This window comes from Arthrobacter globiformis (assembly GCF_030815865.1).
Taxonomy (GTDB): Bacteria; Actinomycetota; Actinomycetes; order Actinomycetales; family Micrococcaceae; genus Arthrobacter; species Arthrobacter globiformis_B.
In genome coordinates, this window is sequence record NZ_JAUSXI010000001.1 from 3,421,109 (window position 1) to 3,646,166 (window position 225,058).

General features: G+C 65.5%; 218 protein-coding genes, 11 tRNA genes, 1 other RNA gene, 8 pseudogenes and 2 riboswitches (2 of these 240 cut by a window edge). Of the genes and pseudogenes, 73 read left to right on the plus strand and 165 right to left on the minus strand.

What is annotated here, in order from left to right:
* Positions 1-17, plus strand: partial view of a hypothetical protein gene (locus QFZ33_RS15765; RefSeq protein ID WP_214856258.1) — the end only. 127 nt of this gene lie to the left of the window's left edge; only the last 17 of its 144 coding nucleotides appear in the window; its start codon lies beyond the left edge, outside the window; it ends in the stop codon at positions 15-17.
* A gap of 154 nt (positions 18-171) precedes the next feature.
* Here the strand turns inward: QFZ33_RS15765 and QFZ33_RS15770 are convergent, their stop codons facing one another.
* Positions 172-759, minus strand: coding sequence for an RBBP9/YdeN family alpha/beta hydrolase (locus tag QFZ33_RS15770; RefSeq protein WP_307028969.1), 588 nt, complete (start codon positions 757-759; stop codon positions 172-174).
* Between the two features lie 151 nt (positions 760-910).
* Positions 911-1,195 (minus strand): GlsB/YeaQ/YmgE family stress response membrane protein, encoded by a 285-nt coding sequence (locus QFZ33_RS15775; protein ID WP_307028971.1) that lies wholly within the window; start codon positions 1,193-1,195, stop codon positions 911-913.
* Positions 1,196-1,324: 129 nt separating this feature from the next.
* Between QFZ33_RS15775 and QFZ33_RS15780 the strand changes: the two genes are divergently transcribed.
* Positions 1,325-1,495 (plus strand): hypothetical protein, encoded by a 171-nt coding sequence (locus QFZ33_RS15780; protein WP_307031849.1) that lies wholly within the window; start codon positions 1,325-1,327, stop codon positions 1,493-1,495.
* 105 nt (positions 1,496-1,600) lie between these two features.
* Here QFZ33_RS15780 and QFZ33_RS15785 read toward each other — a convergent pair whose 3' ends face one another.
* The 3 genes and pseudogenes from QFZ33_RS15785 to QFZ33_RS15790 form a co-directional block, all read right to left on the minus strand.
* On the minus strand, positions 1,601-2,635 hold the full coding sequence (locus tag QFZ33_RS15785; RefSeq protein WP_307028973.1) for an epimerase: 1,035 nt from the start codon (positions 2,633-2,635) through the stop codon (positions 1,601-1,603).
* Positions 2,636-3,028: 393 nt separating this feature from the next.
* A pseudogene (locus QFZ33_RS24010) lies at positions 3,029-3,112 on the minus strand (helix-turn-helix domain-containing protein); the annotation flags it as partial.
* Between the two features lie 259 nt (positions 3,113-3,371).
* Positions 3,372-3,650, minus strand: a complete 279-nt coding sequence (locus QFZ33_RS15790) for a YciI family protein (RefSeq protein WP_307028974.1) — start codon at positions 3,648-3,650, stop codon at positions 3,372-3,374.
* A gap of 387 nt (positions 3,651-4,037) precedes the next feature.
* Between QFZ33_RS15790 and QFZ33_RS15795 the strand changes: the two genes are divergently transcribed.
* The 4 genes from QFZ33_RS15795 (at position 4,038) to QFZ33_RS15810 (ending at position 5,920) form a co-directional block, all read left to right on the plus strand.
* Positions 4,038-4,187, plus strand: coding sequence for a hypothetical protein (locus QFZ33_RS15795; protein WP_307028976.1), 150 nt, complete (start codon positions 4,038-4,040; stop codon positions 4,185-4,187).
* A gap of 460 nt (positions 4,188-4,647) precedes the next feature.
* Positions 4,648-5,112 (plus strand): SRPBCC domain-containing protein, encoded by a 465-nt coding sequence (locus QFZ33_RS15800; protein WP_307028978.1) that lies wholly within the window; start codon positions 4,648-4,650, stop codon positions 5,110-5,112.
* On the plus strand, positions 5,109-5,447 hold the full coding sequence (locus QFZ33_RS15805; RefSeq protein ID WP_307028980.1) for an ArsR/SmtB family transcription factor: 339 nt from the start codon (positions 5,109-5,111) through the stop codon (positions 5,445-5,447). The genes QFZ33_RS15800 and QFZ33_RS15805 overlap by 4 nt, the downstream gene beginning before the upstream one ends.
* Positions 5,448-5,476: 29 nt before the next feature.
* Positions 5,477-5,920: an SRPBCC family protein gene (locus tag QFZ33_RS15810; protein ID WP_307028982.1), complete on the plus strand. Its 444-nt coding sequence runs from the start codon at positions 5,477-5,479 to the stop codon at positions 5,918-5,920.
* A gap of 208 nt (positions 5,921-6,128) precedes the next feature.
* Here QFZ33_RS15810 and QFZ33_RS15815 read toward each other — a convergent pair whose 3' ends face one another.
* From QFZ33_RS15815 to QFZ33_RS15825, 3 genes are read right to left on the minus strand one after another with little or no spacing between them, the layout of a single operon-like run.
* Entirely contained in the window at positions 6,129-6,599 is a 471-nt protein-coding gene (locus QFZ33_RS15815; protein ID WP_307028984.1) for an SRPBCC domain-containing protein, read from the minus strand.
* 10 nt (positions 6,600-6,609) lie between these two features.
* A complete protein-coding gene (locus QFZ33_RS15820) occupies positions 6,610-7,254 on the minus strand; it encodes a dihydrofolate reductase family protein (RefSeq protein ID WP_307028986.1) in 645 nt (214 codons plus the stop codon).
* A 1-nt stretch (position 7,255) separates the two neighbouring features.
* On the minus strand, positions 7,256-7,594 hold the full coding sequence (locus QFZ33_RS15825) for an ArsR/SmtB family transcription factor (protein ID WP_307028988.1): 339 nt from the start codon (positions 7,592-7,594) through the stop codon (positions 7,256-7,258).
* Between the two features lie 182 nt (positions 7,595-7,776).
* On the opposite strand from QFZ33_RS15825, the gene QFZ33_RS15830 reads away from it, so the two are divergent.
* Positions 7,777-8,601 carry an alpha/beta fold hydrolase gene (locus QFZ33_RS15830; RefSeq protein WP_307028990.1) on the plus strand — a complete coding sequence of 275 codons (825 nt, stop codon included), beginning with the start codon at positions 7,777-7,779 and terminating at the stop codon, positions 8,599-8,601.
* A gap of 83 nt (positions 8,602-8,684) precedes the next feature.
* Here QFZ33_RS15830 and QFZ33_RS15835 read toward each other — a convergent pair whose 3' ends face one another.
* Positions 8,685-8,921, minus strand: coding sequence for a hypothetical protein (locus QFZ33_RS15835; protein WP_307028992.1), 237 nt, complete (start codon positions 8,919-8,921; stop codon positions 8,685-8,687).
* Positions 8,922-9,547: 626 nt separating this feature from the next.
* On the opposite strand from QFZ33_RS15835, the gene QFZ33_RS24015 reads away from it, so the two are divergent.
* Positions 9,548-9,994 (plus strand): GNAT family N-acetyltransferase, encoded by a 447-nt coding sequence (locus tag QFZ33_RS24015; RefSeq protein WP_373427287.1) that lies wholly within the window; start codon positions 9,548-9,550, stop codon positions 9,992-9,994.
* Positions 9,995-10,293: 299 nt separating this feature from the next.
* Here QFZ33_RS24015 and QFZ33_RS15840 read toward each other — a convergent pair whose 3' ends face one another.
* Positions 10,294-10,698 carry a hypothetical protein gene (locus QFZ33_RS15840; protein ID WP_307028994.1) on the minus strand — a complete coding sequence of 135 codons (405 nt, stop codon included), beginning with the start codon at positions 10,696-10,698 and terminating at the stop codon, positions 10,294-10,296.
* A 202-nt stretch (positions 10,699-10,900) separates the two neighbouring features.
* On the opposite strand from QFZ33_RS15840, the gene QFZ33_RS15845 reads away from it, so the two are divergent.
* Entirely contained in the window at positions 10,901-11,311 is a 411-nt protein-coding gene (locus QFZ33_RS15845; protein ID WP_307028997.1) for a hypothetical protein, read from the plus strand.
* 632 nt (positions 11,312-11,943) lie between these two features.
* On the opposite strand, the gene QFZ33_RS15850 is transcribed toward QFZ33_RS15845, so the two are convergent.
* Together QFZ33_RS15850 and QFZ33_RS15855 are read right to left on the minus strand one after the other, a co-directional pair.
* Positions 11,944-12,267 (minus strand): hypothetical protein, encoded by a 324-nt coding sequence (locus QFZ33_RS15850; protein ID WP_307028999.1) that lies wholly within the window; start codon positions 12,265-12,267, stop codon positions 11,944-11,946.
* A gap of 120 nt (positions 12,268-12,387) precedes the next feature.
* The gene (locus QFZ33_RS15855) at positions 12,388-13,761 is read right to left on the minus strand and encodes a hypothetical protein (protein WP_307029001.1); all 1,374 of its coding nucleotides are present in this window, start codon (positions 13,759-13,761) and stop codon (positions 12,388-12,390) included.
* A 310-nt stretch (positions 13,762-14,071) separates the two neighbouring features.
* On the opposite strand from QFZ33_RS15855, the gene QFZ33_RS15860 reads away from it, so the two are divergent.
* Positions 14,072-14,506 carry a hypothetical protein gene (locus QFZ33_RS15860; protein ID WP_307029003.1) on the plus strand — a complete coding sequence of 145 codons (435 nt, stop codon included), beginning with the start codon at positions 14,072-14,074 and terminating at the stop codon, positions 14,504-14,506.
* A 123-nt stretch (positions 14,507-14,629) separates the two neighbouring features.
* On the opposite strand, the gene QFZ33_RS15865 is transcribed toward QFZ33_RS15860, so the two are convergent.
* The 3 genes from QFZ33_RS15865 to QFZ33_RS15875 all read right to left on the minus strand — a co-directional run bounded on the left by QFZ33_RS15865 (position 14,630) and on the right by QFZ33_RS15875 (position 16,040).
* Entirely contained in the window at positions 14,630-14,941 is a 312-nt protein-coding gene (locus tag QFZ33_RS15865) for a hypothetical protein (RefSeq protein ID WP_307029005.1), read from the minus strand.
* 330 nt (positions 14,942-15,271) lie between these two features.
* Positions 15,272-15,565, minus strand: a complete 294-nt coding sequence (locus tag QFZ33_RS15870) for a hypothetical protein (RefSeq protein ID WP_307029007.1) — start codon at positions 15,563-15,565, stop codon at positions 15,272-15,274.
* A gap of 130 nt (positions 15,566-15,695) precedes the next feature.
* Positions 15,696-16,040: a hypothetical protein gene (locus QFZ33_RS15875; protein ID WP_307029009.1), complete on the minus strand. Its 345-nt coding sequence runs from the start codon at positions 16,038-16,040 to the stop codon at positions 15,696-15,698.
* Between the two features lie 479 nt (positions 16,041-16,519).
* On the opposite strand from QFZ33_RS15875, the gene QFZ33_RS15880 reads away from it, so the two are divergent.
* The 3 genes from QFZ33_RS15880 (at position 16,520) to QFZ33_RS15890 (ending at position 18,051) form a co-directional block, all read left to right on the plus strand.
* Entirely contained in the window at positions 16,520-17,050 is a 531-nt protein-coding gene (locus QFZ33_RS15880) for a hypothetical protein (RefSeq protein WP_307029011.1), read from the plus strand.
* Between the two features lie 42 nt (positions 17,051-17,092).
* The gene (locus QFZ33_RS15885) at positions 17,093-17,368 is read left to right on the plus strand and encodes a hypothetical protein (RefSeq protein ID WP_307029013.1); all 276 of its coding nucleotides are present in this window, start codon (positions 17,093-17,095) and stop codon (positions 17,366-17,368) included.
* Positions 17,369-17,574: 206 nt separating this feature from the next.
* Entirely contained in the window at positions 17,575-18,051 is a 477-nt protein-coding gene (locus QFZ33_RS15890; RefSeq protein ID WP_307029015.1) for a hypothetical protein, read from the plus strand.
* Between the two features lie 339 nt (positions 18,052-18,390).
* On the opposite strand, the gene QFZ33_RS15895 is transcribed toward QFZ33_RS15890, so the two are convergent.
* Positions 18,391-18,642 carry a helix-turn-helix domain-containing protein gene (locus QFZ33_RS15895; RefSeq protein ID WP_307029017.1) on the minus strand — a complete coding sequence of 84 codons (252 nt, stop codon included), beginning with the start codon at positions 18,640-18,642 and terminating at the stop codon, positions 18,391-18,393.
* Positions 18,643-18,876: 234 nt separating this feature from the next.
* Positions 18,877-19,230, minus strand: a complete 354-nt coding sequence (locus tag QFZ33_RS15900) for a hypothetical protein (protein ID WP_307029019.1) — start codon at positions 19,228-19,230, stop codon at positions 18,877-18,879.
* A 397-nt stretch (positions 19,231-19,627) separates the two neighbouring features.
* Between QFZ33_RS15900 and QFZ33_RS15905 the strand changes: the two genes are divergently transcribed.
* The 3 genes from QFZ33_RS15905 to QFZ33_RS15915 all read left to right on the plus strand — a co-directional run bounded on the left by QFZ33_RS15905 (position 19,628) and on the right by QFZ33_RS15915 (position 22,227).
* On the plus strand, positions 19,628-20,023 hold the full coding sequence (locus QFZ33_RS15905) for a helicase associated domain-containing protein (protein ID WP_307029021.1): 396 nt from the start codon (positions 19,628-19,630) through the stop codon (positions 20,021-20,023).
* Between the two features lie 676 nt (positions 20,024-20,699).
* Positions 20,700-21,251, plus strand: coding sequence for an AMIN-like domain-containing (lipo)protein (locus QFZ33_RS15910; protein WP_307029023.1), 552 nt, complete (start codon positions 20,700-20,702; stop codon positions 21,249-21,251).
* A gap of 154 nt (positions 21,252-21,405) precedes the next feature.
* Positions 21,406-22,227 (plus strand): alpha/beta fold hydrolase, encoded by an 822-nt coding sequence (locus QFZ33_RS15915; RefSeq protein ID WP_307029025.1) that lies wholly within the window; start codon positions 21,406-21,408, stop codon positions 22,225-22,227.
* 41 nt (positions 22,228-22,268) lie between these two features.
* On the opposite strand, the gene QFZ33_RS15920 is transcribed toward QFZ33_RS15915, so the two are convergent.
* Positions 22,269-22,727, minus strand: coding sequence for a DUF5956 family protein (locus QFZ33_RS15920; RefSeq protein WP_307029027.1), 459 nt, complete (start codon positions 22,725-22,727; stop codon positions 22,269-22,271).
* A gap of 11 nt (positions 22,728-22,738) precedes the next feature.
* A complete protein-coding gene (locus QFZ33_RS15925) occupies positions 22,739-23,056 on the minus strand; it encodes a hypothetical protein (RefSeq protein ID WP_307029029.1) in 318 nt (105 codons plus the stop codon).
* A 298-nt stretch (positions 23,057-23,354) separates the two neighbouring features.
* Here QFZ33_RS15925 and QFZ33_RS15930 point away from each other — a divergent pair, with 298 nt between their 5' ends.
* Positions 23,355-23,738, plus strand: a complete 384-nt coding sequence (locus tag QFZ33_RS15930) for a hypothetical protein (RefSeq protein ID WP_307029030.1) — start codon at positions 23,355-23,357, stop codon at positions 23,736-23,738.
* A gap of 264 nt (positions 23,739-24,002) precedes the next feature.
* Here the strand turns inward: QFZ33_RS15930 and QFZ33_RS15935 are convergent, their stop codons facing one another.
* From QFZ33_RS15935 to QFZ33_RS15955, 5 genes are all read right to left on the minus strand, one after another.
* The gene (locus QFZ33_RS15935; RefSeq protein ID WP_307029032.1) at positions 24,003-24,230 is read right to left on the minus strand and encodes a helix-turn-helix domain-containing protein; all 228 of its coding nucleotides are present in this window, start codon (positions 24,228-24,230) and stop codon (positions 24,003-24,005) included.
* Complete coding sequence (locus QFZ33_RS15940) at positions 24,230-24,823, minus strand: hypothetical protein (protein ID WP_307029034.1); 594 nt, start codon at positions 24,821-24,823, stop codon at positions 24,230-24,232. Before QFZ33_RS15940 ends, QFZ33_RS15935 begins: the two co-directional genes overlap by 1 nt.
* 170 nt (positions 24,824-24,993) lie before the next feature.
* Positions 24,994-25,485 carry a hypothetical protein gene (locus QFZ33_RS15945; protein WP_307029036.1) on the minus strand — a complete coding sequence of 164 codons (492 nt, stop codon included), beginning with the start codon at positions 25,483-25,485 and terminating at the stop codon, positions 24,994-24,996.
* A gap of 13 nt (positions 25,486-25,498) precedes the next feature.
* Complete coding sequence (locus QFZ33_RS15950; RefSeq protein ID WP_307029038.1) at positions 25,499-25,846, minus strand: DUF6884 domain-containing protein; 348 nt, start codon at positions 25,844-25,846, stop codon at positions 25,499-25,501.
* A 27-nt stretch (positions 25,847-25,873) separates the two neighbouring features.
* Positions 25,874-26,230, minus strand: a complete 357-nt coding sequence (locus QFZ33_RS15955; RefSeq protein WP_307029040.1) for a hypothetical protein — start codon at positions 26,228-26,230, stop codon at positions 25,874-25,876.
* A gap of 143 nt (positions 26,231-26,373) precedes the next feature.
* Between QFZ33_RS15955 and QFZ33_RS15960 the strand changes: the two genes are divergently transcribed.
* A complete protein-coding gene (locus tag QFZ33_RS15960; RefSeq protein ID WP_307029042.1) occupies positions 26,374-26,886 on the plus strand; it encodes an HAD domain-containing protein in 513 nt (170 codons plus the stop codon).
* 53 nt (positions 26,887-26,939) lie between these two features.
* Here the strand turns inward: QFZ33_RS15960 and QFZ33_RS15965 are convergent, their stop codons facing one another.
* Complete coding sequence (locus QFZ33_RS15965) at positions 26,940-27,233, minus strand: ribonuclease HI (protein WP_307029044.1); 294 nt, start codon at positions 27,231-27,233, stop codon at positions 26,940-26,942.
* A gap of 131 nt (positions 27,234-27,364) precedes the next feature.
* On the opposite strand from QFZ33_RS15965, the gene QFZ33_RS15970 reads away from it, so the two are divergent.
* Positions 27,365-27,514, plus strand: a complete 150-nt coding sequence (locus tag QFZ33_RS15970; RefSeq protein ID WP_307029046.1) for a hypothetical protein — start codon at positions 27,365-27,367, stop codon at positions 27,512-27,514.
* A gap of 332 nt (positions 27,515-27,846) precedes the next feature.
* Here QFZ33_RS15970 and nrdF read toward each other — a convergent pair whose 3' ends face one another.
* From nrdF to nrdH, 4 genes are all read right to left on the minus strand, one after another.
* Entirely contained in the window at positions 27,847-28,821 is a 975-nt protein-coding gene (gene nrdF, locus QFZ33_RS15975; RefSeq protein WP_307029048.1) for a class 1b ribonucleoside-diphosphate reductase subunit beta, read from the minus strand.
* A 142-nt stretch (positions 28,822-28,963) separates the two neighbouring features.
* Positions 28,964-31,120 (minus strand): class 1b ribonucleoside-diphosphate reductase subunit alpha, encoded by a 2,157-nt coding sequence (gene nrdE / locus QFZ33_RS15980; protein ID WP_307029050.1) that lies wholly within the window; start codon positions 31,118-31,120, stop codon positions 28,964-28,966.
* 26 nt (positions 31,121-31,146) lie between these two features.
* Positions 31,147-31,653 carry a class Ib ribonucleoside-diphosphate reductase assembly flavoprotein NrdI gene (nrdI, locus tag QFZ33_RS15985; protein WP_307029051.1) on the minus strand — a complete coding sequence of 169 codons (507 nt, stop codon included), beginning with the start codon at positions 31,651-31,653 and terminating at the stop codon, positions 31,147-31,149.
* Between the two features lie 55 nt (positions 31,654-31,708).
* Entirely contained in the window at positions 31,709-31,954 is a 246-nt protein-coding gene (nrdH, locus tag QFZ33_RS15990) for a glutaredoxin-like protein NrdH (RefSeq protein ID WP_076802586.1), read from the minus strand.
* A 637-nt stretch (positions 31,955-32,591) separates the two neighbouring features.
* Here nrdH and QFZ33_RS15995 point away from each other — a divergent pair.
* Positions 32,592-33,509 carry a LysR family transcriptional regulator gene (locus tag QFZ33_RS15995; RefSeq protein ID WP_307029053.1) on the plus strand — a complete coding sequence of 306 codons (918 nt, stop codon included), beginning with the start codon at positions 32,592-32,594 and terminating at the stop codon, positions 33,507-33,509.
* A gap of 45 nt (positions 33,510-33,554) precedes the next feature.
* Positions 33,555-34,064: a DUF2004 domain-containing protein gene (locus tag QFZ33_RS16000; protein WP_307029055.1), complete on the plus strand. Its 510-nt coding sequence runs from the start codon at positions 33,555-33,557 to the stop codon at positions 34,062-34,064.
* A gap of 158 nt (positions 34,065-34,222) precedes the next feature.
* On the opposite strand, the gene metE is transcribed toward QFZ33_RS16000, so the two are convergent.
* Together metE and QFZ33_RS16010 are read right to left on the minus strand one after the other, a co-directional pair.
* Entirely contained in the window at positions 34,223-36,559 is a 2,337-nt protein-coding gene (metE, locus tag QFZ33_RS16005) for a 5-methyltetrahydropteroyltriglutamate--homocysteine S-methyltransferase (RefSeq protein ID WP_307029057.1), read from the minus strand.
* Between the two features lie 55 nt (positions 36,560-36,614).
* The gene (locus QFZ33_RS16010; protein WP_307029059.1) at positions 36,615-37,580 is read right to left on the minus strand and encodes a methylenetetrahydrofolate reductase; all 966 of its coding nucleotides are present in this window, start codon (positions 37,578-37,580) and stop codon (positions 36,615-36,617) included.
* A 691-nt stretch (positions 37,581-38,271) separates the two neighbouring features.
* Here QFZ33_RS16010 and QFZ33_RS16015 point away from each other — a divergent pair.
* Together QFZ33_RS16015 and QFZ33_RS16020 are read left to right on the plus strand one after the other, a co-directional pair.
* Entirely contained in the window at positions 38,272-39,312 is a 1,041-nt protein-coding gene (locus QFZ33_RS16015) for a hypothetical protein (protein WP_307029061.1), read from the plus strand.
* Between the two features lie 79 nt (positions 39,313-39,391).
* The gene (locus tag QFZ33_RS16020) at positions 39,392-39,589 is read left to right on the plus strand and encodes a hypothetical protein (protein ID WP_102972413.1); all 198 of its coding nucleotides are present in this window, start codon (positions 39,392-39,394) and stop codon (positions 39,587-39,589) included.
* Positions 39,590-39,592: 3 nt separating this feature from the next.
* Here the strand turns inward: QFZ33_RS16020 and QFZ33_RS16025 are convergent, their stop codons facing one another.
* From QFZ33_RS16025 to QFZ33_RS16110, 18 genes are all read right to left on the minus strand, one after another.
* Positions 39,593-40,846: an ROK family protein gene (locus QFZ33_RS16025; protein WP_307029063.1), complete on the minus strand. Its 1,254-nt coding sequence runs from the start codon at positions 40,844-40,846 to the stop codon at positions 39,593-39,595.
* A 120-nt stretch (positions 40,847-40,966) separates the two neighbouring features.
* Positions 40,967-42,115 (minus strand): class I SAM-dependent methyltransferase, encoded by a 1,149-nt coding sequence (locus QFZ33_RS16030; RefSeq protein ID WP_307029065.1) that lies wholly within the window; start codon positions 42,113-42,115, stop codon positions 40,967-40,969.
* Between the two features lie 57 nt (positions 42,116-42,172).
* Positions 42,173-43,330, minus strand: a complete 1,158-nt coding sequence (locus QFZ33_RS16035; protein ID WP_307029068.1) for an NAD(P)-binding domain-containing protein — start codon at positions 43,328-43,330, stop codon at positions 42,173-42,175.
* Positions 43,331-43,491: 161 nt separating this feature from the next.
* The gene (locus QFZ33_RS16040; RefSeq protein ID WP_307029070.1) at positions 43,492-44,130 is read right to left on the minus strand and encodes a hypothetical protein; all 639 of its coding nucleotides are present in this window, start codon (positions 44,128-44,130) and stop codon (positions 43,492-43,494) included.
* Between the two features lie 246 nt (positions 44,131-44,376).
* On the minus strand, positions 44,377-44,907 hold the full coding sequence (locus QFZ33_RS16045; protein WP_307029072.1) for a hypothetical protein: 531 nt from the start codon (positions 44,905-44,907) through the stop codon (positions 44,377-44,379).
* A gap of 134 nt (positions 44,908-45,041) precedes the next feature.
* Positions 45,042-45,117, minus strand: a tRNA-Ala gene (locus QFZ33_RS16050).
* 188 nt (positions 45,118-45,305) lie between these two features.
* Positions 45,306-45,378 (minus strand) — tRNA-Ala (locus tag QFZ33_RS16055).
* A 135-nt stretch (positions 45,379-45,513) separates the two neighbouring features.
* On the minus strand, positions 45,514-45,915 hold the full coding sequence (rsfS, locus tag QFZ33_RS16060; RefSeq protein WP_307029074.1) for a ribosome silencing factor: 402 nt from the start codon (positions 45,913-45,915) through the stop codon (positions 45,514-45,516).
* A 50-nt stretch (positions 45,916-45,965) separates the two neighbouring features.
* Positions 45,966-47,333 carry a hypothetical protein gene (locus tag QFZ33_RS16065; protein WP_307029076.1) on the minus strand — a complete coding sequence of 456 codons (1,368 nt, stop codon included), beginning with the start codon at positions 47,331-47,333 and terminating at the stop codon, positions 45,966-45,968.
* A 7-nt stretch (positions 47,334-47,340) separates the two neighbouring features.
* Positions 47,341-47,997 (minus strand): nicotinate-nucleotide adenylyltransferase, encoded by a 657-nt coding sequence (gene nadD, locus QFZ33_RS16070; RefSeq protein WP_373427358.1) that lies wholly within the window; start codon positions 47,995-47,997, stop codon positions 47,341-47,343.
* 13 nt (positions 47,998-48,010) lie between these two features.
* On the minus strand, positions 48,011-48,235 hold the full coding sequence (locus tag QFZ33_RS16075) for a hypothetical protein (RefSeq protein WP_307029078.1): 225 nt from the start codon (positions 48,233-48,235) through the stop codon (positions 48,011-48,013).
* Positions 48,236-48,336: 101 nt separating this feature from the next.
* Positions 48,337-49,686, minus strand: a complete 1,350-nt coding sequence (locus QFZ33_RS16080) for a glutamate-5-semialdehyde dehydrogenase (RefSeq protein WP_307029081.1) — start codon at positions 49,684-49,686, stop codon at positions 48,337-48,339.
* A 26-nt stretch (positions 49,687-49,712) separates the two neighbouring features.
* Positions 49,713-50,810, minus strand: coding sequence for a glutamate 5-kinase (gene proB / locus QFZ33_RS16085; RefSeq protein ID WP_214845226.1), 1,098 nt, complete (start codon positions 50,808-50,810; stop codon positions 49,713-49,715).
* Positions 50,811-50,874: 64 nt separating this feature from the next.
* Positions 50,875-52,464 carry a GTPase ObgE gene (gene obgE, locus QFZ33_RS16090; RefSeq protein ID WP_307029082.1) on the minus strand — a complete coding sequence of 530 codons (1,590 nt, stop codon included), beginning with the start codon at positions 52,462-52,464 and terminating at the stop codon, positions 50,875-50,877.
* Between the two features lie 117 nt (positions 52,465-52,581).
* Complete coding sequence (rpmA, locus tag QFZ33_RS16095) at positions 52,582-52,845, minus strand: 50S ribosomal protein L27 (protein ID WP_003803426.1); 264 nt, start codon at positions 52,843-52,845, stop codon at positions 52,582-52,584.
* Positions 52,846-52,902: 57 nt separating this feature from the next.
* Positions 52,903-53,211 carry a 50S ribosomal protein L21 gene (gene rplU, locus QFZ33_RS16100; RefSeq protein WP_003803420.1) on the minus strand — a complete coding sequence of 103 codons (309 nt, stop codon included), beginning with the start codon at positions 53,209-53,211 and terminating at the stop codon, positions 52,903-52,905.
* Between the two features lie 328 nt (positions 53,212-53,539).
* Positions 53,540-55,105, minus strand: coding sequence for a bifunctional hydroxymethylpyrimidine kinase/phosphomethylpyrimidine kinase (thiD, locus tag QFZ33_RS16105; RefSeq protein ID WP_307029084.1), 1,566 nt, complete (start codon positions 55,103-55,105; stop codon positions 53,540-53,542).
* Positions 55,088-55,184: riboswitch (TPP riboswitch) on the minus strand. (Overlaps the previous gene by 18 nt.)
* A 219-nt stretch (positions 55,185-55,403) precedes the next feature.
* A complete protein-coding gene (locus tag QFZ33_RS16110) occupies positions 55,404-58,787 on the minus strand; it encodes an Rne/Rng family ribonuclease (RefSeq protein WP_307029086.1) in 3,384 nt (1,127 codons plus the stop codon).
* A gap of 458 nt (positions 58,788-59,245) precedes the next feature.
* Here QFZ33_RS16110 and QFZ33_RS16115 point away from each other — a divergent pair, with 458 nt between their 5' ends.
* Entirely contained in the window at positions 59,246-59,929 is a 684-nt protein-coding gene (locus QFZ33_RS16115) for a vitamin K epoxide reductase family protein (RefSeq protein ID WP_307029088.1), read from the plus strand.
* Between the two features lie 100 nt (positions 59,930-60,029).
* Here QFZ33_RS16115 and ndk read toward each other — a convergent pair whose 3' ends face one another.
* Genes ndk through ileS form a run of 4 tightly spaced genes read right to left on the minus strand, consistent with a single transcriptional unit; the run spans position 60,030 to position 65,639 of the window.
* Positions 60,030-60,449 carry a nucleoside-diphosphate kinase gene (gene ndk / locus QFZ33_RS16120; RefSeq protein WP_307029090.1) on the minus strand — a complete coding sequence of 140 codons (420 nt, stop codon included), beginning with the start codon at positions 60,447-60,449 and terminating at the stop codon, positions 60,030-60,032.
* Between the two features lie 40 nt (positions 60,450-60,489).
* The gene (locus QFZ33_RS16125) at positions 60,490-60,954 is read right to left on the minus strand and encodes a DUF4233 domain-containing protein (protein WP_307029091.1); all 465 of its coding nucleotides are present in this window, start codon (positions 60,952-60,954) and stop codon (positions 60,490-60,492) included.
* On the minus strand, positions 60,954-62,315 hold the full coding sequence (locus tag QFZ33_RS16130; RefSeq protein WP_307029093.1) for a bifunctional folylpolyglutamate synthase/dihydrofolate synthase: 1,362 nt from the start codon (positions 62,313-62,315) through the stop codon (positions 60,954-60,956). Before QFZ33_RS16130 ends, QFZ33_RS16125 begins: the two co-directional genes overlap by 1 nt.
* A gap of 3 nt (positions 62,316-62,318) precedes the next feature.
* The gene (gene ileS, locus QFZ33_RS16135) at positions 62,319-65,639 is read right to left on the minus strand and encodes an isoleucine--tRNA ligase (protein ID WP_307029096.1); all 3,321 of its coding nucleotides are present in this window, start codon (positions 65,637-65,639) and stop codon (positions 62,319-62,321) included.
* A gap of 331 nt (positions 65,640-65,970) precedes the next feature.
* Between ileS and QFZ33_RS16140 the strand changes: the two genes are divergently transcribed.
* Positions 65,971-67,017, plus strand: coding sequence for an endonuclease/exonuclease/phosphatase family protein (locus QFZ33_RS16140; protein WP_307029097.1), 1,047 nt, complete (start codon positions 65,971-65,973; stop codon positions 67,015-67,017).
* A gap of 5 nt (positions 67,018-67,022) precedes the next feature.
* Here QFZ33_RS16140 and QFZ33_RS16145 read toward each other — a convergent pair whose 3' ends face one another.
* Both QFZ33_RS16145 and QFZ33_RS16150 read right to left on the minus strand, forming a co-directional pair.
* Positions 67,023-67,814: an SDR family oxidoreductase gene (locus QFZ33_RS16145; protein WP_307029098.1), complete on the minus strand. Its 792-nt coding sequence runs from the start codon at positions 67,812-67,814 to the stop codon at positions 67,023-67,025.
* Between the two features lie 94 nt (positions 67,815-67,908).
* The gene (locus tag QFZ33_RS16150; RefSeq protein WP_307029100.1) at positions 67,909-68,283 is read right to left on the minus strand and encodes a DUF488 domain-containing protein; all 375 of its coding nucleotides are present in this window, start codon (positions 68,281-68,283) and stop codon (positions 67,909-67,911) included.
* Between the two features lie 83 nt (positions 68,284-68,366).
* On the opposite strand from QFZ33_RS16150, the pseudogene valS reads away from it, so the two are divergent.
* Positions 68,367-70,989, plus strand: a pseudogene (gene valS, locus QFZ33_RS16155) (valine--tRNA ligase).
* Positions 70,990-71,363: 374 nt separating this feature from the next.
* On the opposite strand, the gene QFZ33_RS16160 reads toward valS, so the two are convergent.
* The 6 genes from QFZ33_RS16160 to QFZ33_RS16185 all read right to left on the minus strand — a co-directional run bounded on the left by QFZ33_RS16160 (position 71,364) and on the right by QFZ33_RS16185 (position 76,680).
* A complete protein-coding gene (locus QFZ33_RS16160) occupies positions 71,364-71,978 on the minus strand; it encodes a mycothiol-dependent nitroreductase Rv2466c family protein (RefSeq protein WP_307029102.1) in 615 nt (204 codons plus the stop codon).
* A gap of 121 nt (positions 71,979-72,099) precedes the next feature.
* Positions 72,100-73,386, minus strand: a complete 1,287-nt coding sequence (clpX, locus tag QFZ33_RS16165) for an ATP-dependent Clp protease ATP-binding subunit ClpX (RefSeq protein ID WP_307029103.1) — start codon at positions 73,384-73,386, stop codon at positions 72,100-72,102.
* Positions 73,387-73,582: 196 nt separating this feature from the next.
* Positions 73,583-74,242, minus strand: coding sequence for an ATP-dependent Clp protease proteolytic subunit (locus tag QFZ33_RS16170; RefSeq protein ID WP_102972267.1), 660 nt, complete (start codon positions 74,240-74,242; stop codon positions 73,583-73,585).
* A gap of 38 nt (positions 74,243-74,280) precedes the next feature.
* Positions 74,281-74,895, minus strand: a complete 615-nt coding sequence (locus QFZ33_RS16175) for an ATP-dependent Clp protease proteolytic subunit (protein ID WP_190603577.1) — start codon at positions 74,893-74,895, stop codon at positions 74,281-74,283.
* Between the two features lie 243 nt (positions 74,896-75,138).
* Complete coding sequence (tig, locus tag QFZ33_RS16180) at positions 75,139-76,527, minus strand: trigger factor (protein ID WP_307029105.1); 1,389 nt, start codon at positions 76,525-76,527, stop codon at positions 75,139-75,141.
* A gap of 78 nt (positions 76,528-76,605) precedes the next feature.
* Positions 76,606-76,680: transfer RNA gene (locus QFZ33_RS16185), tRNA-Pro, on the minus strand.
* 140 nt (positions 76,681-76,820) lie between these two features.
* On the opposite strand from QFZ33_RS16185, the gene QFZ33_RS16190 reads away from it, so the two are divergent.
* Positions 76,821-76,894, plus strand: a tRNA-Gly gene (locus tag QFZ33_RS16190).
* 82 nt (positions 76,895-76,976) lie between these two features.
* On the opposite strand, the gene QFZ33_RS16195 is transcribed toward QFZ33_RS16190, so the two are convergent.
* The 4 genes from QFZ33_RS16195 to QFZ33_RS16210 form a co-directional block, all read right to left on the minus strand.
* Entirely contained in the window at positions 76,977-78,134 is a 1,158-nt protein-coding gene (locus QFZ33_RS16195) for a winged helix DNA-binding domain-containing protein (RefSeq protein WP_307029107.1), read from the minus strand.
* Positions 78,135-78,152: 18 nt separating this feature from the next.
* Positions 78,153-79,073: an Fpg/Nei family DNA glycosylase gene (locus QFZ33_RS16200; RefSeq protein WP_307029109.1), complete on the minus strand. Its 921-nt coding sequence runs from the start codon at positions 79,071-79,073 to the stop codon at positions 78,153-78,155.
* Positions 79,073-79,567 (minus strand): ribose-5-phosphate isomerase, encoded by a 495-nt coding sequence (locus QFZ33_RS16205; protein WP_307029111.1) that lies wholly within the window; start codon positions 79,565-79,567, stop codon positions 79,073-79,075. The genes QFZ33_RS16200 and QFZ33_RS16205 overlap by 1 nt, the downstream gene beginning before the upstream one ends.
* Positions 79,568-79,690: 123 nt before the next feature.
* A complete protein-coding gene (locus QFZ33_RS16210; RefSeq protein WP_307029113.1) occupies positions 79,691-80,707 on the minus strand; it encodes a hypothetical protein in 1,017 nt (338 codons plus the stop codon).
* Positions 80,708-80,915: 208 nt separating this feature from the next.
* Between QFZ33_RS16210 and pepN the strand changes: the two genes are divergently transcribed.
* The 4 genes from pepN (at position 80,916) to QFZ33_RS16230 (ending at position 85,196) form a co-directional block, all read left to right on the plus strand.
* Positions 80,916-83,468: an aminopeptidase N gene (pepN, locus tag QFZ33_RS16215; protein ID WP_307029115.1), complete on the plus strand. Its 2,553-nt coding sequence runs from the start codon at positions 80,916-80,918 to the stop codon at positions 83,466-83,468.
* Positions 83,469-83,471: 3 nt separating this feature from the next.
* Positions 83,472-83,951: an OsmC family protein gene (locus QFZ33_RS16220; protein WP_307029116.1), complete on the plus strand. Its 480-nt coding sequence runs from the start codon at positions 83,472-83,474 to the stop codon at positions 83,949-83,951.
* A 106-nt stretch (positions 83,952-84,057) separates the two neighbouring features.
* Positions 84,058-84,720 carry a mechanosensitive ion channel family protein gene (locus QFZ33_RS16225; RefSeq protein WP_307029118.1) on the plus strand — a complete coding sequence of 221 codons (663 nt, stop codon included), beginning with the start codon at positions 84,058-84,060 and terminating at the stop codon, positions 84,718-84,720.
* 2 nt (positions 84,721-84,722) lie between these two features.
* Positions 84,723-85,196, plus strand: coding sequence for a globin (locus QFZ33_RS16230; protein ID WP_307029120.1), 474 nt, complete (start codon positions 84,723-84,725; stop codon positions 85,194-85,196).
* 37 nt (positions 85,197-85,233) lie between these two features.
* On the opposite strand, the gene QFZ33_RS16235 is transcribed toward QFZ33_RS16230, so the two are convergent.
* Complete coding sequence (locus QFZ33_RS16235) at positions 85,234-85,896, minus strand: hypothetical protein (protein ID WP_307029123.1); 663 nt, start codon at positions 85,894-85,896, stop codon at positions 85,234-85,236.
* 63 nt (positions 85,897-85,959) lie between these two features.
* Between QFZ33_RS16235 and QFZ33_RS16240 the strand changes: the two genes are divergently transcribed.
* On the plus strand, positions 85,960-86,931 hold the full coding sequence (locus QFZ33_RS16240; protein WP_307029125.1) for an acyl-CoA thioesterase: 972 nt from the start codon (positions 85,960-85,962) through the stop codon (positions 86,929-86,931).
* A gap of 106 nt (positions 86,932-87,037) precedes the next feature.
* On the opposite strand, the gene ettA is transcribed toward QFZ33_RS16240, so the two are convergent.
* The 3 genes from ettA to QFZ33_RS16255 are packed head-to-tail and all read right to left on the minus strand — an operon-like array spanning position 87,038 to position 89,956.
* Positions 87,038-88,720 (minus strand): energy-dependent translational throttle protein EttA, encoded by a 1,683-nt coding sequence (gene ettA, locus QFZ33_RS16245; protein WP_307029127.1) that lies wholly within the window; start codon positions 88,718-88,720, stop codon positions 87,038-87,040.
* Between the two features lie 45 nt (positions 88,721-88,765).
* Positions 88,766-89,326: a DUF6993 domain-containing protein gene (locus QFZ33_RS16250; RefSeq protein WP_307031855.1), complete on the minus strand. Its 561-nt coding sequence runs from the start codon at positions 89,324-89,326 to the stop codon at positions 88,766-88,768.
* Between the two features lie 60 nt (positions 89,327-89,386).
* The gene (locus QFZ33_RS16255) at positions 89,387-89,956 is read right to left on the minus strand and encodes a single-stranded DNA-binding protein (RefSeq protein ID WP_307029129.1); all 570 of its coding nucleotides are present in this window, start codon (positions 89,954-89,956) and stop codon (positions 89,387-89,389) included.
* A 182-nt stretch (positions 89,957-90,138) separates the two neighbouring features.
* Between QFZ33_RS16255 and QFZ33_RS16260 the strand changes: the two genes are divergently transcribed.
* A tRNA-Arg gene (locus QFZ33_RS16260) sits at positions 90,139-90,211 on the plus strand.
* Positions 90,212-90,312: 101 nt separating this feature from the next.
* Here QFZ33_RS16260 and QFZ33_RS16265 read toward each other — a convergent pair.
* A complete protein-coding gene (locus tag QFZ33_RS16265) occupies positions 90,313-91,158 on the minus strand; it encodes a hypothetical protein (protein ID WP_307029131.1) in 846 nt (281 codons plus the stop codon).
* A gap of 453 nt (positions 91,159-91,611) precedes the next feature.
* Between QFZ33_RS16265 and QFZ33_RS16270 the strand changes: the two genes are divergently transcribed.
* Complete coding sequence (locus tag QFZ33_RS16270) at positions 91,612-92,094, plus strand: LapA family protein (RefSeq protein ID WP_307029133.1); 483 nt, start codon at positions 91,612-91,614, stop codon at positions 92,092-92,094.
* Between the two features lie 16 nt (positions 92,095-92,110).
* Here the strand turns inward: QFZ33_RS16270 and QFZ33_RS16275 are convergent, their stop codons facing one another.
* Genes QFZ33_RS16275 through QFZ33_RS16290 form a run of 4 tightly spaced genes read right to left on the minus strand, consistent with a single transcriptional unit; the run spans position 92,111 to position 95,836 of the window.
* On the minus strand, positions 92,111-92,542 hold the full coding sequence (locus QFZ33_RS16275; RefSeq protein WP_307029136.1) for an SRPBCC family protein: 432 nt from the start codon (positions 92,540-92,542) through the stop codon (positions 92,111-92,113).
* A 56-nt stretch (positions 92,543-92,598) separates the two neighbouring features.
* Entirely contained in the window at positions 92,599-93,456 is an 858-nt protein-coding gene (locus QFZ33_RS16280) for a sugar phosphate isomerase/epimerase family protein (RefSeq protein WP_307029138.1), read from the minus strand.
* Complete coding sequence (locus QFZ33_RS16285; protein ID WP_307029140.1) at positions 93,453-94,667, minus strand: dihydrodipicolinate synthase family protein; 1,215 nt, start codon at positions 94,665-94,667, stop codon at positions 93,453-93,455. The genes QFZ33_RS16280 and QFZ33_RS16285 overlap by 4 nt, the downstream gene beginning before the upstream one ends.
* Positions 94,667-95,836: a Gfo/Idh/MocA family protein gene (locus QFZ33_RS16290; protein WP_307029141.1), complete on the minus strand. Its 1,170-nt coding sequence runs from the start codon at positions 95,834-95,836 to the stop codon at positions 94,667-94,669. The genes QFZ33_RS16285 and QFZ33_RS16290 overlap by 1 nt, the downstream gene beginning before the upstream one ends.
* A 175-nt stretch (positions 95,837-96,011) precedes the next feature.
* On the opposite strand from QFZ33_RS16290, the gene QFZ33_RS16295 reads away from it, so the two are divergent.
* The gene (locus QFZ33_RS16295) at positions 96,012-97,106 is read left to right on the plus strand and encodes a LacI family DNA-binding transcriptional regulator (RefSeq protein WP_307029143.1); all 1,095 of its coding nucleotides are present in this window, start codon (positions 96,012-96,014) and stop codon (positions 97,104-97,106) included.
* A gap of 74 nt (positions 97,107-97,180) precedes the next feature.
* On the plus strand, positions 97,181-97,786 hold the full coding sequence (locus tag QFZ33_RS16300) for a GNAT family N-acetyltransferase (RefSeq protein WP_307029144.1): 606 nt from the start codon (positions 97,181-97,183) through the stop codon (positions 97,784-97,786).
* A gap of 15 nt (positions 97,787-97,801) precedes the next feature.
* On the opposite strand, the gene map is transcribed toward QFZ33_RS16300, so the two are convergent.
* On the minus strand, positions 97,802-98,569 hold the full coding sequence (map, locus tag QFZ33_RS16305; protein ID WP_307029146.1) for a type I methionyl aminopeptidase: 768 nt from the start codon (positions 98,567-98,569) through the stop codon (positions 97,802-97,804).
* 144 nt (positions 98,570-98,713) lie between these two features.
* Here map and QFZ33_RS16310 point away from each other — a divergent pair.
* Positions 98,714-99,388, plus strand: a pseudogene (locus QFZ33_RS16310) (DNA alkylation repair protein); the annotation flags it as partial.
* On the opposite strand, the gene mptB reads toward QFZ33_RS16310, so the two are convergent.
* A complete protein-coding gene (gene mptB, locus QFZ33_RS16315) occupies positions 99,388-100,950 on the minus strand; it encodes a polyprenol phosphomannose-dependent alpha 1,6 mannosyltransferase MptB (RefSeq protein WP_307029148.1) in 1,563 nt (520 codons plus the stop codon). The pseudogene QFZ33_RS16310 and the gene mptB overlap by 1 nt on opposite strands.
* Before the next feature lie 242 nt (positions 100,951-101,192).
* Between mptB and orn the strand changes: the two genes are divergently transcribed.
* The 3 genes from orn to def all read left to right on the plus strand — a co-directional run bounded on the left by orn (position 101,193) and on the right by def (position 102,763).
* Positions 101,193-101,864 carry an oligoribonuclease gene (orn, locus tag QFZ33_RS16320; protein WP_307029150.1) on the plus strand — a complete coding sequence of 224 codons (672 nt, stop codon included), beginning with the start codon at positions 101,193-101,195 and terminating at the stop codon, positions 101,862-101,864.
* Positions 101,865-101,994: 130 nt separating this feature from the next.
* Positions 101,995-102,067: transfer RNA gene (locus QFZ33_RS16325), tRNA-His, on the plus strand.
* A gap of 123 nt (positions 102,068-102,190) precedes the next feature.
* Entirely contained in the window at positions 102,191-102,763 is a 573-nt protein-coding gene (gene def / locus QFZ33_RS16330; protein ID WP_307029152.1) for a peptide deformylase, read from the plus strand.
* A gap of 28 nt (positions 102,764-102,791) precedes the next feature.
* On the opposite strand, the gene QFZ33_RS16335 is transcribed toward def, so the two are convergent.
* The 5 genes from QFZ33_RS16335 to rnpB all read right to left on the minus strand — a co-directional run bounded on the left by QFZ33_RS16335 (position 102,792) and on the right by rnpB (position 106,584).
* Positions 102,792-103,589 (minus strand): HNH endonuclease family protein, encoded by a 798-nt coding sequence (locus tag QFZ33_RS16335; RefSeq protein ID WP_307029156.1) that lies wholly within the window; start codon positions 103,587-103,589, stop codon positions 102,792-102,794.
* A gap of 130 nt (positions 103,590-103,719) precedes the next feature.
* Entirely contained in the window at positions 103,720-103,929 is a 210-nt protein-coding gene (locus QFZ33_RS16340; RefSeq protein ID WP_307029158.1) for a hypothetical protein, read from the minus strand.
* 115 nt (positions 103,930-104,044) lie between these two features.
* Positions 104,045-105,538, minus strand: coding sequence for a glyceraldehyde-3-phosphate dehydrogenase (locus QFZ33_RS16345; protein WP_307029160.1), 1,494 nt, complete (start codon positions 105,536-105,538; stop codon positions 104,045-104,047).
* A 255-nt stretch (positions 105,539-105,793) separates the two neighbouring features.
* Positions 105,794-106,168: a hypothetical protein gene (locus QFZ33_RS16350; protein WP_307029162.1), complete on the minus strand. Its 375-nt coding sequence runs from the start codon at positions 106,166-106,168 to the stop codon at positions 105,794-105,796.
* A 24-nt stretch (positions 106,169-106,192) separates the two neighbouring features.
* An RNA gene (rnpB, locus tag QFZ33_RS16355) (RNase P RNA component class A) lies at positions 106,193-106,584 on the minus strand.
* Between the two features lie 271 nt (positions 106,585-106,855).
* Between rnpB and QFZ33_RS16360 the strand changes: the two genes are divergently transcribed.
* Complete coding sequence (locus tag QFZ33_RS16360) at positions 106,856-107,572, plus strand: alpha/beta hydrolase (protein ID WP_307029163.1); 717 nt, start codon at positions 106,856-106,858, stop codon at positions 107,570-107,572.
* A gap of 67 nt (positions 107,573-107,639) precedes the next feature.
* Positions 107,640-108,404: a YaaA family protein gene (locus tag QFZ33_RS16365; RefSeq protein ID WP_307029164.1), complete on the plus strand. Its 765-nt coding sequence runs from the start codon at positions 107,640-107,642 to the stop codon at positions 108,402-108,404.
* A gap of 65 nt (positions 108,405-108,469) precedes the next feature.
* Here the strand turns inward: QFZ33_RS16365 and QFZ33_RS16370 are convergent, their stop codons facing one another.
* Both QFZ33_RS16370 and QFZ33_RS16375 read right to left on the minus strand, forming a co-directional pair.
* Positions 108,470-109,207 (minus strand): zinc ribbon domain-containing protein, encoded by a 738-nt coding sequence (locus tag QFZ33_RS16370; RefSeq protein ID WP_307029165.1) that lies wholly within the window; start codon positions 109,205-109,207, stop codon positions 108,470-108,472.
* 62 nt (positions 109,208-109,269) lie between these two features.
* Entirely contained in the window at positions 109,270-110,178 is a 909-nt protein-coding gene (locus QFZ33_RS16375; RefSeq protein WP_307031858.1) for a Nif3-like dinuclear metal center hexameric protein, read from the minus strand.
* A 101-nt stretch (positions 110,179-110,279) separates the two neighbouring features.
* On the opposite strand from QFZ33_RS16375, the gene msrA reads away from it, so the two are divergent.
* From msrA to epsC, 3 genes are all read left to right on the plus strand, one after another.
* Positions 110,280-110,804, plus strand: a complete 525-nt coding sequence (msrA, locus tag QFZ33_RS16380; RefSeq protein WP_214845191.1) for a peptide-methionine (S)-S-oxide reductase MsrA — start codon at positions 110,280-110,282, stop codon at positions 110,802-110,804.
* 67 nt (positions 110,805-110,871) lie between these two features.
* Positions 110,872-111,807 (plus strand): cysteine synthase A, encoded by a 936-nt coding sequence (gene cysK, locus QFZ33_RS16385; protein WP_214845193.1) that lies wholly within the window; start codon positions 110,872-110,874, stop codon positions 111,805-111,807.
* 41 nt (positions 111,808-111,848) lie between these two features.
* Positions 111,849-112,433, plus strand: coding sequence for a serine O-acetyltransferase EpsC (gene epsC / locus QFZ33_RS16390; protein ID WP_307029168.1), 585 nt, complete (start codon positions 111,849-111,851; stop codon positions 112,431-112,433).
* A 51-nt stretch (positions 112,434-112,484) separates the two neighbouring features.
* Here epsC and QFZ33_RS16395 read toward each other — a convergent pair whose 3' ends face one another.
* From QFZ33_RS16395 to gndA, 3 genes and pseudogenes are all read right to left on the minus strand, one after another.
* A complete protein-coding gene (locus QFZ33_RS16395) occupies positions 112,485-112,700 on the minus strand; it encodes a hypothetical protein (protein WP_307029170.1) in 216 nt (71 codons plus the stop codon).
* 9 nt (positions 112,701-112,709) lie between these two features.
* Complete coding sequence (locus QFZ33_RS16400) at positions 112,710-113,408, minus strand: SDR family NAD(P)-dependent oxidoreductase (RefSeq protein ID WP_307029172.1); 699 nt, start codon at positions 113,406-113,408, stop codon at positions 112,710-112,712.
* Positions 113,314-114,751: pseudogene (gndA, locus tag QFZ33_RS16405) on the minus strand (NADP-dependent phosphogluconate dehydrogenase). The gene QFZ33_RS16400 and the pseudogene gndA overlap by 95 nt, the downstream one beginning before the upstream one ends.
* A 242-nt stretch (positions 114,752-114,993) precedes the next feature.
* Here gndA and QFZ33_RS16410 point away from each other — a divergent pair.
* The gene (locus QFZ33_RS16410) at positions 114,994-115,734 is read left to right on the plus strand and encodes a FadR/GntR family transcriptional regulator (RefSeq protein WP_307029174.1); all 741 of its coding nucleotides are present in this window, start codon (positions 114,994-114,996) and stop codon (positions 115,732-115,734) included.
* Positions 115,735-115,802: 68 nt separating this feature from the next.
* Here the strand turns inward: QFZ33_RS16410 and QFZ33_RS16415 are convergent, their stop codons facing one another.
* Genes QFZ33_RS16415 through QFZ33_RS16425 form a run of 3 tightly spaced genes read right to left on the minus strand, consistent with a single transcriptional unit; the run spans position 115,803 to position 118,569 of the window.
* On the minus strand, positions 115,803-116,873 hold the full coding sequence (locus tag QFZ33_RS16415; RefSeq protein WP_307029176.1) for an L-idonate 5-dehydrogenase: 1,071 nt from the start codon (positions 116,871-116,873) through the stop codon (positions 115,803-115,805).
* Positions 116,873-117,643: an SDR family oxidoreductase gene (locus QFZ33_RS16420; protein WP_307029178.1), complete on the minus strand. Its 771-nt coding sequence runs from the start codon at positions 117,641-117,643 to the stop codon at positions 116,873-116,875. Before QFZ33_RS16420 ends, QFZ33_RS16415 begins: the two co-directional genes overlap by 1 nt.
* Positions 117,640-118,569: an NAD(P)-dependent oxidoreductase gene (locus QFZ33_RS16425; RefSeq protein ID WP_307029179.1), complete on the minus strand. Its 930-nt coding sequence runs from the start codon at positions 118,567-118,569 to the stop codon at positions 117,640-117,642. The genes QFZ33_RS16420 and QFZ33_RS16425 overlap by 4 nt, the downstream gene beginning before the upstream one ends.
* Positions 118,570-118,649: 80 nt before the next feature.
* Here QFZ33_RS16425 and QFZ33_RS16430 point away from each other — a divergent pair, with 80 nt between their 5' ends.
* Positions 118,650-119,714, plus strand: a complete 1,065-nt coding sequence (locus QFZ33_RS16430; protein WP_307029181.1) for a D-2-hydroxyacid dehydrogenase — start codon at positions 118,650-118,652, stop codon at positions 119,712-119,714.
* Between the two features lie 235 nt (positions 119,715-119,949).
* Here the strand turns inward: QFZ33_RS16430 and QFZ33_RS16435 are convergent, their stop codons facing one another.
* The 7 genes from QFZ33_RS16435 to QFZ33_RS16465 all read right to left on the minus strand — a co-directional run bounded on the left by QFZ33_RS16435 (position 119,950) and on the right by QFZ33_RS16465 (position 124,992).
* Positions 119,950-121,299: an MFS transporter gene (locus tag QFZ33_RS16435; RefSeq protein WP_373427288.1), complete on the minus strand. Its 1,350-nt coding sequence runs from the start codon at positions 121,297-121,299 to the stop codon at positions 119,950-119,952.
* Positions 121,300-121,428: 129 nt separating this feature from the next.
* Positions 121,429-122,226 carry an IclR family transcriptional regulator gene (locus QFZ33_RS16440; protein ID WP_307029183.1) on the minus strand — a complete coding sequence of 266 codons (798 nt, stop codon included), beginning with the start codon at positions 122,224-122,226 and terminating at the stop codon, positions 121,429-121,431.
* 339 nt (positions 122,227-122,565) lie between these two features.
* Positions 122,566-122,886 (minus strand): hypothetical protein, encoded by a 321-nt coding sequence (locus QFZ33_RS16445; RefSeq protein WP_307029184.1) that lies wholly within the window; start codon positions 122,884-122,886, stop codon positions 122,566-122,568.
* Between the two features lie 87 nt (positions 122,887-122,973).
* Positions 122,974-123,046: transfer RNA gene (locus tag QFZ33_RS16450), tRNA-Val, on the minus strand.
* A gap of 71 nt (positions 123,047-123,117) precedes the next feature.
* Complete coding sequence (locus tag QFZ33_RS16455) at positions 123,118-124,056, minus strand: NAD-dependent protein deacetylase (protein WP_307029186.1); 939 nt, start codon at positions 124,054-124,056, stop codon at positions 123,118-123,120.
* A gap of 16 nt (positions 124,057-124,072) precedes the next feature.
* Positions 124,073-124,576, minus strand: coding sequence for a peroxiredoxin (locus tag QFZ33_RS16460; RefSeq protein ID WP_307029188.1), 504 nt, complete (start codon positions 124,574-124,576; stop codon positions 124,073-124,075).
* Positions 124,573-124,992, minus strand: a complete 420-nt coding sequence (locus QFZ33_RS16465) for a DUF3052 domain-containing protein (protein WP_214848426.1) — start codon at positions 124,990-124,992, stop codon at positions 124,573-124,575. The genes QFZ33_RS16460 and QFZ33_RS16465 overlap by 4 nt, the downstream gene beginning before the upstream one ends.
* Before the next feature lie 368 nt (positions 124,993-125,360).
* Here QFZ33_RS16465 and aceE point away from each other — a divergent pair, with 368 nt between their 5' ends.
* From aceE to QFZ33_RS16495, 6 genes are all read left to right on the plus strand, one after another.
* Complete coding sequence (gene aceE, locus QFZ33_RS16470) at positions 125,361-128,102, plus strand: pyruvate dehydrogenase (acetyl-transferring), homodimeric type (RefSeq protein WP_307029190.1); 2,742 nt, start codon at positions 125,361-125,363, stop codon at positions 128,100-128,102.
* Positions 128,103-128,345: 243 nt separating this feature from the next.
* Entirely contained in the window at positions 128,346-129,590 is a 1,245-nt protein-coding gene (locus QFZ33_RS16475) for a PucR family transcriptional regulator (protein WP_307029192.1), read from the plus strand.
* A gap of 88 nt (positions 129,591-129,678) precedes the next feature.
* Positions 129,679-130,608 (plus strand): ACP S-malonyltransferase, encoded by a 930-nt coding sequence (locus QFZ33_RS16480; RefSeq protein ID WP_307029194.1) that lies wholly within the window; start codon positions 129,679-129,681, stop codon positions 130,606-130,608.
* The gene (locus QFZ33_RS16485) at positions 130,605-131,666 is read left to right on the plus strand and encodes a beta-ketoacyl-ACP synthase III (RefSeq protein ID WP_307029196.1); all 1,062 of its coding nucleotides are present in this window, start codon (positions 130,605-130,607) and stop codon (positions 131,664-131,666) included. Before QFZ33_RS16480 ends, QFZ33_RS16485 begins: the two co-directional genes overlap by 4 nt.
* Positions 131,667-131,747: 81 nt before the next feature.
* Entirely contained in the window at positions 131,748-131,993 is a 246-nt protein-coding gene (locus QFZ33_RS16490; protein ID WP_190602322.1) for an acyl carrier protein, read from the plus strand.
* Between the two features lie 203 nt (positions 131,994-132,196).
* On the plus strand, positions 132,197-133,432 hold the full coding sequence (locus tag QFZ33_RS16495) for a beta-ketoacyl-[acyl-carrier-protein] synthase family protein (protein WP_307029199.1): 1,236 nt from the start codon (positions 132,197-132,199) through the stop codon (positions 133,430-133,432).
* Positions 133,433-133,554: 122 nt separating this feature from the next.
* Here the strand turns inward: QFZ33_RS16495 and QFZ33_RS16500 are convergent, their stop codons facing one another.
* From QFZ33_RS16500 to QFZ33_RS16580, 17 genes and pseudogenes are all read right to left on the minus strand, one after another.
* The gene (locus tag QFZ33_RS16500; protein WP_003806074.1) at positions 133,555-134,058 is read right to left on the minus strand and encodes a DUF3145 domain-containing protein; all 504 of its coding nucleotides are present in this window, start codon (positions 134,056-134,058) and stop codon (positions 133,555-133,557) included.
* Positions 134,059-134,313: 255 nt separating this feature from the next.
* Positions 134,314-135,240 carry a tyrosine recombinase XerC gene (locus QFZ33_RS16505; protein ID WP_307029201.1) on the minus strand — a complete coding sequence of 309 codons (927 nt, stop codon included), beginning with the start codon at positions 135,238-135,240 and terminating at the stop codon, positions 134,314-134,316.
* An 86-nt stretch (positions 135,241-135,326) separates the two neighbouring features.
* Complete coding sequence (gene dprA / locus QFZ33_RS16510; protein ID WP_307029203.1) at positions 135,327-136,511, minus strand: DNA-processing protein DprA; 1,185 nt, start codon at positions 136,509-136,511, stop codon at positions 135,327-135,329.
* Positions 136,512-136,523: 12 nt separating this feature from the next.
* Positions 136,524-138,069 (minus strand): annotated as a pseudogene (locus tag QFZ33_RS16515) (YifB family Mg chelatase-like AAA ATPase).
* A complete protein-coding gene (locus tag QFZ33_RS16520; protein ID WP_307029205.1) occupies positions 138,069-138,425 on the minus strand; it encodes a YraN family protein in 357 nt (118 codons plus the stop codon). The pseudogene QFZ33_RS16515 and the gene QFZ33_RS16520 overlap by 1 nt, the downstream one beginning before the upstream one ends.
* Positions 138,426-138,605: 180 nt before the next feature.
* Positions 138,606-138,932, minus strand: a complete 327-nt coding sequence (locus QFZ33_RS16525; RefSeq protein WP_003806068.1) for a DUF2469 domain-containing protein — start codon at positions 138,930-138,932, stop codon at positions 138,606-138,608.
* Between the two features lie 61 nt (positions 138,933-138,993).
* A complete protein-coding gene (locus QFZ33_RS16530; RefSeq protein WP_307029207.1) occupies positions 138,994-139,665 on the minus strand; it encodes a ribonuclease HII in 672 nt (223 codons plus the stop codon).
* 2 nt (positions 139,666-139,667) lie between these two features.
* Positions 139,668-140,498 carry a signal peptidase I gene (lepB, locus tag QFZ33_RS16535; protein ID WP_307029209.1) on the minus strand — a complete coding sequence of 277 codons (831 nt, stop codon included), beginning with the start codon at positions 140,496-140,498 and terminating at the stop codon, positions 139,668-139,670.
* Positions 140,499-141,179 (minus strand): signal peptidase I, encoded by a 681-nt coding sequence (lepB, locus tag QFZ33_RS16540; RefSeq protein ID WP_307029211.1) that lies wholly within the window; start codon positions 141,177-141,179, stop codon positions 140,499-140,501. It abuts the gene before it with no gap.
* A gap of 85 nt (positions 141,180-141,264) precedes the next feature.
* The gene (gene rplS, locus QFZ33_RS16545) at positions 141,265-141,624 is read right to left on the minus strand and encodes a 50S ribosomal protein L19 (protein ID WP_307029213.1); all 360 of its coding nucleotides are present in this window, start codon (positions 141,622-141,624) and stop codon (positions 141,265-141,267) included.
* Between the two features lie 256 nt (positions 141,625-141,880).
* Complete coding sequence (gene trmD, locus QFZ33_RS16550; RefSeq protein WP_307029215.1) at positions 141,881-142,675, minus strand: tRNA (guanosine(37)-N1)-methyltransferase TrmD; 795 nt, start codon at positions 142,673-142,675, stop codon at positions 141,881-141,883.
* A complete protein-coding gene (gene rimM, locus QFZ33_RS16555) occupies positions 142,676-143,257 on the minus strand; it encodes a ribosome maturation factor RimM (protein WP_307029217.1) in 582 nt (193 codons plus the stop codon).
* 150 nt (positions 143,258-143,407) lie between these two features.
* Positions 143,408-143,650: an RNA-binding protein gene (locus QFZ33_RS16560; protein ID WP_003806061.1), complete on the minus strand. Its 243-nt coding sequence runs from the start codon at positions 143,648-143,650 to the stop codon at positions 143,408-143,410.
* Between the two features lies 1 nt (position 143,651).
* On the minus strand, positions 143,652-144,065 hold the full coding sequence (gene rpsP, locus QFZ33_RS16565) for a 30S ribosomal protein S16 (RefSeq protein WP_102972220.1): 414 nt from the start codon (positions 144,063-144,065) through the stop codon (positions 143,652-143,654).
* 212 nt (positions 144,066-144,277) lie between these two features.
* Positions 144,278-144,712, minus strand: a complete 435-nt coding sequence (locus QFZ33_RS16570; protein WP_307029220.1) for a hypothetical protein — start codon at positions 144,710-144,712, stop codon at positions 144,278-144,280.
* Positions 144,713-144,809: 97 nt separating this feature from the next.
* Positions 144,810-145,685 carry a VOC family protein gene (locus tag QFZ33_RS16575; protein ID WP_307029222.1) on the minus strand — a complete coding sequence of 292 codons (876 nt, stop codon included), beginning with the start codon at positions 145,683-145,685 and terminating at the stop codon, positions 144,810-144,812.
* Between the two features lie 78 nt (positions 145,686-145,763).
* Positions 145,764-146,846 carry an amidohydrolase family protein gene (locus QFZ33_RS16580; protein WP_307029225.1) on the minus strand — a complete coding sequence of 361 codons (1,083 nt, stop codon included), beginning with the start codon at positions 146,844-146,846 and terminating at the stop codon, positions 145,764-145,766.
* Positions 146,847-146,941: 95 nt separating this feature from the next.
* A riboswitch (TPP riboswitch) is annotated at positions 146,942-147,049 on the plus strand.
* Between QFZ33_RS16580 and thiC the strand changes: the two genes are divergently transcribed.
* Positions 147,045-148,844 (plus strand): phosphomethylpyrimidine synthase ThiC, encoded by a 1,800-nt coding sequence (gene thiC, locus QFZ33_RS16585; RefSeq protein ID WP_307029227.1) that lies wholly within the window; start codon positions 147,045-147,047, stop codon positions 148,842-148,844. It overlaps the preceding riboswitch by 5 nt.
* A gap of 64 nt (positions 148,845-148,908) precedes the next feature.
* On the opposite strand, the gene QFZ33_RS16590 is transcribed toward thiC, so the two are convergent.
* Complete coding sequence (locus QFZ33_RS16590; protein ID WP_307029229.1) at positions 148,909-149,643, minus strand: alpha/beta fold hydrolase; 735 nt, start codon at positions 149,641-149,643, stop codon at positions 148,909-148,911.
* 55 nt (positions 149,644-149,698) lie between these two features.
* Entirely contained in the window at positions 149,699-151,282 is a 1,584-nt protein-coding gene (gene ffh, locus QFZ33_RS16595; protein WP_307029231.1) for a signal recognition particle protein, read from the minus strand.
* Positions 151,283-151,366: 84 nt separating this feature from the next.
* On the opposite strand from ffh, the gene QFZ33_RS16600 reads away from it, so the two are divergent.
* Positions 151,367-152,755 carry a glucose-6-phosphate dehydrogenase gene (locus QFZ33_RS16600; protein ID WP_307029233.1) on the plus strand — a complete coding sequence of 463 codons (1,389 nt, stop codon included), beginning with the start codon at positions 151,367-151,369 and terminating at the stop codon, positions 152,753-152,755.
* A 67-nt stretch (positions 152,756-152,822) separates the two neighbouring features.
* Here the strand turns inward: QFZ33_RS16600 and QFZ33_RS16605 are convergent, their stop codons facing one another.
* Positions 152,823-153,161 (minus strand): P-II family nitrogen regulator, encoded by a 339-nt coding sequence (locus tag QFZ33_RS16605; RefSeq protein WP_003806050.1) that lies wholly within the window; start codon positions 153,159-153,161, stop codon positions 152,823-152,825.
* On the minus strand, positions 153,158-154,516 hold the full coding sequence (locus QFZ33_RS16610) for an ammonium transporter (RefSeq protein ID WP_307029235.1): 1,359 nt from the start codon (positions 154,514-154,516) through the stop codon (positions 153,158-153,160). Before QFZ33_RS16610 ends, QFZ33_RS16605 begins: the two co-directional genes overlap by 4 nt.
* Positions 154,517-154,743: 227 nt before the next feature.
* On the opposite strand from QFZ33_RS16610, the gene QFZ33_RS16615 reads away from it, so the two are divergent.
* Positions 154,744-155,997, plus strand: a complete 1,254-nt coding sequence (locus QFZ33_RS16615; RefSeq protein ID WP_373427289.1) for an MFS transporter — start codon at positions 154,744-154,746, stop codon at positions 155,995-155,997.
* A gap of 77 nt (positions 155,998-156,074) precedes the next feature.
* On the opposite strand, the gene ftsY is transcribed toward QFZ33_RS16615, so the two are convergent.
* From ftsY to coaD, 7 genes are all read right to left on the minus strand, one after another.
* Positions 156,075-157,292 (minus strand): signal recognition particle-docking protein FtsY, encoded by a 1,218-nt coding sequence (ftsY, locus tag QFZ33_RS16620; RefSeq protein ID WP_307029238.1) that lies wholly within the window; start codon positions 157,290-157,292, stop codon positions 156,075-156,077.
* 112 nt (positions 157,293-157,404) lie between these two features.
* The gene (smc, locus tag QFZ33_RS16625) at positions 157,405-161,013 is read right to left on the minus strand and encodes a chromosome segregation protein SMC (protein WP_307029240.1); all 3,609 of its coding nucleotides are present in this window, start codon (positions 161,011-161,013) and stop codon (positions 157,405-157,407) included.
* Positions 161,014-161,133: 120 nt separating this feature from the next.
* Positions 161,134-162,105, minus strand: a complete 972-nt coding sequence (gene mutM / locus QFZ33_RS16630; RefSeq protein ID WP_307029242.1) for a bifunctional DNA-formamidopyrimidine glycosylase/DNA-(apurinic or apyrimidinic site) lyase — start codon at positions 162,103-162,105, stop codon at positions 161,134-161,136.
* Positions 162,106-162,111: 6 nt separating this feature from the next.
* Positions 162,112-162,867: a ribonuclease III gene (gene rnc / locus QFZ33_RS16635; protein WP_307029244.1), complete on the minus strand. Its 756-nt coding sequence runs from the start codon at positions 162,865-162,867 to the stop codon at positions 162,112-162,114.
* Positions 162,868-162,888: 21 nt separating this feature from the next.
* Positions 162,889-163,092: a 50S ribosomal protein L32 gene (gene rpmF / locus QFZ33_RS16640; protein ID WP_009356569.1), complete on the minus strand. Its 204-nt coding sequence runs from the start codon at positions 163,090-163,092 to the stop codon at positions 162,889-162,891.
* A gap of 36 nt (positions 163,093-163,128) precedes the next feature.
* Entirely contained in the window at positions 163,129-163,653 is a 525-nt protein-coding gene (locus QFZ33_RS16645; RefSeq protein WP_307029246.1) for a YceD family protein, read from the minus strand.
* Positions 163,654-163,821: 168 nt separating this feature from the next.
* Positions 163,822-164,301: a pantetheine-phosphate adenylyltransferase gene (gene coaD, locus QFZ33_RS16650; RefSeq protein ID WP_102972153.1), complete on the minus strand. Its 480-nt coding sequence runs from the start codon at positions 164,299-164,301 to the stop codon at positions 163,822-163,824.
* 92 nt (positions 164,302-164,393) lie between these two features.
* On the opposite strand from coaD, the pseudogene QFZ33_RS16655 reads away from it, so the two are divergent.
* Both QFZ33_RS16655 and QFZ33_RS16660 read left to right on the plus strand, forming a co-directional pair.
* A pseudogene (locus QFZ33_RS16655) lies at positions 164,394-165,603 on the plus strand (aminotransferase class I/II-fold pyridoxal phosphate-dependent enzyme).
* Positions 165,604-165,605: 2 nt separating this feature from the next.
* On the plus strand, positions 165,606-166,391 hold the full coding sequence (locus QFZ33_RS16660; protein WP_307029248.1) for a spermidine synthase: 786 nt from the start codon (positions 165,606-165,608) through the stop codon (positions 166,389-166,391).
* A gap of 4 nt (positions 166,392-166,395) precedes the next feature.
* Here the strand turns inward: QFZ33_RS16660 and rsmD are convergent, their stop codons facing one another.
* From rsmD to thiL, 4 genes are read right to left on the minus strand one after another with little or no spacing between them, the layout of a single operon-like run.
* Complete coding sequence (gene rsmD, locus QFZ33_RS16665; protein ID WP_307029250.1) at positions 166,396-167,001, minus strand: 16S rRNA (guanine(966)-N(2))-methyltransferase RsmD; 606 nt, start codon at positions 166,999-167,001, stop codon at positions 166,396-166,398.
* Between the two features lie 45 nt (positions 167,002-167,046).
* Positions 167,047-169,266 carry an ATP-dependent DNA helicase RecG gene (locus tag QFZ33_RS16670; RefSeq protein WP_307029252.1) on the minus strand — a complete coding sequence of 740 codons (2,220 nt, stop codon included), beginning with the start codon at positions 169,264-169,266 and terminating at the stop codon, positions 167,047-167,049.
* Positions 169,263-170,237, minus strand: coding sequence for a DAK2 domain-containing protein (locus tag QFZ33_RS16675; RefSeq protein WP_307029254.1), 975 nt, complete (start codon positions 170,235-170,237; stop codon positions 169,263-169,265). The genes QFZ33_RS16670 and QFZ33_RS16675 overlap by 4 nt, the downstream gene beginning before the upstream one ends.
* A 22-nt stretch (positions 170,238-170,259) precedes the next feature.
* The gene (gene thiL / locus QFZ33_RS16680) at positions 170,260-171,285 is read right to left on the minus strand and encodes a thiamine-phosphate kinase (protein ID WP_307029257.1); all 1,026 of its coding nucleotides are present in this window, start codon (positions 171,283-171,285) and stop codon (positions 170,260-170,262) included.
* A 124-nt stretch (positions 171,286-171,409) separates the two neighbouring features.
* Here thiL and QFZ33_RS16685 point away from each other — a divergent pair, with 124 nt between their 5' ends.
* Positions 171,410-171,913: a DUF3515 family protein gene (locus tag QFZ33_RS16685; RefSeq protein WP_307029259.1), complete on the plus strand. Its 504-nt coding sequence runs from the start codon at positions 171,410-171,412 to the stop codon at positions 171,911-171,913.
* A gap of 130 nt (positions 171,914-172,043) precedes the next feature.
* Here the strand turns inward: QFZ33_RS16685 and QFZ33_RS16690 are convergent, their stop codons facing one another.
* The 6 genes from QFZ33_RS16690 to leuC form a co-directional block, all read right to left on the minus strand.
* On the minus strand, positions 172,044-173,201 hold the full coding sequence (locus QFZ33_RS16690; protein ID WP_307029261.1) for a D-alanine--D-alanine ligase family protein: 1,158 nt from the start codon (positions 173,199-173,201) through the stop codon (positions 172,044-172,046).
* A gap of 17 nt (positions 173,202-173,218) precedes the next feature.
* Positions 173,219-174,271, minus strand: a complete 1,053-nt coding sequence (locus QFZ33_RS16695) for an NAD(P)H-dependent glycerol-3-phosphate dehydrogenase (RefSeq protein WP_307029263.1) — start codon at positions 174,269-174,271, stop codon at positions 173,219-173,221.
* The gene (locus QFZ33_RS16700) at positions 174,268-175,014 is read right to left on the minus strand and encodes a lysophospholipid acyltransferase family protein (protein WP_307029265.1); all 747 of its coding nucleotides are present in this window, start codon (positions 175,012-175,014) and stop codon (positions 174,268-174,270) included. Before QFZ33_RS16700 ends, QFZ33_RS16695 begins: the two co-directional genes overlap by 4 nt.
* 10 nt (positions 175,015-175,024) lie before the next feature.
* Positions 175,025-176,350, minus strand: a complete 1,326-nt coding sequence (gene murA / locus QFZ33_RS16705) for a UDP-N-acetylglucosamine 1-carboxyvinyltransferase (protein ID WP_307029267.1) — start codon at positions 176,348-176,350, stop codon at positions 175,025-175,027.
* A 188-nt stretch (positions 176,351-176,538) separates the two neighbouring features.
* Positions 176,539-177,141, minus strand: coding sequence for a 3-isopropylmalate dehydratase small subunit (leuD, locus tag QFZ33_RS16710; protein ID WP_307029269.1), 603 nt, complete (start codon positions 177,139-177,141; stop codon positions 176,539-176,541).
* A gap of 9 nt (positions 177,142-177,150) precedes the next feature.
* On the minus strand, positions 177,151-178,605 hold the full coding sequence (leuC, locus tag QFZ33_RS16715; RefSeq protein ID WP_307029271.1) for a 3-isopropylmalate dehydratase large subunit: 1,455 nt from the start codon (positions 178,603-178,605) through the stop codon (positions 177,151-177,153).
* Between the two features lie 111 nt (positions 178,606-178,716).
* Between leuC and QFZ33_RS16720 the strand changes: the two genes are divergently transcribed.
* The gene (locus QFZ33_RS16720) at positions 178,717-179,436 is read left to right on the plus strand and encodes an IclR family transcriptional regulator (protein WP_043420062.1); all 720 of its coding nucleotides are present in this window, start codon (positions 178,717-178,719) and stop codon (positions 179,434-179,436) included.
* A gap of 85 nt (positions 179,437-179,521) precedes the next feature.
* Here the strand turns inward: QFZ33_RS16720 and QFZ33_RS16725 are convergent, their stop codons facing one another.
* Positions 179,522-179,656 carry a hypothetical protein gene (locus QFZ33_RS16725; protein WP_307029273.1) on the minus strand — a complete coding sequence of 45 codons (135 nt, stop codon included), beginning with the start codon at positions 179,654-179,656 and terminating at the stop codon, positions 179,522-179,524.
* 228 nt (positions 179,657-179,884) lie between these two features.
* Between QFZ33_RS16725 and QFZ33_RS16730 the strand changes: the two are divergent.
* Positions 179,885-181,145, plus strand: a pseudogene (locus QFZ33_RS16730) (hypothetical protein).
* Positions 181,146-181,174: 29 nt separating this feature from the next.
* Positions 181,175-181,729 carry a DUF1697 domain-containing protein gene (locus QFZ33_RS16735; RefSeq protein WP_307029275.1) on the plus strand — a complete coding sequence of 185 codons (555 nt, stop codon included), beginning with the start codon at positions 181,175-181,177 and terminating at the stop codon, positions 181,727-181,729.
* Between the two features lie 36 nt (positions 181,730-181,765).
* Here QFZ33_RS16735 and QFZ33_RS16740 read toward each other — a convergent pair whose 3' ends face one another.
* From QFZ33_RS16740 to QFZ33_RS16795, 12 genes are all read right to left on the minus strand, one after another.
* A complete protein-coding gene (locus QFZ33_RS16740; protein ID WP_307029277.1) occupies positions 181,766-183,349 on the minus strand; it encodes a GTPase in 1,584 nt (527 codons plus the stop codon).
* 26 nt (positions 183,350-183,375) lie between these two features.
* Positions 183,376-185,139 carry a dynamin family protein gene (locus QFZ33_RS16745; RefSeq protein WP_307031865.1) on the minus strand — a complete coding sequence of 588 codons (1,764 nt, stop codon included), beginning with the start codon at positions 185,137-185,139 and terminating at the stop codon, positions 183,376-183,378.
* A 173-nt stretch (positions 185,140-185,312) separates the two neighbouring features.
* Positions 185,313-185,385, minus strand: a tRNA-Glu gene (locus QFZ33_RS16750).
* A gap of 130 nt (positions 185,386-185,515) precedes the next feature.
* A tRNA-Gln gene (locus QFZ33_RS16755) sits at positions 185,516-185,587 on the minus strand.
* A 162-nt stretch (positions 185,588-185,749) separates the two neighbouring features.
* Positions 185,750-186,502, minus strand: a complete 753-nt coding sequence (locus QFZ33_RS16760) for an HAD family hydrolase (protein WP_307029280.1) — start codon at positions 186,500-186,502, stop codon at positions 185,750-185,752.
* Positions 186,502-188,013: a glutamate--tRNA ligase gene (gene gltX / locus QFZ33_RS16765; RefSeq protein WP_307029282.1), complete on the minus strand. Its 1,512-nt coding sequence runs from the start codon at positions 188,011-188,013 to the stop codon at positions 186,502-186,504. Before gltX ends, QFZ33_RS16760 begins: the two co-directional genes overlap by 1 nt.
* Positions 188,014-188,091: 78 nt before the next feature.
* Entirely contained in the window at positions 188,092-188,868 is a 777-nt protein-coding gene (locus QFZ33_RS16770; RefSeq protein ID WP_214848213.1) for a fumarylacetoacetate hydrolase family protein, read from the minus strand.
* 18 nt (positions 188,869-188,886) lie between these two features.
* A complete protein-coding gene (locus tag QFZ33_RS16775) occupies positions 188,887-189,684 on the minus strand; it encodes an MBL fold metallo-hydrolase (protein ID WP_307029285.1) in 798 nt (265 codons plus the stop codon).
* 143 nt (positions 189,685-189,827) lie between these two features.
* Positions 189,828-190,940 (minus strand): branched-chain amino acid aminotransferase, encoded by a 1,113-nt coding sequence (locus QFZ33_RS16780; protein ID WP_307029286.1) that lies wholly within the window; start codon positions 190,938-190,940, stop codon positions 189,828-189,830.
* Between the two features lie 100 nt (positions 190,941-191,040).
* Positions 191,041-192,093 (minus strand): 3-isopropylmalate dehydrogenase, encoded by a 1,053-nt coding sequence (locus tag QFZ33_RS16785; protein ID WP_307029288.1) that lies wholly within the window; start codon positions 192,091-192,093, stop codon positions 191,041-191,043.
* Positions 192,094-192,162: 69 nt separating this feature from the next.
* Entirely contained in the window at positions 192,163-192,861 is a 699-nt protein-coding gene (locus QFZ33_RS16790; RefSeq protein WP_307029291.1) for a class F sortase, read from the minus strand.
* Positions 192,862-193,035: 174 nt separating this feature from the next.
* The gene (locus QFZ33_RS16795) at positions 193,036-193,287 is read right to left on the minus strand and encodes a hypothetical protein (RefSeq protein WP_307029293.1); all 252 of its coding nucleotides are present in this window, start codon (positions 193,285-193,287) and stop codon (positions 193,036-193,038) included.
* Positions 193,288-193,335: 48 nt separating this feature from the next.
* On the opposite strand from QFZ33_RS16795, the gene QFZ33_RS16800 reads away from it, so the two are divergent.
* Entirely contained in the window at positions 193,336-193,689 is a 354-nt protein-coding gene (locus tag QFZ33_RS16800; protein WP_307029295.1) for a hypothetical protein, read from the plus strand.
* A gap of 343 nt (positions 193,690-194,032) precedes the next feature.
* Here the strand turns inward: QFZ33_RS16800 and metG are convergent, their stop codons facing one another.
* From metG to ilvD, 8 genes are all read right to left on the minus strand, one after another.
* Positions 194,033-195,592 carry a methionine--tRNA ligase gene (gene metG, locus QFZ33_RS16805; protein WP_307029297.1) on the minus strand — a complete coding sequence of 520 codons (1,560 nt, stop codon included), beginning with the start codon at positions 195,590-195,592 and terminating at the stop codon, positions 194,033-194,035.
* A 34-nt stretch (positions 195,593-195,626) separates the two neighbouring features.
* A complete protein-coding gene (locus tag QFZ33_RS16810; RefSeq protein WP_307029299.1) occupies positions 195,627-196,382 on the minus strand; it encodes an ABC transporter ATP-binding protein in 756 nt (251 codons plus the stop codon).
* On the minus strand, positions 196,379-199,174 hold the full coding sequence (locus tag QFZ33_RS16815) for an ABC transporter permease (RefSeq protein WP_307029301.1): 2,796 nt from the start codon (positions 199,172-199,174) through the stop codon (positions 196,379-196,381). Before QFZ33_RS16815 ends, QFZ33_RS16810 begins: the two co-directional genes overlap by 4 nt.
* A gap of 231 nt (positions 199,175-199,405) precedes the next feature.
* Positions 199,406-200,995 (minus strand): phosphoglycerate dehydrogenase, encoded by a 1,590-nt coding sequence (serA, locus tag QFZ33_RS16820; protein ID WP_307029303.1) that lies wholly within the window; start codon positions 200,993-200,995, stop codon positions 199,406-199,408.
* Positions 200,996-201,112: 117 nt separating this feature from the next.
* Positions 201,113-202,138, minus strand: coding sequence for a ketol-acid reductoisomerase (ilvC, locus tag QFZ33_RS16825; RefSeq protein ID WP_307029305.1), 1,026 nt, complete (start codon positions 202,136-202,138; stop codon positions 201,113-201,115).
* A gap of 86 nt (positions 202,139-202,224) precedes the next feature.
* The gene (gene ilvN / locus QFZ33_RS16830; protein WP_055796055.1) at positions 202,225-202,737 is read right to left on the minus strand and encodes an acetolactate synthase small subunit; all 513 of its coding nucleotides are present in this window, start codon (positions 202,735-202,737) and stop codon (positions 202,225-202,227) included.
* Between the two features lie 2 nt (positions 202,738-202,739).
* Positions 202,740-204,641, minus strand: coding sequence for an acetolactate synthase large subunit (locus QFZ33_RS16835; protein WP_307029306.1), 1,902 nt, complete (start codon positions 204,639-204,641; stop codon positions 202,740-202,742).
* A 394-nt stretch (positions 204,642-205,035) separates the two neighbouring features.
* Positions 205,036-206,757: a dihydroxy-acid dehydratase gene (gene ilvD, locus QFZ33_RS16840; RefSeq protein ID WP_307029308.1), complete on the minus strand. Its 1,722-nt coding sequence runs from the start codon at positions 206,755-206,757 to the stop codon at positions 205,036-205,038.
* A 225-nt stretch (positions 206,758-206,982) separates the two neighbouring features.
* Here ilvD and QFZ33_RS16845 point away from each other — a divergent pair, with 225 nt between their 5' ends.
* The 3 genes from QFZ33_RS16845 (at position 206,983) to QFZ33_RS16855 (ending at position 209,454) form a co-directional block, all read left to right on the plus strand.
* On the plus strand, positions 206,983-207,981 hold the full coding sequence (locus QFZ33_RS16845) for a sunset domain-containing protein (RefSeq protein ID WP_307029311.1): 999 nt from the start codon (positions 206,983-206,985) through the stop codon (positions 207,979-207,981).
* Positions 207,982-208,022: 41 nt separating this feature from the next.
* A complete protein-coding gene (locus tag QFZ33_RS16850; RefSeq protein WP_307029314.1) occupies positions 208,023-209,264 on the plus strand; it encodes a PQQ-dependent sugar dehydrogenase in 1,242 nt (413 codons plus the stop codon).
* Between the two features lie 117 nt (positions 209,265-209,381).
* Positions 209,382-209,454 (plus strand) — tRNA-Lys (locus QFZ33_RS16855).
* 147 nt (positions 209,455-209,601) lie between these two features.
* On the opposite strand, the gene QFZ33_RS16860 is transcribed toward QFZ33_RS16855, so the two are convergent.
* The 9 genes from QFZ33_RS16860 to QFZ33_RS16900 all read right to left on the minus strand — a co-directional run bounded on the left by QFZ33_RS16860 (position 209,602) and on the right by QFZ33_RS16900 (position 219,252).
* Positions 209,602-209,892: a DUF6221 family protein gene (locus tag QFZ33_RS16860; protein WP_307029316.1), complete on the minus strand. Its 291-nt coding sequence runs from the start codon at positions 209,890-209,892 to the stop codon at positions 209,602-209,604.
* A gap of 139 nt (positions 209,893-210,031) precedes the next feature.
* A complete protein-coding gene (locus QFZ33_RS16865) occupies positions 210,032-210,544 on the minus strand; it encodes a tyrosine-type recombinase/integrase (protein ID WP_307029318.1) in 513 nt (170 codons plus the stop codon).
* A 1,791-nt stretch (positions 210,545-212,335) separates the two neighbouring features.
* Positions 212,336-212,728 (minus strand): DUF6221 family protein, encoded by a 393-nt coding sequence (locus QFZ33_RS16870; RefSeq protein WP_307029320.1) that lies wholly within the window; start codon positions 212,726-212,728, stop codon positions 212,336-212,338.
* Between the two features lie 361 nt (positions 212,729-213,089).
* Positions 213,090-214,139, minus strand: a complete 1,050-nt coding sequence (locus QFZ33_RS16875) for a Gfo/Idh/MocA family oxidoreductase (RefSeq protein ID WP_307029322.1) — start codon at positions 214,137-214,139, stop codon at positions 213,090-213,092.
* Positions 214,140-214,146: 7 nt separating this feature from the next.
* Positions 214,147-215,073: an ATP-binding cassette domain-containing protein gene (locus tag QFZ33_RS16880; protein ID WP_307029323.1), complete on the minus strand. Its 927-nt coding sequence runs from the start codon at positions 215,071-215,073 to the stop codon at positions 214,147-214,149.
* A gap of 5 nt (positions 215,074-215,078) precedes the next feature.
* Positions 215,079-216,134, minus strand: a complete 1,056-nt coding sequence (locus tag QFZ33_RS16885) for an ABC transporter permease (RefSeq protein WP_214848155.1) — start codon at positions 216,132-216,134, stop codon at positions 215,079-215,081.
* A 56-nt stretch (positions 216,135-216,190) separates the two neighbouring features.
* Positions 216,191-217,186, minus strand: coding sequence for a substrate-binding domain-containing protein (locus tag QFZ33_RS16890; protein WP_307029326.1), 996 nt, complete (start codon positions 217,184-217,186; stop codon positions 216,191-216,193).
* Between the two features lie 138 nt (positions 217,187-217,324).
* Positions 217,325-218,119 carry a TIM barrel protein gene (locus QFZ33_RS16895; protein ID WP_214848150.1) on the minus strand — a complete coding sequence of 265 codons (795 nt, stop codon included), beginning with the start codon at positions 218,117-218,119 and terminating at the stop codon, positions 217,325-217,327.
* Positions 218,116-219,252 (minus strand): Gfo/Idh/MocA family oxidoreductase, encoded by a 1,137-nt coding sequence (locus QFZ33_RS16900; protein WP_307029328.1) that lies wholly within the window; start codon positions 219,250-219,252, stop codon positions 218,116-218,118. The genes QFZ33_RS16895 and QFZ33_RS16900 overlap by 4 nt, the downstream gene beginning before the upstream one ends.
* Positions 219,253-219,442: 190 nt before the next feature.
* Here QFZ33_RS16900 and QFZ33_RS16905 point away from each other — a divergent pair.
* Both QFZ33_RS16905 and QFZ33_RS16910 read left to right on the plus strand, forming a co-directional pair.
* Positions 219,443-219,838, plus strand: a pseudogene (locus QFZ33_RS16905) (LacI family transcriptional regulator); the annotation flags it as partial.
* A gap of 4 nt (positions 219,839-219,842) precedes the next feature.
* Positions 219,843-220,361 (plus strand): substrate-binding domain-containing protein, encoded by a 519-nt coding sequence (locus QFZ33_RS16910; RefSeq protein ID WP_307029330.1) that lies wholly within the window; start codon positions 219,843-219,845, stop codon positions 220,359-220,361.
* Positions 220,362-220,388: 27 nt separating this feature from the next.
* Here QFZ33_RS16910 and QFZ33_RS16915 read toward each other — a convergent pair whose 3' ends face one another.
* Positions 220,389-220,865, minus strand: a complete 477-nt coding sequence (locus QFZ33_RS16915; RefSeq protein WP_102972116.1) for a MarR family winged helix-turn-helix transcriptional regulator — start codon at positions 220,863-220,865, stop codon at positions 220,389-220,391.
* A gap of 95 nt (positions 220,866-220,960) precedes the next feature.
* On the opposite strand from QFZ33_RS16915, the gene bcp reads away from it, so the two are divergent.
* From bcp to QFZ33_RS16940, 5 genes are all read left to right on the plus strand, one after another.
* The gene (gene bcp / locus QFZ33_RS16920) at positions 220,961-221,437 is read left to right on the plus strand and encodes a thioredoxin-dependent thiol peroxidase (RefSeq protein WP_307029332.1); all 477 of its coding nucleotides are present in this window, start codon (positions 220,961-220,963) and stop codon (positions 221,435-221,437) included.
* A 147-nt stretch (positions 221,438-221,584) separates the two neighbouring features.
* A tRNA-Leu gene (locus QFZ33_RS16925) sits at positions 221,585-221,666 on the plus strand.
* Positions 221,667-221,899: 233 nt separating this feature from the next.
* Positions 221,900-222,571, plus strand: coding sequence for a fasciclin domain-containing protein (locus tag QFZ33_RS16930; protein ID WP_307029334.1), 672 nt, complete (start codon positions 221,900-221,902; stop codon positions 222,569-222,571).
* 151 nt (positions 222,572-222,722) lie between these two features.
* On the plus strand, positions 222,723-224,396 hold the full coding sequence (locus tag QFZ33_RS16935) for an ABC transporter substrate-binding protein (RefSeq protein WP_307029336.1): 1,674 nt from the start codon (positions 222,723-222,725) through the stop codon (positions 224,394-224,396).
* 77 nt (positions 224,397-224,473) lie between these two features.
* A protein-coding gene (locus QFZ33_RS16940; RefSeq protein WP_307031868.1) for a malate:quinone oxidoreductase crosses the window boundary here: on the plus strand, positions 224,474-225,058 show its 5' portion. The gene runs 921 nt beyond the window's last position; only the first 585 of its 1,506 coding nucleotides appear in the window; it begins with the start codon at positions 224,474-224,476; its stop codon lies beyond the right edge, outside the window.

Below are 225,058 nucleotides of genomic sequence, written 5' to 3' on the forward strand. Positions count from 1 at the left end.
ACCCGTCGGGAGGCTGAATCCCCCGCACCTGCGTAGTCGCTCAGGTCACTGGAGCAGGAACCAACACCGAGGCGGGTAGTGGTCCGACATCCGCCAGCAGATTTCGTTGCGGCTCAGGCCAGGGATCGGCGATGAACAGTGGCGACGTTTTCTTCGACGAATAGCCGTTCCCTAGGGCGACCGCAGCAGGTCAAGCACAGCTGGCAGGGTTGTCACCCCGTCTTCTGCCATGAAGTGTCCTGCTCCTGGGTGAACCTGCAGCTGTGCGTCGAGGCGCTTGGCTAGGTCATCTGATACTGCCGGTGGTACGAAGGGGTCCGTATCGGAGCGGATTACTGTTCGCTCAGCAATGCTGCCTGCTACCCGTTCAGCGTCGACGTCAGTTGCGAGGTAGCCATTGAGTTCCGGCAATGCTTCCAGTGGTTTAGTGAAGCCCGCTACCAGCACAAGACCGCCGAGCTCCCATGGCTCCGGAAGGGCAGCCAACACGCGCAGTGCAGTGATCACACCAAGGGAATGCGCCACGACCACCGTTCTCGCATTGGGCACTCCAAGTGCAGCACTGACAGCGTTCTCCCAAGCTGCCGTTTCAGGAGCATCCGGGGCAGGGAGAGGGACGACTGTGACGCCTATGCCTTCGGCTTGGAGTGCGTTTTGGAGCCAAGGGAACCAGTGTGCGTCCGGTGCGGCTTCGTACCCGTGGACGATGACGACGCGCTGGACGGATCGAGTCGGGCGGTTGTCGGATGTTGCTTTCATACGCAAAGACCCTAAACGGTCCATCTGCCTTAAGCGCCCTTCAAGATGGGTGGTTGCCCACAGGCGTCATCTCATCTAACCGGTCGGGTGCTTCCAGGCATATTGTGAGGTGTCGCCGCGGCGCCCTTCGCTGTAGGACCTCTGTGGTCGTTCAGATCCTCCGCCGGGAAAAAATCCCCCGCCTTCCGCCCGTTGTGGCGGCGAACACTCCCAGTGCGATGACGGATCCCAGGATGGCCAGTAGCCAGGTACGGAGGTTGAAGAAACTTCCGAGGCCGCCGCCAAAGATCAGCGAGCCGATCCACCCGCCGAGGATCGCTCCGACAACGCCAAGGAGCAGGGTTACCAGCCACCCGCCGCCCTGCCGGCCGGGAAGGATGGCCTTCGCGATGGCTCCCGCGATCAGGCCGAGAATGAGAAATCCGAGGATTCCCATGGCGCGCTTCTTTCTTGTCAGCTGGCTGCAGGCCGGTTATCACCGGTCATACTCTGAGTATGATCAGCGTGCTTAGCATCTGACAAGCATCCATGATTGGACGATTCCACAGTAGAAGCGATCAGGACCATGGGAGAGCACCAGCTGCGCCGACTGTCTGTCATCGACGGCCATGACCTGGTCGGTATCGTCACGCAGGCAGACATCGCCCGGAACAACCACGAAGACCGCGTTCGGGGAGCTCGTAGAACTCATTTCGTTCTACTAGGCGCGGCGCGCTCCATCACTGCGCGATGCTGAAGAAGCTCTTCGGATCGTCGGCGCCGAGTAGGTCGTGATGGAACACGATGGCATCCATCGGCCGGGTGTCCTGGAGCGCGAGGTCAAAACTACGACGAACGCAGCCTAACGCTGTTGCCCTCGCCAAAGTGCCACGAGCCTGCGTTCGGTTTCGCGGCCCAGGCCGGCCTTGCGCTCCCTGTCCAAGCCACGCTGGCGCTCATCCTCCAGGGTTGCAAGAAGCGTTTCCTGCCACGGGCGCAGGGACAAGCCGCGTTCCCGCGCAGCCCGGTTTGACCGCGTCGCGTGTCCCCCGTAGTCCGGTGGCAGCCACAGAGGAAGCGAGTCGGGCCCGGCCCAATATTGAACGCCTTGGGCATGAAGCCACCCAGGGTCAGCCCATACAGGCTCCTCCTGCATACCCGCCTCAGCCTGCGCACCCCCGTCGGCCGTCGCCCGGGCCGCTCGTTGCGACTCGGCAAGGTACTCACCGAACGGCACAACGTCTCCCAGCGCATTGTAGGCGCCCGTCAGTCCGGCTTCGGCCGCTTGGATGATCCAGGCGGCAAGGTCCCGGACATCGATGATCTGGGTCGCGGCGCCGGGTATGTCCGGGACCAGGACCGGGTCCGTGGTGGCCGTCGCAAAGCGGGCAGGCCAGTATCCGTAGCGGTCCGAAACGTCTCCCGGACCTCCGATGAGCCCTGCCCGAACAATGTGGGCCTTGTCCCCCACCTGGCCAAGGGTCAGTTGCTCGATTGCCGATTTCGATTCACCATAGGTCTCGGGAGTGCCCGCTTCGCCCTCGGGCAAGGGTTCAAGGAGTGCGGCGGCCTCATCGGCGCCGGGAACCGAATGGTCCGCGTAAACGGAGCAACTCGAGACGAACGTCCAATGCGCGGCGCCGGCCCCCAGTAATCCCAACGCGTCCCGAGCCTGCACAGGATCCTGTGACACCTCAACTACCGAGTCCCAGCCGCCGTCGAGTTCCGCGTAGGCCGCGGCACCCAAGGCGCGGTCGGCACGGACCCAGGCAACTCCGTCGGGTGGGTTCGCGGACGTGCCGCGCGCAAGACAGGTGACATTGTGCCCGGAGGCAACCGCCTGCCGCGCGATTTCTGCTGACAGGAAGGCAGTACCACCGAGGACTAGGATGCGCATACGGCCACGCTACGTCGCTTGGGTTGATAGTGTGCAGGGTGTTTCGCGTCACGCGAACACGGGCCGACCACAAGGAGAAATTGGACAAAAGCGCGGAACCCAATGACCAAACACCAACCCGCCCCTGCCCTCAATGAGCACCGGGGCTTCCTACCCTGTGGCGGGACCGTGAGAAAAACGGTGGGTACGGCGTGGCCTGACCGTCCCGGTACTCTTACGCGGGCTGTCATGTAGTCGCCGATTCCCCGTCGTCCTTGAGTTCGCCGGCAGCGACGTGCTCGGCGGTGCGCCGGTAGGCCTCGGCGATATAGTCCTCGAGGTCGTTGGCCCCGATGCGCCACACGCCCGGCCGCCGACCTGGATGCCGCGAAGCTCGCCGCTCCTGATCAGTGACCGGATGAGGCTTTGCTTCACGTTCAGCTCTTCAGCGGCCTGGTCAATGGTCAGGAATCGGTGCTTCTTCGGTTCGTCGGACACCGGACCATCCTATGTGCAGGGGGCGCTCTCATCGGGCGCTCTGGAGAATGCTTGAAGGCCGACAGAACACTGCTGGAACCGTGGCCACAAAACCGAGACCGGAAGAGTTTTAGCGCGCGCTCCTGAACCTCGTGGCGAAGTCCGCGGCGGCAAACCCCGGGTCGGCGCGGGCCGGGACTCCGATCAGCTGCTGATGGTTCGGTGTCATGGAGCTCAGACCAGCTGCCTAGCTGCATCGGCGGGTTAGCACGGGGTGCGCCTAGTCGAAGTGCACAGCGTTCCACTCAAGGATTCGTGGAACGGCGAGCCCCTCGAGAATGAACGGATCACCGGCGACAAAGCGCTCAGCATCCTCGCGCGAGGTGAGGATGGCTATCGACGCACCGGCCGGATCCATTGTTTGGAACCGGCCCAGCGCGAGGAGCCCGCCGCCGCCGGCTTGGAACGCTTCATAGTAGGCCTTGTGGCGGGGGAACGTTTCAAGAACGCGCGGCAGATCGATGCCTTCGCTGAGGCTATACATCACGACGAATTCCATGTGGCCGCTCCTAGCTCCCACTCCATCTGACGATGCCGAGACTGTATCAGTTGAAGCACCGCTACTCTATGGCTGTGGCCAAAGGGGCAGGCAATGACGGTAACAAGTACGTGTGGCAGTCCTGCCCGCCAGACTCGCTCGACGGCATGCCGCCGAAACGGAGGCTCCTGGCTGGCTGGGCAATCTTCTGGCTCATCCTGCTGGGTGGACTGATGGGGATCTGCCGCCGAAGCAGCCGGCATTGCGCAACCGTGGCGTTCACTGCTTGCGGCCGGCGTACTGGCCGCCGTCTTCGTTCCCCTGATCCGCGGAGCTGTCCTGGAGACCACGCAGCTTCGCACGGAGGGGATCGACCTTCCTAGTGGATACCCGGCCACCCGGAAAACAGTGATCACCAGTACGGTCCTGGCCGGCTTTCTCTGGGTCCTCTTCGCCGTAACCGTAGCCATCGGCCAGCCAGTGGTCCCACTGCTGCCGATGGCGGCCACCATCTGGCTGGCGTACCTAATCCGCCGCTGGAGGGCCGGCACCCACTGACGAGACCACTATCCGGCGATGACAGGGCGGTTTCTAACTAACGTCAGGGGTCTCATTCGAAGGTAACAGCTTCTCGATTTAGCCCTCGAAGGCTACCCACGGCCCAACTGAACGACGACTCGCGACACTGGATCCTGCCTGAACCGCGGTCGTCCTCTAAGGCGTGGGGAGCGTGCCGTTTAGCGCCCCTGAAGCAGACAGTTCACCGAACTGGCCTAACGGGCACGGTTGCTGCCGAAGCAGCAAACGCAACAGGTCAGGGAACCTTAAACCCGCTAAGTGACCGGCATACGGGCACCCTTTTTGTGGCAGGCGGCCTGTTCCTTACTTGGCCAGCTCTCCGATGGGTCGGCGTGACAGTGGTCAGGGCTTCGAAAAATATAAGCAACTAATGGTTGCGTAAAAAGTCGGCCTGCGATATGTTGATCTGCAACCAAACGTTGCAGAAAGCGGGAAGCTCATGGAATTTGGAAGCATCGAGCGAGAGATCTACGTCGACGCGTCTCCAGAGATCGTCTTCGAGGTAATCAGCAGTCCAGAGCATATTAGGGAGTGGTGGAACGGCGCGGAGACCGATATATCGGCGACCCCGGGCGCGGTCGCCGAGATCGCATGGGGCAGGGATACAGCAGAGCCGCACATCCAGCCGCTCACGGTTGTCGACGCAGAACCGCCTCGCTTGTTCTCGTTCCGGTGGGTCTACGATGATGCAGCCGTGGCGACCCCTGCCAACTCGTTGCTGGTGACCTTCGAGCTCGTGCCGTCCGGCACGGGCACGAAGGTCCAACTGAAAGAGACGGGCTTCCGAGAGAAGGGATGGGAGATCGCGGTTCTCGAAGCGGCATACGCCGACCATGTTCGGGGTTGGGACATCTTCGTGCCCAGCCTCGGCGACTACATCAACAGGTTGGTGTCGGCGCCATGAGCGTCGCAGTGGACGACGACCTTTGGTCAGCGATCGGGGACCCCACCCGGCGCCGGATGCTCGACATCTTGCTCGCCGAGGGCGCCGGCACGCCCACTACTCTCAGTGAGCGGTTGCCGGTGACGCGTCAGGCTGTCTCGAAGCACTTGGTGATCCTGGATCGCGTCGGCCTGGTCCATGTCACCCCTTCCGGGCGCGAGAAGCGCTACCAGGTTGACGAGGCCCAGCTCGCCCGCGCGGCCGCCCAACTAGCGGACGTCGGGTCGACCTGGGACGCCCGCCTGCGGCGCATCAAGCGGATCGCCGAAGCGATTCAGCGCGCCCAGGAAAAGTAAACAAGCTATATACGAGAAGAGGAATCGACATGGTGGACATACTCCATAGAGTCGGGATGAAGTCGGCGTCAGTGGATGAGGTGTACGCGGCCCTGACCACGCTCGAAGGCCTGTCGGGCTGGTGGGCGACTGACACAAAGGGCCGGGCCGAGGTCGGAGGGACCCTAGAGTTCCGGTTCGAGCCCGGCGGTTTCGACGTGAAGGTGCTCGAAGTGAATCCTTCCCGGAGCGTGCTCTGGGAGGTTACCGACGGGCCCGCCGAATGGATCGGCACGACGGTGCGGTGGGACCTCAAACAGGAAGGCGACTACGCGATCGTCCTGTTCGCCCACAAGGGTTGGAGGGAGCCCGTCGAGTTCATGTACCACTGCAGCACTAAGTGGGCGACGTTCCTGGTGAGCCTAAAGCAACTCGTCGAGACGGGCACCGGCGCACCCGAGCCGTACGACCTCAAGATCTCCAATTGGCACTGACCGGGTTGAAGAGATCGCAAATAACGAGGATCCATAAAACTCCTAAACGGGCTCAACCGCAGGGCTTAGGCAAGGAGCGCAATACGAGACTGTTGGAAGTCAACTGCAGAAAGCGGCATGCAAAACCCCGGTCAAGCGGCCAACATGCTCCACGCTTCGGTTTTCGGTTTTCGGTTTAGGAGAGCGTGAGCGGTCGCTGACAGGTGCGCTAGGTGCCCAACGCGAGGTAGTTGCCTAGAGCCTGGAGCAGGCCCCGGGTGCCCTTCTCACGGACGTCGCTGTCAGCCCAGAACTGGTCGAAGAAGACACCGTGCTCGACGTGGGTGAATCGGGTGCCCTCGTCGATCGGGTCGAACTCCAACGACGCCACTGACGTCGACGTGTGGATCCCGTCGAGCCACATGTCGTACGTCGTGACGATGCGGTTGTACTCGACAATGTCGGTGTATGTGGCCTCGTACCGAGAGACTGGACCGTTGTGAAATTTGCCCTCAGCTATGTCCCGTCCGCCGACCCGGAAGTCGAAGGCCCAGTCGCGGGTCTCCATGCTGTTGCCGCCGCCCCACCAGCACAGCTTCTGCTTCTCGTCAGCGAACGCGTCCCAAACGCGCTCCACAGATGCTGGGTAATCGCGGGTCAGGGTAAAACCAGAGCGGGCGAGTCGTCGTTGGATCGTCATGAGTACGTTTCTATCGCGTCAGAGTGACGTGGATCGTGCCGCTTTCGGCCACTTCCGTCGTTACCTGGTGGGTCAGCTCGAAGGCGCGCAGGTCATCCCACAGCCGGTTGCCCCGGCCGAGGAAAATCGGGGCCACTGTGAGGTGCAAGTCATCGACCAGGCCAGCGCGCAGGAAGTCACGGGCGGTGCTGTAGCCACCGCCCACTTGTACGTCCAGGTCACCGGCGGCCCCGACCGCCTCCGCGAGCACGTCCTCAATTGGGGTGCTGCGGAAGTGGAACGTAGTCCCGCCCTCCATCGGGATCGACGGACGCGGTGCGGTGTGGGTGAGGACGTAGACCGGGGTTCCGAACGACGGCTTGTCACCCCACCAGCCTTTCCAGTCCGGGTCGTCTGGAAATGCGTGGATGCCGAACATGCCGGCCCCCATGATCTCGGAACCGACGCCCTCGAAGAACGCGACAGCGTATCGATCATCGACGCCGGTCGTTCCAGCGCCGCTGGTCTCACCGAATACCTTCTCCCGGAACGTTCGGGTTGCAGCGTACGCCTCCGTTAGGCGTCCCCAATCGCTGCCCATCGGATCGTTGGGCGTCGGGTTGGCTGGCGTATATCCGTCCAATGAGGTGAACAGGTTTATGCGAACGCGGGTCATATCAGCTTTCCTTCGGGTTAGTGAGGGTGAGGTGGATGCCAAGCCGGTCGGCGTGGTGTTCTGCGGGTGTTCGCTGCTCGCCGAGCCACAGGTGCAGAACGTCGAGGGCACCTGGGCGCAGGCTCACGGTGCGGACACGTCCAAGTTTTTCCGACGTGACCACTCCCGCGTTCTCGAGGACGCGCAAGTGCTGCATGAGCGACGGCAACGCCATCTCGAAAGGTTCCGCGAGTTCGGACACGACCGCTGGGGACTTCGCCAATCGCTCCACGAGGGCTCGGCGTGTGGGATCCGCGAGAGCACGGAGCACGTAGTCGAGCTCTTCGTAATACTTAGGCACAAACCTAAGTGTTGGGATGGAGGAAGAGTTTGTCAATCAATTCACGCAAAAGAGCGTTGGCTCTGTGTCCGTGTGTGTTCCACATCGATACGTGGCCCTTCTCCAGTAGCTTGGCATCATTACTGCAGAGGATGGTCTCTGTCCCTGCACCACCTTGACCTCCAACTGAATGGAGCACTGCAATGGCCAAGACAAAAGAACCGGGAAGCGTCCTGACTGTCGTTTCGCCCGACGGTACGCGCCTTAGCGTCGAACGCCTCGGGACTGGTCCGAGCCTGGTACTGGTTGACGGCGCGTTCTGCGGCCGATCGTTCGGGCCTGCCCGTGAACTCGCCACCGAATTGGCAGATTCCTTCAGGGTTTATTTCTACGACCGGCGCGGTCGCGGTCAGAGCGGGGAAGTGATGCCTTACGCAATGGAACGGGAGATTGAGGATTTACAGGCAATACTGGGCCAGGCCGGTCCGGATTCCTACGTCTATGGGATCTCCTCCGGTGCGGCCCTTGCCCTGGAAGCCGCAGCGGCGGGTGCGAAAATCCGGCGCCTTGTCACCTACGAAGCCCCCTACACCGGTTCCGGCAACGACCAGGGCGCACGGACTGATCACCGGGAACACCTTGAAAGTCTGATTCAGGAAGGGAAGCGGGGTGCGGCAGTGTCATACTTCCTCGTGAAGATGATCGGGTTGCCGGCATTTGTCCCGCTCGTGATTCGCCTCAGGCCTGGAACCTGGAAGAAGCAGACTGCCGCTGCCAACACGCTGCCCTATGAGACTTATGTAACGAACAACTTTGTGGCTCCATTGGAAAAGTTTCGCCAGATCACTCTTCCGACACTTGTCATGGTCGGAGGGAAGGCCGCAGCTCCGATGTCAGACGCACAAACGGCTATCGCGGCCGCTATACCGGGAAGCGAACTCCGGATGTTGGAAGGGCAAACGCATCAGGCAGCGGCGGCTGCAATAGCGCCCCAGCTCAAGGAATTCTTTACGGCCGACTCGGCCTAGGGGCGGATCCGTTAGTGTCTGACTGCATGGGCTGCACCAGAAGCATTGGCCTTGTCCGGGCGGTGGGAGGCAGCCGTGCCGGTTTAGTCCTCCGGGAGCTCAGAGAAGGCTTCCTTTGTGTCGCGATACCAGCCCATTGCTGCCAGCGGCCTGCGCCAGCGCTTTTTCATCGCATCGTGCGCCGGCTTATGCGTAGTATCACCAGCCTGGACTGCGTCGCGGACGTGGCGGTCCTGGGCCTTAATCACCACATCGGCGTTCTCCCCGCGGAACTTTAGGTCGCACGGGCCACCGAGCTGGCTGCAGGTCATCGTCTTCATGGTTTCCATCCTCCTGGTGCTGAGGTGTGCGCTCTTTCGGGCGTGTCAGCGCCTTTTAATCCGATGACGAACAACAAGGAAGAAATTTGACTGATCGAGCCAAGCTACAGTTTGTCCCACCCAAATACAACGGTTGTCTCTCTACCACCGTTTTTGACGTATGACCGCCAGGATACCGTGATGCCTGAGGACTTTTGAGGATAGCGAACTCATGCCTGGTGAAGGATCCGCATGTGCCCGTTGAAGGATCCTTTTTGGGGGAAGCCCGGGCCCTTGGAGGTTTGCGGCGGGTGGTCTACTCACCGCCTTCGTGCTGACTATCGAGATCGCTAAATGGCGCGCCCGGAATAGCCGACACGGAGAGCAGGAGCGCGTGTTAGGCGATCACTGATCAGTCCAGGATGGTGAAGAGACGACCTCTCATCGTCCGCACACGTCCAGGAATCGCCGACGGCATCAAGAAGCCAACCATCTGCATTCAGCTTGTGAGTCCCTTTAGAGGTTCTACTGAGGGACATCCCGCCAATTTTCTGCTGATTAAGAACAACGTCAAATACCGCTGCGATTCAAAGTCCTCTTTCGCGATGTCAAGCGGCGGTCGGACGGGCGCTTGTTACCGTGGACTAATGACTTCCGTGGAGCTGCGTTGGACAACTGAACTCACCCCTATCGACTACATAGGTATGGCGGCCCTTTTCGACAGCGAATACGTTGACGTGTGGGGACCGTGGACTCCAAAGCGGGGTTACGGCTATGCCCGTGGGGAACTCCATGCCCTCGCCAGGAGTGATGGACAGCTGGTAGGTTACGCCGCGACTGCCAGGAGATTCATCGGCGTCGGCCAAACCGAAGTCCTGATTGCTGGAACCGGGGGCGTCGTCACTCGGCAGGACTCCCGCGGAACAGGTATCGGCGGTGAAGTTCTTTCGGCCTTACAAGATGCAGCCGCCAGTTTTGCTCAGCTGATTATGGCTTTCTCGGCTGCAGCGAGGAAGTCGTGCCCTTCTATGAGGCCTGTGGGTACACCCGCCTTCAGCTGCCGGTCGTCGATATTTCTCCCTTGGATGCCATGACGGTCGTGAAGAGCGATGGCCCGACGATGGTGTGCCCGGGGACTCGGAGCATCGATACATGGCCTAAAGGCCTCATCGATATGCGTGGGCTTCCCTGGTAACCCTTGCCTGCAGCGATTCGAACTGCCGGTGAGAGCGCGATCCGTGCTAGACCTCGAAAGTCGCCCGTTCAGGTTCGGCTGCCGACCCAAATGACTCAATGCCCTAGGGGCCATAGCCCGGCTGGCCAGCCTTCGTCGGGTGCACCAGCAGGTCGATAAGCAAGCCCAGATCACTGCTACTTTGCCAGTGCCCTACTGTTAGGGGCTCACCGAATGGTGCCGGCCGAGACGCCATTCGAGGCCGTCCACCTCGATGCTCACGACCGTACCGGGACGAAACAGTCGACGCCGGTGTTCGATACGCGCTTCACCTTGAAGGTAGGCGCGCATGGCGCGGCAAAGTTTTCGAAGGTCTTCTGCCTTTTCCTGCTCCCCGTCGTCGTAGTCGAAGACGATGGTTTGCACGTTCAGCTCGGGAATGAAAGCGTCCATCCAATCGTAGGTAACACGGATGATTGCCGTGCGGTGCTGTTCGTGCCGACTGGTTATGCGGACCGCGTGCCCAAACGGATAGTCACTGGAAGTGTCATCTTCCACGATAAAGTTCTGGTCGAACACCTCCGCGACGACTCGATTAAGCATGGCTTTGATGTCGATGGTCACGGTGACAGTTTCGCACGAGGCCTTTAGTGGCCAGAGGGATCCCGCTGAGGGTTCGGCTAATACAACATGGTTTCGTTGCTGGCTTGTGGACACCGGTTTGTCCCTGATCGAGCAGGGAGTAGGTACTAGTTCAAATCTACAGTTTTCCGGCCTCCGGCATTAGTCTGTCCGCTAGGAGACTCATCGAGATCCGGAGCGCCTCATGGACGAACCCAGTGCCGCCTTCACCGTCGCATTCCCCGAGGCTAGGAAAACCCGAGCAGTCAGCACACTAGCGTCAATTTTCTTCTTCGTTTTTTGGGTCCTCTGGGGCATCGACCTGTTCGGGCCACCAGAGCTTCCGGACCTGCCGTGGTGGACCATCGGACTAATCCCTTTGGCACTTTTCCTAGGATGTTCGATTTACCTATGGCGGAAGCAGAAAGAGCTTGCAACCCTCATCAATCAGCGATTCGCAGAAGAGTTCGTCGCACACACCGAGGATGCCTATCCGCAGGATGTTGACATCTTGAAGGTGCAACGGTCCATAGCCGTCAGGAGGGATGACGGTTCTACATTTCTCTGGGGCGTTGAGCGGAAAAAGGATGCCTTCAACGTGTTTCCTATGAAGTGAAAGGAACGTTTCTCCGATGCGCACCAGCGAGGCGCGTCAGCTTCCCCTTGGAGGTAGCGCGGAGCGCCTCCTCTTGGTCTAGACCTCGGAAAGCGCTCCGCTGGAGTGTTGCTCAAATGGTGAGACGGCGGCTTCCTTGCCTATGTTCCGGGAGCTTCCCACGGGTCGGGTGACCAATAGGCATCTGTCATATTGAATTCGGACCTCCCAAACCTCCCTAGCGCAATCTCGAGCTCTTCCCACGTCTCGGCGGACACCTGACCAACGGCGGACCGAAGAAACGACTCGAGCCTGTGTCGGTCGAACTCGGCGACAACCACTGCCCGTGCCCGGAGATGCACGACTGGAAGTTCAGCCGCTGCGTCAGTTCCTCTATCGTTGTCACGGCTACCTCGAACCGCAGCACCGCAATGTGCCCAGGCGATGTCACGTACATTTCCAAAAGGGTCGGGAAGTTGGGCACGACGGTGTCATCCTCGACGTCGGTCCACTGGAACTGTTTTACTTCCGCGAACATGCCTTTAAGACCCTGTCCAAGTTTGGGTGGATACCGGGATGGTACTCGACGGAGAGCACCGGACCGGCGTCTCAGGGAAGGCCTCGAGGGCCGTCGGCGCTACCTGCGCGATCGCTCAGTCTCGGTCGGTCGACTGCGTTCTCCGTGGCTGGGCAGCATTCTCGCGCTGGATAGCTCGGAGGTCGTTGGCGAGTGCTGTGATTCTGGGCGTCGGGGGTGGTGGTGCCTCCTTGCTGTCGCCGAACCACTTGTGGCAGACAGCGGCGACTACCTCCGGGGTGATGACTTCACCCTTTGCGATTAGACGCGTGAAGTCTTCGATTTCGGGGTTGTATTCGTCAGGAGGTGCATCGTCCAGGATTCCGAGAAGGTCATGTGCGTTGACACACATCGTGACCGCACGGCGCAGGCGTCGGTAGTCCTGAGTTCTGGCGTTCATTCCGTCATTCTAGGAAAATGCGAATGGATGGTGGCGTGATTCATCGCCCATACCTCTGAGACCGTCCCGGCAGAGGTTCCCCTCCGGGCCGCAGCGCCCGCAGTAAATGTTCTGCTTCCTTTACTCTTCTGGGAACTCTCGGACAATGCCGGTAGGAAAAGCACGCAGCAATTTCCGTCTGAGTTTCTTGCTGTCTTTCCAGTCATCGGTGTGGACCTCGGTGCTTCTTCCGCGCCGATCCATCAGGGAGATACCGCCGCAGCTGCGGTCGCCTACGAGGACAACGTCGGCCAGCTTGATCGACTTCGTTTTTCCTGAGTCCAGCTTCAGCAGGTGGGTTTCTGTCAGCGTCAAGGCTGCCCCGGATGTCTTGCTTCGCCATTTCCGGTGCCCCTCGGAGGACTCCTGCAGCTTTAGGTCACCTGTGCCGTTGTGGCGCTGCCAGATGTCATAGGAGTCCAAGGTTAGGTCCAGTGCAGCCACGTCGGCTTTGCGGACCTTGATGTCTTTGTCCACGGCAACGATGAGTGATTCCAGGGACGTCATCAGTGTGGCCGTTGCTTCGGGTCCGGTTATCGAGGCGGCTGCATCGAGCAGTGCCTGCCGGGTTGGAGTGGCTCGTCCAAGAAGGCCGTTGACTGCCACCTGGATGACGTAGTCGGAGGCGACGTTATCGTCCCACGTGACCAAGGCCTGGAGGGCCCTGTGGGCGGCCTGAACCGCGTCCTCGGTGAAGCCCTCCGCGGCAACGTCACGGACAGCAGCCACGCTGGCCTGCAAAGCAGCGGCGGTGTTGGCCGCGACCGGGTCAAGGATGAGATCGAGTTGGCAGCAGTCATCATCGATCTGCGTTGTGAGAATCACGATCGAGTAGATGATGCCGCGGGCGTGCCGAAGCCGTGCGAGCAGCTCATATCTCAGGGCCTCTCCAAGGAACGTGGAATTCCTCAAGGGGACCAAGAAGGACAGTGCAACACCGCTCTTCTGTGACCAGACCAAAGTTGGCGCTGTGATGACGGGGCTCGGTTGGTGCCGGGTGACAGCGGCGCCCTGCGGAAGACGAATGTCCAGGGAGTCGGGTACGGGCCCGGTGAAGGTGACGGCAGCATTCTCTGCCGTAAACCATCGCTGGGCCCATTCGATCGCTTCGGCCCGGCTGACGCCTGCAAGTGTCGGGGAACCAAAGTGCCCTGCACCGAGTCCGTTCGTTCCGAACCGGTAGGTCAGCAGGCCGCCGGACACCGTACTGAATCCGTGGGGGTTTTCCGCTTCAAGGATCGATTTTTCCAGCGCGAGATCTTCCTCGCTCACAGCCGTAAAACCTGAGAGAGCGGCGGCGATGGCATTGAGATAGCCGGCAACGGCATCGGCGTCGCCACAGGCATAGAACTCAACCGAGTCCATCTGGACTGTGCCGCCGTGCCACAAAGTCACCGGTTGCACCAGACGGAGAACGGCGTGCTCGACCAGATGAGTGATGCCAGCAAGCGTCACTGGTTCATTGCGGAACCCGACTCCAAAGATGAGCGACCCGGTAAACATACCGCCCCGGTCGACCGAATACGACGGAATGCCGCTATGCGAACTCCTAGTCACCATCTGCCTCATGAGTCACAGTCTCCCAGACGCCAGCGCGACCCGAGACGGACCGGCAGACCCAGCACCCGGTGTCCTTGGAGGCCCGGGTACGGCAATCAGTCCCGCATGCGGTTCCATCACGGACAGGACGGGACAGGACAGGAAACGTGACTTATCTGCCCAGCGCGGTTCACCTGCCTTGTAGAAGCTCGCTTACGATGCAGGGATGGCAGACGACGGACCATGGGAAAGTTACGACCGGGACAAACTACCCAAGGGGTGGGCCTACCCGCTGGGCCGGGATGAGGTCAAGGCAGCCTTGGTGGCTGCAGGCGTAGGTCTGGGCAGCCTCTCCTTCAGCCGGACTTACCCGAATGAGTCAGACGGCATCTGCGTTCTGCAGGTGTTCTGGCCATCGGATTCGCGAGCGAAGTACTTCGGCAGCCGAGATCCTGACATTAGCCCTTTGACGGTGTGGGTCGGAGCCGTTCCCTCGGAATTGCGTAACCATATCGGCCAGCAACTTCGGGATAATTGGCTGGAACGAGCAGTCGTTTGGGCACGTCAGGCGCTAAATAGAGGCAACGTCTGGACGGCGACAGACCATTGGTGGAGTCTCATGCACAAGCCCGATGGCAGGCTGATCCTGGAAGACACGTAGGCAACGTTCTGTCCCTCTGGGCGTTCCCCGAAAGGATGAAGTGCCAAGTTGACCATGGCCAAGTGGGTCATGGAGAACCACCCCGATATTGAGGTCCGCCAGTAGCGCCACAAGTGGGCCGGGCTAGTCTGACTGGATTTCCACCGTCGTGGCACCGCAAACGAGCTGCAGCCCGTTGGCGGTTTCCAGCCCGCAGTCCTGGTCTTTGACCCGCGGCCAGCCGGCGATCTCAGGGGCACTCCGGACCCTCTTGTAGCGCAACTCGTCGTGCCCGGTGTAGATGTCGACCATGTCCCCGTCGAAGCCGTCCTGCGTGATGAGGACAGCCTGGCCGTCCGCTGACTGAACCTTCACGACGTCGCCGATGCCGGCAGCACCCAGGTAAGCGAACAGCAGGACGAGGGTCAGATAGGGCACGGCCGCCGCGGCCGCCATCCCCGTGGTCCAGCCGATGGCGCGCCGCAGCCACGTCCGGGAATCCTGCTAATCAAGGCCGGCAGCAGGAGCATTATGCCCGCCGCGCCAGTCAGGATCACCAGGATCATGAGTCCGCTGCCGATGTTGGACGCTGGCGCACCGACGTAGAGGAGCAGTCGCTGGCTGGTGGCGGCGCGGTCGGCTTCAAGGACCGCATGCGCACCAAGCGCTGCCAGGGCGGCTGCAGCCAAAAGAGCGATACCCCAGATCTCACGGCGCTTCATAGGCTGCCGGTCGTGACCGAAGTCCGGCTTCCCGCCCTTGCCCGGGCATCCTCTATCGCCTGTGTCACCGCGACGTGGATGACCTCCAGAAGCCGGCAGCCAGCATCACCAGCAGAGTTTCCAGTGCCAGGACAAACTCGAAGACCCCGTCAAGGGAGTCCTCCTTCCACTCTGGCGGCACCGACCGACTCGCTTGGGCTGCAAGCAGAAAGAACACCAGGGCCGTCAACGAGAGCCCGCCGAAGAGGATCCAACGGGTGTAGCGGTAGGCCCTGTGGCGGGCGGTGCCCAGACCTACGTGCACGAGCCAGAGGACCCCCGCAATGACAGGCACGGCGAGGAAGGGGTTCACCTGCACGTCCTGCACTTTCTGTACGTGTTCACCACTTGTATTTCTTCCGGGATGCGTTCACGGATCCGCCGCCGCGGACGTCAGCCTTGGTTCCGGGCTTCGTCGATTTCGTCTTCGGCCACAACCTGGTTTGCGATCAGGTCGACCCGGTCGGCAGCTGTAAGGCTCTCATCGTTTTGGATCGCCTCGACGTCCTTGCCGTCAACCTCTTCCGATGGGTCCGGTCGTCGTCGGCGCCGAGCAGGTCGTGATGGAACACGATGGCATCCACCGGCCGGGTGTCCACGAACAGGACCGCGACCTCGCAGGAATGGACGACGGTGTACCGGACGGGCCCGTCCAGCCAGGAGTGGATGCCGGTGCACTCCTCGACGAAGAACCCGCCGCCGAGCAGTCCCCGCTCCTCGAGCAGGCCGTAGACAACATTCCAGGCGAGATCCATCAGTTCATGGATAGCCGCTTCAACCGTTGGAGCTGTCATGGCTCCATGCTCCTCCTGGGGGTGGGACAGGATTGCGGACCCGTGCCGCGTGTTGCTGAACTCCCACCGGCTGTAGTCGAAGCGCCGGCAGTGGCGACCGTCCGACGCGATCAGAAGCGGCCGTCGTAGCTTTCCCTGATTGCCAGAGCGGTGAACTTCCATCCGGGCAATAATGTCGCTCAAGTCGTGTTCCGGGGATGCTCTATCCAGCCGGCGAACCACCTTCATTTCAGCTTCCATTGACGCGGCCATCCGGTCCGCTTAGTCGATCAGCTCCCGAATCTTCTCGGCGGGAAGGTCAGGTGGCTCGGGATAGGCGATGATCTCCTCCGTGCGGCCAGTGTGCCTGGGGCAGTTCCGATTAGCGGAGGGAAAGATTCCGATGAACCAGAACGAGGCGAGCGCGAAGACCGAGAAGAACGGGATCAGGCAGCCCGGCACCGGTAGCTCACCCGCGCGGATGCCGGTAGGCTTCGGGCATGGGGTTCCTTGGGGGGAAACTGGCCGGCTGCATGGCATTGTTGCTGGTCTTTGCCAGCTCGGCAGAGGTCTTGAGCGCCTGCGCATACACGGACGACGAAGCCGCCGCGCCACCTGCGACTTCCCGGGCTGCCCCGCCTCCCCCGCCGACGGCCGACCCCGCGTTGGCCGAGAAACAGGCAAGCAACGAAGTACAACTGGACCGGATCCTCGGCCCCAGACCCTCTGACCTCGTCTTGGGCGGCTCGGGCGGACTAGGGAGTGACGGGCACCGCACCTCGCTGCCTGGCATACCTCAGGGACGCTACAAGGTGACCTCTGCGTGTGTCGGCATCACGGATGCAGCCCTCCTCATTGCGCAGCCGGACCGGCGAGGAGGATCAACCCACGAACTCGCGCTCAAGTGTGGAACAGTCAGTACCATGACCGTGAACCTCGTGGCCGGTCAGGTCCTCACCCATCTCGTGCCCATGACCACCGAGCCGGGCGGCGCAGCCGTCGCCGGCTTCTGGATGGTCCCGGCGCCGTAGACGGAGTCACATCCGGCAAGCACTTTCAGAAGGGAGACACGCGTGCGCTTCAAACATCTTTTTCACCCTAAGACCAAGGCCTCAGGCAGCCCCGCACCCGAACTTTCCGGCCGGTGCGGGGCGAATGCCCCGCTGGCGAAGACCGGGGACCTGCAGGAGGCCTGGGCTGAACTGACCGAAGCCGCCCAGGGCTCCAAGGTGATGAGCTTCCACGCCTACACCCGCACCGGAACGCCATGGGCCCAAGATCCGGCTGCCGTCCGCGCTGTGGCCGCCATACTCCGTGAATTCCCCGCGGACGGCCAACACACTACCTAGGCGACATCCCGAGAGTTCTTGTCGCAACGCCGAGACCCTGTTCAGGCGCGTCAAGTACCGGTTATTGGCCGCAGTAGACCGTTACCGCAGCGTCCTTAGCAACATCTCCCGCAGCCCGTCGATCTCGGCGATAGGTCGTATCATCGCAACCAGGACAGGATCGACAAACAGCCCCGCCCCCGTTTGGTTATTTGTTAGGAGCTCACATGCCCAGGAGACCGTACAACTGGCAACCGGGCTTTGTGGCCGGCAGGGGCTCCGTTCTTCTGAGCGGAGCTGGCTGCAGCCTGTATTTCGCCGAGGTTTACCCCTTTGGTTTTTGGGTTCAGATTAGTGTCAGGTTTAAGGGCCCGTTGACACTCGAGCAGCAGCGGGACATCGATCGCCAGGTCGGCGCCTATCTGCGGAGTTCTCCGGTCGATGGCCCTCAACTATCTGTTGATCAACATAACTCCGGGCGGTCCACTGCTGAAATTGTCACGCATGAGGGGCACAACAACTTCTGGACCATCTCATATTGGGTTGATCACGACGTCGCCGCAGGAGCGTTGTCGGTGGTGTTCACCTGGACGGATCAGGATATTGAAACGACGTTCTCAGTGACGGGCGAAGACGTCGATTCCGCCCTGAGTGATGCGACAGAGCTCTGGAAGACATCATCCGTGGAGTACACCACATTCTGAGCAGGTGGCATTAGAGCCGCTAGCCGGAAGCGCTGCGAGTTACTGATCTAGCTGGATTTCCTAGCGCCCTGTTTGCTCGTGGCCAAGAATGTCGCGACTCCGAGAAGCAAGGAAGTAGGGAGAACAGCTGGCAACGGGATGTTTCCATTCAATCAGGCGAGAAATAGCGAAAGTGCCGCAACCATAAGGCCCGCGAGCATGGCGAACGTCCTGACCCTCATTGTTTTCCCCATGCTTGGACCATAGGGTGTTCCCGGCCAGTTGTCCGGAGCTGCCATCGCTTACATGAACGACCTCTGAGGTCGCGGACCATAGACCAGAACACCACCAGCGTGTCAGCTACTGAGCTTCGGATTCCCCGTCGTCCTGGAGGTCGCCGGCGGCGACGCGCTCCGCGATCCGCCGGTAGGCCTCGGCGATGTAGTCCTCGAGGTCGTTGGCCCCGATGCGCCATACGCCCCGGCCGCCGACCTGGACGCCGCGAAGCTCACCGCTCCTGATCAGTGACCGGATGAGGCTTTGCTTCACATTCAGCTCTTCAGCGGCCTGATCGATGGTCAGGAATCGGTGCTTGTTGGGTTCATCGGACACCGGACCATCCTATGTGCGGGTGCGCTCTCATCGGGCGCTCATAGTATCCACGGTCCCAGCTAGCCCTCGCTCAAAACCTCTCGGCGAGCAGGTCCGGACTAGCGGGAGAAGCTGCCAACTCGACTCTCCTCTTGTCGGTGTTGAGCGTGATCAATGCTGACCACGGGGCCTTTGCGGGCCCGCCCATGACCCGCAGCTGCGAGTAAGTTTCGATGGGCCCCACCAAGCGACCAGTCACCCCAGTCTTGGCTTGGAACAGGAGCCGCCCGGGTTCTGCTTTCGCATATCCGATGGCCCATCTTTGCTTGAGCGCGGACCCGACCTCCCGATGGGCGCATTCAAAAAGCCCCGTTCCGCGTCCAGCGCCGCACGCCGCCTCTTGATCGGAATGACAGGCAGTGCGACCAAGACCGACAAGGCAGCGACGGCCAAAGCGGTAATGACCAGTGAGAGCCAATATCCCACTTTGTCGTTCAAGGGATAGAGCACCGGTACGAGCAGTGCCACTGTCAGCATGGTGAAAACATTTGCGTCGTAGGCCTTTTCTATCCAGCCCCTGGGCGTCGGCTCCAGGCTTGGTTCCATCATCGACAGTGCCTGACCATCCTGATATATGGCGCTACTCTAAGCCCTCACGTCGGGGCGCCCTAGGGGGATGCAGGCACGGCTGGCAGGATGGGTGGCGTGGCGACGACGAGACGGAACCGGGCACCAAACGCCGAATGGGTGCTGATGTACCGCGGCGGGCTCTCCCGCGGACAGATCGCGAACCTAGTTGGAGCAGCACCAAAGAACGTCGCCTACCACCTTGCTATTGCCCGAGCCGCCGACCGGTGCTGCAGGACGCGCACGAGTCGTCCGCTGCCCTGAAAACCACACATGCAGCGACAGCACAGGGCCTGGAGCGGATGCGGCAGCTGGTGGCCATGGTCCAGGAGACGGGCCGCTATCCGTCCCGACCGCGGAAAGCACGTCAGAGCGGAGCTTGGCTGCATGGCTGCAGCGGCGCCGCGAAGACGCCCGGGCGGGACACTCGCGCCCGCGTACCGGGACGGGCTTGCCATGCTTCCGGGCTGGCAGACTCCCCCCCCCGCGGACGGAAGCGGACGAAGGGCGGTGGCAGGACCGGCTCGAGGCACTGGTCGCCTGCCGGGACGCCGGCAACGACTGGCCCCGCCACAAGGTCACTGTGGCGGGCCTGGAGCACGACCTCGGTGTGTGGCTGCACTCCCAGCGGGCCAAACTGCACCGCGGCGAACTGGAGGGGGCCAAGGAGCAAGCGCTGGATGAGGCATTGCCGGGCTGGCGGGACGGACGGCAGCGGGGCAGGAAGCCGCGCGAGAACGGCGCAGCAGCTTCCATAAGCTTGGGCAAAGCTTGAAGGCGCCCTGCTGTCTCCCCCATATGCGGGGTAAAACGCACTTCAGCTCTCAGGAAGAACCCCGAATTTCATAGCATCAGGGGCGCACACTGATCTCGTCCCTGAAGCTGAAGTGGCCGCGCACCCAAGCTTCAGAACGCCGGGTCCGGAACGCACTCCCCCCAGAGCGCCGGGCCCGGCGGACACCCTTTCCTGCATCCGGACCACGAGTCCAATGCGCCCACGGCAGCCGAGATGAGCGCTCACGCCTGCCCGCGCAGTCGAAGCGAGAAGATCCATGCACGATGAAGCTTGAAACTGGCTGGGCGCGCTCGACCACTCCGCGAAGGTCACAGGCATCGTGCCAGCCGCCAGCGTCCTCGGAGGACCCTCCAGGATCATGGCCTCCTGACTGGACCTCCGGTACACGGATAGGGTGCCCAAGTGCCTATGCAGGATCCGGAGTCGGCTGCCCTTGCCTTCCGGCGCGTATCCCGTTACCGGCGATAACTGGCAAATGGAGAAAGGGTCACAAACGTCTTTCGACGGCCTTGAAATGCGCCCCGGATTTACGCTTCCGTGATCGGTTTCCCGGCGATTTAACGGTTGCACGAAGAACCGGAAACATCCCTCGTTTCGGGCTTTTGGCGCTCCTACGCTGGAGTGATCCAATCACTCACCCGAAAGGGGTACCCACATGAAAAAAGTAAGTGCCTGGCTGACAGCCATCATCATGACACTCGGGCTGGGCCTGCTGGTTCCGGGGGCCGCCTCCGCAACGCCTTCCTACTGCGGACTGGCTTGGGGCTCACTTGCCAAGTCCAACCAGGCCATGAGCGCGGCATCAGTAACCAATGTGCGCTCGGGAAAGTACTACTGCTTCGACCGCCTGGTAATCGACATCAAGGGGAAGGCAACCGGCTACAACGTCCGCTACGTCTCGAAGGTTGTACAGGACGGGTCCGGGCTGCCCATCAAGTTGAGGGGCGGCGCGTTCCTGCAGGTCACCGCCCACTCGCCCAGCTATGACAGCGCCACGGGCAAGGCCACCTTCGTGCCGGCCAGCCGCTCCGAGGTGACCAACGTTTCGAAGTACCAGACGTTCCGGCAGGTTGCCTGGGCAGGCAGCTTCGAGGGCCGCACCACCCTGGGCCTCGGTGTCCGCGCCCGGCTGCCGTTCAAGGTCTTCACCCTTGCCGGTCCCGGCAACGGATCCAGGCTCGTCATTGACGTTGCCCACCAATGGTGACAGCTACAGCCAGATAAGAAGCGGTGCCCCGCTCCCAAGGGGAGGCGGGGCACCGCTTTGCCTGCCCCGTGTGGCGATGCATCCTTGACCGCTCAAGGTTCCTCTAACGGACCGACTTCCAGGCAGCGAGTGGGAAATCTGGGACACTGACCAGATGGAACTCCGCGAACGGTTTGACTGGCGCGGACGACGGATCGCGTGGGGATGCAAAGGCTCAGGCCCGGCAGTTGTTTTCTGCCACGGCACTCCATGGTCGTCTGTCTTATGGGCTCCCTTCGCCGATGCCCTGAGCGACGACTTCACGGTCTATATCTGGGATATGGCCGGGTATGGGGAATCCACGAAAGCCCCAGAGCACCCAGTCGATCTGGGTGTTCAAGGAGAACTCCTCCCGGATCTCCTTGACGAGTGGGGCCTCGCTGACCCGCACATCGTCGCCCACGACTACGGAGGCGCTGTCTCGCTTCGCGCGCATCTGCTCCACCAACGGAGCTTCGCGTCGCTGTGCCTGGTGGACGTCGTTGCGTTGCGCCCCTGGGGATCGCCATTCTTCAACCTCGTGAAGGACAACCCGGATGTGTTTTCGCAGCTGCCGGCGGCCGTCCACCGGGGGGCACTTGACGCCTATATTCAAGGGGCAAGCCATTACGGACTGCGTCCAGAGATGCTATCTGTCCTCATTAGGCCATGGTTGGGAGACGAAGGCCAGACGGCGTTCTACCGCCAGATCGCCCAAGCGGACGAACGATTCACGGAGCAGTTCGAAACCAAGCTGGGCGGTATCGACCTTCCGGTGCACATTATCTGGGGAGAAGAAGATACCTGGATACCAGTGGACCGCGCGACCCGAATACAAGAGTCAGTGCCCGGCGCGACGCTGAAACTCGTCGCCGGTGCCAGCCATCTCATTCACTACGACGCTCCGGTCGCGCTGTCGAATGAAGTTCGTCGGTGGCTCGCAGGCCAAGCCCTCTGAGGGTTCCCCTAATGACGTAGCCGTGGCCTGCTGTGCTCATACTACTGACCGGCATATATGCGCTGCATGGCCTGCTTCATGATGGGTGCGACCTCAGCCGGATGGACCGCCTGGGGCTCGCTCGCATAGACATCTCCGGTGATGGCAGCGCGTAGTTTCTCCCAGGCGGAGAACTGTCCGGGGAACCTTATGAACCAACGGAAACCTCCCGGGCGCTTCTCCACACCGGCATCGGCCAGGTACGAGTTGGCTCCCTCGTCCACGATCTGCCGGTCACGGGCTGTAAACGCTTCGGTGGACTCGGTGACTGTGCCGTCCTTGTCGGTCCTCGTCACGGTCACCGTCCTGGCGCTGTCATCCACTGCAGGACGGCGCCGGAGGTTCTCTGGACCGGCAGCCCAGCCGATCAGGGCGCCCCAGCCGTTCTCATCGAGTTCAGCCCAGCCTTCCCCCGGTCCACCCTCGGGCACCGACTCCCACACGCTTTGATCGCTGGCCATGCCTGCTGCCGTCAGCCGTTCTCGCGTCCGGGCAGCGGGGCGCCGTTGAGGAATGCTTCGTACTCGGCCCGTACATCCTCCTCGATTTCCGGCTGCTGGCTGCTGTACCGGACATCCGTCCGGTCCCGTTTGGGTCCGGAGATCCAGAATTCCTCGCCGGTGTCCAGGCCGTAGAAATTGGAATCGAACCCACCGTAGCGTTCCAGGGTCCGGCCACGGAAGTACGCCGTCTGCCATGACTTGGAAAACCGCAGCCTGGTGATCCAGGCAGGCCCGCGGTCTGTGTTGAAGCCGGTCTTCAGCTGGACGTACATGATCCTCTCGGGCATGGCCTCATCGTAGCGGCAGGTGCCGGCGCCGGCAGGCCGGTTTTTCTTGATGCGGTCTTGATCGTCCCCCGTGGGGTCCTTGATGCTCCCCTAGGAGACTGTTCTTACCGGCAAGGAAGCCGGTTGAACGCAGCACTGTCGACGCCCCCTTCACACGCTCGGAGCACTCCGGCATCAACAAGTGACCCCTGCACGTCCCCTCCGTCGTCTGTCGCCCCCAAGCACGCGGCGGAGGGGGCCCAACCGGAGGGCAAGGGTGCTTTGGCAGCTGCCATCGGGACCCGAGAAGGAGTAGCCAGTGCACACACTGTCCGTTGAGAGACAGAAGCCGACCCTGGACGCGCAGCACCTGCAAAAACTCTCCGAAGAGGCATCCCCGGTCATCGCAGAGTCCTTCGCGAAGGACTACGCAGCGCTCCTCCCCCGGCGGGTTGGGCGCGTCGTCCACGCGGTGAATCTCCGGGACCGAGACATGGCCAAGGATGCCTCGCTGCGCCTGAAAACAACGTCATGGCTGGCCGGGACACTGCGGATGAACCAACTGTGCCGCGAACTGGAGCGGGCCCTGGCTTTGGACGACTGGGCAGCAGCAATCTCGGTCGCGCGGAACATTGAGCTGCACCTGCCTCGCCTGCAGGATGTCCTGGCGTGCCGTCCCCGCCCCGCCCTTGCGGGGCCATAGCTCTGTCTTTCCCGCACGGCGTCGCCCGCCCGCGCTATTCCTAAATCAGGTACCGACTTCCCGGGCGCCGGTACCTCATCCGGCTTAGTGTGATGGTCGGAGTCGGCGGCGAGGGTGCGTATCGGAGACCGCGTGCACCCATCCCAGCCGCCGCCGGCTCCACTGTCCGCAAGTGGGATTGTCCGCAAGATTTTGCCGAATACGTCGCGCAGCGCGGCTCAACGGATCCAGGGCCTGGGCTCTCGGAAAATACTGCCGGCTGGCCTATGGTCTGCGGGCTACCGTCAGCAGATCGCCGACCTCGCAACCCAGCACTTCGCAGACCGCCGTCAAGGTGGAGAACCGAATTGCCTTGGCCCGGTCGTTTTTCAGCACAGACAGATTTACCAGACTGACACCGACGCGCCTGCTCAGCTCGGTCAGGGTCATGCCGCGGTCCGCCAGCAGTTCATCGAGCCGGCAGTGAATGCCTGAACCTTCCTCGGCTGGCATCAGACGAGCCCCTCGGTGTCCTGCTGAAGCCGGCCCCCGAACTGGAAGACCCCACCCACGAGCAGCAGGACGATGCCCAGCATCAAGGGGGTGGCGTTGAATTCGACGGAGAAGAGGTAGGACTCCCCCGGAACGCGGTCATTGGCGCCGACCATCTCGGCCAGGCGGCTTCTCCCTACGCCGTCGAGGAACTGGCCGATAGTTCCCACCAGGGCCAGCACCGCGCCCCCGGCAGCAACAATCCAGCCCGACCTCGGAGTAAACAGGACCTCACTTCGCAGCCTGTAGGCGAGCAGGAACAGGACGGCCAGGATCGCCAGGGCGCCGACCTGGTTCAGCCCGGCCGACCATGCCAGCGCCGCTGCCGGGCCGGAGGGAAGCACTGGGAACGTCGCCTCGAGGGACGTGTAGTGGCCCGTGGCCCCCAATGCCAGCCCTGAAGCCTTCTGATGATCCGTGGCGACAGGGAGAGTGAGCGTGACCGGCCCTGTGAAGTAGCCCAGTATCCCCGAGCCGGTAACGGCGGTCGTCAGTCCGGCCGCCAAGGCAGCCGCGATCATCACGAACAGAGCATCCGCCCTGGAGACGATCATTTTCCACGCGCCGTGTTGCCCGTCAGTCCTGGCCAGCTTCACGGTTCCCCCAAATGTTATCGCAAATCGTTATATCGACAGTCGATAACCTACCAGGGCTGCGGCGGAAGGTCAAAGGCGGGATCACAGCAGGAAAGCCTGGCCGGGATGAGGGCTCGGCCGCCTGCTGTTTAGAGGCTGCTCTGTCGGGCTTCGTCCCGGAACTTCACCGCGTCCGGGAAATATTCCAACGTCATGGGGACGTCCTGGGACGGATGCCGGACGAACCACTGGTACGCCGCGTTGTCGCTGGCTGTGAACCATGGCTTTCGGAGGCCCTTGAGCTTACGGGCCTGCCTGCCCCGCCATTCCTGCCTGACGTTGAAGAAGACCTGCACCACGCCAAACCCGAACAGTGCACCGAAGAACAGCATGAAAAGAGCCATGGGAAAGCCCCTGAAGAGACCGAAGACGCCGAACGCCAGGGCGGCCAGCGACGCTCCGGCAAACAGGATCGTTAGGAAGATGCTGAAGTAGAACGAGCGGATCAGGTTGTAGCTGGCGCCCCCGCTGCCGGCCCCGATGCCCCATTCCTCCCGGGTGTAGGCTGCGATGGTTTTGCCGTTGACGTAGTACCCGTAGAAGAGCGGCCGGGGAACGTAGGGCGGTTTTCGATGAGTCACAACGTCGTCCATCCTAGCCCCGGTCTGCGGCGAGTTTGGCTGTCAGCCAGCCGTGTTGTGTGCCGAGTCCGAGCCCTTGCATCGGGACTTCGCAGGGCCACGGACTTCCCTCCAGGGCAGCCCGGTACTGCCTGCCGGCCAGAGCAATGAGCGTGATGTCCTGGCTTCCCGCCAGTTCCTGGTCTGGGTAAATGAGGCCGTGCTTGGCGGAAAGGATGTACCAGCGGTCGCACGTCAGTTCCGCATATGCCGAAGCCTTCTTGAACCACTGGGAGACATATAGTTCCCGCGCCGGTGCTGGGCGCTGCAGCTTCTGCGACGCGCAGGCGACCAGACCAATCGTGCACGGTTCGCCGCTCATGGCTCACGCCTCCGGGTTCCGGGCTGGCTACGCCTTCACGCAGAAGCCGTTGGTTTTGATGATTTCGATGATCCGCTTGGCCTCTGCCTCCGAAATGGGCTTATCGGCGGACCTGGAGAAGCGCTCCTGGGTTGTCACGACCTGGACCTGCTCAGGTTCCCCCTTGAGGATCGACCGGCAGGCAATACTGGCACTGACCACGGCGTGCGTTCCTTCAATCTGCGGGTTCACCTTTGCCAGGTCCGCCATCAGCGACGTCTTCTGAGCTTCATTCAGCCTGGCAATCGGCACACCCGGCGTCGTAGTCGGAGCCGGGGTGGCAGGAGCAGAGCAGCCGGTCAGCGCTAGGACGGCAAGCAGTGCGGGGGCGATGAGCCTCTTCACGGTGACTCCAAAGGCAGGCAAGGACGGTTCTCTACCCGCAAACATGCGTAGAATCCGGTGGATGGCTGATGCCCAGAGAAGGGCCCGCGGAGGTAGAGCTTGGCGGCTACCGTCAGGCCCGAAGACGGACTAGGGTCACGGTCATGAAGCCGATCATCCTCCTCGACATCAACGGCGTGCTCAACCCCAAGCTTCACCAGGGCAACAGCGACGACGGCCCGGACCCTCACCTCTCGGATGCGAAGGTTGCCCTGGTGCGGCGGCTCGCCACCAAAGGGAGGATTGCCTGGGTGTCGACGTCGCCCGAGGACCTCATTGACCGTCTCGAAGGGCAACTTGATCTCGAGGTGGAGCCGCTTCGGGTGACGATCACGCCGCAGGCCGACGACGAAGACCAGCAGACGCCAAAGCTGGGGTCGGTAGCGAGGTGGCTGGACAGGATGGAAGCCGCAGGCGAGGCGGACTGGGACGCGGTCGTATGGATCGATGACGCACTAGGGCCCGACGTGCACGAGTGGGCCCACCACCACACCCAGCCCGTCCTGCTGGAAAAGCCAAACCCTGACGAGGGTCTGACCGAGGCACACGTCGTGGCGGTGCAGGTATTCATCAACAGCGAGGATCGGCGGGACGCCGGCGCCCAGGACACCGTCTGACACTTCAGGGCAGGAACCAGGCGGTAGAGGTGGACGTTAGGTCCTGCTACTGATCACGCCGCCACCAGGAGCGGGGCACCGCCGACGATGGTCTTCGCGTCCTCGCGGATCGAAGCGATCATCCGTGCGTTGGGCACCTTGTCGACGCCCATCTCACGGTTCCGGTGCGCCAGGACTGCAAGCCGGTCCGCCGGTTCGTTCAGCGGGTGGCCGTTGTGGCCGCGGACCCACTCGTAGGAGATGTTCACGCCGTGGGCGGAGCTCAGGATGCGCTTGCATTCCGCTACCGAGTCGGTGTCATCGTACGACTGAAGGGCGCCGGTGGAGACCCGGTCCAGGACTTCCAAGGCGGCCTTGGAACAGTGAGGATCTTCAGGTCCCCGACGCCTCTTCCCGCGGCACCGGGTGATGGCCAGGGTGGACTGCAGCCCGCGGCGGATCGCAGCTAATTCCTCGGCCCGGTTATTAGGCTTAGGTAATGAGCGATCAGGCAGTTGTAGAGGCAACGGCAAAGGAGGCCTGCCGAGATGAGGGTGCGCAAGCGGTAGCGGATAAATTGCTGGAACTGATGTCGCCGACCACCGCGATGATGTGGCTCAAGGGTTACGAAGGACATCTCGGTGGCTGATGTGCGCGGCAAGCGGACATGCACATCGGGTGCCGTGGGCCTCGGCAATCCCGCTCACGGGTAGCAGTCAGCGCCAACCATGAAGGCTCTCGGGCGCCACGTAGAAAAACATGCAGTATGGGTCAATAGGCCAACCAACCAATACCGGCCAAGATAGTTGGCACCGCGCCATGCTGTTTGTCACGGCGCCAACCAACTCGTCAGTTGTGCCAAGTAAATCGTCAACTCACACAGGTACAGCAACTCACAACTGAGCAATGCTCAGATACGAGGGTGTTTTTGCTCAGATACTGCAAAATTGCTCAGTTAGGTCGGAGTCTCACAACTGGTGGCTAGAAGTCCCAGTCCTCATCCTCGGTGTTGACGGCCTTACCAATCACGTAAGAGGAACCAGATCCCGAGAAGAAGTCGTGGTTCTCGTCGGCATTTGGAGACAGGGCCGAGAGGATGGCCGGGTTCACGTCAGTGACGGAGGCCGGGAACATGGCTTCGTAGCCCAGGTTCATCAGCGCCTTGTTGGCGTTGTAGTGCAGGAACTTCTTGACGTCCTCGGCCAGGCCGACGCCGTCGTACAGGTCGTGCGTGTACTGGACCTCGTTCTCGTACAGCTCGAAGAGCAGCTCGAAGGTGTAGTCCTTGATCTCCTGCCGGCGCGCCTCGGAGACCCTCTCCAGGCCCTTCTGGAACTTGTAGCCGATGTAGTAGCCGTGGACGGCCTCGTCGCGGATGATCAGGCGGATCAGGTCTGCCGTGTTCGTCAGCTTGGCGCGTGAGGACCAGTACATCGGCAGGTAGAAGCCGGAGTAGAACAGGAAGCTCTCCAGCAGTGTGGAGGCCACCTTGCGCTTCAGCGGATCGTCGCCCTGGTAGTAGTCCATGACGATCTGCGCCTTCTTCTGAAGGTTCTCGTTCTCGGTGGACCAGCGGAACGCCTCATCGATCTCCTTGGTGGAGGCCAGCGTAGAGAAGATGGAGGAGTAGCTCTTGGCGTGCACGGACTCCATGAACGCGATGTTCGTGTACACGGCCTCTTCGTGCGGGGTGATGGCATCCGGGATCAGGGAGACGGCGCCCACGGTGCCCTGGATCGTGTCCAGCAGGGTCAGACCGGTAAACACACGCATGGTGAGCTGCTGCTCGGCCGGCGTCAGCGTGTTCCAGGACTGGACGTCGTTGGACAGCGGCACCTTCTCCGGCAGCCAGAAGTTGTTGACAAGGCGGTTCCAGACGTCAACGTCCTTGTCGTCCTGGATCCGGTTCCAGTTGATGGCCTCGACGTGGCTGAGCAGCTTGACCTTCTCGGTCATGTCATCCCCTAAAAAGTTGGGTTGGTTCTTAGTAAAAGCGTACGACGGCGGGCGGGCACCCGCCGTCGTACTGGGCCTTGGTCTCGCCAAGCTCGACCAGCGGCGACAAGCTCCACCAGCGGTTACAAGCTCGACCAGCAGGTCACAGCATGCAGCTGACGCAGCCCTCAACTTCCGTCCCTTCCAGCGCGAGCTGGCGGAGACGGATGTAGTAAATGGTCTTGATGCCCTTGCGCCACGCGTAGATCTGCGCCTTGTTGATGTCGCGTGTGGTGGCGGTGTCCTTGAAGAACAGCGTCAGGGACAGGCCCTGGTCAACGTGCTGCGTTGCAGCGGCGTAGGTGTCGATGACCTTCTCGTAGCCGATCTCGTACGCGTCCTGGTAGTACTCCAGGTTGTCGTTCGTCAGGTAGGGGGCCGGGTAGTACACGCGGCCCAGCTTGCCTTCCTTGCGGATCTCGATTTTGGACGCCACCGGGTGGATCGAGGAGGTGGAGTTGTTGATGTAGGAGATCGAGCCCGTCGGCGGAACTGCCTGCAGATTCTGGTTGTAGATGCCGTGCTCCATGACGGAGGCCTTCAGCTCTCGCCAGTCATCCTGTGTGGGGATATGCACGTTCTTGAAGAGCTCCGTCACCTTCTCGGTCTGCGGCACCCACTCCTGCTCGGTGTACTTGTCGAAGAACTCGCCGGAGGCGTACTTGGACTTCTCGAAGCCGCCGAACGTCTGGCCGGTCTCGATGGAGAGCAGGTTCGACGCACGGACGGCGTGGTACACCACCGAGTAGAAGTAGATGTTGGTGAAGTCCAGGCCCTCTTCGGAGCCGTAGTGGACCCGCTCACGCGCGAGGTAGCCGTGCAGGTTCATCTGGCCAAGGCCGATGGCGTGCGACTGGTCGTTGCCGCGGGCGATCGACGGCACCGAGGTGATGTTGGACATGTCCGAGACAGCCGAGAGGGAGCGGATGGCCGTTTCGATGGTCCGGCCGAAGTCCGGCGAGTCCATGGTCTTCGCGATGTTCAGCGAGCCCAGGTTGCAGGAGATGTCCTTGCCGGTCTCGTCGTAGGACAGGTCATCGTGGTACGTCGTGGGCTGCGAGACCTGGAGGATCTCCGAGCACAGGTTGGACATGATGATCTTGCCGTCGATCGGGTTTTCCCGGTTCACGGTGTCCTCGAACATGATGTACGGGTAGCCGGACTCGAACTGGATCTCGGCGAGGGTCTGGAAGAACTCGCGCGCCTTGATCTTGGTCTTCTTGATCCGGGAATCGTCCACCATCTCGTAGTACTTCTCGGTGACCGAGACGTCGGAGAACGGCATCCCGTAGACGCGTTCGACGTCGTACGGCGAGAACAGGTACATGTCCTCGTCCTTCTTGGCGAGCTCGAAGGTGATGTCCGGGATGACGACGCCGAGTGAAAGGGTCTTGATGCGGATCTTCTCGTCCGCGTTCTCCCGCTTGGTGTCCAGGAACCGGTAGATGTCCGGGTGGTGCGCGTGCAGGTACACGGCACCGGCGCCCTGGCGGGCACCGAGCTGGTTGGCGTAGGAGAAGCTGTCCTCGAGGAGCTTCATCACGGGGATGACGCCGGAGGACTGGTTCTCGATCTGCTTGATCGGGGCGCCGACCTCACGGATGTTGGTCAGCGCGAAGGCCACGCCGCCGCCGCGCTTGGACAGCTGCAGGGCGGAGTTGATGGACCGGCCGATCGACTCCATGTTGTCTTCGATGCGGAGCAGGAAGCAGGAGACCAGCTCGCCGCGCTGCTTCTTGCCGGCGTTCAGGAACGTGGGGGTGGCCGGCTGGAAGCGGCCTTCGATGATCTCGTCCACCATCTGCAGCGCAAGCTGCTGGTTGCCGCGGGCCAGGTGCAGGGCAACCATGCACACGCGGTCCTCGTAGCGCTCCAGGAAGCGCTTGCCGTCGAACGTCTTGAGCGTATAGGACGTGTAGAACTTGAAGGCGCCCAGGAAGGTCTCGAAGCGGAACTTCTTCTTGTAGGCACGGTTGAAGAGCTCGCGGATGAAGTTCATCGTGTACTGGTCGAGGGTCTCGCGCTCGTAGTACTGGTTCTTCACCAGGTAGTCGAGCTTCTCCTCGAGGTCGTGGAAGAAGACCGTGTTGTTGTTCACGTGCTGCAGGAAGTACTGGTGGGCCGCCTCGCGGTCAGCCTCGAACTGGATCTCGCCGTTCGGACCGTACAGGTTCAGCATCGCGTTCAGCTCGTGGTAACCCAGGCCTTTATAGGCAGCGGGGAGCGCCGGCTTCTCCTGCTTTTCAACAGCCGTGTCCATGGACGCGTCCTTTCCTTCGGGCCTGGTTACTTCTGTGTCTGCGACAGTCGTGTCCAAAACTCTTCCAATCCTTCTTGTACACGGGAGACGTCTTCCGGCGTACCCATGAGTTCAAACTTGTATAAGTGGGGGACCTTGCATTTGGCAGCGATGATGTCGCCCGCCATGCAGTAGTTGTCCCCGAAATTCGTGTTTCCGGCCCCGATGACTCCCCTGATCAGGCGCCGGTTATCCGGGTTGTTCAGAAACCTGATGACCTGCTTGGGCACTGAACCCTCGCCGCCTGTCCCGCCGTAGGTGGGGACCACGAGCACGAACGGTTCACAGGCAACAAGGGGTTCATCCTTGGCGTGCAGGGGGATCCTGGCTGCGTCCGCACCAAGCTTCCCGATGAAGCGGCTGGTGTTCTCGGAGGCCGAGGAAAAGTAGATGAGGCGGCTGTGAGTCTGGTTCACGGGCGGTGTCTGATTGACGGGCGTCGTGTCCGCAGCAGGGGCTGCGGCCGGCGCATCGGCAAGTGCCGGCGCAGCCATGCGAGTCACCTCATCTACTCGGGAATTCTCTGCCGGAAACGGCGTGGGCGCAGCCTTAGGCCACAGAAGCGGAGGCGCTCAGCGCCAGCTCCTCGATCTTGTCCGGGCGGAAACCGGACCAGTGGTCCTGGTCCGTGACGACGACCGGTGCCTGCATGTAGCCGAGCGACTTCAGGCGCTCAAGGGCGTCCGCGTCCTGGGAGATGTCCACGCTCTGGTAAGCGATACCCTTCTTGTCCAGTGCACGGTAGGTGGCGTTGCACTGTACGCAGGCCGGCTTGGTGTAAACCGTAACGGTCATGGTTCCTGTCCCCTTTGTTGAAGTCACTGCTGCTGCACTCTTCTGAGACCTTGCTTGTGTCTCGGTATTGAAATCTCTGGCATCGTAGCGGTGGACTCTGCCCGGACCTTACCGTCCAGTACTGGCTGCGCCGGTCTCCCGCTCAATCTGTATGTCGATACTACATGTAGTGCGCGGCCCCGGAGAGGACCCCAAGATGATGTATTACAAGTATGTCATTTAATGCACTTTTAATCCACAGGCCGGTGCCCTCAAAATGTCCGGATTTCCGGGTTTTTGATGGACGGAATCCACACCCTGTGGAGTAGTTGCCCACATTTAACCCCCAGCGTGTCGTCCCGAAGACGGCGTGTCGTAGCACCCCTGACGGCACCTTTCGAGTGCGCCGGAACACAACAGTGGCGGCCCCGAAGCAGGTCTCGGGACCTCCACTGTGATTAAGCAAACGCCAAACTGGAGCTGAGCCTCCCGGCGGTCCAGGGGACACGAAGAATTCCTTGCTGGTCCGGGCACGGCCGGGCGGCGTCCGGGTGCAGAAGGTAGCAGTGCCGTTCGCCGTAGGCAGACCCGGGTCCCGGATGGGTCGCCCTCTCCTGCCACTTTTCCTGCCACTGAGCGGCGGGAGTAAGGTTGGCTGGTGGTCAACCCCGTGCATTTGAGGACGCTCCTTGAGGTCACGCGGCTGGGTTCGTTCGCGGCCGCGGCGAGCCGCCTTGGCTACACCGCCTCAGCCGTGTCCCAGCAGATGTCTGCCCTGGAGCGTGACACGGGCGTCCGCCTGTTCCAGCGTTCCGCCCGGAGCGTGGTTCCTACCGACGCCGCGATGGTGATGGCGCGCCACGCCGCGAAGGTCCTGACGGACATCGAGGCGCTGATGGCCGCCGCCTCCAAAACGCAGGACACTACCAGCCAGGAGCTCCGGCTGGGCATCTTCCCGAGCCTCGCCACCTACGTTCTGCCGCGGATCCTGCGGAGTCCCGCGTGGAAGGACCTGGGCATCGACCTGCGGGTGTCCGTTGCCGAACCCGCCCAGACCATCCAGGGGCTGCGCACCGGCGGCGACACGGATGTGGCGCTGGTGTACCAGGTGGGACAGTCCGGGCTGGCCTGGCCGCACACCATCAACAGGCAGTGGATCGGCGACGATAACTTCCGCGTGGTCCTTCCCGCCGGCTGGGGATTCCGCACGGACGCAAAGGTGGCCGCGGACCATCTGTCGGACATGCCGTGGATCATGCACCACCCCGGCACAAGCGATGCCACCGTCATCGAGCGGCTCTTCGCCGGCTGCAACCTCCACCCCCGCGTGGTGGCCTACAGCGACGACTTCCATGCCAGCCTTGAAATGGCCGCCGCCGGACTGGGGGCAGCGCTGGTGCCGGAACTTGCGCTGCTGCACCGGCCGGCCGGCGTCGTGGTGCTGGACGTCCCCGAAATCCGGCTGGCCCGCAACGTCTTCGCGCTGCTCATTAACGACAACAAGACGGCGCGGGTACAGCTGTTCGTGGACCTGCTGGCGGAAACGATGGGCGGCCTGGGGCAGTCAGTTAAATGATCCCCGAAGCTGGAATGCTCTGCTTTTCGGGTCTATGTTGAAGATATGACCACCAAGGTAGCGAGCCAGCACTTCGGAGTAATCGAGCTGAACCACGGCAGGGACCATAACGTTGCCGCGGAGCACGAGCTGGCCGGACAACGCCTTGAGCTGGACCTGAACATCAACGCCCATGACCACTTCGACGAAGCGGCCATGCACAAGGTGGACTACCGGCTGCGGTACCTCCCCGAACTCGTGGACGAGGTCAGGGAGATGATCGCCGAGGAGCTCGAGCAGGAGGGCACCAGCCCGCAGGAATATCTCCGCTTCCACTGCAACGCCATCAAGGACGAGCACCTGCAGAAGGTCTTCGGCGTAAAGGAAAAGAGCCAGCTCACCAACGCGGTGTTCCTCAAGGCCCTGAAACTCGGCCACGTGGGAATCTACCCCGGCCAGCCCGAACGCTACTTCGTCTTGGACTTCACCCTGGGCGAGCACTTCACCGACGAGGTGCTGGTGGCATCCGCGGACGAGGACGGCGTCGTCGACGACGAGATCGTCTGGGAGTCCTGAGGTTTCGACTGGCTCAACCACCGAAGCATTAAACGACGGCGCCCGTCACCTTTCGGTGACGGGCGCCGGTTCGTTCGTGGTGCGCCTCCGCTGGTTGAGCTTGTCGAAACCTGGATCTCGACAAGCTCGATCAGCGGATTGGCCCGGTCAACGCGCTATTACTGCTTGGCGCCTTCGAGCAGGCCGGCGCGGACCGTCTTGGTGGCCGCGACCAGGTTGCGCAGGGACTCTTCGGTCTCGGCGTAGCCACGGGTCTTCAGGCCGCAGTCCGGGTTGACCCAGAGCTGGCGGGACGGAACGTGCTTCACGGCAGTGCTCAGCAGTTCGGTGACTTCCTGCTCGCCCGGCACGCGCGGCGAGTGGATGTCGTAAACGCCGGGTCCGACGCCGCGGCCGAAGCCGTGGGACTCGAGGTCGTGGACAACCTCCATGCGGGAGCGTGCGGCTTCGATCGAGGTCACGTCGGCGTCCAGGCCGTCGATGGCGTCGATGATCACGCCGAACTCGGAGTAGCACAGGTGGGTGTGGATCTGCGTGGCGTCTGCCGCGCCGGCCGTGGCCAGGCGGAAGGAGTTGACGGACCAGTCCAGGTAGGCGGCCTGGTCTGCCTTGCGCAGCGGGAGCAGTTCGCGCAGGGCCGGCTCGTCAACCTGGATGATCTTGATGCCGGCAGCTTCGAGGTCGGCGATCTCGTCGCGCAGGGCCAGGCCCACCTGGTTGGCGGTCTCGCCCAGCGGCTGGTCGTCACGGACAAAGGACCAGGCCAGGATGGTGACCGGACCGGTCAGCATGCCCTTCATCGGCTTGCTGGTCAGCGCCTGGGCGTACTCCGCCCAGGCAACCGTGATGGGGGCGCTGCGGGTGACGTCGCCCCAGAGGATGGACGGACGGGTGCAGCGGGAGCCGTAGGACTGGACCCAGCCGTGGACCGTGACGTCGAAGCCTTCCAGGTTCTCGGCGAAGTACTGGACCATGTCATTGCGCTCGGGCTCGCCGTGCACCAGGACGTCGTAGCCGAGCTCTTCCTGCAGCTCCACTACGCGCTTGATCTCGTCCTTCATGAGCTGTTCGTACTGCTCGTTGGTCAGGTCACCCTTGTTGTTGCGGGCGCGGGCCGAACGGATTTCCGAGGTCTGCGGGAAGGAGCCGATGGTGGTGGTGGGCAGCGGCGGCAGGTGCAGCGCTGCTTCCTGCGCGGCTTCGCGGACCGCGTACTCGGAGCGGTTGAAGTCGGCCGGGGTCAGGGCCTCGGTGCGGGCGCGGACGTCGGCGCGGCGGACACCCTCGGCTTCGGCGCGGGAGGCGATGACGCGGGTGGCCTCGTCGATGGCCGGCTGGACTGCGGCGGCGTCGGTCAGCAAGCCGGCGAGGGTAACAACCTCAACGGCCTTCTGGTCGGCGAATGCCAGCCAGCTGCGCAGCTGCTCGGACAGCTGGGCCTCTTCTTCGACGTCGTGCGGGACGTGCTGGGTGGAGGTGGAGGTGCTGATGGCCAGCTTGGCGCCGCTCTTCTGCAGCTCGGCGATCTTGTTAGCCGAGGCGGCAAGATCGTTGCGCCAGATGTTGTGGCCGTCCACGACGCCGGCAACGAGGGTCTTGGTGCCCAGCGCGGCCAGTGCTGCGGCGGAGGGAACCTCGCCCTTGAAGACGTCGATGTGCAGGGCATCGATGTTGGTGGCTGCAAGGATGCCGAGCTGGCCGTTCAGAGCGCCGTACGGAGTGGAGACGAACAGCTGCGGGCGGCTGGCGGCAGCGGTGAGGACCTCGTAGGCACGGGCTGCGGCGGCCTGGATCTCCTGCTCAGGGGTGTCCTGGTCCACCACCAGGGCGGGCTCGTCCAGCTGGACCCAGCTGGCGCCGGCAGCTGCCAGCTTCTCGAGCAGCGCGGTGTAGACGGGCAGGACGTCCTCGAGGCGGGACAGCGGGCTGAAGCCGACGGGGGCGTCGTCGGAAGCCTTGCTCAGCAGCAGGAAGGTGACGGGGCCGACGATGTACGGGCGGGTCTCCACGCCGTTGGCGAGGGCGTATTCGAACTCTTCAACGATGCGGTTGGAGGTCAGGGAGAAGTTGGTCTCCGGGCCGATTTCCGGCACGAGGTAGTGGTAGTTGGTGTCGAACCACTTGGTCATTTCCAGCGGCTGCTGTTCCTTGTTGCCGCGGGCCAGGGTGAAGTAGCCGTCGATGTCCAGCTGTCCCTCAGCGGTGAGGAGGTTGCCGAAACGGGCGGGAACGGCGCCGACGTGGGCAGCGGCGTCGAGCACCTGGTCGTAGAAGGAGAACGTGCCCGGAACTGCTGCAGCTTCAGTAAGCCCGAGGCCCTGAAGGCGCTTGGCGTTGCCCAGCTGGATCTCCTTGGCGGCGGCGTCCAGAGCCGCGGCGTCGATCTTGCCTGCCCAATAGGCTTCAACGGCCTTCTTCAGCTCGCGGCGGCGGCCGATGCGGGGGTAGCCGAGGATGGACGCGGACGGGAAGGGCGTGGCGTTCTGTTCAGTCATGTGAAAGTCCTTGAATCGTTGCGAAAAGCGGTGAATGTCGTGGGGAGGAATGCGGTCAGCTGGCGAGCTGGCGGCGGGCAAGTGCGTTCAGGCGGCTCGACGGGCGTGCCGGCCGGGCAAGCGACAGCTTGTCCAGCACCTCCAGCGCGCTCTGGTGCTCATTGAACGTGTAGATGTGGAGTCCGGGTGCGCCGGCGTCCAGGGCCGCGTTGGCCAGGTCCACCGTGGCGCTGACGCCGATGCGGAGCCGCTCGCCGTCGGTATCCGCGGCAGCCATCCGCTCGATGAGCTCCGGGGCGGGTTCGACGCCGGTCAGCTCGCCGAGGCGCTTGAGCCTCCGCAGGCTGGTGAGCGGCATGACTCCGGGGATGATAGGGATGGTGACGCCGGCCCGGCGTGCCCTGGTCACGAGGTCCGCGTATTGCTCCGTGTGGAAGAACACCTGGGTGATCGCGAAGTCGGCACCGGACCGCTGCTTGGCCAGCAGTACCTCCACGTCATGGGCCTCGCTGGGGGATTCCGGATGCCGCGTGGGGTAGGCCGCCACGCCAACGGCAACCTTCCCGGCGCATAGCAGTGCCGAGCGCCGCTGCTCCACCCGGCGGATGAGCTCAATCAGGTCCTGGGCGTAGCGCAGCGAACCGCTGACCGGTTCGCCGCTGTCCTTGGGCAGGTCGCCGCGAAGGGCAAGGATTCCGCGGACGCCGGCGTCGAGCAGTTCACCGATGATTTCCGCGAGCTCGGTTGGCGTGTTGCCAACACATGTCAGGTGGGCAAGCGGACGGAGGGTGGTCTCCAGCACCAGGCGGTTAATGAGTTCGACGGCGGTGTCGCGGTTGGAGCCGCTGGCACCGTAGGTGACCGATACGTAGTCGGGATCGGTGGCTTCCAGTTCCCGGATGGTGTTCCACAGGGTCTCCGCGGCAGCGGGCGAACGGGGCGGAAACAGCTCATAGGAGAGCGCCACCGGCGCGGTGTCGGAGAGATTTGGATGTGTTTCGATAAGGCTTGGTGGTGACATTTGCGTCCTTGGCTTTGGGCCATTGAAGGCTGCGCTGCCGTGGCGGGAAGCCGGGCAGCATGCGGTCAATGAATTGAGTTTGGGGAACACGGGACGGACTTCGGCAGGGCGCAGCCGCGACTGTTACGCCTGTAAAGAAGTCCACCGTGAGCAAATGTCAGGCCCACATGGGGGCACCCACACCCTCCTTGGCGGCCGGCGGGCGGCACATCCGCAGCGGAGGATCGCTGACACGTTACCTGGGTAACTTGTATAGAACTCTAGAAGCCGTCCGGGGACGGCTTCAAGTTGATGCCGAATTAAGACGCTGCTTTACGCCCGATTGGACTGCCCCTCCAGAATTATCTTCGCCAAAAGGGACTCTGGCGTTGTTGACATCCCCGAGCCGTGCGGGGAGCCAGCCGGGAGTACCTCTTTCCAAACCGAAGAAATTGGTCCATTCTTTTGTCACGTCGTATTGGATTCGGCAAGGTCTCAGGTTGAGGAGGCTGGATGCTCCTTCTCGTTCTTCCTCGGTGAATCGTCCCGAGAGAACATTATCCGCGCCTGTCGCTTGGCCTGCGTCGCACCGTCCCATGATTCGCCCGCTGGCAGGGCGCGGTTCGCCAGCCTTCCGCTGCGACCGGGCACGGTATCGACGCGCGGTGGAGTTGCTGGAAGCCAGAAATCCCCACGGCGAAAGGCCATCGAGATGTTCCAACTTTCCAAACCACCGCTTCACAAATCACCGTCCGCCCCGGGCTCGGCCCTTGTGCTCCTCTTGGCGCTGACCACCGTAACTTCCTGCGCCGCGCAGCAAAATACCGCCCCGCAGGCCACCTCCGGTTCCGCCTCGCCGACAGCGACGTCGGCCTCCGCGGCTGCTTCGGAATCTCCAACCGGATCTGCGGCCGCGTCTTCCAGCGCGTCCGGGACAGCCAGCGCCGACGAGCTCTGCGGTCCGGGATCCGCGATCAACTTCGACCCATCGCAATTCCAGTCTTCCCCCAACGTGGACAACAAATGGTTCCCGCTGAAGCCGGGCATGCAGTACACCACCACAGGCGACGTCAAGAGTGCCGAAGGAACCACCAAACGGACGGTGATCCACTCGGTGACCGGTCTGACCAAAGTCATCGACGGCGTCAAGACCCAGGTCATGTGGGACCGGGACTACGCCGACGGTGAGCTGGTGGAATCCGAACTGGCTTTCTTTGCCCAGACCCAGAGCGGCGACGTCTGGCTGTTCGGTGAATACCCTGAGGAATATGAAAGCGGGAAGTTCACTGGTGCGCCTTCCACCTTCATCCATAGCCTGGACGAGGCCCAGGCCGGCATCGCCATGCAGGCGGATCCCCAGGCCAACACGAACAGTTATGTCCAGGCCCACGCGCCGAACGTCGACTTCCTGGACTGCGGCCAGGTCTTTAAGCAGAACGACCATGTCTGCGTCGCCACGGGGTGCTATGACGATGTGCTGGTGATTGATGAACGCAACCCGCTGGAGCCGGCTGTGGGCCACCAGCGGAAGTTCTACTCGGCCGGAACAGGCCTGGTGAAAGTGACAGCTGTAGGCGGAAAGGACCAGGAGACGCTGGACCTCTCCAAGATCGAACAGCTCACCGACGCCAAGCTGACCGAAGTAAACCAGGAGGCACTCAAGCTGGACAAGCATGCCTATCAGGTCAGCAAGAACGTCTACGGGAAGACGGCTCAGGCTGAGGTTGCCACCGGAACGTCCAGCGGCTATTAGCGGCGGTCGTGAGGGAGGTACCCGGAGCGGAGGCTCCGGGTACCTCCCTTTGGCGCATGAAGAGGTCTATTCTGATGCCATGATCCAGCTACCAGCCAGCTACGAGGAATATCTCGTTGGCAAGGACCCAAGCTTCGTCGACATGGTCCGTCCGATCCTCCTCCAGTCGGCAGCGGACCAGCTGCACGGCGTCCGGGTGCTGTACATCCCCCGGGGGCACCAGGCACACCTCGACGATACGATTCCCTACGGGACAATCGTCGAGGACATCGACTAGGGCTCAGCCCTCCAGCAGCAGCCGCTGGGCCCGGGGCGCAAGGGTGTGCTCGAGGACCAGGCATGCAGCGCCCACGGCTCCCACGTCCTCCCCCACGCCCGTGCCCACGACTTCGACGGCGTGGATGTTGCCGGCATCGCTGTTCTGCTGGATCAGGCCGGGGACCTTAGCCAGATAGCGCGCGGACAGCAGCGGCCAGAAGGGGCCGCCAAACACCACCCGGTCCACGTCCAGCGTGTTGGCCACCGCTGACGCCGCCCGGGCCACGAGTTCTGCTGATTTGTCGATGATGGCAGCCGCTTCGCTGTTGCCGGCGTCGGCTGCTTCGCAGAGCATGGCAAACCTTTCCTGGAGGGCAGAGCTGTTGGTGGCCGTTCCGGGCTCATCCAGAATGCCTGCCGCCTGGGCCTGCGCGACCAGGACCTGGGGAATGCAGGTGGACTTGACGCAGCCGCGCAGCCCGCAGTCGCACGGGGCTCCGTCAGGGTCAACGATGATGTGGCCGATTTCGCCGGCGTTGCCTGACGTGCCGCGGACCACCTCGTCATTGAGGACAATGCCGCAGCCGATGCCGGTGCCCATGTACATAAAAACAAAGCTGCCAGCGCCGCTGGCTCCGCCGGCCCAGGTTTCCGCGACCGCAGCGCTCGTGACGTCCTTGTCCATCAGCACAGACAGTCCTGTCGCCTCAGCCAGCGCATCCCGGAGCGGAACACTGTCCCAGCCGTCCATGAGCGGCGGCTCCACCACCGTGCCGTTGTCATGGTCGATGGGTCCGGGTGCCGCGACGCCCAGGCCGGCAATCCGGGCGCGATCCACACCAGAGGCCTCGACCAGCTTGTCGATTTCGGCGGCAATGGCGGTTATGACCGCCTCGGGGCGGGAGCTATCCGGCGTTTTCAGGCTCGAATGCAAGACCACTGCACCCAACAGATCAAGGACGACGAACGTTGCCACAGCAGGGTCCAGATGCACCCCGACCGCATACATGCCGGCGGGATTCAGGCGAAGGATGGTTCGCGGCTTCCCGGGTCCGCTGCCCTCCTTGCCCGCCTCGACAATGAGGTTCTGGTCCAACAGCCGGCGGGAAATGTTAGAAATGGTTTGCGGGGACAGACCAACGATCTGGGCAAGTTCAACGCGGCTGAGCCCTCCGGCGGCACGGCGGATGGCATCGAGAATGACCGTCAGGTTGAAGTCGCCCATCCGCGGCAGGTTGGTTCCGCGCCTCGGCGAGGGCTGGCGGATCTCGGTCAAGGATTCCCCTAACATCTTTTGTTGGCCACTATCAATGCCTGAATCGTACGTTACGCCCCGGGGAACGGGTACGCCCCACGCTCAGGCAGTGCAGGCGCGTTCGACGACGGCCGGCGGGGCTCAGGCGGTAGGCCGCCTGACGCTGGCGGCCACCGTGAATTTGGGGTTTCGGCCCCTCACCGTGGTGGGCCCAACGAGCCTTTCCAGGGCCGTCACGTAACGCAGGTGGCTGTTGAATACCGTCCAGAGCTGGCCTCCGGGCGCCAGCACACGGCCTGCTGCCTCGAAGAGCTTCAGCCCCGCCCCGGCGTGGACGCTGGAACCGAGGTGGAACGGGGGGTTCAGCAGGATGAGGTCGGCGCTGCCGGCCGGAAGGGTGCTCATTGCGTCATCCTGGACAGCCGTGATGCTGGCAGCCAGGCCGTTGGCTCGGGCGGTTGCCCTTGCCGACGCCACGGCGGCCGCGGACCGGTCGGTGGCGACGACCTCGGCTCCGGGGTGCCGGCGGGCATACATTGCTGCCAGGATCCCGGTGCCGCAGCCCAGGTCCACGGCCTTGGCGGCGGCCGGGACCTGCGGCAGGAATGACAGCAGGAAGCGGGTGCCAATGTCCAAACGGGTGCCTGCGAAAACGGCCCCGTGCGCGCAGATGTCCAGGTCGAGTTCGGCGTTGTGTTCCGTCACGGGGTAGGGCGGTTTGCCTTCCGCACGCTTCGGGTCGGCGGCGAGGAGCAGCCGTGATTTTTGCCGGGCCAGCTGCGGCTGCACCGTGCCGAAGTATTTGCCCAGCACGGCGTTCATGCCCAGGGACATGTGCTTGACCCGGCCGCCGGCAAGTAGGACAACGCCGGCAGGCGCGTGCCGGGCAACGGCGTCGGAAATTTCCTCGAGTTCGGCAAGGGTCTTGGGAAGCTGCAACAGCACCAGGTCCGCGCCGGCCAGCAGTTCGGCGCCGAGCGGCAGCTGTGCAAAGCCTCCCGAAACTCCCAGTGCCGCCGCGTTGCTGAGCAGTGCCCGCTCCCCTGTGACCAAGTCCTGGTGCACCCTCACCTCGGCCGGCACCGGGCCGGTACCGCCGGCCAGCAGCCCGAGCGTGAGCGCCCCGTAGTTGTCCCCTATGACGGCAACCCTGCTGTCCGGTGCGAGCCGATCCGCGGCGGCGCCCAGCAGGAGGGAGTCTGTGGCGTCCCACGCGTGGAGGTTGGCGGCCTCGACATCGGGGTGCCTTCGAAGCAAGCCCAGGAGCTGCCCAAGACCGTTTTCTGTCACGTGGTGCCGCCGCCTCTTCCTTGCTGGTTGCCCGGGCAGAAATCCGCCCGTGCAAATCTACCGCGGATCAGCCACGGCTGCGGAGGCTGACAGGAGTTCGAGGATTTCTGTCACCGCGGCCCGGCCGGCGCGGTTTGCGCCGATGGTGGACGACGACGGGCCGTAGCCCACCAGGTGCACCCGGGGTTCCGCGGCCACCTGCGTCCCTTCCATGGCAATCCCGCCGCCTGGTCCCCGCAGGTGCAGCGGCGCCAGGTGCTCCAGCTCGGCGCGGAACCCGGTGGCCCACAGGATCACATCCGCCGCGAGGAACCCGCCGTCCGCCAGCCGGACGCCGCCGGGTTCTATCGCCGTGAACATCGGCCGGCGGTCCAGCACGCCGCGCGCGGCTGCCGCCCGCAGGGCCGGGGTCCAGATGAGCCCGGTGGCAGCCACGACGCTTTGCGGCGGCAACCCCTGCCGAACCCGGTCTTCCACGAGGGCGACGGCGTCATGCCCGGCTTGCCGGTCGAACCCGTCCCGCCATACAGGCTCACGGCGCGTGAACCAGCTTGTCGTTGTGACCTTCGAGATTTCGTCCAGCAGCCCGACGGCGGAGATTCCGCCGCCCACCACGATGACGTGCAGCCCGCGGAACTCCTCTGCGGACACGTAGTCGGCAACATGCAGCTGGCGGCCCCCGAACGTGAACTGGCCCGGATAGATCGGCCAAAAAGGCCTGGTCCAGGTTCCGGTGGCGTTGATGACTGCCCGGGCCGTCCAGCCGCCGTCGGATGTGGTGATCCTTAGGCGCCCCGCCGGGTCAGCGTCCCCACGTTCAACGGCGAGCACCTTGACGGGCCGCTCGACGGCCAGCCCGACCTGCCTCTCGTAGGCAGCGAAGTAGCGGCTGAGGAATGCCGAGCTTGGTTCCGCCGGGTCGACATCCGGCTGCGGTATTCCGGGAAGGTCACTGATGCCGTTTACGGTGGCCATGAGCAGGCTCTTCCAGCGGTGCCGCCAGGCTCCGCCCGGCCCGTCCTCGGCGTCCAGCACCGCGTACGACCGCCCTGGACCGGCCGCCGTCCCTGCACCACCTGGCTGTTCTGCTGCCGGGGCTGGCGTGAAGCCGCGGCGGGCCAGGTGGAAGGCGGCGGAGAGGCCGGCCTGCCCAGCTCCGATGACGACGACGTCGGCATTGCGGCTCGTTCCACCGCTTGCAGTGCTACCGCTCAATAGTGCCGCTCCCCCGGCTCGCTCATCCGCCTCATGTCTTCATCCTAGGCGCCGTCCCGGCCCGGCCGCCGCGCGTCGATGGCACACGAAGGCCCTCCTAGACACCGAGGTGCAGGAGGACCCTTCGGGTTATTAGTCGCTTGCTTGCTCAGTCGTCTTGCTCAGTCATCGCTACCGTGGCCGCCGCTGTCATCGCCAGGCTCAACGCCCTTACGGTCGCCGCCCTTGTCGTCGCCGGGTTCAGCAGCCTTACGGTCGCCGCCCTTGTCGTCGCCGGGCTCAGGTGTTGTCCGAAGTCCACCGTGGTCATCGCCGGGTTCAGCAACCCGCGGCGCCTGGTCTGAGCGGAGACCGCCGTTGTCGTCGCCGGGCTCGGGGGCGGTCCGGAGGCCTCCCTTGTCGTCGCCGGGTTCAACGGAGAGGGAGCCGCTGCCAACGAAATTTTCAGCAGGCGCTGCCACGGTTCCGCCGCTGTCGTCGCCGGGCGCAGGGGCGGTCCGGAGCCCTCCCTTGTCGTCACCGGCTTCCGCAGGCTTGGACGCTTTCTTGGCGGCTGATGCCTTCTTGTCGTCGGCTTTGGTGTCATCACTGGACTTCGCGGCTGACTTGGGGGTGGCCTTGGCGGAGCTGACGGCCGGGGCGGAGATTCCGGTGGCAGAGTCGTCCGTTACAAGGACGTTCCTGGCGTCGTCACTGGTACCCGTGCCGGTGTTGCCCAGCGACTGGGTGGTGGCGAAGGCGGCGCCTCCGGTGAGGAGGACGCCGGCGACGGATAATGCGAGGGCTGCTTTTGTTTTCATGGCTCCACACTAGGAACTCGCCGTCGAGGATAGGTGTAAAGGAAATCCAAGACTTGTCCAAGATTGCCTGTGGGGTTCTCCCCCACCCGGACCGCCCTCCCGCTGCCGCGCGTCGGCCATCCGCCGCGGCACAGGAGGGAGTGCCGAGTCAGGTGAGACGGGTCAGACAGGGAGGAGCGCAAGGCAAGAAGGCGGGCAGGAAACGGTGCGTCGGCGTGAACAGAGCCGCGGGAACAGATCGGCGGGTCAGTCGTCGGCGCCGTGGCCGCCGCTGTCATCGCCGGGCTCCGGCGCCTTGCGCAGGCCGCCCTTGTCATCCCCTGGCTCAACGTGGACCACGCTGCCCGGGACTGGGACGGGCTGAACGGTCACCGCTCCACCGGCTGACCCGCCACCGGGGCCGGATGACGACGGTGCCGCCGCGGAACCGCCGGCATTCCCGGGCGCGGTAGCCGGGGCAGATTTTGCCGGATTCGATTTCGCTGCGTTTGATGCCGCTGCACCGGACTTCGCGGAGCCCGGCTTCGCGGGGCTGGATTTCGCCGGGGTGGCCGCCTTCTGTCCACCGGCTGGCGTGCCTGTTGCGTGTGGTGTGGCCCTCGGTCCAGCGCTGGTGCCAGGAACGGGCGGCACGGCGCCATTCGGCAGGAGGACGATGCTGGCATTTCCGGTGCCCGGGGGCGAGACGTTCAGCACCTGCGTATTGACGGCAAGTGCCGCCGAGCCCGCTGCAAGTATGCCTGCAACGGACAGCACCAGGGCCGCTCCCGTTTTCATGGCTCCACTCTAGGGGCAGGGCGGGAAAGACGCGCCCAAGGAATATCCAAGATTCGTCAAAGATCGCGGTACCGGCAGTGGGTTAAATGAAAAAGCCGCCAGATCATGGTCGATTCCATGATCTGGCGGCTACTTGGTGGAGCTGAGGGGACTCGAACCCCTGACCCCCTGCATGCCATGCAGGTGCGCTACCAGCTGCGCCACAGCCCCAAGCTGTTCCCTCCGGAATCTTTACGTTTTCCCGAAGCAACCCGACCAGCGTAGTCCAGAAATCGCCAAGATGCGAATTGGCAGCATGTGGCTTCCGTCACGTTCCCCCGGGACCCGAAGCCCGGCTGGCGCCACTTTCCGGCAAAGAAAAATCCGCCGGAATCTTTCGATTCCGGCGGATCATCAGGTGGAGCTGAGGGGACTCGAACCCCTGACCCCCTGCATGCCATGCAGGTGCGCTACCAGCTGCGCCACAGCCCCATATTCTTGCTGCTTCAGGCCTCACGTTATGCCAGTGGCATCCGTACTTCTGTCCGGATCTCTCCGAAGCAACTCAAATATCTTAGAACAGCGTTTCCGAAAATTCCAAATCGGGCATATTCGGTATCGCGCGCGCTACTCCTGCTCGGCGGCAGCAGGGGCCTTTGCCGAATCGTCGTCTCCCAGCTGCAGGTCCACCACCGGGCAGTCCTTCCAGAGACGTTCCAGGGCATAGAAGACACGGTCTTCCTCATGCTGAACGTGGATGATGACATCTGCGTAATCCAACAGGACCCAACGGCCGGCCGAACGGCCTTCCCGGCGGACCGGGCGGAGATCCTGCTTGGTGAGTTCCTCTTCAATGCCGTCGACTATCGCGTTGACCTGGCGTTCGCTGGGTGCTGAGGCAATGAGGAACACGTCAGCCAAAGCCAGGCGTTCGCTGACGTCAAGGGCGACGATGTTTTGGGCGATCTTGTCCGCCGCGGCCCTGGCTGCGTGCCGGGCTATGGTGACGGACGATTCGGATGCGGTCACGGGACTCCTTGTGGTGATGAAAAAAGCATAGGTGGTGGTACTGGCTGAAGTCAGCGTGAAAGGCCGCTGATGATCATGATGATGCCGGCAACGAGGGCGATTGCGCCGAGCGCCAGGACGCCAAGCTGAATCAGCCTCAACCGGTTGGCCCGGGCGAGTCCGGCGGTGGCTGCGTCCAGGGGCTCCAGCCCGTAGGCCGATTTCGCGGACACTGGCTGCAGCGCCGTCACGTCTTCATTGGACTCGTCGGTCCAGGCCTCATTTTGGCGGGCCCCGGTCGGAGGCGCTGCTGCCGAGCGGGCCGCCGCTTCCGCCCGGGCAATGACCCGCGACCGCCCGGTGGACGGCGCACTTGGGCGGGACGCTTTGGCTGTCCGGTTGCCGCGCGCCGGAACCCGCGGACCAGGGTTGGTCACCAGGGGAACATGCGAGGTGGCCGGTCGCTTCATGACGGGACGGTCCACACCAGGCACCTGTTCAAATTCCAGCGGCGTCACCATGGCGAGGTTGCTGGCGGTGGACGGACCGTTTTGTCCGCTCTGCTGGGGCGTGTTCTGTTCGGCAAGCTTCTGTTTGGCCATGGCCCGCTTGTTGAGCACAGCGGCCCGTTCGGCCAGGGCGATCTGTTGGGCCAGGATGTCCGGATCCACGGCTTCAGGATCCGTCGCCGCGATGTGTTCCATCTTGGCGATCTGGTTCTTGGCCTGTTCGGCGAGGAGGGTACGCGCTTCGAGGGCCTGCTCCACGGTCATGCCCTCGGGCAGCTCGTCCCCCGACGGCGTCGCGGGCCGCGGACCCGGACCGCTGGAGGGCTGGCCTGCCGGCTTGGACCCGGTGGCTGCAGCGGATTTGCCGGCCGTACCGGAGGAAGGGTCAGGCGAAGAAGCGGGCGACTTCCCGGTCGGGGCTGCGCCGTCGGCCGGCGGCACAACGGGCATTGCCGAGGTAACCGCTTGCTCCTTGAGCTGCATCAGCCTCAGCTGGCGGCGCGTCGGCGGGCCGCCGCCCGAAAGCTGCTCTTCCTTTTCGGACAGCTCCTTGATGGTCCGCAGGGCGGCCCTGTCGCGGGCACGGATTTGGGACGAGCGTTCGGCGGCTGCGCCGGCTGGCGCGGAGTCCACGCGGCCCGGCGCCACCCGGCGCACGCGTTCAGTGGCATTTTCCTGCCTGCCGTCTCCGGCGGGACGCGAAGAGTCCGTCTTTTCCGGGCCGGCAGGAGCTGGCGTGCCCGGGCCTGCGGAGGCCGGGCGCTTCGAAGCGGCCGGGTTTGAGGCGGGAGCCTTTGAAGCAGGCGGTTTTGAGGCAGCGGCTGACTCGCCGGCACCCGGAGGGGCGGCGTTCCGGTTCTGGGCCAAGGCTTCATCCCGGGCCTTGCGCAGTTCTCGGCGACTGCGGATCGGTTGCTGTTCCTGACTCATCTCAAACTCATTCAGTGCTGGCTGGATCGTTTGTCTCGGTAGTTTCGGAGCTGCTGTTCCCGGCGGGTGCGGCGTAGAGTCCGTATTTCGCGATGTACTGCACCACTCCGTCCGGCACCAGGTACCAGACGGGGTTATGCGCAGCAACGCGGGCGCGGCAGTCTGTTGACGAGATCGCCATGGCGGGGACCTCGAGCAAGCTGACGTCCTTTCGGCCCATGCCGTCGAGCTCATGGCCTGGCCGGGTAACTCCCACGAAGTGGGCCAGCGACCAGAGCTCGTCGATGTCCTTCCACGACAGGATTTGTGCCAGGGCGTCGGCGCCGGTGATGAAGAACAGGTCGGCGTCGGGCCGCTGCGTCCGCAGATCCCGGAGGGTGTCGATGGTGTACGTGGGACCGGGACGGTCCACGTCCACCCGGCTTACGGTGAAACTCGGGTTCGACGCCGTCGCGATCACCGTCATCAGATAACGGTGCTCGGGTTCGCTGACCTGCTTGCTGGATTTCTGCCACGGTTGGCCGGTGGGGACGAACACGACTTCATCGAGCCCGAACTTGGCGGCCACCTCGCTGGCGGCCACAAGGTGGCCGTGATGAATGGGATCGAAGGTCCCGCCCATCACGCCCAGCCGCAGCCGGCGCTGCGTATCCTTGTGGTGCAGTGCGGAGGAAATGTTAGTGGCCCTGGCCGTGGTCGTGCTTGTTGGGGTGCTGGCGGTGCGGGTCGGCGTGCTCGTCGACCGCAGAGTGACGGTTGCCCAGGTTGCCGTAGGAGAGGGTAACGAACATCAGCAGCACAAGGATGGCAAACATCGAGATGCCGAAGACCCATGGCTCAGCCCACAAGGGCGCCCTCTCCTCGTGTTCGGCAACTGACGCGGCAATCTGCTGGAGCAGCATTTTCTCCCCTAGGGATATAAGGATGACAGCGGCGGAGAGATTCCCGCCGGTCCGGACTTCTTTACTATGTTACCGCTATGTCAGGAGCGGTTTCCGCGATGTTAGTCGCGGACCTGGCCCTCGCCCTGGACAATCCACTTGGTGGTTGTCAGCTCGGTCAGGCCCATCGGGCCGCGGGCGTGAAGCTTCTGGGTGGAAATGCCGACCTCGGCACCCAGGCCCAGTTCGCCGCCGTCGGTAAACCGCGTGGACGCATTGACTATGACGGCAGCGGAATCGATTTCCGCGATGAAGCGCTCAGCGTTCCGCAGGTCATTCGTCAGGATGGCTTCCGTGTGTCCGGTCGACCACGTGCGGATGTGCTTCACGGCGTCGTCCAGGCTGTCCACCATGGCCACGGCCAAGTCCAGGTCCATGTACTCCGTGGCCCAGTCGTCTTCCGTTGCCGGCAGGGATTCCACCGAACCGGGAAGCGCTGCCCGCACGCGGTCATCGGCATGCAGCCGGACTCCCGCTTTGCTCAGGGCTGCGGCGACCGCGGGCAGAACCGTGGAGCCCGAGTGCACGAGGAGCGTCTCCACCGTGTTGCAGACGCTGGGGCGCTGCGTCTTGGAGTTGAGGAGGATCTCCACCGCCATGTCTTCACTGGCTGACTCGTCGATGAAGATGTGAACGTTCCCCTCGCCTGTCTCGATGACCGGCACGGAGGAGTTGTTGACGACGGTCTGGATCAGTTCACGGCCGCCGCGCGGGATCAGCACGTCCACGCGCCCGCGGGCACGCATCAGCACGTTGGCGCCCTCGCGGCCGAACTGGTCCACGGTCTGCACGGCATCCGCCGGCAGGCCCACGGACTCCAGAGCGTCGCGCAGGACGCGGATGAGGGCTTCGTTGGTGAAGGCTGCTGCCGAACCGCCGCGGAGGATCACGGCGTTGCCGCTCTTGAGCGCCAGGCCGGCGATGTCCACAGTCACGTTCGGACGAGCCTCGTAAATCGCGGCAACCACGCCCATGGGGACGTTGACCTGGCGCAGGCGCAGGCCGTTGGGCAGGGTCTGGCCGCGCACCACATTGCCCACGGGGTCGGGCAGACCGGCCAGGTTTTCCAGGGCGGCGGCGAGGGCGGCAATGCGGGCTTCATTGAGGGTCAGTCGGTCCAGGAGGGCGGCGGACGTGCCGTTGGCGCGGCCCGCTTCCACGTCCTTGGTGTTCGCGGCCAGGATCTGCTGCCTGTTCGCGAGCAGGGCGTCCCCGATGGCGCGCAGGGCCTTGTCTTTCCAGGCCCGGTTGGCGCGGCCCATGCTGCGGGCGGCCTGGCGGGAACGGTCGGCGATCGCGTACACGGCGGACTCGATCTCAGCCGGTGTGGGCTGCCTGTCTTCCGGCAGGGTGGGGACCGTCGTAGCGTCGTTGGATGTCTCAGCTGCTTGGTTCATCAGTGCCTCAGTCATCATTCAAGTCTAGGCGAGTCCGGCGCCTAGACCAGAACCAGGTCGTCAACGTGAACAACTTCACGGTCGAAGCCGCGACCCAGAGCCTCGCCCAGCTCCACGGTGGACCGTCCGAGCATCTGCGGCAGTTCGGCCGCGGAGTAGTTCACCAGGCCGCGGGCGATCACCGTGCCGTCCAGCGAAACCATTTCGACGGCGTCTCCGCTTTCGAAGTTGCCTTCAACAGCCTTGATGCCGGCGGGCAGCAGCGAGGTGCGGTTGTCCCGCACGGCCCGGACGGCGCCGTCGTCAAGGATCAGCCGTCCCTGCACATGGGCGAGGTGCGCGAGCCACATCATCCGGACAGACTTGCGTCCGCCATTGACGGTAAACCAGGTTCCGACGTCCTCGCCGGCCAGCGCGGCGGAGGCGTTGGCGGTGGACGTGACGAGGGCCGGGATGCCCGAATCGGCCGCCATCAGGGCCGCCTCCACTTTGGTCTGCATTCCGCCGGTGCCCACGCCGGCCTTGCCGGTCTTGCCGATGGAGACGCCGTCGAGGTCCTCCGGGCCGTCCACTTGGGGTATCCGCTTTGCGCCTAGGGCGGGCGGGCCGTCATACAGGGAGTCGACGTCGGACAGCAGCACCAGTGCATCGGCGCGCACCAGGTGCGCCACGAGGGCTGACAGGCGGTCGTTGTCGCCGAAACGGATCTTGTGGGTGGCGACGGTGTCGTTCTCGTTGACGACGGGCACGACGCCGAGGTTCAGGAGCCGGTTGAGGGCGCGGAATGCATTCTGGTGGTGGCTGCGGCGCATGAGGTCATCGGCGGTGAGGAGCACCTGGCTCACGGTGACGCCGTGGGCGGCGAACGCATGGGTATACCGGGCCATCAGCAGTCCCTGCCCCACGCTGGCGGCGGCCTGCTGGGTGGCGAGGTCACGCGGACGCTTCGCCAAACCGAGCGGCGCGAGACCGGCCGCGATGGCGCCGGAAGACACGAGGATGATCTCGGTGCCCGCATTGCACTTGGCGGCCAGCGCGTCTGAAAGTTCGGTCAGCGCCTCCTCCGATATTCCGCCCTTGATGCTGGTAAGGGACGACGATCCTACTTTGACGACAATGCGGCGCGCCCTGGCGAGCATGCTGCGGTCGTCGGTCTTGGGTTCCTCGATGACAATTGCGGAAGTATCAGTCACGTGTGCGGGTTCACTCCTCATGTTCGGTGTTCAGTCCACTCTCCTTGAGGGGCCGGGCAGCCCGGCGGGCGCTGACGGACTCGGTCCAGATGCCGGCCTTGCGTTCGGCTTCCAGCTCGGCCCGTGCCGCTGCCTTCGCGTCGCGCCGTTCGATCTGTTCCTCGCGCTTCTGGCCGCGGGTGGGACGGTCGCCGATGTCTGCGAAGCGGACGTCCGTGCCGCGCGGCGAAGCCAGCAGCTCGGCGCCAGCCATCATGGTCGGCTCCCAGTCGAACACCACGCCGTCGTCCTCACCGATCACCACGGTGTCGCCGGGCTTGGCGCCCTGCTTGAACAGCTCGGTTTCGACGCCGAGCTTGGCCAGGCGGTCGGCAAGGTAGCCAATGGCTTCCTCGTTGGTGAAGTCCGTCTGCTTGACCCAGCGCACGGGCTTCTCGCCCAGAACGCGGAACAGAGGCTCCAGGTTTTTCTCCTCGCGGCGGATCCGGAAACCGGACTCGTTGACGGCGCGGGGCCGCAGCACCGGTGCGTGCACCTTCGGCGGCGTGGCTGCCACACTGTCGCGGGCGGCCTTGACGATCTCTGCCATGGCGAAGCCAAGCTGGCGCAGGCCCTCATGGCTCGTGGCTGAAACTTCGAAGACCCGGTAGCCCCGGGATTCAAGCTCAGGCCGGACAAACTCGGCCATGTCCTTGCCGTCCGGCAGGTCCACCTTGTTAAGTGCCACCAGCCGGGGGCGGTGGTTGAGCGGGACAACTTCGCCGTCCGAGCCGGCGTAGCTCATATCCACCGCATACTTTTCGAGCTCGGTTTCGATAATTGCGAGGTCGGAGAGTGGATCTCGGTCAGATTCCAGCGTACCGCAGTCCAAAACGTGCACCAAAGCGGCACAGCGCTCGACGTGGCGGAGGAAGTTGTGGCCCAGGCCCTTGCCCTCGCTGGCACCCTCGATGAGGCCCGGAACGTCGGCAATGGTGAAACGGACGTCGCCGGCCTGGACCACGCCAAGGTTGGGGATGAGGGTGGTGAAGGGGTAGTCGGCGATCTTCGGGCGGGCGGCCGACATAGCCGCGATCAGGCTGGACTTGCCGGCGGAGGGGAAACCTACCAGGGCAATGTCGGCGATCGACTTCAGCTCCAGGACAATATCGCTGGCGTCACCCTCGATGCCGAGCAGGGCGAACCCGGGCGCCCGCCGCTTCTGCGAGGACAGCGCGGCGTTTCCCAGACCGCCGATCCCGCCGGACGCTGCCACAAATTCGGTGCCTTCCCCCACGAGGTCAGCAAGCACCTTTCCGTCCTTGGTCTTGACGACGGTCCCCTCGGGGACAGGCAGGACCAAAGTTTCGCCGTTCTTGCCGCCGCGCCAGTCACCCATGCCGGGGCCGCCGTTGGTGGCATGCCGGTGGGGTGCGTGGTGGTAGTCCAGCAGCGTGGTGGTCTGCGAGTCGACGCGCAGGATGACGTCGCCGCCGTTGCCGCCGTTGCCGCCGTCGGGCCCGCCCAGCGGCTTGAACTTCTCACGGTGAACGGAGACACAGCCGTGGCCGCCGGTACCGCCGGATACGTGCAGTACTACCCGGTCTACAAAGCTCGCCACGTTGAATCTCCTCTGTTGCTGATCAGGCCGTTCTGAACGTCCAAATCGATTGTAATGCGGTTAAAAGAACAGTGGAGCGAGCCATCATGGCCCGCTCCACCGGTTTAGAACTTGTTGTTACTCTGCAGCTGCAGCAGCAACGATGTTGACGACCCGACGGCCGCGGCGCGTGCCGAATTCAACGGCGCCTGCCTGCAGGGCGAACAGTGTGTCGTCGCCGCCACGGCCAACGCCCGCACCGGGGTGGAAGTGGGTGCCGCGCTGGCGGACGATGATCTCGCCAGCGGAAACTACCTGGCCGCCGAAGCGCTTGACGCCGAGGTACTGGGCGTTGGAGTCACGACCGTTGCGAGTGGAACTCGCGCCTTTTTTGTGTGCCATTTGGAATGCCTGCCTTTAATTCTTGAGACTGCGGGAAACCTGAACAGTAACCGGTGGTTACTTGATACCGGTGATCTTGACCTTGGTCAGTTCCTGGCGGTGACCCTGGCGCTTCTTGTAACCGGTCTTGTTCTTGAACTTCTGGATGACGATCTTAGGACCACGGAGGTCCTGGAGGATCTCAGCCGTAACAGTTACCTTGGCCAGGTCCGCAGCTGCGGAGGTGACCTTGTCACCGTCCACCAGGAGCAGCGCGGGCAGCTCAATGGTGCTGCCAGCTCCACCGGCGACGCGGTTCAGGGTAACGAAGTCTCCAACGGAAACCTTCTCTTGGCGGCCGCCTGCGCGGACAATCGCGTACACCACTTGGGAACTCACTTCTCTCGACGTTTATTACTAAATTTGCGTGCGGAAGCCGGGTCCGGAAATTGGCCTGGTTCTCGCTGTGCCTCAACGCCGTGGATTCCCCGGGGGAATCCGTGAGCTATCCCAGGAACATGTCCGAGTGGACGATCCCGGGTCATAACCCAAGTGTTGGCGTAAGCACCGAAGATCTAGAATACGCTAATTCCGTCGTCGGCCGCAAATGAGGCTGGCACCGGAGGGTTGTCCGTGATAAGCGCCACACAGGCCGCTGTTCCGGACATCCGATGCCGTGCGCGACTATCCTACCGGGTAGGGGGCCCGCTTTCGCTCAGCTGTGGCGACTCGGCGCGTCGAAGAATTCCACCTCGTACCGGCAGGACTGCCGGAAAGCGGTGATCATCGCTTTGCGCTCCCCCGATGACGCGGCACGGCCGGCGTCGTCGGCGATTTCGATGGCCCGCAGGGTGGCGGCAGCGAAGTCCTCATCGGCGTAAGTCCGCAGCCACTCCGCGTACGGGTGCCCGGCCTGTGCTCCGGCGGCCACATATTCGGCATGCAGGGTCTCCCCCACCTCGGCGTACAGCCAGAAGCAAGGCAGGACCGCGGCAACCAGCACCGCGTAACTGCCGCCCGCCGAAGCCGCCAGCAGATGATCGACGTAAGCCTTCGTGACCGGGCCCAGCCCCGGCTGCACGATGCGCGTGCTGAGCCAGTTGCGGTGCAGTTCCGATTCAACTTCCAGGCATTGCTGGGCGGAGCGCGCCCAGAACAGCTGCTCGGACTCGGTTGGCGCGAGCGCACTGGCCCTGGCCAGGACCCGGGAGTAGCCGTTGAGGTATATGGCGTCCTGTGCCAGGTAGTACGCGAATTCCTTCTCCGCGAGGGTGCCGTCGGCAAGCCCACGGATGAAGCCCAGGCCATAGATGTCTTCCAGGTCGGCAACGGTCTCGGCGCGCAGCAGTTCCGCGAACCCGCCCCTGCCCTCGGGCTGGGTCACGTGGTGGAAGTGGTTGATCGGTCCGTTGCCGGCGCCCACCTCGAGCTGCCCGGAGGTGCGGAGGGCTCCGGCCAGCCAGGGCTTGACCACCCGCAGTGACGCTTCCCAGTCGCCCAGCCGCGCCTGTGCCGTGGCCATGGCCGAGGAGAGCGAGCATCCGGTGCCGTGGCTGTTCCGCGTGCTGATCCGGTCGCCCGCAACCTCCACCACCTCCGCCGACAGCAGCCCGGCCGTGTTCACGAGGGCGTCCGGGCAGGTTGAGCCCTTCAGGTGCCCGCCTTTGACGAGGACCGTGGCACCGGTCCGGTCCGCGAGCCGCCTGCCCTGGTCAAGGGCGGCGGCCCAGTCCGCGGCCTCCGGTTCCCCGAGCAGCATGGCCAATTCGGGCAGGTTCGGGGTGATCAGGTGCGCCAGAGACAGCAGTTTCCGGAGGGCTGCCTCTGCAGACTCCTGGAGGAGGCGGTCACCGCTGGTAGCCACCATCACCGGATCGAGAACCACGACGCCGGGCCTTACCTTTTCTAGCCAGCCGCGGACGGCTGCGATAACACGTTCATCGCCCAGCATGCCGATCTTCACGGCGTCCACGTGGATGTCGTCGCTGACAGCGTCCAGTTGCGCTGACAGGAAGGAAGCCGGCGGAACGTGCACGCCGCACACGCCGGTGGTGTTCTGCGCAGTGAGGGCCGTTATTGCAGCCATTCCGTAGCCGCCGTGGGCCGCAATGCTTTTCAGATCGGCCTGGATGCCTGCGCCGCCGGAAGGATCCGAGCCTGCGATGGCCAGGACCCGGGGAACGTCGCGGGAGGTCTGAATGGCCGGCCCAACGGTTTCCAGAAGCGACTTGTCGGCGGCCGCGGGTGCGGGCAGGAGTGATGCAGATGACAAGGAAGACATCCCTTCGCCGGTGCTAACCGGACAGGTTCAACGGGTTTGGATCTCAGCCGGCCCTTGCGCGGCACCCCGTGTCAGTCCTCCAGCCTAGCGGTTCGTTCGGCGCGCGGCGCCAAATTTGGCGTTTACGACAGGCTTCCGCGGGCGCCGTTGACCCCTGCTCTCTGCCTTCTGCCCTTTGCCGGCTGACGAATGCCCGGAACCAGGAAGGTCCGGCACCGCAGCCGCGGTGCCGGACCTTTTACTGGTGGGCTCGGAAGTCAGTCACCCCGGAGTCCGGGGAGCTCAGAGTCCGCTTGTCCTACAGTTCTGAGGCGGGTACCCCGACCCCCAGAATGATCGGTTCGCTGGCCGGCTGCGGAGCCGCCTTGGGCGTCTGCGCATTGCCTGCTTCGGGTGCCTTGGCCTCGTGCGAGTGCCCGGCGGCGGCAGCCGGAGCAAACTCGTGGTGTTCCACGGATGTCTCGTTGGCTGTACCCTGGGCGCGGCTGGCACTGCGGTTTCGGCGCGGACGGCGGCTGCGGGACGGGGCTGCGGGGCTTTCCACCGGCTGCCGTGCCGCAGACTTACCCGCGGACTGGCTTTCGGCCCGCTGACCCTCCGGGTGCTGGGCTTCTGTGCGGACCGGCGCGGGAGCCTCGTCCTTGGCCTCCTCCTCTTCGGCGGGGGCAACCGGAGCGCCGAGGTGCGCGAAGGCTTCCTCCAGGCGGTCCAGCGTCAGGGACGGCGCATCCTTGACCGGTTCCTCGCTGTGATCGACAAACGGAAGAATCACTTTCTCGCCGCCGAAGGTGAGCACTGCTCCGGGCCGTCCGGAGACGCTTTCCGTTTCCGGAGCGCGGTGCACCACGGGGCTTTCCGGCGCGGCGGCAGCGGGTGCGGCGGGCCGGGCGGCCTCACCCGACGCTGCGGCACTGTGCGCTGCTTCTTCCTCATGCAGGTGTGCGGCGTGGGCCGCTGCGGCGATGTTGGCGAGGGCAGCGCGGGTGGCCTCAGCCTTGGCGTGGCGCTCCGCCTCCGACGGTTCGGGGTGGTGCAGTGCTGCAGGGGCGGCCGGAGCAGTCTCGGCAGACGGCTGTCCGCCCTTGCCCCGGCGGCGCTTCCGCTCTGTACGGGCCGGCGGCTGGACCTCGGCACGGTGCACGTGGTGTTCAGCGGCCACGGTGTTGGCGCGTCGGTGCTCTACCGGCTCGTCATGGGTGACGACGCCCCGGCCCGCACATGCCTCACACTGCTCGCCGAAGACTTCCAGTAGGCCGGTGCCCATACGCTTGCGCGTCATCTGCACCAGTCCCAGGGAGGTCACTTCGGCCACCTGGTGCTTGGTCCGGTCGCGGCCCAGGCATTCCACCATGCGGCGCAGGACCAGGTCGCGGTTAGACTCCAGCACCATGTCGATGAAGTCGATGACGATGATGCCGCCGATGTCGCGCAGGCGCAGCTGGCGGACAACTTCCTCGGCTGCTTCAAGGTTGTTCTTGGTGACGGTCTCTTCAAGGTTGCCGCCGCTGCCGGTGAACTTGCCTGTGTTGACGTCAACCACCGTCATGGCCTCGGTCCGGTCAATGACCAGCGAGCCGCCGGACGGCAGGAAGACCTTACGGTCGAGCGCCTTATGAATCTGCTCGTCGATGCGCCAGGCGGAGAAGATGTCCTCGTCCTTGGTCCACTTTTCGAGCCGGCCCACCAGGTCCGGGGCAACGTAGGTGACGTAAGCCTCGATGGTGTCCCACGCTTCGTCGCCGGAGACGATCAGCTTGGAGAAGTCCTCATTGAAGACGTCGCGCACAACCTTGATGGTCAGGTCCGGTTCGCCGTAGAGGAGTTCGGGGGCGAGGACCTTTGTGGACTTCGCCTGGCTGTCAATCCCCTCCCACTGGGCACGGAGACGGTTGATGTCGTGGGTCAGTTCCTCCTCGGAGGCCCCCTCGGCGGCAGTGCGCACAATAACGCCGGCATCCTCGGGGAGGCGGTCCTTGAGGATTCGCTTCAGGCGATTGCGTTCGACGTCGGGCAGCTTTCGGGAGATGCCGGTCATGGACCCGCCGGGGACGTACACGAGGTAACGGCCGGGCAGGGAGATTTGGCTGGTCAGCCGCGCACCCTTGTGGCCCACCGGATCCTTGGTGACCTGGACCAGGACGGAGTCGCCGGACTTCAGCGCGTTCTCGATGCGGCGCTGCTTGCCTTCGAGGTTGACGGCTTCCCAGTTCACTTCGCCGGCGTACAGCACGGCGTTGCGGCCGCGCCCGATGTCCACGAAAGCAGCTTCCATGGACGGCAGAACGTTCTGGACCTTGCCCAGGTAGACGTTGCCGATCAGGGAGTCCTGCTGCGTCTTGGAGACGAAATGCTCGGCCAGGACGCCGTCTTCCAGGACACCGATCTGGATTCTGTCGTCGCGCTGCCGCACGATCATCTGGCGGTCCACGGATTCCCGGCGAGCCAGGAACTCGGCCTCGGTGATCACGGTGCGGCGGCGGCCGGTGTCCCGCGATTCGCGGCGGCGCTGCTTCTTGGCTTCCAGACGGGTGGATCCCTTGACGCTGGTCACGCGGTCGCTCGCAGGCGCCTCGCTAATAGTCCGGGGGGCGCGGACGCGGGTGACCGTGTTGGGGGGATCGTCTTCTCCGCCGCCGGTCAGTTCCAGATCCTGGTCGCCACGGCGGCGGCGACGGCGACGGCGGGACGTCACGCCATCTTCGAGCTGCGCACCCTCGTCTTCGGGGGCCTCGTCCAAAACTTCAGTGCCTTCATCGCCATCGGTGACCTCACGGTCGGTCCGGCTGCGGCCGCGGCGCCCGCGGCTGCGCCGCCGTCGTCGCCCACCGTCGTCGTCCTCCAGATCGTCCTCGACGTCCTCGGCGGCCGCATCCTCTTTCGCGGCGGAAACGGCAGGACGGACCACCGTGTTCAGGTCAGGGGCCTGGAAGATAATCGACGTTACTGACGACGGTTCCAGGAAAAGCGAGCCCACGGGCGACTGCCCGGCGACCTCTTCTTCGGCGTCTTCCTCGACAGCGGCCTCCAGTGCAGCCGCCGGAGCGGCAGGGGCTGCCTCGATTGAAGGCGCGGGGGCAGCAGCGCGTGCCTCAGCCGCCTTGGCCCGCTCTTCCGGCTGTCCTTCCGCCGGCACCTGCGATGCTGACGTCCCGGTGACTGCAGACTCAGTTGCTGCAGACTCAGTGGCCGCTGCGGCAGCGGGTACGTCGGAGGACTCCGCGGGGCTTTCGGCCGGCTCGGTGACCTTGGGCTTTGTTGTGCGGCGGCGGCGGACCGGCTTGGACTCGGCTGCCGGTTCCTCGGCGGACGGAACAGCCGCAGCCTCGGTTACCTGCGCCTCGGCTTCCGCGCCGACGGTCTCTGCAAAAGCGGGCAGCGGTTCTTCGGCGACCTTCTTCCGGGCGCGGGTCCGGCGGACCGGGGTCTTGGCCGGGGCTTCTGCGGCCTCCCCGACAGCCGACTCCGGCACTGCCGTTTCAGGTGCTGCCGTTTCAAGTGCTGCGCCTTCAGACGTCAGTGCTTCCGGAGCGGGCAGTTCCGACGCCGCAGTCTCCGCGTCCGCTGCTGTGGCCTTGGGCGACGCCTTACGGCGGGTCCGGGTGGCTTTCTTGGGGGCCTCAGCGGCGGTTTCGCCGGTGGCAGCCGCTTCTTCGTTGATGGCTATAACCTGGTCATTATCCATATGTGGCAACACTCCTGCCCCTGACGTGCCGCCACATTCGGCACCCATTGGGGCACATATTGTCAAAACCCGCAGGCATTGACAGAAGTCAATTTGGATACCAGCAGGCTCGCACCGGCAGTGGGGTGCGGCAGGCCTGACAGGCCGGCGGGGTTGTTACTGGAACCCGTTGTTTCTGACATCCACAACCAGGTGCCGTCCAATGGAAGGCGGGAGGCTGGATCTTCTTTCCAAAGCCTGCACCACTGCTCATTGGCGGTCTTGGGAACAAGCCACCGGACTGGAGTTCGAATGTGGTTCTCGCTCCAGCCACGTTTATTCTCTCATATCACCGTTCAAATACGCTGTAATTGTGTGACAAAGCCGGTCAATGCCGCCATTGGCTACAGGTACAGGCTGCCTCAAGCTGGCGGCGATACAATCTGGGCAGGAGCACCCCAGACAAAGGACGCCATCCAATGCCACGCACTTCGCCTTCCACGGGCACGGACTACGAACAGGATCCCCAGGACGGTGCCGGGCCCGCCGCGGCTTCGGCCGGTACCGCAGTTCCGGCCATGACCCGCGACCGCCGGTTCGGCTGGCTGCTGGTCGTCACCGGCGTTGTGGGCTGGCTGGCATCGGGCATCCTGGTGCTGGAAAAGCTTGAGGTCCTCAAGGATCCCAACCACGCCACCGTCTGCGACGTAAACCCCTGGATTTCCTGCGGCCAGGTGATGCAGACCCCGCAGAGTTCAGTCTTTGGCTTCCCCAACATGTTTATCGGAATCGTGGCCTTCGCCGTGATCATCACCACCGGCATGGGCCTGCTGGCCGGCGCCCGGTTCGCCCGCTGGTACTGGCTCGGCCTGCAGGCCGGCGTCACTCTTGGCTTCATCTTCGTGGCCTGGCTGTGGTCCCAGGCACTGTACGTGATTCACATCCTGTGCCCGTTCTGCATGGTTGTCTGGGCAGCGATGATCCCGCTCTTCGTCTGGGTGACCGTCCGCAACGTCGTCCGCGGCGCCATTCCGGCGCCGGCAGGCCTGGCCCGCATCCTGGGCGACTCCGGCTGGATCATCACGGTGCTGCTCTACGTAGCCGTGGTTGCGACTATTTTCTTCGCGTTCATCCAGGTGTTCGCCGGCACGTCGGGCTTTTAGCAGCGCTAGAGCGTACAGTTGTGGCCCCCCACTCCAATGAGTGAGGGGCCACAAGTTCGTTCGTGCTCAACCTGCCAGCGCGCTCAACCTGCAGGGAAGCTCAGGCCTGGAACCAGATCTTGATTTCGCGCTCGGCCGAGTCCACCGAGTCCGAGCCGTGGACGAGGTTCTGCTGGACCTTCAGGCCCCAGTCGCGGCCGAAGTCGCCACGGATAGTTCCGGGGGCCGCCGTCGTCGGGTCGGTGGTGCCGGCCAGGGACCGGAAGCCCTCGATCACGCGGTGGCCCTCAAAGATGGCCGCCACCACGGGGCCGCTGAGCATGAACTCCACGAGCGGCTCGTAGAACGGCTTGCCCACATGCTCCTCGTAGTGCTGCTCGAGCAGCTCCCGGCTGGCGTTGGTCTTCTTGAGTTCGGCCAGGGCGTAACCCTTGGCTTCGATCCTCTTGAGGATTTCGCCGGTCAGGTTGCGGGTAACGCCGTCCGGCTTGATCAGGACAAGGGTGCGCTCAATGCTCACAGTTGCTCCAATGAGGTTGGTTGTGGGTTTCCCGGTAAGTCTACGGGGTCTGGCCGGTGCCGTCATTGCCGGCGGCCTCCGGGTGCGTGGCCTCCCATTCCGCCTGCTCGCGGTCCCGCTGGGCGGATTCGCGGTCGATCCGGATGCCGGCGCGGATGCCGTACCACCAGGCGATGGCGAACAGCGCACCGACGAGGAACATCAGCGGTTCCGCGAAGCCGCTGAGGATGAGCACCAGCTGCAGGATCCAGCCCAGCGCCACGCCCCATGGCCTGGACAGCACGGCGCAGGCGAGGATCAGCACCACGCTCAGTCCGATGCCCACGGAAAGGATCAGCGCCGGGGAGATCTCGGCACGGCGCAGGCCGAACACCGCCAGCGTGGCAAAGAAGACCACGAAGGCCTCCAGCAGCAGGACCGTCGAGGCGAACATGACCTTGGTGGACCGCCGCTTCTTGGGCATGCCGGGGCGCCATTCGCGCTGGGCCTTGGTAAGCCGGGCCATCAGGCGGCTGCCTTTCCAAGCAAGATGCGGGCGTCCGCCACCAGCGTGATGGACCCGGTCACCAGCACGCCGCCGGCGAGGTCGTCGTTGGCTTCGGCGCGTTCAACGGCCCACTCCAGCGCATCGTCCAGCTTTTCGGCGATGTGCACGTTTTCCTCGCCAAAGCCGAGGTCGACGGCGAGCTCCGCCAGTTCCGCTGCAGGCACCGCCCGCGGGGAATTGGACTGGGTGAAGCAGTATTCCTCCGCGAGGCCGCCCAGTGACTCCTTGAGCTGGCGCAGGATCTCTTCGGCGTCCTTCTCCTTGAGCACACCCACCACGACCACCAGCTTGCTGAAGCTGAACGCCTCCTGGATCGCCTCGGCGGAGGCACGGATGCCATCCGGGTTGTGAGCGGCATCCACGATGATGGTGGGCGCTGTGCGCAGGACTTCCAGGCGGCCCGGGGACGAGACCGTGGCGAAGGCCTCCTGCAGGACCTCCAGGGACAGCTCCTTCTCGCCGCCGCCAAGGAATGCCTCCAGGGCGGCGACGGCCACGGCCGCGTTCTCAGCCTGGTGGGCGCCGTGCAGCGGCACCATGAGGTCCGGGTAGCGGCCGGCGATGCCCTGGACGGTCACTATCTGTCCGCCGACGGCGACCTGCCGGGATTCGACGCCGAATTCCACGCCTTCGAAGCGGAACGGCACCTGCACCTCCTTGGCCTTCTCCAGCAGGACCTGTGCGGCATCGAGCGGCTGGGATGCGCTGACGAGGAAGCCGCCGGGCTTGATGATGCCGGCTTTCTCGTAGGCGATGTCCTCGGTGGTGTCGCCCAGCAGGTCGGTGTGGTCGAGGGAGATCGGTGTCACCACGGACACCTGGCCGTCGCCCACGTTGGTGGCGTCGGTGATGCCGCCGAGGCCCACCTCCATGATGGCCACGTTGACCGGCTGGTCGGCGAACACGGCGAAGGCCAGGATGGTCAGGCACTCGAAGTACGTCAGCCGGGGCTGGCCCTCGGCGGTGAGTTCGTCGTCCACGATCTGCAGGTACGGCCGGATCTCGTCCCAGATGCGCACGAACGTGTCGTCGGACACCGGCTCGCCGTCGAGGCTGATCCGCTCTGTAACCTTGGACAGGTGGGGGCTGGTGTAGCGTCCGGTGCTGAGGCCGTGGGCGCGCAGGCCGGCCTCGATCATCCGGGCCGTGGACGTTTTTCCGTTGGTCCCGGTGATGTGGATGATCGGGTAGGCCTTGTTCGGCTCCCCCAGCACATCCATGGCGCGGAACAGCGGCGCTAGCCGGGGCTCCATCTTGTTTTCCGGCGCCCGACTCAGCAGCTCGGCGTAGACGCTCTCCACGGAGAATTCATCGGTCATGTCTCAGGCCCCCACTTTTTCGACAATGATCTGCAGCCCGGTGTCGTCCCCGCTCGAGTACAAGCCAAGTTCCACGGTGAGTGTCTCGGTGACCACAAGTTTTTCGTGCGCTTTCACGGCCTCGACAATATCCATCGACGCGGTGACGCTGGTCCTGATCCGGTCGCTGACGTTCAGCCCGGCGTCCTTGCGCGCCTGCTGGATGGCTCGGACCATGTCCCGGGCCAGGCCTTCGGCCTCGAGCTCGGGGGTGACCTCTGTGTTGAGGACCACGAAGCCGCCGCCGGGGAGAACTGCGACGGAGGCGGAACCGCCGTCGGACTCTGCCACCACGGTCTCCAGCGTGTATTCCTGGGGCTCCAGCTCAAGGCCGCCCGCGGTGACCACACCGGTGTCGGAGACGGACCAGTCTCCGGACTTGGAACCCTTGATGGCCAACTGTACGTTCTTGCCGAGGCGCGGACCGGCGGCGCGGGCGTTGACGACGAGCTTCTGTTCGATGCCGAACTCCTCCGGGGAGGCAGTGGCGGCGTCCAGCAGTCGGACCGAGCGCAGGTTCAGTTCGTCGGCGACGACGGCGGCGAAACCCCCCAGCGCATCCGGGCCGGGTGCCACGACAGTGAGTTCCTGCAGCGGCAGGCGCACGCGCAGGTTGGCGGCCTTCCGCAGCGAGGAACCGGTGGAGCAGATCTGCTGAACGCGGTCCATCGCCTCGACCAGCGCGGCGTTGGACGGGAACAGCCCGGGGTCCGGCCAGTCGGCGAGGTGCACGGAGCGGCCGCCGGTGAGGCCGCGCCAGATCTCCTCGGAGACCAGCGGCAGCAGCGGGGCGGCCACGCGGCACACGGCTTCCAGGGCGGTGTACAGGGCGTCGAAGGCGTCGGCGTTCTCGTCGAAGAAGCGCTGGCGGCTGCGGCGGACGTACCAGTTGGTGAGCATGTCCAGGTAGCTGCGGAGTTCATCGCAAGCGCCGGAGATGTCGTAGGTGTCCAGCTGGGCAGTCATGTTCCGGACAAGGTCGCCGGTGTTGGCCAGCAGGTACTGGTCCAGCGTGTCCGCGTAGCCGTCGTACCGCAGCTGTGCGTCGTACCCGTTCCCGCCATCAGCGGCATTCGTGTACAGCGTGAAGAAGCTGTACACGTTCCACAGCGGCAGGATGACCTGGCGCACGCCGTCGCGGATGCCCTGCTCAGTGACCACGAGGTTGCCGCCGCGCAGGATGGGGCTGGACATGAGGAACCAGCGCATGGCGTCCGAACCGTCGCGGTCCAGCACCTCGGAGACGTCCGGGTAGTTGCGCAGGCTCTTGGACATCTTCTGCCCGTCGGAGCCCAGCACGATGCCGTGGCTGATGACGTTCCGGAAGGCCGGACGGTCAAACAGCGCAGTGGACAGGATGTGCAGCATGTAGAACCAGCCGCGGGTCTGTCCGATGTACTCCACGATGAAATCGGCCGGGTTGTGGGTGTCGAACCAGGCCTCGTTCTCGAACGGGTAGTGCACCTGGCCGTAGGGCATGGAGCCGGAGTCGAACCAGACGTCCAGCACGTCCTCCACGCGGCGCATGACGGACTGTCCCTCTTCGGGCGTGCGGGGGTCGTCCGGGTTGGGCCGGGTCAGTTCGTCGATGAAGGGACGGTGCAGGTCCACCTGGCCATCCTTGTTCAGCGGCAGCCGGCCGAAGTCGGCCTCGATCTCCGCGAGCGACCCGTACACGTCCGTGCGCGGGTACTCGGGGTCGCTGGACTGCCATACCGGGATGGGGCTGCCCCAGTAGCGGTTGCGGCTGATGGACCAGTCGCGGGCGTTGGCGAGCCACTTGCCGAACTGGCCGTCCTTGACGTTGCCGGGGATCCAGTTGATTTCCTGGTTCAGCTCGGACATCCGGTCGCGGAACTTGGTGACCTCCACGTACCAGGAGGAGACGGCTCGGTAGATCAGGGGGTTGCGGCAGCGCCAGCAGTGCGGGTAACTGTGCTCGTAGCTGGCCTGGCGGACCAGGCGGCCCTGGGCACGGAGCACCTGGGTGATGGGCTTGTTGGCTTCGAAGACCTGCAGCCCGACGATGTCGTGCAGGTCGCCGTGGGCGAACAGGCGCAGGAACTTGGCGCCCTCGTCCACGGAGAGGACCACGGGGATGCCGGCTTCCTCACAGACCTTCTGGTCATCCTCACCGTAGGCCGGAGCCTGGTGGACGATGCCGGTGCCGTCGGTGGTGGTGACGTAGTCCGCCACGAGGAAGCGCCAGGCGTTCTCGGTGCCGTACTTTTCCGTGTCAGCGAAGTCGTGCCAGAGCGGTTCGTAGCTGAGCCCCTCGAGCTCGGCACCGGTGTGGGTTGAAACGACGGCGGCTGCCGCGGCAGCGGCGTCGTCGTACCCCAGGTCCTTGGCGTAGCTGCCCAGCAGGTCCTCCGCCAGCAGGAAGCTGCCGGTGACGGGTGCCTCGGCTGAGGCGGCCTTGACGCCGTTCGGGCCGGCGGGCAGCACCGCGTAGCTGATGGAAGGCCCGACGGCGAGCGCCAGGTTGGTGGGCAGCGTCCAGGGGGTGGTGGTCCAGGCGAGCGCCTGGACTCCGGCCAACTGCTTGGACAGTTCCGACTCCCCCGCCTTGACGGGGAAGGTCACCGTGACGGTCTGGTCCTGGCGGTTCTTGTAGACGTCGTCATCCATGCGCAGCTCATGGTTGGACAGCGGCGTCTCGTCCTTCCAGCAGTACGGCAGCACGCGGTAGCCGTTGTAAGTCAGGCCCTTCTCGTGCAGCTGCTTGAAAGCCCAGAGCACGGATTCCATGTACTCGACGTTGAGCGTCTTGTAGTCGTTGTCGAAGTCCACCCAGCGGGCCTGCCGGGTGACGTAGGCCTGCCATTCGTTGGCGTACTTCATCACGGAGGCGCGGCAGGCGTCGTTGAACTTGTCGATGCCCATTGCCTCGATCTGGGTCTTGTCCGTCATGCCCAGCTGCTTCATGGCTTCCAGCTCGGCGGGAAGGCCGTGGGTGTCCCAGCCGAAGCGGCGCTCCACGCGCTTGCCGCGCTGGGTCTGGTAGCGGCCCACCAGGTCCTTGGCGTAACCGGTCAGCAGGTGGCCGTAGTGCGGCAGGCCGTTGGCGAAGGGCGGGCCGTCGTAGAAGACGAATTCGTTGCTGCCGGGGGCGCCGCCGGGAAGGTCGGCGCTGCGCTGGTCGATGCTTGCCTGGAAAGTGCCGTCCTCGTCCCAGTACTTGAGGATCCGCTCTTCGATCTCCGGGAACTTCACGGAGGCGGAGACTCCCGTAGAGGAGCCCGGACCGGACGGGGCTGCTGAGGCCTTGGGGTAATACGTCATCTCGACATCCTGGGTTGAGCTGGTGAACAAAATTCAGGATGCGAGGACGGCGCGTGCGCAGTCTTACAACTGCACCGGCACCGCGGTACCACCTCACTTACCGCTGCCGAACTCCAAAGGAGTTCGACGACGGCCGCTCATTGCTGCTGTGACGGGCTTACCCGTCCGGTTCTACTGGCCTGGCCCCCCAGCGACTGATTGTCCGCAAGGTGGGCCGGGTGTTCTTCCGGAAGCTCACCGGTGATGGCCGGGTCAAAGCTGTTGGCTCCAGTCTAACTGCTGTGGCCGGGGCGGCCATAACCATCCGGCGGCCAGAGCCTAGACTCGATCCATGACTGCTTCGGCCCGGGTGTTGGCGCTCTGCATCCTCCTGCCGGTCGCTTCGCTTTCGGTGTTCCGCGCCATCCCGGCCGAATGGCCCACGCCGGTGGTCCAGCTGCTGTCCTTCACCCAGTGGCTGGTGATTCCTGCCGCCCTTGCGCTGGCCTTGGCGCTGCTGGGCCGGCGGCATCTGGTCACGGCCGCTGCCGTCCTGCTCCTGGGAGCCCAGCTTTTCTGGCTCTGGGCGCCGGATGCGGGTCGGGCGGATGGCGGGATAGCAGACGCCGGGCGGGCGGGTGCAGGCCGGGCGGACTCCGGAGCCTCCGGTCCCGGCAGCACCGTTCCGCTGACGGTGATGAGCATCAATTCCCGCTTCGGCAAGGCCGACGCCGCCGAAATCGTCCGGCTGGTCCGGGACAACGGGGTGGAACTTCTCGCCATCCAGGAGCACACCCAGGCGTTGGAGGACCGGCTGGCCGCCGAGGGACTGGGGAGTCTCCTGCCAAACAGGATCAGCAGCCCCTCCGAGAATGGCTCGGGCAGCGCAACGTACTCAAAACACCCCATCCAAGCCATCGGGCTGATTCCCGACACACCGTTCCAGATGCCGACCTTTCGGGTGACCCTGCCCGCTGCCGGTGGTGCAGCCGCCACACTCGAGGTCACGAACGTGCACACCCTCCCGCCGGTGGATGTCCGGGTCGGCCAGTGGCGAAGCGACCTTGAGTCGCTGGCCCGGCTGGTCGCCCGCGACGGGGCGGACGGCCAGGGCAACCAACTCCTGCTGGGCGATTTCAACGCCACCTTCGACCACTCGGAGTTCCGCAGGCTGCTCGACGGCGGCCCGGGTGGCCGGAAGCTGGTGGACGTCGGCACGGCGTCGGGGGCGAGGTTCATGCCCACATGGCCGATGGACGGCCAGGCGCTTCCCGGCATCACCATCGACCATCTGGTCAGCAGCCCGCGCATTCCGGCGTCGGGCTATGCCGTGCACCGCGTCCCCCGGACGGACCACGCGGCCGTACTGGCCACGCTGGACGTCCCGGTTGCGGGTTAGCCTGCTCAGGCCTGCTTGCGAATCAGCTTGTAGTTGGACGCCTGCGCCACCGGGCGGATGACGATCTGGTCGAGGTTCACGTGGTGCGGTGCGCTTACGGCGTAGCGCACCACATCCGCCACATCCTCGGCGGTCAGGGGCTTTTCCACGCCCTGGTAGACCTTGCCGGCCGCCTGCGCGTCACCAAGCCGGTTGATGGCAAACTCCTCCGTCTGGACCAGGCCGGGGGCAATCTCGACGACCCGGACGTTATGCTCGGCCTCTTCCAGCCGCAGCGCCCCGGTCAGGGCATGCTGGGCGAACTTGGCGGCGTTGTAGCCGCCCCCGCCCTCGTAGGCATCCAGCCCGGCCGTGGACGTCAGGTTCAGGACCGTGCCCTCGCCGTTCTCGCGCAGCATCGGCAGGAAGGCGCGGGTGAGCTTCATGGTGCCGAGGACGTTGACCCGGTACATCCACTCCCAGTCCTCGGTCACGGCCTGGCCTACACGATCCGCTCCGCGGGCACCGCCAGCGATGTTGACCAGCGTGTCGATCCCGCCGGCGGAGGTCACCTCGGCCAGCAGGCGGGCCACGTCCGCGTCATCGGAGATGTCGGCAGCGAGGGCGACGGCGCCGGTCTCGGATTCCAGCGCGGCCAGCCGTTCCTGGCGGCGGGCGACGGCGTACACGGTCCAGCCGTCTGCACGGAGCGCGCGAACGGTGGCCTCGCCAATGCCGGAGCTGGCGCCTGTAACGAGGGCTGCCTTCGTGGTGGACTTTTTGGTGGACACGTCAGGGCTTGCGGAAACCTCAGTCATGGCACCACCCTAGCGCCAACCGCAGGGTGGGCCAGCCCAATGTTTACTTCCGCGGACCGCCAACTAACGCGAACTGTTGACCTTGGCAAACCCCTTACTTTCCCGAACCCCGTGCTGCCAGGAACTCCAGCAGTACCTTTGCATGGTTCACCTCCGGATCCCTGGCCGCGTACAGCAGCGTCACCTTCCGGTGCCTGGCCGCCAGGTCCCGGAGCTGGTCCACCGCGGGATTGCCCGCCAGCTCGTCCTCATACTGGGCACGAAAGTCCTCAAACCGCTCCTGCATGTGGGCGAATTCCTGCCGCAGCGGCGGCGACGGCGCGACGTCCTTGAGCCACAGCTCCAGCTGGGCCCGTTCCTTACTGACCCCGCGCGGCCAGAGCCTGTCCACCAGAACCCGGCAGCCGTCGTCGTCAGCGGGTTCCTCATAGATGCGTTTGATCGCAAAGGAAGCGCCTGCTTTGCCCATACGCCGCATGCTACTCCCGACTTCCGGCAGCGGGCACGCACCTCCGGGCAGGAAACAAATGCCCGGCATGAAACAATTGGCCCATGGCTGAATCAACGCAGGGTACAGACACGCCCGCCACCACCCCCATCAACGTTCCCGACAAGCCGGCCCTGGAAGGCCTGGAGGCTGCCCTTACGCAGCGCTGGCTCGAGGAAGGAACCTACCGGTTCAACCCGGACACCACCCGGGAGCAGGTCTACTCGATCGACACTCCCCCGCCCACCGCTTCCGGTTCCCTCCACGTGGGCCACATGTTCTCCTTCACGCAGACCGACGTGCAGGCCCGCTACATGCGCATGACCGGCAAGAACGTCTTCTACCCCATGGGCTGGGACGACAACGGCCTGCCCACCGAGCGCCGCGTCCAGAACTACTACGGTGTCCGCTGCGATCCCGCCATCCCGTACAACCCGGACTACCAGCCGCCGGCGCAGCCGGCGAAGAACCAGCGGGACTTCGACGTCGTCTCCCGGCAGAACTTCATCGAACTGTGTGAAGAGCTGGCCGTCGAGGACGAAAAGGTCTTCGAAAACCTGTTCCAGACCCTCGGCCTGTCCGTCGACTGGAACCTCACCTACCGCACCATCGACGACACCTCCCGCGCCGTCTCCCAGCGCGCCTTCCTTGCGAACCTGGCCGCCGGCGACGCCTACATGGCCGAGGCCCCCACGCTCTGGGACGTCACGTTCCGCACCGCCGTGGCCCAGGCCGAGCTCGAGGACCGCGAGGTGGCGGGCGCGTACTACCGCTATCCGTTCTTCACCGCCGAGGGCGAGAAGATCTTCATCGAAACCACCCGTCCCGAACTGCTCGCGGCCTGCGCCGCCCTGGTGGCAAACCCCGACGACGAGCGGTACCAGCCGCTGTTCGGCAAGACCGTGAAGTCCCCTCTGTTCGACGTCGAGCTCGAGGTCAAGGCCCACCCGCTGGCCAAGGCGGACAAGGGCTCGGGCATCGCGATGGTCTGCACCTTCGGCGACCTGACCGACGTGACCTGGTGGCGCGAACTCCAGCTCCCCACCCGCGCGATCGTGGGCCGCGACGGCCGCATCCTGGCCGAGACCCCGGAGTGGATCACCACGGATGCCGGCCGCGAGGCGTACGCCGCCATCGCCGGCAAGACGGTCTTCTCCGCCAAGGAGGCCGTGGTGGAGCTGCTCACGGCAGCGGACCTGCTCGACGGCGAACCCAAGAAGATCACCCACCCGGTGAACTTCTTCGAAAAGGGTGACAAGCCCCTCGAGGTGGTCACGTCCCGGCAGTGGTACATCCGCAACGGCGGCCGTGACGAGGATCGCCGCGAACACCTGATCGGCCGCGGGAAGGACATCGATTTCCACCCGTCCTTCATGCGCTCCCGCTACGAGAACTGGATCGCCGGCCTCAACGGGGACTGGCTGGTCTCCCGCCAGCGCTTCTTCGGCGTGCCGATCCCGGTCTGGTACCCGCTGGACGCCCAGGGCAACCCGGACTACGACAACCCTGTCCTGCCGTCCGATGACCTGCTGCCGGTGGACCCCGCGGCCGACGCCGCGCCCGGTTACGACGAGTCCCAGCGTGACCAGCCCAACGGCTTCACCGGTGACGCTGATGTGCTGGACACCTGGGCCACTTCATCCCTGACCCCGCAGATCGTGGGCGGCTGGAGCCGGGACGAGGACCTGTTCGCCAAGGTGTTCCCGTTCGATCTGCGCCCCCAGGGACACGACATCATCCGCACCTGGCTGTTCTCCTCCGCCGTCCGCGCCGACGCCCTGCAGGACGTCGCGCCCTGGAAGCACGCGGCCATCTCCGGCTGGATCCTGGACCCGGACCGCAAGAAGATGTCCAAGTCGAAGGGCAACGTGGTGGTGCCGACGGATGTCCTGAACGAGTATGGCTCGGACGCCGTCCGCTACTGGGCTGCCTCCGCACGCCTGGGCGCGGACACCGCCTACGAGATCGCGCAGATGAAGATCGGCCGCCGCTTGGCCATCAAGCTGCTGAACGCCTCGAAGTTCGTCCTCAACCTGGGCCCCACGGAGAATTCGGTGGTTTCCACCGATCTGTCCGTCCTGACCAATCCCCTGGGACCGTGCCCTGCTGGCCCAGCTCTCCGACGTCGTGGCCCAGGCTACCAAGGCGTTCGACAACTACGACTACGCCCGGGCGCTGCAGATCAGCGAATCGTTCTTCTGGCAGTTCACCGACGATTACGTCGAGCTGATCAAGGACCGCGCGTACGGTGCAGCCGGCGAGACCGAGCAGGCTTCGGTTCTCGCGGCCCTGGCCACCACTCTGGATTCGCTGCTGCGCCTCTTCGCGCCGTTCCTGCCCTTCGCCACCGAAGAGGTCTGGGGCTGGTGGCGGGCCGGTTCCGTGCACCGCGCCGCCTGGCCGGCGCCGCTGGAGATCACCGACGGCGACACCGACATGCTGGGCACCGTGGGCATTGCGCTCAGCGGCATCCGGAAGGCCAAGTCGGAGGCCAAGGTCAAGCAGCGCACCGAGGTCCTGTCGGCGACGATCACGGCGAGAGAGTCCCTCGTGGCCCAGCTCCAGGCAGGGCTCGGGGACCTCAAGGCAGCGGCCAACGCGCAGGAAATCTCGCTCAACACGGGCGAGGGCGAGCTCACGGTCAGCGACGTGGAACTGGCTCCGGCCGAGGAGCCCGCACAGGCCTAAGGTGAAATGAGCCCGGAGCATTTCGGGCAGTTCCGGATGTTTCCGGGCAAAGGGGAAGCCCCATCAGCGTTTTGCCGTTGGTGGGGCTTCGACTTTTCGGCTGTCTGGTGACATCTTTGACAGTCTGGCAAGATCCTTGGAATTTCAGGTCTTCCTACCTTGTCACCGGTAGTCTGCTTCTAACTTTGCCGAAGGCTGCGTTGGAAGCCTGTCACTGAATCTTTGGTTCTTGCGTCTCACTTCTTTCGAAGTGGGTAAGTTCCATCTTTGTCCTCCTGTTGCGGATGCGCAAGAGCCCCGGCGGAACTACTCCCATGTAGTTCTGCCGGGGCTCCGGAGCCGGGGCTCTGAATGCCCGACGGGGGCCCCGCAGATCAGTCGAAGGCAGGGCTTTCGGTCCGGCTGCGCTTGATCTCGAAGAAGTGCGGGTAGGCCGCGAGGGTGATCGCCGCGTCCCAGATCTTCCCGGCTTCCTCCCCGCGCGGAATGCGGGTGAGGACGGGTCCAAAGAACGCGGTGCCGTTGAAGGCCACCACGGGGGTTCCAACGTCCTGACCCACCAGGGAGATGCCCTTTTCATGGCTGGCACGCAGCTGCGGGTCGTACTCGTCGGAGCCGGCAGCGGCTGCCAGCTCCGCGGGGAGGCCGCAGTCGGCCAGGGCCTTGCTGATGACGATCGAGAAGTCCTTCTGCCCGCCGTCGTGGATCTGCGATCCCATGGCGTCGTACAGCGGCCTGACCACGTGGTCGCCGTGCTGTTCCTGGGCGGCGATGATGACCCTGACCGGCCCCCAGGCCTTGTCCATGGCCTCGCTGTACTTGGGATCGAGATCGCGGCCTTCGTTCAGCACGGACAGGCTCATGACGTGCCACTCCGTCTGGATGTCGCGGACGCCTTCCACCTCGCCGATCCAGCGGGAGGTGATCCAGGCGAACGGGCAAAGGGGGTCGAACCAGAAGTCGGCCTTATTGGCGGCGGTTTCAGACACAGCAAATCTCCTCAGGGACGTCTTCGGGGTGTGGCGCGCCGCAAAGCCATACTCGCAGGGCACGCCTAAGCGACAGCGATGAATCGGGTCGATTTATTCCGGTGCAGCGAATTTATCAGCGTTAGGCTGACTTGTTCCGTCGCTTGGCCACGACGTCGTGCGTGATCATTGTGGGCTGGGCCTTCTTGGCCACTACGTCGGCGGTGATGACCACGCTGGCGATGTCGTCCCTGCTGGGCAAATCGAACATAACCGGCAGGAGGACTTCCTCCATGATGGCTCGCAGTCCGCGGGCTCCGGTTCCCCGTTCCAGGGCCTGGTCGGCAATCACGTCCAGAGCGTCGTCGTCGAACACCAACTCCACGCCGTCCAGCTGGAACATCTTCTGGTACTGCTTGACCAGGGCATTCTTGGGCGTGGACAGGATCTGGATCAGAGCGGGACGGTCAAGGCTGGAGACGGTGGTGATGACCGGCAGGCGGCCGATGAACTCCGGAATAAGCCCGAACTTCAGCAGGTCTTCCGGCATCACTTCGCCATAGGAATCGGTGTTCTTGACCTCGTTCAGCGGAGCGCCGAAGCCGATGCCCTTGCGGCCGGAGCGGGAACCGATGATGTCCTCCAGGCCGGCGAAGGCGCCGGCAACGATGAAGAGGACATTCGTGGTGTCGATCTGGATGAATTCCTGGTGGGGGTGCTTGCGGCCGCCCTGCGGCGGAACCGAGGCAACCGTTCCTTCGAGGATCTTCAGCAGGGCCTGCTGAACGCCCTCGCCCGAGACATCGCGGGTGATCGAGGGGTTTTCGCTCTTGCGCGAGATCTTGTCGATCTCGTCGATGTAGATGATGCCCTGTTCGGCCTTCTTGACGTCGTAGTCGGCGGCCTGGATGAGCTTGAGGAGGATGTTCTCCACGTCTTCGCCCACATACCCGGCTTCAGTCAGGGCGGTGGCATCGGCAACGGCAAAGGGGACGTTCAGCCGGCGCGCCAGGGTCTGCGCAAGGTAGGTCTTGCCGCAGCCGGTGGGGCCAATCAGAAGAATGTTGGACTTCGAGATTTCAACGTCGTCGTGGTGGACTCCCTCGGCCAGTGTGCCGCTCTTGGGCGCATGCCCGGCCTGAATCCGCTTGTAGTGGTTGTAGACCGCGACGGCGAGGGAACGCTTGGCCGGTTCCTGGCCAATGACGTATTCCTGCAGGAAGTCAAAGATTTCGCGGGGCTTGGGCAGTTCGAAACTGCCCAGATCGGCGACCTCTGCGAGTTCTTCCTCGATGATCTCGTTACAGAGCTCGATGCACTCGTCGCAGATGTAGACGCCGGGCCCGGCAATGAGCTTGCGCACCTGCTTTTGGCTCTTGCCGCAGAAAGAGCACTTGAGCAGATCCGCGCTCTCGCCAATCCGAGCCATATGTGAACCCCTTAGTATCTTGCCGCAAGGGCAGCTTTGCACCGGTTGCATCTAACCACGGCCGGGATCCGGCAATGATTTACATCCACTCTAGGTCACATTCGGCCCGAGGGGTGGAAACCGGGCGCCGGTGCGGTTCAAAAATCTAAACCGCACCGGCGCCCGTTACTGCTGTTTACCCGGCATGTGCCTGCATTTAGCGGGCTAGTGCCTGCGGCTTGATCTTGCGGGAATCGAGGACCTGGTCAATCAGGCCGTAATTCTGCGCCTCAGCGGCGGTGAGGATCTTGTCCCGCTCGATGTCGTTGTTGACCTGTTCCGGCGTCCGGCCGGAGTGCTTGGCCAGGGTATCCTCCAGCCAGGTCCGCATGCGCATGACTTCGGCCGCCTGGATCTCCAGGTCGGATGCCTGTCCGCCCTGGCCGCCGGACAGTGCCGGCTGGTGGATCAGGACGCGGGCGTTGGGAAGAGCGAGGCGCTTGCCCGGCGTTCCGGCGGCCAGCAGCACAGCCGCAGCACTTGCGGCCTGGCCCAGGCACACGGTCTGGATCTCAGGGCGAATGTACTGCATGGTGTCGTAGATCGCGGTCATGGCGGTGAAGGAGCCGCCTGGCGAGTTGATGTAGATGGTGATGTCGCGGTCCGGGTCCGTGGACTCCAGCACCAGCAGCTGCGCCATGACGTCATCGGCAGAGGCGTCGTCCACCTGGACACCGAGGAAGATGATGCGGTCTTCGAAAAGCTTGGTGTAGGGGTCCTGGCGCTTGAAGCCATACGGCGTGCGCTCCTCGAACTGCGGCAGAACGTAGCGGCTTGTCGGCAGATTACCGGCAGACGATCCGAAATTGTAGTTCATGTTCATTGCTCCTGGATTCAGTTCTGTCTTGTTGCCGGTTAGCTCTGGCCGTTTGATGAAGCGTTCTGGGTTCCGCCGCCGCCGGCGACAGAACCTGCGTGCGCCGAGATCTTGTCGAAGAAGCCGTACTCGAGCGCCTCGCTGGCGGTGAACCACTTGTCGCGGTCGTTGTCCTTGAGGATGGTTTCCACGGTCTGGCCGGTCTGGTCGGCCGTGAGCTCGGCCATGACCTTCTTCATGTGGAGAATCAGCTCGGCCTGGATCTTGATGTCCGAAGCCGTTCCGCCGATACCGCCGGAAGGCTGGTGCATCAGGATGCGCGCGTTCGGCGTGGCGTACCGCTTGCCCTTGGTGCCGGAGGACAGCAGGAACTGTCCCATGGAGGCAGCCAGCCCGGTGGCGACGGTAACGACGTCGTTGGGGATGAACTGCATGGTGTCGTAGATGGCCATGCCGGCCGTCACCGAGCCGCCGGGCGAGTTGATGTAAAGGTAGATGTCCTTGTTGGGATCTTCGGCGGAAAGCAGCAGCAGCTGTGAGCAGATGGCGTTTGCGTTCTCGTCGCGGACCTCGGAGCCAAGCCAGATGATGCGCTCTTTCAGCAGGCGGTTGTAGATGTAGTTGTCCTGGGCTGCAGGATCGACGGTTGCCATGCGGGGGGCCGCTGCTTGCTGTGACATTTGTACTTACCTCTCGCTGGTGACGGTGACATCACTGAACGACATCACTGAACTTCACTACTTGGACACTAACCGCTTTCGGAGCGGATTTGTTCGTCGGAATCACGCTGTTCGCTGACGGCGCACGATTGCCCGCGGGAGCTGTACACCGGCCGTTAACGCGCCAGCCCCCGGATCCGAGGACCCGGGGGCTGGCGCCGCTGATGCGTGCGGCTGCTAGAACTTCACGGCCGCGGGATCGTCGTTCGCGACGGTCTCGCCGGCTGCTTCAGCGTCGGTTTCCGCTTCGGCTTCGACGGCCGGAGCCTCTTCGCCGCCGGGGCGGACGAAGTCGCTCAGGTCAACCTTGTTGCCCTCGGAGTCGGTGACCTCGGCCTGGCCCAGGACGACGGCCAGTGCCTTGCGGCGGCGGACCTCGGAAACCATCATGGGAACCTGGCCGCTCTGGTCGATGATCTGGGCGAACTGGTTCGGGTCCATGCCGTACTGGCTGGCGGTGGTGACGATGTAGTCGATCAGCTCGTTCTGGCTGACGCCCACTTCTTCCTTCTCGGCGATGGCGTCGAGGATGATCTCGTTCTGGAAGGCGCGCTCGGTGTTGGCCTTGACTTCGGCGCGGTGCTCTTCGGTGTCGTGCTCGCCTTCACCGTGGGAGTTCTCGGCCTTGAAGTGCTGCTCGAGCTGCTCTTCGACGACGGACTCCGGAACAGGAACCTCAACCAGCTCAACGAGCTTGTCCAGGACCTTGTCGCGGGCCTCGACGCCCTGCTCCACGACCTTGGAGTCGGCGGCCTGCTTGGCGAGGTCCTCGCGCAGTTCGGCCAGCGTGTCGAACTCGGAGGCCAGCTGGGCGAAGTCGTCGTTCGCCTCGGGCAGTTCGCGCTCCTTGACGGACTTGACGACAACCTTAACCTGCGCGGCTTCACCGGCGTGGTCGCCGCCCACGAGGGTGGTATCGAAGATGGCGTCCTCGTCAGCGCTCAGGCCGGTCACGGCCTCGTCCATGCCTTCAAGCATGGTGCCGGCGCCAACCTGGTAGGACAGCCCGGTAGCGGAGTCCACCTCGGCGCCGTCAATGCTCGCCGTGATGTCGATGCTCAGGAAGTCGCCGTCAGCTGCCGGGCGCTCCACGGTCTTGAGCGTGCCGAAGCGGCCACGCAGTTCGTCCAGGGCCTTGTCGACGTCGGCGTCCGAGGACTCTGCCGCGGCAACCTCCACCTTGATGCCGGCGTAGTCGGGCAGTTCGATCTCCGGGCGGACATCAACCTCGGCCTGGAACTTCAGCTCACCATCGGTGGCGGAAGGATCCGGAACCTCGGTGATCTCAACCTCGGGACGGCTCAGGGGGTGGATGCCGGACTCCTGGACTGCAGCCTGGTACCAGCCGTTGAGGCCCTCGTTGATGGCGGTCTCCAGGACGTAGCCGCGGCCGACGCGCTGGTCGATCAGCTTGGCGGGAACCTTGCCCTTACGGAAGCCAGGGACCTGGATCTGCGAAGCAACAGTCTTGTATGCCTCATCGATGCTGGGCTTCAATTCCTCAAAGGGGACCTCAACATTGAGCTTGACCCGCGTGGGGGTGAGGTTCTCGACAGCGCTCTTCACGGTCTAAGTACTCCTGGTTTTGTTGGTGGGTTCTGCAAACGCGTTGTTGTGACCAGGCCTGGGGCCCGGGCCGCAGAGTCGGGGTGACAGGATTTGAACCTGCGACTTCCTGCTCCCAAAGCAGGCGCTCTAGCCAAGCTGAGCTACACCCCGTAATGCACAGGACAGTCTACGTTCATCCCTGCCGCGTTTGCACATTTGACACTTGGGGCATGAATTAGGTTTAGTTATATCCGGCTTGAACAGCCGCCGAAGAAAAGCCTAAAGGCCAGTGCGCCGGAACGCTTTCCTCCGGGGACGTAGCTTAATGGTAAAGCCTCAGTCTTCCAAACTGATTACGCGGGTTCGATTCCCGTCGTCCCCTCCACACCAAGGAGGCCCCTCGTCGAGGGGCCTCTTTCGCGTTAAGCCTTGCCCGTGATGAGGCCACGCTTAGGTGTTGACCCAGCTTAGGCGTGGCCCCCGACACCCACCGTGCCGAAGGTGAGACGTGCTTCTGCCTGGAGGAAATTGCCGACCCGCTCCGCCTGCTGCGCCAGCTCCTCCAACCGCGATGGCCCCGCCGGAACAAACAGCTCGGCGGTGATCTCCACTTTCTTTCCGGAACGGCGGTGGTGCCAGAGTCCGCGGACGACGCCGTCGATGAGTATGACGGGATAGTTACCTGCCTGCCCCCTGGCCAGGGCACGGTTACCTGCCGCGCCCGGGAACAGCAGCTCCCGGGGCTGGCCGGCCACTACATAGGAATCGAAGTAGGGAAGCAGCCTGACGCCCGAAGGTTCCGTGGTGATGGCCCCGGTGTCGCTCCGCAGCAGCCAGGCCGGCGTCCCTTCCACCGTGACCTGGGCAAGCTCTCCGCGGTGGTCATCAAACAGCCCGGCAGCCCACTCGCGCCGAACCGCCAGCCACCGGGCGAAATGCGCCGGCGTTGCGGGCCCGTACGCCTGCAGGTAGCTGCGGAGGAGCCAGCCAAGCGCCGGCGCGGCGTCGGCAGGCCCGAACCCGGGAAGTAGCTGCCCGGGGCTGCGGTACGTCGCTGCCCTGCCCCTGCCGGCGCCAAAGCACAGGGCGCCGCGGAAGCCCGCGATCCCCAGCGCCGCGCGCCAGCGCGGCCACATGGTCTGGAATGCGGGCATCACTGGGTCAGCCGCCCAGGCACCGGTTCTGGCGACAATGGCGTCAGTGAGTTCGTCGACGGTCAGCTCGCCGTCCCGCAGCGCGTCTGCAATGGCAGCCACGATCTCGTCCGTCTGGCCGGGCGTCAGGAATTGTTCCAGCGCGGCGTTGGGCGGAATGGCAGCCAGCGCTGCGGTCCACCGGGACAGGTCCGCTGCCGGCAGCAGATGCACAGTGCCCCGTGGCCCGAAGGTCCTGACCAGGGTTCCGTCCTCCCAGAGCGCCTTGCGCACCTCGGCCGGGGAAACCCCGGCGCTCCGCATGCCCACGGACAACTCGGCGGCCGGCATCACCTGGGCGTGCGCACCGCACATGGCCCGCACGATCTCCGCCGGGGAGGCAGTGTGAGAAGGGGCCGAAAGCCACTGACGCTCCATGCGCCGGGCACAGACCTGCGCCCACGAATATTCGCGTTCCGGTCTATAAGTCATCGCCCGTTACCGGTCAGCTCATACGGGCTGCTGGCAGGACGGGCACCAGTACAGTTTGCGGGCGGCGTGTTCGGCCAGGGCAACCGGAGTCCCGCAGACCCGGCACGGCTGGCCGTGGCGGCGGTAGACAAAGTGCGCCTCCTCCCCCGGCGGAAGCTGGCCGGTCCGGGTCCAGAAGCCGGCGGTGGTGGTGATGATCCGCCCGTCGCGGACGCCGTCGGCCATCACTGCAGCGGTGTCATCCCAGAGGAGGCCGGCGGCGTCCGCAGTGAGCGCGCGGCCGGGAAGCAGGGGGTCGATCCGGCGGCGGAACAGTACTTCGGCCCGGTAGACATTTCCGACGCCGGCAATCACCTTCTGGTCCATCAGCAGCGTAGCGAGCGGCGTCCGCTTTGCCAGGACGCGCCGGATGAAGTCGTCCCTGCTGCCGCCGGTTTTGTGGAGCGGATCGGGGCCCAGCCTGTCCAGCACGGCTGCCACCTCGGCATCGGTAATGGCGGCGCACGTGGTGGCACCGCGCAGGTCGGCCCAGCCATGGTCACTCACCAGCCGGACCCGCACCGCCCCCACCGGCGCCGGCGGCCCGGCGTACTCCGCGGAAGCAGGATCGCCATTGCCTTCGGGTGACCCATTGCCATCAGCCAGTTCCCACTCCCCCACCCTGCGGGGCGCGCCGATGCTGGAGGCCCCGCGGAACTGGCTGTCCCCGCCGAAATCCCAGGCCCCGTAGAGGCCGAGGTGGACGTGCAGCACCAGAGCGTGCTCGAAGTGCAGGAACAGGTGCTTTCCATGCGCGGACGCGTGCACCATGGTGTGCCCGTCCAGCAGGGCGGCGCCGGCGGCAAAGCGGCCCTGGGGGCTGCTGACAGCCAGCCGCTCGCCGGCGAACACATCACCGAACTGGCGGGCGAGCCGGTGTATGGAGTGGCCTTCCGGCACTAGTCGACGATCTCGCCGGTGGTTTCGTAGGTGGCGATCTTGCCGATGCGGCGGATGTGCCGCTCGTCGTTGCTGAAGGGCTCCTGCAGGAAGGCCTCGATCAGGGACGTGGCCTCCTCAACGCTGTGCTGGCGGCCGCCGACGGCCACGACGTTGGCATCGTTGTGCTCGCGGGCCAGCGTGGCGGTGGACTGGTTCCAGACCAGGGCGGCGCGGACACCCTTGACCTTGTTCGCCGCGATCTGCTCGCCGTTTCCGGATCCGCCCAGCACGATGCCCAGCGCGTGGATTCCTGCTTCCTGGTCCGCCACCACTGCGAGCGCCGCGTTGATGCAGAACGACGGGTAGTCGTCCAGGGCGTCGTATTCCTTGGGTCCGTGATCCACCACGTCGTAGCCGTTCGCCGTCAGGTGCTTGACCAGGTGGGCGCTCAGCTCCATGCCGGCGTGGTCGGTGGCGATGTGGACCCGCGGAAATGCAGGGTTTGTTGTCACGGTAGCTTCCGTTCAGTCATGAGCACCGGGGCGCGGCCGGGCTGGTACAGGTCAAATCAACAGATCCAAGAGTACTCGGTGTGCTTCCCCCAGCGGGGTGCCGCCTGGGCAGTGACGCGGCACCTACGATTCCGTGTCACCCTGGACCGGCGGGCGCGTGTCGCGGCGGGCCCTTGCCGCCACGCGCGTCAGGACCTCTGCGAGAAGGGCGGCGGAGTCGGGGTTACCGCCGCTGACGGCCAGCTTGTGGCCGTCGGTCTTGCGGACGACGACGGCGGGGCCGCTGCTGACGAGCACCGCTGCGGTTCCGTCGTGGTTGCGGTAGCCCCAGCCGCCGTAGTCGGCGGCGCGCACGTCCGCTGGTTGGGCGGCGGAGATGGCGGCGGCAGGGACGTCGATCACTCGCAGGATGCCGGCGAGGAAAACGCGCAGTCCGCTGCGGTCCGCGGTGACCCGGGCGAACAGGAACGCGGCTCCGACGATGGCCGCCGCGACCACCAAGGCTCCGAGCCACGGGACGGCAATGGCGATCAGCGAGGCGGGAAACAGGCTGGCGATGGCAATCATCACGAAAACCGAGCTCCGCGCGTGCACCCAGAACCGGACTGAATCCCGGACAAGCTCAGGGTCGAGTTCATGTTCCAGGGCCTGCTGCAGGGCACGGTCATCCTCCGGCGTCCACTGGTTGTCCGCCTTGAACACAAACCCGATGATGACGCCCAGGGAAAGCGCGGCGCCGCTTCCCGAAGCAAGGACAATGATGTCCACGCTTGACTCGCGGGCGTCGGCCACGCCGGCCTGGCCTACGAGGGCGGCCGCCAGCACAGTGGTGACGAAAAGGCTCACCGTCAGCCCCGCGCCCATCATGATCCGGCGCATCACGGTGGGCCGCGACACCGGCACGGCCTGCAACAGCACCAGCCAGCCGGTGAGGACGATCAGGGCGGCCCCGCCGCCCACGAAGGCGGGGAACGGCGCGAAGGCGGTGCCGCCGTCGTTATTCCACATGACCGCCAGCGGTTCCGGCAGATCCGGCCGCAACAGCACGGCACAGACCGCAAACCCGGCGGCAAGCAACACTGGGAAGCCGATCGCGAACCGCAGCGCCTTGGTGTCCACAGCATCGAGGATCTTTCCCATGCCTTAACGCTACCCCTGCGGCGTTCGGCTGGAGAGGACTTCCGCAGGGAACGAGCCACGGAAGTGAGCCACGCAACTTGCCAAGCGCCCCGGGAATGAAACAATGGCTTCACAGTGACGCAACCGCGCGCGTGACCACCGTGCGCAGCAGCCGGCGGGCCGGGCCAGTCCGGCCACCACAACCTCTGGAGGCACAACCTTGCCAGGCATGAACCTGACCCGCTCCGAAGCACGCGAGCGCGCCGCCCTGATCGCCGTCGACTCCTACGATGTCAGCCTGGACCTGACCAGGGGCGGGACAGTCTTTGGATCAACCACCACCGTCAGGTTCACGGCGGCGCCGGGATCGACGACGTTCATCGACGCCGTTACGAACGCTGTGCACAGCGTGACGCTGAACGGGCGCGAGCTGGACCCCGCCGAGGTGTCTGACGGCATCCGGATCCAGCTGCCGGACCTCGCAGCGGACAACGAGCTGACCGTCGTGGCGGACGCCCCCTACATGAACACCGGCGAAGGCCTGCACCGCTTCGTGGACCCGGTGGACGGCGAGGTGTACCTGTACACGCAGTTCGAGGTGCCAGACTCGCGCCGGATGTTCGCTGTCTTTGAACAGCCCGACCTCAAGGCCACCTTCCGGTTCCGCGTCACCGCGCCCTCGCACTGGGACGTCGTTTCCAATTCCCCCACGCCGGAGCCCGCGCCAATCCCATCCGGGGACGACGGCGGCGCCCGCTCGGTCTGGGACTTCACGCCGACGCCGCGCCTGTCCTCGTACGTCACCGCACTGATCGCCGGGCCGTACCAGTCGGTGCGCAGCGATGTCACCAGTTCGGACGGCCGCGTCGTGCCGCTGGGCGTCTTCGCCCGCAAGTCCCTCATGCAGTACCTGGACGCGGAAAACATCTTTGAGCTCACGCGCCAGGGTTTCGTGTTCTTCGAGGCGCAGTTCGGCTGCCCCTACCCGTTTGAAAAGTATGACCAGCTGTTTGTGCCGGAGTTCAACGCCGGCGCCATGGAGAACGCCGGCGCGGTCACCATCCTCGAAGGCTACGTCTTCCGCGGCAAGGTCCCGGAGGCGCAGGTGGAACGCCGCGCCATCACCGTGCTGCACGAACTGGCCCACATGTGGTTCGGCGACCTCGTGACCATGCGCTGGTGGAACGACCTCTGGCTCAATGAGTCCTTCGCCGAATACATGTCGCACCTGGCTGCCGTGGAGAACACCAAATTCCAGAGCGCCTGGACCACCTTCGCCTCGGTGGAAAAGTCGTGGGCCTACCGCCAGGACCAGCTCCCCACGACGCACCCGATCTTCGCCGAAATCAACGACCTGCAGGACGTTGAGGTGAACTTCGACGGCATCACCTACGCCAAGGGCGCCTCCGTGCTGCGGCAGCTGGTGGCCTGGGTGGGGCCGGACCAGTTCATGGCCGGCGTGCGTGAATACTTTGCCAAACATTCCTGGCGCAACACCGAGCTCGGCGACCTGATGGTCGAGCTGGAGAAGGCCAGCGGACGCGACCTGGACCAGTGGGGACGCCTGTGGCTGGAAACGGCCGGCGTCAACTCACTCAAGCCGGAGCTGGCGGTGAATGCCGATGGCACCATCACGTCGTTCGCCATCCTGCAGTCCGCGATTGCCGAGCAGCCCACCCTCCGCCCTCACCGCCTGGCAGTGGGGTTCTATGATCTCACCGACGAGGGCACGCTCGAGCGCGTGCACCGTGAGGAGCTGGACGTCGACGGCGAACGCACCGGGGTCCCCGAACTGGCCGGGCTCAAGCGGCCGGACCTCATCCTGCTCAACGACGATGACCTCGCGTACGCCAAGGTGCGGCTCGATGAGCAGTCCCTCGCCACCGCCAAGGCTCACCTGAAGGACTTCAGGGAGAGCCTGCCCCGGACGTTGGTGTGGAACTCGGCCTGGGACGCCGCTCGGGACGGGGAAAGCCCCGCGCGCGGATACGTGGACCTGATCCTGGCCAACATCGCCTCCGAGTCTGATTCCTCGGTAATCCTGGTGCAGCTGCGGCAACTGGCCACCACGCTCACCTTCTACGTGGCCGAGGAGCACCGCGAAGCCACCACCATTGCCGCCGTCGACCGGCTCTGGGAGCTCGCCTCGAGTGTGCCGGGCGGGTCGGACGCCCAGCTGCAGTTCATCAAGTCCTTCGCCCTCCTGGCCCGCAGCGGCCAGCAACTGGACCGGATCGCCGGGCTGCTTGACGGCTCGGCCACCTTGGCCGGGCTGACCGTGGACCAGGACCTCCGCTGGGAGCTCGTGGCCTCCCTTGTGGCAGGCGGCAGGCTGGGCCAGTCGGACATCGACGCGGAACTGCAGCGGGATAACACATCCAGCGGCCAGAACGCGGCCGCCCTGGCCAAGGCAGCCGTCCCCACCCCGGAGGCCAAGTCGGCGGCGTGGGAGTCAATCGTCGTCAAGGGCGAGCTCTCCAACGCCATCCAGGGCTCGGCCGTCGCCGGCTTCACGCGGGTGCTGGACACCGCGCTGCTGGAGCCGTTCGCGGAGAAGTACTTCGAGGCGGTCCCGGGAATCGTTGCCGACCGCACCAATGCCCTGGCCCAGCAGATCGTCGTCGGGCTGTACCCGGCGCAGCTGACCAGCCAGTCCACCGTGGACCGGACCGACGAGTTCCTGGCGTCGCTGCCGGAGGACAGCGCTGCGCTGCGCCGGATGATGCTGGAAAACCGCGACGGCGTAGCCCGGGCGCTGCGGGCCCGCGCGGCGGATGTCTAGGCAATGGCACTCGGCGAACACCACTATGCGCTGACGGTCCGCTGGACCGGCAACCTTGGAAGCGGCACGTCGTCCTACCGGGACTACTCCCGGGACCACGACATCGAGATTCCGGGGCTGCCGGTCCTGCAGGGCTCAGCCGATCCCACCTTCCACGGCGACCGCTCCCGGTACAACCCCGAACAGCTTCTGCTGACGGCGCTGGCGCAGTGCCACATGCTCTCCTTCCTGCACGTCGCGGTGCGGCATGGCGTGGTGGTCCTGTCCTACGAGGACAACGCCACCGGCATGATGCGGCTGAACCGCGACGGCAGCGGACAGTTCGAAACCGTGACGCTCCGCCCGCACGTGACGGTGGCAGAACCCGGGCACATCGCGTTGGCGGAACAGATGCACCATGAGGCGAACCAGGTGTGTTTCATTGCCCGTAGCGTAAATTTCCCCGTGCTGCACGTCCCCGTTACCACAGCCGGAAGTCCTTAGCCAGCGCCAGACCCCGCTAGGCTTAAAGCGACCAAAGTGCGGCCGGCCTCCCCGGAAAGCGCGGAGACCGGCCGCCGCCGGACAGCAGCAAGGAGCCTTCCTGCAGATGTACAGCATGTTCACAGCGCCCTCGGCCTCACTGGAGCCCACGGGACTAGACCTTGCCGGCGTGGCCATCAGCCTCGGCGCAGGCATACTCCTGTGGCTGATCGCCAGTTTCCTGATCGCCAGGATCACCAAGCGTGTGGCTAGCGGCACGTCACTGTTCAAGAAGCCGCATTTCCGCTGGGTGGCGCCGGCGCTGCGAGCCCTGGACCATGAGCGGCGCGTGCAGCGGGCCAACACGATCGGCTCGCTCCTCAAGAGCGGCATCGGCGTGATGATCGCGGTCATCACCACCATCTACATGCTGAAGAACCTCGACGTCGACGTGGCGCCGCTGCTGACCAGCGTGGGAATCCTCGGTATCGCCATCGGCTTTGGCGCCCAGCAGCTGATCAGGGACTTCCTTGCCGGCATCTTCATCACCATCGAGGACCAGTACGGCATTGGCGACGTCATTGAAACCAGCGAAGTGGTGGGCGTCGTGGAGTCGATCGGGCTGAGGATCACGCGCGTCCGCGACGAGAACGGCGCCATCTGGTACCTCCGCAACGGTGAGATCCTTCGTGTGGGCAACCGCTCGCAGGGCACCTACGTCCCGCCTGCGGAGCCTGAAGAGACGGCTGCCGATGCCGAGCACGCACCCCAGCAGAAGGCCGGAGAATAGCCATGACCATTCCATCCCTCCCCACCCCGCCGGAGCCGGGCGTCCGTCAGCCGCTGATGCGCAACGACCCCTTCAGCCAGCCGGGCTACACCGACAACTTCTACGACGCCGTCGGCGGCCATGAGACGTTCGTGAAGCTCATTGACGTCTTTTACGACGGCGTGGCCACGGATCCGCTGCTGCGCCCCATGTATCCGGAAGAGGATCTGGGTCCGGCCAAGCGGCGGTTCCTGATGTTCCTGGAGCAGTACTGGGGCGGCCCCACCACCTACGGCGAGGAGCGCGGCCATCCCCGGCTGCGGATGCGCCACATGCCGTTCCGGGTGACGCCCGAGGCGAAGGACCGCTGGCTGCACCACATGCGGACGGCGGTCGATTCCCTGGACTTGCCGCCGCTGCATGAGGGAACGCTGTGGGATTACATGGAGCGCGCCGCGCTCTCGATGGTGAACAGCCCGTCCGAGGCGCAGGGCTAAGACCGGCGGCTGTGTCGCTCAGCCGGGTATCGGCGGCCTAAAGCAGGCCGGCGCCGGTACGTACCAGCACGTGCCCGCGGTTGCCGCTGAGCCGGAACCAGCGCCCGGAACGGTAGAGCTTCTGTTCGTCCTCGCCCAGGAATCCCAGGGCAAGGGCGGCGAACGCCGCTCCGGCCGGAACCCCGTGCCGCCCCTGGAGCCCGCGTCCCCAGACGGCGGCCCGGGCGTTGTTCACGATCATGGCTCCGGGTTTGTCCGGAACGATGCCGGCCACCTCGGCGATGCCGGCCTCGGCGGCCTGCCGCAGTTCGGCGTCGGGCACGGAGTCCACGAGTTCCCAGCCGCTGCGCGGCGCACCCACGCCGGCCCATGATTCGGTGACGGTCGACGGCGGGACCGGAAGATCGGCGTCGTTCTCCCCCGCCCGGGCCAGCCGGTCCAGGACGGCAGCGAGCGGAACCGTGACGTCAACGGCGGACGGCTCAGCGAGGCCCATGGTGCGCAGGCCGAGAATCGTGGGGGTGGACTCCCCCAGGATCCGGGGCCGGAGCACGCACACGTAGGCGGCCAGGACTGTTCCGGCCGCCTGCAGGCGGATGGCGCCGTCATCGATGGCCTTGGCGCGGGTGACGAAGGTCTTCAGATCGGCGAGGTCGCGGGGGTCGGCGAAGCGGAAAGACTGGGTAAGGAGATCAGACACGTTAAGAACACTACCGGCTTGGGCCCGGTTGAGCGGTGCCGGGGTGCCGTCTAGAGTCAAACCATGACTGAAGCGGACGCCGGATTGCAGGCCTTGCCCACGAATGACCCCACGAACTCCCTCCTCGAACTGCTTGACCTCGGCGAGCTGGAAGGCGCCCGCACCGACGAGGATATTTTCATGGGTCCGTCGCAGCGCCAGCCGCACCAGCGCGTCTTCGGCGGCCAGGTCCTGGCCCAGTCCCTGGTTGCCGGGATGCGCACCGTGGACGAGGACCGCACCGTCCATTCCATGCACGGCTACTTCCTGCGGCCCGGCGACGCGAACAAGCCCATCACCTTCGGAGTCCAGCGCCTGCGGGACGGCCGCTCGTTCTCGGCCCGGCGCGTGCATGCCTACCAGGACGGCACGCCGATTCTGTCCATGATCGCCTCATTCCAGGCCGGCGATGACGGCATTGAGCACCAGTCCGAGGTGCCTGCCGGCATCCCCGACCCGGAAACGCTGCCCAGCACGGCCGACCTGCTGGGCAAGTTCGACCACCCCGTCGCCCGGCACTGGGCGTACGAACGGCCCTTCGACATCCGCCATGTGGATCCCGCCCTGTATGTGGCGGCCACGGGGAAGAAGGAAGCACGCAACGCCGTGTGGATGAAGACCTTCAGCCCCATGCCGGACAACGCCAACACGCACCGCGCCGCGCTGGCGTACGCCAGCGACTACACACTACTTGAGTCCATTCTTCGCAAGCACGGGCTGAGCTGGATCACGCCGGGCATGAGCGTGGCGAGCCTTGACCACGCCATGTGGTGGCACCGTCCCGTGCGCGTTGACGAGTGGCTCCTGTATGTTCAGGAATCCCCCAGCGCCCAGGGAGCGCGGGGCCTGGCGACCGGCAAGATCTTCAACCGGGAGGGCCTGCACGTGGCTTCCGTGGCGCAGGAGGGCATGGTCCGGGTCCCGACGGACATCAAGAGCAAGGTGGCCGGTGCCGTCCAGACCAAGATCCTGCAGCACCAGATGCGCAAGGCTTGACGGACTTCTGGCACACGAAAAGGCCGGCCCGGGTTGATCTCGTCAACCCGGGCCGGCCTATTCGTGCTCAGCGCTTGATTTCACCGCTTGATGAGCCGCGGCTCGATCAGTCGCGGGTCAGGCGTCGGTGCGTGACGCGGTGCGGCTTGGCGGCGTCGGGGCCGAGGCGCTGCACCTTGTTCTCCTCGTAGGATTCGAAGTTGCCCTCAAACCAGTACCACTTCGACGGGTTCTCCTCGTCGCCTTCGTACGCGAGGATGTGGGTGGCCACCCGGTCCAGGAACCAGCGGTCGTGGGAAACCACGACGGCGCAGCCCGGGAACTCCAGCAGCGCGTTTTCCAGGCTGCTGAGGGTTTCGACGTCGAGGTCGTTGGTCGGTTCGTCGAGTAGGAGCAGGTTTCCGCCCTGCTTAAGGGTCAGCGCCAGGTTCAGGCGGTTGCGCTCACCACCGGAGAGCACGCCTGCCTTTTTCTGCTGGTCCGGTCCCTTGAACCCGAACGCCGCGACGTAGGCGCGGGACGGCATTTCCACGTTGCCCACCTGGATGAAGTCCAGGCCGTCGGAAACGACCTCCCAGAGGGTTTTGTTGGGGTCGATGCCGCCGCGGCTCTGGTCGGCGTAGGAGATCTTGACCGAGTCGCCGATCTTCAGTTCGCCGCCGTCGAGGGGCTCGAGGCCCACGATGGTCTTGAACAGCGTGGACTTGCCCACACCGTTCGGGCCGATGACGCCGACGATGCCGTTGCGTGGCAGCGAGAAGGACAGGCCGTCGATCAGGGTGCGGTCGTCGAATCCCTTCTGCAGGTTCTTGGCTTCCAGCACCAGTCCGCCAAGGCGCGGTCCCGGCGGGATCTGGATCTCTTCGAAGTCCAGCTTCCGGGTGCGGTCAGCCTCGGCCGCCATTTCCTCGTAGCGTGCCAGACGTGCCTTGGACTTGGTCTGCCGGCCCTTGGCGTTGGAGCGCACCCACTCAAGTTCCTCGGTTAGCCGCTTGGCCTGCTTGGCGTCCTTCTTGCCCTGGACTTCAAGGCGGGCGCGCTTCTTCTCCAGGTAGGTGGAATAGTTGCCCTCGTAGGGGTACAGGTGGCCGCGGTCCACTTCGGCGATCCATTCCGCAACGTGGTCCAGGAAGTACCGGTCGTGTGTGACCGCCAGGACGGCGCCGGCGTAGCTGGAGAGGTGCTGTTCCAGCCACAGCACGCTCTCGGCGTCAAGGTGGTTGGTGGGCTCGTCGAGCAGCAGGAGGTCCGGCTTCTGCAGGAGCAGCTTGCAGAGCGCCACACGGCGGCGCTCACCACCGGAGAGCAGCGTCACGTCCGCGTCCGCAGGCGGGCAGCGCAGGGCGTCCATGGCCTGCTCAAGCTGGGAGTCGAGGTCCCAGGCATCAGCGGTGTCGATGGCCTCCTGCAGGTGCCCCATCTCCTCCAGGAGCTTGTCGTAATCCGCGTCCGGGCTGGCCATCTCTTCGGAGATTGCGTTGAAGCGCTGGATCTTGCCGTAGATCTCGCCCACGCCTTCCTGGACGTTGCCCAGGACAGTCTTCTCCTCGTTTAGCGGCGGTTCCTGCAGCAGGATGCCGACCGTGTAGCCAGGGCTCAGCCGCGCCTCACCGTTGGAGGGGGTGTCCAGGCCGGCCATGATTTTCAGGATGGTGGACTTACCGGCACCGTTGGGGCCAACGACGCCGATCTTGGCGCCCGGGAAGAACGACATGCTTACGTCGTCGAGAATAAGTTTTTCGCCAACAGCCTTTCGGGCCTTGGTCATTGTGTAGATAAATTCCGCCATGGTTCCAAATCTAGTGGGTTGGCGGTGATATCTCACATTCCGGGCTCAGCCGGCGGCTCCTACGAAACACTTCCCGTTCGACAGCGCCGGCAGCACGGTCACCGTCACCTTCCCATCGCGGATCTGGCCGATCACACATTCCTTGGCCTGGACAGCCGCCGCTTCCATGGAATCCACCTCGAGTCCGGTGGGCGTGCGCCCCGCCGAGACCTCAAGGTTCCGCGCCGGAACGCCTGCCGCTGTTAGCGCCGAGGTGATCTCCGCTGTAGCCGGCTTGCGGTTGGCTGCGACTACGCCTCCCAGGACGTCAGCCATGGTCTGCTGCAGTGCGGCTGTGGCCCCGGCAGCGCCTTTGGTGGCTGCCGCAGGCACCGACGGTTTTGCCGATGCTGATGCTGCCGATTGCGTGGCCGCCTGTTCTCCGGCCGCCTGTCCTTCCGCCGTCTGGTTCACGGCCGCCGGATCTCCCGGTGCCGTGCAGGCGCCGAGCGCCGACAGCACAACAACCGCCAGTGCGAGCCGGCCGGTAGCCTTTTTGGCAGTTCCCCAGGCACCAGTGGCATTGCCGCGGAGCGCTTTGTTCCGCTGAAGTGTCGTCGTTCGCATCACGCTGCCATTCTGCCATGCGGCACCGCCAAGGGGGTGCAGTGCCGCACGCCACCGGCTTCAGGCAGCGGCTCCCGTGAGCTCGCCCGTGTCGGGGTCGAGCTGCAACTCGTCGCCGGCGTCGTCGAGGAAGATGCAGGCCGCAGCCGGGTCTTCGTCGGCTTCGTCACCTTCCTCCCGGTTCTCGTCGGAGCCGTCCCCGGCCACGCCTGAGGATCCGGAAGCGCTGCGGTCGCCGTTCGCGGGGCCGAATCCGTCAGCGGCCTGCGGGTTGCCGGAATTGCGGATGAAGTTGGCAGTGCCCCACTTGAGATCGTGGCCCACAGCGTCCGCGTCGATCTCGGCGTCGTGGTAGACGCGGCCGTCCTTCTCCCAGCTGCGCATCTTCAGCTTGCCCACGACGACGACGCGCTGGCCCTTCTTGATGCTGCAGCCCATGTTCCCGGCCAGCTGCCGGTATCCCTGGACGGTGAACCAGTTGATGTTGCCGTCCACCCAGGCGTTGGCCGTGCGGTCGTACCGCCGTTCGGCGGAACCGAGGCGGAATGAGGCGGTGGGAACGCCCCCGGGAGTTGTGGAACTGCGGATCTCCGTGGCCACGAAGCCCCGGACCGTAATGTTGTCACTCATCTTGGTGTCCTGTCTCGAAGTGTCTTGCCCTAGCAGGCACTTCCAGCATCAACCGCCGACGCGACCGCCGGGAGGTACGCAATGCTGTATGTGGATAACCGAAACGTTCCTGCCCGGTGCCGCCGACGGGCCTGTAGGCAATGTAGACTTTTTGAGGCACCCGGGAAGCCGGGAAACCAGTTGCCCCAGTAGCTCAGGGGATAGAGCAGCGGCCTTCTAATCCGCCGGTCGGGGGTTCGATTCCCTCCTGGGGCACGACTAAAAGCGGTCCTGACCTGCGCAAACGCCAGTCAGGACCGCTTCTGTATCGCATGGGAAAGCGCTACATCCACCGGCTACCCACCGCCAGGCCTTTACTACGGTGCGGAGCGCGTACCTGCGTCCTTGCCCGTCCCCGACGTTGGAACGAAGTTCCAGGTGAAAGACCCGTTGTCTTTGAGTGTCATCCGAAGGAACCCGTGGGTGTTGCTGAACCGCTTCACGATGTACGACGGAGTGCTCGTGAAGGAGCGGAGGCCGATACCTCCCGTCGAAACCTGGAACGCTGTCATCCCGTCACTGACGCACTGATCCTTGTTGTTCACCGGACATGTGCGTTCGTAGTTGTGTTGTGACCCTGACAGGGTCAGACGGACCCGGTGCTTATACATCACGTCGACCCATGGCTTGTGGTCAGCGGCCCGCTCATGTTCGTCCGTGTTCGATGTGAAGTACGGTTCGTGGTACACGACTGCCAGGTACTTGCCCGCCGCCTGAGCAGCAGCGAGGTCGTCGTCCAGCCACTTCGTCAACGCTGCAGCTTTCGCGGGGTCGTACCGCCAGTGCGCGGACGACAGGAACGCGAAGTGCCAGTTCCCGAAGTCCTTCGTGTACGGATCCCCGTTCCCGATGAACCCGCGCTGCCGATTGATCGCAGCCTTCGCCGGAGCCCCCGGGCATTGGCCGTTCATGAAGTTGTCGAGGTCTTCGTTGCGGCCTGGTTGCCAGTCGTGGTTGGGGGCGGACACCCAGTACAACTTGGGCTTGGTGCCACCCCACAGCGGCGTCCAGTACTTCACGTAGTCAGCGCAGTGCGGGGTGTCGTACTGGAAGTCCCCGAGCCCCAGGAACGCGTCAATCTGGTTCTTCTGCACGAGCCGGGTGATCGCCGCACCGTTCCGACCGGACGGGCTGTCAGGGTCAATGGTCTTGTCGCCGTTCATGTCACCGACAGCAGCGATCCGAACATCAGGCGCAGGTGTCCTCGGCTTGCGAGGGGACGGCGGCGAACCCGGACTGAGAGTCGTATTTGACTGCGGCACGTCCCCAGCAGTGTTTCCACCGCCGATAGCAAGGGACGCAGCCCAAAGGCCAGTGACGCCTATGAGGAAAGCGGACGTTCCAGCGATAACCCGATTGCGGCGCATCGGGGGTGCTCCTCCCTTCGGGGCGCCCGTGTACTACTTCGGACAAGTACGCCCCGTATGTCTACTTCCGAGTGTAGAACACCCCCGGGACGCTCGTCAGGAGTTCATTGAGGCGCGGGGTGCCATTACCGACGGTGGCATATTGCAAGCATGCTTACTAATACGGGCCGACTGTGCTTATGATCGGATTGCGCCGGCGATGTGCACGGGCCGGCCACCTGGACCAGCAGTCAAGGAAGGAACATCCGCATGCAGCAAAGCCAGCCGGGCGGAAACCCGTCCGATCCGGAGCCTCCCCGGCCAGCGAGCCCGGCGGCAGGTCAGCAAGGCGCCGCAGTGCCTCTTGACCCGGCACCGACCGAAGCGGCGGCGGGTACCGGCGCGGCGGCCCGCCATCCTGGCACGGCCGCGATCCCGGGTTACGATGGAGCCACGTCACCGCGGTCCGGCCTGGCAGAGCCTGAACGGCGCGTTACGCGCGCCGGTATGATCTGGGCGGCGGTGGCCTCGGCGCTGGTGGTACTGGTGCTGCTCATCGTCTTCATCCTGCAGAACCAGGAACTCGTCCAGGTGAAGTTTTTCGGCCTTGAAGGCGCGGTGTCGCTCGGGATATCGCTCTTCATCGCGGCAGTAGGCGGAGGTGTCCTCGTGGCCATGGCGGGCGCAGCCCGGATCATCCAGCTGCGCGCTGCTGCCCACCGTCACAGGGTGCAAGCCGGCCGAAGTCGGTAGGCCGCCAGCGGCGCTGTCAGTCCTCCAGGTACTCCTTGAGGTTGCCAAGCACCATGCCCCAAAGCTTTTCCGACTCCGCGGCTTCGCCGTCACTCTTGTTGTTGCCCTGGGTGATGCTGACCCGGGTTCCCTCCGCCACGGGCTCCAGCCAGTATTCCAGGGTGTGGTAGCTTTCCGGCTCGTCGGGCAGGCCCGATAAGGGGCTGTAGTGGGTGATGCGCAGGAGTTCGTTGCGGCGGGCTTCCAGCACGGTCCCCTTGTCCTGGTAGGACTTGCCCTGCCACTCCCCCTCGAAAGTCACAGGCTCACCTTCCCGCCAGGTCGATGTGACGTTCGTGCCGAGAAAGTATTCCTTGACGTCGGCCGGATCGGTCAGCGCTTTCCACACCCGCTCCGGCTGCGCCGCGACAACAACGCTCGCCTCGGCGTCCCTGAATTGTTTGTCCATTGCTTCCCCTCCTGGCGCCACCCTACCCGCGGATAGCCACCGAGGTAAGGGCGGGTTCAGGCGAAGGGTTGCACCAGTTCCGCGTAGCGATCCTTCATCCTCGCCAGGACGTCGTCGCCGTCGGCGTCCCAGATCTCCTGGTTGAAGATCTCCACTTCGATGTCGCCGGTGTAGCCAGCGTCCCGGACCCAGGTGCCGATCGTCGCGAAGTCAATCACGCCGTCGCCCATCATGCCGCGGGAAAGCAGCGCGTCCGCGGCGATCGGAAGGTTGAAGTCACACACCTGGTAGGAGGCGATCCGGTTCTCCCGGCCTGCACGCTCGATCTGGGCTTTCAGCTCCGGGTCCCACCAGACATGGAAGGTGTCGACGGCGACCCCCACCGCCCGGGCGTCGTACGGCGCCGCCAGGTCCAGTGCCTGCCCCAGCGTGGAGATGAGCGCGCGGTCGGCGGCGTACATCGGGTGAAGGGGTTCCAGCACCAGCCGGACGCCGTGTTCGACGGCGAACGGCACGAGGTCCTCCAGCCGGTCGGCCACGCGCTGGCGGGCAGCCACCACGTCCTTCTCCCCCGGCACCAGACCCCCGACCACGAGGAACAGTTCCTGCGTATCGAGGGCAACGGCCTCCAGAACAGCTGACCTGTTGTCCGCGAGCGCTGCCGCCTGCCCGTCGGAGTCTGGAGCCGTGAGGAAGCCGCCGCGGCACAGCGAGGAAACCCGGAGCCCGGCGTCCCTGATCAGTCTGGCCGCCTTGTCCAGCCCGGCCTCGGCAACAATGTCCCGCCAGGGAGCGATGGCGGGGACGCCTGCACGCGCGCAGCCGTCAATAGCCTCGGCGAGCGTCCACTTCTTGGTGGTGGCGCTGTTGAGGGAAAGCCGTGAAAAGGGGGACGGTTCTGAATTGAAGGTCATACTCCCACTCCGTTGATGCGAAGGAAATCGGACATCCGGAACGCTGCGAGGGCCGGGTCCTTCAGCAGCCCGGCTTCGTCGGCCAGTTCAAAGGTCTTCGCGAGGTGCACCACGGAACGGCCCGAGTGCAGCCCGGCGACCATCTGGAATCCGGGCTGCTTGCCGTTGAGCCAGGACAGGAAGGCGATTCCGGTCTTGTAGTAGAACGTGGGGGCACTGAAGATGTGCTTGCCCAGTTCGCGGGTGGAATCCAGGATGGCACGCGCTTTGGCGGCATCTCCGGCGTCGTAGCTCTGCAGCGCCGCGGACGCAGCGGGATAGATTGCCGCAAAGATTCCCAGCAGGGCATCCGAGTGCAGGGTTCCGTCGCCGTCGATCAGCTCCGGGTAGTTGAAGTCGTCGCCGCTGTAGAGGCGGACGCCCTCGGGAAGCGCCGCCCGCAGCGCGACTTCATGCGAGGCATCCAGGAGGGAGACCTTGACGCCGTCCACCTTGCCCACATTCTCGCGGATGAGGGAAAGGAACGTCTCGGTGGCCTGGTCAACGCTGTCCGAGCCCCAGTAACCGGCCAGCGCGGGGTCGAACATGGTGCCGAGCCAGTGCAGGATGACGGGCTGGTCGGCTTCCTGGAGCAGCGCGGAGTAGACCTTCAGGTAGTCCTCGGGACCCGACGCCACCTGGGCCAGCGCCCTGGAGGCCATGAGGATCACCTTGGGTCCGGCCTCGCTGACGACGGCGACCTGCTCGCGGTAGGCGGTCAGGACAGCCTGCAGCCCGGCCGCGCCGGACGGCAGTGTGGCGAGGTCCAGCTGGTCGGTGCCGGCGCCGCAGGACACGAGGTCGCGGACCGTCATGCCCGCCGTGGCCGTGCCGCCGGCGGAGACCACGGAGGCCGCCTCCGCCCCTGTGCGCTTGATCAGCTGCTGAGTGGCAGGCCAGTCCAGGCCCATGCCGCGCTGGGCGGTGTCCATCGCGTCGGCAACCCCGAGCCCGTAGGACCACAGCTCATGCCGGTAGGCCAGGGTGGCGTCCCAGTCGAGACGGGCCGGGGCGCCCGGAGTGTTGTCGGCAGTGACCTCGGGGATGACGTGGGCCGCAGCGTAGGCGCGGCGCGATGTCAGCGGCGCCATCGGTTTGGCCCAGGTGGTGGCGGAGCGGAGGCGGTATTCCCGGGTCCCGCCGTCGGATGTGGGAAGGATCAGTGAAGTCATCAGAGCGTGATCTCCGGAATGTCGATGGTGCGGCGTTCATCGCTGGACTGCAGGCCGAGTTCCGCGAGCTGCACGCCGCGGGCGGCGGAAAGCAGCCCGAAACGGTGCTCGCGGCCGGCGACGGCGTCGCGCAGGAACTCTTCCCACTGCAGCTTGAAGCCGTTGTCCAGCTCCGCGTTGGCCGGCACATCCTGCCACTGGCTGCGGAAGGATTCTGTGACCGGAAGGTCCGGATTCCAGACCGGCTTCGGCGTGTGGGCCCGCTGCTGCGCCACGCACTTGTTCAGCCCGGCAACGGCAGATCCGTGCGTCCCGTCCACCTGGAATTCGACCAGCTCGTCGCGGTAGACCCGGACAGCCCACGAGGAGTTGATCTGGCCGATGACGCCGTCTCCCCCTGGGGTAACCAGCTCGAAGATGCCGTAGGAGGCGTCGTCTGCCGTCGCGTTGTATTCCTTGCCGGCCTCGTCCCACCGGGTGGGGATATGGGTGGCGGTCTTGGCATTAACACTCTTGACTTTGCCGATGATGCCTTCCAGGACGTAGTTCCAGTGGCAGAACATGTCCGTGGTCATTCCGCCACCGTCCTCCTTGCGGTAGTTCCAGGACGGGCGCTGGGCCGCCTGGACGTCGCCCTCGAAGACCCAGTAGCCGAACTCGCCGCGGATGGACAGGATCCGGCCGAAGAACCCTTCGTCCACGAGGCGGCGGAGCTTGACCAGGCCAGGCAGGTAGAGCTTGTCGTGCACGACACCGGCGGTGACCCCGGCTTCCTTGCCGATGCGGGCCAGCTCGATGGCCTCCTCGAGGGTTTCCGCCGTCGGCTTCTCGGTGAAGATGTGTTTGCCGGCCTGCATGGCCTTCTTCAGGGTTGCGGCCCGAAGGCTGGTCATGGAGGCGTCGAAGACGACGTCGACAGTGGGGTCGTTGATTACGCCATCAAGGTCGGTGGTCCACTCCGAAATTTTGTGAAGCTCGGCCAGTTCGCGGATTTTCGCTTCGTTGCGGCCAACGAGGATCGGCTCGATCTGGACCTTGGTGCCGTCCTCCAAGGTGAAGCCGCCGGCGTCACGGATGGGGAGGATGGAGCGCAACAGGTGCTGGCGGTAGCCCATCCGGCCGGTAATACCGTTCATGGCGATACGGATCGTCTTTGTTTCGAAGCCCATGAGTCCTCATTCAATCGTGGTGGATAGCACATTGGGAAAGCGCATTCCCGCTGTTTCCATAATGCAGTCCCGCAGCCGATCTGGCAAGCGCTTTCCGAAAGTTTCTGGAACTGCGATAATGTGGGCATCAGCCGAGTTTCCCGACGTTGGGGCCCGTTGAAGAGGAGTTTCGCCTGTGGCAGCAAGCACGCTGACCGAAGTAGCCCGCCTGGCCGGAGTCTCCCCTGCTACTGCCAGCCGTGTCCTGAACGGTTCCGCCAGGACCCCCGGACCTGATATCGCTGAGCGTGTCCGGAAGGCTGCAGACTCCCTCGGCTACATCCCCAACGCCCAGGCGCAGGGCCTCGCGAAGTCGAGCTCCGGCCTCATCGGACTCATCGTGCACGACATCGCCGACCCCTACTTCGCAGCCATTGCCCGCGGCGTCCAGGCCGCAGCGCGGCACCAGAACAAGATGGTGCTGCTGGCCACCACCGCCGGCAGCCCAGCCGACGAGCGCGCGGCCGTGGCTGCCTTTGCGGCACGCCGGGCGGACTCGATAGTGATCGCGGGATCGCGGTCTGCACGGACCGCCGACAAGCAGGGCAACGCCGAACTGGCCGCCGAGCTTGACCGCTACTGCCGCAACGGCGGCCGGGTGGGCGTCGTGGGACACGCCGTAGTGGGCGCCGAATCCGGCGAGGGCTATCACGTGGTTGAGATTCCCAACGAGGAGCTCGCCGCCGAACTCGCCCGGGAACTGGCCGCCTCACATGCCGGGGAGTTCGTGATCATCGCCGGCCCGGAGGGCCTCCTGACCTCCGAGGACCGGGTGCGCGGCTTCCAGCGCGGCCTTGCCCATGCCGGGCTTCCGCCGGCAGACGTCCTGCACACCGGATTCGACCGCACGGGCGGTTACGAGGCGGGCATGGAGCTCGCCGCACGCATCGGGGCGCACGGCGGAAGCGGCGAGGTCCGTGCTGAAGCCGCCGCACCGACCCGGCTCTGTATCTTCGCCGTCAACGACGTCATGGCGATCGGGGCCACCGCCGCGCTGCGCTCCAAGGGGCTGCGTATCCCCCGTGACGCCGCCATCGCCGGCTTTGACGACATCGAAACCCTGCGCGACTTCCGGCCGGCCCTCTCCACCGTCCGCCTGCCCCTGGAGGAGATCGGGAGGCTGGCAGTGCCCGGCGCGGGTTCCGGCCACGCGGGCGCCGGCACCGTGGGGGTCACGGGCGAGGTGACGCTGCGCCGGAGCACCGAGCCGGCCGGCGAACCCGCTTCCTAGTCCCGGAAACAAGGCAGTTTCGGCAACAACACGGTCCTGCTGCAGGACAGTCCCGGCGGTAAGGGAAGGCGGCCATGACAGGCCATTCACAAGGGGCAGCAGGCGGCATCACCACGGCGGCCGCCGAGTGGCCCGCCGTGGAGGAACTTTTCGGCGTCCGCGGCGAACCGTCACGCTGCTGGTGCCGGTTCTTTGCCCTTCCGGGAGCCAGCTTTGCTGCCACGCCGCCCGCTCACCGCAAGGCACAGCTGAAAGACAAGTTCGACGGCGGCGGGCCGGCGCCGGGGGTCCTGGCCTACCACGGCGGCTCCGCACTCGGCTGGTGCGCCGTGGAGCCGCGGGGGTGCTACCCGCGGATTCTGCGTTCCCAGGTGTTCAAGGCGGCCGGTCCCGCGGCCGCGGACGACGGCGAGAGAGTGTGGTCGGTGAGCTGTTTCGTCGTCGCTCCCGGCCACCGCCGCAGCGGCGTGGCAGCGGCCCTGCTGGCTGCCGCCGTCGACCACGCACGCGCCAACGGGGCCACGGTTGTGGACGGGTATCCGGTGGATCCAGCACAACGGCCAAAGGCCGGTCCGTCCGATCTCTACCAGGGCACGCTGGGGCTGTTCCTGTCCGCCGGGTTCGAGGTGGTCAGTGATGCAGTTCCCGGGCGCGCGGTGGTGCGGCTGCGGGTCGGATGACCGGAACAGCCTTCCTCACGGCAGGGTCAGGATCACCGGCCCGGCCGCGGTGATAGCCACCGTGTGCTCGCTGTGGGCGGCCCTGCGGCCGTTGGCAGACCGCAGCGTCCATTCGTCTTCGTCGTGGAAATAGTCTCCGTTGCCGCCGAGAATGAGCATGGGCTCGATGGCGATCGCCAGCCCCTCCGCCAGCTTGATTCCCCGGCCAGGCCGCCCGTCGTTCGGCACGGAAGGCTCGGCGTGCATGGTGCGGCCGATCCCGTGGCCGCCGTGGTCAGCCAACAGGCCGTAGCCGGCGCGGCGTGCTGCTCCGCCGATCGCGTAGGCGAGGTCGCCCATCTTGTTTCCCACCCGCGCGGCATCGATGCCCCGGGCAAGCGCGGCGTCCGTGGCCTCAATGAGTGCGTGGTCCTCCGGGCTGGGCGTGCCCACGATGAAGCTCTGGGCCGCGTCACCGCACCAGCCTTCAACGAAGGCGCCGCAGTCCACGCTGAGCAAGTCCCCGTCACGCAGCCGGTACGCGTTGGGGATTCCGTGCACCACCGCGTCGTTGACGCTGGTGCAGATCACGCCGGGGAACGGGACCGACGCCCACCGGGGCTTGTAGCCGAGGAACGCGGGCTTGGCACCGGCGTCCGCCATGATGGCGGCAGCAACGTCGTCGAGTTCCTTCAGCGAAACATCCACGGCGGCGGCCTGCCGGACGGCTGCCAGGGCGTTCGCCACCACCCGCCCGGCCTCGCGCATCATGGCAATTTCATCGGGCGTCTTGATCATGGACATGGATTGCCTCCTGGGATTCTCTGGCCAGCGGCAGGCGGGTCCCTGCGGGCAGCGCCTCATACCTTGCCTACTCTAGGACCACGCGGACCGCAGCGGCAGCGGCAACCGCTGCCTCGAGCTCCTTGGACGGGCTATCTTGACAGCATGGCAAATGAAGCGGTGCTGGCGTTGATCCGCTCCGAGCTGCAGGCGGCGGCAGATCCCACCCGCGGCGCTGCGGCCCAGGCCTACATGAAGTCCCCAACGCCGTCCCTCGGCGTCCGCGTGCCGGAGGTGCGCAGGACAACCAAGGCCGTGGCCGCTGCCCATCCCTTCGAAACCGCCGAGGACCTGCGCTCAACGGTGCTTGTTCTGTGGCGCGAAGCCCGTTACCGCGAGGAACGCTACGCGGCGATTGACCTGACCGGACTGCGGAGCGTGGCCGGAGACCCGCGGATGCTTCCGGTGTATGAGGAGATCATCCGAACGGGCTCGTCCTGGGACTATGTAGACGGCGTGGCCCACCGGATCGGCACCCTACTCCAGGCCCACCGGGAGGAACTCACCCGCGTACTGCTCCAGTGGAGCGCCAATCGGGACTTCTGGATTCGGCGGGCGTCCATCACGGCCCAGCTGGGAGCAAAATTCCAGACGGACACCGGGCTGCTCTCTGCCGTCATCGAGGCGAACCTGGCCGACCGGGAGTTCTTTATCCGCAAGGCCATCGGGTGGGCATTGCGTGAGTACGCCAAAACCGATCCGAAATGGGTCCTGGATTTCGTAACGCGGAACGGCCCGTCACTCAGTCCGCTCTCGCGCAGGGAAGCCCTGAAAAACGTTCAGGTCGAGATAACAGGGCGCGTCGTCACGGGCTGGTCCGCCTTGCTGAAAAGCAGCTTGGTGCTGCGGTCCAGGAAGATCAGGTACAGGGCGAACAGCAGGGCAATGATGGCAGCTGCGTTGCGGGCCAGCGCCAGGGCAAGGCCAAGGTCGCCCGTCTGCAGGTAGGGGAAGACTTCCAGCTGGTCGGAGATGGCATAGACCATGAAGAAGGAAACGATGAAGTACAGGGCCTTGACCTGCCAGTCGTCGCGGATGCCCGTGACGGCGAACAGCGGGATCAGCCACACCACGTACCAGGACTGGATCATGGGCGCGAGCACCACAACGGCCGCGAAGGCGAGGGTCAGGCGGCGCATGAGGCGGTCGTGTTCGCCCCGGAAGATCTGCCAGGCGACGATGCCCACGGCAAGGAGCTTACCGGCGTCGTAAACCCACTTGGCCAGCCCCCAGCCGTCCAGGCTGAACGCGTTGAAAATGGAGGCGACCACCAGGCCAAGCAGTCCCACCGGTGCGTACCAGATCCAGACGCTGCCGGGCGCTGAGAGGCCGTTGATCCAGCCGAACCCGAAGCCGTTGACCAGGCTCATGGCGTAGAGCAGGGCAAGGCTGATTCCGGCCGTCAGGCCCCAGAACACAAACTTCCTTGGCCAACTGGCCCCCTTGCCCGCCCAGAGCAACCCGATAAACGGAAGGAACACCACGGTGATCGGCTTCACCGCGATGGAGGCCGTGACAAGAACGATGCCGAGGATGACCCGCCGGGTGGCGCAGTAGTAGAGGCCCGCGAGGGCCAGCCCGATCATCAGCGCATCGTTGTGGACGCTGGCGATGAAGTTGGTCAGGAAGAGCGGATTCGCCACCGTCAGCCAGAGGGCACGGTTCGGATTGACCCCGTGCAGCTCGGCAAGCTTGGGCACGTAGACGATGCACAGCACCACACCCGCCAGCGCGGCGAGGCGGAACAGCATGATGCTGGCTTCCGGGTGAACGTTGGTGGCCCAGACCACGAACTGTTCGATCCACAAAAACACCTGACCGTAGGGAACCGGGGCCTCGGTCCACATCTTGTCCGCTCCAAGCTGGAAGTAGTTGGACAGCGCCGAGATGCCGTTCTCGTACGGGTTGAAGCCCTCGACCATCAGCCGGCCCTGGCCGATGTAGGCGTAGACGTCCCGGCTGAACAGCGGGACCGTGAACATCATGGGGAGGCCCCACGCGACGACGGCCCGGAGCGTGGCCTTCCGGGCCTCCCGGCCCCACACATGGACGTGCTGGCCAAGCCTGAGCCAGGCCCGGACCAGCAGCATGCCGCCCACCGCAAGCAGCACTATGGACAGCCCCACGCCGAACGCCTCGGTGCGCATCCAGATGAAAAGGGGCATCCGCCGTAGCTCTGAGACCGGCGCCAGCCATCCGACGCCAAGCGAGCCGATGAGCAGGAACATGGAACCGATGAAACCGGAGAGGATTGGCGAGCGTGGGTTGTCCACTTCCGGCCGGGCCGGGTCCGTGGAAGTGCCGGTGACCGTTTCCCCTATCGCAGGCACAGGCGCCGTCATCTCAGGATCGTCCAATCTCTTCTGCGCCTAACTCTTCTGCGCGTATCTCTTTTGGGCATATCTCTTTTGAGCGTGCTGCCCCATCTGCAGCCAAGCTGAGCGGCCAGCCACTTTGGGCAGCCAGCCCAAACGGTCGACGCCGGGGACGCAGCCGCCGCAATGAGGCGATGCCACGTACCCGAAATATTAGCATCGGAGCGCCTCTCCAAGGCGTGCACGCGGCTAAACGGTAGGCTGAACGGGTGCCTATTACTAACGAACGCATCGTCTGGATCGACTGCGAAATGACCGGCCTCGACAGCGTCAACGACGCCCTGATCGAGGTCGCGGCCCTGGTGACCGATTCCGAACTCAACATCCTCGGAGACGGAGTGGACGTGGTGATCAAACCTGACGACGCCGTCCTCGCGCAGATGAACGACTTCGTCCGGGACATGCACACCCGGTCAGGCCTGCTGAACGAGCTTCCGGCCGGCAAAACGATGGCCGAGGCGGAGGCCCTGGTGCTGGACTACATCCGCAAGTGGGTGCCGGACCCCCGCAAGGCGCCCCTCGCCGGCAACTCGGTGGGAACGGACCGGGTCTTCCTCGCCAGGGACATGCCCTCGGTGGTGGAGCACCTGCATTACCGCATCATCGACGTCAGCACCATCAAGGAACTGGCCCGGCGCTGGTATGCGCGCGCCTACTTCCAGGCGCCGGCGAAGCTCGGCGGCCACCGCGCCCTCGGGGACATCAAGGATTCCATTGACGAACTCCGGTACTACCGGGAAGCCGTCTTCGTGCCCGCCCCCGGACCGGACAGTGCCAGTGCCCAGAAGATCTCCAAGCGCATCTCGGCGTCACCCTCCGCCGTCGACCAGCAGGCCTCGGAAGGCGTTCTGCCGCCCGCAGCACAGCAGTCCGGAAAGTAATTTGCGCCACGTTTGGGGAAAATTTTGCCGAAACAGCCAAAAGTGGCAAAAGCATCCCCAAACAGCAGGTAAGCTATTTGTCGTTGCCATTTCGGACAGCCGGGAAACCGGACAGTCTGCAGGGCACATGGTGGGCGTAGCTCAGTTGGCAGAGCGCCTGGTTGTGGTCCAGGAGGTCGCGGGTTCAACCCCCGTCGCTCACCCGCACAGAGGTCGGCAGTTTTCTGCCGCCCAGCAACAAAGGCCGTACCGGTACCCGGTACGGCCTTTGTTGGTTTTCACCCCTGCCGGCTCCACTCCGGCAAAGCGTCGAAGGATCCCCTGACATGACCGTTCTGCCCATCACCATCTGGGGTGAGCCGGTGCTGCACCGCCGGGCTGCTGAAGTTGAGGAGTTCGACGACGGGCTTCGCCAGCTGATTGCCGACATGTTCGAAACCAACGACAAGGCGAACGGCGTCGGTCTGGCCGCGCCGCAGATTGGCGTGGGCAAGCGGATCTTCGTGTACAAGTACGAGAACGAGGACGACGCTCCCCCGGCCGGCGTCGTGGTCAATCCTGTGCTGACCCTCGCCAAGGTGTCCGGGGCGCTGCCGGATCCGGACGAGGAAGTGGAGGGCTGCCTTTCCTTCCCCGGCGAGCAGTATCCGCTCAAGCGCGCCGAGTGGGTGCGCGTCCAGGGCTTTGACGGGCTCGGAAATCCGGTGGATTTCGAAGCCACCGGCTGGTTCGCCCGCATCATCCAGCACGAGTACGACCACCTGGACGGCAAGCTGTACGTCAACCGTCTCATCGACAGGTATGCCCGTAAGGCGATGAAGCAGGCCAAGAAGAGCGGCTGGGGCGTACCGGGCCTGACCTGGATGCCGGGCGTCGACCCGGACCCGTTCGGCCACTGACACCGCCGCTGTTGCTGCCGCTGCTGCCCTACCGCGGCAACACCGTCTGCTGCTGTGGGCATGAATCCAGCACGCGGGCCATGGCGTCCTTTTCCGGCTGGGTGACCCAGAGGCCGTACGCTGCCTTCACCGAAATCTGCCGCGCCACATAGTGGCACCGGAGGGCCTTGTTCTTCGGCAGCCACGTGGCGGCGTCCGACGCGCTTTTCTCCTGGTTGGCGTCACCGTCCGCGGCAATGAGGTTGACCGGATCGTTGGCAAGGTTCTGCCGCTCCTTTAGCGTCAGCTGCTGGGCCCCCTTCTGCCAGGCGTCGCCCAGCGCCACCACGTGGTCGATCTGCACGTCCTTGCTCGAATCTGCGCCGCGGACGAACCGGACCACCAGCCCCACGTACGGTTCATGCATGGTCCCTGAGGCGACCTTGCACTTTGACCCCCTGGTGAAGGCGACGTCGCGAAGGTCCCGGCGCAGGATGTCGTTGCGCGTATCGCAGCCATTGTGGTCGGCGTCCTGCCAGGCCTGGCCGAAGGCGGACCTGTCATAGTCGCTCCCGGACGCTCTGCCCTTCACTGCCAGGGTTTCCAGTGCGGCGGCGGCGTCGCCCGGCGGCACCGGGTTAGGTGGCGTCACCGGTTTCATCCAGGCGGCGTCAAATACCGGCGCCTCGCTGGGTCCGGACACGGCAGGCTCGGCGGCCATGAACTGGCCCGCCGTAAAAAACCATACCGTGGCGGCGACCACCGATACCGCTGCCACACCGAGCACCGCCCAGGCCTGCCGGGAGCGGCGCCGCGCACGCCGGTAAGCGGCCCAGCTGACGCTCACAGGCGCGTCCCAAGGCGCCGGGTGTTTCGGGCAGGATGCGGGTGCACATCCACGAGCCTAGGCGAAACCAACCGTCGCCATGCGGGTATCCACAGTGTGGAGGACAGGTGCCCTGTGGAGGGCTGGTCGCCTACTGCTCGCGCATGACCCGATGAAGATCGGTGTTCGCGAGATCCAGGAGCCGCTGCAGCTGGGCCACCCTGTCGTCGCCTATTTCCCCTGCCGCATGTGACGCGCGCGCCTCGTCCAGAAGCCTTTGGGCTTCTTTCTGGTTGGCCTTTGCAACATCGAGGGCATGTTCCAGGGTTGTCTCATGCTGGAGGGTCGGGTTCTGTTCCATGACACAAGTTTGTCCCCGATTTCCGCCTGATTCCAGAGAATTGCCCGGGAACTTCCCGGGAACGGGTCAGCCCCGCCCGCACAACTGTGCTGACGGGGCTGACGAAAGGTCCCGGTTAGACCGAGGCTGCCACGGCCAGGACCGGGGCGGCATCCTTTTCGGAGTCCTTGGCCGGGAAGGTCGGCGGGTTGACACCGGCCATTTCTTCCATGACGCGGACCACCTGGCAGCTGTAGCCGAACTCGTTGTCGTACCAGACGTAAACAACCAGCTTCTTGTCGTTGGCGATGGTGGCGAGGCCATCAACGATGCCGGCACGGCGGGAGCCGACGAAATCGGTGGAGACCACCTCGGGCGAGTCGATGTAGTCGATCTGCTTGCGCAGGTCGGAGTGTAGCGACATCTCGCGCAGGTAGTCGTTGACCTCTTCCTTGGTGGTTCCCTTTTCCAAGCTGAGGTTCAGGATGGCCAGGGAAACATCCGGGGTGGGGACCCGGATGGAGCTGCCCGTGAGCTTCCCCAGCAGTTCGGGCAGCGCCTTGGCCACGGCCTTGGCGGCGCCCGTCTCGGTGATCACCATGTTCAGCGCGGCGGAACGTCCACGCCGGTCACCCTTGTGGAAGTTGTCGATCAGGTTCTGGTCGTTCGTGAACGAGTGGACGGTCTCCACGTGGCCGTGAATCACGCCGTACTTGTCGTTGAGGGCCTTCAGGACCGGGGTGATGGCGTTGGTGGTGCAGGAGGCTGCCGACACGATCGGGTCCGAGGCGGTGATGTCGCGGTGGTTGATGCCGTGCACGATGTTCTTGAGCTCGCCCTTGCCCGGTGCGGTGAGCAGGACACGGGCAACGCCCTTGCTCAGCAGGTGCTGGCCAAGGCCCTCGGCGTCGCGCCAGCGGCCGGTGTTGTCTACCACCAGGGCGTTGTTGATGCCGTAGGCCGTGTAGTCGATGGTGGCCGGGTTGTCCGAGTAGATGACCTGGATCTGGACGCCATTGGCCGTGATGGTGTTGGCGTCGGTGTCCACCCGAATGGTTCCTTCGAAGGAGCCGTGCACCGAGTCGCGTCGCAGCAGGCTGGCCCGCTTGGTCAGGTCATTGTCGGAGCCGCGCCGGACCACGATGGCGCGCAGACGCAGGCCGTGGCCGCCGCCCGCCTTTTCGATCAGGAGGCGCGCCAGCAGGCGGCCGATGCGGCCGAAGCCATAAAGCACGACGTCGGTGCTGGTGCGGTCGTCGCCGCCCCGCTTACCCACGATCTCAGCCAGCTCGGCGCGGAGGAATTCCTCCAAAGTCAGGTCCCCGCCGTCGGACTTGAATTTCTGGTTCAGGCGGGCAATATCGATGGCAGCGGCACCCAGGTCCAGCTGTGCCAGCGTGTTCAGCAGCGGTGCCGTCTCCTCAAGGAGCAGCTCATCCTTGCTCATCCGGCGCGCAAAGCGGTGCGCCTTCAGGATGTTCATGGTGGACTTGTTGATCAGACTGCGGCCGTGGATGGAGGTAACCACGTTGTTTTCACGGTACAGCCGGCCGATAACCGGGATCATGGCCTCGGCGAGCGCCTCACGGCTCATCCACGTATCAAGACAAGAATCTGACGTCTGGCTCACAGAACTACCTTCCTTGGTTCAACCGGCTACGTCCTCGTAAACCGGATGGCGGCCACTGGAAGTTATCCAGGGCAAGCTGGCACCGGCAGGGTTTCGGTCCACCCCGGATGCCGTTGGACGTGCAAAGAAATACCGCCGGCTGCGAACGCAGCTCCGGCGGAAGAACTTCTACGTTCACCATCCATTCTAGGGCGGGCTGAGGGCTTCTTTTGCCCCGGAGCCCGTGAAATCACTCACACCACGGGCCGGCCAGCATTACTTCTCCCCGTACTGGAGGCGGCCAATGCTCCAGGCCGATACGTTGCGGAGGTCCACCCTCGTCGCGTTCAGGCGGATGGGGTTGCCGCCGGAGACCACTACGGGTTCAAGGAAATGGATGAACCGGACGCCAGTTGACGCTTCCGGCACGTCTTCGGGAAGGTCCGCCCTGTACTCGGCTGATGCGCCGATCTGCGCTTTCTGGCGTCTGGACCATGCTTCCTCACCCACTACTGAGCCGGAGATTATCGTCCCGTCGACAACGACGGTGAGCTCGATCGTCCCGTCCGGATCCTGACGGTCCGGCCCAACGATGGGCGCGAGCACGGCGTTCAGTCTTGGGTCGATGTCATAGGAGGACTGCACGGGCATCTACCTTCCAGACACGGGGTTAAGTGGATGGGTTGACCGATACGCCGGGTTCTGTGCTCCCGTGCCGTTGCCAGCACAGGAGTAGCGGCCATCCATCTACGAACGCCGTTGCCGGCGCCCTCCAGCGGCCTACCCGGACACTCGGGCGGGCAGCCCTCAAACGTGTCCTGTCTGGCCTTGCTCCGGGTGGGGTTTACCTAGCCTTCCCGGTCACCCGGGAAGCTGGTGGTCTCTTACACCACCGTTTCACCCTTACCTGCTTCGTGCCGCTTTCAAATCGGCGCGACGCAGGCGGTCTGTTTTCTGTGGCACTGGCCTGCGGGTTACCCCGAGTGGGCGTTACCCACCACCCTGCCCTGTGGAGCCCGGACGTTCCTCGAGCCACTTGCGTGACGCGCGGCCGCCTGGTCAACCCATCCGGAGTCCAGTTTACGGGCTTTCCTGCGGGGCCGGACACGCGCCGGTTCCGGGGTCTAAGATCGGGAAATGGACCAGCCGTCCTTTCCACGGCGACGCATGCTGCAGCTGGCAGGAATCGCTGCCGGCCTGACTGCAGCCGCCTCGTCAGCCTGCACGGCCCCGCCTCCACCGGTTCCCACCCCCACAACGACGGCGGTTATCCCGCCGAGTCCCCCGCCCGCAGTGTCGCCTTCCGCATTGCCTTCTTCCGCATTGCCCCCTTCCACAGTGTTGACCCGGACAGGCGCTTTTAGCTCCCGCTTCCGCCCGGCGACTACCACGCACTGGTCCCTGGCGGTGCCGCTTCCGGAGCAGGCCAGCCAGGTGCTGCCGGTGGCGGTCTTCCTGCACGGGCTGGGCGGCAGCAGCGAGGTTTTACTGCGCGAGCTCGTTGCGGACCAGGCCCTGCAGCGCCATCTGGACGACGGCGGCCAGCCCTTTGGGCTTGCTGCCGTGGACGGCGGCGACTCCTGGTGGCATGCCCGCGCCGACGGCAGCGATACGCAGTCGATGCTGGTGCTGGAGTTCCTGCCGTTCCTGGCCGAGCAGGGGTTCGACCTCGGAAGGGTCGGCCTCTTCGGCACGTCGATGGGAGGGTTCGGTGCCCTCCTCCTGGCGTCTCGGGGCAGAGTGTCCGGACTTCGCGCCGTTGCGGCCATGAGCCCGGCCGTCTGGTCCAGCTACGAAGCGGGCATGCGGGGCGCCTTCGACGGCCCGGCCGATTTCGCGGCGAATGACGTTTTCGCGCTCCGTCCCAGGCTTGCAGCGATTTCCAAGCGGATCGACTGCGGCAGTGAGGATGAACTGGCGTCGACGGTGCGCCAGTACCGTTCGGGACTGCCCGGCCGGGTGGAGGGAGGCTTTCAGCCCGGCGGCCATGACGGCCTGTACTGGCGTTCGATCCTCCCGGACGTGCTGGACTTCCTGGGCCGCCACCTGGGCTGAACGCGCGCACCTCAACCGATCCGCACCGCGACTGATGCCACGCGGACCCGGCCGGTAAGATCGTACGGTGCTGATTCTGCTACCCCCATCCGAAGGCAAGACCCCGGCCGTCCACGGTGACGCCATGGACTGGGCTTCGCTGAGTTTTCCTGTGCTGAACACCTACCGGGCCAAGGTGCTCGACGCGCTGGGGACAGTCAGTTCGCATGAGGACGCCCTCGCCTTGCTGGGCGTCGGCGCCTCCCTTAGGGACGACGTCGAACGCAACACCCGGCTCCACGCCGAACCGGCGGCGCCGGCCCACCAGGTGTATTCGGGCGTGCTGTACGACGCCCTGGGCTACAGGTCGATGACGCCGGCGCAGCGGCGCCGGGCGGATGGCTCGGTGCTGGTCATCTCCGCGCTGTGGGGCGCCATCCGGTTCGCCGACGCAGTGCCCGCCTACCGGCTGTCCATGTCAACGGCCCTGCCCGACGTCGGACGCCTTGCCTCATTCTGGAAACCGCAGCTTACCGAGGCCCTCGGCGAAATTGCCGGTGGCCAGCTCCTGGTTGATTGCCGGTCCAGCACCTACGCCGCCGCTTGGACTCCCCCGCCGGCAGACACTGTGGCGGTCAACGTGTTCACTGAGGTGAACGGTGCGCGCAAGGTGGTCAGCCACTTTGCCAAGCACACCCGGGGAGAGCTGGCCCGGTACCTGCTGACGCGGCGGGGCCAGGCCCCGGCGACGCCGGAGCAGCTGCGTAAGGCGGCGGCCGAGAAGTGGCAGGCCGAACTCGTTCCGGGCACAGCACGCAAGGCCCACGCCCTCAACATCATCCTGCCCAACTAGCTGGCAATTGATGTCGTTTTGGGCGCTCAGAACGACATCTACTGCCAGTCAGTTGGGTGAGGCGGTCAGACCCACTCGGCGGAGCGCACCAGGATGCAGCCGGAGTCTGGGCAGAACACGATGTCGTCCTCGGAGGCGGCCTTGATCTCGGCCAGGTCGCCGGGGCTCAGCTGCATGCCGGAACCTTCCGACGTGCCGTGGAAGAGCCGGGCCGCGCCCACTCCGCGGCGGGCCAGGGTCTTCTCGTAGACTTCAAGCATTCCTGCGTCCAGCCCAGCGGCGAAGCCCGCCCGCTTGCCTGCCACCTCGGTCTCCTCGGCAGCGACCTCGGCCAGCGCCGCGTCGAGCTCTGCACGGATCCCGCCAAATGAACCCTGAATGTCGTCCACGATGCTCTGCTGGGCAGCCTGACGTTCGCGCAGGACATCCAACCGCTCGAGGACCTCCAGTTCTACGTCCTCCAGGTCCGAACGGCGCTTGTTGAGCGAAGCAATGTCCTTCTGCAGAGCGACGAGATCCTTGGAGAGACCGGTTCCGCTGTTGAGCTTTGCCTCGTCCCGTTCGATCCGGGTCGCCACCTGCTCCACATCGGCTTCGGCCCGCTTCAGTTCCGCTTCGGCGTCATGGACGGCGAGTTTCGCGGCGCCCAGCTCACCGTTGGCAACGCTGAGGGCGGCCTCAAGATCGGTGATCCGGGGATCGGATTCAAGGGTACGGCGGCGGTTGGACAGTGACTTCAGCCGGGCGTCCAGGCCCTGGAGCTCGAGCAACTTCAATTGTTCCGCCGGTGCTGCCTTGGCCACGTTTTACCTCCGCTTGATCCCATCCGGCTCCTGGCCGGCACCCCGTTGGGGTTTTCTAGACTCTAGTCGCCGCCGGGAGTCAGTATGAAGTCCCACGGATCGCTGTTGGTGGTGCTGACCCGTATTTCGACGTCGAGGCCCTGGTCCGCGAGCACGTTGCCCAGCGCTTCGGCCGCGGCCGGGAGCCACAGCCATTCGCTGGCGAAGTGCGAGACATCGATGAGGTACGGCCGGTCATTGACAGCAGCCTCCCTGGCTTCCGAGGCCGGGTGGTGGCGCAGGTCCGCCGTGACGTACAGGTCAGCATTGCTGGCCCGGACCTCGTCAAAGAGGGAATCCCCGGCCCCGCCGCACACCGCGACCCGCTGCACGAGGCCGTCCTTGTCCCCGGACACGCGCACCCCGCCCGCCACCGCCGGGAGGATGCCGAAAACCCGCGCGGCGAAATCGCCCAAGGTCATGGACTCGCTCAAGTCCCCGACCCGCCCGATGCCTTCCTCCGGAAGGCCGTCCGCCGAAGGAGTTAACGGCGACACGTTTTCAAGGCCCAGGGCGTCGGCCAGGACGTCAGAAACGCCGCCCACTGCTGAGTCGCCGTTGGTGTGGACCGTCAGCAGTGCCGTTCCGGATTCGATCAGGCGGTGGACGGCCCGGCCTTTGGGGGTGTTGGCGGCAACCGAGGTGACGCCCTTGAGGAGCAGCGGGTGATGGGTAATGAGCAGCTCCGCGCCCCATTCGATGGCCTCGTCAATAACCTCGATGGTGGGATCCACTGCGAACATGACGCGCGTGATTTCAGCAGACGGATGGCCGGCCACGAGGCCCACCTCGTCCCATGACTCTGCCAGCGATTCCGGCCAGAGCTCCTCCACGGCCAGCATGAGCTGCCCCAAGGTAGCAGCAGCGGGTGACTCCGCGGCGTCGGGAGCTTCTTCCGGTTCCGCTGCAACGTCGCTGTTCACAGGTTCCATACTCATGTTTTTACCCTACAGTCGGCTCTGGCCTCTGCCCGGTATATGACCCTAGGGTTGGCTGGGGGAATCATTGGCGCCCGCGGATCATTGAAGAGGACATGAAAACATTTGTGCTTGGCGGGGGCTGCTTCTGGTGCCTGGACGCCGTTTACCAGAAAACGAAGGGTGTCACGTCGGTGGTTTCGGGATACACCGGCGGCCATGAACGCCACCCGGATTACTACTCAGTCTGCTCCGGCACCACGGGGCACGCGGAGGTGGTTGCCGTGACCTTCGATGAGGATGTCATCCCGGCCGAAGTCATCCTGGACATGTTCTTCGCCCTGCACGACCCCACCACGCTCAACCGGCAGGGGTACGACGTCGGCACGCAGTACCGCTCGTCAATGTTCTATGAGACCACCGAGGAGAAGATCCTCTTCGAGGAGGCGATCGAACGTAACCAGGCGCTGTGGTCGCGGCCGATTGTGACCGAGGTCAGCCGGCTCCCTGTGTTCTATCCGGCGGAGAACATTCACCAGGACTACTACGCCAAGTTTCCTGAGCAGGGGTATTGCCAGGTCATTATTAACCCGAAGCTGGCCAAGGCCCGGAAATATTACTCTGCATGGCTTAATGCGTAGCAGTGGCGCTGACGCCCTCGTTAGGCTGGCCAAAGTATTCCCTCCTGAGAGATAGGCGCAACTACACATGGCACGGATCTACGACGATGTAACACAGCTGGTGGGCGGCACCCCGCTGGTCAAGCTCAACCGCCTGACGGAAGGCCTGGACGCCACCGTTGCGGTGAAGCTTGAGTTCTACAACCCGGCCAACAGCGTCAAGGACCGTATCGGCGTCGCAATCATCGACGCCGCTGAGAAGTCCGGCGCGCTGAAGCCCGGCGGAACCATCGTCGAAGGCACCTCCGGCAACACCGGCATCGCCCTGGCCATGGTGGGCGCAGCCCGCGGCTACAAGGTCATCCTGACCATGCCCGAGACCATGTCCACCGAGCGCCGTGTGATGCTCCGTGCCTTCGGCGCCGAGATCGTGCTGACCCCGGGTTCCGAAGGCATGCGTGGCGCCGTGGAGAAGGCCCAGGAGATCGTCGCCAACACGGAGAACTCCATCTGGGCCCAGCAGTTCGCCAACGAGGCCAACCCGCAGATCCACCGTGAAACCACGGCCGAGGAAATCTGGACCGACACCGACGGCAAGGTAGACATCTTTGTCTCCGGCATCGGCACCGGCGGGACCATTACCGGCGTCGGGCAGGTCCTGAAAGAGCGCAAGCCGGGCGTCCAGATCGTTGCCGTTGAACCCAAGGACTCCGCCATTTTGAACGGCGGTGCCCCTGGCCCGCACAAGATCCAGGGCCTCGGCGCCAACTTCATCCCGGAGCTCCTGGACACCAACGTCTACGACGAGGTCCTGGACGCCACCCTGGAGGACTCCGTGGCCGTGGCCCGCGAGCTGGGCATCAAGGAAGGCATCCTGGGCGGCATCTCCTCCGGCGCCATCGTGTGGGGCGCCCTCGAACTGGCCAAGCGACCGGAAAACGCCGGCAAGCTGATCGTGGCGGTCGTCTGCGACTTCGGTGAGCGTTACATCTCCACCGTGCTCTATGACGACATCCGGGGCTAGACCTTAGCCAGCCGCTTTCCGTTTCCTGTAGAAAGATCTTTGTGGGTTTCTTCGCAAGACTTAAGGAAGACCTCGACGCCGCCCGGTCCCACGACCCGGCGGCTCGAGGTTCTTTTGAGAACTTTTTCGCGTACTCCGGGCTGCACGCCATCTGGGCGCACCGCCTGACGCACAAGCTGTGGCAGGACCCGTCCACGCGGTTCCCCGCCCGGCTCATTTCGCAGCTCACACGCTTCCTGACGGGCATCGAGATCCACCCCGGTGCCACCATTGGACGCCGCTTTTTTATTGACCACGGCATGGGCGTGGTCATCGGCGAAACGGCCGAGATCGGCGAGGACGTCATGATCTACCATGGCGTCACTCTCGGCGGCCGCTCCCTCGCCAAGGTCAAGCGCCACCCCACCATCGGGGACCGGGTCACGATCGGTGCGGGCGCCAAAATCCTGGGGCCGATCACCATCGGCAACGACAGCGCCGTGGGGGCGAACGCCGTCGTGGTCAAGGACGCACCGCCCGAGTCCATCGTCACGGGCATCCCGGCAAGCTGGCGGCACCGCGACGCCCAGCGGGAGACCAAGCCCGCCGTGGACCCGGCTGAGTATTACATCGAATACCGGATCTGATCCTTACGGTGGGGCGGCTGTGCCTTTTGGAGCTGTTAGTGGCCGGCCGCCTCAGCGGGCGATGCGTTTCAGCACCGCCGTCACCGCCAGGTCGTACACGCGGTCCGGCAGCAGCCGGCGCAGTGCCGTGATGGCAACTGCGCCCCTGCCCACCGGGTAGCGGGTCCGGGGACGGGCGGCGGTGGCGGCCTGCAGCACCGCTCTGGCGACGACGTCGGGCTGGGTGGACGTCGCCGGCCTCTCGGTGGACGCCAGCACGGCGGCCATCTCCCTGGCCTAGGCCGCGTACGGCCCGCCGCCCGAGCTGGCCAGCAGCCCCTCGGCCGCAATCCCGCCCCACTCGGTAACGGTGCTGGCGGGCTCGATGATGGACACGCTGATCCCGTGCGGCTTCAGTTCCAGCCGCAGCGCATCACTGAGGCCTTCCACGGCGAACTTGCTGGCGTGGTACCAGGTGCCGAGCGGCTCATAGAACTTGCCTCCGATGGAGGAGATGTTGATGATCCTGCCTCTCCCGGCAGTCCGCATGGAGGGCAGGACCAGCTGCGTCATCCGCGCCATGCCGAAGGCGTTCACGTCGAACTGCCGGCGCCCTTCGGCCAGCTCCATCTCCTCCAGCGCACCGAAGGAGCCGAAACCGGCGTTATTCACCAGGACATCGATCCGGCCCTGCTCCCGGAGTACCGTGATCAGCAGGCTTTGCATGGACCCGTCATCCGTGACATCCAGCGGCAGGACCCTTATCCCCTGCGCCTTGAGCGGTTCCATCCTGTCCACCCGCCTGGCGCCGGCGTAGACAGCGAACCGGATGCACGAACGGCCGGCACCTCCCAGAGTATCCGGGAGGGCCGGCCGTTCCTGCGTTACACCGCGGGGGTGGCTAGTGGGTGTCCACTGCCTCGACCTCGGACTTGTCCTCGCCCCACAGCGTGTGGAACGTGCCCTCGGCGTCGACGCGGCCGTAGGTGTGCGCACCGAAGAGGTCGCGCTGGCCCTGGATGACGGCGGCGGCGAGGCGCTTGCGGCGCAGGCCGTCGTAGTAGGCCAGCGAGGAGGAGAAGACGGGCACCGGAATGCCGAGCTGCACGGCGGTGGCAACCACGCGGCGCCAGGCCGGGAGTGCTTCGGCGATGGCCTTGGTGAAGGCCGGTGCGAACAGCAGGTTGGCCGGCTTCTGCTCCGCGGCGTAGGCCTTGGTGATTTCCTTGAGCAGCTCCGCACGGATGATGCAGCCGCCGCGCCACAGCGAGGCGATCTCGTCCAGCTTGAGGTCCCAGCCGTACTCCTTGGCGGAGGAAGTCAGCATGTCCAGGCCCTGGGCGTAGGAGACCAGCTTGGAGGCGTACAGCGCCTGGCGGACGTCCTCGACGAAGTTTTCGGGGATTTCGACGGCGATTTCCTCGCCGGCCAGCAGCTCCTGGCCGAGTTTGCGCTGCTCCGCCTGGGAGGACAGGGCCCGGGCGGAAAACCGACTCGGCGATGCCTGAAACCGGGGAGCCCAGTTCGAGCGCGGAGATGACCGTCCAGCGGCCGGTGCCCTTCTGGCCCGCGGCGTCCACGACGACGTCGACGAACGGCTTGCCGGTCTTGGCGTCCACGTGGCCGAGGACCTCGGCCGAGATTTCGATCAGGAAGGAGGCGAGCTCGCCCTTGTTCCAGTCGGCGAAGATCTTGGACTGTTCGGCGGGCTCAATACCGGCGCCGGAGCGCAGGAGGTCGAAGGCTTCGCCGATGACCTGCATGTCGGCGTATTCGATGCCGTTGTGCACCATCTTGACGAAGTGGCCGGCGCCGTCGGTGCCGATCCAGGCGCAGCACGGCTGGCCGTCAACCTTGGCGGAGATCTTCTCCAGCAGCGGGCCAAGGGCGTCGTAGGACTCCTTGGAGCCGCCGGGCATGATGGACGGGCCGTTGAGGGCGCCTTCCTCACCGCCGGAGACGCCGACGCCCACGAAGTGCAGGTCCTTCTCGGCCAGCGCGGCTTCCCGGCGGCGGGTGTCCTCGTAGTGCGAGTTGCCGGCGTCGATCACGATGTCGCCCGGTTCCAGCAGCGGAACGAGCTGGTCGATGACGGCGTCAACCGGCTTGCCGGCCTTGACCATGATGAGCACGCGGCGCGGCTTCTCCAGGGAGTCCACCAGCTCCTGCAGCGTTTCAGTGCGCACGAAGTCGCCGTCGGTGCCGTGCTTTTCGAGGAGGGCGTCGGTCTTCTCAACCGAGCGGTTGTGCAGGGCAACGGTGAAGCCGTTGCGGGCCAGGTTGCGGGCGAGGTTGGCGCCCATCACCGCGAGGCCGGTGACACCGATGTGTGCTGACATCAAAAACTCCAATTCAGTGTGTGCAACATGTGTGCGTTGCGTCCCGTCTCTGCTGCGGAACACGCTTTAGAAAAGTAGGCTGTGAATAAAGCATATATATTCGAGGGCGGGGGCGAAAGCGGGTGACCACTCCTTGGACGCCAGCTGCGCCATGAAGAGTCTACGACGTGCCTCTCCGGCGGCGTCCAGACTCCCCAGGCTGCGGGGGAACAAAGCCTCCCGGCCCGATTATGCTTACCACTATGTCAACCAGCCTCCATCACCGTGCCGTCGAGCACCTGGGTACCAGAATCGTCGACGGCAGCCTCCCGCCAGGGCATGTGATGCTGGCGGAGCAGTTGGAGGACGAACTGCAGGTATCCCGGTCTGTGATCCGGGAAGCCGTCCGCGTGCTGCAGTCGCTTGGCCTGGTGGAGACCACCAAACGCGTGGGCATCAAAGTCCTGCCGGCGCACCGCTGGAACCCGTTCGATCCCCTCGTGATCCGCTGGCGCCTCGCCGGGGAAGGGCGGGGGGCCCAGCTGCGGTCCCTCGCGGAACTGCGCTCCGCCGTCGAGCCCGTGGCCGCCGAACTGGCTGCGGTCAACGCACCGCAGGAGCTGCGGCAGGAACTGCTCGACGTGGCCCTGGCCATGCGCGACGCCGGCCAGGCCGGCGACGTGCCGCGCTTCCTGGAACTGGACATCCAGTTCCACTCCCTGCTGCTCAGCGGCTCCGGCAACGAGATGTTTGCCAACCTCGTGGGCCAGGTGGCCGAAACCCTGACCGGCCGCACGGTGCACGGCCTCATGCCCGACCGGCCCCGGGACCTCACCCTGCAGTGGCACCTCGATGTGGCCGAAGCCATCTTTGAGGGCCATGCAGCGGAGGCCCGCGAGGCGTCGAGCCGGATCATGCGCCGCACCATTTCGGAAATGGAGCCCGTATGGGTGGAGCAGCCGAGGGTTTTCGTTCCGCTGCAGCGGCGGACGCTGTCCGCCTAGCCCACTTGGCTGGCGCTGGCCGCCGCTGGCCCGGATTTAGCTGTGCCTCTGTTTAGCTGTGGCTCTGTCTAGCCGGCGAAGTTGAGGAGGACTTTGCCGGATTGGGCGGAGTTGCGGGCGGTCTCGAAGGCTTCGAGGGCGTCGGTGACGGGGTAGTCGTGGGTGATGACCGGGTCAATCTTGAGGGTGCCGTCGGCGAGGGCGGTGATGACCTCGTCGATTTCGTCGTTGAACCGGAACGAGCCGCGCAGGTCCAGTTCGCGGGTGATGGCCAGGGAGATCAGGACCGGCTGCGGGCCGGTGGGCAGCAGCCCGACCAGGACCACGGTCCCGCCCCGGGCAGCGCCCTGGATCGCGGAGGCCAGCCCGTGGTGGTTCCCGGAGGACTCGATCACGACGTCGGCCTGCACCGTGGCGATCGCGTCACCGTCGGCGGCGTTGAGGACCTCGTCCGCGCCCACCTGTGTGGCGATCTCCAAAGGTTTGGCGTGCATGTCCACCGCCACGATCCGGGCAGCGCCGGCACGTTTGAGGACCGCCACCGCCAAAGCCCCGATCGGGCCGGACCCGATCACGAGCGCAGTCCTGCCGGCCACGTCCCCGGCCCTTGCCACCGCGTGCCACGCCACGGACGCCGGTTCGATCAAAGCGGCGGTGCGCAGGTCCAGATCCTCGGGCAGGGCCCGGAGCATCCGGACCGGCAGGGTCACGTACCGGCTGAACGCCCCGTCCGTGTGCGGATACCTCGCCGCGGAACCCAGGTACGTGCACCCCGGCGACAGGTTCGGCCTCTCCGCCGGGTACCTGGGCGCGTCCGGGCCCGTGCCGGCTCCGGGGGTGGCCGGGTGCACCGCGACCGGGGTCCCGGCGGCCGGTCCGGTCCCGTCCGCGGCGGCCTTGACGACGCGCCCGGAAATCTCATGGCCCAGCACCAGCGGCGCCTTCAGGATCGACTCGCCCGCCGCGCCGTGCAGCCAGTAATGCAGGTCCGACCCGCAAATCCCCCCGAACAGGACCTCCACGACCGCCTCATCCGGCGCCGGGGCCTTCAGCGGGACCTCATCGATCCGCAGGTCCCCCTTCGCGTGCGCGACCACCGCCGGACCGGAGACCGGCAGGATTTCTGTTGTGTGTGTCATCAGACCACCACCGTCATTCCGCCGTCGATAAAGATCGTCTGCCCGTTCACAAAATCAGACCCGCTGGAGGCCAGCCACACCGCCGGCCCGGCCAAATCCTGCACCGTGCCCCACCGGGCCGCCGGGGTCCGGCCCAGGATCCAGGCATTGAACTGCTCATCATCCACCAGGTTCTGCGTCATCTCGGTATGGATGTATCCCGGCGCGATCCCGTTGATCTGCAGACCCGATCCCGCCCACTCCGCGGTCATCGCCCGGGTCAGGTTCCGCAAACCGCCCTTCGCCGCCACGTACGGGGCGATCGTGGGCCGGGCCAGGTCCGTCTGCACCGAACAGATGTTGATGATCTTCCCGTGACCGCGCGGAATCATGTGCCGGGCCGCCTCCCTCCCGACCAGGAACGCGCTGGTCAAATCCGTGGAGATCACCCGCTCCCAGTCCTTCACGTCCAGCTCCAGCATCGGCACCCGGTGCTGGATCCCGGCATTGTTCACCAGGACCTCCAGCGGGCCCACGTGCTCCTCGACCCACGCCACACCCGCCGCGGCCGCAGCCTCGTCCGTGACATCAAACGCCACACTGTGCACCCGGCCCGGCGCGTACTCCGCGGCCATCACCGCCTCCGCCGCCTTCAACCTCTCCGGATTCACCCCGTTCAACACCACCGCGGCGCCGGCATCGGCCAAAGCCCGCGCCAACGCGTTACCGATCCCCCGGCTCGAACCAGTCACCAGCGCAACCCGCCCAGTCAAATCAAAAAGTGAAGTCATGAAGAGGTCCCTTCTGCGGCGCTCACGGCGCCCGTCCTGCTGAGATTTGAAATGGCTTGCCGCACCACGGCCAGGTCCTGGTCCCCCAGTCCCTGCCGCTTCAGTTCGGCATAAAGTTCGACGCCGGCCCGTGCCATCGGGACGGCGGTCCCGGTGGCGTCGGCCGACTCTACGACGAAGGACAGGTCCTTGTGCATGAACTTCGCCGGGCCAGTGGGGGTGTAGTCCTTGCGGGCGATCCGCGGGCCCACCTGGTCCAGGACGCGGCTTCCGGCGAGACCGCCGGACAGAACCTCGTAGAGGGCCACGACATCGACGCCCGAGCGTTCGGCGAGCTCGGCCGCTTCGGCGAGTGCCGCCGTCGTCGTTCCGACCACCAGCTGATTGCACGCCTTTGCCAGCGATCCGGCACCGAGCGGACCAAGGAGCCGCACGGTGGTGCCCATGGCCTCGAAGAGCGGAAGCAGCCGGCGGAAGTCGGCGTCGTGGTCCGCGCCGGCCATGATGGCCAGCGTGCCATCGATCGCTCCCCCCGTCCCGCCGCTGACCGGTGCGTCCACCACAACGGCATGGCCTGAACTGGCCTCCAGGACCCTCTGCCCGAAAGCCTTGACCGCGGTGGGGGAAACGCTGCTCATGACCACCACGGCGCTGCCGGCCGCCGGCGGCGATGACTGCCAGCTCGCGAGGAGTCCGGATGCCGCGTCCTCAATGTAGGCAAGGTCCGGCAGCATGAAGACGATCACCGGCTCGTCCCTGAGCTGGTCCACGGTGTCTGCAGCGGATCCGCCCAGCTGACGGAAATCCTGCACCGCCCCAGGCGACCGGTTCCACGCCGTAACCGCCCAGCCCTTCCTTACCAGGTTCGCGGCCATCGGCGCCCCCATCAGGCCCAGGCCCACGAAGCCTGCTCTCGGCATATTCATCTGCAGCGGATCCTCACTTCGTTGTGGTCAATCTGTGGTTAGTCTTAGAAATCTGTTCAGTATCCTAGCCCCTATTCAGTATGATGAACAGCATGACGACTGAAACCACCGTCGCGATCGCCGTCCCGCTCGAAGCCGAGTTCGTGGAACGCATCCGCGCCGTAGATCCCTCCGTGACCGTTCTCTACGAGCCCGACCTGCTGCCGCCCGAACGGTTCCCGGCAGACCATGCGGGCGACCCTGACTTCAAGCGCACGCCTGAACAGGAGGAGCGCTACTGGGAGATGCTGGGCAGGGCCGACGTACTGTACGGCTTCCCGAACGAAAACCCCGCCGGCCTGGCGCGGATCGCCAGGGAAAACCCGCGCCTGCAGTGGATCCATGCCATGGCGGCAGGTGCCGGCGGGGCGGTCAAAGCCTCCGGCCTCGACGCCGAAACCCTGAACAAGTTCAAGGTGACCACGTCAGCAGGCGTGCATGCCCTGCCCCTCGCGGAGTTTGCGGCGCTAGGCATCCTCAACGGCTTCAAGCGGACCGCGGAGCTCGCCCAGGACCAGGCCGCCAAATCGTGGCCAGAGCTGCGGATACCCACCAGGCTGGTCAACGGCTCCTCGCTGGTGGTCACGGGGCTCGGGGAGATCGGGCTGGAGACCGCCCGCATCGCCCGTGCACTCGGCATGAAGGTTAGTGGCACCAAACGTTCTGTGGAGCCCATCGACGGCATTGAGGAAGTGGCCGACAACAGCGGACTGGCCGGGCTGCTCGCCTCGGCCGACGCCGTAGTGAACACCCTCCCGGGCACGCCGTACACGGAGAGGCTATTCAACCGCGAGGTCTTCGCGGCCATGAAGCCCGGCACGGTGTTTGTGAATGTTGGCCGCGGAACGGTGGTGGACGAGGATGCGCTGCTCGAGGCGCTGGAGAACGGACAGGTGGCCTACGCCTGCCTCGACGTGTTCGCCGTCGAGCCGCTGCCGCAGGACAGCCCGCTCTGGAATCACCCGCGCGTCATGGTGTCGCCGCACACCTCGGCCCTCAGCGCAGCCGAGAACCGCCTGATCGCCGAGCGCTTCTGCAGCAACCTCAGGACATTCCTCGACGGCGGTGAGCTGCCCCACCTCGTGGATACGGTCCACTTCTACTAAAGCGCCCGTTCCACTAAAGCGCCTGCGCAGGACACCCCTGCGGAGGAAACACCGGAGAGCCGGGCAGCCAAAGGTTGCCCGGCTCTCCGGCTGCGCCCTCCCCCAAGCGCGAACGTACACATGCGGCCCCCCGCTCATGCGCGAACGTACACTTGCGGCCCGCCCCGTCGGGGATGGGCCGCAAGTGTACGTTCGCGCTGTGTGCTCTACGCTGTGTGCTCTACCTGCATGGCTTCTAGCGGGCGTCCTCGATGAGCACCAGGTCGCGGCCCTTTGTTTCCGGAGTGAAGAAGGTACTCACGAAGGAGATGAGGGCAAGGACCAGCGAGTAAACCGCCAGGACCAGCCAGGAGTAGCCGGTGGCGGCGAGCAGTGCCGCTCCCACCAGCGGAACCAGGCCGCCCGCCATCACGGCGGAGAGTTCACGGGCCATGGCGACACCCGTGAACCGGTACTGCGATCCAAACAGTTCAGGCAGCAGGGGGCACTGCGGTCCCAGCATGGACTGCACGCCGAGGGCGATGCCAACCACCATGACAACCCACACCAGGGTCACGTTGCCAAGGGTCACGAGGTAGAACGCCGGGAAGGCGATGACAGCCTGGAAGAGGGCGCCGTAGCGGTAGACGGGGACGCGGCCGAAGCGGTCGGACAGCGCACCGAATGTGACCACCATGACGGCGGCAAAACCGGCGGCGATCAGGAGACCCACCGGGCCAATGAACTTGTCGCCGGGAAAAACGCCCGCCGGGGCTGCCAGGAACGCCACCAGGAGCGCCGAATAAATGGAGGAATTACCGTTCTCGCCCATGCGCAGGCCGATGCCCACCAGGACGTTCTTCTTGGAGTGCTTCCAGAGCTGGCCCACCGGGTTCTTGACGACGTTCTTGTGTTTCGCCAGCTCCTGGAACACCGGGGTTTCCTTGAGCCGCAGGCGGATGAACACGGCAATGGCGATCAGGATCACGCTGGCCAGGAAGGGCACACGCCAGAGCCAGCCCTCGAGGACGGCCTTGTCCGCCGTGGCGATGAGAGCGAAGGTGCCGGCGCCCAGGAGGGTGCCCAGCTGGATCCCTACGAAAGGCAGTGAGGCAAAGAAACCACGACGGCGGGGCGGGGCCACTTCGGAGATCAGCGTCGTAGCGCCGGCCTGCTCCGCGCCGGCACCGAGGCCCTGGACGATCCGGAGGATCACCAGGAGCACCGCGCCGAGCATACCGGCCTGCTCGAATGTCGGCAGCAGGCCGATCGCGAAGCTTGCGGCACCCATCAGCCCGATGGTCAGGATCAGCACCATTTTCCGGCCGAAGCGGTCTCCGATGTACCCGAAGACGATGCCGCCGAACGGCCGGGCAGCGAAGCCCACACCGTAGGTGGCGAATGAGGCGATCAGCGCACCCTCATCGCCGAGCGGCTTGAAGAACAGCGGCCCGAAGATGAGGGCCGAAGCCAGGCCGTAGATGTAGAAGTCGTAGTACTCCAGAGCGGAGCCCACGGAGCTGGCAAGTGTTGCCCTTCGCAGCTGTTCCGGTTCGACGACGGCGCCGCCCGCATCAGCCAGCGGTGAATCAGTACGAGTTGTCACTAGCACTCCCTCAAAGACACTCCAGGCCCCCGTTGGCCTGGTGAGTAGCGACACCACTATTGCGTCGGTCACTATATTGAACAGAGTACAACATGATGAACAGCTAGCCAATAGCCCGGGGATCCCTGCTTAACCCATGGGGTTGCCGAGGGATCTCGCCAGCTCGTTCAGCTCTTTGACCATCTGCGCGCCCTGCTCCTGTGAGTAGGTCGCCTTCAGTGCCGTGACGGACAAGCCAAGGCTGGGGCCATGCGCTCCCCGCGTAGGTACAGTCACAGCGAGGCAGACCACGCCCGTGGTGGATTCCTCATCTTCAAACGCATAACCCTGCTCGCGGATCTTCTCCACCTGAGCCTTGAGCTCCGCTCCCGTGCGCAGTGACTTGGGCGTCAGCACAGGAAGCTCCGTATCGTCAGCGAACATGGCATTGATGTCGTGGTCATGAAGCCGGGCGATCAGTGCTTTGCCCACGGCGCAGAGGGACACCGGCATCTTGTCGCCGATATTGGATGTCAGGCGGACGGCCGGATGGCCCTCGTAGCGCGCCAGGTAGATGACGTTGGCGCCGTCCAGCATGGCAATGCGCACTGTTTCGCCTGACAGCGTGGGCGCCTGCTCGCAGAAACGGTAAAACTCCTGGACTTCATCGAGCCGGCTCAGGTAGGCGGCGCCCAATTCAACGAGCTTGCGCCCCAGCGTGTACTCGGCGCCCTGCCTGCTGATGAGTCTGGCCTCCTCGAGGGCCAGCAGCAGGTTGGAGGTGGAAGACTTGGGGATTCCGAGGTCCCGGGCGAGGTCACTGAGGGTAAGCCGGCCAGTGGCGGACGCCGCGAGCGACTCCAGGACGGCGGCGGCTCGCGTGACAGCGGGCGCCGGCGACGCGCTACCCAATCCGTCATTGGCTTTGGGGGTGCGGGAATCGGCCATGATTCTCCTTTCGGTACGCGCTCAGACAGCGGGGTCGGCAGACTGCATCGCGCTCGAACACCGGCGACGATGCCAAACGTCCAGTCAACTGAACACCTACCATCATACTGGCTGGGCGGCAACCGCTGCAGGCCTGCTTAGTCAACCACGCGCAAAAGGAGCACTGGAAGCAACCTTCCTAATGGTTTCGTGTTTCCGAATGTTCACGGTATATTCAATTTCAAGCCTTCCACCGCGGCATCCCCCAATAGTCGCGGTGGAAGGCTTATCCAATTTCCGGGCCCTTTATGATTCAGGCCTTTCTGGTTCTCAAGCTTTCCTCGCTGTGATGCCTGCTGCTCAGGCCGCATTCGCAACGGCGTTGTCCGCGGCGGTATTGTCCGCTACCACGCTCCGCAGTCTCCACCCGCCGCCGAGCCCATCGCGGATGATCTCCATGGTGGTCAGCGCCGATCCCGCGTTTCGCCCCAGCCGCGTCTGCAGCCGCCACACTTCGACGTCAACGCGGCTAAGTCCCAGCGGCATCCGGCGCTCCGCCTCCCACCAGCTGACGCGTTCAAACCACCGCAGCGGTTCCGCGCCCACCGTCCATTCCTGGCCGCCGCGGATGACAGCCCCCGGCTGCCCGTCAGCAGCAGTCCTCACAAGTACGTATTCCATGCCCGCAGGTTATTGCCGGGCGCAGACATTAAACACAAAACCCCGCCTGACCTAGCTCGAGGGCTTGGTCAAACGGGGTTTTCAAGGTGGGTCCTACCGGGATCGAACCGATGACATCCACGGTGTAAACGTGGCGCTCTACCAGCTGAGCTAAAGACCCAAAGAAAGGTTTTCGCACCGAAGCGCTCCAACCAACGAACATAGACTCTACCCGACCAGTGCCCGCAAACGCTAATCGGGTCTGGCCATAGCGAGCGGGGGCAATTCATCTGCCAGCCAGGCGAGGGACTCACCGACCCCGGCCTCCAGCTTGATCGTGGCGAGCTCATCGCCTCGCGTGTGGCCACGGTTGATGATGACAACGGGCTTGCCTTCCTTGGCAGCATGACGGACAAACCGCAGCCCGCTCATGACACTGAGTGAGGAACCGGCAACAAGCAGGGCTTCGGCTTCATCCACCATTGCGTAGGCGCGCTCTACGCGGTCCTTGGGGACGTTTTCGCCGAAATAGACAAAGTCCGGCTTCAAGTCGCCGCCGCACGCTGGGCAGCGGGCAACCACAAAGCTCCGGATCAGTCGCAGGTCCTCCACTGTGGCGTCGGCATCGGGAGCCATCTCGACAAGTCCGGACTTCATGGCATGGTCAAGGAAGTCCGGATTCAGCTCCTCCAGAACCTTTGCGAGCAGCTGCCGTGAGTACGTGCGGCGACACTCCAGGCAAATCACCTGGTCGAAGCGTCCGTGAAGGTCCACCACGTTGACACTGCCGGCGTCCTCGTGGAGGCGGTCCACGTTCTGGGTGATCAGTCCGGTCAGGAGCCCACGCTGCTCCAGGACGGCGACGGCGGCGTGGCCGGCATTGGGGTTGGCCCGCCTCAGATGGGACCAGCCGATGTGGTTGCGGGCCCAATAGCGCTGCCGGTTTGCCGCCTCACCCACAAACTCCTGGTAGGTCATGGGTGAGCGCGGGGGCGAATCCGGTCCGCGGTAATCCGGTATGCCGGAGTCGGTACTGAGCCCGGCCCCAGTCAGAAGCGCCAGGGGCAGCCCGGACAGCACGTCGCGGATCCCGCCCAGCACTTCGAGGTCGCCGGCCGATGACTCCGCGGGCGGAGCAGTAGGCAGACTGGCGAAGCCTGTCAGACCGATGCCAGTCCGCCGCTGATCCATGGGCTGGCCCTGACGCCTAGCCCTGGGCCAGTTCTGCCAGAACGCGGCGATATTCGGTGAGGTCACGGGCCTGGCCCCGCGGATTCACAACGACGTAGCGGACCGTTCCGCCGGCGTCGATGATGAACGTTCCGCGCCGTGCCATTCCGCTTTCCTCGTCGAACACACCGTACTTCCCCGCTACGGCGCCGTGCGGCCAGAAGTCGGCCAACAGGCTGAAGCCGTAGCCTTCCTGCTCGGCATACGCCCGGAGGGCGAACTTACTGTCCACCGAGACCGCGAGTACCTCGGCGTCGGCATGTTCGAAGACGGCCAGATTGTCCCTGATCTCGCAGAGCTCGCCTGTGCAGATGCCGGAGAACGCGAAGGGGTAGAAAACAACCACCACGTTGCGTCCGCGGAAGTCGGCAAGCCGGACGGGCTCACCAAACTGATTGACCAGGGTGAAGTCCGGCGCCTGCTGCCCGACCTCAGGCACTCCGGCCAGGTCCGCCGATGCGACGGCGGCCTGTCCGGTCACTTGTTCTTCCTGGTGACCAGGCGCGTGGCGCTCCAGTCCTTGGAAACGCCCGCGGACGTGGTGCAGTGCAGCCCGGCGGTGGGTGCCGCGTCCTGGATGTCGGAGGGCGAGACATATCCGGTACGTCCGGACTTCGGCGTGAGGACCCACACCACGCCGCCCTCGGTGAGCGTCGTCAGCGAGTCGACCAGCGTGTCCACTAGGTCTCCGTCGCCGTCCCGCCACCAGAAGATCACGGCGTCAACGACGTCGTGATCGTCCTCATCCAGAAGCTCTGACCCCGTCAGATCCTCTATGTCGTCACGCAAGTCGAGGTCGACGTCGTCGTCGTAACCGAACTCCTGAATCAGATCCCCATCCTTGAAACCCAATTTTTCCGCCACATTTACCGAAGTGGCGGCGTCGGCCTCGCTCACGTGTTCCTCCTGTGCATGGTGATTTCGATTACTCCAAGCCAACACCCTTTGGGCGTGCGCTTCAAGCTAGGGGCGCCGCGGTGCGGCTTATTGTGCGTCACACAACAAGTATGACGGTCAAATAGGGCAGGAGGTTCAAGCGCGGCTACGCATCGGCAGGCCGTCAGAGCTACAGTGACTGTTGACAACTATGCCTAGAGGGGCGACCGCCCCCAACGAATAGGCAGTCAAACACACGAGATAGAACCCTGCCCGGCGCACATGACCGGGCTGTTGTAACCGATATGACGCACACGACGCGTTCACGCCGGGCAGCTACCCTGCCGGACCTGAGTGCGCCGGTGAATGCGCGCAAAGAGAGGTTGGACGTGGCTGCAGGAGAAGATACCTCCCATATCCTCAGCGGGTTGACTAACCAGCTGCCTGATCGTGATCCGGAAGAGACCGCCGAGTGGGTTGAGTCCCTGGATGCGCTGATCAGGGAACAGGGCACGGAGCGTGCCCAATACATCATGCGCAGTCTCCTGCAGCGTGCCGGCGCGCAGAGCGTCGGGGTTCCGATGGTGACCACCACGGATTATGTGAACACGATCCCGGTGGACCAGGAAGCAGAGTTCCCGGGCAACGAGGAGTACGAGCGCCGGTACCGGGCGTACATGCGCTGGAACGCCGCGGTGATGGTGCACCGGGCGCAGCGGCCCGAGATCGGGGTGGGCGGACACATCTCCACCTACGCCGGCGCCGCGACCCTGTACGAGGTCGGGTTCAACCACTTCTTCCGCGGCAAGGACCACCCGGGCGGCGGGGACCAGGTGTTCTTCCAGGGCCACGCGTCCCCGGGCATGTACGCCCGCGCGTTCATGGAAGGCCGCCTCAGTGAGGAGGACCTGGACGGGTTCCGGCAGGAAAAGTCCAAGGAAGGCCACGCGCTCTCCTCCTACCCGCACCCGCGGCTGATGCCGCACTTCTGGGAATTCCCGACCGTCTCGATGGGCATCGGCCCGATGAACGCGATCTACCAGGCCCAGTCCAACCGGTACCTGCACAACCGGGGCCTGAAAGACACCGCCGACCAGCAGGTCTGGGCGTTCCTGGGCGACGGCGAAATGGACGAGCCCGAGTCCCGCGGCCTGCTCCAGCTCGCCGCGAACGAGAACCTGGACAACCTGAACTTCGTGATCAACTGCAACCTCCAGCGCCTGGACGGGCCGGTGCGCGGCAACGGCAAAATCATGCAGGAACTCGAGGCGTTCTTCCGCGGCGCGGGCTGGAACGTGATCAAGGTCGTCTGGGGCCGGGAATGGGATGACCTGCTCACCCGCGACACCGACGGGTCGCTGGTGAAGATCATGAACGAAACCCCGGACGGGGACTACCAGACCTACAAGGCCGAATCCGGCGGGTTCGTCCGCGAACACTTCTTCGGCAAGGACCCCCACACCAAGGACCTCGTCGCCGACCTGACCGACGACGAGATCTGGAACCTCAAGCGCGGCGGGCACGACTACCGCAAGGTCTACGCCGCGTACAAGGCAGCGACCGAATTCAAGGGCAAACCCACCGTGATCCTGGCCAAAACGGTCAAGGGCTACGGACTGGGCCCGCACTTCGAAGGCCGCAACGCCACCCACCAGATGAAAAAACTCACCCTGGACGACCTGAAGAAGTTCCGCGACCACCTGCGGATCCCGGTCACGGATGAGCAGCTGGAGAAGGACCCGTACCGTCCTCCGTACTTCCACCCGGGCACGGACGCCCCGGAAATCAAGTACCTGCTCGAGCGCCGCGCCGCCCTCGGCGGTTCCGTTCCGGAACGGCGCTCGAAGCACTCGGACATCGAGCTTCCCGAGGCGAAGACCTACGAGGTCGCCAAGCGCGGTTCGGGCAAGCAGCAGGCCGCCACCACCATGGCGTTCGTCCGCCTGCTCAAGGACCTGATGCGGGATAAGAACTTCGGCAAGCACATCGCGCCGATCATCCCGGATGAGGCCCGCACGTTCGGCATGGACGCGTTCTTCCCGACGGCGAAGATCTACAACCCCAAGGGCCAGAACTACCTTTCGGTGGACCGGGACCTGGTCCTGGCCTACAAGGAATCCGCCCAGGGCCAGCTGATCCACCCCGGCATCAACGAAGCCGGCGCCGTGGCAGCCTTCACCGCCGCCGGCACCGCCTACGCCACCCACGGCGTTCCCCTGGTCCCGGTCTACGTGTTCTACTCCATGTTCGGCTTCCAGCGCACCGGCGACGCCTTCTGGGCCGCCGCCGACCAGATGACCCGCGGGTTTATCATCGGCGCCACCGCCGGACGGACCACCCTCACCGGCGAAGGCCTCCAGCACGCCGATGGGCACTCCCCGCTGCTGGCCTCCACCAACCCGGCAGTGGTCACGTACGACCCCGCCTACGGCTACGAAATGGGCCACATCGTCCGTGATGGCCTCGAACGCATGTACGGGCACGACTCCACCGACCGGAACCTCATGTACTACCTCACTGTGTACAACGAGCCGATCGTCCAGCCCGCGGAACCGGAGAACCTCGACGTCGAAGGCGTCCTCAAGGGCATCTACAAGCTCGCGGCCTCCAGCACCGAAGGCCCCAAGAGCCAGATCCTCGCCTCCGGCGTCTCCGTCCCCTGGGCACTCGAAGCCCAGCGGATCCTTGCCGAAGACTGGGGCGTCTCCGCCGACGTCTGGTCCGTCACCTCCTGGAACGAACTGCGCCGCGACGGCCTCGCCGCCGAAGAGGAAGCCTTCCTCAACCCCGGCAAGGAAGCCCGCCAACCGTTCGTCACCAAACAGCTCGAAGGTGCCCAGGGCCCCGTCGTAGCCGTCTCGGACTACATGAAGGCCGTCCCGGACCAGATCCGGCAGTTCGTCCCGAACGAGTTCGCCACCCTGGGCGCCGACGGTTTCGGCTTCTCCGACACCCGCGCCGCCGCCCGCCGCTTCTTCAAGAACGACATCCACTCCGTCGTTGTGAAGACCCTGCAGCTGCTCGCAGCCAAGGGTGAGGTCGACGGACAGGCACCGGCGCAGGCCATCGAGAAGTACCGCCTGCTCAACGTGAACGCCGGCACCACGGGCAACGCCGGAGGCGAGTCCTAACTCGGCTTCTTGAGCCTGTACGAACGGGCCGCTGGTTGAGCTGTTGAAACCCGGGTTTCGACAAGCTCAACCAGCGAACTCCTCCTCTTCAGAGGAACGACGGCGGTCCCCACCCACGGTGGGGACCGCCGTCGTCGTTTGGGGTGCTTCCGGAAGCGCCGGAAGGGTTGTGACGCAGCACAACCCCAGTTGTAGCCTTTGCACAAAATGGAGCTTGTCCCGCAGGCACCGTATGCTCGAATCATGCCCGAGCCGTCCCCCGCCCCTGCACCGCGCAAACCGTCCTCCCGGACCATGACTCCGGAGAAGACGGAGACCCTGAAAAAGCTCAGGGCCAGCGTCGGCCAGTTGTCCACCACCACCATGCGCCAGCTGGAGAAATCGCTGCCGTGGTACAGCCGGCTCAGTTCCGACGAGCGCTCCGCGCTGGGACTGGTGGCGCAGAACGGCATCGCCGCATTCGTCACCTGGTATGAGCGCCCCAGTTCCCCGTCCTGGATCCTTTCCGACGTTTTCGGTACCGCCCCGACGGAACTGACCCGGTCCATCAGCCTGCAGAAGGCGCTTCAGCTCATCCGGATCGTCGTGGAAGTGGTGGAGGACCAGGTTCCGGTGATCGCTCCCGAAGCGGACCAGCCTTCCCTGCGCGAAGCAGTCCTCAGGTACTCGCGGGAAGTGGCGTTTGCCGCCGCCGACGTGTACGCCCGGGCCGCGGAATCCCGGGGGTCCTGGGACACGCGGCTCGAAGCCCTGATCGTGGACGCCATCCTGCGCGGTGAGAACACCGACGCGCTGCGCTCCAGGATCGCCGCGCTCGGCTGGAAGGCGCAGGAACGCTTCACCGTGATGGTGGGCAACTCGCCGTCGGAACCCAGCGCCAGCTACGTGAGCGAACTGCGCCGCATGGCAGGCCGGTACGCGGAGGATGCCCTCGTAGGCATCCAGGGCGACCGCCTCATCCTGATCCTGGGCGGCGTGCACGACCGGGAGACCGCGTATGTGAAGCTCAGCGAGATGTTCGCGCCCGGTCCGGTGGTTTACGGAGCGGAGGCCAGCTCCCTGCTGGAAGCCAGCAGCTCGGCGCAGTCCGCCTTCGCCGGGCTCACCGCCGCACGGGCATGGCCCGCCGCTCCGCGCCCGGTGGCGGCCGACGATCTCCTCCCGGAACGGGTCATTTCCGGGGACGACGCCGCCCGGCGGTCGCTGGTGAAGAACATCTACCGGCCGCTCCTCGCGGCGTCGAACGGGCTGGTGGAAACGCTCGGCACCTACCTGGAGCTGGGGCATTCACTCGAGGCCACAGCGCGTGAACTCTTCGTCCACGCCAACACTGTGCGGTACCGGCTCAAGCGTGTTTGTGACGTGACCGGCTGGGATCCGCTGCTCCCCCGGGAGGCGTTCGTGCTGCAGGCGGCCCTTGTGGTGGGGCGGCTTTCCACTCCCCCGAAGCCCGCCGTCGAGCGTGTTGCCGCGCGGAACACTAACTGAACCGTTGTAGACTTCCTACAATCTGACCCCGTGAGGTTGGTGTACGCAAACACCAATGAATCACCCGGTAATTTGGAAAGCTGGATACGTGCTTGCAATCGTCTGCCCTGGACAGGGCTCACAGACCCCCGGTTTCCTGGCCCCGTGGCTGGAACTGCCTTCCGTAGCAGGCCATCTGGCCTCCCTGAGCGAAATTGCAGGTATCGACCTCACTGCGCACGGGACCACCTCTGACGAGGAAACCATCAAGGACACTGCCGTCGCGCAGCCGCTCATCGTGGCGGCGGGGCTGGTGGCCGCCAAGTCGCTGTTCGATGTCGAACTCAGCACGCTGCCGGTCATCCTGGCGGGACATTCGGTGGGCGAGATCACGGCGTCCGCGCTGGCCGGCGTGCTCACCGAAAAGGAAGCCATGGCGTTTGTGCGCGAACGCGCCAACAGCATGGCCGCGGCCGCTGCCGTCACCCCCACCGGCATGAGCGCCGTGGTGGGTGGCGACCCCGCCGAGGTCCTCGCCGCCATCGAGGCCGCCGGCGCAACGCCCGCAAACGTCAACGGCGCGGGCCAGACCGTCGCCGCGGGCACCTTCGAACAGCTCAAGGCCCTGGCCGAGAATCCGCCGGCCAAGGCGCGCGTGATTCCGCTGAAGGTCGCCGGCGCATTCCACACCTCACACATGGCTCCCGCGGTGAGCGCACTCGAGGCGCTCCGCCCGGAGCTGCAGCCGCAGGCACCCGCCGTGCCGCTGCTGTCCAACTTCGACGGCCGCGAGGTCACCGCGGGCACCGCCGCCGTCGACAGCCTGATCGCCCAGGTCTCGCGTCCGGTCCGCTGGGACCTGTGCATGGAGACCCTCGTGAACCGCGGAGTCACCGGGGTCATTGAACTCGCGCCGGCGGGTACCCTGGCCGGACTGGCCAAGCGGGGCATGCCGGGCGTAAAGACTGTTGCTGTCAAAACGCCGGACGACCTGTCCGCGGCCCTTGCACTCTTCGCAGAACTGGAAGGACAGGCATGAGCACGCCGGTACTGAAGCAGTCCCCGCTCAACGAGCACACCCGGATCCTGGGCATCGGTGCTTACCGCCCCGACGTCCTGGTCACTAATGAGGATGTGTGCCAATGGATCGATTCCTCCGACGAGTGGATCCGCCAGCGTACCGGTATCGTCACCCGCCACCGCGCACCCGCCGACGTCAGCGTGATCGACATGGCCGAGGGTGCCGCCCGTGAGGCCATGCAGAAGGCAGGGATCGAGGCATCCCAGCTCGGCGCCGTTATCGTCTCCACGGTGACCCACCCGTACGCCACGCCCTCGGCCGCCGCAAGCCTCGCCGACCGGCTGGGCGCCACGCCTGCCCCTGCCTTCGACATCTCCGCTGCCTGCGCCGGCTACTGCTACGGCGTGGCCCAGGGCGATGCGCTGGTCCGTTCGGGGGCCGCCAACTACGTGCTCGTTGTCGGCGCGGAAAAGCTCTCCGACGTCATCGATAACCGTGAACGCACGATCTCGTTCCTGCTGGGTGACGGCGCCGGGGCCGTTGTCATCGGCCCGTCGGACACCCCCGGCATCGCTCCGTCGGTGTGGGGATCGGACGGCAGCAAGTGGGATGCCATCGGCATGACCCGCTCCATGCTGGACGTCCGCGACCTTGGCATGGCCGCACGCCGGTCCGACTCCACCGGTGACCTCGCGCTCCTCGAAGAGGCGCAGGAGCTCTACCCGACCCTCCGCCAGGACGGCCAGACGGTGTTCCGCTGGGCGGTCTGGGAAATGGCCAAGGTTGCCCAGCAGGCGCTGGAAGCCGCCGGCGTCCAGGCCGAGGACCTGGTGGCCTTCATTCCGCACCAGGCGAACATGCGGATCATCGATGAGATGGTCAAGAAGCTCAAGCTCCCCGAAACCGTTACCGTGGCGCGTGACATCGCCGATGCCGGTAACACCTCGGCGGCATCGATCCCCCTGGCTACACACCGCCTGCTCCAGGAAAACCCCGCACTGAGCGGCGGACTGGCCCTGCAGATTGGCTTCGGCGCCGGACTGGTCTTCGGCGCCCAGGTAATTGTCCTTCCGTAGCAATTCCGATCACCAAGCCGCAACCGCGGTTTGCCCATTTCCGGCATCCCGTGCCGGCAATAACAAGAAAAGGAGCCATCAATGGCTAGCAACGAAGAGATCCTGGCCGGACTGGCTGAAATCGTCAACGAAGAGACCGGCCTGGCCCCCGAGGCCGTCGAGCTGGACAAGTCCTTCACTGAGGACCTGGACATCGACTCCATCTCCATGATGACCATCGTCGTCAACGCCGAAGAGAAGTTCGGCGTCCGCATCCCCGACGAAGAGGTTAAGAACCTCAAGACCGTCGGCGACGCCGTGGACTTCATCTCCGGCGCCCAGGCGTAAGTAGGACACCCGCCTTCATTGGCACCAGCCTCTACAGGCTCCAGCCCTCACGGCTGAACCCGGCTGGCCGGGCCGGACACCTTTCCGGACCGGCCAGCCGATGCACCACCCTTAAATTTTTGCAGACTCCCCGCACGCCCCCCCACTCCGGCCTCCGGCCAGCAGCATAGGACACGGCAGGCGCACCGACAGAGAGTGATCACATGACACGCAAAGTAGTCATAACAGGTCTGGGTGCCACCACGCCCATCGGCGGCGACGTACCCACGATGTGGCAGAACGCGCTGAAGGGGGTTTCCGGCGCCCACACCCTTGAGGACGACTGGGTCGCCAAGTACGAGCTGCCGGTCCACTTCGCCGCCAGGTGCACCACCCCCGCCCTCGACGTCCTGAGCCGGGTCGAGGCCAAGCGCATGGACCCGTCAACGCAGTTCGGCGTCATCGCCTCACGCGAGGCATGGGCCGACTCCGGCATTACCGAAATCGACCATGACAGGCTGGCCGTGGCGTTCGCCACCGGCATCGGTGGCGTCTGGACGCTCCTTGACGCGTGGGACACGCTGAAGGAGAAGGGGCCCCGACGCGTCCTGCCCATGACGGTTCCCATGCTCATGCCCAACGGCGTGGCCGCAGCGGTCAGCCTGGACCTGGGCGCCCGCGCCGGTGCGCACACGCCGGTGTCCGCCTGCGCGTCCGGTACCGAAGCGATGCACCTCGGGCTGGACCTGATCCGGTCCGGCAAGGCCGACGTCGTCATGTGCGGTGGCGCCGAAGCCGCCATCCACCCGATGCCACTGGCAGCGTTCTCTTCCATGCAGGCGCTCTCCCGCCGCAACGACGATCCCGAGCACGCCTCGCGCCCGTACGACCTTGGCCGTGACGGTTTTGTCATGGGCGAAGGCGCCGGCGCGCTGGTGCTTGAGGCTGAGGAGCACGCCCTTGCCCGCGGCGCACGGATCTACGGTGAGCTGGCCGGCACGTCCGTGACGGCCGACGCCTACCACATCACCGCCCCGGACCCTCAAGGCCTCGGCGCGACCCGCGCGCTCAAGGCAGCCATGTTCGACGGGCGCATCCAGGCAGAGGACGTTGTTCACGTCAACGCCCACGCCACGTCGACACCGGTGGGTGACAAGCCGGAATACACGGCGCTGAAAGCGGCGCTCGGCAGCCACGTCGACAACGTGGCCGTCTCGGCCACCAAGTCGCAGATGGGCCACCTGCTCGGCGCCTCGGGCGCTGTTGAGGCCGTCCTTACCGTCCTGGCCGTCCACGAACGGAAGGCCCCGTTGACCATCAACCTCGAGAACCAGGATCCGGAGATCCCGCTCGACGTTGTGACCTCCGCACGCGACCTGCCGGCCGGCGACATTGTGGCGCTGAGCAACTCATTCGGCTTCGGCGGCCACAACGCCGTCGTTGCCATCCGCAGCGTGTGATGAGACCTGACTGAACGGCTGAAGAAGCCCCCGCCGGTTGGCGGGGGCTTCTTCGTTGCTATGGGGTAATTGCTGCGGCTGGCGTATCAACCGGCCCTGCAGTCTTTAGCTGAGCTGCCGCTTCAGCCGACCTGGTGCAGCCAGCGCACCGGCGCGCCCTCAGCGGCGTGCCTGAAGGGTTCCAGCTCCTCGTCCCACGCCTCGCCGAGGGCAAGCGACAGCTCGTGGTAGACGGCGGAGGGGTCGCCGGCGCCGGCCTCGTAGGCGTAGCGGATCCGGTCTTCGGACACCATGATGTTGCCGTGCACGTCGGTCACGGCGTGGAAAATACCCAGCTCAGGAGTGTGGGACCAGCGTCCGCCGTCCACGCCCTGGCTGGGTTCTTCGGTGACCTCGAAGCGCAGATGTGCCCAGCCCCGGAGGGCAGACGCAAGCTGCGCACCTGTCCCCTGCGCGCCGGTCCAGGACAGCTCCGAGCGGAACATGCCGGGCGCAGCGGGTTGAGGGGTCCACTCCAGGTCCGTTCGCTTGTCCACGACGGATCCGATGGCCCACTCAACATGAGGGCACAGTGCGGTAGGGGCCGAGTGAATAAACAGCACACCGCGGGTCATTGCAACAGACATTCCATCCTCCATAGCTGTAGGTACGTCTTCCCCAACGACCTGCATGGACGGGATACTTGCTGCTTTGGGCGCCGCGTGGTGCCGGTGACTCCTGCCAATCTATGAAAATATCTGCCGGGCTGACAAGAGAGGCCTGAAGACGGGTGCTTCAAGCACAACTTGAAAGTTGTCGACTTGGATCTTATTCTGCCGTACGCCGTCTAATTACGCCAGTGCAATTCGGCGTGGTGTAGAAGGCGCGCCGGCGGAAAGTGCCTAGGCGCGCGGGTGGGCCTGCTGATAGCTCTTACGTAGCCGGTCCACCGACACATGGGTGTAGATCTGGGTAGTGGCGAGGCTGCTGTGACCGAGGATTTCCTGGACCGCCCGAAGGTCGGCGCCGCCGTCAAGCAGATGCGTGGCGGCGGTGTGCCGCAGGGCGTGCGGTCCGGTGGCGGAGGTATCGCCCAGTGCGTCGAACAGTCCCTTCACTACGCTGCGGACCTGGCGCTGGTCCACGCGGCGGCCGCGCATCCCGAGGAAAAGTGCCGGGCCGCTGTCCGGGAGTGCGAGCTTTCCCCGTCCGCGGCGCAGCCAGTCGTCGACGGCGAGCGCCGCCGGGAGCCCGTACGGCACCGTCCGTTCCTTGTTGCCTTTGCCGAGCACGCAGAGGGTTCTGCGGTCCGGGTCGAGGTCATCGACGTCCAGACCCGCCAGCTCGCCGACGCGGACACCAGTGGCGTAGAGCAGCTCGATCATGGCCCTGTTGCGCAGGGCCACGGGATCACCGTCTTTCGCTGCTTCGTTGAGGTCCTCCAGAAGCCGGGCGAGCTGCTGCTGCTGCAAAACCCCCGGCAGTGAGCCGTCGCGTTTGGGGGCCTGCAGGCGCAGGGCAGGATCGGTTTCGATGAGTTCTTCCCGCAGCGCCCAGGCGGTGAAGGTCCGCGCCGTGGCGGCACGGCGGGCAAGGGTGGAACGTGACGCGCCAGCCTCGCTCTGGCTGCCCAGCCAGCGCCGGAGGGTTCCCAGCTCGAGGCCCGCGGGATCGGAGACTCCTTCGCCTGCCGCATAGCTCAGCAGGCTGGAGACGTCGGACAGGTACGCGCGCACCGTGTGTTCGGACCGGGCCCGCTCACCCGTCAGGTACCGTCCGAAACCCGTGACGGCCTTGGCGAGGGCGGCCGGCAGTTCCTGTTTCTCCACTCCCCCACTGTCCCAGCATTTGGCACGGAATCAAGGAACGGCACGGCGAGCCGCCCGGCGAGGGGGACGTCGCCGGGCGGCAGGCCCTATGTTGATTGCCTGGTGCGCTTCCAGCCTCCCTTCTCGGATACGGCCAGTCCCAGCAGCGCCAGCCTGCCAAGGCCCGCGCGCACCGATTCGGCGCCCAGTCCGGCGACACTGCAGAGTTTTTCGACTGAGCTGGCGGACCGCAGCGGGAGTGCGTCCAGCAGGATCAGGTCCTCGAGCGTCAGGCCGTCGTGATCGGCGGACTGCCCGCTCTTCTCATCAGGCAGGGACTGGCCGCTGGGCGACGCAAGCTCGGCGATCTCCCCGGCATCAGTGACACAGACAGCGCCGCCCTCGCGCAGGAGCCGGTGACAGCCGGCCGAGTTGGCGCTGTGGACAGATCCGGGGACAGCTCCGACCGCACGGCCCAGGGTTTCCGCGTGATGGGCGGTATTCAGGGCTCCGGACCGCCATCTGGCCTCCACCACAACTGTGACGGACGCAAGGGCAGCGATCAGTCGGTTCCGCTGAAGGAACCGGTAGCGGGTGGGTGCGGAACCGGGCGGTACTTCGGCGAGCACGGCACCCTGGTTGGCTACAGAGCGCAGGAGATCCTCGTTGCCTGAGGGATAGAAGCGGTCCACCCCGCCTGCCATCACGGCGATGGTCGGCATGGCACCCGAGCCCCCAGCCAGGGCTGCCCGGTGCGCGTGGGCATCAATGCCGTACGCGCCGCCGGACACCACAGTAAAGCCCCGCTGCGCCAGCGAGTAGGCAAGGTCACCGGTGACTGACGCACCGTAGCTGGTACTGTCCCGCGAGCCCACCAGGGCCACCGCCTTGGCTGCCGGGGGAAGTTCGAGCTCGATGCCCCGCCACCAAAGGCAAATCGGCTGGTGCAGGCCAAGGTCGTCCAGTTGCCGCGGCCAGAGCTCGTCCACCGGGATGATCATCCGGCCGCCCAGGCGCTGCATGGTGGCCACGTCACGCTCCGGGGCGAGGTCGGGGATCCTCGGCGCCCAGCGTTTCAGCGCCGCACCGAGGCCGCCCCATGAATTCACGGCACTGTGCTCTGCCAGCAACCCGGTGATGTCCTGTTCCAGCCGCGGCCCGTAGCTGACCTGGCCGGTGGCGATCCGCAAGGCGTCCTCGGCCCCGGCGACATGCACCAGGGCCAGCCCCGCCACGTCCTGTGGCTCCATCAGCCTGGACAGCGCGGCCCGGGCAAGTCTCTCGTTGTGCATGTGGCTTTCCTTTCACGCCGCCGCTGAGGCGGTCTGGCGGAGGCTCAGGGCCTGTCCGATGTCGTTCCCGTCCGGCTGCTCCCGGCCAGCGAGGTCTGCCAAAGTCCAGGCGAGGCGGAGGACACGGTCATAGCCCCTGGCCGTGAGGACGCCCCGTTCCAGTGCATGGTCCAGGATCCGGGTTGTAGCGGCCGCCAGTCTCAGCTCGCCACGCAGGATGCGGCCGGGCACCTGGGAGTTGGTTTCCATGCCCCAGCGCTGAAGCCGCTGCAGCTGGCTTGCCCGGGCAGCCAGGACGCGGGCACCGACCGTTGCGCTGTCCTCCGCTCCCCCGGACTGGCCAAAGTCCGCCAGCGACACACGGTCCACCTGCAGCTGGATGTCCACACGGTCCAGGAGCGGCCCCGACATGCGCGACATGTAGCGGCGCCGCATGAAGGGGGTGCAGGTGCATTCAATGCCCTTCCCCGAGGCCTTGCCGCACGGACACGGATTGGCTGCCAGCACCAGCTGGAACCGCGCGGGGTAGGCCGCTGCTCCGGCCGAGCGGTGGATGACCAGCTCGCCGCTCTCAAGAGGCTGCCTGAGTGCATCGAGGACCCTGCGTTCGTATTCGGGCGCCTCGTCCAGGAACAGGATTCCGCGGTGCGCCCTCGACGCCGCGCCGGGGCGCGGAAGCCCCGACCCGCCGCCGATGATCGCCGCTGCTGTGGCCGAGTGGTGGGGATTCTCGAAGGGCGGCCGCCGGACCAGCTGCACTCCGGCGGTGGGGAGCTGGCACAGGGAATGGATCGCTGTCACCTCCATCGCCTCCGTGTCGCGCAGATCGGGCAGAAGCCCGGGAAGCCGCTCGGCCAGCATGGTCTTGCCGGCGCCGGGCGGGCCCGGTCAGCAGCAGGTGGTGCGCACCGGCGGCGGCTACCTCAAGGGCACGCCGTGCCTCTGCCTGGCCGGACACGTCACACATGTCGGGGGCAGGCGCATCCACTGACACAGGCTCAGTCCCGGCGGGTTCATCCTCCGGTGCGAAGTCGAGCACCAGTTCCTGCGGGTCAGCACCAAAATCGAACACCAGCCGCGCCAGGGTCCGGTAGCCGCGGACCCTGGCACCGGGGACGAGTTCGGCCTCGGCTGCGTTCGCGTGGGCCACCACGATGTCGTGGAACCCGGCCTGCACCGCGGACATCACGGCCGGCAGGATGCCGCGCACAGGCCTCAGGCGTCCGTCCAGTCCCAACTCGGCGATGAAGACGGTGCGCCCGGTGGGCCTGATGTCCTCCGCGGCACGCAGCACCGACATCGCGATGGCAAGGTCGAAGCCGGATCCGCGCTTGGGCAGGGACGCCGGAATGAGGTTGGCGGTGATCTTACGCCGGCTCAGCGGAATGCCGGAGTTCTGCGCCGCCGAGCGGATGCGGTCACGGGCTTCGTTGAGGGAAGCGTCCGGCAGCCCGAGGAGCACAAAGGCCGGCAGTGTCTGGCCGATGTCGGCCTCGACCTCCACGATGTAGCCGTTCAGGCCGACGAGGGCCACCGAATAGGCTCTCCCCAGCGCCATCACAGCACCTCCCTGAGGTGCTCAACGGTGGGTTTGCCGACGCCGTCGTCCAACACGGCGACGACGTCCACCCGGCGCAGCGGCAACCACAGTCCGTGGTCCCGGCACCAGGCCGAACCCAGGCGGTGCAGCCGAGCGAGCTTGTCTGCTCCCACTGCTTCAAACGGGTGACCGTAGGCGAGCGAACGCCGCGTCTTCACTTCGGCAATGACGAGGGCATCGCCGTCCAGGGCAACGATGTCGATCTCACCATCCGGGCAGCGCCAGTTGCGCTCCACGATCAGCATCCCCAGCGATTCCAGATATTCCGCCGCGAGCTCTTCCCCGCGCCGGCCCAGCAGGTCCTTGGCTTTCATTTCCACCTCCGCATCAAGACTGCGGGGGCGGGATCACGCGCAACAGGGCACTGTCACGCTATGTGGGAAAGGTCGCGGGCATCCGAGGAAAGGCGGGCAGGGATGGAGGAGAAACACCGGCTGTGGAGGAACAGTGCCCCCGGGGCAGTGCGGCAGGGATACCCCGGAGGGTCAGGAACCTCAGTTGCCGAGGTCGACGTCCTTGGGCAGCGCGAGTTCCTCGTTGCGCGGCAGTTCCTCGACGTTGACGTCCTTGAACGTGATGACCCGGACGCTCTTCACAAACCGCGCTGAACGGTACACATCCCAGACCCAGGCGTCCTGGAGCGTGAGGTCGAAGTAGACCTCGCCGTCGGCGCTGCGCGCCTGCAGGTCCACGTGATTGGCCAGGTAGAAGCGCCGCTCGGTCTCGACCACATAGCTGAAAAGACCCACGACGTCGCGGTACTCCCGGTAGAGCTGAAGCTCCATGTCGGTCTCATAGTTCTCAAGGTCTTCGGCACTCATGGTTCCATCTTGCACCATGCGGCGGGAACCCGCGCACCGCGCTACCCGGAGAGCAGGTTCGCTACTCGGACAGCAGGTTCCAGCTGACCCGGTGGTAGGGGCTCGGGCCGCTGGTGCGGATCGCTTCCCGGTGCGCCGCCGTGCCGTAGCCCTTGTTGACGTCCCAGCCGAAGTCAGGGTACTCGAGGTGGAGTTGCTGCATGTGCTGGTCGCGCTCGACCTTGGCCAGGACGCTAGCGGCGGCGACGCTGAGGCATTGCATGTCGGCCTTGACGAGGGTGTGGACGGGCGCGTCACAGCCGGGGTCGGTGACGACTTCGTCGAACAGCGAGGGCTGGACGGCGGGTGAGAGCCAGTTGTGGCTGCCGTCCAGAAGGACGACGTCGGGCGTGATGCCGGCGCCGAGGATCTCGAACCAGGCCCTGTTTCCGGCGGCCCGGAGGGCGCCCATAATGCCGAGCTCATCGATTTCGTGCGCAGTGGCATGTCCGACGGCCGAGGCGACGCTCCAGGCCCGCACCAGCGGGTCGAGCCGTTCGCGGTCTGCCGCCTTGAGGAGTTTGCTGTCCCGGACGTCGGCGAGAAGTTCCATGTTCTGCAGGTCCACAACGGCGATTCCCACGCTCACCGGCCCTGCGAGGGCGCCGCGGCCTACTTCGTCGACGCCGGCCAGGAACCGGGCCCCGCGGGGCAGGAAGCGCTTCTCGTAGTCAAGGGTAGGTGCAACGGACATGGCTAACCTGCCGACGGCACATTCTTGAAGACGTCGGGATAGTTGTTCAGGGCCGCCCAGCGGTTCATTGGCCAGGCGATGACCGCTGCCTTGCCTTCGATGTCGGCGATGTCCACGAAGCCTCCGTTGGTGTCGGTGTGGGCACGGGAGTCCGCCGAATGGTTGCGGTTGTCCCCCATCACCCAGACCTTGCCCTGGGGCACGACGGCGTCGAAGGTGCGCACTGCGGGAACTTCGGCCGGATTGACGTACGCCTCGTCCAGCCCGGCACCGTTGACGGTGATCTTCCCGCCGGCGTCACAGCAGACGACGTGGTCCCCAGGCAGCCCGATGACCCGCTTAACCAGGTGCTGCTCGGAGTTGTCCGGCAGCAGGCCAACGAAGGTCAGCCCGTCCTCCACAACGCTGAACGGCCCGTCGGCCTTTTGCGGTGTGGGCGGCAGCCAGCCCTTGGTGTCCTTGAAGACAACGACGTCGCCGCGCTCCAGGGCGAACGGCTCAGGCACGAGGAGGTTCACGAAGATGCGGTCGTTGATATCCAGCGTGTTCACCATCGACTCGGATGGAATGTAGAAGGCCCGGAACAGGAAGGTTTTGATGAGGAAGGACAGCACGACGGCGATCACCACAACCGTGGCGATTTCCTTCAGCCACAGCAGGAAGGGGTTGCGGGGACCGCCCTTTTCCTGCCGGCGGGGGCCGGCAGGAAAAGGTGACCCGGGTCCGGGTCCGCCGGGAGCGGGTACTTCCGAGGCGGGCTCGTGGGCGGCATGCCGTCCCGGCCCCGCAGCAGTCTGCCGCGGCTCGGAGCTCCCGGGATCTGTTTCCGGCATCTACTGTCCGTCCTTTGTTGTTGTATTGGCGACCAACGGCGGCCGCGCCACTGACGCAAATCTATCAAGCGGCCAGAGTATCTGTACCGGCCTGCCGATTACCCTGTCCGACCGCACCATGCCACCGCCGGGCGCCCCCAGCAGGCTGCGGGAGTCCGCCGACACCGAGCGGTGGTCCCCGAGCAGCCACAGCCGGCCCTCGGGAACAGTCACGTCGAACTTCTGGGTGCTCGCTGCATCACCGTCATGGAGGTATGGTTCCACGAGCGGCTGACCGTTGACTGTGAGGCGTTTGCCGGCGTCGCAACAGACCACATGGTCGCCGGGAAGCCCGATGACCCGCTTTACGTATGTAGTATCACTGCCGGTCAGTCCCAGCCAGTGTCCTGCCGCAGCCGCCGCTTGCTGCAGCGGACCCTCCCCGCTGTTCAGCGGGGCGAACGAGCCCCGGCCGTCGAACACCACGACGTCGCCGCGGCGGATCGGTTCCGACTGGAAGGCGGTGCGGGACACCAGGATCCTGTCACCAGTGCCGAACAGCGGCTCCATCGAGGCGGACGGGATGTAATAGACGTCAAGCCAGAGGGAGCGGATCAGCCCGCTGAGCAGGACGGCAGCAACCACGGCCAGCAACGCAAAACGCCAGCCCGGTCTCCCTGGCTGGCGTTTTGTCTGGTCCATAATCCGTATCCTGTGGCGCTGTTGCGGATGGCTCCGGCGCTGGCCGGATACGGGTTCGGGACCCGCCATTAAAGTCCGTGAAGACTTACTTGGCGGTGCTGAAGTCGCGCTTTTCCTTGATCTTCGCAGCCTTACCGCGCAGTGCACGCATGTAGTAAAGCTTGGCGCGGCGGACGTCACCCTTGGTGACAACCTCGATCTTTTCGATGATCGGGGAATGCACCGGGAAGGTACGCTCAACGCCGACACCGAAGGAAACCTTGCGGACGGTGAAGGTCTCGCGAACGCCGTCACCCTGGCGGCCCAGGACGAAGCCCTGGAATACCTGGACACGGGAGTTCTTGCCTTCGATGATGTTCACGTGAACCTTGATGGTGTCACCCGCGCGGAACTCGGGAACGTCAGTGCGCAGCGAAGCTGCATCTACGGAATCGAGGATATGCATTGATCCACTCCTGGTGAACGCCACAGGTCATCCACTTTGGGTCACGGCGGCCAAGCCCGGATATACCGGGAATCGCTGCCGAAGTGTTGAGGTCCAATCCCGCCACTAGTTGGCGGCACCGGGGTGTCCTGCTGTTGGTTACGCTCCCCCTGTGGCAGGTGCGGACCCAGCAGACACAAGGACTAATTTTGCCACAAATGGCACGAATTGGTTAATTATGGGACGTCCGTGCCACATGGGACACCGGTAGAACCGCTCAGGCGTCCGGCCTCCGCCGGAGGTGACCGTCGACGACGTCGTACCCCAGGTCCGCGAGAGCGGTGCGGTCCGCGCGGGGCAGGGTCCCGGCGTCGAACGTCTGCAGCAGGTCAGGACGGCGTTCCGCCGTCCTGCGGTACTGCTCGTGCCGGCGCCACTGCGCGATCTTGCCGTGGTTGCCGCTGAGCAGGACGGCCGGGACCTCCCGGTCGCGCCAAACCGACGGCTTGGTGTAGACCGGGTACTCAAGCAGGCCGTCCGAATGCGACTCCTCCACGAGCGACTCGGGATTTCCCACCACTCCGGGGAGCAGCCGGCCGATGGCTTCCACCATGGCCAGTACAGCCACTTCTCCGCCGTTGAGGACGTAGTCGCCGAGGCTGACCGGGCGGACCGTGAAGTGCTCCTCGGCCCATTCGATGACGCGCTCATCAATGCCCTCGTACCGCCCGCAGGCGAACACCAGTTGCTCCTCTTCGGCAAGCTCGTAGGCCAGCGTCTGGTTGAAGCGCTCCCCCGCTGGGGACGGGACGATCAGCACGGGTTTGGCTGCACCGGCCGGCCGGGCAGCCGCCACGGATTCGAGCGCCTGGGCCCACGGCTCGGCCTTCATCACCATGCCGGCGCCGCCGCCGTAAGGGGTGTCGTCCACGGTGCGATGGCGGTCGGTGGTGAAGGTGCGGAGGTCGTGCACGTTCAAGTCCAGCAACCCGTCCTGGCGGGCCTTGCCGATGAGCGACAGCTCCAGCGGTGCCAGGTACTCGGGAAAGATACTGACGACGTCGATTCTCATCTACGCTTTGGCCTCCGGCTCGGCCTCTTCCTCAGCCGAGTCCGAGCCCCTGGTCTCCGGGTCCTCCGCGCTCTCCTCGTTGACCTCGAACAGGCCCGCCGGCGGGGTGAGCAGGACGTAGCCCTCCTCGGTGTTCACCTCGGGGACGATCTGTTCCACGAACGGGATGAGGATTTCCTTGCCGTCGGTCGTTTCGACGACGAGCAGGTCCTGCACCGGCATGGTGTTCAGGGCGGTGATTTTGCCCACGGCCCGGGAGCCGACGCGGGCCTCGAGGCCGACGAGCTCGTGTTCGTACCAGCCCTCATCGTCGTCCTCGTCGAGCCCTTCGGTCTCGATGAACAGCTTGGCGCCCCGGAGCGTCTCGGCCTCGTTCCGGGTATTAATCTCTTCAAAGCCGAGCAGGAGGATGTCCTTGTTCCAGCGGGCACTGCGCACGGTCAGCGGCCCGGCGGAGGCGGGTTCCACCACAAACTCGGTGCCGGGGACGAACCGGTCCTCGGGCGCGTCGGTGAGCACCTGGACTGTCACCTCGCCGCGGATTCCGTGGGGCTTGCCGATACGGGCCACCTGAAGCTGCATGTGTTCCTCTGTTTTGGGCTGCGTGTTGATGCGTGGTTATGACTTTTGCGGGCGTCGGAATGTTCGTGCGTATCCGGGCCCAAAGCAGTCCGGCCCCTCCACCGTTAGCTGGTGGAGGGGCCGGACTTTAAGGCAAGTGTTGCAGGCGCGTTACCGGCGGCGGTCGGTGTCGACGACGTCGACCCTGACCTGCTCGCCTTCTGCCAGCGCCGCCACGACCGTGCGCAGTGCACGCGCGGTGCGGCCCTGGCGTCCGATTACCCGTCCCAGGTCTTCCTGGTGAACGCGCACCTCGAGGGTATCCCCGCGGCGGTTGTTCTTGGCACTGACTTTGACATCCTCAGGGGAGTCGACAATGCCGCGGACAAGGTGTTCGAGCGCTTCTGCCAGCAACTTACTCAGCCTCGGTGGTCTCTGCTTCAGCCTCGGCGGGGGCTTCCGATGCCTTGGCCTTCTTGGTGATGGCTTCCGGGATGATCACGGAACCCTTCTCCGGAGCAACGAATGCTTCCTTGTCGGCCTTGGTCTTCAGGGTGCCTTCCTGGCCCGGCAGACCCTTGAACTTCTGCCAGTCACCGGTGATCTTCAGGATCGCGGCGACCTGCTCCGACGGCTGCGCGCCGACGGACAGCCAGTACTGTGCACGCTCGGAGTTGACCTCGATGTATGAGGGCTCCTCGGTGGGGTGGTACTTGCCGATCTCTTCGATGGCACGGCCATCACGCTTGGTGCGCGAATCGGCGACAACGATGCGGTAGTACGGTGCGCGCATCTTACCGAAGCGCTTAAGGCGAATCTTTACGGCCACTTTTGTGGTCACTCCTGTTTCTGAAACGGGGTTGAACCCGCGTTCTGCACCCGTGGGGCGGGCCGTACTTGGGGGTTCGAAAAGGACAGGATCCGGACGCGGAGAGAGGGGCCGCGCAGATCGAGTACCTGTTTATTGTGCCAGATCGTCCGCGTTATTTCGACTTGACATGCGGACGGAGCCTCGCGGGCTGCCGGGAAGACCGGGCGGCCCTAGGAAGACCAGACGTAGAGGCCGGTCCTGGTGCCTTCGTCCACGGTGCCGGCGAGCTCTGCCAGCTGCTGAACGTATTTCTTGGCTTCCCCGGCATCAAAGGGCATGTCATCCTCGGCGGCCCAGCGCTCGGCCACCTCATCTAAAACGTTGCCCTCACCCTCGGATTCGTACGTGAGAAGCTCGGCCAGCGCCCGGACCATCGCCGCTGGCACGCCCAGAAGTGAATCGCTTGCCACGTCCACCATGGCCAGTTCGTAGTCGGCACCCGCGGCGTGCACCGCGGCACCCGCGAGGTCGCCGAGCTGTTCGATCTCAAAATCACTGATGCCGGCAATCCTGATGCCGTCTCCGGCGGCGGCGCCGCCTGCCAGCGCTTCTGCACGCTTGAGGGCGTCATTGTGGGTGGCGACAAACACTTCGGTGAAGCCCATGGATTCGTCCTCATTCGTTCGGCGGTGCATGCCCCGGCAGCGGCAGTACCGGCCGGGGCTCTTCGAAATCAGCCTAACCCAACGGCGTTCATGCGACTTAGCGCACGGCGACGCGGAGGCGGTTGCGCCACGGATCCTCGAACCGGAGCTCGGCGCCGGTGTGGTGCGATGCGACTCCGGCGACCCTGAGGCGGTCGGCGAGCGCGCCGACGTCGTCACCGGACGGCACCTCAATGAGCACCTCGCCCAGGCCCAGCGTGTCCCGGCGCGGGCCGGCGCCGCGGCTGTTCCAGACATTCATGGCCATGTGGTGGTGGTAGCCGCCGGCCGACACAAAGAGGGCCTGGCCGTGCCAGCCCGCCGTTTTTTCGAACCCCAGAGTCCCGACGTAGAAGTCGTGGGCCGACTGGACGTCGCCCACCTGCAGGTGGACGTGCCCCACCTCCGCGTCGGTGCCGCGCTGGCCATCCACGGACTGCTGCGTGAGGTGGTCCTGCAGGTACTTCTGCGGCGGCAGCGCCAGGCTGTCCATGACCACGTTCTTGCCGTCCCAGGACCACGCCTCGCGCGGGCGGTCCCAGTAGAGTTCGATCCCGTTGCCTTCCGGGTCGGTGAAATAGAACGCCTCGCTCACCAGGTGGTCGGCGCTGCCCACGAAGGACTGCGGCTCGTACTGGGCCGCGCTGGCAATGGTGGCGGCCAGCGAGGACTGGTCCTCGAACAGGAGTGCCGTGTGGAAGAGGCCGGCCTCGCCGCGGCCGGGGATGTTGAGGCCCGGAGCGGGAGCGAGGTGCACCAGTGGCGTCTTGAGCCGGCCGAAGTAGAGGCCGCCGTCCTGCTCGGCGACGACGTCGAGGCCGAGGGCGCGCTGGTAGTAGTCGGTCATGAGCTTCATGTCGCCCACCTTGAGCATGACGGTGCCCATGGTGAGGTCGGCAGGAAGCAAGTCCTGGCTGCTGGCTGCTGCTGTCATCGAATACTCCCGAATGTCCGGACCGCCGGATTTCGGTGGCCTCTACATCTATAAATTACTTGAAGCTTCAATTTATTCCTAATGCACGATCTTTCCCCGGAGCACCACATTCGCGAGGCTGCGGATGGTCTCCGGCACGGTGCGTGGGTCCTCCCGGCACACCACCACGTCCGCGTCCGCACCTTCCGCCAGACCCTCGGCCCCCAGCCAGCGGCGCGCACGCCAGCAGGCCGCGTCCAACGCCGCACGTGCCGGGAGCCCGGCGGCGTGAAGTTCGAGGATTTCGTCCGCGATGCGGCCGTGGCGGATCACGCTGCCGGCATCCGTTCCCGCATAGATTTCGACGCCGGCCTCGTGGGCCTCCAGGACGCGCTCGCGACGGCGGGTCCACAGTGCGCGCATGTGCTCCGCATACCGCGGGAACTTCGGCTCTGCTTGGCTGGCGATGTCCGGGAAGGTGGCGATGTTGATGAGTGTCGGCACGATGGGCACCTGCTGCTCGACGAACCGCGGAATGTGCCGGGGCAGCAGGCCCGTGGCGTGCTCGATGCAGTCGATGCCGGCGTCCAGCATCTCGTCCAGGGTGTCCTCGCCGAAGCAGTGCGCCGTGACCCTGGCCCCCTCGTCGTGGGCGGCCCGGACGGCGTCCCGCACGGCCGCGGCAGGGAACGACGGCGTGAGGTCGCCGGCGGTCCGGTCGATCCAGTCCCCCACCAGCTTGACCCAGCCGTCCCCCTCCCGCGCCTGCTTGCGCACCGCCTCCACGAGGCCCTCCGGCTCGACTTCCACCGCGAAATTCCTCAGGTACCGGCGGGACCGGGCCACATGCCGGCCGGCCCTGATGATCCGCGGCGTGTCGGCCCGCTGCTGCAGCCACCGGGTGTCGCTGGCCGCTCCGGCGTCCCGGACCAGCAGCGTGCCCGCGTTGCGGTCCGTTACGGCCTGGCCATACGCCACGTCGTCGTCCACGGCACCGCCCGGGCCCAGCCCGATGTGGCAGTGGGCATCGACGAAGCCGGGCAGGACCCAGCCGTCCAGGACGGCGTCCGGCCGCTGGCCCGGAGAATTGAACGTCAGCTTCCCGTCCACGGCCCAGAGCCCGCGGCGTTCCTCATCCGCCGCAGTGAGCACGGGTCCGCTGAATTCGATGATGTGCGCCATGGTTCCAGCCTAATCGGCTCCCTCTACGGAGATCCGGCCTTCCGGCTGGCCCCTTCACAGATAGGCGGGCACAATCCGGGCTGTGGTAGCTTCGTTTACGACCACACGGGTGCCCCTGCAGGGGCTGAGATCAGGCTGGCGCAGCCTGCGACCGTTGAACCTGTCCGGGTAATGCCGGCGAAGGAAGTGAGCAGTAAATTGAGCACCCAGAAATCACAGCTGACCCCTGCCCAAAACGGTTCCGCCACCGTCACGCAGTCGCTGAAATCCCATTCACTGGCCTATCTGGAGGGCGACGGGCTACGGGTTCCGGTAACGGAAATCGCCTTGGAGCCTTCCCCGAACGGCGAGCAGAACGATCCGCTGCGCGTTTACCGCACGGCGGGTCCGGGCAGCGACCCGGTGGTGGGCCTCGCGCCGTTCCGAGCGGAGTGGATTGAGGCGCGGGCAGACACGGAGCCGTACGACGGACGTGAGCGCAACCTGCTCGACGACGGCAAATCGGCCGTGCGGCGCGGCGCGGCTTCCGCCGAATGGAAGGGCGCCAGGCCGGTGCCCCGCCGGGCGGCGGAAGGCAAGACCGTGACGCAGATGCACTATGCGCGGCAGGGCGTCATCACCCCCGAGATGCGCTTCGTGGCCCTCCGCGAGAACTGCGATGTGGAACTGGTCCGCAGCGAACTCGCCGCCGGACGGGCCATCATCCCCACGAACATCAACCACCCGGAATCCGAGCCGATGATCATTGGCAAGGCGTTCCTTGTGAAGATCAACGCCAACATCGGCAACTCGGCCGTCACCAGCTCCATCGCTGAGGAGGTGGACAAACTGCAGTGGGCCACCCAGTGGGGCGCGGACACTGTGATGGACCTGTCCACGGGCGACGACATCCACACCACCCGTGAGTGGCTCATCCGCAACTCCCCCGTCCCCATCGGGACGGTCCCGATCTACCAGGCCCTGGAAAAAGTGAATGGCGAAGCGAACGCCCTGACCTGGGAAATCTTCCGTGACACCGTCATTGAACAGTGCGAACAGGGTGTGGACTACATGACCATACACGCCGGCGTACTGCTGCGATACGTGCCACTCACGGCGAACCGTGTCACCGGCATCGTGTCCCGCGGCGGATCGATCATGGCCGGCTGGTGCCTTGCCCACCACCAGGAAAACTTCCTGTACACCCACTTCGACGAGCTCTGCGAAATCTTCGCGAAGTACGACGTCGCCTTCTCACTGGGCGACGGGCTGCGCCCGGGCGCGACGGCGGATGCCAACGACGCCGCGCAGTTCGCCGAACTGGACACCCTCGCTGAGCTGACCCAGAGGGCTTGGGAGTACGACGTCCAGGTCATGGTGGAAGGGCCGGGCCACATCCCGTTCCACCTGGTGCGTGAGAACGTTGAACGCCAGCAGGAGCTCTGCAAGGGTGCGCCCTTCTACACGCTGGGCCCGCTGGTGACGGACGTGGCTCCCGGCTACGACCACATCACCTCGGCCATCGGAGCCACGGAAATCGCCCGCTACGGCACGGCCATGCTGTGCTACGTCACGCCCAAGGAACACCTGGGCCTGCCCAACAAGGACGACGTGAAGACCGGCGTCATCACGTACAAGATCGCCGCCCACGCCGCCGACCTCGCCAAGGGGCACCCCGGCGCCAACGAGCGGGACGATGCGCTGTCCAAGGCCCGGTTCGAGTTCCGCTGGCGCGACCAGTTCGCGCTGTCGCTGGACCCGGTGACGGCCGAGGCTTTCCACGACGAGACACTGCCCGCGGAGCCTGCCAAGACCGCGCATTTCTGTTCGATGTGCGGCCCCAAGTTCTGCTCCATGCGGATCAGCCAGGACATCCGGAACGAGTACGGCTCCGCCGAAGCCCAGGCCGCCCTCGCCGAGATGGCGGAGGGCATGCGCGAGAAGAGCCAGGAGTTCCTCGCTGCGGGCGGAAAGGTGTACCTGCCGGAGCTGCGGCTTCCGGAGTCAGCCCGCAACTAACCGGCGTTCGTGCCCAGGTCCGGCTGGCATTGGGGGCCAGCCGGATCTGGGCGCGGAACGTTGCTCAGGAGGCGCGGGGCTGCTGCCGGCGGCTGACCTCGGCGATGAATGACCTGATGTAGCGGTCACCCTCCGGTGAGTCGTGGGGCCGGTGCCCTCCCGCAGCGATGCGGTGCAGGGCGCCGGTCTCGCGCAGGTATCCCGCGATTTCCTCGTACAGCGGCTCCCAGCCGCCGGTGAGGACCAGGGTGGGAACACCCGGCACGATCTGCAGCGGCGCCTGCCACGGCGGTGCCTGCAGCCGCAGTCTCCTGGCCGCGCGCTTCGCCTCGGGGGTACTGGGCTCCGGCGTGTCCGCGGCGAACGCGCGGCGCAGGAACTCGCGCTCGTAGTCGTCGTCGCCAAGCTGGTGCCGGACCTCGAACAGCGGCTCCATCAGGGCACGGTGCGCGGCAGTGGCCGGCAATTCAGCGGTGAGCGACAGGCATGCCGGCTCGACGAGCGTCAGCGAGAAGACCAAATCAGGGCGTTCGACGGCGGCCATCATCGCTGCGATGGCCCCCTGCGAATGCGCCACCACGTGGCCCCCGGCGGCCCCGCGGCCGTCGTCGGCCAGCGAACGCAGCACAATGCGGGCGTCCTCGGCGAAGTCGGTCTCCAGCGGCTCTGCCCCGGCGTCAAAGCCGTGGCGCCGCAGAAACAGGGCGTCATACTGCAGGGCCATGCCGTGCTGGCGCGGCCACGCAGCGGAGCCGAAGTTACCGGCACCGTGGACGAACACTACCCGCTGCTTATACATGACCCAACCTTATGGCAGTGGTCTGACATCGGCGCCGGCCGACATGACCGTGCTCCTATTTGCCGCCCATGAACTTGTCGAATCCCTTGGGGAGGTTCAGCTGGGACGGATCAAAGTCGCCCGACTGCTGGCCGAAGGCGGCTCCGGTGGGCACCGTCTTGGCCCCGGCGGCCCGCCTGGCCTCCGCATCGCGAAGCTCCTGCGCCGCCTTGGCAGGATTGCCCGAACGGGCCTTCTTCTTGGGCGCGTTCTTGCCGCCGCCCTTGCGGGCACCGCCTGCCCCCATCCCGGGCATCCCGGGCATTCCCGGCATGCCGCCGCCCTGGGCCATCTTCTTCATCATCTTCTGGGCCTGGGCGAAGCGCTCCAGCAGCCCGTTGACCTCGGATACGTGCACGCCGGAGCCCCGGGCGATGCGGGCCCGGCGGGAGCCGTTGATGATCTTCGGAGCCACACGCTCGTGCGGGGTCATGGAGCGAACAATGGCCTCCACCCGGTCGATCTCGCGCTCATCGAACTGCTCCAGCTGCTGCCGGATGTTCTGCGCACCGGGCATCATCATGAGCATCTTCTTCATGGAGCCCATTTTGCGGATCTGCTGCATCTGCGCGAGGAAGTCATCCAGTGTGAAGTCCTCCTGGTCGGCGAACTTCTTCGCCATCCGGGCGGCTTCATCCTTGTCCCAGGACTTTTCAGCCTGCTCAATGAGGGACAGGACGTCACCCATGTCCAGGATGCGCGAGGCCATCCGGTCCGGGTGGAACAGTTCGAAGTCGTCCAGGCTTTCACCGGTCGAGGCGAACATCACGGGCTTGCCAGTGACCGACGAAACGGACAGCGCGGCACCGCCGCGTGCGTCGCCGTCGAGCTTCGACAGCACGATGCCGGTGAAGTTCACGCCTTCGTCGAAAGCGGTGGCCGTGTTGACGGCGTCCTGGCCGATCATGGAGTCGATCACGAAGAGGACTTCGTTGGGCACAATGGCGCGGCGGATCTGGCGCGCCTGCTCCATCATGTCGGCGTCGACGCCGAGACGGCCGGCGGTGTCCACGATGACGACGTCGTGCAGCTTCTGGCGTGCTTCCTCGACGCCGGCCCGTGCCACGGCGACGGGGTCGCCGGCCGGGTGCGCCAGTTCTGAGGTGGCGCCGGGGTGCGGAGCGAAGACTGGAGCTCCCGCGCGCTGGCCCACTACCTGCAGCTGTGTCACGGCATTGGGGCGCTGAAGGTCACAGGCGACGAGGAGGGGGCTGTGGCCCTGCGCCTTCATCCACTTGGCGAGCTTTCCGGCCAGGGTGGTCTTGCCGGCGCCCTGGAGGCCGGCGAGCATGATGACAGTGGGGCCGGTCTTGGCCATCCGGATGCGCCGCGTCTCGCCGCCGAGGATCTCAACAAGTTCCTCGTTGACGATCTTCACGATCTGCTGGCTGGGATTCAGGGCCCCGGAGACCTCCGAGCCAAGCGCGCGTTCACGGACCTGCCCGGTGAACTCGCGGACCACGGGCACGGCAACATCCGCGTCCAGCAGGGCGCGCCGGATCTCGCGGACTGTGGCGTCGACATCTGCCTCGGTGAGGCGGCCCTTGCCGCGAAGGTTCTTGAAGGTGGCTGTCAACCGGTCAGAGAGTGAATTGAACACGCGCCGTGCACTTCTTTCAGTGGATGTACGAGACTCGACTATCTAGGGTATCAAGACACGCCTGCAAGATGGCATGCTGGCAGGGTGACGAGCCAGACGACTGTAAAAACTTTGCTCATCCTCGGCGCCTCCGGCGATCTCACCGGCCGGCTCCTCCTTCCAGGCCTGGCCAGGCTGGTGGCCACAGGACGTGCCGCCGGCCTGTTGCTCGTGGGGGCCGGATCGGACCCGTGGTCACCTGAACAGTGGCAGGAACGCGTGCACACCGCCTTTGATGCTGCCGCCGAAACGGCGGACGACGCCGGCAGGGACGCGCTGGCGGCCATGGCAAAGTCCACGGAATACCACCAGGCCGACGTCACCGCTGACGGCCCGCTTGCAGAACTCCTCGCCGGCCTCGAGGGGCCGGTTGCGGTCTACTTCGCATTGCCGCCGCAGGTGAGCCAGAAGGCCTGCGAAATCCTGCGCCCTGAGCAGGTCCCCGCCGGGACCCGTCTGGTCATGGAGAAGCCCTTCGGCGCCGGCGAGGATTCGGCCCGCGAACTCAACCGGACGCTCCTGTCCCTTGTTCCGGAGGACCACATCCACCGGGTGGACCATTTTCTGGGCAAGGCCACCGTCCTGAACATCCTCGGCCTGCGGTTCGCCAACAATTTCCTGGAGCCGGTCTGGAGCCGTGACCACATCGCCAAGGTGGAAATCATCTTCGACGAGGACCTGGCCCTGGAGGGTCGTGCGCGCTACTACGACGGCGCGGGCGCGCTGCGCGACATGATCCAGAGCCACCTGCTGCAGATCATGGCGCTGTTGGCGATCGAGCCGCCGGCCACTATCGGCGAGCGCGACCTCCGCGACGCCATCGCCGCCGTCCTGCGGGCCAGCAGCATCAAGCCGCCCTACACGGACAGCACCCGGCGTGCGCGCTACCTGGCGGGAAGCCTCGGCGGCAAGGACGTCCCCGATTACGCCCGGGAAGAGGGCGTGGACCCGGGCCGGAACACCGAGACCCTGGCCGAGGTGCGCGTGGACATCGACAATTGGCGCTGGAAGGACGTGCCGTTCATCCTCCGCTCCGGCAAGGCCCTCGGGACCAAGCGCAAGGAGGCGGTGGTCACCTTCCGGCCGGTTCCGCACCTGCCCGCCGGATTCACAGGCAGGGACACGCCCAACACGCTCCGGATCGGCTTCGGCCCGGACACCCTGGAGCTCGACGTCGACGTCAACGGCCCCGGGGATATCTTCAGCCTGGACCGCGCCGCACTCGTGGCCGAGCTCAACGCCTCCGAGCTGCTGCCGTACGGCGAAGTGCTGGAAGGCGTCCTGACCGGCGATCCCCTGCTGTCGGTCAGGGGCGACACCGCCGAGGAATGCTGGCGGATCGTGGAGCCGGTGCTGGCTGCCTGGGCAGCGGGCAAGGTGCCGCTGGAGGAATACCGGGCGGGCTCCGGCGGACCCGGACCCAAAGAGGCTTAACGCGCAGAGAGGGCCGGTCACCATTTTGGTGACCGGCCCTCTCGCTGCGTTGGGCTGGTGGCCGGTGCTAGATGGCGGCTACGCCGCGTTCACCTGTCCGCACCCGCACTGCTTCGAAGACATCGACCGTCCAGACCTTGCCGTCGCCGGCCCGGCCCGTGTTGGAGCTGGCGATGATGACATCCAGGATGTCGTCAGCCTGTTCGTCCGTGGCGAGCACCTCAACGCGGATCTTGGGCAGCAGGTCCACGTTGTACTCGGCGCCGCGGTAGACCTCGGTGTAGCCGCGCTGCCGGCCGTAGCCGCTGGCCGCACTGACCGTCAGGCCCTGGACCCCGTAGGCCTCCAGGCCTTCACGGATCGATTCGAGCTTCTCCGGACGAACGATTGCTGTGATCAGTTTCATGCCCCCACGCTTTCCTTGCCTGTTGCTGCTGCTGTCTTCTTACCGTCGCTGCCTGCGGGAACCGCGTCGGTGCCGCTGGTCTGCCCGCCGGTGATCAGCTCATGCAGGGGCTGGAAGCTGCCGCCGTGGCCGCCGACGCCGAACTCGTAGGCGGTTTCTGCGTGCAGGCTGAGGTCGACGCCCACCGCTTCCTGCTCCTGGGAGACCCGGAAGCCCATGGTCTTGTGGATGGCCAGTGCGATGATCGTGGTCAGGATGGCTGAGTAGGCGATGGAGATACCCGCTGCCGCCAGCTGGGCCCAGAGCTGGGCGAAGCCGCCGCCGTAGAAGAGGCCGCCGCCGACGCCGTCGGCCGGAAGGGCGATGAAGCCCAGGGCAACGGTTCCGATGATGCCGGAGACGAGGTGGACGCCGACGACGTCCAGAGAGTCATCGAAGCCCCAGCGGAACTTGAGGCCGACAGCGAGGGCCGAGGCCACACCGGCGACGACGCCGAGTCCAAGGGCACCGACCGGGCTGACGTTTGCACAGGCCGGGGTGATGGCGACGAGGCCGGCGACCACACCGGAGGCAGCACCCAGCGAGGTGGGGTGGCCATCACGGACGCGTTCGGTGACCAGCCAGCCGAGCATGGCCGCAGCCGGGGCAGCCAGGGTGTTGACCCAGATCAGGCCGCCCTGTTCCGCGGTGGTGGCGGCGCCGCCGTTGAAGCCAAACCAGCCGAACCACAGGATGGCCGCGCCGAGCATGACGAACGGGATGTTGTGCGGGCGGTGGTTCGGGTCCTTGCCGAAGCCCTTGCGGTTGCCGATGATGAGGACAAGGATCAGCGCAGCCACACCGGCGTTGATGTGGACCACGGTGCCGCCGGCGAAGTCGATCGCGGGGCCGAGAGCCTTGCCGATGGCGCCCTCGGGGCCGAAGAGGCCACCGCCCCAGACCATGTAGGCGAGGGGGCAGTACACCAGCGTCACCCAGACGGGCACGAAGACGCTCCAGGCGCCGAACTTGGCGCGGTCCGCGATGGCGCCGCTGATGAGGGCGACCGTGATGATCGCGAACGTGGCCGCGTAGCCGACCTTGATGAGGCCGTCAGGGGTGGTGATGCCCTCGAGACCGAACGTGGCGAACGGGTTCCCGACAATCTGCAGGAATCCCTCGCCGGAGCTCATCGATGCGCCCCAGAGTACCCACACCACGCCGACCATGCCGATGGAGATGAAGCTCATCATCATCATGTTCAGTGCAGCCTTGGCGCGCGTCATGCCGCCGTAGAAAAATGCCAGACCTGGTGTCATGAACAGCACGAGTGCCGCCGCCACCATGAGCCATACGTGACCTGCGGTAAGTTCCATGGTGCACGTCCTCTCTTGATCGAATGCTGCGGAGTGATCCGCCTGCCCAACGCCTTTTGCGTCCTGAATCAAGTTTTGCCGCGGTGTGTTTCGCTGGCGGAGGATTTAGATTGCCAGTCTGTTACAACAACCTCCCTGACGTAAATGGTGCATATCCTGCTTGTTACGGTTATGTTTCATCGCCCCCAAACGCCCGCCCGGCCTGTTTCGCAAGGATTCCCCGCTTCATGAGCCCACTCCCCCGTAAAGCTGCGGGCAAACCACGTTTCACTGCGGTCCGCCGCGCCGACGGCGCTCCGCTGCCCCGTGACATCAAGGTAATGCTTGTCGCAGCCTTCCTGATTGCGCTGGGCTTTGGCCTCGTGGCGCCGGTGCTGCCGCAGTTCGCCACCACGTTCGACGTCGGCGCGACGGCCGCCGCCGTCATCGTCAGTATCTTTGCGCTCATGCGGCTGCTGTTCGCGCCCGCCGGCGGTGCCCTTATCGGCAGGCTCGGCGAGCGTCCGGTCTACGTCGCGGGCCTGCTCATCGTGGCGGCGTCCACCGCGGCCTGCGCCTTCGCCCAGAACTACTGGCAGCTGCTGGTGTTCCGCGGGCTGGGCGGTGCCGGATCGGTCATGTTCACGGTGGCATCGATGGCGCTGGTCATCAGGCTGGCGCCACCGGAGAGCCGCGGCCGGGTCTCCGGCGCTTACGCGTCGGCGTTCCTGATCGGCAACGTCTGCGGGCCCATCGTCGGCGGTCTGCTCGCCGGCTTCGGCCTGCGCATCCCGTTCCTGGCTTATGCGGCCGCGCTCGTCCTGGCCGCCCTGCTGGTGCAGACGCAGCTCAGCCATGTTCCCGGCTCGGCCCGCGGCGAAGCAGCGGGCGCACCGGCCATGAAACTCAGAGAGGCTTTCGGCGACAGTGCCTACCGGGCAGCCATGCTGTCCAGCTTCGCCAACGGCTGGGCAACTTTTGGTGTGCGCATGGCCACGGTGCCGCTGTTTGCCGTCACGGCCCTGGGCTCCGGGCCGGGGGCGGCCGGCTGGGCACTGGCAGTTTTCGCAGCCGGAAACGCCCTCGCCCTGACCGTGTCTGGCAGGCTCGCCGACAGCCTGGGCCGGAAGCCGATGATGGTGGCCGGCCTCGTGGTCACCGGTGCAGCCACGGCAGGGATCGGGCTGACGCAGGGGCTGTGGTGGTTCCTGGCCGCGTCGTTGCTTGCCGGCGTGGGCGCGGGAATGCTCAACCCGGCACAGCAGGCGGCGGTTGCCGATGTGATCGGCCGCGAACGATCGGGCGGACCTGTGCTGGCGGCCTACCAGATGACGTCGGACATCGGTGCCATCCTCGGGCCGGTGCTCGTCGGTCTGCTGGCCGACCGGCTGGGTTACAGCTGGGCCTTCGCAGCCACAGGTGCCGTGTTGCTGATCGCCGCGGTGGGCTGGCTGGCCGCTCGGGAGACGATGCAGCGCCAGTCTGCAGACGCCACCCCTTAAACCCAACTAGGTAGCAGCAGGGGGCGTTCCCACGCCTGGGAACGCCCCCTGCTGCTACCTACTTGGGAGATCGGGCCTTAGTTCAGGAGGGCGTCGACGAAAGCCTCGGCCTCGAATGGTGCGAGGTCGTCCGCGCCCTCTCCGAGGCCGATGAGCTTCACGGGCACGCCGAGGGACTTCTGGATGGCGACGACGATGCCGCCCTTCGCGGTTCCGTCCAGCTTGGTCAGCACGATGCCGGTGATGTTGACGACCTCGGCGAAGACCCTTGCCTGGTTCAGCCCGTTCTGGCCGGTGGTGGCGTCCAGAACCAGGAGGACCTCGTCCACCTCTGCCAGCTTCTCCACGACGCGCTTGACCTTGCCGAGCTCGTCCATCAGGCCGACCTTGTTCTGCAGGCGGCCGGCGGTGTCGATCATGACGACGTCGACTTCCTGGTCGATGCCGGCCTTGACGGCCTCGTACGCCACGGACGCCGGGTCCGCGCCGTCGATGTCGGATTTCACGGTGGGAACGCCAACGCGCTGTCCCCAGGTGGCCAGCTGCTCTGCCGCGGCGGCCCGGAAGGTGTCGGCCGCGCCGAGGATGACGTCCTTATCCTCCGCCACGAGCACGCGGGCCAGCTTGCCCACCGTGGTGGTCTTGCCGACGCCGTTGACACCGACCACCATCACGACGGCCGGCCTGTCCGCGTGCCGGTCAACCCGCAGGCTCCGGTCCATGGACGGGTCCACGATCTTGATGAGCTCTTCCCGGAGCAGCGCCTTGACGTGCTCGGGGTCGCGCGTGCCCAGGACCTTCACGCGTTCGCGGAGCGCGTCCACAAGCTGCATGGTTGGTTCCGTGCCAAGATCGGCCAGGAGCAGGGTCTCCTCAACCTCATCCCAGACGTTCTCGTCGATCTTGTCGCTGGACAGCAGTGCCAGCAGGCCCTTGCCGAGCACGTTGTTGGACTTGACCAGGCGCTCCCGGAGGCGGTTGAGTCGCCCCGCCACGGGCAGCGGGGTCTCAACCGGAATGGTTTCCAGGCCGGCCGCGTCATCCGGGACCTCGCCTTCCAGTCCTTCAAGGTCGACGGCGTCCGGAACCGTACGGTCGGCAGGCGCGGCAGGCGCAGCCGGGCCGTCCTCTAGGAGGGTTCCTCCGCCTCCGCGCGACTCAACGGGGTCGTTGGCGTCCCGGGTGCCGAGGTATTGTGTGCGGGATTTCCGGGCTTTCATCAGCACCGGGACCAGCCCGCCGATAACTACCAGGGCAGCCAGAATGGGCAAAAGAATGGGGATAATGTCATTCACACCCCTAGCTTCTCACAAGCCACAGGGGCTTCCCGCAAGCCGCAGGCAGCGCGGGCAGCCACGGCCGCCTTAGTCCTGAAGGACCGTCCTGAAAGACCGTCCTGGAGGTCCCCTAGACGTCCGCTCCCAGCCGCTGGCTGATGACGGTGGACACGCCGTCGCCCCGCATGGTCACGCCGTAGAGCGCGTCGGCCACCTCCATGGTCCGCTTCTGGTGGGTAATCACAATCAGCTGGCTGGATTCGCGGAGTTCTTCGAAAATCGTAATGAGCCGGCCCAGGTTGGTGTCATCCAGGGCCGCTTCAACCTCGTCCATGACGTAGAACGGCGAGGGCCGTGCCTTGAAGATGGCCACGAGCAGGGCCACCGCGGTGAGCGACCGCTCGCCGCCGGAGAGCAGGGACAGCCGCTTGATTTTCTTGCCCGCGGGCCTGGCCTCCACCTCGATACCGGTAGTGAGCATGTCCGCGGGGTCAGTCAGGACCAGCCGGCCCTCACCGCCGGGGAAGAGCCGCCCGAAGACCCGCACAAACTGGGCCGAGGTGTCCGCAAAGGCCTCCGAGAAGACCTTCTGCACGCGGTCATCCACTTCCTTGATGATGTCCAGCAGGTCCTTGCGGCTGGCCTTGAGGTCCTCCAGCTGGGTGCTGAGGAACTGGTGGCGTTCCTCCAGAGCGGCGAATTCCTCCAGCGCCAGGGGGTTGACCTTGCCCAGCGATGACAGGTCCCGTTCCGCCTTGCGGAGCCGCTTTTCCTGCTCCTCCCGGACGAACGGCACTCCCTCCACTACCGGCTGGCCCCCGGCATCGACCTGTGTCCGCAGCGCCGCCCACTTGTCTGTGGAAGCGGCGGCGGGCAGGGGCACCGGCTGGTCCGGCCCGTAGTCTGCCACGAGCTGGTCCGCCGTCAGCCCCAGATCCTCCACCGACTTCGTTTCCAGCGCCTCGATCCGGAGCCGCTGCTGGGCACGGGCCAGCTCGTCGCGGTGCACGGAGTTGGTCAGCTCCGCGAGTTCGCGGCCAAGTATATCGTTGGCCCTGCGGATGTCGGCCAGTTCCCGGTCCCGCTGCTCCCGGACCTGCTCGGCGAGGTCCCGCTCCCGGCCGGCCAGCTCAACGGAGACGTCGCTGAACCGGATCAGCTGCTCCGCCGCGGCCGAGACTGCCGCCGCCCGCTTGGACTGGATCCTTCGGCGGCGCGCCCGTTCGGCCGCCTGCTCACGCGCCCGGCGTTCCGAGGCCGCCGCCCGTTCCAGCGAAGCGGCCCGGTTGCGGATTGCCGTGAGCTGTTCTTCCCGGCTCCGCAGGGACAGCCGGGCTTCCATTTCGGCGGACCGTGCCTGGGATGCGGCCAGGGCCAGCGCGTCCCGCTGTTCGGTGGACGGTTCCTCTTCGGCGGGCGCATCCTGTGCCGCCGCAAGCCGGGCGGTCACCGCCGTCAGCGCCTCCTGCTCAGTGACGATGTTTGCCTCGGCGCGGGCCAGCGACGCGGCCAGCCGTTCGCTTTCGCCGACGGCGCTGCGCAGGACCGAGTTAAGGTGGCCCAGCCGTTCGGCCACCGCTGCCAGCCGGGCATCCGATTCATGCAGGCGCTCCAGCGCGGCGTCCGCGCGTTCCTGCGCCTCGGCGCGCCGGGCCTCGGCGGCAGCCAGGGCAAAGCGGCACTGTTCCATCCCGGCGGTGACCGCCGTCAGGCGGGACGCGGCGTCGTCGACGGCGGCCTGCACCTCAAGCAGTGAGGGTGCCTTCGCGGAACCACCGGTGACGGTCAAAGCGGTGAACACGTCGCCGGCAAGCGTCACGGCGGTAAGGTCGGGACGCCCGGCGACCAGCTCCGCCGCCGTGTCATGATCCTCGACGACGGCGGTGGCAGCGAGCAGTGCACGCACGGCCGCCGCCGTGGTTCCGGAGGCCGTTACCAGGTCCGCCGCCGGGCGGGCCCCGGCCGGCAGGGCACCGTTTCCTGCAGCGGGTTTTCCTGCGGCAGCGGGCGCTCCTGCGGGAGGTGCCGCTTCCTCGAGCAGCAGCGTGGCGCGGCCGGCGTCGTCGTCCCTGAGGAGACGGACCAATTCTGCTGCCGTTCCGGCGTCCCGCACCACGATGGCATCCGAAGCGCTGCCCAGGGCTGCAGCAACGGCGGCCTCATAGCCCGGTTCAACGGTCAGTGCCGTCGCCAGCGGGCCGACGGTGCCAGCCACCCCGGCACCGAGGACATGCTCGGAGCCGTCTTTACGGTTGAGGCCCAGCTGAAGGGCCTCGTGCCGCGCCCTCAGCGCGTCCCGTTCGCGGACGGCGTCGCGCTCGGCGCTTTTCAGCGAGTCGATCTCGGCGAGGATGCCGTCGAGGGCGGCGCTGGCGTCCTCGTATTCGGCATCAAGGGTTTCCTCGCCGTCCTCGACGCCTGCCACCTGCGATTCCAGCGCGGTGAACTCGGACCGGGCATGCCGGCGGCGCTCATCGCCGGCGGCCAGGGACTCGCGCAGCCTGCCCACTTCGGCTTGGGCAGATTCCACCTTTGACCGCGCCGCGCCCACCTGGCCGGCCAGCCGTGCCAGGCCCTCACGCCGGTCGGCGGCCGCCCGCAGCGCGGCGGTGAGCCGCTTCTCCTCGGCCGCCGCGGCATCCTCAGCCGCTGACTTGGCGGCGGTGGCGGCTTCGAGCCGGGCGCGCCCCGCGAGGATGTCCTTTTCCAGGTCCGACTGCTCGCCGCGGACCCGTGCGGCCTGCCGCTCCAGCTGGTCCGGGTCCCGGCCCGGCTCCGGCGCTGGATCCGCGGATCCCAGCAGGCGGCAGCGTTCGTGGGCCAGGGACGCGAGGGCGCGCAGCCGCTCCCGTCCTGCGGACAGCTGGTACCACGTGTCCCGGGCGGCGTTCAGCTGCGGGGTCGCCTCCGCCGCAAGCTGCTCCAGGGAGGCCTGCCGCCGGCGGCCTTCCGCAAGCTGGGTTTCGACGACGGCGCGCCGCGCCTTGAGCGCGGACTCGTCGGCGATGTCCTGTGCAAGGGTGTTCTGGAGCTGGACAAGGTCATCGGCCAGCAGCCTGGCGCGGGCGTCGCGGACCTCGAACTGGACGGTCTGCGCGCGCCGTGCGACCTCTGCCTGCTTGCCAAGCGGTGTGAGCTGCCGGCGGATTTCCCCGGTCAGGTCGCTGAGCCGCTGGAGGTTGGCCTGCATTGCCTCCAGCTTTCTGACGGTCTTCTCCTTGCGCCGCCGGTGTTTGAGGATGCCGGCGGCTTCTTCGATGAAGCCCCTGCGGTCCTCGGGAGTGGCGTGCAGCACCCGGTCCAGCTGCCCCTGTCCCACGATGACGTGCATTTCGCGGCCGAGTCCGGAGTCGGAGAGGAGTTCCTGGATGTCCAGGAGCCGGCACGCCGAGCCGTTGATGGCGTACTCGGAACCGCCGGTGCGGAAGAGCGTGCGCGAGATGGTGACTTCGCTGTACTCGATCGGCAGGGCGCCGTCGGCGTTGTCGATGGTGAGCGAGACGTGCGCCCGGCCCAGGGGCGGGCGGCCGGACGTGCCGGCAAAGATGACGTCCTCCATCTTGCCGCCGCGGAGGGTTTTGGCACCTTGTTCCCCCATGACCCAGGCCAGGGCGTCCACGACGTTGGACTTGCCCGAGCCGTTGGGCCCGACGACTGCCGTGACGCCGGGCTCAAAGTCGAACGTCGTGGCCGACGCAAACGACTTGAAGCCCCGGACGGTCAGACTTTTGAGGTGCAAAGTTTCAGATCTCCATAGGTGGCGGCAGCGGGTGCTGGTCCTCCACCAAATCTACTGGCTAGGAGGTCGGGATCCCCGGATTTACGGCGTTCCGGGCCTTTTCAGCCAAGGTGTCAATGGTCACCAGCGGCCGTTGCGCGGCCGCGGCTGGCACACAGGGCAGGTGTAGGAGGAACGGTTCATGAACTGCTCGCGCTTCATGATGCTGACGATTCCGGCGGCAGCACAGCGCCTGCATTCCTCCCCCTCCCTGCCGTAGGCATTGAGGGACCGCTCAAAGTAACCGGACGCGCCGTTGACGTTGACGTACAGCGAATCGAAGCTGGTGCCGCCGGCGGCCAGGGCATCGGCCATCACGTCCCGGGCAGAGGCGAGGACGCGTTCGGCTTCAGTCCGCCGGAGAGTGTCGGTGGGCCGTGCATAGTGCAGCTTTGCCCGCCACAGGGCCTCGTCAGCGTATATGTTGCCGATCCCGGACACGAGCCCCTGGTCCAGCAGTGCGCGTTTCAGCCCTGTCTTCCGCTTCCGGAGGCGGCGGTAGAAGGTGTCAAAGGAAAAGTGCGGGTCCAGGGGGTCACGCGCGATGTGCGCAGCTTCCTCCGCAATGACCGGCACCGGGTCCTCCGCGATCCCGCCCGGTCCGCCGTCGTCCGTGGGAACAAGAGTGGTGACGAACAGGCCGCCGAAGATCCGCTGGTCCACGAACCGCAACTGCTCCGGCATGGTTCCCTCCGGACTCAGCCGCAGGCGGATCTTCAGGTGTTTCTCGTCCGGAACGGAGCTGTCCTGCATCAGGAGCTGGCCGCTCATGCCGAGGTGGGCCATGAGCGCGACGCCCGGCAGCCCAGACATTCCGCTACCGGTATTGCCGCGCGGCATGCCGTCTTCCTGCAGCGGCATCCAGAGGAACTTGCCCCGGCGGACGACATCGAGGACTTTGGCTCCCTCAAGGTTCCCGGCGAAATCCTCCGGCCCCAGCGCGTGCCGGCGCACGGACCTGGGGTCCACAACGTCGACGCCGGTGATGGTCCGGCCGCGGACCCAGTTGACCAGGCCGCGGCGGACCACCTCGACTTCGGGAAGTTCAGGCACCGGCGCTTAGCTGCCCGCGGCGGAATCCAACGGAGCCGCCGCTGCGTCTGCCGGTGCAGACTCCGCGCCAGAAACCTTGGACTCCACGCCCGTAAGCTTCCGCCAGGCATCCGCGGCAGCTTCCTGCTCGGCTTCCTTCTTGGAGTGGCCGGAGCCCTTCCCGTAGGCAGTTCCGCCGATCTGGAGGACGGCGACGAAGGTGCGCGCGTGGTCCGGGCCGGAGCCCTCGACAGCGTAGTAGATGCTGCCCAGCTGCCGTCCCGCGGCCAGCTCCTGGATGCTGGTTTTCCAGTCCGTGCCGGCGCCGAGGGCGGCGGCGTCCTTAAGGAGCGGTCCGACGAGGCGCATCACCAGCTGGCGGGCGGTCTCGATGTCGTTGGACACGTAGGTGGCGCCAATGAGGGCTTCCATGGTGTCGGCCAGAATCGAGGCCTTGTTCTTGCCTTCGGTGAGTTTCTCCCCCTGGCCGAGGTAAATGTAGTCCCCGATGCCCAGGCTGCGGCCAATGCCGGCGAGGGCGCGCGTGCTCACCACGGCCGACCGGCGCTTGGCCAAGTCTCCCTCGGGGAGCGTCGGGTTGTCGCGGTACAGCGCATCGGTGACGGAGAAGCCCAGGATGGAGTCGCCCAGGAACTCAAGGCGCTCGTTGGTGGGTATGCCGCCGTTTTCGTAGGCGTACGAACGGTGTGTCAGAGCAAGACGAAGCGTCCCGGCGTCAATGAAGACACCGAGACGCTTCAGAAGCTCTTCAGTTGAAGACATCCTGATCAGCTTGGAGGCCGATTAGACGTCCGCGACCTTGCGGCCCTTGTACTCAAGGAACAGCGCAGTGCCAGCCGAGTCGGTGACGACCTTTGCCTGGTGCGGCAGGCTGTAGGTGACCTGGCCGTTCTCGACGGTCTTCACCAGGTGGGGGGCAGTTGCCTTCCACTGGGAACGACGGGCGCGGGTATTCGAGCGAGACATTTTCCGCTTGGGAACAGCCACGGCTAACTCATTTCTCTCTAGAAAAACACTTACAAATCAATTTTGCCGGTCAGGCTTAGCCAGATCAGCCAGGGCAGCCCAGCGAGGATCTACGACCTCGTGGTGGTGCCCCGGATCGTCTTCCAGGCGCGCCCCGCATTCGGAGCACAGACCCTGGCAGTCTTCCCGGCACACCGGCTGGAACGGCAGCGCGGTCACGACTGCGTCCCGCAACACCGGCTCAAGATCGATCAGATCGTGCTCGACTCGACGTTGCTCTTCATCGTCTTCCTCATTGGAAGGCAGTGCGCCTTCGTAGAAGAAAAGCTCTTGCACATTGACCTCAAGGTCATACGCAAGGGGATCCAGGCATCGGCCGCACTCGCCTTTTACCTCGGCGAGGGCGGTTCCTGATACCAGAATTCCTTCGTGTACGGCCTCAAGCCTCAGGTCGAGCTCGATATCCGAGCCCTCCTGAACGCCAATGAGCGCCACGCCGAGATCCCCCGGCGCAGATACATGTTCCGTCAGTGTACGCATGCTCCCCGGACTGCGTCCGAGGTCCTTGACATCGAGCATCAAGGGCGAACTTGCATCTCGTTTAATGAGAACTCCTGTTGAACATATGACCGACGTACTATCTTAGCCTGAACTCCCTGACGGACTCAAACCGGATGCCACGCCGGGGCACGCGGCCGGCGTGCACCGGAAACGTACCGGACAAGCCTACCCCCTTCAGGGCTGCCCGGCCTAAGGCGCGCCGCCGGCGAGAAGCCGTTTCAGTACGGACCTGGGGACGTATTCGGAGACGCTGCCGCCCAGGGTGGCAACTTCCTTGATCAGGGTTGATGACAGATGAAGGTAGTGCGCCTCCGCTGGAAGGAACACGGTCTCCACTCCGCTCAGCTGGCGGTTCATCGTCGCCATGGGAAGTTCGTAGTCAAAGTCCGACGACGACCGCAGCCCCTTCACGATGGCGGACACGCCGCGCTGCCGGCAGTACTCCGCCAGGAGTCCCTCCCCGACGGGTTCCACGACGATGCCGCGCAGGGAGGCCAGTGTCTCCCTGGCCATCTCAATCCGTTCCTCCAGCGGAAACCGGTACTTCTTGGCATAGTTAGTGGACACGGCGACGATCACTTCATCAAACAGGCTCGCGGCTCTGGCAATGACCTCGAGGTGTCCATTGTGGATGGGGTCGAAGGAGCCTGGGCATACGGCGCGTCTCATGCTCCGAACCTACCGTATCCGCGGCCCGGGATACCATGACTTGGGCACCGGCAGGCCACGGGGCCGCGGCTGAACAGACAGGCAGGAAACCAATGGCAGCAACACTTCCGGCGCCCTGGCAGCGTGCGGCCACCGGGGCGAACCTGCTGGCCAGTGACGGCGCTTTGGGCGTGACGATCTTCGAGGAAATGACCACGCTGGCCATGCAGACCGGCGCCATCAACCTGGGGCAGGGATTCCCGGACGAGGACGGCCCCGCAGAGATCAAGGCGGCCGCCCAGGCATCGATCGCCGAAGGCTCCAACCAGTACGCGCCGGGCAAGGGGATCCCCCAGCTCCGGAAGGCCGTGTCCGCACACCAGAGGCGGTTCTACGGGCTGGAGCCAGACCCGGACACCGAAATTATCGTCACCACCGGCGCCACCGAGGCAATCGCCGCGTCGCTGCTGGCCTTCGTCGGCCCCGGCGATGAGGTCCTGACCTTCGAGCCGTTCTACGACTCCTACGGCGCGATCATCGGGCTCTCCGGCGCCACTCATGTGACCGCTCCGCTGCTGGCCCCCGATTTCCTGCCGGATTCCGCAGCCCTGGAGGCGGGCGTTCACCGACCGCACCAAAGTCGTGCTGCTGAACAACCCGCACAATCCGACCGGTGCGGTCTTCCCGCGCGAGGTGCTTCAGCGCGTCGTCGACCTCGCCCGCAAGCATGACGCGATCATCATCACGGACGAGGTTTACGAGCACCTCACGTTCGGCGTCACCCACATTCCGGTGGCCACGCTGCCGGGGGCCGCCGACAGGACGGTCACCATTTCCTCGGCCGGCAAGACGTTCTCGTTCACAGGCTGGAAGGTCGGGTGGCTGAGCGGCCCGGAGGACCTCGTAGCGGCGGTCCGGACGGTGAAGCAGTTCCTCACCTACAGTTCCGGGACGCCGTTCCAGAGCGCCATCGCCACCGGACTGGCGCTGCCCGACGAGTTCTATGAGGGCATCTCCACCACGCTGCGGAAAAAGCGCGACATCCTGAGTGAGGGGCTGCGCGCCGCCGGACTGGAGGTATTCACCCCCGACGGCACCTACTTCGTCAACGTGGACACCTCGCCGCTGGGGATCCGGGACTCGGTGGACCTGGCCCGCCGCCTGCCCGCGCTGGTGGGAGTGGCGGCCATCCCGGTGCCCGTGTTCTGCCACCCCGAGGGCGCGGAACGGACGCGCAGCCTGCTGCGGTTCGCGTTCTGCAAACGCGACGAAGTACTTGAGGAGGCCGCCGCGCGGCTGGCGACCCTCCGGGACAGGCTCTGACCATGGCCGACGGCGGCGCCCGGGCATCGCGCTTCCTGCGCGCCACCGGCCAGCACGCCGTCATAGAACCGGATACCTACACTGACGGCGGTTTCGTGCTCAGCATCGGCGGCGCCGAGCAGTCACACGTGGACCTGGCCGACCCCGAGGACATCTTCTACGAATACCTGCGCCGCATCGGGCACATCGTGGACCTCGCCGCTCCGTGGGGTGAACCCATCCGCGCGCTCCATCTGGGCGCCGGCGCCCTGACCCTGGCGCGGTACATCCAGGCGACCCGCCCCGGCTCCGTGCAGTACACCGTAGAGCTGGAGCGGGAGCTGCTGGACTTCGTGCTGGAGCGGCTGCCGCTGCCGGACGGCACCGAACTGCATGCCGTTATCGGCGACGCACGCGCTGCCCTGGCCGAGCTGCCCGCGGACCTGCGTTTCGACGTCGTCATCCTTGACATCTTTTCCGGCCCGGAGGCGCCGGCGCATATCGCCTGCGCCGAGTTCTACCAGGAGGCCGCAGCGGTCCTTGCGGAACGGGGCGTGCTGATCGTGAATGTCGGCGACGAGCCCGGCCTGACACTCGTCCGGAGCCAGGTGGCTGCGCTGCGGAAGACGATGACGGACGTCGCAGCCTGCGCCGAGGCGGGCATGTTCACGGGCAAGTATCCGGGGAACATCATTCTTGCCGGCACCCGCGGGCCGTGGCCGCCCGAGTGGACCGCCGCCCTGACGGCCCGCGGCCCCCATCCCGCCAAGGTCCTGGCGGGCGTGGAACTGGACGGTCTATCGGACTAACAGCTCAGTCCTCAGCCTCCAGCGCGAGGTCCACATCCTGGCCGCTGGAGGGTTCGGCGTACCACAGCCGTGTCTCGCCGTATTTCTTCTCGGCAAAGCGCTCCAGGCCGTCCGGCCATCCGGGTTCGCTGGTGCGCGACGACCGTTCGACCACCACGACTGCCCCGTCGTTGAGATGCGGGGCAAGCTTTGCCAGGACAGACGCCAGCTCGGGCTCACCGAGGGGGTAAGGCGGGTCCAGGAACGCTACGTCCCATGTGGTATCCCCGGCCGTGCGTTCGAGGAAGGACTCCACCTTGGAGCGGTGCACCGTGACGGCCTTCCGGCCCAGCACTCCATTGATGAGGTCCGCGTTCCGCTGGCATACAGCGCTGGCCTTCGCGTCGAACTCCACGAGATCGACCGTGTCCGCTCCCCTGCTGGCGCTCTCGACCCCCAGCGCCCCGGATCCGGCGTACAGGTCCAGGACGCGGGCGCCGCCGAGCACGTTGAACGCGTCCAGCCTGGAAAACAGCGCCTCCTTGACCCGGTCCGTAGTGGGACGCGTCATTGAACCTGGCACGTTGGCCAGCGCGGTTCCGCCCGCGGCACCGGCAACGATCCTGCTCATGCCCCATCCCCCGCCCGTGACGGTCCGGGTGGCAGGTGGATCGTGCTAGCCGCGTTCAAGGAACGCCTCCTTCTCGGGATTCAGGTACTCATCAATGGCCTCGGCAAGTGCCGCATAGCCGGCCAGCGCAGGGTCTGTGCCCACAATCTTCTGGGCGTCCTGCCGGGCCCGGGCAATGATGTCCTCGTGCTCCAGTACGCGGAGCAACTTCAGCGTGGACCGGCCACCGGACTGCGAGGCGCCGAGGATATCGCCCTCGCGGCGCAGCTTCAGGTCCTCCTGGGAAAGCTCGAACCCGTCGGTGGTGGCCGCGACGGCATCCAGCCGGCGCCGGCTCGGGTGCCCCGGTTCGAGGGTGGTCACGAGCAGGCACGTGCCCGGCAGCCCTCCCCGGCCCACGCGCCCGCGGAGCTGGTGAAGCTGGGAGATGCCGAAGCGGTCCGCGTCCAGGATGACCATCAGGGTGGCATTATGCACGTCCACGCCCACCTCGATGACGGTGGTGGATACCAGCAGCTTGGTCTGGTTGGCGGTGAAGGAGGCCATGGTCTCTGACTTCAGCACCGGGTCCTGGCGCCCGTGGAGCGGCGCCAGCGCCACTCCGGCCAGGGCCGGTTCCTCCCTGAGGTGCTCGACGACGGCGGTCACGGAGGCCAGTTCGCGCGCGGCTCCGTCCCCCTCCAGTTCCCCGGGGTCGGGTTCCGCTTCACCGGGAGTGAAGTCCCCGTCGTCGTCCGCCCCGATCTTGGGGCACACGACGTAAACCTGGTGGCCTGACTCGATCTCTTCGCGTGACCGGGACCAGATACGGCCCGCCCAGGCGGGGTTTTCCGCGAGGCCCACGACGTGCGTGGTGATGGGCGCCCGGCCCGCGGGCAGTTCGTCAAGCACGGACGTTTCGAGGTCGCCGAACACCGTCATGGCCACGGTCCTGGGGATGGGGGTGGCGGTCATGACCAGCAGGTGCGGCGGCTTGCTGGCCTTGGCACGCAGGGCATCGCGCTGTTCCACGCCGAAGCGGTGCTGCTCATCCACCACGATCAGGCCCAGGTCAAAGAAGGTGACGTTGTCGCTCAACAGCGCGTGGGTGCCGATGACGATCCCGGCCGTGCCGGAGGCGGCGTCGAGCAGCGCCTGCTTGCGCGCGGCGGTGGGCATGGAGCCGGTAAGCAGGCTGACCTGCACCGAATGGTCGCCCAGCCCGCCGAGGAGCCCATCGCGGGAGAGCGGGCCGAGCGTGCGCCGGATGGAATCGAAGTGCTGTGCCGCCAAAACTTCTGTGGGCGCCAGCAGCGCGGCCTGTCCCCCGGCGTCCACCACCTGGAGCATGGCCCGCAACGCCACAATAGTTTTGCCGGAGCCGACTTCGCCCTGCAGCAGCCTGTTCATTGGCCCGTCCTGCGACAGCTCCGCCGAGAGGGTCTTGCCGACGGCGGACTGGCCTGCGGTCAGGGTGAAAGGCAGCTGGCGGTCGAAGGCTGCGAGCAGTCCCTCCGGCACGGGACGCCGTGCGGTGGCCTCCTCCGCGGCAAGCTGGGCACGGCGCCGGGCAAGGGCGGACTGGAGGACCAGCGCCTCCTGGTAACGGAACCGGTCCCTGGCCTTGCGCCAGTCCTCCGCGGTCTCCGGGGCGTGGATGAGCCGGTATGCCTCCGGTAACGGCAAAAATCTCTCGCGGGTGGAGATGGCCGCCGGCAGCGGATCCCGCAGGGCGTTCAGGTCCGCCGTTTCCAGCAGGGTTTTCATAACCTTCTGGATGGACCAGCTGGTGAGATTTGCGGTGGCCGGGTAAACCGGGATGGGCATGGCCGCGAGCTTCTCCGGGTCCATGTCCGGAACATCCGGATCCTCGTCCAGCAGCTGGTAGTTCGGGTTGGTGAGTCCCAGCGAACCGGCATAGCGCGTCACTTTCCCGGAGAACATGGCCCGCCGGCCGGGCAGCAGCTCGGCCTTGGGGCGGCGGCCGTTGAAGAAACTGATTTTCAGCGTGCCCGTTCTGCCGTCGTCGGTAATGACGACGTCGGTGATGGAGCCTTTCCGGGCGCGCATCTGCCGGGTGCTGTTGGAGACAACGCTGGCGATGAGGGTGACCTCCTCATCGAGCGGCAGTTCGCTGATGGGCGTCAGTTCACCGCGGTTGAGGTAGCGGCGCGGATAGTAGTTGAGCAGGCCGCCCACCGTGGTGATGCCCAGGTGTTTCTCGATCACGGCCGCGGAGCGCTTGCCCACCCGGCGCTCCAGGCTGAGTTCCAGTTCGACGTTCATCGTCCTTCTGCGCTCACTTCTCCTGACGGATCCCTGGGCAGGGCGAGCTCGCTGACGGACACGTCCGCCGGATCGCCCAGCGACCGGATCACTGCAAGGGCCGGAGCCGGGGCCGGGACGTGCACGTGGACCCGCCACCGGTACCGGCCCTCAGCGTCAGCGGAAGGGCCAACTTGGCTCATGATCACGGAGTCCCCGAGTTCATCCAGGCGCAGCCGGAGCGTGGCAGCGTCAAGCGGGGACAGGCTGATGGTGCACATGACCTCCACGCCGTCGTCGTCCGGCATGTCGGTGTGGATGTGGGGGTCCTGGAGGTCGTAGCCGTGCAGGCCGTCCAGCAGTTCGCTGCGGAGCTCCTCGCCGAGCACCGCCGAGCGGAGGCAGTCCAGGATCAGCAGCATGCCCACGCCGCCGGCATCCACCACGTGCGCGGCCTGCAGGGCATCGAGCTGCCCCTCCGTGCGGACCACGGCCTCGAGGGCGGCCTCCACGGCCGCATCCAGGACCAGGCCCAGGGCGTGGTTGCTGTCGTTGCCGTTCTGGCCGGCGTCGACGGCGGCAGCGGCCCGGCCCGCCGCCTCCATGACGGACAGCATGGTGCCGGGAACGGGGTCGCTCAGCGCGGACCAGGCCCTGATCTGCGCCCGATTGAGGGCTGCGGCGAGCAGCGACGAGGTGAGCCTGGCATGCCCGGCCAGTGGTTCGGCCGCGGCGCAGAGGAATACGGAGAACAGCGTGCCGGAGTTCCCCTTGGCCTGCTCCATCGCCGCCTCGCCGGCACGCGCAAGGACGGCGCCCACGTCAACTGCATCTGCCGGGCGGGCATCCTGCAGTGCCCGGTAGGCGGCACGTACCGTCAGGTAGAGGTTGGTTCCGGTGTCGCCGTCCGCTACAGGGAAGATATTGATGGCATTCAAGCGGTCGCTGTGGTTGCCCAGTGCGGTTTCGGCCTTGCCCAACCACCGCTTCATCGCTTGCGCGTTCGCGGCAACCTTAGTCTGCAAAGTGATCCCATCCCACGGAGTCAGCGGGCCGTCCCGCGATCGTCACGCCCGGTGCCTTGTCAGCGCCGCAGGCTTGTACTGAGCCTATCCCAGTAAAGCCGGGCGGCACCTGCATGCCCGCAGGGAATGTCGCCAGGAGGCCATGGTCTTCCCCGCCGCCCAATACCCATGCGCGCGGGTCGGCGCCCAGCAGAGTGGCAGCGGGGCGGAGCGGCTCGGCGAGCTGGCCGAGGTGCCCGGGATCCAGGTCCAGCACAGCGTGGCTGGCCACGGCCATCCTGGTTCCGTCCCGCACCAGGCCGTCGGAAATGTCCATCATCGCTGTGGCACCGGATATGCGCGCCAGGGGACCGGCATCCAGGGGCGGCTCCGGCCGGCACTGAAGCTCAAGCAATGACAGCAGTTCCGGTGAAAGTGAATCCACATGATGGGCGGACTCCAGCAGTGCCAGCCCGGCGGCAGCCCAGCCCGCGCGCCCGGCGATGGCCACGGTGTCGCCTTCCTGGGCGCCGGACCGGAGTACTGGCTGGCCGCCGTCGAGCGTGCCGAGGACTGCAACGGTGACGGACAGTTCGCGGCCGCGGCCAAGGTCGCCGCCCGCGACAGAGCAGGCACCCGCGCCCAGCTTGCTGATGGCAGCCACGAGGCCGTCAGCCAGGTCCTCGACCCATCCGACCGGCGTGCCAGGCGGCAGGGTCAGGCTCACCACCATGGACGTTGCCGAGGCACCCATGGCGTTGATGTCGCTGAGATTCTGCGCTGCGGCCTTCCACCCGACGTCGTATCCGGTGGTCCGGTAGCCGTTGTTCCACTCAAGCCGGAAGTCCTGGTCCTGGACCTGGGTGTCGATGCTGATGACGGTCCTGCCATCTGGAACCGCAACGACGGCGGCATCATCCCCCGGTCCGAGGACCACGGCGGCACTGTGCAGGGCGCTGAGTTCCAGCCGCGGGAAAATCCGTGCCAGAAGCTCCGCTTCGGACAGTTGGGCGACAGTCAATGGTGTTTGAGGCACGCCACTACGCTACCGCCACGAACCGACATTCTTTGGCTGGCCGGGTTTCCGGCCCCGGCCGGCATGGGGTGCGGGCGTCACTCGGCGGTCAGTCCGGCTCCCCGCGGAACGATAGGCTTGACGGATGCATTTCCCGCTCGCCCGAAAACCCGTCCGCAGGCTGACGGTGGCAGTGGCCGCCGCGCTAGCTGGACTGGCGCTGGGCGGCTGTTCACCTGCCGTCGACGTTGCCCCCGCCGCCGACGCAGCCAACCCGGCCTGTGCCCCGATGATGGTGGCGCTTCCGGATGCGATCGGCGACGCCCGCCTGCGGAGGACGAACAGCCAGGCCACGGCAGCCTGGGGCGACCCGTCGCGGGTGGTCCTGCGGTGCGGCGTCAATGCCCCCGGGCCTACCACGGACCGCTGCGTCAGCGTCAATGACGTCGACTGGGTCATTAAGGAGGGCAGCCCTGTGTGGACGCTGACCACCTATGGCCGGGAACCCGCCACGGAAATCCTGATGGATCCGGACAAGATCAGCTCGGCCACCGTCCTGGCTGACCTGTCCGCCGCAGCCGCGAAGATCAAGGCAAGCCGCAACTGCGTGGGCCAGGAGGATCTGCAGGACCTGCCCACCAGCAAGTAGGGTGCCGGTGCTGGGCCCACGCCGGCAGGGTTCCCTGGCCGAAGCGGAGCGAGGTTAGGGTGCCGGTGCTGGGCCCACGCCGGCAGGGTTCCCTGGCCGAAGCGGAGCGAGGTTAGGGTGCCGGTGGGGACTAACGAAGGCCGGTCTTGCGGGTCAGCGCCAGGTGGATCAGCTCGTCGATCAGCTCCGGATAGCTCACTCCGGTGGCCGCCCACATCTGCGGGTACATGCTCTTCGGCGTGAATCCGGGCATCGTGTTGATCTCGTTGATGATGAGGTCGCCGTCCGGCGTGTAGAAGAAGTCGACCCGGCTCAGGCCCTCCGCCCCCACGGAGTCGAACGCCGCGGCAGCGAGCTCGCGGACGCGGGCAATCGCTTCCTCGGGCATGTCCGCGGGGCAGCTCAGGGCGGCCGCGTCATCCACGTACTTGGCCTGGAAGTCATAGAACTCATGCCCGCCGCCGGCCACGGAGATCTCGCCGGGCAGGGACGTGCGGGGAGCATCACCACCGCGACCCTCGAGCACGGCGCATTCGATTTCCCGGCCCACAATGCCGGCCTCGATCACCAGTTTCGGATCATGCTCGCGGGCCGCCTCTATCGCGGCGTCCAGGCCGTCAAGCGAGTCCACCTTGGAGATGCCCATTGAGGATCCGGCGCGGGCGGGCTTGACGAACACCGGGAAGCCCAGCAGGTCAACCTGCTTGCGGACAGACTCGGGGTCGTTGCGCCACTGCCGGTCGGTCACAGCGATGTACGGGCCCACCTTCAGGCCGGCGGCCTCGAAGACCACTTTCATGAAGTGCTTGTCCATGCCCACCGCCGAGGCGAGCACGCCGGCACCGACGTAGCGGGTGTCGGAGAGCTCCAGAAGCCCTTGGATGGTGCCGTCCTCACCGAACGGCCCGTGCAGCAGCGGGAACACCACATCCACGGATCCGAGTTCCTGCGGCACCTCGTTGGGGGCCGTCACGATCAGCTGGTGCTCGCCCCCGATCTCCGTGATGCTTACCGTCTGGGCCGACGGCGGGACCTCCGGAAGCGAGGTTGCGGAGAGGGACCACTGGGCCGTGTCCCCCGACGCGAGGACCCACTGGCCGGACTTGGCGATGCCGATGGGAACGACGTCGTACTTGTTCCGGTCGATGGCCCCCAGCACTCCGGCAGCGGTCACACAGCTGACGGCGTGTTCGCTGGAACGGCCGCCAAAGAGGACGGCCACCCGGGGCTTGGGCTGAGTTCCGCCGTGGGCGGTCTTGCCCTGGCTGGTGTTGTCCGCTGCGGTCAAGTTATCTTCCGACACTGTCAGTAATCGCCTTCGGCTTTAAGTTCCCGGGACAGCAGTAGCGGCCCGAGTTGGTCAACGGACAATTTTCCGGCGAGGACCGCGACGACGGCCGCCGTGATGGGCATTTCGACGCCGAGCTTGCCGGCAAGTTCGTGGACTGCCTGGCCGGACTTAATGCCCTCGGCGGTCTGGGTCATTTTCTGCGCGACCTCGTCCAGCGTCAGGCCCTGTCCCAGCAGGCGGCCGGCAGTGTGGTTCCGGGACAGCGGTGACGAGCACGTGGCCACCAGGTCCCCAAGTCCGGCCAACCCGGCCATAGTGTGGGCTTTGCCGCCAAGCGCCAGTGCCAGCCGCGAGGTTTCGGCCAGCCCGCGGGTAATGACGGAAGCCTTGGTGTTGTCCCCCATCTGCTTTCCCTCGCAGATGCCCACGGCCAGCGCGATGACGTTCTTGACGATGCCGCCGATTTCAACACCCACGATGTCAGAGGTGGTGTAGGGACGGAAGTACGGGGCGGTGCAGCTTCTGGCGATCCAGCCAGCCACGGCTGCGTCAGGACAGGCAACAACCGAAGCCGTGGGCTCCTCCCGGGCGATCTCCATGGCCAAGTTGGGACCGGACACGACGGCGATGCGATCGGCAGGGATGTCCAGTTCCTCGGCGATGACCTCACTCATCCGTGCGTCCGAGCCCAGTTCGAGGCCCTTCATCAGCGACACCACGAGGGCATCGGACCCGATCAGGGGCTTCCACTTGCGCAGCTGGAGGCGCAGCGACTGCGCCGGAACGGCGAGGACCACCAGGTCGGCTCCGGACAGCACATCCGCCACGTCGGCAGAGGCGGTGATGCTCGGCGGAAGATCGATGTCGGTGAGGTACTGGGGGTTGCGGTGGTTGCCGTTGATCTCCGCCACGACTTCCGCCCGGCGGCCCCAAAGCCGGATGCTGCGGTCAACGCCGGAGGCCGTGGCGGCGTCGGCCAGAATTTTCGCGAACGTCGTCCCCCACGAACCGGCGCCCAGGACTGCCACGGACACGGCAGAACCGGGCCGGGCGTACACAGGCGTCATTTTCCGCCCCGCTCGACGTCGCGTCCGTGCTTCGTCTGGTTGTGGGCAGTCGGGTCCCAGCGCCGGGCCGGCGGCTGCTCCCCGCGGAGCTCGGCCAGGAGCCCGGTGACGGCATCCATGATGACGTCCGTGGCTTCCGCAAGCGTGGCCTTGTCCCGGGACCGGCCCGCGAAGCGGGAAAGGTCTACGGGGTCCCCGATCCGGATTCTGGACGTCTTGCGCGGGAACAGGTGGAACCGCTTGGCGTAGCGGGGAAAGAGCTCATGCGCGCCCCAGTGCGCCATCGGAACGACGGGGATGCCGGCCTCGAGAGCCAGGCGGGCGGCGCCGGTGTGGCCCTTCATCGGCCACAGGTCGGGGTCGCGGGTCAGCGTACCCTCGGGGTAAATGATGATCGCTCCGCCCTCGGCCACAACCTCCTGGGCGAGCTGCAGCGAGCGGTTGGCCCCCGCCGTCGAGCGTTCCACCGGAATCTGCTTGGTGGCGTGCAGCACGGCGCCCACCACCGGGACCTTGAAGAGGCCCGACTTCGCCAGGAAGTGTGGGGCGCGCTTCTGGTTGTACAGCATGTGCCCGATCACGAGGGGGTCGATCTCGGTGCAGTGGTTGGGTACGGCGATGAAGCCGCCCGCGGGAAGCTTTTCCGTGCCCTCCCATTTCTTGTTCATGACCAGGTTCAGGACCGGCCGGACAAGGCCGGCGATAAGCACGAACGTTATGTGGCTCTTGGCCGATTCCTTCACCGGGCCCCCGCTACTTCGCCGACGAGATGTCGAAGTCGGCGCCGAGCCCGGCCAGCTTTTCGGTGAACCGCTCGTAGCCGCGGTTGATGATGTCGATTCCGGTTACACGCGAGGTCCCCGTGGCAGCCAAAGCGGCGATCAGGTGGCTGAATCCGCCGCGGAGGTCCGGCACGTCGATGTCGGTTCCCTTGAGCTGGGTGGGGCCCGAGATGACTGCAGAATGCAGGAAGTTCCGCTGCCCGAAGCGGCACGGCACACTTCCCAGGCATTCCCGGTGCACTTGGATGCTGGCGCCCATGCGTATGAGCGCGTCGGTGAAGCCGAAGCGGTTCTCGTAGACGGTCTCATGCACGATGGACACGCCTTCGGCCTGGGTCAGGGCCACGACGAGGGGCTGCTGCCAGTCGGTCATGAATCCCGGGTGGACATCCGTTTCCAGGACGAGGGGGCTGAGCTTTCCGCCGCGGTGGTAGAAGCGGATGCCGTCCTCGCCGATGTCCATGCCGCCGCCCACCTTGCGGAAGGTGTTCAGGAAGGTCATCATGTCCCGCTGCGAGGCGCCTTCGACGAAGATGTCGCCGCGCGTTACCAGCGCCGCGGACGCCCAGGAGGCCGACTCGTTGCGGTCGGACAGCGCCCGGTGGTTATAGCCGCCCAACTCGCGGACACCCTCGATGCGGATGGTACGGTCCGTTTGGACGCTGATGATGGCGCCCATCTTCTGGAGCACGGCGATGAGGTCAACGATTTCGGGCTCGGTGGCGGCACCGGAGAGTTCGGTGATGCCTTCGGCGCGCGTTGCACTCAGGAGAACCTGCTCCGTGGCGCCGACGGAGGGATACGGCAGGGAAATTTTGGCCCCGCGAAGCCCCTTGGGCGCCGAAATGTGGATGCCGCCCGGGCGCTTTTCGACGACGGCGCCGAACTGCCGCAGCACGTTCAGGTGGTAGTCGATGGGCCGGTCGCCGATCTTGCAGCCGCCCAGGTCCGGGATGAAGGCTTCGCCGACCGCGTGGATCAGGGGACCGCACAGCAGGATGGGGATCCGGGAGTCGCCGGCGTGGGCGTCGATGGCCGTGCTCGGCGCAGTCTTGGCAGCCTTGGGATCAAGGGTCAGGTCACCGGTGACAGGGTCCTTCTCGACGGTCACGCCGTGGAGCTGGAGCAGGCTGGTGACCACCTCGACGTCCTTGATTTCCGGAACGTTCCGCAGCACGGAAGGCTCGTTGCCCAGCAGCGCGGCCACCATGGCCTTGGGCACAAGGTTCTTGGCACCGCGGACGCTGACACGGCCAGTTAGCGGGACGCCTCCGCGGATTGTCAGAACACTACTCATTTACCGGTTTCCTCACGACTACTCGCCCCCAAATCCTTACAAAGGCACCAGCTAAGCATATGAGTTCGCGTTACCGAACCGAAATACTGACGCGGGCGCGTGGGACCCGACGGCCTGAACGGGGGCAGCGGAAAGGCCCGCCGCGGCTATGCACGGCGGGCCTTTTGGCGTTGCTTTTTGATAATCGGTCAGGAAGTCCTGGCCGGGAGTGTGAGCGGCGTGAAGGACGGCCGGGTGGCTTCGTAGGCCGTAATGTCCTCCTCGTGCTGCAGGGTCAGCCCAATGTCATCGAGGCCCTCGAGCAGGCGCCAGCGCGTGTAGTCGTCGATCTCGAACGGCGCAACCACGTTGCCGCAGGTGACGGTCTTGGAGGCGAGGTCAACGGTCACCTCGGTTCCGGGCGCGTTCTCGAGCGTCTTCCAGATGAGCTCGATGTCATCCTGGGCAACCTGCGCGGCGAGGAGTCCCTGCTTGCCCGAGTTGCCGCGGAAGATGTCGGCGAAGCGGGAGGAAAGGACGACGCGGAAGCCGTAGTCCTTGAGCGCCCAGACGGCGTGCTCCCGGGAGGAACCGGTGCCGAAGTCGGGGCCGGCCACCAGGACGGACCCGGCATTGAACGGCTCCTGGTTCAGGATGAAGGAAGGATCCTTGCGCCACGCGGAAAACAGCGCGTCTTCAAAGCCGGTGCGCGTGATGCGCTTGAGGTACACGGCGGGGATGATCTGGTCCGTGTCGACGTTGCTCTGGCGCAGCGGGACGCCGATACCGGTGTGGGTGGTGAACTTTTCCATGGCGTCTTCCTAGGCGGCGTCGGTGGTGAGGGCTGCGGATTCCGGTGCCGGCTGGAGGTCCGACGGCGAACTCAGCGTTCCGCGGACGGCCGTGGCGGCTGCAACCACCGGAGAGACAAGGTGCGTGCGGCCGCCCTTGCCCTGCCGGCCTTCGAAGTTGCGGTTGGAGGTGGAGGCGCACCGCTCCCCCGGCTCCAACTGGTCCGGGTTCATGCCCAGGCACATGGAGCAGCCGGCAAAACGCCATTCGGCGCCAAAGTCCTTGAAGACCTTGTCCAGTCCTTCGGCCTCGGCCTCAAGGCGTACCCGTGCCGAGCCCGGGACCACCAGCATCCGGACCTTCGGGTCCTTCTCGCGGCCGCGGACGATGTCCGCCGCGGCCCGCAGGTCCTCGATGCGGGAGTTGGTGCAGGAGCCCAGGAAGACGGTGTCCACGCGGATGTCCTTCATGGGCGTTCCGGCGGCCAGGCCCATGTACTGGAGGGCGCGCTCCGCGGCGGCCTTGGCGTTCTCGTCGCCGAAGTCCTCCGGGGACGGAACCTTTGCCGACAGCGAGACGCCCTGACCGGGGTTGGTGCCCCAGGTGACGAACGGCTCGAGGGTGTCGGCGTCCAAATCGACCTGGGCGTCGAAGACGGCGTCGTCGTCGGTGCGCAGCGTGTTCCAGTATTCGACGGCAGCGTCCCATTCAGCGCCCTGCGGCGCGTGCGGGCGGCCGTTCATGAAAGCGTAGGTGGTCTCATCCGGAGCCACCATGCCGGCGCGGGCGCCTGCTTCAATGGACATGTTGCAGATGGTCATCCGGGCGTCCATGGACAGGGCGCGGATGGCCGAGCCGCGGTACTCCAGGACGTAGCCCTGGCCGCCGCCGGTGCCGATCTTGGCGATGACGGCAAGGATAATGTCTTTGGCGGTCACGCCGGGGCGCAGAGTGCCCTCGACGTTGATGGCCATGGTCTTGAAGGGCTTGAGGGACAGCGTCTGGGTGGCCATAACGTGCTCCACCTCGGACGTGCCGATGCCCATGGCCAGCGCACCGAACGCACCGTGGGTGGAGGTGTGCGAGTCGCCGCACACCACGGTCATTCCGGGCTGGGTCAGTCCAAGCTGCGGCCCCACGACGTGCACGATGCCCTGCTCGGCGTCACCGAGGGAATGCAGGCGGACGCCGAACTCCTCGCAGTTGTTGCGCAGGGTCTGGATCTGGGTCCGGCTGGTGAGGTCGGCGATCGGCTTGTCGATGTCCAGCGTCGGGGTGTTGTGGTCCTCGGTGGCGATGGTGAGGTCCGGGCGGCGCAGCTTGCGGCCGGCCAGGCGGAGACCCTCAAAGGCCTGCGGGGAGGTCACCTCATGGACGAGGTGGAGGTCGATGTACAGAAGGTCCGGCTGGGCGTTGGCGCCTTCGCCGTCGCCTTTGCGCACCACGTGCGCATCCCAGACTTTCTCGGCCAATGTTTTGGCCATGGCCATCTCCCTTCGATGCTGTTTGCTGTTAGATCCACTGAAACAGCAGACCCCTGTAATAAGCCAGTCAAATGATTTGCATCTCAGATAATGAGACGGCAATATCAGTACATGGACAATTCTAGTGGAGTCGGTGTCATTGATAAAGCAGCGCAGGTGCTCGATGCACTTGAGGCCGGGCCCACGACCCTTGCGCAGCTAGTCGCTGCCACGGGACTGGCGCGGCCGACCGTGCACAGGCTGGCCTTGGCGCTGGTCCACCACCGGCTGGTGAGCCGCGACATCCAGGGCCGCTTTGTCCTCGGCAGCCGGCTCGTCGAGCTTGCCTCCGCCGCCGGCGAGGACAGGCTGATCGCCTCCGCGGGGCCGGTCCTCATGCAGCTCCGCGACGCCACCGGCGAAAGCGCCCAGATTTTCCGCCGCCAGGGCGACTGGCGGGTTTGCGTTGCCTCCGCAGAACGTCCGATCGGCCTTCGCGACACCATTCCCGTGGGAACGCAGCTGTCCATGAAGGCCGGTTCGGCCGCCCAGGTGCTGCTCGCCTGGGAGGACCATGACCGGCTGCTGGAAGGCCTGCAGTCGGCGCGCTTCACGCCCACCGTTCTGGCGGGAGTACGACGGCGGGGCTGGGGCCAGAGCCTCGGCGAACGGGAGCCGGGCGTCGCCTCAGTCTCTGCACCTGTGCGTGGACCCTCCGGCAGGGTGATCGCCGCCGTTTCCATCTCCGGCCCCATCGAGCGCCTCACCCGCCAGCCGGGCCGGCTGCACGCGGAGGTCGTCTGCAACGCAGCCCGTGTGCTGACGGAAGCCCTCCGCAAGAATAACGACTAGCTCCACCTGTTTCCCAACTGGCAGAGCGCCCAACTCAGTAGCAGATCAGGGGGTTCCCAGGGCTGGGAACGCCGCGAGCTGCTACCTAGTTTTCGTTTTCAGGTGGATCTAAGGAAATCAGCAGCGGACGCCGCACGGCGGCGTTCTGCAGGCTGCCGCGTTCCCTGATGCTGATGCCGAATTCCCGTTCGATGCTTTCGCGGACGACGGGCTTCCGCATGACGATGACCTCGACGCCGCGTATCCGGCATCGTTGCCGGAGGACCCTTTTCCTGAGCTGCTGTTCGCCGATGTCCTGTTCACCGAGGGCGCTGCCTCCGATGCGGGTTCACCTTGGCGGGGTTTGCAGGACCGGGCCGCGACGGCAATAGCGCTTCTGGCGGCCGACCTTAGCGCCGACGATGCCGGGCTGATCGACCAGGTGCGTGGGTTTGAGAACGTCAAGAGCATGATTGCCGGGCAACAGGCGAGGCTTGCTGTGACGTTTGACGCCCGGCACCGGCAGGAGCACGCCGACCGGGAGACACTGACCGCCGAGGACCTCGGCAAAGACCGCACCAAGGAGTACGGCCTGGGCGCGGCCGAGCAGATCGCGCTGGCCCGGGGCGAGTCCCCAAACCGCGGGCACCGGCTCCTCAACACAGCCAAGGCCCTGACACAGATGCCCCACACCCAGGCCGCCCTGGACAACGGACAGCTCAACGAAGAGCGCGCCATGCACGTCGCGAAGAAACTGCCTGTTTGAACGTCGAGGACCGGACAGCCGTCGACGCGGAACTCGCCGCCGACACCGGAACCTTCAACGGCGCCGGGACCCGGACCGTGATCGCCGCGGTCCGGGCGGCCTCGATCCGCAGGGATCCCCGTTCCGTGACCCAGCGCGCGAGTCAGGCCGCATCGGAACGGACCGTGAGCCTGCGCCCGGCACCGGACTGCATGACCTATCTGACGGCGCTGCTGCCCGTGCACCAGGGCGTCGCCGTGCACGCAGCGCTGACCCGGCAGGCCGACACCCTGCACGCTGCCGGGGACCCGCGCTCCCGCGGTCAGCTCACGGCCGAGACCCTGGTCGAGCGGACCACCGGCACCCCCGACGCATCACCGGCATCGAACTCAACCTCGTCATGACCGACCGGACACTCCTCCAAGGCGATAGCGAACCCGCCCGGATACCCGGCTACGGCATCGTCCCCGCCGACTGGGCACGCGATCTCATCACCCAGGGACAGAATTCCGCCCAGTTCCAGCATCCGGGCCGGCCGGATCGCGGCCAGCCCGGCGAGGTCGATTCCACCGCCATGACGGAGTTGAAGGCCTGGATCCGGCGCCTCTACACCGCACCCGGGACCGGTGACCTGGTCGCCATGGACTCGCGACGGCGTCTCTTTCCGGCACCGCTGCGCCGCTTCATCCACATCCGGGACGACACCTGCCGCACCCCCTGCTGCGACGCCCCGACCCGCCACCACGACCAGATCATCCCCTGGCACGCCGGCGGAACCACCTCGTTGAGTAACGGCGCGGGACTATGCGAAGCCTGCAACCACACCAAAGAACAGCCCGGCTGGAAGGCAAAGCCCAGACCAGGTCCAAGGCACACCATCGAACTGACAACGCCCACCGGCCACACCTACCACTCCACGACGCCGCTACCCGGATCTAGATGGCCCGGAACCGGTGAAGCGGATCGGCCGGGCCCATCGCCTTAGGGCGCGCGATCGGGCAGTAGTGTGGGCGCATGACCAGCTACGCAGTTTTCCTCCGCGGCATCAACGTGGGCGGCATCACCATCAAGATGGCGGACCTCAAGGACGCCCTGAAGGCAGGACCGTTCACCGGTGTGAAGACGCTGCTGGCCAGCGGCAATGTGGTGTTGGTGAGCGAACTCGAGCCTGCCGCCGTCAAAAAGGAATTCGAGACAACCCTGCGGAAGGCCTTCGGCTACGACGCCTGGGTGGTGGTGCTGACCTCGGACCGCGTGTCGGAACTCGTTGCGGCATGCCGCTATCCGGCCGACGATAAAAGCACGCACACATATCTCACGCTGGCCTCGGACACGGCCGCACTGGATGAGCTGTTCGCCGCTGCGGAAGCCCTGGACGGCGCCGTCGAGCAGGACCGACTGGGTCCCGAGGCAATGGCCTGGCTGGCGCCTGCCGGCGGCACGCTCGAAAGCCCATTCAGCAAACTCTCCGCCAAGCCGAAGTACAAAGCCTCCACCACCACCCGAAACCTCCGCACCATGATCAAGGTCCGGGACGCCGCCGCAGCACTGGAGACGGCAGCCGGCTGACCGGCCGCGGGCTTGGCAGGTGCATCGGATCAGATGCTAGCCGGCGGCAGTCCGGAGCGCCGCGTTGAACGCCTCAAGGCGCCGGACCTCGGCCTCCACCGGTTCCACGACAAGCCGGCCAGCTACCCCTTCCACGGCGGCGTTGAGCCGCTTCCTGGCCCTCGCGCCGCGGCGCCGCGCCACGCCGGCGGAGATGAATTTGGCAGTGACGGCGAGCAGGATCCCCAGCGCAGCTCCGCCGGCAATCAGCAGGGTGGGGACCGGCCAGCCTTCCACCCGGGGCACCTCCGGAACGGGTAGCTGGAGGTAGCCGAGCCCGGCCAGTACACCCAGCCAACCCAACCCCGCCACGGCCGCGAGCAGCGCGAGCCACTGGATCACGTTGAATGCACCCCACCACCAGGACCTCCGTCCCGCAGCGAGGTCAGCCCCGGCGATGGCCTGGTCAAGGGCATCAGGCAACCGGTCCCTTCCCGCCCGGGCCGCCGCGCGGATGGATGCGCGCCAGGGGCCCGGGGCACCGTCGCTGGCGGCGTCGGCAAACTGGCGGACCGCAGCATCGGTCCGCGCGCGCTCCGGAGCCCCGGCAGGCGGCAGGGACGTCCGGTTCACCTCGGCGCTGGCGTTGCGTCGCAGGTTGAGCCGGCGGAGCGGATCAGGCCTGAAACGCACGAGCCACCGCGTCACCGGCCATCCCGTGCGCCGGGTGGACTCGATTCGGTAGGACGCGGACACTGCCTCGGCCACGAGGGGTACGTTGGCCGCCGTCGCCAGTTCATCGGCAAGCCGCGCCACAGTCCCGTCTTTCACGCCGGCGGCGTCCCCGCGGCCCGCCGCTTCCTCCAGCTGCGCCGCCGCCTTGGTCACGTCCGCGGAAAGCCGCAGTGACAGCGCTTCCCGCTGCGAAACCACGCGGCGGATGGCGGCTCTGACGCCCTCCACTCCAGCTCCGGTCAGCGCGGATGCCGCCAGGACCTGGACCTTGCCCAGCCCGTCGTGCGCCAGGAGTCCCCGCAGCGACTCCAGCACCGGTGCGACATCCGCTGCCGGAAGCCTGTCCACCTGGTTGAGCACCACCAGCGTGACGGCGCCGTGTGATGCCAGCGGCGCCAGGAAGCCATTGTGGACGGCGGCGTCGGCGTACTTTTGCGGGTCCAGTACCCAGACCAGGACGTCCACCATCCCCACCAGCCGCTGCACGATCTCCCGGTTCGCGGTGCGCGTCGAGTCGAAGTCGGGCAAGTCAAGCAGAATCAGCCCGGTGTCCTCGTCTGCGAACCCGTCCACGGCATCTGCATGGTGGCGGGCACGAACATCCAGCCAGTCCAGCAGCGGCTCACTGCCGTCGGCGCCCCACACACTCGCCAAAGGTTCGGATGTGGTGGGCCGTCGGGCCGCCGCCGTCGCGATTTCAGCGCCGTTCACGGCGTTGAACAGGGTGGATTTTCCGCTTCCGGTCGCCCCGAAGAAGCCCACCACCGTATGGTCGGCGGAGAGCGCCCGCCGCGACCTGGCGCGTTCCAGCACCCCGAGGACATCCTCTAGGGCAGCGTCGGGAAGCACGCCCTCGGCCAGTTCCCGGGCCTTGGCCAAAGCCTCGAGGCGGCCCTGGAGCCGCATTTCTTCCTTCGGCCTCCCCCAGCGGTTCACGTGGCGTCCACCAGCCGTGTGAGCGCCCGCGCATGTTCGGCAAGCCCGACGGCGGCCTGCCCGGCTTCCGGGGCCAGCCGGTCCAGGAAGCGCTCCTGCTCAGCCGCCAGGAGGCTTCGGCACCTGCTGCTCAAATCGTCACGTGCGGTACGTGCGAGCCGGCGTACGGCGTCCTCGCCGAAGACCGCTTCGAGCAATTTCTGGCCCACGACGGCGGTCCCTCCGGCGACGCCGATCTCAAGGCCGGTCAGGCCGGCAGTCATGGAGAAAACCACGATCATCAGGGCGGCGCCCAGGCCGTTGATGCCGAAGGAGAGCCAGCGCGCCTGGGTCCGCTTGTCCTGCCCCTCGGTCCTGATTAGTTCCATGAGGCCCGCCTGCCAGTCGCGTATTTCCGCCGCCACGAGGTCCGCAAAGCCGGGGCTCGTACCCGAGAGGTCGTCAGCGCCCAGGAGCTGCCGGCCTGCCGGATCCGAGCGCCAGCGCTGGTCTGCGTCCTCCGCCGCCTTGGCAGCTTCATCCACTATGACGGCATGGAGCCCCGTTTCAATGGCGGTTTCCACATCCACTGCGGGCGCGGGCTCGCCGCGGAAGAACGCCCCAAGCCGGTCGCGGAACCGCCCCACGTTCTGCTCCAGGCTGCGGAAGAACTCACCCGTTCCCACAAAATCCTGCCAGCGGGCCAGGACCTCGCCGCGCAGGAGCGCCCCGTCCTTAGTGGCGTCGATGATCCGGGTGCCCGCGTCCTGGTAGGCGGCCCGTACGTCGTCGCCAAGCAGGGTGGCCGCGCGGCCTTGCTCCTTGGCGGCGTCGGCGATGCGGCCCACGCGATGGCCAAGGTCCCGTACTGCGCCGTGCAACGTCCGCCTTGCGATGTCAGCGCGGGCAGCGGCGTCATCGGCAAGGCCGCGGAGCCAGGCTTTCAGGGGTTCCACGGTTTCCCCAGGCAGCATGCCGGAGCTGCCGAGGGCGACTTCCGGAATGACAAACAGGCGGGCGGCACCAAGGCCTTCCCTAGCCAGCATGCTGCGCAGGTCCTCGCTCACTTCGGCTTCCGCCGCCGGCGGCACGCGGTCGAGGACCACCGCCACCATGATGTCCCTCGACGCCGCGTTCAGCAGCAGCTTCCACGGAACGGCGTCAGCGTAGCGGTTGGCGGTGGTCACGAAGATCCAAAGGTCGGCGGCCGCCAGCAGCTGCCCGGCGAGCCTGCGGTTCTCGTCGGAGATGGAGTCCACGTCCGGAGCATCAAGCAGTGCAATGCCCGCAGGCACGGCAGGCTCGCCCACGAGGACCAATGACGTGACGGGCGCGGTGTCCGTTGACGGTCCGGCCACACCGGCGGGCGCAGCAGTAGCGGCAGGCGTGGCAGCGGCAGGGGCAGGGACGACGGTTCCGCGGATCCGGCTGAGTCCGGGCAGTACCCGCTGGTCCTCGAACCAGTCAGCTTCCGAGGGATGGTGCAGCAGGATGGGCTGGCGGGTGGTGGGCCGGATGGCGCCGGCACGTGTGACCGGGTGGCCCACGAGCGCGTTCACGAGTGTCGACTTGCCGGCGCCGGTCGAACCGCCGACGACGGCCAGCAGCGGAGCGTCAAGGCTGCGGTAGCGGGGCAGGACGTAGTCATCGAGCTGGGCCACGGAGTTCCGGATCTCCAGCCGCGCCTGTTCGGCCGTCGGCAGGGCCAGCGGTAACGAGACAGCTGCCAGATCGCGGCGGACGTCCTCCAGGAGGCGCACGCCGGCGGGCTGCGTTTCCATGTCCTGGCCCTGGGTTGGCGGGATCCGGTCGGAGGTCACAGCCTCATCATGCCAGTTCAGGCCGACTTTCGGTCGGCCCCGCGCATTGGCGGCCGCTAAACACCCAGGGGGCGCTCGGGATTTTGTGGCAAAGCGAAACCGGCCCCGGGCTGTCGCCCGGAGCCGGTTACTCGTGACCCCAGCGGGATTCGAACCCGCGTTACCGCCGTGAGAGGGCGGCGTACTAGGCCGCTATACGATGGGGCCGCGTACTTTCCAATCAGCGTTTCCGCCAATCAAGCCAAGCTAGTGTTTCACACCTTTGGCTTTGTTCCAAATCGCTAATTTTCGATTCGCAACACCTGAAATTCTGCGGAAAATCCGGAGAGATTCAGAGCTGGGATACCAGGACTCGAACCTAGAATGACGGTACCAGAAACCGTAGTGTTGCCAATTACACCATATCCCATGGGCACTTTCGGGCCGGTCGAAAGTCTTTATCTTTCGCTCCGTGCCCCTCAGCACGAGTAATTACTCTACCCGAGAGTTTTGCGCCGCACAAATCGGCGGTCCGTTACCTGCGCCACACTTTCAGAACGCCGTGATGGGCGCAGGCAACGGACCTGGCCGACTAGCTTGACCCGGCTGGCAGAGCCAGCAGTTCCAGCAGCGAGGCAATCTCCTGCCCCTGGAAACCCGGAGCCTGCTCCCCGCTGCGGTTCAGCCAGATGCCCAGCAGTCCTGCCGCCGTCGAACCCTCGGCGTCCAGGAGCCGGTTGTCCCCGATGTAGAGCGTGGTGGCGGGCGTGCTGCCGATCAGCCGGACGCCCTCGAGGTAGATGGCAGGGTCCGGCTTGGGGACACCGACCGTATCGGTGCCCACGAGGGACCGGATGCGTTCCAAACCGGCGCTGTCCAGCTTCACCCGCTGGTAATCGTGCACGTTGTTACTCACGGCACCATAAGGAATACCGGCCTGGTCCAAGGCGTCGAGGAACGGCAGGACATCTTCATAGGCCTTGACGTAGCTGGGTTGCAGCCGTGAGTAGGTGCTGAGCCAGTTGTGCGACTCCTCGCCCTCGCCCATTTCGACGCCGAAGTGGCCCAGGGCAGCGCGGCCCCGGAGCAGTCTCTGCTCGTTGAAGGTCAGCTCGCCGGCGAGGTAGCGGTCGTAATAGTGCGTCGTCTCGTGTGTGAAGATCCGCCCCACCTTCTCCCACCCGGCCTGGTCCAGGCCCGGCAGGAGGTGTTCGCTGGCGTCCCGCAGCGCCGTGGTCATGGCGTAGGCAAGGTCCACAAGGGTGTCGTCAATGTCGAACAAGACACCGCTGACCGCCCCGAGGCTGCGGGACAGGACGGCGGTTTCCACTGCTGGGTGTGACATCAGCCGCGGAAAGCGCGCAGGCGCGCCAGGGACGATTCCTTGCCCAGGATGACCATGGACTCGAACAGCGGCGGCGAGATCCGGCGGCCGGAGATCGCGGTGCGCACGGGACCGAACGCGAGCCGGGGCTTGATCCCCAGGTCTTCCACCAGCGCCTGCTTCAGCGCGTACTGGATGTTTTCAGCGGTCCAGTCGCCGATGGGCTCGAGGGCAGCCAGCGCCGCATCAAGAACCTCGGTGACGTTCGCCGGCAGGCCCTTGCGGGCGTCGGCGGCGACGTCGATCGCGTCGTCAGATTTGAACAGGAACGCCAGCATCTCCGGGGCTTCGCCGAGGAGGGTGATCCGCTCCTGGACCAGCGGCGCGGACTCCGTCAGGATCTCCTCCTGGCGGTCGGTGAGAATCTCCCCCACCAGGCCGGCGTGCCGGAGGTACGGGACCAGCCGCTCGCGGAAGACGGCAGGGTCCAGCAGCCGGACGTGTGTTCCGTTGATCGCTTCGGCCTTCTTGAGGTCGAACCGGGCCGGGTTGGCCAGGACATCGTGGATGTCGAAGTTCTTCACCAGCTGTTCCACCGTGAAGATATCCTCGTCGGCGCTCAGGGACCAGCCGAGCAGGGAAAGGTAGTTCAGCAGCCCCTCGGGGATGAAGCCGCGCTCCCGGTGCAGGAAGAGGCTTGATTCCGGGTCGCGCTTGGAGAGCTTCTTGTTGCCCTGGCCCATAACGTAAGGCAGGTGACCGAACTCCGGCATGTATTCTGCAACGCCCACCGCATACAGCGCCCGGTACAGTGCGATCTGCCGCGGCGTGGAGCTGAGCAGGTCCTCGCCGCGGAGAACGTGCGTGATCCCCATGAGCGCGTCGTCCACCGGGTTGACCAGCGTGTAAAGCGGTGCACCGTTGGCACGCACCACGGCGAAGTCCGGGACAGATCCGGCCTTGAACGTGATCTCGCCACGGACCAGGTCGGTGAACGTGATGTCCTCGTCCGGCATCCGCAGGCGCAGCACGGCTTCCCGGCCCTCGGCTTTGAACGCCGCGACCTGTTCGTCGCTGAGGTCACGGTCAAAGCCGTCGTAGCCCAGCTTCGGGTCCCGCCCGGCGGCGCGGTGGCGCGCCTCGATCTCATCCGGCGTCGAGTAGGACTCGTAGATGTGGCCGCCGGCCCTGAGCTTGGCGACGACGTCCTTGTACAGCTCGCTCCGCTGCGACTGGCGGTACGGCGTGTGGGGCCCGCCCACCTCGACGCCCTCGTCCCAGTCGATGCCGAGCCACTTCAGGGCATCCAGCAGCTGGTGGTAGCTTTCCTCGCTGTCGCGTGCCGAGTCCGTGTCCTCGATGCGAAAGATCATCTTGCCGCCGGTGTGGCGGGCGTAGGCCCAGTTGAACAGCGCAGTGCGGATCAGCCCGACGTGCGGGGTACCCGTGGGTGATGGGCAGAAGCGGACGCGGACGGGCGTTTCGGCGGTGACGGCAGGAATGGCAGCAGGAGCGGCGGAGGGGGTAGTCATAGTGATACCAACTTTACCAACCGGGCGCCCCTGCCCCTGCCCGGCTGCCCGTCCGCGGCTCGCCCGCCCTGTCCGCGGCTAGCGGCGGACGATGGGGTTCGACAGCCGGCCGATGCCCTCGATCTCCACTTCGTACCGGTCGCCGGCCTGGACGAGGCCCACGCCTGCCGGGGTGCCGGTCATGATGACATCCCCGGGCAGCAGAGTGAACGCGCTGGAGACGATGGAGACCAGTTCGCGGACGCCGCGGATCATCTGGGTGGTGCTGCCGTCCTGGCGAAGTTCGCCGTTGAGCCGGCCCTTGATGGACAGGTCCTCGGGATCAAGTTCGGTTTCGATCCACGGTCCAAGCGGCGCGGAAGTATCGAAGCCCTTGGCCCGCGCCCACTGCAGATCCGTCTTTTGGACGTCGCGGGCGGTGAGGTCGTTGCCGCAGGTGTATCCGAAGATCACGTCGTCGGCACGCTCCTCCGGCACGTCCTTGCAGATGCGGCCGATGACGACGCACAGCTCCGCCTCGAAGGAGACCTCCTCGGAGAACTCCGGCAGAACAACAGGATCGTTCGGACCCACCACGGAGGTGTTGGGCTTCAGGAACAGCAGCGGCTGCTGGGGCACCTCATTGCCGAGCTCGTGGGCGTGCTCTACAAAGTTCCGCCCGACGCCAATCACCTTGCTGCGCGGAATGATGGGCGCCAGCAGGCGGACATCCTCCAGCTTGTGCCGAACGGCGGTGCGTTCCACACCGTTGAAGAACGGATCGCCGTTGATGACAGTGATTTCCTCACTGCCGGGCTGGCCTTCAACAACGCCGTAAAGGGGATCAGAATCGACTACAAACCGGGCAATACGCATGGCTCCAACCCTACAGTCTCAGTCCCTCTCCCTCAGGAGGCGCAGGTATTCCAGCTGTGCCGCTACGGAATTCTCCGCCGCGCGCCGGACGGAAGGGGCGACGTCGGCATAAACAACGCTGGTCACGTCGCTTACGGCTGCGTCCGGCCCCAGGCCGGCGAGGGCCGTCCGGATCTGGGCGAGCCTGTCCAGCCGGTGGTCACGGTAGGCGCGGACCACCGCGTCGAGTGCGGGCAGGACGGGGCCGTGGGCAGGCAGGACCGTGGCCGGCCCCAGCCGCTCCAGCCGGTCGAGGGAAGTGAGGTAGTCGGCCAGCGTGCCGTCCGGATGGTCCAGCACGGTGGTCCCCCGGCCCAGAATGGTGTCGCCGGTCAGTACGGAGCCGGCAGGTCCGTCGAGGGGCAGATGGAAGCAGACGGAGTCGGACGTGTGCCCCGGCGTGGCAACCACCCGGATCTCTGTCCCGCCGGCAGCGATCGTTTCCCCGGACTGCAGCACTGCTCCCCCATGGCAATGCTCGGAAGCGGCGGCCCGGACGGGCGCGCCGGTGATTTCCGCAAGACGGGCCGAACCGGCGGTGTGGTCCGCGTGCCGGTGCGTGATCAGGATGAGCTCCACGGGTCCGGGCGCCGCCAGCGCCCGAAGGTGAGCCTCATCAAGCGGACCCGGATCAACCACCACCATGGCGGCATGGCCGGGCTCCCCGACAATGTAGGAGTTGGTCCCCTCCAGGCTCATCGGCCCCGGATTGGGCGCGAGGCGGAAACGCGTCAGCGGGCTGCTGTCGGTGAAGGCGCTGGTGATGTCCTGGTTCACGTGTTTCATTCTGTCATCCCGGAAACAAGCGACCAACGGGAGCAGACGGACAGCAGAACGACGGCGGGCGGCCGGTGAGCTGCCGAAACAGCCCAGCCGGCCGCCCGCCGTCGTACGCTTTGAAACTATTTAGCCGAAGCGGCTCAGGCGAGCCGGGTCAGCCAGCCGTGGGTGTCCGCGACGGCGCCGGTCTGGATGCCGAGCAGCTGCTTCCGGATAGCCATGGTGGTCTCGCCCGCCTTTGCGTCCTCGGAGCCGATGTACTCCGTGGCGTCCTTGAGAACGCCGATGGGCGTGATGACCGCGGCGGTGCCACAGGCGAAGACCTCGGCGATGTCGCCGGAGGCAACGCCGTCGCGCCATTCATCCAGAGTGATCTTCCGCTCGGTCACCTCGCGGCCCATGTCCTTGGCGACCTGCATGATCGACGAGCGGGTCACGCCCTCGAGGATTGTGCCGCTCAGCGCGGGCGTCACCAGCGAGCCGTCCTTCATGACGAAGAAGACGTTCATTCCGCCCAGTTCCTCAACGGCATTGTCATTGAACTGGTCCAGGAACAGCACCTGCTTGCAGCCGTTCGCCTCGGCCTCCTGCTGCGCGATAAGCGAGGCGGCGTAGTTGCCGCCGCACTTCGCAGCGCCCGTGCCGCCACGGCCTGCCCGGGCGTATTCGCGGGAAATCCAAATCGAAATCGGCTTCAGCTCGCCGCCGAAGTAGTTTCCGGCCGGCGAGGCAATGACGCGGAACGACACCTCGCGCGCTGCCCGGACGCCCAGGAATGCCTCGGTGGCGATCATGAACGGGCGCAGGTACAGGGCCTCGCCGTCGCCGGCAGGAACCCATTCCTTGTCCGCCGCCACGAGTTCGCGGATGGCGCCGAGGAAGTATTCGGCCGGAATCTCCGGAAGCGCCAGCCGGCGGGCGGACTTGTTCATCCGGGCGGCGTTGGCCTCAGGCCGGAAGCTCCAGATGGAGCCGTCCGCGTGACGGTACGCCTTCAGTCCCTCGAAGATTTCCTGCCCGTAGTGCAGCACAGCGGCCGACGGGTCCAGCATGATCGGCCCGTAGGCCTCGATCCGCGCATCATGCCATCCGCCTTGGCCGCTGGCGTCGACCGTGTAGTCAACAATCGCAGTGTGGTCGGTGAAGTGGTCGCCAAAGCCTGGGTTCGCCAGGATGGCTGCACGCTCCTCAGCAGACTTCGGGGTTGCCGAGGGCTGCTGGGTGAATTCGACGCCATGGGCAGTCTGAGTCATGGTTCCTCCACGGTCGGCTGCCTGGCATCTGAACGTGGTTCAGCATCGGACCACGGCAGCGATTGGTAATTCAGGTCAAGCTTACGCCTGCTGGCGGAGGCTAAACGGCCGCCGCGATGGCGTCCCCGATGGCGCTGGTGCTGCGCACTTCGCCGTTGCGGCTTTCGACGTCGGCCACCACCGCGGACTCGATCCTCCGGGCCGCATCGGGGTAGCCCAGGTGGTCCAGAAGGAGGGCTGCGGACAGGATTGCCGCGGTGGGGTCCGCCTTGTGCTGGCCGGCAATGTCGGGTGCGGAACCGTGGACCGGTTCGAACATGGACGGTGCCGTGCGGTCCATGTTGATGTTGCCCGAGGCGGCCAGACCGATTCCGCCGGTAACGGCCGCAGCAAGGTCGGTGATGATGTCGCCGAAGAGGTTGTCGGTGACGATGACGTCGAAGCGGGCGGGATCAGTGACCATGAAGATGGTCGCCGCATCAATGTGCAGGTAGTCGTGGGTGACCTCCGGGAATTCCTTGGCCACGGCCTCGACAGTGCGCTTCCACAGGTGGCCGGCAAAGACCAGCACGTTGTGCTTGTGGACCAGCGTCAGCTTCTTGCGCGGGCGCTCATTGGCACGCCGGAACGCATCCCGGACCACGCGCTCCACGCCGTGGGCAGTGTTCAGGGAAACCTCGGTGGCCACCTCGTGCGGCGTGCCGCCGCGCAGGGTGCCGCCGTTGCCCACGTAGGGGCCTTCGGTCCCTTCACGGACAACGATGAAATCGATGTTGCCCGGTTCAGCCAGCGGGCTGCCCACGGTGCCGTAGAGCCGTGAGGGGCGCAGGTTGACGTAGTGGTCAAGGCTGAAGCGCAGCTTGAGGAGCAGTTCGCGTTCGATCAGCCCCGACGGGATGCGGGTGTCCCCCGGCGCTGCGCCGATGGCACCGAAGAGGATGGCGTCGCGCGACTTCAGGTCCTCGAGGACAGCCTCCGGAAGGGTCTCGCCGGTCTCAAGCCAGTGCTGGGCACCGAGCTTGTAGTGGGTCTGGTCAAGGGTGACGCCCTCGGCGGCCACGACCTTTTCGAGAACCTTCAGGGCTTCGGCGATGACCTCCGGGCCAATGCCGTCGCCCGGGATGACAGCGAGATTGATGGTAGATGCGCTCATGATTTCAGGGTAGCCAAGCCATCCACATTCTGGTCAAGCCGTCTCAGCATTTGAACGGCGGTGCTGCTCTCACGGTCCTGCGGGCGACGCCACGACAGCCACGTTCTTGCCCCAAAGGTCCGCCGTATAGCAACTGATCACAACCAGGCGGTTGGGAACGACGTTCCAGATCGGGCTGTCTTTCAGGGTCGACTTCGTGTAGGTGGTCACCGAATCGACCCTGTACTTGAGTTGCCCTGCCGCCGTGTGCACCGTGAACACGTCTCCGCGCCCTGCGCGCGTGCTGAGTCGGTTGAAAGGAGCATCAAGACCTTCCCAGCTGTGGCCGACGACGTAGGTGGTGTTCCGGGATCCGGAACCGGGCATTCCGTACGGCGTGAGCCAATAGCCATCCAGGGACTCCGGAGGAACGATGGACTGCGATTCCACATCGCTGCTGCTGGGCTTCAGCGGGTGCACCGCGACGTCCATGCCAATGGCTGGATAGACAATGCGTTGCGGAGCAGATCCTGGACGGCTCCGCACCTCTGCTGTGGCCGCTTTGCCCGCCACAGCCGTGGGTTGGGCGGCCGGCCTGGCGTTGCCCGCAGGATTGGGTGCCGGGTCTGGCGATGCCGTAGCCGGTGCTGCCGCTGCCGCTGTCGACAGGGTGGGGACCTGACGGGCTGGCGGGTGCGTCACTGTGCCGGCGTACAGCAGCCAGGATCCCAACAGCCCCAAAAGGCAAACGGCCAGCACTGCCAGCTCGATGCGGCCGAATGTCAGCAAGCGACTGCCTCCTGGAAGCCGGAGACGGCTGCCTTGCCGGGTTCGTTCCTCTCGGCGTCGGCGTCCTTCCCGCTGCCGGCGATGCGCGGCCACATGACTCCTCTGGCTCAAAGGCCCTGTCCCCCGATTATCCAGTGCGGGCGCCTCGGGACTGAGGCACCCGCACTGGTCTTGTTATGCCTCCGGCTTCCTGGAACGGATTCCGCTCTTGACAAGCACCCCGGCGGCCAGCGCAGTGAACAGCCCCATCATCCCTGCCAGCCACGCCGGAATGCCGGCATCCGGTTCGGAACCCGCGCCGACGGCAGTCTGCACGTTGAAGCCGGCGTTGGCCGCGGAGGGGACAGGTGCGGCCGCGGCGGGTGCCGGTTGCACTGCCTGGGCAGCAGCCGCGGGCTTGACCACCGGCTTGGTGACTGGCTTCACGACAGGCTTCACGATGGGCGCAGCCACGGGCGGCTTAGCAACGGGCGGTTGCTCAGCCGGAGGCTGCTCAGCGGGAGGCTGTTCAACCGGAGGCTGCTCAGCGGGAGGCTGTTCAACCGGAGGCTGCTCAGCGGGAGGCTCCTCGTACGGCGGCTCCTCGTACGACGGCTCTTCATAGCCACCGCCCGGTCCCTCATTGCCACCGCCCGGTCCCTCATAGCCACCGCCCGGTCCCTCATTGCCACCCGGCCCCTCATTGCCGCAGTCGTCGTCACCGGCACCCGGGGATTGCTCAGCACCGACTGTCAGGCCGGAGTAGTCGCCACCGGAGCCGGGCACTTGGCAGGTGTGGCCCGAACCCCCTGCGTCGTCGCCGGGTTCGGCAAATGCAGCAGGAATTGAGGTTCCGAAGAATCCCACACCCACAAGAGCGGCCGTTGCTATTGCTCGTTTCATTTTTTGGTCCCTCCAGAGTCCAGTGCAAACTGACCGAACGGTGGCAGAGACCGATACTGATCCGCGCTGTATCTGATGGTTGTGACCGCGACGACCACTAGTGGTGGAGAACCCCGAACGCCATGCCAGTTTGCTTGTTTCTTTAGGGTAATTTCAGCGTTGATCAGCGTCCCGAGTAGCAGGTACCTGTTTGTGCAGCCTGCCCCCTACTTACCCGCCAGCAACATCACTCACTTGAGTATCAGCAGCACCAGTCCGGAACGGATAGTTATTGTGGACAGCTGCGGCTTCAGGCGCCCGCCGGTTCCTCGTACTTCGGGAACACCGGCGCGGGGGCGGGCAGGTCGGTGCCCGCGACGATCGGGATCGAGATGGCCGAGAACTCTCGGGCCGCCCCTTCCGGCTGGCCAAGGCACTCGAGCAACGAGGCGGAGGCAGTGGGCATGACCGGCTGGGCGAGGATCGAGACGATCCGCAGCACCTCGAGGGTCACGTACAGCACCGTCTGCATGCGTTCGACGTCGGTCTTCCGCAGCACCCACGGTGCCTGCTCGGCGAAGTACGCGTTGGTGTCCCCCAGTACCGTCCAGATCGCCTCGAGGGCACGGCTGAACTCCTGCTTTTCGAAGGCCGCACGTGCCTGCTCCAGCAGCGCGTTGGCCTGGCCCAGGATGGCAGCGTCCGCGTCCGTGAACGCGCCCGGCACAGGCACCCGGCCCTCGCAGTTCTTGGCCACCATGGACAGTGAGCGCTGCGCCAGGTTTCCGAAGTTGTTCGCCAGGTCCGAGTTCATCCGGCCGACGATGGCCTCGTGGTTGTAGCTGCCGTCCGCGCCGAACGGAACCTCACGGAGGAAGAAGAACCGGACCTGGTCCAGGCCGTACTGGGCCACGAAGTCCGCCGGGGCAACGACATTGCCCAGGGACTTGGACATCTTGACGCCGTTGTTGTGCAGGAACCCGTGGATCATGACCCGCTTGGGCAACTCGAGGCCGGCGCTCATGAGGAAGGCCGGCCAGTAGATGGCATGGAAGCGCGAGATGTCCTTGCCGATGATGTGGACATCGGCCGGCCAGTACCGCTTGAACGACTCGGATTCCACGTCCGGGTAGCCTGCGCCGGTGAGGTAGTTGGTCAGGGCGTCCACCCACACGTACATGACGTGCTTTTCATCGCCGGGAACGGGCACCCCCCAGTCGAAGGTGGTGCGGCTGATGGACAGGTCCTCGAGGCCGCGCTTAACGAAGCTGATGACCTCGTTGAACCGGGACTGCGGCGCGCCGAACTCGGGCTGTGCCTCGTACAGAGCCAGCAGCTTGTCCTGGTAGGCGGACAGCCGGAAGAAGTAGCTTTCCTCGGCGGTCCAGGTCACCGGGGTGTCGGTCTCCTTGGTGTACCGGGCGCCGTCCTCCTTCACTACGGTGTCGTCTTCACCGTAGTAGGCCTCGTCCCGCACGGAGTACCAGCCCTCATACTTGGACAGGTAGATGTCCCCGTTGGCTTCCATCTTCTTCCAGATGGCCTGCGAGGCGGTGTAGTGGTCCGCGTCCGTGGTGCGGATGAACCGGTCGTAGCTGATGCCGAGGGCGGCGTGTGCGGCCTTGTAGATTTCCGCGTTCCGGTCCACCAGTTCCTTGGGCGAGACGCCTTCCTTCTCCGCCGTCTGCGCGATCTTCAGCCCGTGCTCGTCCGTGCCGGTCAGGAACTTCACGTCGTAGCCATCGAGCCGCTTGAACCGGGCCATTGCATCAGTGGCGATGTACTCGTAGGCGTGGCCGATGTGCGGCACGCCGTTCGGGTAGGTGATGGCCGTAGTGATGTAGAAGGGGCTCTTGTCTGAGGAAGTCACGGCGGAACGTTACCTTTAGTGCGGAGGGATGGATCTAGATCAGTTCGGTCAGCGTATCGCTCAGCCGGACCAGTTCGTGGTCATGTGACGCCACGAGGACTGCAATGCCGTCGGACGTTGTGTCCTTGAGGATGCTGATGATGCGGTTGGCGGAGGCCCGGTCCAGGCTCGCCGTGGGCTCGTCCACCACCAGGACGCGGGTGCCCAGGATCAGGGCGCGGGCGATGGCGACGCGCTGGCGCTCACCGCCGGAGAGCTGCTCGGGACGGTGCCGCATGCGGCGGCCGAGGCCCACGAGGTCCAGGAGGTCCTTGGCCATCTCACGCCGCTGCTCCACCTCGCCGTCCGGAACCGCCGGGAGGAGCACGTTTTCAAGCGCGCTCATGCCGTCGATCAGGGCACCGCCCTGGTCAACATAGCCGATCAGGGCACGGCGGCGGTCGGCGATCTCGTCGTCGCTCATGGTTTCGAGCGAATCGCCCTCCCACAGCACCCGGCCCGACGTCGGCAGGGTCAGGCCCGCTCCGACGGTCAGGATGCTGGTCTTGCCCGAGCCGCTTCGGCCCGCCACGCAGTGCATCTCCCCCGCGTTCAGGGTGAGGTCAAAGCCCTCCACGACGCTGACGGCGTCGGAGCCGTTCTTGCCCCCGCCGTAGCGGATGGTGATGTTGCTCAGCTCCAGCGGGGTGGCGTGGTCGGCTTCCTTGACGATGGTGTTGGCCCGGGTCTGAACCGGGGTTTCAGCCTCTTTGTTCCCGCGCACGCGGCGAAGGTTCAGGTCGTTAGTCATTTGACCACTTTCGTTGCAATCGGAATCCAGCAGAGAACAGCCACGAGACCGGCCACGGCGGCCCACAGCGCGGCGTAGGGGGCAAGAACAAGGCCGATGCCCAGGGCGCCGAGGATACTCAGCGGGACGGCAACCGCTCCCACCAGCGCGTTTTCGAAGAAGCGGACCTGGCCCAGCATGTCGGGGTTCCAGCCCATCGCCTGAAGCGTGCCGAGGTAGCGTCGCTTGGCCTTCAGCTCGAAGCGCCCGGTCACCAGTGTGAGCAGGAGCCCCACCGCCACGCCGGACAGACCAAGAATAATGCTCGGCAGGGCCACACTGGCGGCGGCCAGGCCGCTGAGCGCACTGGCGCCGGCGGCACGCGGGATGTCGATCAGCAGGGCGATCAGGCCGCCGACTGCCGAGCCGAACACGCCAACGGCAACGGCCAGCGAGATGGCGTTGAAGCGGTGCGTGCCCAGCTGCCGGTTCGCGAAGGTCAGCGGCGAGTCGACGGCAATGAGCTTTTCATCGTGCTGCGGTTCCTGGTTCACTTCCTCGCGGTGGCGCAGCTGCTGGGCGGCGAAAAAGGCCGCGCCGAGGTACAGGGCCAGCACGGACGCCGAGACGATGGCGGTGGCGATGTTCCAGCTCAGGAGGCTAAGCACTATTCCGGCCACGGCCAGCAGTCCGGCGCCGACAGCAAACTCCTCCAGCACCCATGACCGGATGCGGCGCTGGGTCCAGCCCATGGCACGCAGCGTGCCGGCCTCGCTGCGGCGCAACCGCACGTAGCTGACAGTCGAGGCACCGGTCAGCAGCGCGGCACCGCAGAGCGTGAGGAACAGCAGCGTCAGGTTCGTCGCCGTCAGCGAGCCGGCAACGGCGTCGGCCGCGTTCTGCCTGACCCACGACTGCTGGACAGTCCCAAGGGCGGACTCCTTGCCGGCGTCGTCCTTGGAGTAGCCGGGAACGAAGATGTTGGCATCCTCGCGGGCAGAACCGGCCACCACGGTAGCTTCAAGACCCATGTCCCGGATCTCGCTGGCGAGCTTGTCCACCTCAGGCTGGACCTGCTTCCAGCTGCCGGCGGCGCTGGCCCGCACGCGCACGGCGTCGATAACGGAGGCGTTCTTCTCGTAGCCGCGGGCAGCAGCCAGGCCGTAGTAGTCGGTGATGGCGCCGGCCGACTGGCTGACGAGTCCGGTGGCGCTCAGGGAGGGCTTGAGCGCGGTGTCCGCAACGTCCTTGCCCTGCGCATCCTTGCTCAGCGTCATGGGCGTGGGATCGTAGCCGCCGAGCGGAAGCCGGTTGACGTCCCCGGCCGCGTCCTGGACGGCAGCGGGATCGAACGTGCCATAGACCATGGCGAGCGGGGTAGCCAGCTTCTTGCCCGTTTCCAGGTTCTCCCGGTAGGAGCGCTCGTCAACGGGATTGCGCTGGGTCTGGTCTACGGCCTCGCCGGTGGCGCTCTTCTCCGGCAGGCGGTTCACGGTGACCCATTCGCCGGGGGTGGCGGTCTTGTCCTCGGCACCGTTGCCTGCGGTGGAACCGTCCGTGTACTTGGGGGCGGACGCGAAGTTGGTGCTCCAGGTGGCGGGGCTGTAGAGGCCGCGGCTGAAGTTCGCCGAGTTGCCGAGCAGCTCGGAGTAATCCGTTGACCCGGGCCAGGACAGCGCGAAGGGCGACTTGGAGACGAAGGGCAGGTAATCCTTGTCCAGGGAGCGCTCAGCGGTGCCGACTTCCTTGACCACGTTTCCGGAGTCGTCGATCTCCTCGATTTTCACGGAGTACCTCAGGTCAACCGAAGTGCCGGAGCGGACGATCAGCGGGATGGCCTGGGAATCCTTGGTGAGCTGGCCGTTGCGCTTGGCCTGCTGGTACTGGGTCATGATGGGAGCCCAGTACTTGAGCTTCACGCCAAGGAAGTCAGGGCCTTCCTCGAGTTCCTTCATGCCAATGCCCGTGGTAAAGAGGCTCTCCAGGTGCTGGCCAACCGCCTCGGCGCTGCGGGCATCGGCCGGCGGTGCCTTCTCCAGCGGCGCCAGGAAGTCACCGGAGGTGCCCAACAGGGCACGCTCGGAAACGGGGTCGACGGCGACCACGGACTCCGTGACCTCCGGAGCCATGGGCAGGGCAACGGTGAGGTTGAACAAGTTGTGCTCCGACCCGCCGGCCGGGGCCGGGAACTTAATCCCGGTTTCGCCATCGGGACCGGCGATCTGGATGCTGTTGCCTCCGTCGACCTGCTGCTCCACGAGCTTGCCCTTGCCGAGGCTGCCCTCGGCAGTGGACTTGAAAAGGGTGTGCTGCGCGGACCCGTCGGAGCTAGTGGCGCTGGCCGTCAGGCGGTACTTCTTGGGGGTGTCGCTGAGTACGGACTGCGCTTTCGGCCATTTGCTGGGATCGGTGCCGCCCGGCTGCCCGGCGGTCGCGGTGCCGACGAGTCCGGCGTTGAAGCCCAGGTAGTCCATGGCCTCCAGGCGCGGCGTCTCGAGGTTCTGCGTCACTCGCGAGACCAGGCTGATGGGCGCGGCAACGGAGGTGCCTGACAGATCCCGGATCTTCTGCAGCTGGTCGAAGCTGACGCCGCCTTGACCCGTGGCAATCTCGGGCTGCATAAGCGAACCGTCGGAGCCCGCCTTGGCCTGCACCAGGATGTCGTAGAGCCCGCGCGAGTTCTGGTCCACGGTCCGGTTCAGCGCTGCCTGCGACTGGGTCTGGACGAGGACGGACAGGCACATGGCGAAGATCAGAATTGCAGCGGTTAGCAACAGCACTTTGCTTCTGATGAACCTCTGGACGGCGTTCATTGGGCTCCCTGAAACCTGGATTGCGTGCGCACGCCACGATGACCGCAGAATGTGGGGGTGTCCCTTGCGGGCGTGCAAAAAGTATTGGCCGGCCTGCCGGCTGGATCCTTAAATTCGAACCTAGCTATTGTACGCAGACCGGCCAATCATACTTGGCCGGGGCGAACTCCAGGGGACAAGGAGTTCACCCCGCGTTGGGGACCTGGCCGTTGCCGGCCGGTGTTCGTCGGACTAGTCCTCGAGGTCCACTTCGCGCACCATCTCGGCACCGATGCCGGCCTTGATGGCGTCCAGCACCTGCTGCGGGACGGAGCTGTCGATGGTGAGCAGCGCCAGGACCTGGCCGCCCTCCGCGCTCCGCGCCACCTGCATGCCGCCGATGTTGATGTTGTTCATGCCCAGGATGTGGCCGATGGTGCCGATGACGCCAGGACGGTCCGCGTAGGAGACCACCACGAGGTGCTCGCTGATGGGGATCTCGACGTCGTAGCCGTTCACGCCGACGAGCTTCTGCACCTGCTTGGGACCGGTCAGGGTGCCGGCCACGGAGATCTGTGCGCCGTCGCTCAGGGCGCCGCGCAGCGTCAGCACGTTGCGGTAGTCCTCGGCCTCGGGGGTGGTGATGAGGCGGACGTTGATGCCGCGCTGCTCTGCGATCACGGGGGCGTTGACGTAGGACACCTGCTCGGTGACGATGTCGGCGAAGATCCCCTTGAGGGCGGCGAGCTCCAGGACCTTGACATCAAGCGCGGCGATTTCGCCGGCAACCTCGACGTCGATCTGGGTCACGGAGGCGTGGGTCAGCGCCGTGAAGATGCGGCCCAGCTTCTCGATCAACGGGATGCCCGGGCGGACGTCGGGGGCGATCAGGCCGCCGGCAACGTTCACGGCGTCCGGAACCAGTTCCCCCGCGAGGGCGAGACGGACGGACTTGGCGACGGAGACGCCGGCCTTTTCCTGTGCCTCGTCCGTTGACGCGCCCAGGTGCGGGGTGACCACAACATTGTCCAGCTTGAAGAACGGCAGGTCGGTGCTGGGCTCCTGGACGAAGACGTCCACGGCGGCGCCGGCAATCTGGCGGTCCTGCAGCGCGGTGTAGAGGGCTTCCTCGTCCACGAGGCCGCCGCGGGCCACGTTCACCACGTAGGCCGTGCTCTTCATCTTCTTGAAGGCGTCAGCTCCGAGCATGCCGACCGTTTCCGGCGTCTTGGGCATGTGGATGGTAATGAAGTCAGACTGCGCGAGCAGCTCGTCCAGGGTGACGAGCTTCACGCCGAGCTGGGCGGCGCGGGCAGAGGTGATGTAGGGGTCGAATGCGAGGATCTCGGTGTCGAAGCCCTGCAGGCGGGCGGCGACCAGGGCGCCGATGCGGCCCAGGCCGATGATGCCGATCTTCTTCTCGAAGAGTTCGATGCCGGTGTACTTGGACCGCTTCCACTCGCCGTCCTTCAGGGCGGCGCTGGCCTGCGGGATGTGGCGGGCCAGGCTCAGGATGTGGCCAACGGTCAGTTCCGCGGCAGAAACGATGTTCGACGTCGGAGCGTTGACCACCATGACACCGGCCTGGGTGGCAGCCTTGATGTCGACGTTGTCCAGCCCGACGCCGGCGCGCGCGATGACCTTCAGGTTCTTCGCGGCGGCAATGGCCTCGGCGTCCACCTTCGTGGCGGAGCGGACCAGGATGGCGTCAACGTCCTCGATGGCAGAGAGCAGCTGGGAACGATCGGCGCCGTCGGTCTGGCGGATTTCAAAGTCCGGGCCAAGGGCCTCGATGGTGGCGGGCGAAAGTTCTTCGGCAAGCAGTACTACGGGTTTTGACACAGCTGATCCTCTGCGTTGAAGTCCTGGGGGGTACATAAAGTCTAGGCGTACGGAAAGGCCGGGCTCACATTGTTAAGTGTGAACCCGGCCTCACTGCAGTGCATGAAGGGCTCAGCCTTAGCGGGCTGCCGAGCCCTCTACGTAGTCCTCGTCCTGCTGCTGCCAGGAGAACAGGGAGCGCAGTTCGCGGCCGACGCCCTCGATCGGGTGCTGCTCAGCCTTGGCACGCAGCTCCTTGAACTCGACGCCGCCATTGTCCTGGTCCTCGATGAAGCGCTTGGCGAAGGCACCGGACTGGACGTCGGCGAGGACGGCCTTCATGTTTTCCTTCACCTCGGGGGTGATGACGCGCGGGCCGGAGACGTAGTCGCCGTACTCAGCGGTGTCAGAAACGCTCCAGCGCTGCTTGGCGATGCCGCCTTCCCACATGAGGTCAACGATGAGCTTGAGCTCGTGCAGCACCTCGAAGTAGGCAATCTGCGGCTGGTAGCCGGCCTCGGTCAGGGTCTCGAAGCCGTACTGGACCAGCTGGGAAACACCGCCGCACAGGACAGCCTGCTCGCCGAAGAGGTCGGTTTCGGTCTCTTCGGTGAAGGTGGTCTTGATGACGCCGGCGCGAGTGCCGCCAATGGCCTTGGCGTAGGACTTGGCCAGCTCCCAGGCGGAACCGGTGGCGTCCTGCTCAACGGCGATGATGTCCGGGATGCCGCGGCCGGCTTCGAACTCGCGGCGCACGGTGTGGCCGGGGGCCTTCGGGGCGACCAGGATGACGTCAACGCCTTCCGGTGCCTCGATGTAGCCGAAGCGGATGTTGAAACCGTGGGCGAAGGCCAGGGCCTTGCCGGGGGTCAGCTTGTCCTTGATGGAGTCGTTGAAGATCGAGCGCTGGTACTGGTCCGGCGCAAGGATCATGATGACATCGGCCCATTCGGCGGCGTCGGCAACGTTCTTGACCGTGAAGCCTGCGTCCTGCGCCTTGGCGGTGGAGGGCGAGCCTTCCTTGAGGGCGATGACAACATCGACGCCGGAATCGCGCAGGTTCAGCGCGTGGGCGTGGCCCTGGGAGCCGTAGCCCACAATGGCAACCTTGCGGCCCTGGATGATCGACAGGTCTGCGTCGTCGTCGTAAAACATTTCAGTCACTTGCGTAACTCCTCTTGAGTGGATTTCTTGTAGATGTGTGTCTGTGGTGCTGCGTTTGCGGGCAAGCACACCGCCTGGGCTGTGCGTTACGCGGAGCGCAGGGCCCGATCACTCATGGAGCGGGATCCCCGTCCAACGGCCAGCGTGCCGGACTGCACAATTTCGCGGATACCGAAGGGCTCCAGCACCGAAAGCAGTGCCGTGAGCTTTTCGGGATGGCCAGTTGCTTCAATGACCACCGAGTCTGTGGAGACGTCGACCACTGAAGCACGGAACAGGTCTGCAGCCTGGGTCACCTGCAGACGAGTTGCGGCATCCGCACGTACCTTAACCAGGATGTGGTCGCGCTGTACGGAAGATTCGGAAGTCAGTTCAACAATCTTGATCACGTTGACCAGCTTGTTCAACTGCTTGGTGACCTGTTCGATCAGGTCACCGTCAGCGTCAACGACGACGGTCATCCGGGACATGCCCGGAACTTCCGTCGGGCCGACGGCCAGGGAATTGATGTTGAAGGCGCGGCGGGCGAAAAGGCTGGCCACGCGGGTCAGCACACCGGGCTTGTCTTCGACCAGAACGGACAGTGTGTGGCGGCTCATGATCAGTCCTCCTCTTCCCATTCCGGGGTCATGTTGCGGGCAACCTGGATCTGGTCGTTGCTGACCCCGGCGGGCACCATCGGCCACACCATGGAGTCGGGGCTGACCACGAAGTCGATGACCACGGGGCGGTCATTGATTTCCAGTGCCTTCTGGATTGTTGCGTCGATGTCCTCGTCCCGCTCGCACCGGAAGGACGCGCAACCGTAGGCCTCGCCGAGTTTGACGAAGTCAGGGATCCGGATGGTCTCGTGGCCGGTGTTCAGGTCTGTGTTGGAGTAGCGGCCCTCGTAGAAGAGGGTCTGCCACTGCCGCACCATGCCCAGCGAGGAGTTGTTGATGACAGCAACCTTGATGGGGATGTTGTTGATGGCGCAGGTGGCCAGTTCCTGGTTGGTCATCTGGAAGCAGCCGTCACCATCGATGGCCCAGACCACGCGGTCCGGTTCGCCCACCTTGGCGCCCATGGCGGCCGGAACGGCGTAGCCCATGGTGCCGGCACCGCCGGAGTTCAGCCAGGCGTGCGGGCGCTCGTACTTGATGAACTGCGCGGCCCACATCTGGTGCTGGCCCACACCGGCAACGTAGATGCCCTCGGGACCGGTCAGCGCGCCGATGCGTTCGATGACGCGCTGCGGTGCGCTGAGGCCGTCTTCGGGCTCGGTCCAGCCCAGCGGGTAGGTGTCCTTCAGGTTGTTAAGGAATGCCCACCAGTTGGCCAGGTCCGGTGTTCCGGTGGTGCCGAACTGGGTCCGGACGGCTTCCGTCAGTTCCGGAATGATTTCCTTCACCGAGCCCACGATGGGAACGTCAGCCGTGCGGTTCTTGGAAATCTCGGCAGGATCGATGTCCGCGTGGATGACCTTGGCGTTGGGCGCGAAGGTCTTCAGGACACCGGTGACGCGGTCGTCAAAGCGCGCACCCAGGGTCACCAGCAGGTCCGCCTGCTGCAGCGCGGTCACGGCGGAAACCGTGCCGTGCATGCCGGGCATTCCCACGTGCTGCGGGTGTGAATCCGGGAAGACGCCGCGGGCCATGAGCGTCGTCACCACGGGGGCGCCGGTCAGTTCGGCCAGTTCGCGGAGCTCAGCCGCGGCGTGGGCCTTGACCACACCGCCGCCCACGTACAGCACCGGCTTGCTGGCGGCAGCGATCAGCTTTGCCGCCTCGCGGACCTGCTTGTTGTGGCCGCGGACCACCGGACGGTAGCCCGGCAGGTCGATCTTGGGCGGCCAGGAGAACGTCATCTGCCCCTGCTGGGCGTCCTTGGCGATGTCAACCAGGACCGGGCCCGGACGTCCGGTCGAGGCGAGGTGGAAGGCCTCGGCCATGACGTGGGGAATGTCGTTGGGGTCCGTCACCAGGAACGAGTGCTTGGTGATGGGCATGGTGATGCCCACGATGTCGGCTTCCTGGAAGGCATCGGTGCCGATCACCCCGCTGGAGACCTGGCCGGTGATGGCCACGAGCGGGACGGAATCCATGTGCGCATCCATGATGGCGGTGACGAGGTTGGTGGCGCCCGGGCCCGAGGTGGCGATGCAGACGCCCACCCGCCCGGTGACCATGGCGTAGCCTTGCGCGGCGTGGCCGGCTCCCTGTTCGTGACGGACCAGAACGTGGTTCATTTTGGAGGCCATCAAGGGGTCGTAGGTGGGCAGGATCGCGCCACCGGGCAAACCGAAAATGTCGTCGACGCCGAGTTCTTCGAGCGAACGGACAATTGCTTCTGAGCCGGTCATCACCGTCGGGGGTACGACGTTGTTCGGCCCAAGGACAGGAGAGGCGGCTGCAGCAATGTCGACCCCGGCGTCTGCCGGCTTGTCGACGCGTTCCGGAGCCTTGGCGGCTCCAGCGGACTTTGAAGCCATCAGCGAGGGGCTGATGGGCGATCCTTTGCTCATCGAACTCTTCCTTAGTGGATCTTGAATTGGTGTGGTGCTGGGGAAACTGAACGTTCCGTCCCGCCCGGAAAATAAAAAAACCCCTCAGCCTGGCGGCTTTTCGAGGGGTTGCGCGTGACAGTTCGTTACCAGTCGGGCTATGGAGCCACGCGCTTGGTAAGTACGACGACGGTGCCGACGGTAACGAAGATCATGCGTTCAGTTTTCCCTCTGGTGAGAGGCCTGTCAACGAAGCGGCATGCCATCTCACCATGTGGACATTATTGTCCACTAATTGATCCTTCCCTAAGGGATCGAACTGCACCCGCCCGCTAGGGGCGGCAGGGCTTAATAAGGGTCATGCCGAGGGGCCCTTTGCGGGAGGCGCACAGCGCCTCCCCGCAAGGGGAAGGTATCACCCGCAGTAGGCACCGGTGGAGGCGCTGTGCACCAGCTTGGCGTACTTGGCGAGCACGCCCTTGGTGTACCTGGCCGGCAGCGGTGCCCAGCCTTCCTTGCGGGCCTCCAGCTCGGCGGCGTCCACCAGCAGGTCGAAGCTGCGGGCGGCAATGTCCACGCGGATCCGGTCGCCGTCCTTGACGAAGGCAATGGGGCCGCCGTCGACCGCTTCCGGCGCGACGTGGCCGATGCAGAGTCCGGTGGTGCCGCCGGAGAAGCGGCCGTCGGTGAGGAGCAGGACGTCCTTGCCCAGGCCGGCGCCCTTGATGGCGCCGGTGATGGCGAGCATCTCGCGCATGCCGGGGCCGCCCTTCGGGCCTTCGTAGCGGATGACTACAACGTCTCCCTTCTGGATGGCGCCGTTGTCCAGCGCGTCCAGGGCACCCTGCTCGCGCTCGAACACGCGGGCGGTTCCTTCGAAGACATCGGCGTCGAAGCCTGCGCTCTTGACGACCGCGCCTTCGGGTGCCATGGAGCCGTGCAGAATGGTGATGCCGCCGGTCTTGTGGATCGGATTGTCCAGCGCGCGCAGGATCTTGCCGTCGACGTCCGGCGGGTTGATGGCGTCGAGGTTCTCGGCCACGGTCTTGCCGGTGACGGTGAGGCAGTCACCGTGGAGGAGGCCGGCGTCGAGCAGTGCCTTCATGATGACCGGAACGCCGCCGATCTTGTCGACGTCGGTCATGACGTAACGGCCGAACGGCTTCAGGTCGCCCAGGTGCGGGATCTTGTCGCCGATGCGGTTGAAGTCGTCCAGGGTCAGTTCGACCTCTGCCTCGCGGGCGATCGCCAGCAGGTGCAGGACGGCGTTGGTGGATCCGCCGAAGGCCATGGTGACGGCAATGGCGTTCTCGAAGGCCTTCTTGGTCATGATGTCGCGGGCCGTGATGCCCAGGCGCAGCAGGTTGACCACGGCTTCGCCGGATTTGCGGGCGAATTCGTCACGACGGCGGTCTGCCGAGGGCGGAGCCGCTGAGCCTGGCAGGGACATGCCCAGGGCTTCGCCGATGCAGGCCATCGTGTTCGCCGTGTACATGCCGCCACAGGCGCCTTCGCCCGGGCAGATGGCCTTTTCGATGCGGGTGAGGTCTTCCATGCTCATCTTGCCGGCGGCGCAGGCGCCCACGGCTTCGAAGGCGTCGATCAAGGTGACTTCCTTTTCGGAGCCGTCCTCCAGCTTGACCCAGCCCGGCATGATGGAGCCGGCGTAGAGGAATACGCTGGCGAGGTCCAGGCGCGCGGCGGCCATGAGCATGCCCGGCAGCGACTTGTCGCAGCCGGCCAGCAGCACGGAGCCGTCGATGCGCTCTGCCTGCATGACGGTTTCCACCGAGTCGGCGATGACTTCGCGGGAGACCAGGGAGAAGTGCATGCCCTCGTGGCCCATGGAGATGCCGTCGGAAACGGAGATGGTGCCGAACTGCATCGGGAAGCCGCCGCCGGCGTGAACGCCTTCCTTGGCGCCCTGGGCCAGCCGGTTCAGGGACAGGTTGCAGGGAGTGATTTCGTTCCAGGAGCTCGCGACGCCGATCTGGGGCTTGGCGAAGTCGTCGTCGCCCATGCCCACGGCCCGGAACATTCCGCGCGCCGGAGCTGCGTGAATGCCGTCGGTGACAACCCGGCTCCGGGGCTTGATGTCAGGCTTGTTATCGGTTGCGATCTGGGTGTCCTCACTCATGGGTCAAAGTCTATGACTCCTGAAAGGCCGCCAACGACCGGAAGTGGCCGGTTTGGCCCAATTTCCAGAAAATTTCGATCAAATAGTGGACTCGCGTCTCACATTTTGGGACGGGGGGCCTGTGTGCCCTCTCCTCCACTGCCCGCGACAAGCCTAGACAGCCCTATTGACAGAGACGTACCGTCAAGCAACGGCAACCTCATGTGACGGATGGAAGGCTTTGCTATGGAGTGGATTATCTGGGTTATTGTCATCGTTTTGATCATTGCCATTGTCTGGTGGCTGCTGAACCGGAACTCGCGGGGAACGGCAGCCGACGCGACCCGGACCGAACAGGTGACGCCCCGGGCGGGAACCTCTTCCTCAGCGTCATCTAAAACGGAGGAGACGCCGTCGGCCGTTTCTGCCGCAGCAGCGGCGGCGGGACCTCCGTCAGCCACCACCCGGACCGTACCGGAAGGCCGCCTGGCCGAACCGGACGCCGGGCCGGCGGCCGCGGAAGCCGCGCCGCTGGTAGGCCGGCCCGCCGCCGCGTCCACGCGCCCGGACCCCGAGGACGTGGAACCGGACATCGAATCCTGGGAAGCCGCCACCGCCCGCCCCTCCTCGGCGCGGTCCGCCGGAGGAGATGTAGACGACTGGGACGACGACGAAGACAAGGCCGAATGGGATGCCCAGTGGTCGGATGCCGGCAGTGCCGCGGCAGACAGTTCCACCCAGCCCGCAGCGCAAGAGCCTGCAGCCCCAACGCATCACGCGGAGTACACGGCCCCGCATGCTCCCACCCTTCCGGGCGCGGAATCCGCGGCGGCCGAGTCGATGGACGCTGAGGCCGAAACCCGGCAGCGGACCCAGTCCTCCGCCGCCACGGAAGCCGGAGCCAGCCACGAAGCCCAGCCTCATCACCGCGAACCCCAGCCACATCATCTGGAACAGGGCTTCGGCGCCGAACGGGGTTTCGGCGAACAGCCCATCCATCGTGAACGGGTCGCCGATGTTGGTGCGGCAGCCGCAGGGGACCAGCCATATGGCGAGGGTTCGGCCCTGCCGGCCGCAGACGGCAGCGCGCCGGACGGATACGCCGTCAAGGGGGACGTCAGCGCCATGACCTATTACGACGACGACAGTGCCGGCTACGAGGACGCCCGGGCGGAAGTCTGGTTCCTTTCCCCGGCACACGCCGAGGCTGCCGGGTTCCGGGCGCCGCGGCGGTCCCGGCGCTAACGTTCCACGCGGCGGCGGCAGATTGCGGACGGAGTAAGCGCATGAGACGCAATCACCACGGAAAGCCAGCTACGGCTGCCGCCGCCATGCCCCTGGCCCTGACCGCCAGGGCGTTCTCCGCCCTAGCGTTGTCCCTGTCGCTAGCGTTGTCCCTGTCCGGCTGCACCGGCGAGGGCGGTCAGCCCGCCCCGGGCAGCACCGGCTCCACGGCCAACGGGGCAACTGCGACACCCACCCCGGGCACCGGCGCACCGGGGCCGACCGCCTCGGGGACGAGTGCGCCGGCTGCTTCCGGTCCGGCCCCCACATCGCTGCGGGCGCCGGAAGTGCGGAGCAGGATCGAGGGACTGCAGATTCCCTGGTCGACGGTGTTCCTGCCGGACGGCACGGCCGTCATCTCCGAACGCGATTCCGCCCTGATCAAATCGGTCCGGGACGGCAGGGTGGGCACAATCGGGGCCGTCCCCGGCGTCGTTCCCGGCGGTGAGGGCGGGTTGCTGGGCCTGGCACTGTCGCCCGGCTTTGCCTCGGACCGCTACCTCTACGCCTACTTCACCGCGGCCGACGACAACCGGATTGCCCGCATGCGCCTGGAAGGCAGCGGGGCGGCCGGCGGTGGGGGCTTCCGCTTGGGTGAGCCGGAGGTGATCTTCTCCGGCATGTCCAAGGCCTCCACCCACAACGGCGGCAGGATCCGCTTCGGCCCGGACGGGTTCCTCTACGTCGGCACGGGAGACTCGCAGCGCCGGGAGCAGCCGCAGGACCGGAACGCCCTGGGCGGCAAGATCCTGCGGCTCACCAAGGACGGCGCCCCCGCGCCCGGCAATCCCTTCCCGAACAATCCCGTCTACAGCCTTGGCCACCGGAACGTGCAGGGCCTGGCATGGGACAGCCAGGGCCGGCTCTGGGCCAGCGAATTCGGACCGGATGTCAATGACGAACTTAACCTGGTCCAGCCCGGCGGAAACTACGGGTGGCCCGAGGTCACGGGAGCACCCCACCGCGATGGCTTCATGGACGCCAAGGTTGTCTGGCCGTCGACAGCAGACTCCTCGCCCAGCGGGCTCGAAATCGTTGGCAGCACGGCCTACCTTGGCGCGCTGAGGGGCCAGCGCATCTGGGCAGTCCCGCTCGACGGCGAAAATGCCGGCACCCCTGTGGGCTACTTCACACGGCAGTTTGGCCGGATCCGGAACGTTTCGCTGGCCCCGAATGGGGATTTATGGGCCCTCAGCAACAACCAAAACCCTGATTTCGCGCTGATTTTGGGGCTCCCCCGGTAGCGGCGCCACCTCCCGCGCACCTCGATTTCACACTGGCCAAAACTTCGTGTAGAGTTTCATGTCGTTGCGGAGGTCAACGAGGGAAACAAAAGCCCACGGATGAACGAAACAACAGATGCACCTCTAGCTCAATTGGCAGAGCAATTGACTCTTAATCAATGGGTTCCGGGTTCAAGTCCCGGGGGGTGCACAGTAGAGAAACCGCTCCAACACTGGCGAAAGTCGGGTGTTGGAGCGGTTTTTTATTTGCCCAAAAACAGGGCCACTCGTCGTTTAGTCGTCGTTTGAACAGTTATCTAACGTGGGGATTATTGGACCAGCGTGATGCGACGACGCATTATGCCCACTCCTGCTGGTATTCCGGGTGGTCAGCGTAGACGGCGGCGAGGGAGCCGAGAATGGACTGGGCAAGGTCCGGGGTGTCGGAGTATTCCCAGCCTCCATGGCTGAGCACGTCGGCGCACTCATCCAATATCTCTCGCTTCGCCGCGCACTCGGCCAGGACACGGGCGGGATCGTGACGGGCCACGTGCGCGGATGCGTCATGGTGCATGCTGAGCGTCGAGGACCCCTCGTTGTCCCGGAGCGGGATCGCGTGGCCGTCCTTGTCAGGCTGGCCGATGACCATACCCTTGTCGGCCTCCCACGCCGGGGCCTACGGGATCCTTCCTGGCATCCATGGCAGGCGTGGCGGACGCTGCGGCCTTCTGCGCCGCCGCCTCGTCCTTCGGCGATGCGCGCTTCAAGGAACTCAACGATGGTCATCCCTACACCTCAATGTCCTCTAGTTCGACCAGCGTGACGCGCTGATTCAACTGCTCCAAGATCAGAGACGAGTCGGGAGCGTTTCGGTTCCGCTCGATATAGTGCTTCTTTGTGATCGCGTCCGAACTATGCCCGAGCTGACGGGCCGCAATCAAGGAACCGCTCTCGCGCTCGGTCAACGTCGCAACAGCCTTGCGGAAGGATGACGGCTTCACAGCCTCCCACGCGTCCCCGTGAGCCTCGCGCCACAAACGACGGAAGTTCGCCGGCTCCATCGGATCACCGTTGCGGTTCGGGAAGATCAGATCCCCGGCAACCGTCGCCTTACGCCGCCGCAGCAGCTCCACCCCGAACAGGGGAAGCGTCAGCACCCGCTTGCCGGACTCGGACCTGGGGAACGCCTGCCGGTGCAACCCGTTCACGGAGTCGCGCTTGACCGTCCCGGTAACCGCGATAGTTCCCGCCCGGAAGTCCACATCGGAGAACTGCAGTGCCAGCAGCTCCCCCGGACGCAAGCCGGTGGCAGGAACATGTCCATAGCATCCGAGGTCGAAGCCCTACCCGGCTTGTCACTCGCCCACTGGGCAATGTGCCGGCGCAACTCCTGGACCTCTTCAACAGTGAGCGCGGAAACGTGCTTCTTCTCCCCGGCCTGCATCATGACTTCACGTTGGTCAGACGCACGACCTCGGGGCCCCCGCCGCTCCCGAAGTTACCGCCACCGATACTCCGAACCGAGAACCCGAGACCGGTGCTGTCTTGGTCGCAGATCTGTTGCTTCATCCACTTGGCGTAGTCCTGAACATCGTCCGGCCGTATGCCGAGGCTGGCCAGGTCGTTCTCGTAGGAACCGGTCGTGGCGATGGTTGAAGGAGTCGGCGTGGCGCTTACTGTGACAGTGGGAGTAGGCGAAGGAGTTACTGATGTAATGACTGGCGCAGCGGCCGGGGTTCCTCCACAAGCGGTAGTTGCAAGAACGCAGAGCAGGACCGCTCACCCAATAAGTGGTTTCATGCATGAAGTGTATGACAGCGAGCGGCAGTCGGAAGTCTCAGCCGGTTATGTCCTGCAAAAGGCGGTGGCCCGCTCATTCCCCCATAGAAACGAGCGGGCCACCTACGGAACCACAGATAGTAAGGCGTCGTTGCAGCTACCGATGCCCCGCACTCTATCCGGGGCAGGTTTCCGACCAGTTTCCGCAAGGTGTCGCAACGAGGAAAGCCCCGACTCCCAGGGGTTCCTGCCCGAACGATGAGTGGTGGCCCGCCCCGATTGGGGACAGGGCGGGCAACCTGCCGGAACCACCGAAGGCGTCATGGGGCGCCGGCTCACAGGACTATACGCACCCCAGATCAAGGAAACATCAAGATCCGGTTTTGTTCCCTAACTGGAAGGACGCCCTGACGGCGGTGACGAAGAGCGACCGCGTACATGCGAGGTTCTTGCCCCGCACTCCGGCGCCCCTGGCAGGCCATGGGAACACCTTGAGGTAATTCTCCGAAAAAGCGTTAGCCTTGGCGCAGGTCTTCCCGACTCCTGTCGTGGTGGACCTGACGCTAGGAGGCCCCCGTATCTACCTCACTGGTGCGGGGGTTCTCCGCGTTTTGAGTGCCCCAACTAAATTGGGGCGGCAACCCGCGCTGCCCCCAATACAGCAGCGCGGAGGACCAATGCTACGCCACTCGATTTGGATAGTAAGCAGACTGACCGATATGTTTGGCATGCAATGTCTGTGTCCCCCAATTCACAGAGATGCCAAAGCCCCCACGCTTGAGTAGTTCCACGCCTGCCCCGAGGACCTGCGCCACGTCCGGTGGGGTAAGCGACTGCCGGGCTTCCTGCCCGAGTAGCTATGTTGGACCCATGACACTTACCTCCGAGTACGCGGGACTCGTAGCCCAGGTCTTTCCGACGCTGATGATTGCACTGCTTCTGGAAGCCAAGCTCTCCCGGGGCAACAAATGCTGGCATGGATCAACGTGGTACACCATGTCGTCCGGGCCGTGGCGATCATCGGGGCTGTGGTTTCGACGTTCACCTGCCTAGACATCGTGGGTGGGAAGCCATCCACTGACATCCATCAGTGGATCGTGAGCATCTCGTCGACAGCGCTGCTGTTCGCGTTCTCATTCATGGCTGGGAAACGTCCTTGGGTACGAAAGCCAGGAAGTCGCGGAAATCCTGCGTGAGAAACGATCGGATGAGGCAGGGAAACACTGACGCCCGACCGCGTTAGTTCCCTAGTCGAACGGGTCTGCGGCCGGCTAGCCGCTGTTCTTCCCGATGCGGGCGTAAATCTTGAGCTCTCAAAGCTCGATTGCCCAGCCTTCCTGGTAATCGGGGTGGTCCCTGTACGGCGAGGCCATGCACATGAGGACGAATTCGCTGGTTCCGCCAACCTCGCTGTCGATATCCGTAACGAGCGGGATGTTTGCCAGCATCTGCCGTTTGGCCACGCATTCAGCAAGGATCCGGCCGGGGTTGAACTGGGCGATGTAGAGCCGGTCTTCGGGTTTGCTGGCGAGGTACGCGGGTGCGTGGTCTGCGTATGCGTCAAGTACAGCCTGTTCGTTCGCGGAGTAGAGAGCTGACGCGGGCGTTCCAGCTTCCCCGAACCATTCCCAGGGCGCGGGGGATGCTGCTTGGGCGACGGCTTCGTCTTCACTGATCCGCGCTTCTAGGAACTCGATGATGTCCATGCTCTATCGTGCCACTAGTCAAAGGCGTCGGCGGCGGCTGCGTCGGAAGGTTTACCGAAACGCTTCTGAGCCGCTTGCCGGGTGACGCCGAGGACCTTGCAATCTCTGTCCATGAGGCGCCGTCTTGGCGGGCCAGATTGACATATGCGTGCAGCCGGGCCTCTTCCTGCTTGAGCGCCTTCAGCGGCCAGCGGATGGCTTCGAGGGAGTCGTGGCCTGAAGGCGGGGCTTTGTCGTTCCCGGACTATTGCTTGCGCCGAAGCACCCGTTGGTTCCAGTACTGACGAGCCGAAACCCCTGCGCCGGTGGGGCGCAGGGGTGCGGTTCGCCTGAGGGGCCACAACTGTACGTTCGCAATGTGTCAGCCCGCCGCCTGCAGCGCCACCCGCACCGGTTCCCCGGACTGCAGCGATGCCTGGGCAGCGTCGGCCACCATGGACGCTGCGAGCGCGTCCTCCGGTGTGCACGGATTCTGCCGCTGCCCCAGCACTACTTCCACGAAGGCCGCCATCTCGGCACGGTATGCCGTGTGGAACCGCTCGGCGAACGTCATGTGCGGCGGCCCGGCCGGGAAACCGACCCCGGGCTCGGCAGAAGACATCGCCATCTGCTCATCCATCCCCACCATGACGGACCCGGCGGACCCCTGGAGTTCCAGCCGGACATCATGGCCTGCCCCGTTGTAGCGGGTGGCCGAGACCGTTCCGACGCTGCCGTCGTCGAACGTCACCACAGCCAGCGCGGTATCGACATCGCCGACGGCACCGATTGCGGGATCACCGTTGTTGGACCCCTTGGCGAAAACCTCCACGATTTCCTTGCCGGTGAGCCACCGGAGGATGTCGAAGTCGTGGACGGAGCAATCGCGGAAGAGCCCGCCGGACGTCGCGAGGAACTCCACAGGCGGCGGCGTCATGTCGCATGTGACCGCCCTGACCATGTGGAGCCATCCCAGCTCCCTGGCGTCGAAGGCGCGCTTGGCCTCCAGGTACCCCGGATCGAACCGGCGCTGGTGGCCGATCTGCACAGTTCCTCCCGTGGTCCGGATGTGGTCGAGCACGGGCAGTGATTCCTCAACGTTCACAGCCACAGGCTTTTCGCAGAACACCGGGATTCCGGCGTCCACGCCGGCCCTGATCAGGCCCGGATGCGTGGCTGTTCCGGTGGCAATGACCAGACCGTCGATGCCGGAGTCAAGCAAAGCTCCGACGGAGGGCAGGAACTCGGCACCAATTCCGCCGGCCAAGGAGCGTGCGTGCTCTTCGGCAACGTCGGTCAGCTTGAGGTGAACCGAGATGCCCTGCGGCTTCATCAACTCATTCAGGCCAGTGATGTTCCGGGCGTGCATCGCGCCGATCCGGCCGACGCCCACAAGTCCAAGAGTTACTTCTTGCTTGCCGCTCCTTGTCACGGCTGCCCTACGCCGATGCCCGGCCGGTGTCGGCCTTGGAGTCAGCCACGCCGGCGACCTCGGCCTGGACTTCCTTGACGACGTCGGTGTGGCCGCCGAGCTGTTCGAGTTCGTGGGCGAGCTCTGCCAGTTCGGCGCCGCCGGCCATTTGGGCGGTGAGTTCGTCGATGGTGATGTCCTTTTTGTCGTAGTAGCCGATGGAGCGGCCGCGCTTGAGCAGCAGGAACCGGTCGCCCACAGGGAAGGCGTGGTGCGGGTTGTGGGTGATGAAGATGACGCCCAGCCCCCTGTCGCGGGCCTGCAGGATATACCGGAGCACCACACCGGACTGCTTCACACCCAGCGCTGCGGTGGGCTCGTCCAGGATGAGCACCTTCGCGCCGAAGTACACGGCGCGGGCGATCGCGACGCACTGGCGCTCACCGCCGGAAAGCTGGCCGATGGGCTGCTCAACATCGCGCAGGTCGATGCCCATGTCCGCCAGTTCCTTCTTGGTGATGTCCTTCATCTTCTGGACATCCAGGCTCTTGAACGGGCCAAAGCCCGTGGTCAGCTCGGAGCCGAGGAAGAAGTTGCGCCAGATGGGCATCAGGGGAACGACTGCGAGATCCTGGTAGACGGTGGCGATGCCGGCATCCAAGGCGTCACGGGGCGAATCGAATTTCCGCTCCTCGCCCATGATGTGGAGGACGCCTTCGTCGTGCTGGTGCAGGCCGGCGATGATCTTGATCAGCGTGGACTTGCCCGCGCCGTTGTCCCCGAGCACGCAGGTCACCCTGCCGTTGTCCACGGCCATCGTGACGTCCGTGAGAGCGACGATGTTGCCGTAGTGCTTGCCCACGCTCTCCAGCGAGAGCAGGTGCACCGGGGTGTGGGTCAGCGGGTCCTTCTCGTCCCTGAGGAGTTCCTGCTGGTCGATTTGTTTGGCGTCCATGGTGTTCAGCCCTTACTTGAGTCTGCGCGACGCTTGACGATCAGGTTCACGATGGTGGCCAGGAGCAGCATCAGGCCCAGGAAGAACTTGAACCAATCCGGGTTCCACTGTGCGTACACGATGCCCTTGTTCGCCATGCCGAAGATGAAGGCGCCGATCGCGCCGCCCACAGCGGATCCGTAGCCTCCCGTCAGCAGGCACCCCCCGATCACGGCGGCGATGATGTACAGGAATTCGTTGCCCACGCCTTCGCCGGACTGCACGGCGTCAAAGGCGAACAGGTTGTGCATGCCCAGGATCCAGCCGCAGAAGCCGACGGCCATGAAAAGGCCGATCTTGGTGGCTTTGACGGGAACACCCACGGCGCGGGCGGCGTTCGCATCGCCGCCGACGGCGAAGATCCAGTTGCCCACCTTGGTGCGCAGCAGTACCCAGGACGCCACGGCAACCAGGGCGATCCAGATGAAGACCGTGTTATTGACATCCACCCCGGCGATGTTCACCGAGGAGGCAAAGATGGCCCGGGCCGCCTGGTAACCGTCCATGCTGGAAATGGACGGGGAGGACACGCCGCCGCCGATCATGCGGGTCAGGCCAAGGTTGAGGCCGGTCAGCATCAGGAACGTTGCGAGGGTGACGATGAAGCTCGGCAGCTTGGTCTTCATCAAAATCCAGCCGTTGATGTACCCGATGCCGAGCGAGACCACGAGGGCCAGGACTACTCCGACCCAGACGTTCATGCTGAAGTACCAGCTGAACATCGAGGCCGTGAGGGCGGAACTGATGACTGCGACGCCTGTGGAGAGATCGAACTCGCCGCCGATCATCAGCAGCGACACGCCCACCGCCATGATGCCGATGGTGGAGCTGCCATAAAGGACGGTGGCGAAGGCGTTCGGCTGCGTAAAAGTCTGGGAAACCGAAGCGAAAAACACGAACAAAACGATCGCCCCGACGAGGGCGCCTACCTCAGGGCGGCCGAGCAGTTTCTGCAGCGGGTTCCGCTTGCCGACCCGCTCGTCAGTCACCGCAGGCTTTGTAATGGTCTGGGTCATGGTCATTGAAATACTCCTTGCTGCCGGGCCCGGCGGTCCCGCCGGGCCCGGGTGGCGGAATGCTAGCGGATACCCTGCTGGGCGAAAGTGAGGGCGTTGGCCGCCCCGGCCTTGTCCACGATGGTGGGGCCGGTCAGGACGGGCTGGCCGCCGCCAAGCTTGAAGCCGCCGCGCTTGACCTGCCACAGTGCGTCCACCGAGCCGTAGCCCTGGAGCCACGGCTGCTGGTCAACTGTGAATTCAACGGCGCCGTCGGCAATCTTCTGGGCGAGGTCGGCATTCATGTCAAAGGAGGCCACTTTTGCCTTGCTGCCGGCGGTGGCCACCGCCTTGAGGATGGTCAGCGTGTAGGGCGCACCCAGCCCAATAACGACGTCGGCGTCAGAAGTGGCCTGCAGTTTGGCTGTCACGGTGGAGGACACCTGGGTCATGTCGGTGCCCTGCACGTACAGGATCTCGGAGGCCGGAACCTTCGCTTTCACGCCTGCGCAGCGGGCTTCGAGGCCGACGTGGCCCTGTTCCTGGATGACGCAGATGGCGTGCTTGAGTCCGAGGGAGTTGAGCTTGTCTCCCGCGGCTTCGCCGGCGAGTTTTTCATTTGAGCCGAAGTGCGTGAACGCACCCAGCTGGGCCGACACGGACTCGCCGGCATTGAGGCTGACCACAGGGATGCCGGCCTCGGTCGCCTTCTTCAGCGCGTCCTTCAACGCATCGGGCTTGGCCAGGGTCACTGCGATGCCGTCCACCTTCTGGTCTACGGCCTGTTGGATCAGCTGTGCCTGACGGCCGCCTTCCGGGTCCGAGGTGTACAGCAGCTCCACGTTGTCCTTGGCCGCGGCTTCCTCAGCGCCCTTGCGGACGATGTCCCAGAAGGTGTCACCGGGAGCGGCATGCGTGATCAGGGCCACCTTGATACGTGGCGTCGAGGCGGCCTGCCCGCCGGCTCCGGCGTTCGAGTTCTCTTCCGGCCTGCCGCCGCTGGACGAACAGGCGCTGAGAGCCATCATCGGCACAACGGCGGCTACCAGGGCCGCCCTCCGCCATGAAAATTTCTTCACCGAAAATCTCCTTTGATTCGGGTTCCGGCCGTGCCACGCCGCACCGGCCGGGATATTGATATCTCTGATCATCGTGACTCGGATCACTATTGTCAATGTTTGTCCTAACATTAGGACGATATTAGTTTTGCTTTCTGGCTAGTTGGCGGTGAAGGCGCGCCGGAACGCCGACAGGGCGTTGTCCCCGGCGGCGAGTCCAGCTCCGCCTGACGCCCCTGCTTCCAAGCCAATGACGCCGGCATAGCCGATGTCGGCGAGCGCCGTGGCGACGGCGCTGTAGTTAATCTCCCCTGTTCCGGGCTCGAACCTCCCTGGAACGTCGGCCACCTGGATTTCCCCGATCCACGGCAGGGCGCCGCGGACCAGTTCAATCAGGTTTCCTTCGCCGATTTGGGCGTGGTACAGATCCAGCATCATCCTCACGTGCGGGTGGTCGGCTGCGGACACCAGCGCCTGAGTGTCCTTCGCCCGCGCCAACGGGATGCCCGGATGGTCCAGAACCGTGTTGAGGTTCTCAAGCGCAAAGACCACACCGTGCCGCTCCCCTAGCCTGCCCAGGCGCTCCAGGGTGCGGAGGCCGGTCAGCCACATCTGGCCGGTGGAGCGGTGGACGGGCCGCACGGCAACTCCGCCGTCGCCCAGTTCCGCCGGATGGACGACCATGCGCTCAACACCCAGCTCAAGCGCCGTCGGGATGAGTTTCTCTGCCGATTCGATCACCCGGTCCGCACTGTCGGGGTCAATGACACTGCCCCCGAAGTAGCCGCTCATAGAGGAAAACCGGGCACCTGTTGCCGCCAGTCCAGCAATGTCGCGGTTCCGCGTGTCCCAGAGTTCCACCTCGAACCCCTGCTCATGAATGCGCTGCACCCGCTCGACGAGTGGTAACTCGCCGTAAATCATTTCGGCGCATGCCGCCAGCCGGAAGCTCATGCGCCCGACCCCGTGAGATGCACTCCCGTGAGCTGCAGCTCGGGCTCAGCCGCTTGCAGACGCGCCACAGCCGAAACGTCCACCGGGAGGCCGGTCTCGTGAGACCGGATCGCCGCCAGCGCCACTGCGAGCGCATTACGGGCATCGACGCCGCCCGGAGCCGACGTCCCAACCGGCGCATGCCCCGCCCGACGGGCCGCAATGCCGTCGACGAAGCAGGCAAGTTCGGCCGTATAGGCGTCATGGAAGAGGTCGATGTTCAGCCGCACGGTGTCCGAGGCAATGCCCGCGGCGGTATAGCTCACGGCGCTTGATGCCTGCGGACCGCCGGCGGTCACCATACCGGCAGATCCGAACACTTCACCCCGCACGTCGTAGCCATACAGGGCGTTGAAGTTGGCTTCGGCCACCGCGATGGCCCCGTTGCTGTAGGTCACGGTGACCACGGCCGTATCCAACAGCCCGGCGGCTTTCGCGTCCGGCGCCACCAGGGCATCAGCCACCGCGTGCACCTTCACCGGCACCGCACCCGGGTTCAGCCAGTTCAGGGTGTCGAAGTCATGGATCAGCGTTTCCAGGAAGATCGTTCCGGGTGGGATCCGCTCCGGGGAGGCGATTCCGGCCGCGGTGCCCGGGTCTCGAGTGAGGGACCGCAACAGCTGCGGGGTGCCCACGGCGCCGTCGTCAATCATCTTCCTGGCGGCAGCGAAGTCCGCCGCGAAGCGCCGGTTGAAGCCAAACTGGAGGCTGACCCCGGCGGCGGCTGCAGCGGCCAGCGCCTCATCCAGTTCTTCGACAGTGCGGCCGCCCGGCTTTTCGCAGAACACATCCTTCCCGGCCCGGGCCGCAGCTGCGATAAGACCGGAATGAAACCTTGCCGGCGATGCCACCAGGACCGCGTCAATGTCGGGGTCATTGATCACGTCCGCCGGATCAGCGGTAATCCGGGCCACGCCGAGCTTGGCGGCCAGGGCCTCGGCGGCGGGAAGGGCGGGGTCAGCGATGGCATCCAGCCGTGAGTTGGGAATCCGGCGCGCCACCGAGTCGGCATGGAAGGCGCCGATCCAGCCGGCTCCAATCAGGCCGAGGCGGACGGGGTGGTTGTCAGGGGCCGGTTGCTGGACATAGGGCATGGTGCAATCCTCTTTTCAGGCTTCTAGATCGTTCTAGTAAAATGATGGTGGCACAGTTTTTAGCCATCTGTCTAGATCGTTCTATAGACTGCTGGCAGCAAGGAGGCACATGACTGAACAGCAACGGCGCCCCACCCTGATGGACGTAGCCCAAGCGGCCGGCGTATCACGGGCCCTGGTTTCCATCGTGATGCGCGGCGCCCCCGGCGCAGCCGTTGCCACGAGGCAGAAAGTGCTGGACGCCGCAAACGAACTTGGCTACCGGCCCGACAGCCGTGCCCGGTTGCTGCGCAGTACCCGGACCAAACTCCTGGGCCTCAGCTTCTCCACGGCGCATGCGTTCCACGCCGAAATTGTGGACGCCGCGTACGCCGAGGCCAGCGCCAAGGGCTACGAACTCGCACTGGGCGGCGTCACCAGCGGCAGGCCGGAAGCGCGGACCATCGAGGCCCTGCTGGATTTCGGGTCCGAGGCGCTGATCCTGATCTCACCCACGCTCAGCAGCGACGAACTGGCCCGATACGCCGGCCAGGTGCCGGTGGTGAGCCTCCTCCGCAACGACGTCGGCGAACGCACCGACTCCGTGAGCAGTGACGATTACGAGGGCATTCGGATGGCGGTGGAACACCTCGTGTGCCTGGGACAACCGGCGGATCGTCCATATCGACGGCGGCACCGCGGTCTCCGCCGAACCGCGCCGGTCTGCCTTCCGGGCGGAGATGGAACGCCGCGGCCTGGAGCCGGCCATCATTGCTGGCGGCGCGATGGAGGAAGACGGGATGACTGCCGGCAATGCCCTCGGCCTGGACATGCCGACAGCCGTCATTGCCTTCAATGACAGGTCAGCCCTGGGACTCATCGAGAGCCTCCGGGCGCAGGGCCTAAAGGTCCCGGCAGATGTGTCAGTGCTGGGCTACGACGACAGCATGTTCGCGCGGCTCAGCTATGTGCAACTGTCCTCGATCAGCCAGGACGCTCCGCTGCTTGCCGCCGCGGCCGTGGACCGCGCTGTGGCCCGAATTGAGGGAACGCAGCCGCCCGGGCATGTTGTACGGACCCCGCACCTGGTTGCGCGCAGGACCACGGCGGCTCCCGCTGCCGGCGGGTAGTCGCCGGCGCCAGGAATTTGCCTCAAACTAGGAATTTGCCTCGACGGTCAGCCCGGCGTCAGCTCCGGCCACAATGGCGCTAGTTTCAGGCGACGCGAAGCGCTTGGCCAACTCCCGGACCACCGCCTGGAGTTCCTGGCGGAGCCGATCCGGGTCGATGGATGCCGCGGCCAGGACCGACCGCTCCATGTCTGCTGCAGCCATTACAGCTTCGGTGCCGCGCTCCGTGAGCGATACGACGTGGCTGCGCCGGTCCGAAGTGCTGCGCTGGCGCACGATGTGCCCGTGCGACTCCAGACGGCTCAGCGTCTTGCCCATGGTCTGGGCCTGCACCCGGACGAGCTGGGCCAACTGCGCCTGCGTCATGGGGCCGCTATTGTAGAGCACCTCGATGGCGATGACGCCGGCATGGGTCAGCCCAATGGCGCCCAGCTTCTCGTTCCAGGAGTGCTCCACAAGGCGGGCCGCCGTGGACAAGAGGCGCCCCGTGGGCCAGCGATCCATATCAGGCATACCACCAAGTATAACTAAGCCTGATTAGTACCCGATACGAAGCCTCACTAAGCTGAAATGTCCTGCACGAAAACAAGGAGACAACGTTGGCTGAAAAACTTACGCCGGGCGACACCGCCCCCGGCTTCACACTGAAGGATGCAACGGGAGCAGACGTCAGCCTCAGCGACTTCCGCGGCCGGAACACCATAGTTTATTTCTACCCGGCCGCCGCCACGCCCGGATGCACCAAGCAGGCCTGCGACTTCCGGGACAGCCTGGCATCGCTTCAGGCTGCCGGCTACGAAGTGCTTGGGATCTCGCCTGACCCGGTGGGCAAGCTGGCGAGCTTTGCCGACACCGAGGGCCTAACCTTTCCCCTGCTGTCGGACGAAGACCACGCCGTTGCCGAGGCATACGCCGCGTGGGGCGAGAAGAAGAACTACGGCCGGACCTACGAGGGCCTCATCCGCTCCACCGTGGTGGTGGACCCGGCCGGCAAAGTCGCCGTGGCCCAGTACAACGTCCGGGCCACCGGGCACGTCGCCAAGCTGCGCAAGGACCTGAAACTCGCGGACGCCTGACAACCCGGGCCCGCGCCGGACAACACTGTCCAGCGAAACCGGCGCCTGCCGCAAGACCGCACAGGTGACGGTACAATTGAGGCTGGCATCCGCCGTCGTACTTTTCCTGCTGCTTATACCGGCACGGAACGCACCAGGCGGAGCCGGGCGCGAGTGGTGAAATTGGCAGACACGCAGGATTTAGGTTCCTGTGCCTTCGGGCGTGGGGGTTCAAGTCCCCCCTTGCGCACAAAAGTAAAGAGTAGGGAATCCCGGGCTACGGCCCGGGATTCCCTCGTTTAAGGGGCCCGCCCACCAGGCCGCCAGAAAATCTTTTCCGGTTCACCCATCCATTGCTGCCAGCCAGGCGAATACCCAGTGAGACACCGCCCCACGGCCGGTGCCCCACAGTCGGAAAAGGATCACCGGAGGGCTCCACAGCCCCTCCGATCCCGTTCGTCGGCACAACCAAGGAGAATCGAAATGCAGTCTTTCAAGCGCTCAACCTTCACCGTCGCAGGCATTGCAGCCGCAGCCCTGCTGAGCCTCACCGCTTGCGGCGGTTCCGCCGGCACGTCCAGCAACTCGTCGGCCGCCGCCGAGCCGTCTGCCTCCAGCATGGCGCCGTCACCGTCGGAGACGTCGACGGCGGCCATGGATTCGGCCGCCAACCTGGCAGGGCCCGGCTGCGCTGGCTACGCCAAGCAGGTCCCCAGCGGCAAGGGTTCCGTCGCAGGCATGGCCCTGGACCCCGTGGCCGTCGCCGCCTCGAACAACCCGTTGCTGAAGACGCTCACCGCCGCCGTCTCCGGCAAGCTCAACCCCAAGGTTGACCTCGTGGACACCCTCAACGGCAGCGAGTTCACCGTATTCGCACCGGTGGACGACGCCTTCGCAAAGGTCGACGCCGCAACGATCGAGACGCTCAAGAAGGACGACGCCCTCCTGAGCAAGATCCTCACGTACCACGTGGTCCCCGGCCAGATCACCCCGGACAAGATTGTGGGCACGCACAAGACTGTGCAGGGCGGATCGGTAACCGTGACCGGGACCAAGGATGCCCTTAAGGTGGACGGCGGCAACGTGATCTGCGGCGGCGTACAGACGGCGAACGCCACCGTTTACCTCGTGGACTCGGTGCTGATGCCCAAATAGTCGCTGGGCCTGTTCCGGGAGTTCTTCTGGGCAGAGGCCGCGGTTCGCACCCGACAGTGCGGACCGCGGCCTTTTGTTGTTCCGTCAATTAGACTGGGTGGCGGGCAAACGCCGCCCACGCGCACCCCAGCAGTCCAGAGGTGGTAATCGAGTGCCCAGCAGTATCCCGCGCCGTACGGCCCTCAAGACCGGTGCCGTCCTTCTGGGCCTGTCGCTCACTTCCTGCACGAGCGAAGCCCAGCCCACGCCGTCGTCCGTTGCGGCAAGCACCAGAACACCTGCCGCTGCCCCGTCGGCGACCTTCACGTTCGGCACGGCATCGCAGCCTCTGGGCCTGGACCCCGCCCTGGCCAACGACGTCGAATCGCAGCGGGTCACCCGGCAGATCCTGGAAGGGCTGGTGGGCGTCGACCAGACAACGGGCGAGCCCACGCCGCTGCTGGCAACGCAGTGGACGGAATCGTCGGACGGCCTGGCCTACACCTTCACCCTTCGCCCGGGCATCAAGTTTCACGACGGTTCCCCTTTCAATGCCGACGCCGTCTGCACCAACTTCGACCGCTGGTTCAACTTTTCGGAGGCCCTTCGGAAGCAGGCTCCGGGAACCACCTTCAAAGGGGTCTTCAAGGAGCATGCCGACCACCGGGAGCTGTCCGTCTTCAAATCCTGCACCGCCCTGTCGGCGCTGCGGGTGCGGATCAGACTCACGGAACGCTTCACCGGCTTCCTGCAGGCCCTAACGCTTCCCGCGTTTGCCATCTCCTCCCCCAAGGCTCTCGCCGCCGGGAAGGCCGATCAGCCCAGCCTGCGGCGCGGCAGCCAGGCACTTTCCGCTTACGCCACCCATCCCGTGGGTACCGGCCCCTTCCGTTTCTCCGCCTGGGACAGCGCGGGAGTGACGCTCGCGGACAACAAGGAGTACTGGGGCACCCGGGGACAGATCGCCACCCTCAAATTCGTCACCTACGACCACCCGCAGACGCGGCTGCAGGCCCTGCTGGACGGCAGGATCGACGGCTATGACGCCGTGACGGTGGGAAACTTCGACCAGCTGGTCAAGCGCGGCAAGCAGATCATCCAGCGGGACCCGTTCTCGGTGATGTATCTCGGCATGAACCAGGAAATTCCGGTACTGAAGAACCTCAAGGTCCGCCAGGCCATCGAGCTGGCCATCGACAAGGACACGCTGATCAGGCGCTTCTTCATCGACAACACCGCCCAGGCTTCGCAGTTCGTTCCGCCCAAGCTGAGCGGGTTCAACAACAACGCACCCGCACTGGGCTATGATCCCCGCAAGGCGAAGGAACTCCTGGCAGAGGCCGGCTACAAGGGCCAGGCCCTGAAGTTCTACTACCCCATGAACGTCACACGGCCGTACCTGCCCACGCCGGAAAAGATTTATGCGGAAATCAGCCGCCAACTCACGGCGGTGGGCCTGAACATCCAGCCCGTCCCCGTGGACTGGACGGACGGCTACCTGCAGAAGGTGCAGAACCCGGGCGACCATGCCCTGCACCTGCTCGGCTGGAACGGTTCCTATTCCGACGCGGACAACTTCCTCGCCCCGCTCTTCGGCGAGAAGAACGGCGAGTTCGGCTACCAGGACCCGCAGGTGTTCTCCAAGATCGACCGCGCCCGCGGACTCCCGGACGGCCAGGAACGCACCCAGCAGTACCAGACCATCAACGCCCAAATCGCGGAGTCCTTGCCCGCCGTCCCCATCGCTTTCCCGATCTCCGCCCTGGCCCTGTCCGACCGGGTGATCAGCTATCCCGCCTCGCCGGTATTAAATGAAGTTTTCACCAAGGTCCAGCTGAGGCCTTGACGTAGGGGCGCAATTTCAGTTAGAGGGCGGTACAGGGATATTCTGTGACAGCCAGAGCCGCCTACGGGAGACTGATTGTGACCTTCATTTCCAAGACCCAACATGCCGACGTCGTCCTTATTGGTGGCGGCATCATGAGCGCCACGCTGGGTGCGTTCATCAAGCAGCTCGAACCCAACTGGACCGTCTCCCTGTTCGAGCGGCTCGACGAGGCCGGCCTGGAGAGCTCAGGACCGTGGAACAACGCCGGCACCGGACACGCCGCGCTGTGTGAGCTTAATTACTCCCCCGCCGCCAAGGACGGCTCGGTCAATCCTGCCAAGGCACTGCACATCAACGAGCAGTACCAGCTGTCCCGCCAGTTCTGGTCCCACCTGGTGGACAACTCCCTGATCGGCTCGCCCAAGGGTTTCATCAACACCGTTCCGCACATGAGTTTCGTCATTGGCGAGGACAACTCCAGCTTCCTCAAGACCCGCTACAACGCGCTCAAGGAGCACACCCTGTTCCGGAGCATGGAGTACTCCGAGGACTTCGCGCAGATCGCCAAATGGGCGCCGCTGATCGTCAAGGGCCGCGACACGAAGCAGCGCGTCGCCGCCACCCGCGCTGCCGAAGGCACCGACGTCGACTTCGGTGCCCTCACCCGGGAGTTGACCGGC

Coding starts and splice junctions, on each gene's coding strand:
- QFZ33_RS16815 (WP_307029301.1), bottom strand. CDS start 199,174: ATGAACGCCGTCCAGAGGTTCATCAGAAGCAAAGTGCTGTTGCTAACC.
- nrdH (WP_076802586.1), bottom strand. CDS start 31,954: ATGACCGTTACGGTTTACACCAAGCCGGCCTGCGTACAGTGCAACGCC.
- QFZ33_RS16530 (WP_307029207.1), bottom strand. CDS start 139,665: ATGTCCGTTGCACCTACCCTTGACTACGAGAAGCGCTTCCTGCCCCGC.
- QFZ33_RS16175 (WP_190603577.1), bottom strand. CDS start 74,895: ATGGCAACCGTCGATCCTGCAGCCCAGGACAACTACATCTACAACCGC.
- QFZ33_RS16115 (WP_307029088.1), top strand. CDS start 59,246: ATGCCACGCACTTCGCCTTCCACGGGCACGGACTACGAACAGGATCCC.
- QFZ33_RS16685 (WP_307029259.1), top strand. CDS start 171,410: ATGCATTTCCCGCTCGCCCGAAAACCCGTCCGCAGGCTGACGGTGGCA.
- thiD (WP_307029084.1), bottom strand. CDS start 55,105: ATGTCTTCCTTGTCATCTGCATCACTCCTGCCCGCACCCGCGGCCGCC.
- QFZ33_RS15920 (WP_307029027.1), bottom strand. CDS start 22,727: ATGGCCAGCGATCAAAGCGTGTGGGAGTCGGTGCCCGAGGGTGGACCG.
- QFZ33_RS16280 (WP_307029138.1), bottom strand. CDS start 93,456: ATGACCTTCAATTCAGAACCGTCCCCCTTTTCACGGCTTTCCCTCAAC.
- QFZ33_RS15850 (WP_307028999.1), bottom strand. CDS start 12,267: ATGAACGCCAGAACTCAGGACTACCGACGCCTGCGCCGTGCGGTCACG.
- QFZ33_RS16810 (WP_307029299.1), bottom strand. CDS start 196,382: ATGACTAACGACCTGAACCTTCGCCGCGTGCGCGGGAACAAAGAGGCT.
- QFZ33_RS16900 (WP_307029328.1), bottom strand. CDS start 219,252: ATGCCCTATGTCCAGCAACCGGCCCCTGACAACCACCCCGTCCGCCTC.
- QFZ33_RS15775 (WP_307028971.1), bottom strand. CDS start 1,195: ATGGGAATCCTCGGATTTCTCATTCTCGGCCTGATCGCGGGAGCCATC.
- QFZ33_RS16455 (WP_307029186.1), bottom strand. CDS start 124,056: ATGGATCAGCGGCGGACTGGCATCGGTCTGACAGGCTTCGCCAGTCTG.
- QFZ33_RS15820 (WP_307028986.1), bottom strand. CDS start 7,254: ATGACCCGCGTTCGCATAAACCTGTTCACCTCATTGGACGGATATACG.
- QFZ33_RS16785 (WP_307029288.1), bottom strand. CDS start 192,093: ATGAGCGCATCTACCATCAATCTCGCTGTCATCCCGGGCGACGGCATT.
- QFZ33_RS16695 (WP_307029263.1), bottom strand. CDS start 174,271: ATGACGCCTGTGTACGCCCGGCCCGGTTCTGCCGTGTCCGTGGCAGTC.
- QFZ33_RS16000 (WP_307029055.1), top strand. CDS start 33,555: ATGACCACCAAGGTAGCGAGCCAGCACTTCGGAGTAATCGAGCTGAAC.
- QFZ33_RS16015 (WP_307029061.1), top strand. CDS start 38,272: ATGTTCCAACTTTCCAAACCACCGCTTCACAAATCACCGTCCGCCCCG.
- QFZ33_RS16290 (WP_307029141.1), bottom strand. CDS start 95,836: ATGGGCTTCGAAACAAAGACGATCCGTATCGCCATGAACGGTATTACC.
- QFZ33_RS15960 (WP_307029042.1), top strand. CDS start 26,374: ATGAAGCCGATCATCCTCCTCGACATCAACGGCGTGCTCAACCCCAAG.
- QFZ33_RS16520 (WP_307029205.1), bottom strand. CDS start 138,425: ATGAAAGCCAAGGACCTGCTGGGCCGGCGCGGGGAAGAGCTCGCGGCG.
- nrdE (WP_307029050.1), bottom strand. CDS start 31,120: ATGGACACGGCTGTTGAAAAGCAGGAGAAGCCGGCGCTCCCCGCTGCC.
- trmD (WP_307029215.1), bottom strand. CDS start 142,675: ATGAGAATCGACGTCGTCAGTATCTTTCCCGAGTACCTGGCACCGCTG.
- QFZ33_RS16895 (WP_214848150.1), bottom strand. CDS start 218,119: ATGAGCTTCCGGCTGGCGGCATGCGCCGAAATGATTTACGGCGAGTTA.
- QFZ33_RS16255 (WP_307029129.1), bottom strand. CDS start 89,956: ATGAGTGACAACATTACGGTCCGGGGCTTCGTGGCCACGGAGATCCGC.
- QFZ33_RS16270 (WP_307029133.1), top strand. CDS start 91,612: ATGCAGCAAAGCCAGCCGGGCGGAAACCCGTCCGATCCGGAGCCTCCC.
- QFZ33_RS15815 (WP_307028984.1), bottom strand. CDS start 6,599: ATGACGATCCAACGACGACTCGCCCGCTCTGGTTTTACCCTGACCCGC.
- nrdF (WP_307029048.1), bottom strand. CDS start 28,821: ATGACCGAGAAGGTCAAGCTGCTCAGCCACGTCGAGGCCATCAACTGG.
- QFZ33_RS16430 (WP_307029181.1), top strand. CDS start 118,650: ATGATGAACAGCATGACGACTGAAACCACCGTCGCGATCGCCGTCCCG.
- QFZ33_RS15860 (WP_307029003.1), top strand. CDS start 14,072: ATGGCAGACGACGGACCATGGGAAAGTTACGACCGGGACAAACTACCC.
- nrdI (WP_307029051.1), bottom strand. CDS start 31,653: ATGGCTGCGCCGGCACTTGCCGATGCGCCGGCCGCAGCCCCTGCTGCG.
- QFZ33_RS16415 (WP_307029176.1), bottom strand. CDS start 116,873: ATGACACACACAACAGAAATCCTGCCGGTCTCCGGTCCGGCGGTGGTC.
- QFZ33_RS16915 (WP_102972116.1), bottom strand. CDS start 220,865: ATGGATCGCTGGCCCACGGGGCGCCTCTTGTCCACGGCGGCCCGCCTT.
- QFZ33_RS16080 (WP_307029081.1), bottom strand. CDS start 49,686: ATGACTGAGGCACTGATGAACCAAGCAGCTGAGACATCCAACGACGCT.
- QFZ33_RS16300 (WP_307029144.1), top strand. CDS start 97,181: ATGACAGGCCATTCACAAGGGGCAGCAGGCGGCATCACCACGGCGGCC.
- ileS (WP_307029096.1), bottom strand. CDS start 65,639: ATGACGTATTACCCCAAGGCCTCAGCAGCCCCGTCCGGTCCGGGCTCC.
- leuC (WP_307029271.1), bottom strand. CDS start 178,605: ATGGCCAAAACATTGGCCGAGAAAGTCTGGGATGCGCACGTGGTGCGC.
- QFZ33_RS16130 (WP_307029093.1), bottom strand. CDS start 62,315: ATGACCGATGAATTCTCCGTGGAGAGCGTCTACGCCGAGCTGCTGAGT.
- QFZ33_RS16420 (WP_307029178.1), bottom strand. CDS start 117,643: ATGACTTCACTTTTTGATTTGACTGGGCGGGTTGCGCTGGTGACTGGT.
- QFZ33_RS15940 (WP_307029034.1), bottom strand. CDS start 24,823: ATGATCGTCTCCAGGGCGGATGCTCTGTTCGTGATGATCGCGGCTGCC.
- QFZ33_RS16375 (WP_307031858.1), bottom strand. CDS start 110,178: ATGGAACCTGTGAACAGCGACGTTGCAGCGGAACCGGAAGAAGCTCCC.
- rnc (WP_307029244.1), bottom strand. CDS start 162,867: ATGTCTTCAACTGAAGAGCTTCTGAAGCGTCTCGGTGTCTTCATTGAC.
- QFZ33_RS16425 (WP_307029179.1), bottom strand. CDS start 118,569: ATGAATATGCCGAGAGCAGGCTTCGTGGGCCTGGGCCTGATGGGGGCG.
- lepB (WP_307029211.1), bottom strand. CDS start 141,179: ATGGACCAGACAAAACGCCAGCCAGGGAGACCGGGCTGGCGTTTTGCG.
- QFZ33_RS15935 (WP_307029032.1), bottom strand. CDS start 24,230: ATGCCAGCCGAGGAAGGTTCAGGCATTCACTGCCGGCTCGATGAACTG.
- QFZ33_RS16735 (WP_307029275.1), top strand. CDS start 181,175: ATGACCAGCTACGCAGTTTTCCTCCGCGGCATCAACGTGGGCGGCATC.
- QFZ33_RS16195 (WP_307029107.1), bottom strand. CDS start 78,134: ATGACTTATAGACCGGAACGCGAATATTCGTGGGCGCAGGTCTGTGCC.
- proB (WP_214845226.1), bottom strand. CDS start 50,810: ATGCTCGCCAGGGCGCGCCGCATTGTCGTCAAAGTAGGATCGTCGTCC.
- QFZ33_RS16675 (WP_307029254.1), bottom strand. CDS start 170,237: ATGAAGCGGTGGTTGGGCAAGGCCGAAACCGCACTGGGCAACCACAGC.
- ilvD (WP_307029308.1), bottom strand. CDS start 206,757: ATGAGTGAGGACACCCAGATCGCAACCGATAACAAGCCTGACATCAAG.
- QFZ33_RS24015 (WP_373427287.1), top strand. CDS start 9,548: ATGACTTCCGTGGAGCTGCGTTGGACAACTGAACTCACCCCTATCGAC.
- QFZ33_RS16490 (WP_190602322.1), top strand. CDS start 131,748: ATGGCTAGCAACGAAGAGATCCTGGCCGGACTGGCTGAAATCGTCAAC.
- QFZ33_RS16725 (WP_307029273.1), bottom strand. CDS start 179,656: ATGCGGAAGCCCGTCGTCCGCGAAAGCATCGAACGGGAATTCGGCATC.
- QFZ33_RS16760 (WP_307029280.1), bottom strand. CDS start 186,502: ATGTCACACCCAGCAGTGGAAACCGCCGTCCTGTCCCGCAGCCTCGGG.
- QFZ33_RS16570 (WP_307029220.1), bottom strand. CDS start 144,712: ATGGGCTTCACCGAAGTGTTTGTCGCCACCCACAATGACGCCCTCAAG.
- QFZ33_RS16210 (WP_307029113.1), bottom strand. CDS start 80,707: ATGGGAAAGATCCTCGATGCTGTGGACACCAAGGCGCTGCGGTTCGCG.
- QFZ33_RS16870 (WP_307029320.1), bottom strand. CDS start 212,728: ATGGACATCATCGAGTTCCTAGAAGCGCGGATCAGTGAAGACGAAGCC.
- QFZ33_RS15805 (WP_307028980.1), top strand. CDS start 5,109: ATGAGCGTCGCAGTGGACGACGACCTTTGGTCAGCGATCGGGGACCCC.
- QFZ33_RS16745 (WP_307031865.1), bottom strand. CDS start 185,139: ATGGAAACGCAGCCCGCCGGCGTGCGCCTCCTGGAGGACGTCCGCCGC.
- map (WP_307029146.1), bottom strand. CDS start 98,569: ATGTCCATGATCAAGACGCCCGATGAAATTGCCATGATGCGCGAGGCC.
- metE (WP_307029057.1), bottom strand. CDS start 36,559: ATGACTGAACAGAACGCCACGCCCTTCCCGTCCGCGTCCATCCTCGGC.
- QFZ33_RS16250 (WP_307031855.1), bottom strand. CDS start 89,326: ATGCGAACGACGACACTTCAGCGGAACAAAGCGCTCCGCGGCAATGCC.
- def (WP_307029152.1), top strand. CDS start 102,191: ATGACCGTTCTGCCCATCACCATCTGGGGTGAGCCGGTGCTGCACCGC.
- QFZ33_RS16240 (WP_307029125.1), top strand. CDS start 85,960: ATGACTGAAGCGGACGCCGGATTGCAGGCCTTGCCCACGAATGACCCC.
- QFZ33_RS16220 (WP_307029116.1), top strand. CDS start 83,472: ATGGCACTCGGCGAACACCACTATGCGCTGACGGTCCGCTGGACCGGC.
- QFZ33_RS16780 (WP_307029286.1), bottom strand. CDS start 190,940: ATGACTCAGACTGCCCATGGCGTCGAATTCACCCAGCAGCCCTCGGCA.
- QFZ33_RS16140 (WP_307029097.1), top strand. CDS start 65,971: ATGACTGCTTCGGCCCGGGTGTTGGCGCTCTGCATCCTCCTGCCGGTC.
- rpmA (WP_003803426.1), bottom strand. CDS start 52,845: ATGGCACACAAAAAAGGCGCGAGTTCCACTCGCAACGGTCGTGACTCC.
- QFZ33_RS16275 (WP_307029136.1), bottom strand. CDS start 92,542: ATGGACAAACAATTCAGGGACGCCGAGGCGAGCGTTGTTGTCGCGGCG.
- QFZ33_RS16615 (WP_373427289.1), top strand. CDS start 154,744: ATGAGCCCACTCCCCCGTAAAGCTGCGGGCAAACCACGTTTCACTGCG.
- pepN (WP_307029115.1), top strand. CDS start 80,916: ATGAACCTGACCCGCTCCGAAGCACGCGAGCGCGCCGCCCTGATCGCC.
- QFZ33_RS15900 (WP_307029019.1), bottom strand. CDS start 19,230: ATGATGGAACCAAGCCTGGAGCCGACGCCCAGGGGCTGGATAGAAAAG.
- QFZ33_RS16225 (WP_307029118.1), top strand. CDS start 84,058: ATGTACAGCATGTTCACAGCGCCCTCGGCCTCACTGGAGCCCACGGGA.
- msrA (WP_214845191.1), top strand. CDS start 110,280: ATGAAAACATTTGTGCTTGGCGGGGGCTGCTTCTGGTGCCTGGACGCC.
- coaD (WP_102972153.1), bottom strand. CDS start 164,301: ATGAGACGCGCCGTATGCCCAGGCTCCTTCGACCCCATCCACAATGGA.
- QFZ33_RS16485 (WP_307029196.1), top strand. CDS start 130,605: ATGAGCACGCCGGTACTGAAGCAGTCCCCGCTCAACGAGCACACCCGG.
- QFZ33_RS16575 (WP_307029222.1), bottom strand. CDS start 145,685: ATGACAGCAGCAGCCAGCAGCCAGGACTTGCTTCCTGCCGACCTCACC.
- QFZ33_RS16040 (WP_307029070.1), bottom strand. CDS start 44,130: ATGAAAACAAAAGCAGCCCTCGCATTATCCGTCGCCGGCGTCCTCCTC.
- QFZ33_RS16410 (WP_307029174.1), top strand. CDS start 114,994: ATGTCAACCAGCCTCCATCACCGTGCCGTCGAGCACCTGGGTACCAGA.
- dprA (WP_307029203.1), bottom strand. CDS start 136,511: ATGCACAACGAGAGACTTGCCCGGGCCGCGCTGTCCAGGCTGATGGAG.
- QFZ33_RS16930 (WP_307029334.1), top strand. CDS start 221,900: ATGCAGTCTTTCAAGCGCTCAACCTTCACCGTCGCAGGCATTGCAGCC.
- QFZ33_RS15865 (WP_307029005.1), bottom strand. CDS start 14,941: ATGGCGGCCGCGGCGGCCGTGCCCTATCTGACCCTCGTCCTGCTGTTC.
- QFZ33_RS15830 (WP_307028990.1), top strand. CDS start 7,777: ATGGCCAAGACAAAAGAACCGGGAAGCGTCCTGACTGTCGTTTCGCCC.
- QFZ33_RS16065 (WP_307029076.1), bottom strand. CDS start 47,333: ATGAGTCAGGAACAGCAACCGATCCGCAGTCGCCGAGAACTGCGCAAG.
- QFZ33_RS15835 (WP_307028992.1), bottom strand. CDS start 8,921: ATGAAGACGATGACCTGCAGCCAGCTCGGTGGCCCGTGCGACCTAAAG.
- QFZ33_RS15875 (WP_307029009.1), bottom strand. CDS start 16,040: ATGACAGCTCCAACGGTTGAAGCGGCTATCCATGAACTGATGGATCTC.
- rimM (WP_307029217.1), bottom strand. CDS start 143,257: ATGCAGCTTCAGGTGGCCCGTATCGGCAAGCCCCACGGAATCCGCGGC.
- QFZ33_RS16110 (WP_307029086.1), bottom strand. CDS start 58,787: ATGGATAATGACCAGGTTATAGCCATCAACGAAGAAGCGGCTGCCACC.
- ettA (WP_307029127.1), bottom strand. CDS start 88,720: ATGGCGGAATTTATCTACACAATGACCAAGGCCCGAAAGGCTGTTGGC.
- QFZ33_RS16670 (WP_307029252.1), bottom strand. CDS start 169,266: ATGAACGTCGAACTGGAACTCAGCCTGGAGCGCCGGGTGGGCAAGCGC.
- QFZ33_RS16445 (WP_307029184.1), bottom strand. CDS start 122,886: ATGGAATACGTACTTGTGAGGACTGCTGCTGACGGGCAGCCGGGGGCT.
- QFZ33_RS16230 (WP_307029120.1), top strand. CDS start 84,723: ATGACCATTCCATCCCTCCCCACCCCGCCGGAGCCGGGCGTCCGTCAG.
- QFZ33_RS15785 (WP_307028973.1), bottom strand. CDS start 2,635: ATGCGCATCCTAGTCCTCGGTGGTACTGCCTTCCTGTCAGCAGAAATC.
- QFZ33_RS15810 (WP_307028982.1), top strand. CDS start 5,477: ATGGTGGACATACTCCATAGAGTCGGGATGAAGTCGGCGTCAGTGGAT.
- QFZ33_RS15790 (WP_307028974.1), bottom strand. CDS start 3,650: ATGGAATTCGTCGTGATGTATAGCCTCAGCGAAGGCATCGATCTGCCG.
- QFZ33_RS16495 (WP_307029199.1), top strand. CDS start 132,197: ATGACACGCAAAGTAGTCATAACAGGTCTGGGTGCCACCACGCCCATC.
- QFZ33_RS15770 (WP_307028969.1), bottom strand. CDS start 759: ATGAAAGCAACATCCGACAACCGCCCGACTCGATCCGTCCAGCGCGTC.
- QFZ33_RS16720 (WP_043420062.1), top strand. CDS start 178,717: ATGGACAATTCTAGTGGAGTCGGTGTCATTGATAAAGCAGCGCAGGTG.
- QFZ33_RS16740 (WP_307029277.1), bottom strand. CDS start 183,349: ATGCGGCTCCAGGGCCGCCTCGAGGCTTTGGCCAAGGCCCGGGAACTG.
- QFZ33_RS16660 (WP_307029248.1), top strand. CDS start 165,606: ATGGCCGACGGCGGCGCCCGGGCATCGCGCTTCCTGCGCGCCACCGGC.
- murA (WP_307029267.1), bottom strand. CDS start 176,350: ATGAGTAGTGTTCTGACAATCCGCGGAGGCGTCCCGCTAACTGGCCGT.
- QFZ33_RS16605 (WP_003806050.1), bottom strand. CDS start 153,161: ATGAAACTGATCACAGCAATCGTTCGTCCGGAGAAGCTCGAATCGATC.
- QFZ33_RS16075 (WP_307029078.1), bottom strand. CDS start 48,235: ATGCTGCTCCAGCAGATTGCCGCGTCAGTTGCCGAACACGAGGAGAGG.
- lepB (WP_307029209.1), bottom strand. CDS start 140,498: ATGCCGGAAACAGATCCCGGGAGCTCCGAGCCGCGGCAGACTGCTGCG.
- QFZ33_RS15950 (WP_307029038.1), bottom strand. CDS start 25,846: ATGAGCGGCGAACCGTGCACGATTGGTCTGGTCGCCTGCGCGTCGCAG.
- QFZ33_RS15915 (WP_307029025.1), top strand. CDS start 21,406: ATGGAACTCCGCGAACGGTTTGACTGGCGCGGACGACGGATCGCGTGG.
- QFZ33_RS16010 (WP_307029059.1), bottom strand. CDS start 37,580: ATGTCACCACCAAGCCTTATCGAAACACATCCAAATCTCTCCGACACC.
- QFZ33_RS15910 (WP_307029023.1), top strand. CDS start 20,700: ATGAAAAAAGTAAGTGCCTGGCTGACAGCCATCATCATGACACTCGGG.
- QFZ33_RS16340 (WP_307029158.1), bottom strand. CDS start 103,929: ATGGAACAGAACCCGACCCTCCAGCATGAGACAACCCTGGAACATGCC.
- QFZ33_RS16440 (WP_307029183.1), bottom strand. CDS start 122,226: ATGGCCGATTCCCGCACCCCCAAAGCCAATGACGGATTGGGTAGCGCG.
- QFZ33_RS16145 (WP_307029098.1), bottom strand. CDS start 67,814: ATGACTGAGGTTTCCGCAAGCCCTGACGTGTCCACCAAAAAGTCCACC.
- QFZ33_RS16170 (WP_102972267.1), bottom strand. CDS start 74,242: ATGAACTACAATTTCGGATCGTCTGCCGGTAATCTGCCGACAAGCCGC.
- QFZ33_RS16045 (WP_307029072.1), bottom strand. CDS start 44,907: ATGAAAACGGGAGCGGCCCTGGTGCTGTCCGTTGCAGGCATACTTGCA.
- QFZ33_RS16525 (WP_003806068.1), bottom strand. CDS start 138,932: ATGAGTGCCGAAGACCTTGAGAACTATGAGACCGACATGGAGCTTCAG.
- QFZ33_RS16610 (WP_307029235.1), bottom strand. CDS start 154,516: ATGGAACTTACCGCAGGTCACGTATGGCTCATGGTGGCGGCGGCACTC.
- QFZ33_RS16265 (WP_307029131.1), bottom strand. CDS start 91,158: ATGAACGGCGACAAGACCATTGACCCTGACAGCCCGTCCGGTCGGAAC.
- rsmD (WP_307029250.1), bottom strand. CDS start 167,001: ATGAGCAGGATCGTTGCCGGTGCCGCGGGCGGAACCGCGCTGGCCAAC.
- QFZ33_RS15880 (WP_307029011.1), top strand. CDS start 16,520: ATGGGGTTCCTTGGGGGGAAACTGGCCGGCTGCATGGCATTGTTGCTG.
- QFZ33_RS16125 (WP_307029091.1), bottom strand. CDS start 60,954: ATGGCCCGGCTTACCAAGGCCCAGCGCGAATGGCGCCCCGGCATGCCC.
- QFZ33_RS15925 (WP_307029029.1), bottom strand. CDS start 23,056: ATGCCCGAGAGGATCATGTACGTCCAGCTGAAGACCGGCTTCAACACA.
- QFZ33_RS16150 (WP_307029100.1), bottom strand. CDS start 68,283: ATGGGCAAAGCAGGCGCTTCCTTTGCGATCAAACGCATCTATGAGGAA.
- QFZ33_RS16580 (WP_307029225.1), bottom strand. CDS start 146,846: ATGGCGCACATCATCGAATTCAGCGGACCCGTGCTCACTGCGGCGGAT.
- QFZ33_RS15890 (WP_307029015.1), top strand. CDS start 17,575: ATGCCCAGGAGACCGTACAACTGGCAACCGGGCTTTGTGGCCGGCAGG.
- rplS (WP_307029213.1), bottom strand. CDS start 141,624: ATGCATATCCTCGATTCCGTAGATGCAGCTTCGCTGCGCACTGACGTT.
- QFZ33_RS16885 (WP_214848155.1), bottom strand. CDS start 216,134: ATGACCATGACCCAGACCATTACAAAGCCTGCGGTGACTGACGAGCGG.
- mptB (WP_307029148.1), bottom strand. CDS start 100,950: ATGACGGCGCCTGTGCCTGCGATAGGGGAAACGGTCACCGGCACTTCC.
- QFZ33_RS15800 (WP_307028978.1), top strand. CDS start 4,648: ATGGAATTTGGAAGCATCGAGCGAGAGATCTACGTCGACGCGTCTCCA.
- leuD (WP_307029269.1), bottom strand. CDS start 177,141: ATGGAAAAGTTCACCACCCACACCGGTATCGGCGTCCCGCTGCGCCAG.
- QFZ33_RS16500 (WP_003806074.1), bottom strand. CDS start 134,058: ATGTCTGTTGCAATGACCCGCGGTGTGCTGTTTATTCACTCGGCCCCT.
- gltX (WP_307029282.1), bottom strand. CDS start 188,013: ATGACTACCCCCTCCGCCGCTCCTGCTGCCATTCCTGCCGTCACCGCC.
- QFZ33_RS15845 (WP_307028997.1), top strand. CDS start 10,901: ATGGACGAACCCAGTGCCGCCTTCACCGTCGCATTCCCCGAGGCTAGG.
- QFZ33_RS15970 (WP_307029046.1), top strand. CDS start 27,365: ATGAGCGATCAGGCAGTTGTAGAGGCAACGGCAAAGGAGGCCTGCCGA.
- QFZ33_RS16770 (WP_214848213.1), bottom strand. CDS start 188,868: ATGCGTATTGCCCGGTTTGTAGTCGATTCTGATCCCCTTTACGGCGTT.
- cysK (WP_214845193.1), top strand. CDS start 110,872: ATGGCACGGATCTACGACGATGTAACACAGCTGGTGGGCGGCACCCCG.
- QFZ33_RS16475 (WP_307029192.1), top strand. CDS start 128,346: ATGCCCGAGCCGTCCCCCGCCCCTGCACCGCGCAAACCGTCCTCCCGG.
- QFZ33_RS16845 (WP_307029311.1), top strand. CDS start 206,983: ATGGAGTGGATTATCTGGGTTATTGTCATCGTTTTGATCATTGCCATT.
- QFZ33_RS16350 (WP_307029162.1), bottom strand. CDS start 106,168: ATGCCCGTGCAGTCCTCCTATGACATCGACCCAAGACTGAACGCCGTG.
- QFZ33_RS15780 (WP_307031849.1), top strand. CDS start 1,325: ATGGGAGAGCACCAGCTGCGCCGACTGTCTGTCATCGACGGCCATGAC.
- QFZ33_RS16590 (WP_307029229.1), bottom strand. CDS start 149,643: ATGTATAAGCAGCGGGTAGTGTTCGTCCACGGTGCCGGTAACTTCGGC.
- clpX (WP_307029103.1), bottom strand. CDS start 73,386: ATGGCTCGGATTGGCGAGAGCGCGGATCTGCTCAAGTGCTCTTTCTGC.
- QFZ33_RS16880 (WP_307029323.1), bottom strand. CDS start 215,073: ATGGACGCCAAACAAATCGACCAGCAGGAACTCCTCAGGGACGAGAAG.
- QFZ33_RS16020 (WP_102972413.1), top strand. CDS start 39,392: ATGATCCAGCTACCAGCCAGCTACGAGGAATATCTCGTTGGCAAGGAC.
- ilvN (WP_055796055.1), bottom strand. CDS start 202,737: ATGAGCCGCCACACACTGTCCGTTCTGGTCGAAGACAAGCCCGGTGTG.
- QFZ33_RS16860 (WP_307029316.1), bottom strand. CDS start 209,892: ATGGTCATCGGCCAGCCTGACAAGGACGGCCACGCGATCCCGCTCCGG.
- QFZ33_RS16835 (WP_307029306.1), bottom strand. CDS start 204,641: ATGAGCAAAGGATCGCCCATCAGCCCCTCGCTGATGGCTTCAAAGTCC.
- QFZ33_RS16285 (WP_307029140.1), bottom strand. CDS start 94,667: ATGACTTCACTGATCCTTCCCACATCCGACGGCGGGACCCGGGAATAC.
- QFZ33_RS16850 (WP_307029314.1), top strand. CDS start 208,023: ATGAGACGCAATCACCACGGAAAGCCAGCTACGGCTGCCGCCGCCATG.
- QFZ33_RS16395 (WP_307029170.1), bottom strand. CDS start 112,700: ATGGCCGCCGTGCTGGCGTCCACCGAGAGGCCGGCGACGTCCACCCAG.